The organism is Pedobacter sp. Hv1 (genome assembly GCF_001412215.1).
In the GTDB taxonomy this organism is placed as follows: Bacteria; Bacteroidota; Bacteroidia; order Sphingobacteriales; family Sphingobacteriaceae; genus Pedobacter.
Map to the genome: position 1 here is coordinate 57672 of NZ_LLWP01000012.1, position 191179 is coordinate 248850.

A 191179-nucleotide genomic window follows, 5' to 3' on the forward strand; every position below is an offset into this window, starting at 1 on the left:
AATGGTAAAATGGTTCCCTTTTTTGTGTCTTCTTACAAGCTCTATCCCAATCAAACAGGTCTTTTCTACTTTGATGACCTAGACCACATCGATAAAGCTCAAGCATTGGTTAAAAAGAAGGTTTATATGCCTTTAAATAAAATGCCAGAACGAGATGAAGATGACTTTACCTATGATGATCTAAAAGGTTATACGGCGGTAGACGAAACACATGGCGAATTGGGTGAAATTATTGCCATTAATGAATACCCTCAACAATTTGTAGCTACTGTGCTTTACAAAGAAAAAGAGATTCTCTTCCCCTTAAATGAAGATATGATTGTTGAAATTGATGAAGAAAATAAAACTTTATTGGTCGATTTGCCAGAAGGTTTATTGGATATTTATCTTAATTCATAAAAATTCAAACAATAACCTAGCTTGTAGCGTTCAGTTTAAATGAAACGCTTTATTTTATTCGCCTTGTTACTTGTTTTATTTTATGGTTGTACCAATCAACCCGAAAAAAAAGCAGGAACCGATGCTGTTGATAGCCTAAAAAAAGTGCCCCCGAGATCATCTAGGGCATTAACCCAACAAGATTCGATTAAAGCAACCGGAAGGCAAGTTTTGTCATTCCTTAAAGACCATAATTACAAAGAGTTAATCAAATATTTTTCGGCTGATGGGGTCCTTTTTTCTCCTTATGGATTTATTGATACTGCCAAATCAAAAAAATTAAGCCCAGAAGACTTTCTACAAGCTGTTGATAAAAAATGGATCCTTACCTGGGGCAGTTTTGATGGTACGGGCGAGCCCATCAAGCTAACTGTTCCTTCTTATTTAAAAAAGTTTGTTTACAATGCTGATTACCTCAGTGCCGAGGCGATTGGTTTTGATGAGGTGATGAAACAGGGAAATTCATTGAACAACCTCGAAGCCATTTATCCAAATCATCATTTTATAGATTATTACTTTAGTGGCTTTGACCAAAAATATAACGGCATGGATTGGACCAGTTTAAAACTCGTTTTTGAGAATGAAGATGGTCAATATTTTTTAGTTGCGATTATACACGATCAGTGGACTGTTTAAGTTCTAGCAAAATTCATTAGCCATTAATTTCTTATTTTTGATCAAATTTTTAGCAAAATGGAAATCACTGGTGTTATTTTATTGGTCGTTATTTTAATAGTGCTTATTGTTCTCTTATTGCGCAAGCCTTCCGTTCCTAAAAACGACGAAACTATTAATTATCTCAAAGAGGAAAAGCTAAAATTAGCCGACGAATTAAATGATCTACGTGAACGTTTTGGTGTAGAACGTAGCAATTTGATCAAAGCCGAAGCATTGGTTGTTTCCTATCGTGAAAAACTAGCAGAACAGCATAAAAATTTAGAAGACCTCCAACAAAAATTTACACTCGAATTTTCGCTCGTTGCCAATAAGATACTGGAAGAAAAAAGTGCAAAGTTTACCGCACAAAACCAGAGCAATATGGATTCTATCTTGAACCCATTAAAGGCGAATATCAAATCTTTTGAAGAAAAGGTGGATAAAGTTTACCAAACGGAAGCTGCAGAAAGAAACCATTTAAAAGGTGTGATTTTTCAGCTAATGGACCAAAGTAAGCAGATACAAACCGATGCCAATAATTTAACCAAAGCCTTAAAAGGCGACAGCAAAAAACAAGGCAATTGGGGTGAAGTAATTCTAGAAAGAGTATTGGAACGTTCGGGATTAATTAAGGATAGGGAATATCGCCTTCAGGCAAGCCTAAATAGCGCCGAAGGCGCCCGTTTACAGCCTGATGTAGTGATTGACCTGCCCGACGAAAAACATTTGATTGTAGACGCTAAAATCTCGTTGGTTGCCTACGAAAGAATGATGAATGCCGAAAGCGAAGAAGAAAAGGTATTGAACCTTAAACAACATCTCGTTTCGGTAAAAGCACACATTGACGGCTTGGCTGGTAAAAACTACCAAAATCTCTACCAGATCAATTCTCCAGATTTTGTATTGTTGTTTATGCCCATCGAATCTTCTTTTAGTGTTACCGTGCAGGCAGACAACGAATTGTTCAATTATGCTTGGGACAGAAAGGTGGTGATCGTTAGTCCTACTACCTTATTGGCTACCTTACGTACCATAGCAAGCATTTGGAAGGTAGACAGACAAAATAAAAACGTATTTGAAATTGCTGAAGAGGCGGGAGCCCTATATGATAAGTTTGTTGGTTTTTTAGAGGATATGGAGAAAATTGGGAAACATTTAGACCTTACCCAAAAAGCACATGATGATGCTTTTAAAAAACTACAATATGGCAATGGAAATCTGATTGGAAAGGTAGAAAAAATTAAAAAATTAGGCGCCAAAACAAAGGCCAATAAACAAATCGATTCTAAGTTTTTAGAAGAGGAAGAATAAGGAAATAGTATCAAGATGTGAGTATCAAGTATCAAGATGTAGGCTATTGGTGGCAGAAATTACCTCCTTTAACTAGTTAGCTGTTTAGCCTATTTTCTATTCCCAATTAACTATTTACACAATTAAACTACTTCCTTGTGGCCACAACAGCAAACACCATTGGTATTTTATTGCCTAAATGTTTAATTCTATACTTTTTTGGTTCAAATTCTATGGTTTCGTTGAAACAATCATAAGGAGAGTAATCAAATTCATCGAAAGAATTGATTTCCATTCCATTGCCGATCAAACTATTTAACACCTCAGAAGTGCTATGGTTCCAGGTAATGTTTTTTTGTGTAATTTCTGAATCTTTGGCTGCATAAGTTCCATCTTCGATTTCAACAATGGCCTCATCTTTAAAATAGTTATAGGCAATTTGTTTAAAATAATCATCGAACATCCAAACTATAGGATGGAACTCTACAAATACAAACTTCCCTGCGGGCTTTAAATAACTCGCTATTAAATTGGCCCATTGGTTAAGATCTGGTAGCCAACCGATGGTACCATAACTCGTAAATACCATATCGAATTTTTCATCCAAATATTTGGGCAATTCGTAAATATTACAACAGATAAAAGAAGCATCAGTATTGGTTTGTATGGCTAACTCTTTTGCTTTATCTATTGCCTGGTCTGATAAATCTACACCCACAACACTAGCACCCAATCGGGCTAAAGAAATGCTATCTTGTCCGAAATGGCATTGCAAATGTAATATCCGTTTGCCTTTGATATCGCCCAGTATGCCAAGCTCAATCTCATTCAGTGAAGTATTTCCTTTTAAAAAACCTGCAACATCGTAAAATTCTGAATCAAAATGTACAGCAGTCTTGTTGTTCCAAGATTGTCGGTTAATATTGATATAGTCTAGTTCTTCGTAACTCATTTCTTTTCAGCTTTTAAAGCTTTATTTTTAGATTGTAAACTGTGCTTTTATCTTCATAAAAGATATTAAACTCATTCGTTGTAAACGAAACAACCCTAAATTTCGAATACTTGGTTACTCCCTCTAACTGTCCGTTGATGATGATCAGTCCATTTTCATTCACAATACTATTTATACTAAACTGTTTACTGATGACTTGTTGTTCCAAATCTGATGAACTGCTATACAGTTTAGATTCTTGTATTGCAGGATAAGAAGTATTGGTTTTTACTAATTTCACAAAATTATCATAACTAGGCAGCCTATTGCTATACACAATGCCAGTTAGGTTAGTTTCGGTAGAAGAACCAGATTGATACTCGCTCCCAAATTTATTTCCTTCTGTTCGTTGGTTGGTAAGGTAGATGATATTACCTCCTTGAATAGCCGCTTGGATTTTAAGCTTACGGTAGGCTCTTTCTTTTACTCGTTCTTGATTGGAAAGTACCGTAGTACCTTTTGCTTTGGAGCTAGCATCGCCCAATTTGAAAAGACCTTTGATCTCATATTCAACCTGGGTTATGGTTACATTATCGTAATCGTTAACACTATTTACATTTTTAAACGATGTTGCTTCTGTAAAAGTCTGGATTCTTCCATTTTTAAAAACGATTTTATGTACCGCGTTTTTGTAGATAGAATTGTTCAGTTCTTCTCCAACAAAAGCATACTTTACAGCATCGGTTGTTATTTCTTTAACTACACAAGCAATCTTTTCGTTGTTTGTAAAGATGGTATCGGTTTGTCCATAAACAATACCTGTTAATGTAGCCATCACTAATGTTAACAGTGTCTTTTTCATATTGTATCGATTAATTTGTTACCTTTTAAAAGCATTCCAACCTTGTGCTTTTAGCTCATGCACTACGTTAGATTTGGATACCATTTTACAGCCAGAATTTTTATCTGTGATGTGTCCAATAATGCTAATGTCAATATCATTTTTCAATTTATTGTAATCTGCTTGTTTAATGGTAAACAACAGCTCATAATCTTCGCCTCCATTTAAAGCACATACCGTTGGATCTAAACCTAGTTCGCGAGCAGTTTCATAAGTCATCGGATCTATCGGTAGTTTTTCTTCATATAACGTACATCCTTTCTCAGATTGTGTACAGATGTGAATAATTTCAGAAGCCAATCCATCAGAAACATCAATCATCGAAGTAGGCTTAATTTTCATTTGTGCCAATAAATCAACAATATCTCTTCTTCCTTCTGGTTTCAACTGACGTTCGATAATGTAATCTTTACCCTCTAAATCTGGTTGTAATTGTGGATTTTCTAAAAAGATCTGTTTCTCTCTTTCTAAAATTTGTAGGCCTACATAAGCCCCACCTAAATCGCCAGAAACACACAATAAATCTCCTTCTTCTGCGCCATTTCTGTAACAAACATCGGCTTTTGCTGCATGTCCAATACTGGTTACACTAATCACCAATCCTTGTTTACTCGAAGAAGTATCGCCACCAATTAGATCAATGTTAAATTTATTACAGGCCAATTCAATTCCCTTATAAATTTCTTCAACTGCTTCTAATGGAAATTTGCTCGATAAACCAATTGAAACTGTGATTTGGGTAGCAATACCATTCATTGCATAAATATCACTTAGGTTTACTTGTACGGCTTTATAACCTAAATGCATCAAGGGCACATAAGCCAAATCAAAATGAATGCCTTCTAGCAATAAATCTGTAGAAATTAACACCTGTTGGTCTTCAAAACTTAATACAGCCGCATCATCACCAATACCTTTGATACTGCTTTCGTGTTGTATTTTAAAGTTGTTAGTTAAGTGTTTGATCAATCCAAATTCACCTAATTCTGATATTGCTGTACGCTCTTTATTTTCAAACATTATACTTTCTTTTTAATCTCTTTTAAAACCCAATCTAATTCATTGTCTTTTCCAGCAACTACATCTTCAATTGTGTTTGTAATTTCTATATCCGGAAAAATACCCCTTCCAACAGTCTCCGTATGTGCATTAGGTACAATTGGATACAATCCCATTCTCAGTTTTAGCTTTGAGTTGGGTAAATTAATCATAGGAATAATTCCCGCAACACATCCATTGTATCCTCCACCTGTTTCTTGTCCAACAAAAGTTGCCCTATTTATTTGTTTAAGGTTAGCTGAAATTAGGGCAGAAGCAGAAAAAGTATACCCATTAATCAATACATAAATTTTACCATCGTAATGGTTTTCTTTAGGGTGTAAACTCTTTGTTCCTTTAAAGTTTACCCTGTATTTATCTTTGTCTTTCTTTAAAAGCAGGCTATTTGCAATTTGAAAAGGAACCACCTTTAATATATTTAAAATTCCTTTCTCACGTACATAGGGATTAAATCTATGGTCAACGGCTGTTTGTTGAAGGTATACAAAATCTTTATTTACCAAATATGAAAACAGGTCTCTGCAGGCTTTTAAAGATCCCCCACCATTATCTCTTAAATCTAAGATTAGATCTTTGGTTTGCCCCTTTTTTAAAGCTATAAAACTTTCTTTAAAGAATCTTTCGAAATTGGCATATGGAAAAGAAAAACTTTTCACTTTTAAGTAGGCCACGCTGCTATCTTTTTCTAAAAATTTTAAATCCAATATTGGATTTTTAAATTCATCATAGCCTTTATAATTCAATTTTTGTTTCGCTCTGGCTATTTTCTTTTCGGTAGCTTTTTCTTCTTTTGTTTTTTTCTTTACTACAGTACTATCTTTTACAACAGGTTTTTTATACGTGTTTAATTTAAGATCAATAATCGAATCTTTTTCATTTTTAACTTTAAAATCTACAAAGTCTTTATTGTCGTAAAAATTGGTATACCAATTAGTAAAAGATCTATTTAAAACAGCTGTTTTAAAAGTTTGATTGTAACCATCTGAAGCAATATTTACTTTTAAGCCCTCAATAATTTCTATTGATGGAACATCATTTATGGCTATAATTTCATTTCCTTTTTTTACCTCTTTGATAGATTGGTTAAAGCTGGTAATGTATAACTTGTTATTTATAATTTTATAACCCAATTGATTGATTGGTTTAACACCTAATTTTTTAATAGAATCTTGCTCTTTTTTGGTTAGCTTTTTAGTGACCAAAAGCATCTTGGTATGTCCACATTTAATTTGGGCAACCACAGGTGATAACTTTTTAAAGAACTCTTTTGTAGTTAACGGACCTGTTATTGTTCTTTTTAAACTGTCAAATTTGTTATCCAATTCTGCTTTAGTCACATACCAATATAAACCTGCATGGCCATCTTTTAACAATTGATAGGTAAAATCAACATCCTTAATTAATTGTGCTGGTTCGTGTTTTTTTTCAGTAACTGTATAATTAAATTCTTTCACCGAAGTGCAAGAAACCAAACTACTTATCAAAAATAGGTACGGAACTATTTTTAAAAATCTTCTATTATCAATCATTTATCTTTTTATAAGCCTAAACTGGCAGATATCTCTAACATTCTTTCTATTGGTTTACGGGCCTGCACAATAATATCAGCCGGTACACTTACTTCTGGAAGTCCATTTTTTAAACACAAATACAATTTTTCTAATGTATTTCTCTTCATATAAGGGCAATCATTACAGGCACAACTGTTGTTTGGTGGTGCTGGAATAAATGTTTTAGTTGGATTGGCCTTCTCCATTTGATGGATAATACCACTCTCTGTGGCTACAATAAATTCTTGAGCATCGTTATTGATCGAATATTTCAACAATCCCGTTGTAGAACCAATATAATCGGCCATTGCCAATACTGCTTCTTCACATTCTGGATGTGCAATAAACTTGGCATTTGGATGGCGTTCTTTTAGTTTGGTAATTTTTTCTCTAGAAAAGATCTCATGTACCATACAAGCTCCATTCCACAATACCAGGTCTCTACCTGTTTTTTTGGCTACCCATGCACCCAAATTTTTATCCGGTCCAAAAATAATCTTCTGGTCTTTGGGTAAACTTTCCACAATTTGAACAGCATTTGTTGAAGTACAAACAATATCACTCAAAGCCTTTAGCTCTGCAGTACAGTTGACATAGGTAATCACCAAATGATCTGGATATTTCTCTTTGAACTTTTTAAACAAATGTGGTGGACAACTATCGGCCAAAGAACATCCAGCTTTTAAATCTGGCAATAATACCGTCTTTTCTGGTGATAAAATTTTAGCAGTTTCTGCCATAAAGTGCACTCCAGCAAAAACAATAATATCAGCATCTGTTTTAGCAGCTTCTTGAGAAAGACCTAAACTATCTCCTATGTAATCAGCAATATCCTGTATATCAGGTTCTTGATAATAATGCGCTAATACAACTGCATTTTTCTCTTTTTTTAATTTTTCTATTTCTTCAAATAGATCTAGGGTAGGATCAATTTTTTCCTCTACAAAACCTTTTCTATTTAATTCTTCTAAGACATCCATAGTCATCATCGCTTTCTTTTATTGGCCATCGAACTTTGGTAAAGATACGGAGGTTTCAACAGTACAATAAATTATAATTATTTTATATATAAAGAATCCTATTACTTATTAAGGTGTTGGTATTGTTAACAAAATTTGTTTTTAAATGGTGTAAAATGAGTTATCCTATAGTTACCAACATTTATATTTAATTTTTAAGATAAACTTATCCTGATTTACAACGTTATACTATTTTGACTATTATTTTATCAATACCAAAATGTGTATTGTTAGTTTGGTAGTAAAAAGTTAATAAACTATGCAAAGTTGCTTAAAAATAATGTAAAAGATTGTGTCAAATTACGTTTTTAACTTAGCTTTAAACATTCAAAAATAGTTGTTGATTTTATTTATACATTCTGTTAACACTATTTGTGATGTTGTTAACAATTGTTTGATTTACGTTAATATTTAATGAGAAAAGTTGATTTCCTAGTGATAGGATCAGGTATAGCAGGGTTGAGTTTTGCTTTAAAGGCTGCACAACACGGAAAAGTTTTAATTGTGACCAAGTCTAATGAAGACGAATCCAATACCAAATATGCGCAAGGTGGGGTAGCTGTAGTTGTGGATAAGTCTGATTCGTTTGAAAAACATATTGAAGATACACTGATTGCAGGCGATGGTTTATGCGATAAAAATATTGTAGAAATTGTAGTAAAAGAAGGCCCTGAAAGAATACAAGAGATTATAGATTACGGGATTAACTTTGATAAGAACCATGCGGGAGTTTTTGATTTAGCTAAAGAAGGTGGTCATTCTGAGCATCGCGTTTTGCACTATAAAGATATTACTGGCTACGAAATAGAGAGTGTTTTATTGAAACAGATTCATGAAAATGAAAACATAGAGATATTAACACATTACTTCTGTTTGGAGCTGATTACCCAGCACCACCTAGGTGAACATGTGGATAAGAGTAGTGAAGATGTTAACTGTTATGGTATATATGCCTTTAACACAGAGCTTAACGATGTGGAAAAGATATTAGCAAGTGTTACGGTAATGGCTTCTGGTGGCGCTGGCCACGTATATTCCACAACTACTAATCCGGTTATTGCTACGGGCGATGGAATGGCAATGGTTTATAGAGCAAAGGGAAAAATTAGAAATATGGAGTTTATCCAGTTTCATCCAACGGCTTTATATAACCCCGGAGAGTATCCTTCTTTTTTAATTTCTGAAGCAGTTAGAGGTTTTGGAGGTGTATTGAAAAGGAAAAATGGAGAAGAATTTATGTACGAATATGATGAACGTGGTTCTTTAGCTCCACGTGATATTGTTGCTCGTGCCATAGATGCAGAAATGAAAAAATCTGGTGATGATTTTGTTTACCTGGATATTACCATGCGAAAAAAGGCAGATATTTTAACTCATTTTCCTAATATCTATGCCAAATGTTTATCGATAGGGATAGACATGACCAAAGATTGGATCCCTGTTACACCTGCAGCGCATTACATGTGTGGAGGTATTTTGGTTGACGAATATGGAAAATCTTCTATCAACAACTTATATGCCTGCGGTGAAGTTTCATCAACCGGATTGCATGGCGCTAATCGTTTGGCATCCAATTCTTTATTAGAAGCTACTGTTTTTGCCCATCGCATCTTCTTATCTGCATTAGAAAATTATCAAAAGAATATTATTCCTGAAGAAATACCTGAATGGAATGAGCAGGGTGTAACCCAATCTAACGAAGATATTTTAGTAACCCATAATTTACGTGAAACACAAAAAATTATGAGCGATTATGTAGGTATTGTGCGTTCTGATTTTAGGTTAGATAGGGCAATGCGCCGTCTATTCCTTTTGTATGAAGAAACAGAAGAGTTTTACAAAAAAAATAAGGTTTCTGTAAAATTATGCGAATTAAGAAATGTAATCCAAGTGGCTTATATGGTCATTAAATCTGCTGTTGCCAGAAAGGAAAGTAGAGGATTACACTATACTACAGATTATCCAGAACATGCTAAGGAATTAGTAGATACAATTATTTAACTTTGTCATGCTGAGCCTGTCGAAGCATCTATTAAAGGTCTTCGACAAGCTCAGACTGACAGTTGCTCATATCTCAATACTCAAATTCATACCTTACCAAATGCCAGTTATATTACCAGTTAAAGAAGTTTTTCCGAAATGGGGAGAAAATAGTTTCATTGCACCTAATGCCACCATTGTTGGTGATGTAAGCATGGGCGATAATTGTTCAGTTTGGTTCAATGCCGTGATTAGGGGAGATGTAAATCGCATCACCATAGGTAATGATACCAATATTCAAGATGGTGCAGTTATTCATGCTACTTATTTAAAAGCAGCTACACATATTGGCAATAGAGTTTCTGTTGGTCATAATGCCATTGTACACGGTTGTGATGTAAAGGATAACGTTTTAATTGGGATGGGGGCTATTGTAATGGATCATGCAGTAATTGAAGAGTACTGTATCATTGCAGCAGGATCTGTTGTATTGGAGAACACCATCTGCGAAAGTGGGTACCTATATGCGGGTACACCTGCAAAAAAAATAAAGCCCATTACATTAGAGCAAAGGGCTTTATTAGATAAATTACCAGATAATTATATCATGTATTCTGATTGGTTCAGATAATTACTGTTTAGGAATAATTAAAGGATGTTCACGTTCCCAATTTGCTCTAATGGAACGTTCTTCTGGTTCGTACCAGATTTTTTCTGGCTGTGTTTGATTTTTTACACTTCCAGTATCCCATTTACCGTTCTTATTGTCGTCGTAAACAACCCTAACTAGGTATATACCAGTTCTATAATTGGCAAAAATTACTTTTCCATTTTTGGTAATCACTTGTTGGTTAACCACTTCTTTTTTGTCGTTTACCAATTCTACAATGTAACTTTTATTAGGTTCAGGAACTTCAGCATTTAAAATAATTGAACCATAATCATCTGCACTGGCCAGTTTAAATGTTTTGTTGATATCCTTGTTCTTTGTACCAAAAAGCTCGGTGAAAGTACCCTCTTTGAAAGAGATGATATAGGGACGTCCTTTTTTCCAGGGATAGTTTAGGGTGTAGGCCAATACATTTGAACTGTCTTTTTCTAAGGTAAAATTTGTTCTTGGAATTGAATCTTCTAAAAACTTAATTTTAGTAAGATCTATTTTGTCTATCGGGAAATTTAAAAATAAACGATATGGTTTATTTGGATTGAGAAGGCCAGCCTCTAAGTTATCTGTTAATAAAACTACCCTGTTGTAAGTATCTTTTTTACCTCTCGTAAAATTAACAGTATCTAATGGTTTTCCGTCGCTTTTAATCGCAATTCTAACAGAATCAAAGCTTAAATCTTTTAACCAGACTTTAGCAGAGTCGTTGTTTTTTGTAAAACGGACAATTTTGCTTTCGTCATTTGCCTTAGAATCAAGTACTACCAATTCTGGCTTAACCAGTTGTTGGTTAAAAATAAAGGAGATACTGCCATCTGCATTGAGTTTTCTATCTACAATCCTAAATGTGCTTGCTAGCTCTTTAAAAACACCAATATTCACGTTCGCTGTATCTTTGCTCAGTGCAATAGGTGCTTTGATAAAACCAATTTGATCTGTAGCTTGCTGATAGATTTTATCGCCATTGGTTTCTTTCATGGCGTAGATTTTAAGTGTTTCCTTTTTGAGATTGCTTAATCTATAGTTGCCACTACTATCTGTTAAAGTATAAATTGAAGGTTTCTTTTTTCCGAAAAGGGTATCTCGCTCTAAAGGGAAAATGAAAACTGTAGCTTCAATTTCTGGTTTGCCCGTTAAGGTGTTCGTAACTTTTCCTGAAATACTCAAGGAGTCTAATTTAGGTCCAGTAGAAAAAACATAGCTAAAATTTTTGAGTACGTTTCCTTCATTTACATCCACAATGGCTTTACCAAAATTTATCGTGTAAGTGGTATTTTTTTCTAAGCTGTCTGGAAATGTGATTTCCAATTTTTTCTGACGTTTTTTAAGCACCAATGGTTTTTCCAATTCTGGAGAAATTGAAACCTCTTTAAATTCACTTTGTAAATTAAAATATTCGTCGAACTCAATTGTAATTTGTTGTGCTTTAAAATTGGTCGTGAAATTTTTCGGTTCCATTTTTAAAACCTTGGGTGGTTTGTTATCTTTCGGACCACCTTCTGGAGAACGCATGCTGGCACAGCTATAAATTAATGCAATTGTGAGTATAGCCAGTGAAAAAAAACTATAATTTGAGAGCCTGCTGTTTTTACGCATTTATATGATGTATAATTAATTTAACCTCTTTTTTAATAGATATCATTAAAGTTTTTAGAAAATCGCTCATATCGCTTTAAATTGCGTCGGTTTAAATATTAGCTAAGCTATTGAAAACCAACATTATAATCTTATTTTGTAATATGAACCATTAAAACCGAGATATCTGAAGGAGAAACGCCAGAAATTCGAGAAGCTTGCCCTAGGGTACGCGGTTTAATTTTCAACAATTTTTCTCTTGCCTCTTTTGAGAGCGAAAGCAACTTGTTATAATCAAATTCTGGATTGATCGATTTGTCTTCCATCTTTTGCATTTTGTTTACAATCTCATTCTCTTTTTCGAAATAGCTTTCGTACTTGATTTTAATCTCTGCTTGTTCAACCGTTTCCTTATCGAAGGTATTTAAAAGTTGATCAAATGCCGGACTCACTTTTCTGATATCATTGATGCCCACCTGTGGTCTGCTCAACACATTGAATAGTTTTACGTTTTGGGTCAATGCCGCTGTTCCTAAACTTTCTAAGAGTGCATTGGCTTCTCCCATTTCAACACCTTGTTTTTTAGTAAAGGCAACAATATGATCTGAGTTCGCAACCTTTTGGTTAACGATACTTAAACGCTCATCATTAATCAAACCTAATTGATGTGCAATAGGGGAGAGCCGAATATCTGCATTGTCTTGTCTCAATAACAAGCGGTGTTCTGCTCTTGAGGTAAACATGCGATACGGTTCTTCGGTTCCTTTGGTTACTAAATCATCTATCAATACGCCAATATACGACTCAGAACGTTTCATAATCAACTCATGCTGGTCTGTAACCTTCTGATGGGCGTTAATTCCGGCTATAAAGCCCTGACTAGCAGCCTCTTCGTATCCAGTTGTTCCATTAATTTGACCTGCAAAGAACAAATTACTGATTAATTTGGTTTCGAGCGTTAATGAAAGCTGTGTAGGTGGAAAATAATCATATTCTATAGCATATCCTGGCCTAAACATCTTGGCATTTTCAAAGCCTGGTATTTGGGTCAACGCTTTATATTGAACATCTTCTGGGAGAGAGGTAGAGAAACCATTCACATAAATTTCGCAAGTGTTCCAGCCTTCCGGTTCAACAAAGATCTGGTGTCTTTCTCTTTCGGCAAAGCGGTTAATTTTATCTTCAATAGAAGGGCAGTATCTTGGACCTAAACCTTTAATTCTGCCAGTAAACATTGGCGATTTTTCGAAACCTTCTTTTAGGGTTTCGTGTACGGCACTATTGGTATAAGTAATCCAACAGCAACGTTGGTCGGTTGGTCTTTCTACATTGGTGTAAGAAAATCTTCCAGGGTCTTCATCTCCCCATTGCTCTTCCATTAAAGCATAGTTTAAAGATCTGCCATCAACTCGGGGAGGAGTTCCTGTTTTCATTCTGCCAGCTTCAAAACCTAAAGAGGTCAATTGTTCGGTAATTCCAGTTGCCGCTTTTTCACCAGTACGGCCACCACCAAATTTCTTCTCTCCAATATGGATCAAACCATTTAAAAAAGTACCATTGGTAAGCACTACTGCTTTGCCCATAATCTCTACACCTAAAGCGGTTTTAACGCCTACAACCGTATTGTTTTTAACAATTAAACTGCCAACCATTTCTTGCCAGAAGTCTACATTTGGTGTTCGCTCTAGCGCCAATCTCCATTCTTCTGCAAATCTTTTTCTGTCGTTTTGCGCTCTTGGGCTCCACATGGCAGGACCTTTAGATTTGTTAAGCATTCGGAACTGCAGAGTTGTTTTATCGGCAATGATGCCCGAGTAACCACCCATTGCATCAATCTCTCTCACAATTTGTCCCTTGGCAACACCGCCCATAGCGGGGTTGCAACTCATTTGTGCAATGGTCTCCATATTCATGGTTACCAATAGTACAGAAGAGCCTAGGTTTGCAGCAGCGGCAGCGGCTTCACAGCCCGCATGACCAGCGCCAACAACAATTACATCATATTCTTTAAACATCGATTTATGATTTTGTTTCACGTGAAACAAAGCAAAATTAATTAAAATTGGAACAACAATTAATCTTGTTTCACGTGAAACGTTTCTTTTTTTGTGTATAATTTAATCAGGCCATATACTGCAACCATGCACCAAACGGCTTCCAATATCACGAAAGGGATAAAGGAAATGAGCCATGATGAATAGCCTGCAATTGCGGCGCCGAAAAGATTCAATAGGCCATAAGTATAACTTTCAGCTTTAATTACCTTTAAACTTTGCAAGAAAAAAGCAATTAATAAGATGCTTACACCAATGGTTGCAATTAAATCTGACGGTTTCATTTTAACTTGTTTTATCAGAAAGTTCTACCCAACGCTCCATAATCTCTTCTAATTGTTTGTTTAGCTTTTCTATTTCAGCAGAAACTTCTTGAATTTTTAAATAATCAGCAGCGTCAATTTCATTCAAAGAACCAGTTAGTTTTTCTATTTCTGCTTCTTTGTTGGCCACAGTTTGCTCAATCTCATCCAATTCTTTTTGCTCTTTAAAGCTTAATTTTTTTGGAGCAGCCACTGCAATAGGCTCTTCAATTTTTGCTTTTTTTGGAGCTGGATTATCTTTTGCATTGTCTAAGCTAATTCGATATTCAGAATAATTGCCATTGTAAATGCTTACTCCACCATTGCCTTCCATGATAAATAGTTGCTCACTCATTTTATCTAACAAGTATCTATCGTGCGAAACTAAGATCAAAACACCAGGGAAATTTTCTAAAAACTCTTCCAGAACGTTTAAGGTATCTATATCCAAATCGTTGGTCGGCTCATCCAAAATTAAGAAGTTAGGGTTTTGCATTAACACTTTCATCAAGTGCAAACGCTTCTTTTCGCCACCGCTTAATTTCTCTACCATGCCATGTTGCTTTTTAGGGGGGAAGAGAAATAACGTTAATAATGCCGAGGCAGAGATGGTTTGCCCATCAGCCATTTTGATATATTCTGCATCAGATTTTACAATATCAATTACCCGTTCTTTACCATTGAAAGCTAAACCGCCTTGTTTGTAATAACCATAAACTGTGGTATCACCCACATCAACATTCCCTTTTTCTGGCTTTAAAAACCCAGTAATGATATTGAGTAAGGTCGACTTTCCGGTTCCATTTTTACCAGCTAAACCAATTCTATCGCCTTTTTTAAAGGTGTAAGTAAAATCATTAATGATTTTTTTATCATCAAAGGTTTGTCCAATATGGTTCAACTCGAGAATTTTATTTCCTTGGCGAGCCATCTTTACATTTAAGGTAACTTTTTGATTGTCAGAACGTTGCTTAGTTTTATCTTCTAAATCGTAAAAAGCATCTATTCTCGATTGAGATTTGGTAGTACGGGCAGCTGGCATGCGCCTCATCCACTCCAATTCTTTCTTCAATAGGTTCTTGTTCTTCTGAAAAGTGCTTTCGTCTGAGGCTTCCCTTTCAGCTTTCTTTTCTAAGAAATAGGCATAATTTCCGTTGTAATTGAAAATTTTTCCTCTATCCAGCTCCACAATGGTATTACAAACATTATCCAAAAAGTACCTATCGTGTGTTACCAGAAGGATGGTTTTATTGCCAGAGGTTAATAGCTTCTCTAACCATTCAATGGTGTCTATATCCAAATGGTTGGTAGGCTCGTCTAACACATAAATTTCAGGATCTTCGATTAACAGTTTAGCTAAAGCCAAACGTTTTTTCTGTCCACCAGAAAGCGTATCTATTTTTTGCTGCAAATGGTTAATTCCCATTCGACTCAAAATAGTCTTGATCTCGTGCTCATATTCCCATGCATTGTGTTCGCTTAATTCTTCATATAAACGATTCAATGTTTTTTCGTCCGGGTTTGGATCTTCAATCAATTCTTCATATTCCCTAATCAGTTGCTGCTGTTTATTCTCCAGCGAAAAAATGAAATCACTGATTGAATATCCATCAGGGAAGGAAGGTTCTTGATCTAAAAAGCCAATTTTTACGGCTTTATTTTTAACAATTTTCCCTTCAAGAGGGGCAAATCGTTCGGCAAGTAATTTTAATAGTGTGCTTTTACCAGCTCCATTAATACCAACCAACGCTACACGCTGACCAGGATTAATGCCTAGTGTTAAATTTTTGAAAAGCCATTCATCATGGTAAGCATGGCCTAAGCCTTCGGCTGCAATTAGTGTACTCAAAGTATTTTTTAACGATTTATCTAATAAGAAATTACTGCAAAAGTAATCAATAAAATCTTGGTATAGGTTTGAAAGGTATTTATATACAAAAGTGGGAATGAAAATAACCAAAAAATAACAGAAGGGATACAAAAGGAATTCAACGAATAGGTACTTATACCTATCATTTATAGTACCTGTACTTATTGTGCTAACAATATCCGATGTAGACCTTTGTACAGCAAGTCAATAGCTTAACATTTAAACAAGTTTTTCTATTGAAATGCTAGGGAAAGCAATACAAAAACCAAAGAAAAATGAAAAAGATAACAGTAGGCATGATGATGCTCATCGCGGTTTTGGGCGCATGCAAAAAAGACAAAACAGACCCAGAAAATGCGGCAGGGGGGAATGCAACAGTAACAGCAAGCAATTATGGCTTTGACAATGGTAGCTCTGGTAAATTTTCTTCAACAACAGCGGGGATAGTGCAAACAAACTTGCCGTCTGTTGCCGGAATCGATCCAAGTACGTTTTCTATTACAGCAATAAAAGACGGCACCAAAGAAAGCCTGAACGTGATCGTATTTAAGAAAGTTACAGCTACTGGTGTGATTAAATTTGGAGCAAAGCTAAGTGGAAATGGTGGTGCAACCCTTACTAAAGATTATACCAAACCAACCGATAAGGAGATCAATTACTCAACAGATAATGCTACCGGAGGAGGTGAGCTTAACATTACCAAGATAGATGGCAAAAACGTGGAAGGCACATTTTATTTTGTGGCATTTAATGGTACGGGTAAACAGGCATTTGTTGAACAAGGGACTTTTAAAGGGGTAATTAATTAAAGTAGGCTAAACAAGAGGTTTTTAATTATTAAATTTCAACAACGGAGTTGCAACATGATTGCAACTCCGTTGTTTTTTGTGCTCAAATTTTGCTGATTAATTTAAAATATATGTAATATTATGCGATGATTGATGCGATAAATAGAAGCCGTTTGCTGCCAATAATGATGTTATTGGTTTTTTTGTTTATTCCTTTCTATTGTTGTTTGGTACAAAATGTAAAAGCAACTGCAACGCAGGACTATAAAAAAGACAGCGGCCAAATTGTTCCACAAAAAAGTATGGTATTAGTCGAACAATCTTTAGAGAAACGACGAAATAATGTTTTAATGGTGAGCTTAATGCTGATCCTTTTGGTTAGTTTGCTGCTTTATTATCGACTCAAAGAAAAACAGAAATTAAATGCATTGATCAAACAAATGGCCGATCAAAAAAGGGCCGTTAAATCCTTATTGGAGCATGCGCAAGATGAACGGATACTGATGGCCAAAGATATCCATAACAACATTGGCCAGATGTTGGCGGTTGCCAAAATGAATCTGTCTAATTTAGCTTTCGATGCTCAAAACGATACACGGTTAAATAGCACCTTAAATTTAATAGATAAAACGGCAAGTGAACTGAGAAATATTTCTCAGCAACTGCTTCCTGAGGGGTTAAATTTTGGGCTTTTTAGTGCTATTGAAGAACTTTGCTACAAAATAAATCAACAAGAAGTTGCGAAAATAGAACTTCAGCTATCAGATCAAAAAGAACAGGTTCAATTGGAAAAGAATAGAACGCTTTCCATTTACAGTGTTGTGCAGGAAGTTTTAGCCGATCGGATTAAATATGCTCAAGCCACTGAAATTAAGATCAAAATACACCAAAATCAGCAGAATCTTCTCTTCGAAATAACGGATAATGGAGCAATAATGGAGGTGAAGAAAGTACAAGGAGATAGAAAGAAGAGTTGGGAAAATATTGCTGTATGGATCGACCTAATGGACGGAACATTACAAAACCAAGTAAAAAAAATAACAGAAAATCAGGTCCAAATTAGCCTTCCAAACCACCGCAGTAATGATTAATATTTTAATTGTAGATGATCATCAAATGGTTGTTGATGGCATTAAAAGTATGTTGAGCAATGAAAGTGAATATCAAATTATTGCTGAGGCAAATAATGGGCAAGAAGCTTTTGAGCTGATTGCCGCAAACCCCAATAACTATCAAATTTTATTGACAGATATCAGTATGCCTTTGTTAACAGGCCCACAGCTTTGTAAAATGGTTAAATCTGAATTTCCTCATATACAGGTGCTTATTCTTTCTATGTATACCAATTCGGCTGCGGTTAAGGAATCGATCATGGCCGAAGCAGATGGTTATATTCTTAAAAATGCAGGTCGTACAGAGCTATTGCAGGCTTTGCACCGCATTCATAACGGAGGTACTTATTTTTCGCAAGATATTGTGCCGATCATTTATGGTCAATACAACAAACAAAAGATACAGGATAAACTATTGGCACAACTTACCTTAAGAGAGAAAGAGGTTTTAAGCTTGATTGTAAAAGAATTTACAAGCGAAGAAATTGCCGAGCAACTCTTTATCAGTAAGAAAACAGTAGACAACCATCGGCAAAATATACTAGAAAAGACCAAAAGCAAAAGCACGGTGGGCTTGGTCAAGTTTGCCATTAAAAGCGGTTTAGAGCAATTAGATCAACCAGATCTTTAATCAAACATATTTAGATGAAATAAATGATGAGTAACCCCCTGAAATTTCAACCACAGCTAAAAAACCTAATTTTTAGTCTGCTTTGGCTCATTGCTGCAACTGTGTCTGCTCAAGAAACAACAGCCCGTCAAAACCTTTCATTTAATACCGATTGGGAATTTAAAAAAATGGATGGCAAGGACAATTGGCAAAAGGTAAGTTTGCCACATACCTGGAATGCTGTTGATATGCAATTGGGTAAAGATTTCTATGAGGGCGAGGGGCAATATCAAAAAATAGTATTTCTGGGAGAAGAATATAAAAATAAACGATTGTTTTTGCGGTTCGAAGGTGTTGGTCAGGTTGCCGAAGTTCTTGTAAATGGAAAATCTGTAGGTAAACATAAAGGCTCTTATAGTGCTTTTTGTGTGGAGCTTACCTATGATGTGAACTTAGGGAAAGAGAATACCATTTTGGTAAAGGCAAATAATACGGCCCGTAAAGATGTAATTCCAGTAAACCACTTCTTATTTGGCATTTATGGAGGTATTTATCGTCCTGTAAGTTTAATTGTAACCAACAAAGTAAATATTACAACAACGGATTATGCTTCTCCCGGCATTTACATTACGCAAAAAAACGTAAGTAAAGAATCTGCCAATATTGCTTTTGAAGTTAAGTTAGAAAATAAAGAAACAACAGCACAAGCCCTCGAAATTGTAAGTACAGTTTACAATAAAGAAGGGAAGGTAGTATCGAGCCATACCACAAAAGAATTGTGTTCGCCACAAGGGCGCCAAAGTTTTAGACAAGAATTTGTGCTTAAAAATCCACACCTATGGCAAGGTTTGGCCGACCCTTATTTGTACAAAATGAAAGTGAGTATTCTGCGGAACAATGAGGTTATAGACGAAGTAGAACAACCGCTAGGCATTAGAAAATTTGAAATTATAGCCGGAAAAGAGTTTTTATTGAATGATAAGCCTTATCCGATGTATGGCGTGTGTAGGCACCAAGATAGATGGGGTTATGGCAATGCTTTAACGAACGACCAACACAGAGAAGATTTAGAGATGATCAAAGAAATGGGTGCAACCACCATTAGGTTTGCACATTACCAACAGGCAGAATTTATGTATTCGCTTTGTGATACCATGGGCATGGTAATTTGGGCCGAAATACCATTTGTAAATGCACAAACTGGAGAAGAGGCAGAAAATGCCAAACAGCAAATGATGGAGTTGGTTAAACAAAATTTTAACCATCCTTCTATTTATACCTGGGGACTACACAATGAAGTTTATGCCAGAAATCCAGCTGATTATGTGGCTACAGTATCTCGCGACCTTAACGATGTTGCTAAAACACTTGATCCAGATAGGTATACGGTAAGTGTAACTGGATATGGAGAAATGACCAGACCAGCTAATTTGACCACCGATATACAAGGAATGAATAGGTACTGGGGCACATACAATGGAAAGATTCTTGACATGGAGCTTTGGGCCACAGGTCTTGAAAAAGCTTATCCAAACTATAAAATGATGTTAACAGAGTATGGAGCCGATGGGAATGTTTTTCAGCAAAAAGAAGCAGCTTTGGTAAGTGATACTGTTGGAAATTATAATGGACCTTATTTGCCAGAAACTTTCGAAACTAAGGTTCATGAACAGCAATGGCCAATTATTGCTAAACATCCCTACATTATTGCCTCTTACATTTGGAACATGTTCGATTTTGCTGTACCCATGTGGAGCAGAGGGGGAGTGCCTGCTCGAAATACCAAAGGCTTGGTCACTTTCGACCGTAAACTAAAGAAAGATGTTTTTTATTGGTATAAAGCAAATTGGAGTAAAGAGCCCGTTCTTTATTTATCGGAAAGAAGGGTTGTCGATCGTAAAAACGCCAAAACACAGGTCAGAATATATTCTAATGTGGGAAAACCAGAACTATTCTTAAATGGCAAAAAAGTAATAGTTGCACCTGTTATAGATACTACAGGCTTTCTGTATGCTTATGATGTAGTGCTTAAAAAAGGTAAAAATATAATCAAAACCAACGCGAGAAAAGACGGAAAGATCTTGAATGATGAGATGAGTTGGATGTTTAAGGGAGAGGTAAAAAAATAAGAACGGCAAAAGTTGAGGAAAGAAAAAAGCGGACATCCATCCGCTTTCTTAAAATATTAATTAACCAAAACTAGGTGTTCTGTTTAGTATTTACAATTGGTAGGCATAAAACAACTATGCCCAGGGTATAAAATTATCAATCGGCTTAAATCAAAAGCAAAAAAAATGCGGACATCCACCCGCATTTTTTTACTAAACTAAAAACTAAACTAAAATTTATGATGGATTATGAATTTTATAAGGTATATAAATCAGCAATTGTAGCTGGAGCAACAGTTTTAGCCATGCTTACATTTTGTGATTGAATGTTAGTGCTTTCTGCAGCAAATTGTGCCATGTTTACTTTTGCAACACTACCCATTACAGCAGAGTAATCAGAAGTATTACCAGTTAAAGTTAAGCTAGATTGACCAGTTAAGTTAGTATACAAGCTAATGGTGTTTGTATTTAAAGTAGCTGTTGCTTGGTCTTTAAGGTTAACCTCTAAGTTTAAAGCACTGAACTGTCCAAAAGTTTTTACTACTGCATTGTCAGAAGCTGTAATTGAGCTTAAGTTGCTTACGTAAACTACAACAGTTAAAGTTTCTTTGTTGAAAGAGCTGATACGCAACTCGCCATCTTTTTGTTGTACCAATGCATTTTTAGAGAAATAGTTGTCGTTAACTTTAACACTCTCGTCTGCACTTTGAACCAAGATCAGTTCAACGTTACCAGATACATTGATTTTGTTTACTTTTTTAACTTCAGATAATACAGTTACAGCTTTTTGATCTGCAGCTTTAGCAATTACTGAAGAGCTTGTTAATGTTACTGCTGTGATAGCTAATGCGATTAAGGTTTTGATAGAAGTTTTCATATTTTTATTTTTTTAAAATCTTTGTTTATAACTAATAATTCTTTTTTGTCGCCGCCCATTATCAGGCTGGTTTCGTATATAAGACATCACAAAATGCAAAAGGTTGCATCGTAAATGCCTGTATTATACCAGCAATGGGTAACTCTCGACGAACGCCCGTAATTTTTCGACCAACTGGCAAAGAAAAAATTAAACTTTTCTGATCGTTTGGGGTAAAGCCACAGGTTTAGCCTACTTGGTTGATGATGAAGGTGTAAATTGGAATATGCTTTAAACTTTTAAGTAAAAAAAACAGTCATAGAGCACATAAATCCAAATTTAGATTTTACATTTGTAGCTATTTAGAATTAAACTTAATAATGAAATGAAAGTATTTGCCTCCATGCTAGTCGCTTTCTTGTTGGTTGGTACACAGCCACGTATAGAAAATGCCAATCAACGTTTATATGTATCACACTACGAAAATGTATTAGGTACATCGCTTGAATTTAAATTTACAAGTAACACTGAGGCAGAAGCAGAAAAAGCAGAGACCGCAGCTTTGGCTGAAATTAATAGACTTTCGGCTGTTTTTAGTGCGTATGATACCAATAGCGAGTTTAGCAGATGGATGAAACAAGATTTGAATAAACCTGTTAAAGTTTCTAAAGAGCTATTTGATATGCTTAGCCTTTTTGAGCAATGGAAAAACCGTACTCATGGTGCTTTAGATGCTTCGGCAGCTGTAGCAGGAAAACTATGGGTTGATGCGGCAAAAAAACAGCAATTACCTACAAAAGCAGAAATGAATGCTGCTGTAGCAACCATGCAGCAAACACATTATCAATTGAACCAACAGAATTCAACGGCTACAAGATTAAGTAATGCACCACTGGTGATGAACACTTTCGCCAAAAGTTACATTATCAACTTGGCTTGCGATGCAGCTTTGGCTTCTTCTAAAGTTAGGGCTGTTGTGGTAAATATTGGAGGAGATTTGGTAATTAAAGGAGATGTTAAAGATCAGGTTAATGTAACCAATCCTTTAGCAAATGCAGAAAATGATGCGCCACTGGCTCATTTATTGGTAAGTAATAGTGCTGTTGCAACAAGCGGAAATTACCGTAGGGGCGAGCAGATTGGTAAAAACTGGTATTCTCACATTGTTGATCCACGTACCGCAAAACCTGTAGAAGGCGTAATCAGTGCCACGGTTATTGCCCCAAATGCTACAGATGCAGGTGCTTTAGCTACCGCATTTAATGTATTGTCTTTAGCAGAAAGTAAAGCATTGGCGGCTACAGTTAAAGACGCAGAATATTTGATCATTACCAAAGACGGGAAAAGAGTTGAGAGTGAAGGATGGAACGAATTGGTTGATCCAACCACTACTGCATCCAAAACTGAAAAAAACAATTCAGTGAACTATGGTGCTGAAAAACCATGGGATGCTAAATATGAATTGGCTGTAACTTTCGAAATGAATGCTATTGCAGGAAATACTCACCGTCCGTTTGCAGCTATTTGGGTTGAAAACGAGAATAAGGTAGCGGTAAGAAATTTGGCGCTATGGTATAACAAAACCAAATGGGTTCCAGACTTAAGAAACTGGTACCGCATTAATGGCGATAACTTTAAGGCAGATAAAGAAAATTATGCTTCTGTAACTGGGGCAACACGTTCTCCTGGAAAATATACCATCAAATGGGACGGAAAAGACGATAAAGGAAATTATGTTCCTCAGGGAAAATATACCATCATTATCGAAACCTCAAAAGAACATGGAACGGACGAGATCATCCGCCAGCCAATGGAGTTAAAAAAATCTGCTAAGAAAGCAACTGCAGCAGGGAATGTGGAAATTTCAAACGTAACTTTTGACTTCTATAAAAAATAATTCAGCACCATCAGCACTCACTTCAAAGAAGAAAGCTGCTCAGAAATCGGCAAGTCCAAAAAAAGATGTAGCTAAACTATCCCGTTGGTTACACATTTATCTTTCAATGGTTAGTTTTGCCATTGTGCTGTTCTTTTCGGTAACAGGTTTAACGCTCAATCATCCCACATGGTTTGGTGGCGATAAACAGGTTGTGGTTAAGTATAAGGGCGCAATGAATGTGAATTGGGTAAATAGCCCAGACACCAACAAAATTGCCAAGCTAGAAATTGTTGAGTTTTTACGCAAAACCTACCAGGTTAAAGGAGCAGTTAGCGAATTTAGGATCGATGATTCGGAGCTGAGCGTGTCTTTAAAAGGCCCAGCTTACTCTTGCGATGCCTTTATTGATAGAGAAACTGGTAAATACGAAGTCTCGGAAATCAAAATGGGAATTGTGGCCGTAATGAACGACCTACACAAGGGAAGAGATTCTGGAGCAGGTTGGTCGTGGATTATTGATATCTCGGCCGTATTTCTGGTCTTAATCTCTCTTAGTGGATTGATTCTTTTGTGCTTTATCAAAAAGAAACGTGTTGCAGGCTTGGTTACAGGAATTGTAGGTTTAATTATCTGTTACCTGATCTATGTCATCTTTGTCCCTTAGGGAGCTGGAAAGTCAGAGGTCGGAAGACCAATGACAAGAGGGTATGAATTATTGGTACTCATCACCGAATGAACCAATGACACGAATGAACAGTTAACCAGTTAAACAATTAACCAATGAACAATCAACCAGCTTAAGCTATCTTTTTGCCAAATAAAAATCTTCTTTGGCCGTCATTAATGTTTTGGCGGCCTTTGTTTTGTCTTTATATCCCAATAAGTGAAGCGTTCCGTGGATCATTACCCTGCACAATTCATCTATTATAGTCGATTTAAAATTGGTGGCATTTTCTTTAATCCGCTCAAGAGAAATAAAAATATCGCCAGCAATCGTTTTAAGCTCCTCTGAGTGATCAAATGTAATCACATCGGTATAATCGTCATGTTGAAGGAAATCTTGGTTTATACGCAGTAAATATTCGTCTGAGCACAAAATGAAATTGAGCTCGGTTAATTGATAGCCCTCTTCGGTAATGGTGGTGGCAATCCAATTTCTGATGATTGTTTTTTGCTTAAGCGTATATTGGATGTCTTCTGTAAAGAAATTAATTTTTGCCATTCGATTTTGATTAAAAAACGCCTTTATCAATCCATTTTAGAAATGACGTTTATTTAGTGGGCGAATTTAGCAATTTAAAATATTCGGCGATTTTGTTTTTGTAGTAATAATTTAGGTTTGGTGGAAGTTTCTGCAAAAGCTCGCTTTCACTTTGTTGTTGCTTTTTAAATTGATCAAGCATCTGTTTATATGAAGGAGGAAACTCTTTGGCTGCTTTACTTTCTCTTTTCGAATCCTCGTCTTGCTCACGTTGTGCCTTATCTGCATCTAATAACTTGGTCATTAAATTCTTTTGGCGGTTCATGGTCTCGTCTGCAATTCTTTTGTTAACCAAATCCATTTCGGTTTGTTTCATCTCCTGAACCATTTGGTTCAAATTGCCCAAAGATCCTTTGCCATCTTTATTCTCGTCCTTATTTATTTTTTGCAGGGCCTCTCTAATCATTTGCTGCTGCTGGGCCATTTTGGCAAACTCTTGACTCATGCTTCCCTTTGGTACCGTTCCTTTGTTGCCTTCTTTCTCCATCTGATCGCGGGCATTCTGCATGTTCTTGTTCAGTTGCTCTTGCATTTTTTGCAGATCTTGCATGCTTTGTTTGCCTTTGCCTTTACCACCTTTGGGCTTTTGCATCTGTTCTAGTGCTTCATTTAACATTAATGCCAAATTGTTGATAGAGGTCATGGCAAATTGTTGCGAACGATTGGCTTCAGCGGTTCTTCTGTCGCCTAAAAAGTCGATAGATTTTCCAATATTGAAATTGATCTTTTCTACTTCTGCATTAACTACGCTTTGAATTTGGGCAACCCTTTTGCTTAATGAGAATAAACTATCGGCAATCGTTTTCATATTGTCTTTAATGGTATTCTGCTGCTGAACGTTGCCCACATAAGAAGGATCGTTCATGCTCATTTTCTTTAAACTGAGCATTACTTTTTCTTGTTCGAAAGAAGTGCTTAAAAGATTCTCTAATAACCTGCGTAATTCTTTTGCATTGGTTTTTGATTCTTCTTCTTGCCCTGCTTGCTGACTTTCTTGCATCTGCTGAGCAAGTTGGTCCATCTGCTCTCCGGCTTTCTGTTGTTTTTCAGCCGCCTTTTGTTTGTCGTTTTTATTGAGCTGTTCTTTACTTTCCTGCTGATTTTTCTCAATCTGCTCGGTTTGTTTTTCTGGATTTTCAAAAGAATTAGGCTTCTCTAGTTCCTGATTCTTCTCGGCTAGTTTTTGAAGCTCTTTTTGTAAATCTTTAAAGTCTTTATTGAGTTGGTCTTGTTTATTTTTGATATCGGATAATGGTGCATTTTTGTCTTTGGTTTGTTGACTTAACTCCTTTTGTTGTTTAGCCATTTCGTTTAAACGGTCAATTTTATTTTGGAGGTTCTGCTCAAACTCTAATTGTTTATACAGTTCTAAAATGCGATCTAATTCATTCTTTAAAGATTTATTGTCCATCTGCATTTTAGACAATTCTTCTCTTGTGAGATCCTTATTGTTCATTTCCATTAACTGTTGCAGTTTCTGTAACAGCTCTTTGGTTTTTTCATCGAGCACATTGTTAAACAGTTCGTCTATCTGTTTCTGTTTTTCTTTTAATTCTTCGCTAATGGCACCATTCTCTTCTTTTTGAAGCGTATTCTTTTCGTTTTGCTTTTTAATGTCTTTAACGGCTTCCTCCAGTTGTTTTTGTTTGTCAAGCAATTGTTCAATCTGTTTCTTATCCTCGAAGCTGAGCTGTTTTTTATCTAATAAATCCTGACTTAATTTTTTGCTGTCTTTCTCAATCTTGTTGGCCAGCTTAATGGTCGATTCCATTTTTTGCTTTAACGATTCGCTTCCCTCTGCCAGTTTTGCGGCAATTTGTTGTTGGGTTGGCACCTGATAGGTTTTAATTTCAGAACGAGAAATTTTAGCGCCATTTACCCCATCGTTGTCTGCTACTTCAAAATAATATTCTAAAACTTGGCCAGGCTTAACGGCCAATGTATTGAGGTCCCATAAATAGAAAAAAGCATTTTCAATTTGTTGGTTTTTAATAGAAATGGGCTTGCCCTGCTCGCTTACTATTTTGCCATCTTCTTTAACTGTATACTTAAACTTTAAAGACGAAAAACCATAATCATCGGCAATATTGCCAGTAAAATAAAGGGCTTTTGTACTTAAAGAATCTGGGGTTTCCATTACTGAAATGCTCGGAAACTGATCTGCAATAACTGCAATCTGGTGATTTAAAGAATCTGTGTTGCTTACAAAAGAGTTTTTGGGTACAATGCGGTAATTACTGTTTTTGCGTACCGTTGTGCTAAAATTGGCCACATTATCGTTTACTTTGAGCTGATAGGTCTGGTTTTGTAGAATAAAGGCCAACTCATCGCTATTTTCGGTATGGAGTTTCCAATTTACCTTTGTTCCTTCCGGGATTAATAAATCGCCAACATTGTTTACTTCTTCACTTTTTCTATTCAAATAAGCTGGATAAACCAATTGCGCACTCATGTTTAACAAAGACGGACGTGGTTTAACGGAAATGACAAATGAAGCAGAATTAACACCACCACCAAAAAAGCGCAAAGATTTGTTCTTTTGAACATTTTTGAAGGTATAATTGAAATGGCTTATGTTTTCCTTTTCCAATTTATAGGTATTTGGTCCATCTTCGATATAAATGTCTTGCGGAAACTCATTCCCTGTCAATTGCATTTTTATGGTCAGGTCATCACCCTGTGTAACGGTTAAGTTTTTATTTAAAAGCTGAAAATTGAAAGGAGCCTTTGGGATCACCTCTTCATTGTAACGAATAAAGCTATTGGTGCCTTCTTTCAGTATGGCAGGAGCAATAATACCAATAAAAATGATAATTGCTAATGGCAATAAAATGTACTTAATGTGTTTTTTGTTATCGCCCAGATTGATGGCACTTGCAAAAGGGATAGGTCTTAAATCGCCAATTTTTTGATCTATACCAGCTAAAATCAGTTGGTTGTTTTGTGGCGAGTTATCGGCAAGGGTCTTGAGCTGTAAGGTGTTTAACAAGCGATCTTTAACATTAAAAAAATGATCGCCAATAATACTTGCTGCCTGCTCAACACTTAAAGTTTTGCTCAGTTTAAAATAGGCCAATGCAGGTTTGATGATCCAATAGGCAATGGCCATAATTGAACAGCACAAGAAAGAAAAAAACAGCACCGTTTTGGTTGTAGTGCCCGGATTTGAATAATAAACGAATACAAAAAGACAAAGATATAAACCAAGAATAGTTGCAGCAGCGTAAATGCTTCCCCGCAAAAGTTTATTTAAGTAAAACTTTCGGATGAACTCATTGATCTTTGCAATTAAAAGGTCGTAATTAGTGCCCATGTTTTGTAAACGCAAATAAAGGTAAAAATTGTGTGTGTAAATAGCCTAATATACAGTCTATTTAACGATTTTTAAATTATCAGGCATAAGTTAACAAAAAATCAATGTAAGTTTTGTGCCAAAATCATATTTTTAGCCTATAATATACACACATGAAACAATTATCAGTTGCCGTTTTGCTTTTAACTATGCTTACCAATAGTGTAATTGCACAGAAAAAAATTACTTCTTGGAATAAAAATCAGGTTATTGCACATAGAGGTGCATGGAAAAAAAATAATTTGCCCGAAAACTCTATAGCATCATTAAAAGAAGCATTTAGATTAAATTGTTTTGGGTCGGAATTCGATATCCACATGACTTTAGACAGTGTGATGGTAGTGAACCACGACGCCACTTTTTTGGGTATCCCTATCGCAAAATCTACCTACCAACAATTATTGGCCAAAAAACTGCCTAATGGAGAAAGTATCCCAACATTAGAAAGCTATTTAAAAACCGGAATGACTCAAAAAAAGACCAAACTTATTTTGGAGCTCAAACCACAAAATATGGGTAAAGAAAGAGATCTTTTTCTAGCCCAAAGAGCAATTGAGATGGTTAAAAAATTAAAAGCAGAAGTTTGGGTAGACTATATCAGCTTTAGCTACGATATCTGTACCTACATTATTGGACATATGCCAAATGCAAAAGTGGCCTATCTTACTGGTGATGTTGCTCCTGAAAAATTAAAAGCGGATGGTTTTTTTGGCTCAGATTACCATTATTCTGTTTTTCAAAAAAATGATTGGATAACCCCCTCAAAAAAATTAGGCTTAACGGTAAATGCTTGGACAGTTAATACCGTACCCGAAATGGAATGGTTATTGGCTAATGAAATAGAGTTTATTACCACCAACGAGCCCGAATTGTTATTTGAAACCATTAAAAAATCGCCTATTCAGAAGGGCTGGAAATTAAAATGGTCTGATGAGTTTAACGGAAAAGGTTTGCCTGATACAAAAAACTGGACCTACGATGTTGGCGGAACTGGTTGGGGGAACAACGAAAAACAGTTTTATACCAATGCAGATACCGCAAATGTAATGGTAGATAAAGGCAATTTAAATATCATCGCCCGTAAGGCGGATAAAGAAGGTATGAAGTTTACTTCTGCAAGAATTGCCAGTCGTAAGAAATTTGATTGGAAATACGGGCGTTTAGAGGTAAGAGCCATATTGCCAAAAGGAAAAGGCATTTGGGGTGCCATTTGGATGTTGCCAACAGATTGGAAATACGGAAATTGGCCAAAGAGTGGCGAAATTGATGTAATGGAGCATGTGGGTTATGAACCAGATTCGGTTTATGGAACGATACATACCCAATCTTTTAACCATAGCATCAACACGCAATTTGGAAAAGGGCTTAAAATGAACGACTTATATACTGCTTACCATGTTTATGGTGTAGAATGGTATAAAGACCGTATTGACTTCTTTATTGATGGAAATTTATACATGACATTCAAGAACAGTGGTAAAGGAAGTCCAGAATGGCCTTTTGACCAAACGTTTCATTTATTGATGAATGTTGCAGTTGGCGGAAACTGGGGTGGAAAAAAGGGGATAGATGAATCTGTATTTCCAGCTACGCTAAAGGTAGATTATGTAAGGGTTTTTCAAAAGTAAAAACCCTATAAAACAAAAAAGCATCCTGAGGTGATCAGGATGCTTGGTAAAATATGATAATAATTAGATTACTTTCACATTAACGGCGTTCAAGCCTTTTTTACCGCTTTCAACATCGTATTCAACTTTGTCGTTTTCACGAATTTCATCGATAAGGCCTGTTGAATGTACAAAAATTTCGCTATCGCCGTTAGCTGGTACGATAAATCCGAAACCTTTAGTTACATTAAAAAATTTTACTGTTCCTTCTTGCATTGTATTATGTATTAATAATTAAGTGCGCAAGGTAGGTATTTTTATTTTAATAAAATGCAAATCCCTCATTTTTTGATAAATATAGTTTAAAGAGAGGCAATTATGGCGCCAATTTTCCTGCTACATTTAAGGTAATTTCGCTAGAGTGTGGAATACCAAGGGTTGTTCCAGGGCTAATGGTTAACATATTTTTTAAATAGACGTCAACAATTCCTTGTAATAATTTTTTTCGATGGGGCATATCCTCTTTCATTACGCCTTCAACTCTGTTTACATACATTTGACCTTTGCTATCTACAACAACAGAAAAACGATAGGCAAATTGTTTGTAGGAGCGTTTGATTACGATCCTATATTCTGGATATAAATAATCGTATGCCCGTGTTCTATTGTTCAGGGCATCTACAGTGCTCTGTTTTTCAACGGTGATGTAGGCATTTTTAGGTGTAAACACTACAGGTTGTCTTGCGGCAAAAGCAGTATCTGCGTTGCTAGGGTTGCGGTAGGTTCTTTCAGATAGCTTTTTAATATAAGCCGTATCTGCAGGGCTCGAGCGCTGTAATTCGCCAACAGTGGTTTTTAATTTGTTCTCAATGTAATCTTTCGTGTAGTAGATACAATAAACATCAGAGCGAATATCGTTTGAGATTACTTTTCCATCTACCTGAAGCCGTTGTAAAACCAAACTGTCTTTATTGATCGCGATAGCCCTAAAAAACTCACGGGCAAAATTATAGACTTTGCCATGGTCGTATTGTAAATAAAATGCTTCCATGCCTTGTTTTTCTGGACTATAAGCAAGCATCGTATCTGGAGCCTTGAATTGTATAATCCAAGTAGGTTCCTGTTGAAATCCAACCTCGTTAAATGATAATCCATTTTTAAAACGACGTTTTACTTCATAGAAACGGATCCCATCAACATCTTTAAAACTGAGGTTGTTGACTGGGTTTTCTTCGGGATCATTCTTATTAACCTGTTTTTCACTTTTTTTAGAGTCAGAATTACAAGAAAAGAAAAACAGCGCGGATGCAATCAGCGCAAAGAAGAAAAAAGGATTAAGCTTCATCTTAAATCAAATGGTCAGGAATAAACAGCGGCAAATATATTATTGTTTTTCTGATATGTTAAACCTCCAAATTTATTCTTTATTGTTTTTTTTATCTTTCAGTAAAATCACATTGGCAACTTTCCTTGCACCTTCGTGGTCCCATTTTTTATTGTCTGATGGATAATTGACAATGCCATTTTCAGGAGCTGTGCTCACCCATAAGGCAGTAGAACCACCTCCATCTAAATTAATGGCACTTGTGCAACCTAACCAACGCATTACCTTTGTAAGCTCAAATAAGCTCATTCCGGCCGAGTTTTCATGTCTTCCATCAACTGTTAATAAGATTACCCTACCGTTAGGTTTGATACCGATTGCGCTTCTTGGGTGGCGCAAACGATTAAAAGCAGCAGTATCTAAAGCCTGATCTTGTTGATCAAAAACTAATAGTGGGCCGCTTAACATCACTTCTTCTTCTGGTAAATTTTCTTCCCATTTATCCGTGCCATCCCATTTTTTTAAAGCCAACTTTCCTTTTGTAATTACCACAGCCGCTTGTTGGTGGCGGGCCCTTTTATTGCCTTTCTCTAACTTGTTGGGGTTAATTATTGTTCCATTAGCTTTGATAAAATCAACCGAGCCACCATTTTTAGTGTCGAAAAAGGTGCCATTAATTGCTGCAATGGCCTGTTGTTCTTTGCCAAATACATCAGTCTTTTTCAATTCCTTTACTTCATAACCAATGGCAAATAAAGGTGCATTACCTTTGTTTTTTACTTCGATATAAGAAATATTCTGATTGGCAAGGAAGAGGTTTTTTCCATCGAAATGATGGGTAATCAATTTCGTTTTTTTAGCAATTTTTTGTTGATGCCATTTGGCTTTTACAAAGGTTAGCGAATCTACATTCTGGGCAAAAGCGAAATTACTTGTTACAACAAATAAAAAAAATAAGGTTCTTTTTAACATCACAAAGGGCATAAAAAAACCCGCTCAATTGGTTGAGCGGGTTTAAATGAATTATTTTTTAGGATCTAGAATGTCGTTTATTCTAACAGCTAAATCATCGTAGTGTGCTTTAGTGGCTGCATCGCCAGCTACTGCACGTGCTTTAGCGGTAGCTAATAAAGTTTTCAGCTCTACTCTAACTAGTGGTCTAATATCTGTAACACCAACATTTACTGGTGTAAATGAAAAGCCTGGAGGTAAACCCATTGGAAGAGGAGCATCAACCATTAGGCTACCCAATCTGTCAATATAACCTCTTTGTAAATTACGTTTAAACGCATCTGGTCTGCTAGCAGCAAAGATAGTTCCACGTAAATCGGTAAATAACTCTGGCATGGTATAAGCCGTTGCACCATTTTTGGTTTCGTTATCTAATAAGCGAAGCAATCTTGATGAACTTAAAATGTTGCTAATTGTAGCCGTTTGAACGCTTTTAATTCTGGTTAACATCGAACCATTGTCAAATTTATTTAACTGCTCACTGTTGATCATCCAAAGTGGTGTGGTAAATAATTGTTGGTTCAAGAAAGCTACGGCTTCTCTTTGTTTGGCTTTAGATACATAGTTGTAAACTGCACCAGCTTGATCGTAGGTTTTGTAGTTTTCACTTAAACCACCAATGTTAAAGGTAACATGGCCCATGTAACGGTTAAATTGACCAATTACTTCTCCATAAAGTTCACTTAAATCGCTATAGTCTTTACCTTTTTGGTAAGTCCATTTTTCGATATTTGGTAAAATACGTTTAAGGTTGGCAATACCATAAGTACTCGCTTTCATGGCATTGTCGCCCAAATCCTCACTTTGATCACGTGGATCGTAAGGGTTTCCTTGACGGCCATAGAAATAAAGTGGGTTGCCCGCTTTTTCTTTAGTCCAAACATCTAATTTTTCTTTTTCTTGCTCAACAGTTAAGTTGCCTGGGAACCAAGAATAACCCCATTTAATAGCCCATTTGTCGTATTCTCCAATACCTGGGAACATTCTTACTACGCCATCACCTGGTTGTGCTACGTAATTGAAACGAGCATAATCCATAATAGAAGGTGCTGTAGCATATTTATCGGTAAATGATTTAGAACGTAAAGAATCTACTGGATAAGCATAACTTGAACCAAAGTTGTGTGGCAAACCTAAAGTGTGGCCAATTTCGTGTGAAGATACAAAACGGATCAACTCACCCATTTGGTGGTCTGTAAACTTCGCTTTACGTGCCTCAGGATTAATGGCTGCGGTTTGTACAAAGAACCAGTTTCTTAATAAGTTCATTACATTATGGTACCAACCAATGTGTGTTTCTAAAATTTGTCCAGTACGTGGATCAGAAACGTGTGGTCCATAAGCATTGGCAATATCAGAAGCAAAATAACGTACCACAGAATAACGAGAATCGTCTACACTAAATTCTGGATCTTGTTGAGGAGTTGGAGCTTCTTTACCAATAATGGCATTTTTGAAACCAGCAGCCTCAAAAGCAACTTGCCAATCGTTAATCCCTTTAATTAGATATGGAACCCATTTTTTAGGGGTTGCAGGGTCGATATAAATGGTAATTGGTTTAATTGGTTCAACCAACTCGCCACGTTTATAAGCTGCGGTATCTTTTGGTACCAAGTTCCAACGGTGGATATAGGCCGTACGTTCTGCCTTTTGTGCATCTGTACCATAATCAGTTTGTCCTTGTCCGAAGTAACCTACACGAGCGTCCATTAAACGTGCTTTTACCGGTTTTTTTGGTAATAAAAGCATCGAAGTGTTGAATTCGTAAGTAATGGCGCCAATAGAGTTATCAATAGGCGACTCTGCAGAACGATAAGTTTTAGCAGTTACTACTTCAATGTTCAATGGATAGGTTTTGATCGTGTCAACATACGATCTGGTAGCATCATACATGGTGGTTTTGTAAGCTTTTCTCAACTCATCAGAAGCACCAATAGCCAAAATATCACCGTTATAAAAGTCGGTAACATCAATTACAACACCTGTGGTATCTTTGTTGTAAGCCTTAATTTCAAAAGAAGCAAGGATACTTGACAAGTTTGAATTTTTAACAGACTGGTACATGTCTGAATTTTCAGCAGCACGAATAGCGTAGCTCGGTACACGGATAAAGATCTGTTTACCACGACGCTCCCATTGCCAAACTTGTTCGTTTAGTTGCTCGCCACCATATTGTTGGTTGCCAACCTTAACACGAGAAGGTACTTTTGCCAAACGGGTTACTACCAACATTTCGCGGTTTAATACCGAGTCTGGAATTTCAAAATACCATTTATCGTCTACTTTATGAGTTTTAAATAGACCCGATTTACTTTTTGCCTTTGCGGTAATAACCTCAGCAAAAGCTTTAATGCCCTCTTTTTTAGGTGCAGCAGCAGGCGCAGCCGCTGGAGCAACCGTAGCTGGAGGAGTAGTTGGTTTTTTATTCTGTGCATAAGCAGTAGTACTGCCCACCGCACATAAAAAAACCAAACCAGCCGCAGCTAATAAGTTTTGATTTTTAATCATGATGTTTTTAATAAGTTAGTTTGGTATTAAAGGGCTAAAAATAGGATTGAACTAGCGCAAAAGCACGCCGTATCTAAAAAGTTACAATTGAATAGGCCCGCATTAAATTCTACTTTTTAAAGTCAAGAGTTTGATTAAGATACTTTTATCTCTAACAATTTCGATGAGTACGGTACGTCCGCGATCTGATTTTAACAGAGAGGTTAATTCATCTAAAGTATAAGCCTCTGTGCTTTTAAAATTAACGGAGATAATTTCATCACTCACTTTAAAACCCGCTTTCTCTGCCTGAGACCCAACTTCTATCCGACTGATAATGAACCTTGGATAAGCATCATTTTGGACATAAATTTCCATACCAGACATATCATGTTCAAATGGGGTACCAAAATAATTGTTCTTTTTGAGGTACATCGCATTGTTCGAGTAATCAAAAGTTACATGAAAGTTCTTTAAAATATCGGCCCCCAAATTTCCGTTTCTACCTTTCTGTTTGGTTTTTGCCGCCACCTCATTGTAGTTCGGGAAGTTAGTAAGTACGTTTTTTATGGTATAAGTGCCTAGTTTAATGGAATTAATCCTACTAATGTCTCCACTAATCTCTCCACTTAGCCCAACGCCCAAATTACCTGGGATACTTGGAGTAGGTATGGGAAATAGGTTGTCTTTATACATTTCTAGAGACAGGGCATGACTTGCTCCACAATCTATAATAAGCTTTGCCGGAATTTCTCCTAAATTGGGTGAGGTCAATAACGTGTTAATGTAGGGCTTGTTTTCTAGAATCTCTAAATCAAGCTTTACACCCCTAATTCTTCCTTTTGTTTCTGGCAGCCTAAAACTGACCCTGTTGGTATAATAATTGATTTTTACGACGAAGCTATTGAAAAAATAAAAGCCAATTAGGCCAGAGATTTTTACACCCAGATAGCCAGATAAGTTAAAAACATCTTCTTTTAGAATAACAGTGGGCATGTTAGACATACTTGCCTCGCCAACATTGATCGCTGGGTCTACAGAGTAAAGGGCATTGATTTCTTTGCCGGCGCCAACGCCATTAATTTTAACTGGTCTAACATCTCTTATATTCAAACTGTCAATTAAAGCAACGTCGGTAATAATAAGCGGATCTACTCCTGTATCTAATAAAAAATTAAATGGTCCCTTGCCATTGATAAAAATAGGGATGATAATTAGGTTTTTTACTTTTTTAAAAGCGATGGCATCTCTTTTAATCCCATTGGGAAAAGTGAATTTTTGAGCATAGCTATCCCCTGAAAAGCAGATTTGCAGCCCAATTAGTGTAAAAATGAAAATGATAAACGGAGGTTTTATTTGGTTAATCCGATATTTCATAAAACTAAATTAATAAATTAGGGCGCACATTTCTATTATTAATGAATTTATAAATGCAAAAACGCATCGAAAGTAACATAAAGAGACCGATTTATTTTATCCTAGTTTTAACTTCTTGTCTTTTTGCTTGCGCACCCAACCGAATTATAAGAAATAAAGTACAAAAAGAATTTAAAAACTCTTCGATTATAAAGCAATATCAAGTTGGATTTGCATTATATGATAAAGAAAAAAAAGAAATGATCTTTGAGAAGGATGCGGCTAAATATTTTACCCCAGCATCTAACACAAAACTATATACTTTTTACGCGGGCTTAAAAATTATCCCAGATTCAATCCCATCCTTAAGATATATTGAAAAGCAAGATTCACTGATTTTTTGGGGTACCGGAGATCCATCTTTTTTGCAAAGCCAACTCAAAGGAACAAAAGCCTTCAATTTTTTAAAACAGACAGATAAAAAACTGTTTTTTGCACCAGGCAGATACACTGGCGATTTTTATGGCAGTGGTTGGCAGTGGGATGATTACAACGATTACTATCAACCAGAAATCAATGAACTTCCTTTAATGGATAATGTGGTTTTGGTAAGTGCGACAAAAGAAGGGGTGATGCAGATTTCTCCTCAAACATTTAATGCCTGTTTTGTTAAAGATAGTACCGAAAAAACAAAACCCTTTAAAGTGGTAAGAGACTTTAATGTCAATACATTTCACTACCCACAAAGTACTATTCCAGCAAAATATGCACAACAAATTCCATATAAAACAAGTTTAGCCACCACAATGAGTTTGTTGGCAGATACACTTCACAAAAATGTGGGACTGGTTCAGATGAAAATGCCTGCAAATGCAAAAACAATCTACAACCTAAAAAGCGATTCTGTATTTAAGCAGATGCTCTTGCCAAGTGATAATTTTATTGCCGAACAATTGTTATTGGTTTATGCTGATAAATTGGGGGAGGAGATGAATACGGCAAAAATCATTAACCGAATCAATACCCAATACCTGTCTACACTTCCAGATAAACCAAAATGGGTAGATGGCTCGGGCTTATCAAGAGGGAATCTGTTTACGCCTAGAGATATGGTTGCCTTATTAGAGTTGATCTACAAAGAAGTAAATAATCAGGAAAGATTGTTTAGCCTGCTGCCTGCTGGTGGAAAAACAGGCACCTTAAAAAATGCCTACCCTAAAACAGACCATCCTTTTGTGTTTGGTAAAACAGGTAGTTTGACAGGTAACCATAACCAAAGCGGTTACGTAGTGACCAAAAAAGGAAGAACGTTGATATTTTCTTTTATGAACAACAATTTTGTGCTGCCAACAGCAGACATTAGAAAAGAAATGGTAAGAATAATGACCTATATCCATGATAATTTTTAAAATGAAAAAAGTATTACTGTCTTTAATTGCTGTACTTGTTTTACAGCAAATGGTATGTGCGCAAGAACAAATTGTTTATCAAAGCAAAAATTTGCCAAAGCCAGACACTACTTGGGTTTTTAAGCCCAAAAGCTATAAAAAAACAGAAAAATTACCCGTTATTTTTTTACTGCATGGTTATAGTGGCAATTACAAACAATGGCATAACATTATGGATGCTCAAAAATATGCTGATGAGTATAATTTAATTGTGGTTTGTCCGGATGGATTATTTAGCAGCTGGTACTTAAATAGCCCTGCAAAACCAGACTGGCAATATGAAAATTTCTTTTTTGATGAGCTGTATCCTGATATTAAAAATAAATACAGTGTAGACGACCGGAATATCTTTATTAGCGGTTTGAGCATGGGTGGCCATGGAGCGCTTTATCTATTTATTAAAAGGCCAGAACTATTTAGTGGGGCTGGGAGCACAAGCGGTGGAGTTAAACTATCTGATGGTTTTGGAAAATTTGGCTTAGGCGATTTATTAGGGAATCCCCCAGCAAATGATGAGCTATGGCAAAAATTTTCTGTGTACTTCAACATCGATAAGTTGAAAGGCAATACCAAACCAATTATATTTGATTGTGGTGCTGACGATTTCTTTTATCAATCTAACAATCAATTGAAACAGAAATGTGATTCATTAAAACTGAACGCTACTTATATTTCTCAACCAGGAGCACATAATAAGGCTTATTGGGCAAAATCAATTAAACAACAATTTGAATTCTTTAACAAGCAGCTCATAAAATGAAATTAAAAAACTTACTATTCGTATCAGCGCTAGCCTTAATCGGCTTCAATGCATGTAAAAAAAGTGATAGTACACCTGTACCAGGTCCTCCGGTAACACCTCCCGTAACCGTGTACGTGCCAGATAATAGCTTTAAGATTGTAGCTTATATGCCAAGTTATAGAGATCCAGCAACGGTAGATGTCTCAAAATATAAAATGATTACCCATTTGTTTTATGCCTTTTTAAATATCAACCCAATTGCCGATGGATCGTTAAATGCACTTTCTGAACCAACAAGGTTTGCTGTGGTTAAACAAAGAGCAAAAGAAAATAAGGTAAAGTTTGGGATATCTATCATGGGAAGCAGTGCAAATTTTGTAACCTTGGCCAGTACCGCTGAAGCCCGTACCAGATTTGTAACCAATGTGGTTGCTTTTGCAAAAAACAACGATTTGGATGGTGTTGATTTAGATTGGGAATACCCAAGTACAAGCAATGGTTCTGCAGATACTTACGTTTTATTGGTAAAAGAACTTTCAACAGAACTGCATAAAATTAACAAATTTTTAAGTGCTGCGGTTACGCCTGCTGTTTATGCCGGAGGGATAAGAGACGGCGTTAAAGCAGAAGCACATCAATATGTAGACTTTTTTAACATCATGCAATACGATGGCCCTGGCTATGATAGTACAGAACCTTTAAACCATGCCTCTTATAAAATGAGTGTAGCCAGTCTTGACGTGTGGCTTGGCACCAAAGCTTTGCCAAAAGTTAAGGCAATTGTAGGAATTCCGCTGTATGGAGAAAATGCATCAGGTTCTTCTAAAGGATACCGAGATATTGAAGCTACTGCCGGTGTAGATGTGAATTCAAATTTAGCAACGGTTGCAGGTGTTGATTATGGATTTAACGGAATTACACTGGTTAAACAAAAGGCGCAATTGGCCAAAGACAGAGCAAATGGCATTATGTTTTGGGAGTTTTCGCACGATTCTAACAACTCAAGATCGTTAATTAAAGCCGCAAATGATCAATTAGGTAGAGCCTACTAATGCAGGAAGAACCAAAGTTTGATCAACTTGAGCGCCCACTGTCTTCGAAAATTGAGGTGGGTGGCCACGATTATTTATATTTTGGAGGGACTGCTTATTTAGGAATTCCGCAGGATGAAGTGTTTTTTCAGCATTATTTAACAGGAATCAAACGCTTCGGATTAAATAATGGCACCAGCAGAACGAACAATGTACAATTGGGAATTTATAACCAAGCAGAAAGCTTTGCGGCAAGCAGTTTTGGATCAGAAGCAGCTTTAATTACCTCAAGTGGGTATTTGGCAGCTAAACTTGTGGTTAAAGAGCTGTCAAAATTTGGCGAAGTTCGTTATGCCCCCGCTACGCACCCAGCGTTATGGCAAAATGAAAATCCAAAAGTTGAAGGTGCTTTTACCAATTGGGCAGACAGTTTGGTAGCAGAAATAAATCAAAGCGAAAAAAGCACTTGGATAATCATTAGTAATTCGATGAACAACCTGTTTCCCGAAATCTATGATTTTTCTTTTGTTCAAAAAATCAACAAAGACAAACAATTGGTGCTGATTGTCGACGATTCTCATGGCATTGGCATCAATAACGAAGGGCTGGGAGCTTATGCCTTCATCCCACAAGGCGAAAACATACAGGTGCTTGTTGTGGCCTCTATGGCTAAGGCATTGGGTGTAGACGCTGGATTGGTATTGGCATCTGAGCAATTGATTAAACAACTGAAGCAAACAGAAGAATTTTTAGGAGCCTCTCCACCAGCTGCTGCGGGCCTATATGCTTTTATGCAGGCTAGTGAAATTTATGCTTTAGCGTTACAAAAATTGAAAGAAAACATGCGTTTGGTATCAAATGCTTTAGCCAAAAACAAAGCGTGGCATTTTGTTGAAGGTTTTCCGGTTTATTTCTGCAAAAATGCTGAACTTAGCCGAAGCTTATTGCAACAACATATTTTGGTCTCTTCCTTTTCCTATCCAGATAAAGATGGGCCAATCATTAACCGCATTGTATTAAGCAGCTGGCACGATCAAAGTACGTTGCAAACATTAATTGAAGTGCTATCAGATACCGCCTAAAATAAGAGCTAGACTTAAAAAAGACCTATAATCACAACTCAATCACACACATCAACAAATGAAAAACTTTATACTGATCTTTTTAATGGTGCTGTTTGGACAGCAGACCGTTAATGCACAAAAAACATTAAAAGTTTGGGTAGTTAGGCATGCCGAAAAATTAACTGACGACCCTAAAGACAAAGATCCAGATTTATCTTCAGAAGGAAAAGCAAGGGCAGAGGCACTTAAAGAATATTTGGGCGGCCAAAAACTCGATTCTATTTTTTCTACCGCTTATAAAAGAACAAAATTAACGGGATATCCATTGGCAGATAAGATCGGGATTTCTATTAAAACGTATAATCCTGCACAACAAAATGCATTGGCCAAACAGCTGATGGAAAATGCCAAAGGCAAAAAGATTTTGATCATCGGACATTCCAACACTGTTCAAGAAATTATAGAAGCCTTTGGTGCAAAAAAGCCGGTAAAAGAGCTTACAGATGACGATTACGATTATATTTTTATGGTAACGATTAAAGGTGATAAAGCAGAAGTAAAAGTTGACCGTTTTGGCGTATCGCATCATTCAAAAGAATAAACACATTAATGGAACAAAAATCAACGAGCATTTATACCCTTCAATTTGGCCTTGTTTGTTTAAGTTCCTTCCTTTTCTCGGCAAGTTTTAACATGCTGATCCCAGAGCTGCCAGCTTATTTAACTGGTTTAGGAGGGGCAGAATACAAAGGGCTAATTATTGCCCTTTTTACATTAACAGCGGGCTTGTCTAGGCCTTTTAGTGGTAAGCTAACAGATACGGTCGGTCGCGTGCCGGTAATGGCCGTAGGCTCACTGGTTTGCTTTTTATGCGGGTTCCTTTATCCCATACTTACTTCGGTGGCCGGCTTTTTATTTTTAAGGTTGATCCATGGTTTTTCAACAGGGTTTAAACCAACAGCTACTTCTGCTTATGTGGCCGATTTGGTGCCGTCAGACAGATGGGGCGAAGCAATGGGCATTCATGGAATTTGTTTTAGTACAGGATTGGCCATTGGGCCAGCAATTGGTAGCGAAATTACCACACATTTTTCTATCGATATTTTATTTTATTGTTCTTCTCTTTTCGCCCTGCTCTCTATTGTGATTTTGGCCAATATGAAAGAGACCTTGCCCAACAAGCAAAAATTTAAATTAACCCATTTAAAAATTAAGAAGGAAGACATTATCGAATGGCAGGTAATGCCAGCAGCGCTTATTGTTTTGTGGAGCTACATTAGCTATGGGGTTATTTTAACCGTAATTTCTGATTGGAGCCAACATTTAGGTACGGGCAATAAAGGATTATTTTTTATGGTCTTTACGCTTTCCTCTTTATTAATTCGTTTTGTGGCAGGTAAGGTCTCAGATCGCTACGGAAGAACTACGATCATTAAAATTTCCCTGTGGATTTTAATGATTTCTTTATTGGGAATTGCCTTTGCCAACTCGTCCTTTATTTTAATGACAGCCTCTGCAATTTATGGCATTGCCTCTGGCATGCTTTCTCCAAGTGTAACCGCATGGACCATAGATTTGAGCAAACCAGGGCATAGAGGTAAAGCTGTGGCTACCATGTATATCTTTTTAGAAGTAGGAATAGGGTTTGGCGCACTTTTGGCCGGAAGCTTATTTATTGAAGATGTAACTACAATTCCGAGTATTTTTTACATCTGTACAGGCATTACATTAATAGCTTGGTTGTATTTACAATTCATCTATAAGCCAAAAACGGAGATTAAGCAACTATAATTTTTCGAAGGGAATATCCATTAGCTCATAATCTTGCCAACCATTAAAATCGAAATGCCACCATTCATTATAAATTACCTTAAAGCCATTGGCTTGCATGGTGGCAATTAAAAAATCTCGATTTTTAATTACAGCTGGAGGAAGATTTTCGAAATGTGGGGCTGCTTCTGGTGCAAAACTATCGTAAGGTGTAGGCATAGGTACATCTTTGCCTGTTTTAAGGTCAATAATGGTTAAATCTACGGCACAGCCACGGTTATGTTTTGATCCTTTTGCGGGGTTGGCCACAAAATTTTTATCACTGGCTTTTTGGTAAAAGGCTACGGTAATGGCATAAGGTCTATAGGCATCAAAAATCTTTAGGCCATAACCTTTTTTGTTTAAAATTGCTTGGATTTTTTTGAGCTGTTCTACCACAGGTTTGCGAGCAAAAGCACGGGCCTGCTTGTACATTACCTGTTGCATGAAATTGTTTTTGGTAGCGTAACGGATGTCTAATACCACAGAAGGGATCGCTTTTTTAATCTCTACCAGCTCATGGTCAGGATTGATTTTATAATCGGTATGATAGGCTCTATAATCGTTAACAATGGTTAATCCGTATGGATTTTGATTGTTTTTTTGGGCACAGGCACTCAAACAAGAACCTAATAAGAAAAGTAGGATAATATTCTTCATCTGCAAATTATTGATTAGAAACCACAAGCAATTCTAAATCCTTAAAAGGAAGATTGTACATGTTGGCTAAATCTTTATTGGTTAAATGACCTTGATAACAGTATAACGCCTCTCTAATACCTGGCCTTTTCCACACCATGTTCATTAAGCCGCCCATGTCGCCAATATCTACCAGAATTGGGGCAAATATATTGGTGAGCGCATAAGAAGCTGTACGAGGCACCCTAGAGGCTATATTGGGCACGCAATAGTGGATCACATCATGTTTAATAAAAACAGGATCTTTATGGTTGGTTACCTCCGATGTTTCGAAACAACCTCCTTGGTCTATGCTTACATCAACCACTACCGAATGTGGTTTCATTTTGGCAACGGTTTCTTCCATTACCAAACAAGGGCTGCGGCCATGTTCAGAACGAATGGCACCAATCACAACATCACAAGTGGTAATGGCCTTTGCCAAAACAATAGGCTGCATTACCGAAGTAAACACACGGCTACCCAAGTTGTTTTGTAGGCGCCTTAACCTAAAGATAGAACTGTCAAAAACTTTAACCTCTGCTCCAAGAGAGAGAGCTGTACGGGCGGCATACTCGCCTACGGTTCCTGCACCTAAGATTACAATTTCTGTAGGCGGTACCCCCGTAAAACCACCAAGCATTAAGCCTTTGCCACCAAAAGCACTACTGAGGTATTCTGCCGCAATAAAAATAGAGGCAGCGCCAACAATTTCGCCCATGGCCCGTACCACACTCAATATATTTCCTTCATCGCGAAGATTCTCGAAGCATAAAGCATTGATCTTTTTGTGGAGAATTGCCTTTAAATAAGAATCTTTTAAAGTGCCAATTTGTAAGGCCGAAATGAGGGTTTGCCCTTTGTGCATCAAGCCAATCTCTTCTAAAGTTGGAGGGGCAATTTTTACAATAATATCTGCAGCATAAACATCTTTTTTGCTAAAAGAAATCTGGGCACCTTGTTCACTATAATCTTTGTCGGTAAAATTGGCACCTACACCAGCACCCGATTCGATAACCACTTTATGCCCATTGTTAATCAATAAAGCCACAGAAAGTGGGGTCAATGCAATTCTACATTCTTGAAAGGAGATTTCTTTAGGAATACCAATGTATAAACTATTGCTTTTTTTATTGGTTTCTAGCGTTTCCTCTTGGGTTTGCATTAAACCTCGATGAGCAATTGCTGCCATGCCTTCGCGAAATCCTGTAGCCATGATATTTGGAATGTATTTAGTTTTAGGTCTTTGAAGTTACGGATTTTCTGCGACAACCTGAACATTAAAATGTCAATAAACTACAGGCGATCAATTAGTGATGTGGCTAAATGTAAATGTTCTTTCCGTTTCTCCTGTAATAGCAATTGCTACCTTAATATATTCTTCTGGTAACAATTCTGCCACCTTTTGAGGCCATTCTACCAAGCAATACTCCCCACTGTAAAAGTACTCTTCATAGCCAATGTCAAAAGCTTCTTGCAGGTTTTTTAACCTGTAAAAATCGAAATGATAGATTAAACCTGTTGGACTTTGATACTCGTTTACAATAGAAAAGGTCGGACTGCTTACCACATCTTCAACAGCTAAAACGCTGCAAAAAGCTTTGATAAAAGTTGTTTTGCCAGCGGCCATTTCTCCTTCAAAAACAAAAAAACGGTTGCCGTTTGCAAAGTCGAGCAATTGCGTTGCTACTGAATTTAATGCTGTAATGTTGTTAATGGTGATCTTCATTGCTACAAAGATAGCTTCGTTTGCGCACGAAACCATGTATTTTATATTTTACCCTCTAAAAAACCGAATACAAGATGGATTTCTTAGAGGGTATAATCATTTATTTTGAGCTATAAATTGCAATTGGAATAATCATCTCTTCTAAAGAAATACCGCCATGCTGAAAAGTTTCATTATAGTAGTTTACAAACTGATTGTAATTGTTCTGGTAAACGAAATAACGGTCTTCTTTTGCAAAAATGTAATTAGAACTGATGTTTATTTTGGGCAATTGTGCTTCGTGAGGGTTTTTAATTAAGAAAACCTCTTTGGCATTATAATTTAGGTTTCGGCCTTGTTTGTAACGCAAATTGGTATTGGTATTTCTATCGCCAATAACTTTGCTGGCATGTTTTACCCTAATGGTACCATGATCTGTGGTGATGATTACTTTTACTCTTTTTTGAGAGATTTTCTTTAACAGATCCAATAGCGGAGAGTGCTCAAACCACGATAAAGTTAAAGAACGATAAGCGGCATCGTCATTTGCCAATTCGCGAATCATCTGCATATCTGTACGGGCATGCGAAAGCATATCCACAAAATTGTACACAATGGCATTGAACTCGTTGTCCATCAGATTGTTTACTTTATCAGTTAATTCTTTTCCCTGATCAAAAGTTAAGATTTTATGGTAGCTAAATTTGCAGTCTTTACGTAAGCTACGTTTAATCTGATCGGCCAAAAAGGCCTCTTCATGTAGGTTCTTACCCCCTTCATCGTCGTCATTTTGCCACAAAGAAGGGAAGCGTCTCTCCATTTCCAAAGGCATTAGGCCAGAAAAAATAGAGTTACGGGCATATTGTGTAGCCGTTGGTAAAATACTAGAATAGGTATCCTCCTCGTCTAACCTAAAATACTCACTAATCAATGGATTGATAACTTTCCATTGGTCATAGCGCAAATTGTCAATCAGAATAAAAAATACAGGCGTATTGTTATTATTGATTAAAGGAAAGGCTTTCTTTTTAAGTAGTTCGTTAGACAATAAAGGCGCAGTAGTTTTATTGCTCAACCAATCTAAATAGTGGTCTTCAATAAATTTAGAGAACTGCATATTGGCCTCAGACTTTTGCATGGTTAAAATTTCATGCATCTGTGGGTCGTCTAATTTTTCGAGCTCTAGTTCCCAAAAAACCAGTTTTTTATACACATCAACCCATTCTTCGTAGGTCAACTTATCGTTTAACGTCATGCCAAGGCGTCTAAAATCCTGTTGGTAGGCAGAAGAAGTTCTTTCACTTACTAAACGTTTATTGTCGATGATCTTTTTAATGGTCAATAAAACCTGTTTAGGGTTAACCGGTTTGATCAGGTAATCGTCTATTTTAGATCCGATGGCATCTTCCATCAGGTTTTCTTCTTCACTTTTGGTAATCAGCACTACTGGCACATCAGAACGAACGTTCTTAATGGCCGATAAGGTTTCAAGCCCGCTCATACCCGGCATATTCTCGTCTAAAAAAACAAGGTCAAAATGCTCTTTTTGAAAGGCTTCCAAGGCATCATTCCCATTGGTAAAAGTGGTTACATGGTAGCCTTTTTCGTTTAATAATAATATATGTGGTTTTAATAAGTCAATCTCATCGTCGGCCCATAAAATTTTGGTGTCCTGCATTATATATACTTTTTATGTAAATTAAAGGGTTAAAAAGCGCTAGTCTTTTTTACTATCGATAAAAATAGCAATTTTTGTACCGTATAATTTATTTTTAAGAATTGAATAAAAAGAAAATCATCAATGACCCTGTTTATGGGTTCATTACTATTCCTTCTGCATTGGTCTACGACCTGATTTCGCACCCTTATTTTCAAAGGTTGCGGTATATTAAGCAGTTGGGAATGACCCATTTGGTTTATCCAGGGGCCTTACATACCCGTTTTCATCATGCCATTGGTGCCATGCACTTAATGGGCCTGGCCCTAGAGGTACTTAGAAATAAAGGACATGAAATTAGTGTCCAAGAAGAAGAAGCCGCAACTATAGCCATTTTGCTACACGATATAGGTCATGGTCCTTTTTCGCATGCATTGGAGCATACACTAGTCAATGGCATCAAACACGAAGACATTTCTATGTTGATGATGGACAAATTGAATGATGAGTTTGATGGACGTTTAACTTCGGCAATCAATATATTTAAAGGCAATTACCACCGTAATTTCTTTTGTCAGTTAATTTCTGGCCAGTTAGATTTAGATCGAATGGATTACCTTAATCGAGATAGCTTTTTTACTGGGGTGAGCGAGGGTGTGATTAGTTTTGATCGAATTATCAAAATGTTTAATGTGGTTGATGACCAATTGGTAATTGAAGAAAAAGGGATTTATTCGATAGAAAAATTCTTAATTGCCAGACGATTGATGTATTGGCAGGTTTATTTGCACAAAACGGTAATTGCGGCCGAACAATTATTGGTTAAGATTTTAGAAAGAGCAAAAGAATTGGCCTCGAACGGAGCCATATTGTTTGCAACACCAGCTTTGCAACACTTTTTACAGAACGATATTACCGAGCGCAACTTCTTTGAAGATGAAAATCACCTGCTCCAGTTCTCTAAGTTAGACGATCAGGATATTTATGCCGCCATAAAAGTTTGGGAAAACGATGAAGATCCGATCCTAGCTAAACTTTGTAAGATGCTCAATGCAAGAAAACTCTATAAAGTAGAGATCAGTAATACCGAGCCATCGGCAGATCGGATAGAGCGTTTAGCGGTTCAAACAGCATTGGCGCTCAATTTGGAAGATGACGATGTGGCCTATTTTGTATTTACCGATACGATTAGAAACCGTGCGTATAATGCTGGAAATAGTAACATTAATATTTTAATGAAGAATAATGAGTTGGTAGATATTGCAAAAGCATCAGATTTGTCTAACTTAGAATCTTTAGATAAAACAGTAAAAAAACACATATTATGTTATACTAGAGATATTTAGCATTTTTTAACAAAATTTATAACATTTAACTGCGTTAAGTGTCTTAATCTTGTAGCTAATACTCTAAATTAACTAGAGTTGTTTATTTGTTCATATCAATTTAACATTTAACTTTGTAACATGCAATTTACTGCCAAGCAGATAAGCGAATTTTTAGATGGTGTCATTGAGGGGGATGCAACTGTAGAAGTTGGAGAGCTTTCTAAAATAGAAAATGGCAATGCTGGCTCGCTGTGTTTTTTATCTAATCCTAAATACGAAAGCTACTTATATACTACGCAGGCCTCTGTTGTAATTGTATCTAGCGATTTTGTGCCTGCACAGCCTATTCATAGCACCTTAATTAAAGTTAAAGATCCATATAGCGCATTTTCTGTGCTTTTAGAAAAATATAACGAAGCCCTTAACCAAGACAATAGACCGGCAGGAATAGAGCAACCGAGCTTTATCCACCCCACAGCTAAAATTGGTAATAATGTATATATCGGTGCTTTTTGCTGCATTGAAGAAAATGTTGAAATTGGCGATAATACAAAAATATATACTCAAACGTATGTAGGCGCAGAAACCAAAATAGGTAACGACTGTGTCATCTTTCCTGGTGTGAAAATCTACAACCGCTCAAAACTGGGCAATCGGATAACCATTCATTCTAATGCCGTAATTGGCAGCGATGGATTTGGTTTTGCACCACAGCCAGATGGCACCTATAATAAGATTGCGCAGATTGGAAACGTTGTAATAGAAGACGACGTAGAAATTGGAGCAAATACAACTATTGACAGAGCAACGATGGGCTCTACTTTTATCCGCAAGGGCGCAAAGTTAGATAACCTGATCCAAATTGCACATAATGTAGATGTAGGTGCACATGCAGTTGTTGCTGCTCAGTCTGGTATTTCTGGAAGTACCAAATTAGGCGAAAACTCTGTAATTGGCGGACAAGTAGGCATTGCGGGCCATTTAACTTTAGGTAAAGGCACCCAAGTTGGTGCACAAGCCGGAATTAATTTTAATACAGAAGAAAATAAACAATGGCATGGTAGTCCGGCTCAACCTTTAAAAGAATGGATGAGATCTACCGTTATATTTAAAAAATTACCTGAAGTTGATAAACGTATTAGGGAATTAGAAGCTAAAATTGCAGAACTTACTGCGATCATAGAACATATTGGTACCATACAAAAATAAGGAATGAACGTTAAACAAAAGACGATAAAGGGCGAAGTATCTGTAAAAGGAGTTGGCTTACATACAGGAGCTAATGTAACCTTAACTTTTTGCCCTGCGCCAGATAACCATGGGTTTAAATTTCAAAGAATAGACCTTCCGGGACAACCAATTATTGATGCAGATTGCGATAACGTTACCGACACTGCCCGAGGAACAACCATTTCTCAAAATGGAGCAAGCGTAAGTACAGTAGAGCACGTAATGGCGTCTTTAGTGGGCATGGATCTCGACAATGTATTGATGAAGTTGAATGGCCCTGAAACACCAATTATGGATGGAAGTGCAATTCAGTTTATTGAAGCGTTGGAAGAAATTGGTGTGATTGCACAAAGCACAGACCGCGAATATTTTACCATTCCACATAACATTACCTATACAGAAGTAGATAGAAAGGTAGAAATTGTAGCCATGCCGCTAGATGATTACCGTTTTACTTGTATGATTGACTATAACTCTCCAGTATTGGGAAGTCAACATGCAGGCATCTCTAGCATTGCTGAATTTAAAAAAGAAATTGCTTCTTGCCGTACCTTCTGTTTCTTACACGAATTAGAATATCAGTTACAAAACAACCTGATTAAAGGTGGCGATTTGAACAATGCGATTGTAATTGTAGATAAAGAAGTAACCAAAGAAGAATTAGACCATTTGGCTAAGATCTTTAAAAGAAATGCCATTGAAGTAGCTCCACAAGGGATCTTGAACAATATGGAGTTGCGTTACCAAAATGAGCCAGCACGTCATAAATTATTAGATATGATTGGCGATTTGGCTTTGGTTGGGGTTCATTTAAAAGGCCATATCATGGCAGCTAGACCTGGTCATGCTGCTAACGTTGCTTTTGCTAAAAAAATTAAGGCAGCCATTAAAAAGGAAAAAGGAAAAAAAATCCAAAAAGTATATGATCCAAATGTGAAGCCATTATATGATGTGGTTCAGATTATGGAGATTTTGCCACACAGACAACCATTCTTGTTTGTAGATAAGGTTTTGGAGCTTTCTAAAACGCACGTGGTAGGCGTTAAAAACGTAACCATGAACGAAGATTTCTTTAGAGGGCACTTTCCTGGAGCGCCGGTATTGCCTGGTGTAATCCAAATTGAGTCTATGGCTCAAGTTGGAGGTATTTTGGTTTTAAGTACCGTTCCAGACCCACAAAATTATTTAACTTATTTCTTGAAAATTGACAATGTACGTTTTAGGGCACAAGTTTTGCCAGGCGATACGCTAGTTTTCAGATGTGATTTAATGGAACCAATTAGACGCGGAATTGCTCAAATGAAAGGCATAGGCATGGTTGGCGAAAAGATAGTAGTAGAAGCCGAGATGATGGCACAAATTTCAAAAGTAAAAGAAAGCGAAATAGTATAATGATACAACCCTTAGCATATATACACCCACAAGCAAAAATAGCAGATAATGTTGTTGTTGAACCATTTGCTGTAATTCATAAAGATGTAGAAATTGGCGAAGGCACCTGGATCGGCTCAAATGTTGTGATCATGGATGGTGCTAGGATTGGAAAAAACTGTAGGGTTTTCCCTGGTTCAGTAATTTCAGGTATTCCGCAAGATTTAAAATTTGCTGGTGAGGTAACCACCGCAGAAATTGGCGACAATACCACTATTCGCGAATGCGTAACCATTAACCGTGGTACCAAAGATAAATGGAAAACGGTAATTGGAAAGAACTGCTTGATCCAAGCCTATTCGCACATTGCGCATGATTGTGAAGTTGGTGATTATTGTATCTTTTCTAACAGTACTACCTTAGCAGGCCACATTACCATTGGCGATTATGTAGTATTGGCAGGATTGGTGGCTATTCATCAATTTGTTAAAGTAGGTTCACACGCTTTTGTAACTGGCGGATCATTGGTGCGTAAAGACGTTCCTCCTTATGTTAAGGCAGCAAGAGAGCCTCTTTCTTATGTAGGTATCAACTCTGTTGGTTTGCGTAGAAGAGGGTTTTCTCCAGAAAAAATCAACGAAATCCAAGAGATTTACCGTGTGCTTTTTGTAAAAAACAATAACGTAACCAAGGCATTAGATATCATAGAAGCAGAATTTCAGCCTACCGAAATCCGTGATGAGATTGTCGATTTTATCCGCAACTCTAACCGCGGGGTAATGAGAGGTTTTGGTACTGGAGGCTAGTTTGTAAGGTTGAAGGTATAAGGCCTAGTGGCTTGATATTCATATCTAAATGAACAGTTAACCAGTTAAACAATTGAGCAATTAAACATTAAGGCGTAGCGCATAAGGTTTAGGGTCTTGTACCCCTGTCTAAATGAACAGTTTACCAATTAAACAATTGAGCAATTAAACGTTTGTAAGATTATAAGGTTGAAGACGTAAGGTTTAGGCTCTTGATCCTCAATCTAAATGAACAGTTAACCGGTTAAACAATTGAGCAATTGAACAATAAGGCGTAATGCATTGATCCTCCCGTCTCCCATCTCAATACTATAAATGGAAATCACCCTCAACAATATTGGTCGCAGGTTTAACAAAGAGTGGATATTTAAGGATATCAGCTACACGTTTAAGCAGGGCGAAAATTACGCGGTTTTAGGGCCAAATGGCTCTGGTAAATCGACGTTGTTGAGCATTGTGATGGGTAACCTTACGCCATCAGCAGGTACAATCAATTATCAGAATCCTGAAGAAGTAAAGGTGGAGGATATTTATCAATCCATCAGCGTTGCAGCACCTTATTTAGATTTGGTAGAAGAATTTACGCTGCAAGAGACCATTCAATTTCATTTTCAGTTCAAGACCTATGCCGCAGGTTTAGATGCCAATGCGGTGTTAGATCTGCTTGGTCTGGAGAAATCGCAGGACAAGGCTTTAAAATATTTCTCATCAGGCATGAAACAACGCACCAAGTTGGCCTTGGCCTGTTGTACCAACTCGCCAATTTTGTTGTTAGACGAACCCACCTCTAATTTAGATACGCAAGGAATAGCCTGGTATGCCTCGCTCATTGAGCAATTTGCGGGCGACAAAATGGTATTGGTAGGGTCAAATCAAGCGCACGAATATTCTTTTTGTGCCCATCAATTGAAAATTACAGATTACAAATAGTATTGACATTTAGTTGTCAAATAGATACCTTTGTGTAAGAAATACAGGGTGAAAAACCAGCCTATTTCTGTTTAAATCCACAAAGAAAAAATATTTTAAAATCACTATTGTATAATTAAAAAATAGTTTATACCTTTGCGCCACGAAATGAGGCTATAGGAATAGGCAAAATTTCAAATAAAATGGCAAAAGCATCTGACATTAAAAACGGAAACATTCTACGATTTAACGGAGAATTGGTACAAGTAGAAGAATTTCTTCACCGTACTCCCGGAAATTTAAGAGCTTTCTATCAAGCTAGAATGCGTAACGTTAAAACCGGAAAATTGGTTGAATATCGTTTTCGTGTTGATGAAGAAGTAGAGATTTGCCGAGTTGAAACCAGCGATTACCAGTATTTGTATGAAGATGGTGATTTTTTAGTAGTAATGGATAATACTACTTACGAACAGTTTAATATTCCGACAATTTTATTCGGTAAAAGTGTTAAATTTTTGAAAGAAGGAATGAATGTAATTATTGCATTTGAAAGTGAGGAGCCAATTATGGCACAAACGCCTTCGCATGTTGAATTAGAAATTACCTACTCTGAGCCCGCTGTTAAAGGCGATACTTCTACAAGTGCATTGAAATATGCAACCGTAGAAACAGGAGTAGAAATCAAAGTGCCAATGTTTATCAATCAAGGCGATAAAGTGAAGATTGATACACGTACAGGCGAATATGTTGAAAGAGTAAAATAAGAATTTTCATAGTTTAGTTTAGGTTTAGGTTGATTGTGGCTTCGGAGTGGTTCCCGAAGCCATTTTTTTTGCTTTTTATTTTAAAAATAGTTTTTACCTTGCGCCTTCAAAAAAAGACCAAATAAAATAGTGATTTGATAAACTAATATGGCAAAAGCATCAGAAATAAAAATTGGTAACATTCTTCGCGTAAATGGAGAATTGGTTACTGTTGAAGAGTGGAATCACCGCACTCCAGGTAAAGGCGGAGCATTTTACACCGGTAAGTTTCGTAACATTAAGTCTTCTAGACTGGTTGAAGCTCGTATGAATACAGACGAACAAGTAGAAATTTGTAGAGTAGAAACGAGCGATTATCAATACTTATATGAGGATGGCGATTATCTGGTAGTAATGGATAACGTTAGCTTCGAGCAGCATAATGTGCCTAAAACATTGTTTGGCGCATCTATTCGTTTCCTAAAAGAAGGAATGAGTATTTTGGTTTCTATGGAAAGTGAAGAACCAATTATGGCACAAATCCCGAACTTTACAGAGCTTGAAATTACTTATTCAGAGCCAGCTGTAAAAGGAGATACTTCTACCAACGCTTTAAAAAGCGCTACTTTAGAAAATGGCGTAGAAATTAAAGTACCTATGTTTGTAAACCAGGGCGATAAAATTAAAATTGACACCCGTACCGGCGAATACGTAGAGCGTGTAAAATAATATAATGTTCCTGAGCCTAGCAAAGGACAACAAAAATAACAGATGGCTTCGGAGTAATTTCTGAAGCCATTTTTTTGTAATTTCGTTTCACCATTAACTTTAATTCTTCCAATCAAGATGCTTAAAGCAGCCTTAAGAAAACAAGCCTTAGCGCAACGCAATGCATTAACGAGCGTAGATGTGGCTTTGGCTAATAAAAAGCTGTTGGAGGGCTTTAAAACGCTCGATTTTAGCAAGATCAAGAGCATACATCTCTTTTTGCCTATTGTTCATCAAAAAGAGCCTGATACCTTCTTAATGATCGATTGGTTAAAAGAAAATCATCCAGAAATAACAATCGTGGTGCCCAAGGCAGATTTTAGCACTAATCTAATGAGTAATTTCATTTACTTGGACAGCGCTGATCTCTTGAATAACCATTACCAAATCCCCGAGCCACAAAAAGCGAAACCGTTTGTAGGTACGCCAGATATGGTTGTAGTGCCTTTGTTGGCATTTGATCAAAATGGATATCGGGTGGGCTATGGAAAGGGTTTTTACGACCGTTTTTTACAAGGTATCACCACACAAAAGGTAGGATTGTCTTTTTTTGAGGCTACAGAAAAAATTATTGATGTACATTTGAATGATATCCGATTGGACAAGTGTATTACACCAAATGGAATTATTGATTTTAATCCTTAATTTTATAAAATTACACTAAGCCGAAAACTAAACTGAAATCTCAAAATTGAATCAATCATGGAAAAGGAATTTAAAATAACTTCAGCTCAACAGTATGAAGACACAATGATTACCATTTTTGAGATGCAGGAACAAGAAGATCCTTTAACAGCTGCACAAAAAGCAGAAATGGAGCTGATGATGAAGGCTGCCGCTAAATACGAGGACGAAGTGCTTTAATAAAATCGCTCACCAAATAGGCAATCGCTTTTCCTGTTCTTTGATCGTTTCTCCCATCCTCCATGGTAATCGCCCCTTCGCAAAGATGTAGATAGCTGTACTTTTTGGTGTTAGACAAAAGAATTTTTCTAATCTCGTTTAAAGCAAAGCCAGAGGGGCTGGTAGCACTCGACAACACATTTTCAATGCTGTCTAAATCTATTTCTAAACCACAAGGTTCTTCAAGGTCATCTGTAAAGTTGAGCCAATTGGTGGTAATGGTTTCCTTGCTTTGAAGCAGGTCCTCAAAATAAGTAACGGTTATCTTTTTATTTGTAGCAATTTGTGCTGGTAAAGCCTGGTTTACATAATTTTGGTGGAGGCCAAATATCCGATACGCATTTAAATAGCCATTTTGTAGGGCATAGCTAAAGCCATTGCCACTGTGCCTACCTTCTGCTGGGTTGCGCAAATCGGCATGGGCATCTATATTTACCACATTAAGAGCTTGTTTTAAGGCCAAAGCACTACCCCAGATAAGCGGAGCAGCATTGTTATGCCCACCCCCAATTACAATAGGTATTTTACCTGCAGCTACTATTTTTTCTATTACCGGAAATACCAACAGGTCAGTTTCTGCAACTTTTTTTCTTAAGCCCTCCACACTTTGGTCGGCAGGTTCTGCAATCTCAAAATGGCCCAAAACCAAAATTTCTTCACCTTGTAAAAAAGGATTGCTTTGGATATTGAGTAATGTTTTTAAAGCAACAGGCCATGCAGTTTTCGCCCCAGCAATACCATGGTTTGCCCTTACTCCAATATCTTCAGGGATGCCCAAAAGCACAAAAGATGCCGTACTATTTTTAAGTTCATCTAATGAAGAAATGACCGTTACCTTTTCGCCCAATTTTTGTTCGCCAGCCCTTTGGTTAACCAAGGTGAGGAGATCTTTTTGAGTATATATCTTTAAGCTATCCATTGTAAATCTCCCCATTTAAAATCACCGTTTCTATTTGCGATTGTCCAAAACTATAGGGTAGAAAGGCTAAAGATGGAATAGCCCTAGTGATGAAGATATTTGCTTTTTTGCCGATGGCAATGCTACCCACTTCATTACTTAGTTCCATAGCGGCCGCACCGTTTAAAGTAGTAGCGTTAATGGCTTCTTCGGGTAACATTTTTAATTTGATACAGCCCAAAGAAACCACAAAATTCATGTTTCCAGAAGGGGTTGAGCCAGGGTTATAATCGGTAGCTAATGCAACGGGTGCATTTGCATTTAATAAACCTCTGGCATTGGCAAAAGGAATGTTCAAATAAAATGAGCAAGAAGGCAGTAAGGTGGCAATGGTGTCGGCATTTGCCAAGGTGTTGAGCACCGCTTCATCCGTTTCTTCTAAATGGTCTACAGAAACCGCATGGTGTTTTACACCTATTTGTACGCCTCCAGAAACGGAAAGTTGATTGGCATGTATTTTTGGTTTCAAACCATGTTTTGCTGCTGCAGTTAACAATTGGTCTGTTTCTTCTACAGAGAAAAATCCTTTTTCGCAAAAGGCATCCATGTAGTCGGCCAAGTGCTCTTGGGCCACTATGGGCAATAATTCGTCAATAATGAGGTTGATATAGCCTTGATGATCGTTTTTATAAGCTGTAGGGTAAGCATGTGCCGCCAATAAAGTGGCTTTAATAGGGATGTTAAAGGCAGTTTTTAATCTTTTGATTACCCGCAACATTTTAAGTTCACTTTCAACCGTCAATCCGTAGCCGCTTTTAATTTCTACTGCCCCAGTTCCTTGTTTAAGCATGTCTTTCAGCCTTAACCTGGCGCTTTCAAAGAGTTCATCTTCAGTGGCGAGCTCTAATTTACGGGCAGAGTTTAAAATACCACCACCTGCTGCGGCAATATCTTCGTAAGTTTTGCCCGCAATTTTCATTACAAATTCTTCTTCACGTGGGGCTGCAAAAACAATGTGGGTGTGGCTATCGCACCATGATGGACAGACAAACCTTCCACTCGCGTCAATGGTTGATGAAAGATGTAAAAGGGAAGATGGAGCAGTATCCATTGTCCCAAAATCTTTGATTAGCCCATCTTCCAATAAAAGCCAGGCATTTTCCAGCACAGGTAAATTAGCCATTTCGCTACCACGTAGTACTAATTTTTCTTTTGGGTGAACGCCAACAAGACCTTTGATATTTGTAATTAACATAATTGGGTTAGGGGTTATAGGTTATGTGTTACGAGTTATGGGTTTGGGTGTTTAAACTAGTAATGGTGTGTAGGTTACAGGTTGTGGGTTTGGGCGCTTGGACCTTTAACTCGAAACTCATAACCCACAACTTTTTATTATGGTTTGGGCGCCAAGACTTTTAACATACAACCCATAACTCACAACCTCTATTCTATTTCTAATAAAACTGGACAATGATCAGAATGCAAGGCATCTGGAAGGATTTTTACATTTTTCAATCGACTTTCCATTGGTTGGGTTGCCAAATGATAGTCAATGCGCCAACCTAAATTCTTTCCTCGAGCACCAGCTCTGTAGCTCCACCAAGTATAATGGTGTGGATCTTTGTTAAAGTGCCTAAAAGTGTCAATAAAGCCATTGTTCATGAACAACTCCATCCATTCTCTTTCTTCTGGTAAAAACCCAGAAGAGTTGGCATTCGATTTAGGATTATGGATATCAATTGGCCTGTGGCAAATGTTATAATCGCCAGAAATGATCAAGTTTGGATGTGCTTTGCGCAACTCATCAATGTAGCCATCAAAAAAGCGCATAAACTCATATTTTTTAACCTGTCTTTCATCGCCACTAGAACCAGAAGGCATGTACAAGCTCATTAAAGAGAAATTATCAAAATCAGCCCTTAAAATTCTTCCTTCTGCATCAATCCAAGGCTCTCCGCAACCGTAGGTAATGTGGTTTGGTTTAATTTTCGTTAAAATAGCCACGCCGCTATAGCCTTTTTTCTCGGCAGGGAACCAATAATGGTGATAGCCCAATTGCTCAATCAATGCTACAATTTCGGGGATCTGCTCTTTCAAAGCTTTTACCTCTTGTAGGCAAACCATATCTGCATCAGTTGCTTGGAGCCAATTGAAAAAACCTTTTGTAGCTGCGGCACGAATGCCATTTACATTGTAAGAGATAATCTTCATTTTATGTGTTTTTCTTGGCCGCGTTTTTAGCCAGTTCTTTTTCTAGTTTTTTAGCTTCTCGTTTTTTTAAGATGGTCACCGTCATCGGGATATCTGTTTTGGGTCGATTTGCAGGATTGGTAGGTTCTGCAGCAATGGCATCGACCATTTCCAACCCTTTCACCACTTCGCCATAAACGGTATAATTGCGATCTAAATGTGGTGTGCCTCCAATGGTTTTATACACCTGACGTTGCCATTCAGGTATTTTAAACTTCATACGTTTGGTTTCGGTAACGTTTAACAGCGAATCTGTCCATACTTTGCCCTGCACAATATAAAATTGTGAGCTGCTCGAGGCTTTGGTAGGGTTGCTGGCATCGCCTTCTCTGGCTGCTGCCAATACACCTTTTTTATGGAATAGGCTATCCCTAAATTCTGGTGGAATGGTGTAGCCTAAATCGCCACTGCCCAAAGCAGAATCGGGTTTTGCTGTTTTTGAGTCAGGATCACCTCCCTGGATCATGAACTCCTTAATTACACGATGAAATAACGTACCATTGTAAAAGCCTTCTTTAGCCAATTTGATAAAATTATCTCGGTGTAAAGGGGTTTCATTATAGAGCCTAACAATACATTCGCCCTTCGAAGTCGCAATTTTTACATAGGTATACTTCGGTTTTGCTGCATAAGCTTGTATAAAACAGCAGCTTAAAATCAGGAGTAAGAATTTTTTCATCAGATTATTTCAAGTATTTTCTAAAAGTTGTTGAATACCTATCGCCAAATTTAATATGTATTATACGATTTAGCTTTATTTTTGTTGGTTTATCATCAAATTTGCCTGCGGGGTCATATTCTTTAATGCTAACATAATTTTTAGTAACCTCTATAATTGGACCAATAGAAAATCCAATATAATCTTTTTTAAGGCTTTCAATAATGATATGATAATCGTACTGTTTGAGGCAATTCAATACAGACGCGCACTTTTCTAATTCAATTTTTTTATCAATGCCGTAATCACGATCAGTTATCCCTTCAGCTTTTAAGATTTTTTGTTGTGTTTGATCATATTTATTATGTCTGATACTTTCAAAACCATTTTCACCAACGATAGCATAACCATCCAGCGTAAAGTCTGAATCCAATTGTAATAATAAAAACTGTTTTGATTTTGCTAAAATAAACCCAGAGATATTGTTTTCTCTACCGAGTAAAGTCCTATAAATAGTAACTAAATCTTTGTTTTCGATATGTTTCTGTAACAGCTTTTCATGTTTATTTGTATTTAGATGCTTAGCCATTTGGAGTAGATTTATGCTAAGTTATTTAAAAAAGTAGAACGGATAGACATCGCCACTTAATTTATTTACCAATTTTTAACACTTTATAAAATTTGTTTTCAAAAATTTATCTATAGCTTTGTTAATAATGAAGTTAAAGCAAAAATTAGCAATAGGCCTAAGCACCTTTTACCTGTTCAGTGTAATTGGGGTGGGTTTGAGCATGCATTTTTGTGGAGGAAAATTAGCTTCTGTTGCTTTTTACGAAAACAAAACGGCCTGTAAATATTGTAAACAGGAACCTGTGGCTAAAAAAGACGATGGCTGTTGTAAAAACACCAAGGTTGATGTTAAAGTTAAAGACAGCCACCAAACAGAAAGTTCTTTTAAATTGCCTAAGCTTTTTAGCTTAGATACCTACCTACACCCTCGGGTTAGTGAGGTGATTAAATATTTCTTGCCTAATCTTTTTAGTCGTCTAGAAAATAAGGCTCCCCCCAAATCTACAGGTGTAGCGATACATGTGTTCAATTGTGTTTTCAGGAATTAGCTAAATGAATAATCATGTTATGGCTTCGTAAGCTGTGATGTGCCTTTTTATGCCTTCAAAAGAAGGCAGATCATTTATTCATTTAAAGAAATTCAGTCATGAAAACCACTAAAATTATCATCAGCTTTTTAATGCTTTTTGCTATAAACAAAGTATCGGCCCAAGAAGTAACCACAGTAGAAATGCAGGTAACAGGTTTAACTTGTTCCATGTGTTCTCAAGCTACCGAGAAGTCTTTACGTACATTAGACTATGTAAGTAATGTAACTCCAGATCTCAATAAAAACCTTTTCATCATTACTTTTAAAAAGGACAAAGCGGTAAATTTTGATCAATTGAATACCAAGGTAAAGGATGCAGGTTTTTCTGTAGGGAAATTAGAAGCCACCATGAACTTTAACCAAGTAAAGATTGACGATAATGGACAAGCCATTGTAGGGGCGAATGTTTATCGTTTTGCCAATGCTAAAAGCAAAGTTTTAAACGGTCCGGTTAAAGTAAATGTAATTGACAAGAGCTTTATTTCAAATAGCAGCTTTAAGCAAAAAACGAGTACCGTTAAGTTTGACTCATATGCCAGCGGAACAGGACTAATCAACGGCAAAAAAACTAGGATCTATCATTTAAGCATCTAAAAATGAGCTATAGAATAATGCTGTTTGCACTGTTATTGTTCGGTGTAAATGGAGCTGTTTCTGCTCAGGAACTGTATGTTTTTACAGAGCCTGCAAGCAATATGCCGGCTAAATCGATAGGGGTAAGGTTAACCAACGAAGGAATGTTCAGCCCTGATTTTAGGAGCAGGACCATGGGCGAGGTAATGGTGGGTGTAAATAAGAGCATCATGTTTCATGTACAAGGATTTTTGTCTGATATGGATGGCAATTACCGATTGGAAGGAGGCAGTTTGTATGCCAAGTACCGGTTTCTATCGTTAGATGAGGCCCACAGCCATTTTCGCGGAGCAGCTTATGGAAGAATCAGTACCAGCAAAAGGCCAACTTATACCGAAGACATTAACCTAGAAGGAGACAATTCTGGCTGGCAAGGCGGATTGATCTTTACACAGTTGATTCATAAACTGGCCTTGTCTGCAACATTGGGGTATAGCCAAAGCTTTGCTTCAAAAAGCAAAGCCCTTACTGGATTTGCCCAGCCAGATCAAATGTTGAACTACAGTTTGTCTAGTGGATACTTGTTGTTGCCATTTGTGTATAAAAACTATAACCAGCCCAACTTTAATTTATATGTTGAGTTGCTAGGAAAGACAAACCCGGCCAATGGAAACTCTTATCTGGATATTGCTCCGGCGGTTCAGGTAATTTTGAACAGCAGAACCAGAATAGATTTAGGTTATCGTTTTCAGGCCACTGGAAATATGGAAAACAGGTACTTGAAAAACATGTATCTGGCCAGAGTAGAATTTAATTTTTTTAACGCATTAAAATAAAAAATCATGAAAAAAGTATTAGTAATCGTTGCGCTATTGAGCATTATCATTTCTTCGGCTGTAAAAGCGCAGAGTACCGTAGCAAAGAGCCAATTTAACAACACTTTAAAAGCTTATTTCGACACTAAAAATGCATTGGCCAAAGACAATGTAGACTTGGCTGGAACAAGTGCTAAAAGCCTAACAGCTACTATAGCAGCTTTCCCTGTTAAAACATTAACTGCGGCACAACAAGCAGAATGGAAAAAACAAACGATAGAACTAAAGAAGTATGCCACGCCAATTGTAGCAGAGAAAGATTTAAAAGCACAAAGAAAAAGTTTTGAATACGTGTCTTCGGCAATGATTAAGTTGACAAAGGCAATGAACATGAACAGTACAACGGTTTACATTCAATATTGCCCAATGGTTAAAAGAAGCTGGTTAAATGATGTAGAAGCCGTTCAGAATCCATTTTACGGAAGCAAAATGTACGATTGTGGAGAGGTAAGTGAAACAATTGCCAAAAAATAGGATGAAGTTGTATATCAAAAATATGGTATGCAGTCGCTGCGTTATGGTGGTTCAGACTGAGCTCGAAAAGCTTGGTCTGCAACCTCTTGATATACAGTTGGGAGAAGTTCAATTGGAAGAAGTAGAGGCGCAAAAAATCTCCTTGGAAGTAATTGAAGCGGCCTTGAACAAATTTGGTTTTGAACTGCTTACCGATAAGAAAAAGCAATTGACCGAGCAGATTAAAACAGCGATTATTGAGTTGGTTCATTATCCTACTGAAACGTTGAAAATCAATCTTTCAGATTATTTAAGGGCACATTTGCATATGGAATATGCCCACTTGAGTACCGTTTTTTCTGAAACAGAGCACAATACCATTGAGAAGTTTTTCATTCAGCAGAAGATAGAAAAGGTAAAAGAACTGCTTACTTATGGCGAGCAATCGCTCAGCGAGATCGCTTATCTACTTCATTACAGTAGTGTAGCCCATCTGTCAACCCAGTTTAAAAAAGTGTGTGGGGTTACTCCTTCTGATTATAAACTGAACCAACATACTGTTCGAAAACCTTTAGATGAAATTTAAAGAAGGTTACAAAAAAGGCTCGCAAAATCTAATTTGCGAGCCTTTTTTGAAATAGCCGATGTTTAGGCCAATTACCTATCGATTGAACCCATTACCCTTTGGGCAAATTCATTCAATGCATCTTTTTCTAAAGCGCCATCATTCACTCTTGAATGAACCTCAAGGGCACCACAGATATTGGTGATTAGTTCTCCTGCTACATCAATTTCTGCTTCATTTACGCCTCTAAATTCACAAAAAGCTTCTAGCACCTCTAAGGTTGCTTCGAGCTGCTCAGGGCTGCTATTTTGGAACAATTGTCTGATTACTGGAATCTTCATGATTTTATTTTTTGAAATAACTCCGTTAACACTTCTGTTTTATTGGTTTGCACTTGGTCTACCAAGGCTCCTCCTTCAAAAGCTGCAAAAGTTGGCAAGTTGTCAACATTGGCCAGTTTACGTGAGTTGGGCAATTTTTCAGCATCAACAATCAAGAAAACAACGTCTTCGTTTTCAGCAGCCAATTTTTTAAATTTTGGCTTCATGATTCTGCAATTGCCACACCATGATGCCGCATATTGAACCATTACTTTGTTGTTTTCAGCAACATATTGTTGAAGGCTATCTTCTGTTAATTCTAAAAACATATTTTCTAGTTGAATTAGTTTGCGCTTAAGTATTCAGCAACACCTGTTCTGTTGGCATTCATTGCTTCTTTACCTTCTTCCCAGTTTGCAGGACAAACTTCACCATGTTTTTGTACGTGGCTATAGGCATCAATTAAACGCAAATATTCTTTTACATTTCTACCCAATGGCATATCGTTTACACTTTCGTGGAAAACCTTACCAGTTTCGTCAATTAAATAAGTTGCTCTGTAAGTAACGTTTGAACCAGAAAACACTTCTTCGCCAGCCTCATTGTACTCCACATCTTGATCTAAAATGCCAAGGATATTTGCTAAATGTCTGTGTGTATCTGCTAAAAGTGGATAAGTTACACCTTCGATACCACCATTATCTTTTGCGGTGTTTAACCAAGCAAAATGAACTTCATTGGTATCACATGATGCACCAATTACCATTGTATTTCTTTTTTCGAAATCAGGCAAAGCTGATTGGAAAGCATGTAATTCTGTTGGACAAACAAAAGTGAAATCTTTTGGATACCAGAATAACAAAACTTTAGAATTTTTATTTACTGCTTCTTCAAATATATTGATCTTCAAGTTATCGCCCATTTCAGACATTGCATCAATACTAACACTCGGGAATTTTTTACCTACTATTGCCATAATTAATTTAAAATTTTTTGCAAAGATACGGCAATTGGCCTTCTTAAGCAACCAAGTTTAACTAATCTGACATACTTAATACCTATAGCATTATAGATAAAAACTATATAATGAAACTTATAATTAGTTTTTGTCTATTTTATTTCGATTAAAGAAAAAGCCCCCTGAATTGATCAGGAGGCTTTGATTTTAAGCTAATATGGAAAGCTAACTATTTCTTTAATGTAGTTTCAAACAATTTAAAAATACGTTTGTACTCGTCTGTCCAGCTGCTTGGTTCTACAAAACCATGATCTTCTACTGGATAAACAGCTAACTCCCAATTGTCTTTACCTAATTCGATGAAACGTTGTGTAAGTCTAACAATGTCTTGGAAATGTACGTTTACATCTACCATACCATGCAACATCACTAGGTCTCCTTTAAGTTTATCAGCGTAATAAATAGGAGAGCTGCGCTGATAAGCAATTGGATCGTTAAATGGTTCGTTTAAGATGTTAGCGGTATAACCATGGTTATAATGTGCCCAATCTGTAACCGAACGTAGCGCCGCTCCAGAAGCAAAAACTTCTGGCTCCTTGAATAAGCCCATTAAGGTAATGAAACCTCCGTACGAGCCTCCGTAAAGCCCCACATGCTTTGGATTAACCCCATATTTCTCTACCAACATTTTAACGCCATCAACTTGGTCTGTTAAATCTTTACCACCCATGTTTCTGTAGATGCCGGTACGGTGATCTCTACCATAGCCAGAACTTGCGGTATAATCGATATCAATTACAGTATAGCCATTGTCTGCTAACAAATTGTTGAACATGTATTCTCTAAAATACTGGCTCCACCAATAATGTACATTCTGAAGGTAACCTGCACCATGTACAAATACTACCGCTGGTTTATTTGGATGTGGTTTAGATGCAGGATAAACTCTTGCATACACATCTGCACCATAACGGTTTTTAAAGGAAACCAAATCAGGTTGACGCCATTTGTAACTATCGAATTCAGTACTAGTAGATTTGGTAATCTGCACTGCTTTTGCGCCTGGTTTATTTTCTTGAATATACAATTCCCACGGTTTGTCCATGTACGAATAATTGATCGCTAACCATTTTTCATCTGGCGACATTGTGATTTCATTACCACCTTTCATAGAGGTAAGCTGAATAAGATCGCCTCCGTTTACACTGATTTTATAAAAATGTGTAATACCTGGATGCTCTTTATTGCCACTGATATAAAATACCGTTTTATCTTTTGAAAGTTGCGCTCTTTGTACTTCCCATTTGCCAGAAGTCAACTGTTTTTTCTCGCCAGTGCTTACGTTATAAGTATAAAGATGTGAATAGCCAGTAGCTTCGCTTTGGTAATAGAAACGGTTGTTGTCTATCCATTCTATACCACGACCAACACCAGGGCCACCAATCCAAGCTTCATCACGTTGACGGTCTAACACACTTACGTTTCCAGTAGCGGCATCTAATTTTAAGATCCAAAAATCTTTATTATCCAACGCATCTGCAGTAATAATCGCGGTTGTTCCATCTGTATTCCAAATTGCGGTTCCGAAATTTACTTTACGGTCTTCGTTTTTCTTGGTGCGTTCTTCTAATTGTTTAGGGTAATCTTTTACATAATCTGGCAAATCTTTAATGCCGGGTATTTGTGCAGCTTTTACTACATATACGCTATCTTTTTCGCCATCATATAAGAAACTTTCAGATACTGTTTGGATCTCGCCAACTTTGGTGCGGCCTGGAATATCTTCGGTATAACCAGAAGCAGTTACATAATTTGGAACAATGGTGTTGTGGTTAGTGGTAACCGGAGTGGTTAAACGGTAACTCACATATTTTCCATCTGGACTAACCACCAATCCTGATAAAAACTTATCATCTAAGTAGATTGCTTTAATGGTACGTGTATTGGCATCATTACCACCACCTAATCCAAAACGACGAGGGCTACCAGCTGCTTGGCCTCTGTTGCCACCTTGTCTGTTTCTTTTTTTAATGATATCAAACAAAGCAGTTTGATCAGTTCTTAACCAAGTATCTTGTACACTTGGAGCAGTTCTTTCAGGTGCTCCGGCCATTGGTGTTGCTCCTGGTCTTTTACCTTTTACAAAGTTGGTAAGCTGTTTAAGCTCATTTGTAGTTAAATTTAATTGGAAAAGGTTATCACCACGTTGAAAAACAACATCGTTATTGTAAAGGAAACGAGCGCCACTTTCGCGGTCTACGGTATTGGTTAACCTCGACTCTTTTTTGCTTTTGAAATTGTAGAAATAAATATCCCCACCTTTTTCAGTTAGGCCAAAAGATTTATCCTTATTGTAGGTATAGTTGATGCCTGTGGCTTTTTCAGCGGCATTGTCTTCGGTGGTTTCTGGTTTATTAGAAAGTACACTTACTTTATAAGCCTGATCTTTGTCTTTGTTTTCAGGATTCCAACTAAAGAATACTGTTTTGCTGTCGTCAGACCAGCGGTAGTTTGTTGGTGCATTCCCCATCCATTTAGGATCACGCATTATTTTTTGCACCGTTAATGGCGCAACTTGCTGGGCCTGTGCAACCGATGCAGCTAATAAAAAGAGAAATAGATATTTTTTCATGTGATATAATATTAAAAAGTCCTGCTGAATTCAGCAGGACGAGCTTTGTTAATTTGATTTGCTTGCTAAGCCACCCTTTTTACTGCTTACATTTACAGTAAATTTAGTGCCTCCTTTAACTAACCAACGAACGGTTACGAACGAATTACCAGCAATGTTATTTACCCTGATATTGGTTGGATCTAACTTTTGTTCAGTTGTGATATCCATATCTCGGTTGTTTACAATCATTCCGGCAACAACAGTTCCACCAGTTAAGGAAATCATATCTGGAATTTCAATGTTGTTTTTTACATCCTGACTAGAGTGTGTAGGGATCATCCTGTCGTTGCTTACTACTGCAGTTACTTGTTTTAATCCACCACCAATATCTTTTACTTCGATTTCGCCAACCACTAATTTTGGCATATTGTAGGCATGGAACACGCTAAATGCCATGTTACGGTGTGCATCGCTTTCTAATAAAAACCCTGGGTGTAAACGGGTATAGGTTTTTTTGAACCCACCAATTTCAATATCGCCATAAGTTGGGTGTTTAAATGGATGCCAGTCTACAAATGCATCTTTCATTAAAAGGTCTCTATCGAAAGTATACAACTGGCCTTGGCTATCTTCTCCATCAGCTTTATTGTACATCGAATAACCAGTCCATAGCTCGTTAGAGAAGGTATAAATTCCTCTTCCACCATAAAACCAATCTAATTCGCCGCCAAATACAGAATAAAGGTCTTTATAAACAACCAGATACTTGTAGCCCGGAAGCATTTCTTCACCTTTTTTACCCAAGGCATCGTATACTCTAACATCTTGTGCATTGTAAGTATCTAAATCTTCTAAAGCACCAGGGCCTCTTAAAATCATACCACCATTATTGTGATACGATTGCGCTGCTGCGATGTTAGGGTGTTTCATTACAAAATCTACCACCGCTCTGTTCTCTGGAATAGAGAAGGGGTATTTGTAAGCTCCACTTTGGATATAATTTGGTTGCCAGTTCCATCCCCAATCGCGGTTAGGGTCATAAGCACCTTCTCCGTCTTCGTTTACAAAACCATCACCATCATTGTCAATTCCTTCAGAACCTAAAAGCTCGTATTCGCCTTTTTCGTCGTAACCTACCATGATCATTCTTCTTGGATCTGTAGGGTCAACTTTATAACGTCCGGTTGCACTTTTACGGCGCATCATTACAATATGGCCATCACCATCTAAATCATCAAAACCATCTTCGTTTGTTGCTCCATCACGGTCGTTGTCTATTGGAATTAATCCAGTACGTGGAGAGTGTGCAGTATTGGCCTGATGGATATAATTGTCTCTAGCATCTGGGTTGATGGTAGGGGCAATATAGAATGTTTTATCAGCCAATAAAGATTGGATCGATTTGTTGCCTGCGGCATACATCTCTACCAAATACCATGCGGTGTACAAAGCAAATTCACTTCCCTGTATTTCATTAGAGTGGATATTTCCATCAATATACATGGCAGGTTTTTTATCTGCAGTGCCAATTTTGCTATCTGTAATGGTCATTACCCAAAGGTCTTTTCCTTGAAAGGATTTTCCCATCGATTCCAATTTAACCAATGTTGGGTGAGCTGCGGCTAATTTTTTGCAGATATCTGTAATTGCGGTGTAATCGTTGTAGCGGTTCCAGCTAACGGTAACCTTGGGGTTTGGTGGGGTACCCACTGCTGCCAATACATTTGCAGATTGTTGGGCTTTTAAAACTCCGGCGCACAAAATCATTGCAGCCAGAAGAATAGTATGTTTAATTCTCATTGTCTTTTTTGATTATAGTGATACCTCGATTGATTTACTTCCTGTTGTTGGGCTACCCGCATCAATCGTTACCTTGCCACTACCTTTAATTAGCCAGGTCAGTTCTTTGAACTCTTTGCCCTGGATGCTTTCTAAAGTTTGGGTTTTGCGACCGCTAACTACCGTTTGGTTGGTGTTGGTATTTACTTTTACGGCAATCTTTTTTAAGAAATAGCTTCTGTCGCCTACTTTGGTATAAGTTGATAAGTCGCCGGTGTTGATGATGCTTAAGGTTACTCGCGTTAAGCCATCCGAAACTTTTTCTGTTTTTACATTTACAAAGTCTACCTGAGGAGCCATTCCTGCTAAGCTTACAATAAAGTCGGTATGTTTGCCTACAATTCCATCAACCATTTTATACGGAGGATTGATCAATACAAAAGGATCAATACCACCTACTTCTACGGTTTGTCCAGGGAAATCAGGATGGTTAACCGCTTTCCAAGGAGTAAAAGTATTGGTTATTCCTTGACTGGCGGCCCAACGCAAGTAAGCCGCTGTTGGATCTTCGTTAGTGAATTTTTTCTCTTTACGGGTAGAATCTGGGGCTACTTTTGGCACCCACCAACCCGGTGTACTGAAACTTAAGCGACCATAGTGGAAATAGGCCCATTGCGAAAAATCGCCACTTTCTGCCTGTGTTTTTGGTGCATCTTTGGTTTTGGTAATCTTATTGTATTTTTCAGAAACCAAGGCATTGGCTTTTACATCGGCATCAAACCAACCTGTAATAATTCTTTTAGTTAATGCAGAAGGATTAAAAGTTACAGGAGTAGATAGGTTATTAACCGGACCAAAAGTAACTACTGCGTACACGTTAAAAGCATCAAAAAGGAAATCGAACAAGGCTCTGTTTTCCTTTTCAGAAACTGCATATTCGCCTGCTCCTGGAACGAAATTTTTGTAGTTGTAACTCGAGTTTCTGTTGAAATTTACGCCACCATCACCATCTTCATTAAAATCGCCATCTTTATCGTTATCGATCCCTTCAGACAGCAAGATGTATTTTCCAGCTTCACCTTTGCTTGCATCTGCAATTAAGAGCGAACGAGGATCGTCTGGGTTTAATTTATATTTTCCGGTTGGGTTAAGAATACGCATCATGGTGATCTTTCCGTTTCCGTCAAGGTCGTCGATATCGTCTTCATTTAACTTTCCATCTCTATCGTCGTCTGTTTTGGTTGCATTTCCACTACGTTCTGATCTCACTTTAGCAAAATATTGCTCCGTAGCGTCAGGGCTCATGTTAGGAAAAACATAAAACGTTTGTTTGTTCAATAGATTTTTAATGCTGTCGGTAGCAGAAGCTGCCATTAATTTTTCGGCAAAGCCAATGGCCATTTCTACACCCAAAAGGTGTTTACCTTCTACACCGCCAACCACTGCAATAGCAGGTTTGTCTTCGGTTTTTCCGGTGCCTAAAGTTAACATCCAGATGTCTTTGCCACCTGCTGTTTGCGTTAAAGTTTTTGTTTTAACCCATTGTGGGTATTTTTCTGCTAGCGCTTTAACCCTTTGGGCTAAACGGGCATTGTTACTGTAATCCTGTTGGTTTTGTGCGAAAACATTGCATAGCAATAGCAGAAAAAACAGGTTGAAAAGGTAAAGTTTCTTCATGTTTGTTGAGGTTATATGTGCAATTTATAGAAAAAAGCATTTACATAAACTAAAGCTCAACAAGATTTTATAAATGTTACAGTAAAGGGATTCCGGCACTTGGTTCGTATCAACACGAACCAAGGCCCAAACTTAAGCCTTATTATCTCACCACTTTGCCCAATTGATCAATATTGACATTAAATGGAGGCATATAATCTTGGAGTAAAACGGCAAATTCTCTGCGATTGATCTCTCTATTTGGATCTAAATCGGTTTTGAATTGATAGGTTGTTTTCCATTTCTTTTCCAACTCTTTTTTGGTGCTTTCTATCGATTTGTTGCCTACATAACAAATCATATCAATGGTAGCGCCAATGGTCATTTGTGGATTTTTATAATCGTCGAACCAAATTTGCGCCTTGTAATAAAAGTCTTTAATGGGCTGTTTCACTTCTGCTGTACTTACCAATTGATTCGGTAAAAACTGAACAGCATTGTTTCCGATTTCTCCTTTAATTACGCCAGTTAATCCAACCATTTGGATCGCTTTCCAATTGGTATCTGCTTGCTTAATGTCGGTATATGGAACAATGGCCAATTTATAATTAACCAATTCTCCCTGAATAGTTTTTACGTTAGACAAGGATGTTTGAGTTTTAAAAAAGGCAGCATAAGCCGCAGTTGCACCGGCGGCTTGCCCCAGTAACATACTTTGGGTATCGTTAATCCAAACCAAGTTTTCTTGTGCTGGAATAAAGAACTGGTACATAGAAAAAATATTGCCTACTGTGCCATTCATTAACTTACCGGCAGCAACACTGGTTCTATAAATGGTGTTGTTATAGTCTAATTTTGTCCAATTGCTATTTGCATTTGCAGTAATTTTCAATGCATCATTCAGCTTTGAATCTGCGGGATTGATCAATACTTTAGGTCTAATGGATCTGCCATCATTTAACTTAAAGCTCCAGTTTTTTCCAGAACGGTCTGCCTTAACCCATAATACATTTTTAATAATGGTTAGGTTTTTAAGACTTTCGGCCCAGGTTGTTAACACCTCATTAGCGGTTTGTTTATTAAAAGTAAAGGACTGTGTACTGTCTTTGATCTGTTTGGCTTCTCTGATCTTTTTTAGAAAAGTAGCCTCAATACCAGAACTCAGATCGGCAGAGATCGGCGAAATGTCAAAGCCTCCGGCCTGTAGTAAAATGGTGGTTTTTACACCAGAAATTGCCGATTGTAAACCCGCAGCTACAGCAGCATTTCCGTTGCCAATTACCAAAACATCAGGTTTTAATGTTTGAGCTTTAACCTGAGTTAAAAAAGCCGTTAAGACTAAAATAAGAGATAACTTCTTCATCATTTTATAAGGATATAAAATATATACGCAATATGCTTTAATTAGATGTGTTTTTGATGAACTTTGATGCCATTTAACTATATTTAACAAATCACTAATGCCTTAGCCTCAAACCTATGGAGCAAAAAATTAATTTAGTTTTTAATTTACAGCAAGCATACAAATATACACTTAGAAAAAGTAATGCGGCGGAAAGGATTGCAAAACTAAAAGCTTTAAAGGCCGCTATTGCAAAAAATGAGGACAAAATTTACAAGGCTTTACAAAGCGATCTACGTAAAAGCACTTTTGAAAGTGCGGTAACAGAGCTGATTTTTATTTACGGCGAATTGGATTTTGCCATTAAAAATCTTAGCGCTTGGATGCGTGCCAAACGCGTAGGTAAAACCTTAAGCAATCCTTTTGCTAAAAACAGGTTATATTATGAGCCAAAAGGCGTTTGTTTGATTATCTCGCCATGGAATTATCCATTTCAATTAACCATGGGGCCATTAATTTCGGCCATTGCCGCAGGCAACTGCGTTATGCTCAAACCATCAGAACTTAGTCCCGCAACAAGTAGCATTGTAAGTGAAATTATAGCTGAGGCATTTAACGAGCAAGAAGTGGCCAGTTTTGAAGGAGCTGTAGAAGTATCAACAGCCTTGTTAAAATTGCCTTTCGATCACATCTTTTTTACCGGAAGTACTGCAGTTGGTAAAGTAGTGATGGAAGCTGCTTCTAAAAATTTAACTTCGGTTACTCTAGAATTGGGAGGGAAATCGCCAACGATTATTGATCAGGAAGTAAACCTTGAAAAAGCGGCAACAAAAATAGCCTGGGGCAAATTGGTTAACAGTGGGCAGACCTGTATTGCACCTGATTATGTTTTTGTACATGAGCAACAAGTTGATGAGTTTATTGAGCTGTATAAAGCTGCGGTCCATCAAATGTACTTTAAAACAAAAGATCAAATTGATCCCGCCGTGTATGGTAAAATTGTTAACCCTAAACAGTATAAAAGGTTAAAAGAATTGGTAGACGAAGCCGTTGAAAAAGGTGCGAGGATAAATTTTGGAGGAACTTTTGAGGAGCAAAACCAAACCATTTATCCTGTTATTTTAACCCAAATACCTACTGGAGCCAAAGTAATGGAAGAAGAAATATTTGGGCCTATTTTACCCATTGTTTCTTACCAAAATATAGAAGAAGTAATTGCCCAGATTAATGAAAAAAGTAAAGCACTTGCTTTATATATCTTTAGTACAAACAGCAAAAAGGTCAAGTATATCATCAAAAATACAAGTGCGGGTGGTACTTGCGTTAATGATGTATTGATCCATATTTCGAACCCTAAGCTGCCTTTTGGCGGAGTAAATGGAAGTGGCATTGGCAGTAGTCACGGTTTTTTTGGCTTTAAAAACTTTTCTCATGAAAGGGCTGTTGTTTTTCAAAGAGGTGTAGATTTCAATAAGATGATCTATCCACCGTACGAGGGAAAGGAGTGGGTGCTGAACCTTTTGAAGAAAATTATGTAATTTGCTTATGCAAGAGCTAGAGAAACTGAAATATCCAATTGGGAAGTACGATCCGCCAACGCCGATCTCCTTCACCCAAATTCAAGAATGGATTGAAGACCTTGCGTGCTTTCCGCAAGACCTCATTGAGCTTACCCAAACGTTAACTGCAGACCAGCTGGAAATTCCTTATCGCCCAGGTGGGTGGACGGTAAGACAGGTGGTTAATCACTTGGCAGATAGTCATATCAATGCTTACATGCGATTTCACCTCACTTTAACAGAAGAAAAACCACAGATTAGACCTTATCTTGAGCATAAATGGGCAGAGTTGGCAGATGGAAAAACAGGAGACATCCAACTTTCAATAGCGATTTTAAAGGCAATACATGCCCGATTGGTGGTTTTGCTGAAGACACTAACACCTCAAGATTTTGAACGCACTTATTTTCATCCCGAAGTACAGCTGGAATTTACAATGGCCTATCTTTTGGGTAACTATGCTTGGCATGGTAAACATCATTTGGCACATATTAAATCTACAATAAAATGAAAAATTATTTGATGCTGCTCATTTTAGGAGTTACATTGAGCTTACCCGTTAGGGCACAACGCCAATCGATTAAACAATTTTATTTCTTGATAGGGGCTTGGGAGATGAAAAATGCGAAAGGAAATATCTCTGAAATCTGGAAAAAAGATGGGAAGGGCTTAAGTGGAAAATGCTACAAACACCATTTGAATGGAGACAGTGTTTTAACCGAAAAAATCAAAGTGATTACCATTGATGATGAACTTTATTTTTCGGTAACTGGTTTTGAAAAGGATAACCAAGGCACAACTAATTTTAAGTTGATCTCTGTAAAAGACAATATTTTCATCTTTGAAAATAAAAAGCATGATTTTCCGCAGCGAATTGTTTACGAAAATAAAGGAAAAACAAGTTTAGTGGCTTGGATAGAGGGAGAATTGAACGGAAAGAAAATGAAGATGGAGTTTGCTTACCAACGTAAAAACCTTAGTAATTAAGGGTAATTCCGCCACCAAAACCCATATCACTATCGTAATGTGTACTTAAAGAAACATATTTAGTGGCGATAAATTTAAGTCCACCCATGTATTCTTTATCCGTATTCAGCATAAAACTGGCTCTTAATCTTTTAGAAACAGGAATATCCTCTCTCATTAATTGAAACCGTAAATTGCCATCATGGTAAACTTCTGCTTGTGCTTTAATGAGCATAGGTAAGGTGTATTCAATACCTGCCGATAGCAGTGCTCTCTTGTCTTTGGTGTTTTTTTGTCCGAAAATATTTTTTTCATGTTCATCCATTCCCATTTTTCGGTAGCGCCAATCGAAACCTATAAAAGGCATTACCCATTGCATTCGGTCAAGGTATCGGCCAATATGGGTCTCTACTTCATAGCCATGCATGGCCTTATAGCCTAAACGCCATTCTGTTGCAATATTCCAACGGGTGTTGGCCAACATGGCCATTCCATCATTCCCATTGCTAGCAAAATCATTTTCGGCCATAAAATGGAACATCCTGTCGTCTGCAAATAACATGCGTTGGGCCAATTTAGGATCGGGTATTTCGGGGTTTGGTGGCGAGTTCTCATAACTGAATATTCTTCCCATTCCGCTCATCATGTGGTACAAAATATGGCAATGGAAAAACCAGTCTCCGCTTTCTGAAGCAGCAAACTCTATGGTATCTTTTTCCATAGGCATAATGTCTAAGACGTTTTTTAGCGGAGCATAATCACCCTGGCTGTTTAATACCCTAAAATCATGCCCATGTAAATGCATCGGATGTCTCATCATGCTGTTATTGTAGAGCACAATTCTTACATTTTCTCCTTTTTTGATCAGAATCTTGTCAGACTCGGAGACAGTTTTGTCATCTAAGGTCCATACATATCTATTCATGTTGCCAGTTAGGGCAAACTTTAATTCTTTTGTTGGACCTTTTGGTAAAACTGTTTTTTGGGGAGCACGCAACATGTCGTAGTTTAAGGTAACAAGATCAGGCTGATCGGTAGACATGTCCATGTCCATTTCTTTCCCATTCTGATTGCTTTTTTTCTTTGTTGCCTTTTCATATCCAGTTATTTCAGGATACATGACCGTATTCATATCCATTAGCTGGTTCTGCATTTGCATGCCATCCATTTGTATCAGATCACCATTCATGGCCATCATGCCATTCATCATTTTCATGCCTTCAAAATACTTGAGTTTGGGCATGGGTGTTGCTTGTACTTTTGGGCCATTTCCAAGCCATAAGGAGGCCGATTTGGTGCGGTCTTCTGGGGTAACCAAAAACTCGTAGCTCTTATTTTCAGGAACGGTTACAATTACATCATAGGTTTCAGAAACTGCAATGATCAATCGGTCTACCTCAATTGGCTCCACATCGTTGCCATCATTAGCAACTACTGTAATTTTACCGCCAGCATAATTTAGCCAAAAGTAAGTAGAAGCGCCAGCATTGGCGATGCGCAATCTTACTTTATCGCCTGCTTTTAAAGTTGTTGCTGTAAATTGTTCTTTTCCATTAATCAAAAACCGATCGTAATAAACATCACTTACGTCCATCGCATTCATGCGCTTAAACTCGTTGGCCAGTTTTGTTTTGAAATTCCCTGATCTGATTGCTTCGACATAACTTTGGGTTGTTCCTTTTTTAATGGCAAACCAATCAGTTGCATTGTGTAAACTTCTTTGTACCTCTTTGGGGTTCATGTCTGTCCATTCGCTCAATACAATCGGGATAGTTGGGAGAGCGAGTTCGTTTCTTTTGTTCAAGATCATTGCGCCATACATGCCTATTTGTTCTTGTAAACCAGTATGGCTATGGTACCAATGGGTGCCGTTTTGAATGATAGGAAACTTATACACATGTGTGGTATGTGGTTTTATGGGCATTTGGGTTAAGTTGGGCACCCCATCGTATTGATTGGGAAGAAATAAACCATGCCAATGCAGGGAAGTTTCCTCATTCAAATTGTTATGTACATAAATTGCTGCCGTATCACCTTCGGTAAAGGTTAAGGTAGGCATTGGAATACTGCCATTCACGGCAATTGCTCTTTTGGGTTTTCCTGTAAAGTTGACCACTGTATCAGCAATGTAAAGATCGTATCGAACAGTTCTGGGAGGAGCTTGGTTTGTTCGTGTTTGTGTGGGAACCGTTTTTGATACTACTGGTATAGGTGCCTGTTTTGGGGTTTCGGGCACTAGTTTCATTCCACATTTGGGACATTTACCCGGCATGCTCTCCTTTATTTCGGGATGCATAGGGCAAGTGTATAGGGTTAACTTATCCTGCCCTTTTGTGTTTTCCATATTTTCATGCTGTGCGAAAACGACAGTATAAAATAGCATGAACAAACTTAAAAGGGCTACTTTTTTCATCAAAGAAGGATTAGTTTAGTAGAATTACATGGGTTTATTGCTTTAATAAACCCATGTATTAAAGTTACTTAATCGTTTCTGTAATTTTGCCACAGGTTAACATTGATTTTCCATAATATGGATTTTTAATCGCTTGTTCATCACTTAACCAATACATTTTTTTCATTGGGCAGTAATCATAATAAACAGGTTTATCGGTTAATTTTACAGCTTTTGCCAATGCATATACATTTGTGGATAAGGTAGAGAAATGATCTCTCTGATGGTCAACATCCTTACTCTCAGCAATGTGTTCGGCATCTAAAACCAGCTTGTCTTTTAATAGGGCAAAAGCCTTTTTGTCTTTTTCAGAAAGCTTTTTAGCATCTACAGCCTTTACTGCACTTAAAAGTACAGTTGCTTTTGATGCAGCTATATTGGCATCGCTGCTTACAAGTGCATTTTTAACGTCATAGTACGAGTTTAGCAATTGAGGAAAGGCATTGTCGCCTTGCTGTGCAAAAAGATGATTAGCACTAAAAAACATGGCTAACATTAGCAAGGATAAAAATAATTTTTTCATTTTATTATAGATTTAGGGTTTACAGCATCAATCTGACCATGACAGCGGGAATTGCTGTGGCTTGATGGAGCACCGAAAAGCAAAAACATGCCATGATTATAAATTTATGATACAAAATTATAATCACGACAGCAGGAAGTGTTACACTATAACCGATAAAAGTTATATAATTTCTGAGCTTAGGCAATCATTACAGAAGTCATGGTTAAAGAACCACCTATTGCTTTATCGTTAAATAATGTAGCCTCTTCATTTCCATTTTGCAGGCCTAAAGTGTACATTAATGGGAGGTAATGCTCTGGGGTTGGTATGGCCAACATGGCAGCGTTACCCATACTTTGATAGTTGATCAAGGGTTCATGGTCTTTGTTGGTGATCAGGGTTTTGAATTTGTCATTCATGTCCAATGCCCAATCGTAGCCTCCACCTTTAATCATGTCCCAGCTTACCATTCGTAGGTTGTGAACCATATTGCCACTCCCTAAAATCAGTACTCCCTTTTTGCGAAGTGCAGAAAGTTCTTTAGCCAGTTCATAATGATAACGGGCATTTTTGGTATAATCAATACTCAATTGTAAAACAGGAATATTAGCCTCGGGATACATGTGTTTAATGACCGACCAAGCGCCATGATCTAGACCCCAATCGTGGTCTAAAACAACATTTGTTGAGTGTAATAAGTCTGCCGTTTCTTTGGCCAATTCTGGGTTGCCCGGGGCAGGGTATTGTACATCAAAAAGCGCTTGAGGAAACCCGCCAAAATCATGAATGGTAGGAGGAAAATCCATCGCTGTAATTTTTGTACCCCTGGTAAACCAGTGAGCAGAGATAATGATTACAGCTTGTGGAACAGGAATAATCGAAGCCATTTCGGCCCATTTTGTGCTAAACTCGTTTATTTCAATACCATTCATGGGCGAACCATGACCCATAAAAAGCGTGGGCATGATAGCTGTATGGTCAAGATCAGAAGTGAAGTTATTGAATTGATGAAGGGTTGTCATGGTTAAAGTTTTAAGCAGATTGGCTATTCATTATTTGTGGTAACAAATAAAAAGCCAAATATTTTTTTGCCATAATGTATTACAAATATACGGCAACAAGTGAGCTAGATCCATTGACATATGATAATAAACAAAATGAATAAGATGTATCGCTATGGCTTGATCAAAAGCATATCAATATGAGGGATTCCATCTTCTAGGTAGGTATCACTACACTGTTCAAAGCCAAAATCTGAATAGAACTTTTTAAGGTAAAGCTGGGCGCCAATTTTAATGGTATTGGTATGATAGGTTTGTAAAGTATGTTCAATACTTTTCTCTATTAAAGTAATGCCTACCCCAAGCCCTCTGTAACGTGGGGAAGTAATTACCCTGCCAATGCTTGCTTCTTCAAAAGAAATACCAGGAGGCACTAAACGGGTATAAGCGACGAGCTCATTACCATTCCAAGCCATCAAGTGAAAAGATTTTTTATCCTTTCCATCGATATCTTGATAAACACAATTTTGTTCCACTATAAAAACCTCACAACGCAAGTGTAAAATGTCAAAAAGCTCTATGGTGGTTAACTCATTAAAATTTTTATAAACCCAAGTTAGTTGCATAAGCTATTTTCTTTGATAATGGGTTTTAAGCTAAGTTTCGACCTGCATTTACAATACCATAAACCGTGCGGATGGCCAATTTTTCATAAGCCTGTCGTTGCGCTTCATTTAATGGATGTTGTAGTTTTTCTAAAGCATAATGCTGAATAAGCACCAATGGTAAAATAATTTTCTCGCGAACGGCAATTGAACGTTTTTCTACAGGATAGTTTTCCATTAAACTTTGGTGACCTGCCAGTTTGAGCAACATGCTTTTCGAAAGCTCAAATTCTTGATGTAGAATTTCCCAAAATGCGCCAAATTTTTTGTCTTTTGCCAAGTAGGCAGTAATTTCAAAATCAGATTTACTCATAGACATCATACAGTTATCGATGATAGTTTTAAAATAACCCGATTGTTGGTAGGTTTTGCTTACCTGAGCCCAATTTCCGGCCTTTTCTTGATTTTTCAAGGCCGTTCCAATGCCATAGAAACCTGGGATATTCTGTTTCAATTGGCTCCATGATGTAACAAAGCTAATGGCCCTTAAATCTTCTAATTTTAAATCTTCGCCAGCATTTCTTTTTACTGGGCGGCTACTGATGGTTATTTTTGAAAGTAGGCTTAAAGGCGATAAAGTTTGCAGATAGGCTAAAAACAAAGGATGTTTGCGTAAGGCTAGAAAAGATTCATAACTATCATTGGCCATAATTTCGAGCGTGTCGTAATTTTCGGTATCCAATAACACATTGTGCTTTTCTTTAACGCCTGAAGAAATCCCCGCATTGATCAATTGTTCGATATTGAATTCGGCACTATCTATAGAACCATATTGTGAGCTGATGGTCTGCCCTTGAATGGTCAATTGGATATTTTTATTGGCGATTTCTTTACCCATTGAGGCATAAAAACGATGTGTTTTGCCTCCTCCACGAGATGGTGGTCCACCACGGCCATCAAAAAAGGCCAATTTAACCTTATGTTTTTCGGCTACTTTAGATAAGTTAACCTTAGCTTTAAAAATAGACCAGTTTGCCATGAGGTAACCTCCATCTTTGGTGCTATCAGAAAAACCTAACATGATGTCTTGTTTTCGGCCACGGCTAGCCAAATGTTTTTGATAAAATGGATGGGTATATAACGTTTCCATAATTTCATCCGCACCAGCTAAATCATTTACGGTTTCAAAAAGAGGCACAAAATCAATGCTTAATTCATCAGCCTCCCAGCCATTCCATAAAAACAATTCTATTAATTGTAAAATGTCGCTAGCCTGTTGGCAGTTGCTGATAATAAATCGATGACAGGCTTTCTCTCCATTGCTCTGTTGCATTTCTTTAATCTGCGCAATAGTTTGTAGGGTATCTTGCACCAAACTGTCTTGCTCGCCACTGTATATAATTTTGGCATTTCTAAAGGAGAGTGCCTTTAATTTATCAGCTTCTGGTAACTGATCATAATCCTCGTTAAATAAAGCGTTGATTGGTTTTTGTTGACGGCAATACGCATGTACATCTCTTAAAATCCGGCTGTCTTGTCTAATGTCTAATGAGGCAAAATGGCTGCGGTACAGCTCAACTTTACGCAATAAATCATCAACCAGGTCTACAAAAAGACTGTCGTGGTCTGCAGTTAAAATTCCTTTGATCTTGTTAAGGTTGGTGATCAAGAAATCAGAGATATCTTTTGGTTCTAGGTTGCTATCGAAAGCATTTTTATACAATACATCCTGCAAAATGGAAATGGTATCCTCAACGCCTCTAAAGGTAATTCTGCGTTTTAAATTTCTAAAATCGCGGTAATAACACCTAAATAAAATTTGACGAAGCATTTTAGAAACTTGTAAAGTCGTTTCTGGATGAACATTTGGGTTGCCATCTCTATCGCCACCTGGCCAAAAACCCAATTCGATAATTTTTTTAGGATCGATATGATATTCGTTCAGCAACTGGTTTAATCCAGATTGAATATTGGCTGCGGCGAAATAAAATACATTTTCTAAGTACCAGGCCAAGCTCAAAGCTTCATCAACAGGTGTTGGCGATTTTTTGTTAAAAAAGGGAGTTTTTCCTAACTGTTGCAGCAACTGGTTAATGGTGCTAATGTCATTTTCTCTAATGGCAATGGTTAAATCGTTGATAATGGCCAGCACGCTACCAGGATAGAACTGGGTAGGGTGAGCTGTTAACACTAAACGAAGAGAGAATTCTTCAATAAGTTGGTCTACCTTTTCATGTAGTTTTTGATCGTCATTAGCCTTTAAAAACAAGGCTCTTAAAGAACTTTGTTCATCGCTTACATTGAGTTTGTTAAACGAGGCATCTTCAACGGCATCAAACAATACCACTTGCCTTTCTATATACTGGATGAACCTAAAAAGAAGGTCGATAATTTCTTGCGAATCGGTATTGGGCGTATATTTTTCAAAAAACCGCTCAATTAGCTTTGCTGGGGTTTCGTGGTTCTTTACCCCTTCTTCGCAACTTTTTATAAATAAGGGAAGTAGAGTTCCTGTATCTTTTACTTTATAAAACGGTAAGGTTAAAAATAAGCTGTTATAAAGCTCAAAACGAGAAATAACCTCATTATTAAAAATAGATTCGCGTTGACTAGTAGGTTGGTGTGCTTGCATGCTGATAAGGTAAGAATAATGAACCTTAACAACAAAAATAATACAAAAAGGGACAAAAAAAATGACAATTATAATTTTTGAAATTTTGCAAAAAATCCCTACCTTGTATTTTATTAAAGGTTAAAAAATCTTTTAAAAGTATCCACGAGGTCTTCTTTAACGAAAATCTTGTGACTAATTGTTAATTTTTTGGGAAAAAACAGCCCTGGTATTTATATCAGGGCTGTTTTATTTTAGTGGGCATCAACCGGAACATTTACGTTCTTTTTGAATTTTTGCAGGTACAGCAAAGGAATAGAACACAGCAGCACCATACCAGCTACCCAGTAAGCATCGCTATAGGTGAGCAATAAGGTCTGTTTAACTACCGAGCCTTCAATCGCTTTCATGGCCATAACCTTGGCATCTAAATACGAAGCTCCTTTGGCCATGAAATTATGGATAAACCCATTTAATCTTTCTGTAAAAGCAGGGTTATATTCGTTTACGTTGGTTAACAAGTTATTTCTGTGGAAACCTTGACGGGTGTGGATTAAAGTAGTTAAGGCTGCAATACCGAAAGAACCACCCAATTGACGCATCATGTTATTTAAACCAGAACCTTGACCAATTTCTGTACCTTTTAAGTCTTGCATAGCTAAGGTGGTTAATGGAACAAATAACAATGCCATTCCAATACCTCTAATTACCAATGGCATAAAGAACTGATCAGTACCGGATGATAGTGTAGATTTGCTCAACATATCGCAAAACACAAAGAATAAGAACATTCCTATGGTAGCCATAAACTGTGCTGGAATTCCTTTTTTAAGGAACATGCCGATAAAAGGCATCATGGCAATGGTACATAGTCCACCTGGGAATAAGATTTCGCCAGTTTGTAACGGAGAGAAGCCTAACAAATTCTGACAGAAAACAGGGAAAACGAATACCGATCCATATAAACCAAAGCCTAAAATAAAGGATGTAAACATGCCAATAGAGAAGCTTCGGTGCCGCATAATTTTAAAGTTGACGATCGGGTGGTCGGTACTGAGCTCTCGCCAAATAAAGAGCAATAGCCCGAATACTGAAGTTACAGCCAATACGGTAATGTAAGGCGTAGCAAACCAATCTTCACTCTCTCCTTTTTCTAAAAGGGTTTGTAAACTACCAACAGCAATGGCCAATAACAAAATTCCCCACCAATCTACCGGCAGTCCTTTTCCATCTTTTGGCGTCTTTTTAATAAAGGTAATGGTACAATAGGCGGCGAGGATACCGACGGGAATATTTACATAAAATATCCAAGGCCAATCGCTAATTTCTAAGATGTAACCACCAATGGTTGGTCCAACAGTTGGTCCAACAACGGCACCTAAACCAAATAGCGCTGTTGCAATGCCTACGTCTTCTCTAGGCCATGTTTCTAAAAGGATAGATTGGGCCGTAGAAATCAATCCACCACCAGCTAAACCCTGTAAAATACGGAAAGCGATCAGTTCCTCTAACGAAACTGCATTACCACATAAAAAAGAGGCAATGGTAAAGACAATAATTGAGGTTAAGAAATAATTCTTACGGCCAAAGCGACTGCCCAACCAACCCGACATGGGCAAGATGATTACGTTCGCAACAGCGTACCCTGTAGATAACCAGGCGATGTCCTCGAGGGTTGCACCTAGGTTACCTTGTATCTGAGGGATCGCTACGTTTACAATGGTGGTATCTATCAGCTCCAAAAGGGAAGCTGTAATCACCGTAAACGTAATGATCCATTTTTTAAAACCTACTTCGGCCATTTTTATTGATTTAGATAGATACAGAAACTTTAACGCTCATTCCTGGGCGTAGTTTTTCTAAAAGCGCTTTGTCTTTAGCTAAAAGTTTAATTTTTACGGGTACACGTTGAACCACTTTTACAAAGTTACCTGTGGCATTATCAGGAGGTAATAAAGAACCTTTTGCGCCAGTAATTGGGGCAAAATTGTAAACTTCTCCTTCTAATGGTTCATCGGTATAAGCGTCTACTACAATTTTAACTTTTAGGCCAGTATGTAATTTCTCTAACTGCGTTTCTTTAAAATTGGCAGTTACAAACAAACTGTTTTCATTTACAATGGCAAACAAAGATTGACCTGCCTGTACCAATTGTCCTTTTTGAACATTCTTTTTAGACACGATACCAGTTGCAGGTGCTTTGATCTCTGTGTAGGATAACTGTAATTTGGCAAAGTCTACATCAGATTGACGCTGAGTTACACCAGAATTACTTACACCCAATTGCGATTGAGTGGTACCTACCTGTTTAACTGCAGCATTATATTGATCTTGTGCGGCTTGATATGCTGCCTGAGCGGCTGCTTTAGCTGCTTCTGCCGATTCTTTATTGGCGTTTGCCTGATCGAAAGCTTGTTGTGTAATTGCACCATCTTTAATCAAGTTTGCATAGCGATTGAAGTCTTTCTGTGCCAAGTTTAATTTAACATTTGCCGCTTCAACATTTGATCTGGCAGCTTCTATATTTGCTTTTGCCGTACTTGTATTTGCTGAAGTTGCAGTAATTTGTGCCTGCGATACACCCACACCTGCATTGGCGCCTGCCTGCCCAGCTTGTGCCTGTTCTAACTTAATTTTGTAATCGCGGTCATCTAAAGTAACCAGTACTTGTTCTTGGCTAACTTTGGTGTTTTCTTCAAAATTAATGTCCTTTACATAACCACCTACACGGGCTACTACCGGACTGATGTCTCCATCAATTTGTGCATCATCCGTATCAATGTGTTTGCTAGAGTATAAGTACTCGTTAATACCGAATACGGCTCCTAAAACAATTAATACACCTAATATAATGGGAAGAACTTTGTTCTTCTTTTTTGCTTCTGTTGTCATTATTGCTGTTGTTATGGTTATATTATTGTGAAATTTTTCCTGTTGATTTTAATAGGGTATAATAAGATAATTTGGCATCGGCCTTGGCCAGTTCTAAATTGATCTTAGCTTGGTATAAAAGTGTTTCTGCATCAATTCTATCGGTAACAGAAGCAATGTTGTTCTTATATTTCGATTCTAATAAGCGATCATTTTCAGTGGCTTGGGCAATTGATGTTTCGAGCACATTGATTTTTTGTAGCGCTAGCTTATAGTTCTGGTAATTTTTGTTCAGTTCTGTTTTTACATTGTCTGATAAAATATCCTTCTGTAGCCCGATTTCTTTTTGTTGGATTTTAGCTTCAGAAACCTTGTTTTTATTGGTCCATAGCGAAGCCACGTTCCACGAAACGGTAGCGCCAACCGTAATGGGCACAATAAATTGTTGCGATGGTGGAATAAAACTGCCACTTGGATTGATGTAATACAGATTGGCACCTACACCAACCGTAGGGCGTGTATTGGCCTTAATGGTTTTAATGTTGATACCGGCTACTTTATCTTGCAGATCGAGCTGTTGTAATTCTTGGCGATTGGCGAAAGCCTTGCTCATATACGTACTTAAAGACTCAACGTTGTTTAAAGGCAAATCGCTTTCAGCAATGGCAATATCTGTTTCTTCAGGTAGGCCTAAAAGAACATCCAAGTTGTAATTGACAATTTTGCGGTTGTTCTCAATCTCCAAATCTGTTAAAGAAATATTAGCTTGTTGCAATTGAAATCTTAATACATCGTTTTTGGTCACAATCCCTTGTTCAAAAAAGCGTTGTGCTTGTTTCAACTGACTAGCAATTGCCTCTAAATTTTGCGCCACAACTTTTTTGCTTTGCATTAATTTAAAGAGCGAAAAGTAAGTATTGATGATGGCGTAACTCACTTCTTCCTTATTTTTATCGGCATCTAAACGGGCAACATCTGTTAAAAGTTTGGTCGATTCTTGTGCATACCTGTACTTGCCACCACCATAAACTACTTCTTGCACAGCAGCGGTACCTACAAAAGCATCGGCCCTGTTGGGCAAATGAATTGGATTACCGCCACCAATGCTCAAGGTATTGGTAGGAATTTCGGCATGGTTATACAAAAAGCTTGCTGTTGCCGTAGGAAGCACATTGTCTTTTACAACGGCCAGTTTAGCTACAGATTCGTCTATTTTGTTTTGCGCCAGTTTGAGGTTTTTGCTATTGGCAATACCCAGATCTATAGCTTCCTGTAAGCTTAGTTTTTTAATGGATTGTGCATGTAAAACTGCTGGCAACAGTAGAACAGCTAAGAGCGATTTGATTTTATAATTGATCATTTTTGGGGAATTGTTAAATGTGTTAAGATGAGGTCTTGTAGGTAGCGAACCAATCGATCTCTAAGGGCCTCTTTGTCTTTTTTATTGTTCATATCGAAATTCTGATCTGGTACCACTTTGTTGGGCGATGTAGCCACCATGTTAATGGTACCCATAATGCTGATGATCGTCATTCGGATATCAACCTGTCTGAAAATCTTTTCCGTAATTCCTTTTTGAATAATAGATTCGATCACCGTAAGGTTTTGCGCCATAGCCTCCTTAATTTTTAAGAATATTTCAGGTCTTTGGGTTAAAGAAAGCTCTCTGTGCATTAGTTTATGAAAAGAGATGTTTAAAAAGATACGTGCACTATATTGTTCAACAACCTTTAACATCTTTTCTTTAGGAGAGATTTTTTCTTCATCAATTGCGTTTAACTGCGATTTGAAGCCAGAGATCCTCGACTCCATAATTTCTAATAAAACGCCTTCCTTGCTACCAAAATAGTAATTGATCATGGCCATATTGGCACCAGATTCTTTGGCAATTTGACGGGTAGAGGTTCCTTCGTAACCAAATTCACAGAACAGCTTTTCTGCTGCTGCGATGATGTCGGTTCTTTTATCAGTTTTTTCCATTTGTTTTTTTGACAGCACAAAATTAATCAATCGATTGATTAATTTCCAAATTATATTTGACTTCTTTTACAATTGGATGATAATTGGTTAATTTAGCTAGCTCAACGTTTAAACTAAACCCTATTGATAATGACGAAATTCATCTTAAAACTATGTGTGCTGTTGCTTTTTTTGCCCTTATTGTCTTTTAATGTATCGTACACAAAATACGATGGCAGCAATAGTTGGATTAGGATAAATTTGTTGGGTTATCAACCTTCGGCCAGTAAAGTGGCCATTTGGGCAAGCAAGACCAACCAATTGCCAGAAAAGTTCGAATTGATTGATCAGCAAACAGGTAAAATAGCCTATAGTTCAAAAGCAATTCAATCTTTTGGTGCTTATGGACCCTTTACCGCTACAGCTCGGCTTAATTTCTCTGATTTTAGAACAGCAGGTAAATATGTGATCCGGATAAATAACATTACCTCGCCTGAGGTGATTATTAATACTGATGTTTATCGCCATACGGCCGATTTCGCTCTGCGTTACATGCGCCAACAACGCAGCGGATTTAATCCTTTTTTAAGAGACAGTTGCCATACCCGCGATGGTTTTGTGCTTTATGGTGCAAAAGCAGGGATTAAAGACAGTACGCACATGGATGCTTCTGGAGGTTGGCACGATGCCAGCGATTACCTGCAATATTCAACCACATCAGCCAATGCAACCTATCATTTGTTAATGGCCTACAGAGATTTTCCGCAAGCTTTTGGCGATGAAAAACAAGCCAATGGTTTAGAGGGCAAAAATGGCATGGCCGATGTATTAGATGAGGCCAAATGGGGTTTAGATTGGTTGCTGAAAATGCATCCAAAAGACAATATCATGTTCAATCAACTGGCAGACGATAGAGACCACATTTCCATGCGCATACCTAAAGAAGATAGCCAATATGGAAAAGGCTTTGAACGACCTTTGTATTATATAGATGGAGCGCCTCAACAACGCGGCAAGTTTATGAATAATACCAAGGGAACGAGCTCTACTGCGGCAAAGTTTAGCAGTGCTTTTGTATTGGGTGCCCAGCTTTTCGAATCGAAAGATAAATTGTATGCACAAAATCTCTCCAAAAAGGCGAAAAGTGCTTTGGCCTTTGCCAACATCAAAAAAGGAGTAACACAAACCGTATCCGTTAAGTCGCCTTATATTTATGCAGAAGACAATTGGGTTGATGATATGGAGCTGGCTTATGCCTCAATTTTACAGTCTACCAATGCAAAAAATAGACAAAACAGTTTAGCCGAAGCATTTGCTTATGCCCAAAAAGAAACCATTACACCTTGGCTAGCTAGAGATACCGCTAACCATTATCAGTATTATCCTTTTGTAAATATTGGGCATTACGAATTAGCTAAACAAAGTAAAGGTGCGCAAAAAGCACAGCTGATTAACTATTACAAGCAGGGCATTGAGCAGGTGTGGGCAAGAGCAAAAAAGAATGCTTTTTACAGAGGCGTACCTTTTATCTGGTGTAGCAATAACCTAACGGTAGCCTTTGCCATGCAATGTTTTTGGTATAAACAATTGAGTGGCGACCAAACTTTTACAGAATTGGAACAGGCAAATTTCGATTGGATTTTTGGCTGTAACCCTTGGGGCACAAGTATGGTTTATGGCTTGCCAAATTGGGGCGATACGCCTACAGATCCACATTCGGCATTTACACATTTGAAAAACTATCCGATTGATGGTGGCTTGGTAGATGGGCCAGTATATACCAGTATTTATAAAAACCTAATCGGTATTCAACTGACAAAACCAGATGTTTATGCAGATTTTCAAAGTGATCTGGCAGTTTACCATGATGATTATGGAGATTACAGCACCAATGAGCCTACCATGGACGGAACAGCATCGCTCGTTTATTTACTGGCGGCGTTTGACAGTAGGGTGAAACCCATCGACAAAGATTTCCAAAGTTTGCAGGGTGCAATTATTAGAGGCAGAACGAATGAAAAGAAAATTGCATTGGTTTTTACCGGAGATGAATTTGCCGATGGTGGAAAAAGTATCCAGACTACTTTAACCAAAAATAAGGTAAAAGCATCGTTCTTTTTTACAGGTCGATTTTACCGTAACCCTGCTTTCAAAGGAATGATAACTGGATTAAAGGCCACTGGTAATTATTTGGGTGCTCATTCTAATGCGCATTTGTTGTATAACGATTGGACAAAAAGAGATAGTTTGTTGGTTACCAAAGCTCAATTTACCACAGACCTCAAATCCAACTATCAGGCCATGCAAGCTTTTGGGATAACCCAAAAAGATGCGCCTTATTTTTTGCCTCCTTACGAATGGTACAATCAACAGATTTCAGATTGGACCAATGATATGGGCTTACAATTGATCAATTTTACTTCTGGAACCCGTTCTAATGCAGATTATACTTATCCAGAAATGGGTAAAGCTTACCGAAGTAGTGCAGAGATCTACCAATCGATTATTGATCATGATCAAAATAAAGCAGATGGTTTAAACGGATTTATCCTTTTACTGCATATCGGAACAGACCCAAAAAGAACAGATAAGTTTTACAATAAGCTGCCAGAATTGATCAATTACTTAAAAAAATCTGGTTATGAAATGGTCAAAATCAACGAATTATTAAAATCAGCACGTTAAATGCCTCCATATTTTTAAAATAAATATTTACCTTTGGCGCAAATCTTATACAAAAATGAGTACAGAAGAAAATAAAAATAGCTTTGAGTGGGTTTGGTATGTAATTGGCCTTTTAGCAGGAATGTTAGCTGTTATTGCGGTAACTACTAGTTTTGGCTGGGTTCTTTTAGGCGGAATATTTGGCCTAATCTTCGCAGGTCTGTTTTTGAACAAAATTGTAAAAGGCCGTCAATACTAGGTCTTAAAAAATATAACTTAATCCTTTTTGTGATGAAGAAATTAAGCCTATGCCTTTTATTGGCATTATTTGGCCTTGCCGTAAATGCACAAACTGCTGCAGTTAAGTTTCCAAACGTAGATTCAAGTCCGATGGATGCGGTCTATTATCCTTTAAATGCTGTAAAAGTTAAAAAGGAAGACACTTCGATGCCAATTATCAAAGTTTTATACTCCCGTCCGATGAAAAAAGGAAGAGAAATTTTTGGGGTATTAGAGCAATTTGATAAGGTTTGGCGTTTAGGCGCAAATGAGAATACCGAAATCTATTTTGATAAGTCTGTTAACATTGGAGGAAAAAAGATAAAAGCAGGTAAATATGCTTTGTTTGCTATCCCTAATAAAGATAAATGGACCATTATTGTAAATAAACAAACCGATAGATGGGGCGCATTTAATTACGATGAAGCAAAAGATATCATTAGAGTAGATGTTCCGGTAACCAAGTTGGATAAAGTAATTGAGTCTTTTTCAATGACATTTACCGACCTAACAGACGGAGCTAATTTGGTAATTGCCTGGGACACTACCCAAGTTACTTTGCCGATTTACTTTAAAAAATAAAAATATTGATCTAATATAAAAAGGGAGGTTTTAACCTCCCTTTTTTTGTGTAGCTGTTTTTCCTTTTCTTAAATAACCATCTAAATAAACAAGGACTAAAACCACATCAACAATGATAAATAACTGAACAGAAAGTGGAGTGATCAGTTTATGGACATCAAAAGCAAAGTTTATTTTTGGCATATTGCTACTAAGGCTTAAATCACTTTTAGCAATCGCATAGATGAATATACTGAGCAATGGGATAATGAAAAGCGTAGCAAAAGCATAAACAATTCGACGATCTACTTTGGTTTTTAAAGCCACGGGTGGAAGTTCTAGCTTTACCTGTTCCATTACATTACGGGTAAAGGACATAGAGGGTTCTTCAAAGTCAAGTTTGTTAAGCTCGTGATGAACTGCAAGCAGCTCTTGATAAGTGCTGTAAAACTGATGGTCGATGGCTAGTTGAGTTTCGATTGCTAATTTTTCGGCTGGCTCACAATGGCCATCAATATAATTCCAAAGTTGTTCTTCTATTGTGTTCATATCAATTCCTTTACTTCGTCTTTTAACAAATATTGTAATTTTTCTTTCAAGCGCAACCTTGCCCTGTGCAGTTTTACTTTGATGGTATTTGGCTCCATATTTAGTGCTTGGCCAATTTCTTCTAAGCTTTGCTCTCCCTTATAAAACAGTGTAATAATGGCGGCATCATCTGGTAAAAGCAGGTCAATTGCTTGGTTTAAATAGGCATGACTAGATTTTTTTTCTATCTGGTCTGCATCAAAACCCGTTCCACTATTGGCAATTTGCAATACATGCTCATCGTCATTAATAGATTGGGTATCAAGCCTCTTTTTCCTTAAAAAAGTCATTGCCGTAGTGTAAACAATCGTATACAACCAGGTTGAAAACTTTGAGGTTTGCTTAAAAGTTCCCAATGCCCGATAAGCCTTCACAAAACAGTCTTGCGCAATCTCCTCTGCGTCTTCCCTGTTTTTGGCAAAACGCAGCGCCAATGTAAATACAAAGCGCTGATGACGTTTTACCAACACCGAATAAGATGCGGTATCGCCAGCCAGTACTGCTGTAATTATAGCTAAATCTGTTTCTTCTTGCTGCATATGATAGGAGTGAGACGCAGGTTCTTCCAATCAGGTTACAGCAATTTACGAAATTATTGAGCTTTACCCTCGGCAAAAAGTTTAAGCCCTAAAATAGAAATGATCAAAGTGGTGATAAAGAACATTCTCCAGAAGCTAAATGGTTCTTTAAAAAAGATGATACCTACCATTACTGTTCCAACTGCTCCTATGCCTGTCCATACTGCATAAGCGGTTCCTAAGGGTAATGTAACCGTTGCTTTGTTTAAAAATACAAAGCTCATAATGGCACAAACCAGAAATCCTGCACCCCATTTTAGGTTTGCAAAATTGTTCGATAATTTTAAACAGGTGGTAAACCCGATTTCTAAAACACCCGCAATAATTAAATAAATCCAACTCATAATTTTATTTTTTTTGCAAAGATGGGGTTTGCGGATAGCCCAGCCTTTAACATTTGTTAAAAAATAAATCTATTTCAGGTCGGCTCTAATTCTGCTCAAGGTTACTTGTGTTACGCCTAAATAAGAAGCAATATGCCCCAATTGCACCCTTTTAAGTAGAGAGGGGGTTTGAGTAATCAATTCATCATATCGTTCTGTAGCACTTCTGAACTGTCTGTTAATCAATCGCTCCTCGGTCTTGATCAGCTCTTGCTCGGAAAGTTTTCTGCCCCAATTGGCCAGGCCTATATAAGTAGCATAGAGCTTTTGGAGCGTATGGTCTGAAATCCGATATAAGATACTATCCTCTAAAAGCTCAATATTCTCGTAACCCGGTTGCTGATTGACATAACTATTGTAAGATAAGATGAGGTCGCCCTCTTGGCCAAACCAGAAAGTAGCTTCCTGTTTATCCGTATAACAATAGGCTCGAGCAATTCCTGTTTCAATAAAATAGAGGTAACGCTCTACCTTATCGGCGCTGATAATGATATGGTTTTTGGAAAACGCCACCTGTTCCATTGCATTTAACAATAGTTGGAGTTCTGTTGGTGCCAATGCACAGATGCTGTTAATTTTTTTAAGGATGTTTTGCAAAGGTTTATACTTTTAGCTAAGATAATAGAAAGCGCAGATATTTTTTAGTTTATTGCTGTGTCTGTGGTTTGTTAAACCCGGTTGTAGCGGACACGAAGACGAGGAACGAGGCGAAGTAAAGCGGAAGACGGGACTGACATTAAAAGAGAGATGGTTCTGCTTTCTTAATCGGTTTTAAAACATTGGACTCCAATTTTAATACGCATTAAATTTTTTTTGGGATTGGGTGTAACCTAATTTTTTTTGCTGTTGTCATAGTATTCAGAACACGGTTCAGAAACAAAAAGAATTTTTAACACATCAAAAAATAAAATCATGGAAGAAATATTAATACCCATCACATTTTTCATCTGTACTTTTGGTATGGTATTCGGTATCAGGTACCTTTCAAACAAAGAAAAAATGGCAATGATAGAACGCGGCATAGATCCAGGCGTTCGCAAATCAACACCACAACCCTTTTTAAGCCTAAAATTTGGTTTATTATTAGTTGGCCTAGGTATTGGCCTATTGGTAGCCTTGTTTACCGTAAGAGGGGTTTTTGGCAGTCAAATGAATGATATAGAAGAAGGACAGGGCGTTGCCATTTACTTTGGTTGCTTAGGTGTTTTCGGTGGCTTGGGCTTAATCGTTTCTTATATCATCGAGAAAAAATGGTTAGATAAACAAGGGTAATCAGAAAGTTATTGGTTAGAAAGTCCGTAAGCCTAAATGGTTTGCGGACTTTTTTATTGTGGTTTTGGCAAAATAGCCACCGTTAACCTACTAATGCAATTCATTTTACCTTTATCGTTGTACATTTTAATCTCCCAAACCTGGGTTTTTCCACCAATGTGTAAAGGTTTGCAAACTCCTTTAACCAAACCTGCGCTTACTGGGCGTAGGTGGTTGGCATTTACCTCTAAACCAACAGCAATTTGTTTAGCGGGGTCTATGCACATATAGGCAGCAATGCTACCCAAGGTTTCTGCAAGTACTACAGAGGCACCGCCGTGTAAAATACCAGCGGGTTGATGTGTGCGTTCATCAACAGGCATGGTTGCACAAATATAATCTTCGCCAATTTCTGTAAACTCGATACCTAACAATGCCCCAATATGGTTTTTAGGCCTGTCATTTAACATGGCGGGGGTAAATTCTTTAAACCAGATCATAAATAACGCTCTTTAATTACATTGGTATGGTGTATAACATGGCCTGCTAAAATAAAGGTGAGAGCCCTTACGCTCATCTCTTTGCCATTGGCATTTCCAATCCTATCCAATTCATCCTCATTTAAAGAATGGATCAAATAAAGATTTGATTTTCTAAGGATGGCAAATTCTTCAGAGAGACTAAATAAAGTACGATCTTTAAAATGGGCATTGGCCACATAATCATCTTCTTCAAAACCCGGCAATGCCGCTTTCTCTCCCCTTGCAAAACACAATAACCTAAATACCATAATGCGCTCGGTATCTATAATGTGGCCTACCATTTCTTTAATTGTCCACTTGCCTGGAGCATAAGCATAATCGCCCTTTTCAATCAAATTATTAATAAAATTGGGAAAATCGGTGGCTTGATGCGTTAAAACCTCCGTAATATTGCCTTCTACAAGGCTAATGTACCTGTTACCCCATTCTGGGTATTCCTGTGTTTGTGGTCGGTTCATAAGTAATGCTGCTTTTTAATATTATCCTAAATGTGGTGCCTTTGCCCAACTCAGAGTCTTTTACAAAAATTTGTCCGCTGTGGTAATTCTCAACCATCCTTTTGGTTAGCGATAAACCTAAGCCCCAGCCACGTTTTCGAGTGGTATAACCAGGTTGAAAAACAGTGTCGAACTTAGAGCGAGGAATGCCCCTTCCGGTATCGGTTACATCTATAAATACTTCTTCTTTAGCTAGGTGTTCAATAATATTGATGGTAATTGTACCTTCATTTTCAATGGCGTTGGCTGCATTTTTTAAGAGGTTCTCAATTACCCAGTCAAATAGAGGGATGCTTAACATCGCCCTTACTTGATTGTCGCCAGTAATGATAAATTTGACTTTATCTGAAGTACGAACTTTAAAATAAGCGACAAAATTTTTGATCACCAAGAACACAACATGATCTTCAAGTATTGGTTTGGAGCCAATTTTAGAAAAACGATCGGTTATAATTTCCAAACGGTGGATATCATTTTCCATTTCTGCAACCAAGGGGTCGTCTTCTGCATCAAACCTGGATTTAATGAGTTCTACCCAAGCCATGAGCGATGAAATTGGTGTGCCCAATTGATGGGCAGTTTCTTTTGCCATGCCCACCCAAACCTGATCTTGCTCTGCCCTGCGGGCAGAACTGAAGGCTACATAAGCCGCCAAGATAAATAAGGCAACTACACCCAATTGTATGAAAGGAAAGAACCTCAATTGGGTTAAAATGAAAGAATCTTTATAATAAGCCTTTAACTCTTCATAACCTTTGCCATCAATGTATTGCCCTCTCATTGCAACAGGTGAATGCTGTCTTTTCATGATATTGAGCTGGCGCACAAAATAAAGCGAATCGAATTCAAGGGTTTGGTTTTTACCCCCAATATTGTACAATGTTTTTGTAGAATCTAGTCCTGTCCAACTATAAATAGAATCGGGGTTTTTGGCCGTTTTTTTGGTCAAGATGACGTCCATTTTGAGGTTTTTCCTGATGGTTTCAAAAACATCAGTTAACTCATCTAGATCGTACATGTTCATTTGCTGCTCAAGTACCTTAACCCTCAACTTGAACTGCGTGGCCTCCTCCCGCTCCATTTTTTTAATAAAAGAATTAGAATAGAATACAGATGCCGCACCAATAACAGTAGCAAAAATCAATAAAAAGAATTTCCAACGACGTTTTTTTTGGTATGGGTTCATAACAGGTGCTGGCAAATTACAAAATAGCAATCAAAAATATACCAACAGAAACGTAAACGAGCTAAAAAATATATCTTTGCGGTGTAATGGAAAAGAATATCAGAGTAAGATTTGCACCAAGCCCAACTGGAGGCTTGCATTTAGGTGGCGTTCGTACCGCTTTATTTAACTATTTGTTTGCTAAAAAGCACAATGGCACATTCGTTTTGCGTGTTGAAGATACAGACCAAACCCGTTTTGTTGAGGGGGCCGAAGAATATATTGTAGATTGTTTGAACTGGTGTGGCATTACACCAGATGAGAGTCCGCAAAAGCCAGGTGCTTTTGGCCCATATCGTCAAAGCGAACGCAAATCGAGCTACAAACAATACGCAGAACAATTAATTGCTGATGGACATGCTTATTATGCATTTGATACCCCAGAAGAATTAAATGCGAAAAGAGCAATCTACCCTAATTTTTTATATGGGCAAGTGAGCCGAATGGAAATGCGCAACTCTTTAACATTACCAGAAAGTGAAGTAGCTCAATTATTAGCAGAAAATACACCATACGTAGTAAGGATTAAGATTCCAGAAAACGAAACAGTTTCCTTTGTAGACATGATTAGGGGGATTGTAAGTTTTGATACCAATTTGGTTGACGATAAGGTTTTGCTAAAAGCGGATGGAATGCCAACCTATCATTTGGCGGTAGTTGCAGATGACAAAGCCATGGAAATTAGCCATGCTTTTAGAGGTGAAGAATGGTTGCCATCTGCTCCAATCCACATTTTGTTATGGAAATATTTAGGCTGGGAAGATTCGATGCCACAATGGGCACATTTACCTTTAATCTTAAAACCAGATGGAAACGGTAAGTTGAGCAAAAGAGATGGCGATCGTTTGGGTTTCCCGGTATATGCCATGAACTGGACAGACCCTAAAACTGGAGATATAACCAAAGGTTTTAAAGAGCTTGGTTTTATGCCAGAAGCTTTTGTGAACCTTTTGGCCATGCTGGGCTGGAATGATGGAACAGATCAAGAAATATTTTCTTTAGCAGAACTGATCAATTTGTTCTCTATTGAACGCATTAGCAAAGCTGGCGCAAAATTCGATTTCGAAAAAGCAAAATGGTACAACCACGAGTGGATTAAAATAACAAGTGCTGAACATTTAGCACCAACAGTTAAAAACGAATTTAACAATGCAGGTGTCGAAATTAGCGATGAAGTATTTTTGCTTCAAGTGATCAACCTGATTAAAGACCGTTGCAATTTATTGGGCGATTTTGTTGCCCAAGGTGTTTACTTTTTTGCTGCTCCAGCAGATTATGATGTGGCTGCGGTAAAACCAAAATGGAGTCCAGAAAAAGCGGCGTTTTTTCAAGAATTTGCCCAAAATTTAGCTGCTGGCGCTACAGCATTAGCATTAGAAGAGCAGTTTAAAGCCTTAGCAGAAGCAAAAGGATTTAAACCCGGAGAACTGATGTTGCCCTTACGCATTATGTTGGTAGGTGGTAAATTTGGGCCAGGTGTATTTGATATTGCCGTATTACTGGGTGTTGGAGAAACACAAAATAGAATAGAAAAGGGCATTGCTGCATTTAACTAAAAATATTTTTTAAATTGGTATAAGAATTGTCTTTCCAAGTTTAAAAAATAAAACTAAAAATTATGCAGTGGTTCGGAAAAGGAAGTAATAACGTAGAAGATGGTAGAGGCGGAGGTGGTGGCGGTAGAGTTGCCTTTGGTGGTGGTATTGGGATTATCATTGTTATTGTTGGTTTATTTTTTGGCAAAGACTTAACCGGATTAGTAGACCAAATGCCTGCCGTTGAGCAAGGCCCTGTTAAAAATGGAGTACCAGCTAACGATCCACAAGCCCAATTTGTATCAGGTGTATTAGAATCTACAGAACAAGTTTGGGATGCGCAGTTTAGAGCATTAGGCCTGCAATATGAACAGCCAAAATTAAGATTGTTTACAGGTGCAGTTCAATCTGCCTGTGGCAATGCAAGTGCTGCGGTGGGCCCATTCTATTGTCCTGGCGACCATAAAGTTTACATCGACCTTTCTTTTTACGCAGAACTTAAAGACCGTTTTGGTGCTGCCGGCGATTTTGCGCAAGCTTATGTCATTGCGCACGAAGTGGGGCACCACGTACAAAATTTATTGGGTACATCAGAAAAAATGCAAGCAGCTCGCAGCCGATTAAGCGAAGTAGAATACAATCGTTTATCTGTAATGCTCGAGTTGCAAGCTGATTTTTATGCGGGCCTTTGGGCCAACCATGCCCAGAACTTAAAAGATTTTAGGCTTGATGCGGGTGATATAGATGAAGCCCTAAATGCGGCCAATGCCATTGGTGATGACAAATTGCAAAAACAGGCACAGGGAGAAGTTGTACCTGATGCATTTACGCATGGCACTTCAGCCCAAAGAATGTACTGGTTTAAGAAAGGTTTCGAGACAGGAGATATTAAACAAGGAGATACCTTTAATGCCAAAAAGCTATAGGTAAGGTTAAAAAATCATTTGTCGTAACATATATTTATAAAGCGCAATTTTTGTTTTGCTTTGTAAAACAATTCCCATCTCCATTTGTTCTCATTTCTTATAGCGATTTCCTTACCTAGAATTACCTATAAACTAAATGATAAATGTAGCCAAGCTTTAACTATTTTTGGGAATGATCCTTATTGTAGATGATACGCCAGAGAACCTGATTTCTTTAAAAAAGGTACTCGAAAAACACAATTTTGAGGTAGATACAGCAGCTTCAGGTGAAGAGGCTTTAAAAAAGGTATTAAAAAACTCTTATGTATTAATTATACTGGATGTACAAATGCCGGGCATGGATGGTTTTGAAGTAGCAGAAGCCATTTCAGGATACAGCAAAGCTAAAGAAACTGCGATCATCTTCTTATCCGCAGCCAATACCGAATTTAAGTTTATTGCAAAAGGGTATTCATCAGGAGGGTTGGATTATATTACCAAGCCTGTTGATATGAATATTTTATTGCTCAAGGTTAAAACATTCTACCGCATTTATGAGCAGAATAGAAAGCTCAATGAAATGCAAACCACATTGCTTGCAGAAATTGAATTTCGAAAAGAAGCAGAGCGTAAAAAGGATGAGTTTATCAGCATTGCAAGTCACGAATTAAAAACCCCTTTAACCAGTGTAAAGGGCTATGTACAACTCTTAGAAAGAAGTATCAATAAAGGAGATACCGAAACTGTAAAAAAACATTTAGGGAAGGCACAAATGCAGCTGGAAAAACTAAATAGCCTCATAGCAGATTTGTTGGATATCTCTAAAATAGAAAGTGGAAAGCTCAAGTTCAACGAGCAAAACTTCGCCATAGATTGTCTGTTAGATAACGTAATTGAGGTAATGCATCAATCTAATCCAGAATTTAAAATCCATAAAAATGGATTGGCAAATTGTGAGATATATGGCGATGAAATGCGTATAGAGCAGGTAATTGTTAATTTCCTAACCAATGCCATCAAATACTCTCCTGGTACTAGCGAAATTGAGCTTACCGTAAAAGTAGAGCATGACCAACTTCACATCGCTGTTAAAGATTATGGAATAGGCATGTTGCCAGAGCAATTGAACCATGTTTTTGATAAATTTTACCGTGTAGAAGAAACTTCCCAACGTTTCCAAGGCTTGGGAATTGGCCTCTATATTTCTGCCGAAATTATTAAAAGACATGGAGGAGAGATTGGTGTAAACAGTGTTTATGGAGAAGGCTCAGAATTTTATTTCCTGATGCCTATAGGTTTAAAAACTGAAGTTTAATGATTTAAAAAATTACCCCTTAATGAAATTATCCCTAAAAAGTAACCTGCGCTTAGGCTTAGGTTTATCATTAATCATTTTGATTATCAGTTCGCTCGCCTCCTATATCAGTATCAATAATTTAATTGATAGCGGAAAACTAGTTGCCCATAGCAATATCGTAATGAGCAATTTAGACAATACCATCTCTACCTTAAAAGATGCAGAAACTGGACAAAGAGGCTACCTTTTAACCGGGAATAAGGTGTTTTTAGAACCCTATATTGGCGCAAGAGAAAAAGTTAATGCTTTATATGTTGTGTTAAAAGAGCAAACGAAAGATAATCCTTATCAACAACGTAAACTAGAAGAACTCAAAGAGATACTAGATAATAGGTTGGTCATTATCGATAACACCATTGAGGTTAAAATGAAAAATGGTAAGGTAGCTGAATCTGTTCTTTTAGATGGTAAAGTGTACATGGATAAGATCAGGCTAACCATTAAAGATATGCAGAATGAAGAGAAACGCTTGTTAGGTGTTCGTACTGCAGAGCTGAATACCCTTTCTGAATATACACCAGTATTAATTATTATAGCTGCGGTGCTCTCTTTATTAATTACCATTTTCTTTTATAGAAAAGTAACCTTTGATTTTGATGAACGGGTTAAGTTGCAACAAAAACTAGAAGACATCAATACAGATACCGCTCGTAGAATTGAGCTGATCCAAGGAATTGCCCGTCAGATTTCTAGTGGAGATTATAAGGTTAGGCTTGATGAAGTACAAAAAGATGGCTTAGGAAGCTTATCGGGGTCGTTAAATGCAATGGCAGAATCGCTGCAGTATTCATTCAGTTTATTAGAAGATAAAGAATGGCTCCAATCGGGTATCGCTAAACTCAACGACCAAATGGTTGGAGAGAAGGAGATTAAAATATTAGCTAATGATATGTTAGAACATATTGTAGCCCATACCAAGAGCCATGTAGCTGCACTGTATATTTTAGAAGAAGACAGGAACCTTTACCTCACCGGCGGATACGCACTTACAGCAAATGAGAAAAGCCATAAAATAGCCAATGGAGAAGGGTTGATTGGGCAATGCCTACAATCGGATAAAATGATTGTATTGGATCAGATCCCAGAAGGTGAGGGTACTATCAGCTATGCTACAGGGCAAACCAAACCAAAAAATGTAGTTGCATTTCCAATACATAGAGATGGATTTATGATAGGAGTAATTGAACTGGCTTCTCTGAATGTTTATACACCTCGAAAGTTAGACTTTTTAAATAGCATTTCGAACAATATCGGTATTGCAATCCATGTAGCACAAAACCGTAAAAAACTTCAAGAATTTTTAGAAGAAACCCAAGCCCAAGCCGAAGAATTGCAGGCACAACACAGCGAACTCGAAGGGCTAAATGCAGAACTTGAAGCACAAACCCAAAAAATACAAGCCTCTGAAGAAGAGCTTAGGGTACAGCAAGAAGAACTGTTACAGAGCAACCAAGAGCTAGAAGAGCGTACCAGTTCATTAGAAGAAAAGAACCTGCTTATTCAAGAACGAAATATAGATATCCAGCAAAAAGCAGAGCAGCTGGCACAAAGCACCAAATACAAATCGGAGTTTTTGGCCAATATGAGCCATGAGCTGAGAACGCCATTAAATTCAATTTTGTTGTTGTCTAAATTAATGGCCGATAATGAAGAATTGGATAAAGAATATACAGAGTACGCCTCGGTTATTCAAAGTTCTGGTCAGGGTTTATTAAGTCTGATCGATGAGATTTTAGACCTTTCTAAAATTGAAGCAGGTAAAATGAGCTTAGAAATTGCCGATGTAATGGTTGATGAAGTAATTGCAGATATGCAATCTTTATTTAAACCTATTGCCAAAGACAAAGGACTGGAACTGGTAGTGGTTACCGCTAAAGATATCCCTGCCCACATTAGCACAGATAAAATGAGATTGGAGCAGGTATTGAAAAACCTATTGTCTAATGCGTTTAAGTTTACTGCTCAAGGCAAGGTAAGCCTATTGCTATCAACAGACCAAAAGTACAATACCTTAACATTTAAAGTGAAGGATACAGGTATTGGTATTGCTCAAGAAAAAGTAAATCTGGTATTCGAAGCTTTCCAACAGGCAGATGGCTCAACCAGACGTAGGTTTGGAGGTACAGGCTTAGGCTTATCCATCAGTAAAGAACTGGCCAAGCTGTTAGGTGGTAACATTAGCTTAGAAAGTGAGGAAAATGTAGGAAGTGAATTTTCATTAACCATCCCGATCAATTTTACCGAAAATGAAGCTTTTTTAGAAGAGCAGTTAACCAATATTGAAACAAGCAGCCATTATGTTGAATTATTTCCGCCTATAGCAGAACGTTTTACGGTTGAACATATTCCGGGCGATGTAGAAGACGATAGAGCAAGTATAAAAGCAGAAGATAAAGTGATCTTGATTATTGAAGATGATACCATTTTTGCCAAAATGCTGCTAGAGTTTACACGCAAGCGTAATTACAAAGGAATTGTTGCTGTACGTGGAGATGTAGGTATAGAACTGGCCAATCGCTATAATCCATTGGCCATTTTGTTAGACATTCAACTGCCAATTAAAGATGGGTGGCAGGTAATGGAAGAGCTCAAATCTAACCCACATACTAGGCCAATCCCGGTACACATCATGTCGTCGCTTTCGGTAAAAAGAGAAAGCTTGTTAAAAGGAGCAGTAGACTTTATTGACAAGCCTGTTGCCTTAGAACACATGAAACAGATCTTCGAAAAATTGGAAGATGCTTTAAGCAGGCATCCTAAAAAAGTACTGATTGTTGAAGAAAACCAACAACATGCCAAAGCATTGAGCTATTTTTTGAGTAACTCCAACATTCATACCTTAGTAGTGGGCAACGTAGAAGAAAGCATTGAAGCACTTAAGAAAAAAGAAATAGATTGCGTAATTTTAGACATGGGGGTACCTGATAAAGTGGCTTATGATACTTTAGAAACCATCAAGAAAAGTGATGGCTTAGAAAACTTGCCAATTATCATTTTTACGGGTAAAAGCTTGTCAAAAGGAGAAGAAACCCGCATTAAACAATATGCAGATTCGATTGTGCTAAAAACCGCCCATTCTTACCAACGTATTCTGGATGAAGCGGGGCTGTTTTTACATTTGGTAGAAGAAAAAGGGAAACAACCCAAAGCATTGGTAAGAGATAATTTAGGAGGGCTAAACGAAGTATTAAAAAACAAAGTGGTGCTCATTGCAGATGATGATGTGCGCAATATCTTTTCGTTAACCAAAGCATTAGAGCAACACCAGATGAAGGTGCTGCCGGCAACCGATGGTAAAGATGCTTTAAAGGTTTTAAGCGAAAACCCAAAAGTTGATGTGGTGTTAATGGATATGATGATGCCAGAACTAGATGGTTACGAAACCACCAGAGCCATAAGAGCAATGCAGCCCTACAAACAATTGCCAATTTTAGCTGTTACTGCAAAGGCAATGATGGGAGATAGAGAAAAATGTATCGCTGCTGGTGCATCAGACTATATTTCTAAACCAGTAGATGTTGACCAATTGGTTTCATTGTTAAGAGTTTGGTTATACGATAAAGTTTAAGAAAATTGTTTTAAAGATTTATGGAAGTTAAAACAAAGAAAATATTAATCATAGACGACGATAGCAGGAACATATTTGCTTTAAAAGCAGTATTGAAAGCCAAAAAATACAATTGTTTAGCCGCCAATAGTGCCAAACAAGGGTTTGATATTTTAGCGAACGATAAAGATGTAGCGGTAGTGCTGATGGATATGATGATGCCAGATATGGATGGCTACCAGGCTATGACACAAATGAAAGCCCACCCCGAACTGAAAACGGTACCCGTAATTGCAGTTACTGCACAGGCCATGGTTGGCGATAAAGAACGTTGTTTGGAAGCAGGAGCAGTAGGCTATGTTTCTAAACCCGTAAATGTAGATGAGTTGGTAGCACAATTAAACAATTACCTCTAGTGCCCAATTCAGCTACGATAAACGACGAACAAGTTGAAATCTTAATCAACGATGTTTTAGAGCAATATGGTTATGATTTTACAGGCTACTCTAGGGCTTCATTAAAAAGAAGACTGCTACGCTTGTTCGGATTAGATAAACAAGTAAGTTTTGCCGAGTTTAGGTACAAAATAAATAATGATAGCCTTTATTTTAAACGATTTGTAGAGCAAATTACGGTAAATGTAACCGAAATGTTCCGCGATCCTGGGTTTTATAAAGCCCTTAGAGATAAAGTGCTGCCAAATTTGGGTACTTATCCTTTTATTAGAATTTGGCTGGCAGGTTGTTCTACGGGTGAAGAAGCTTATTCGATGGCTATTGTTTTAAAAGAGCTGAACTTATTGAATAAATCGCTAATTTATGCTACCGATATCAACCCAACCGTATTAGAAAAAGCAGCGCAAGGCATGTTCCCTATCAGTCAAATGAAACAATATTCAGAAAACTATATCGCATCTGGCGGGATCAAAGATTTTTCTTCTTATTATGCTGCAAACTATTCTTTGGCAAAATTTGATAACGATTTAAAGGAAAAAATGATTTTTTCTACACATAATTTAGTTTCTGACTACTCTTTTAATGAGTTTCAGTTAATTTTATGTCGTAATGTGTTAATCTATTTTGATAGAGAGCTACAGTTTAAAGTGCTGCAGTTGTTTGACAATAGTCTGGACAACTTAGGATACCTCGCTTTGGGATCTAAAGAAACCACAGACTTCTCTCCGATAAGTAAACGTTACAAAAGATTAGAAACAGAAAAAATCTGGAGAAAAATACAATCATGAAAGGATGTAAAGCATTTATTATAGGAGGCTCGGCTGGAAGTTTAGACGTACTTTTAAAAGTATTGCCTGCTATTGATATCGAAATTGCTTTTCCAATTATTATTGTGGTACACCGTAAACAAGGAACAGATTCTTTATTATCCGATCTGCTCTCTTCAAAAACTCAATTACGGGTTAAAGAAATTGAAGAAAAAGAATTGATCTTACCTAGAACAGTGTATGTAGTACCTTCAGATTATCATTTGTTAATTGAAAAAGATTTTACCTTTTCCTTTGACTATTCTGAAAAGGTAAATTATTCAAGACCTTCTATTGATGTTACTTTTCAATCGGCAGCAGAAGTGTATACCAATAAACTGGTTTGTCTATTGCTTTCTGGCTCTAATGCCGATGGCGTAAATGGATTGATCACGGTAAAAAATTATGGAGGAGAAATTGCCGTACAAGACCCTTCTTCTGCACAAGTAGATTATATGCCTGCACAAGCTATAGAGAGAGCAAATGTAGATCGAGTTCTCCGAATAGAAGAAATGGCAGCCTATATCAATGCACTAAGTTAAATGCTCAAGAAATGAACAAAAAAGTATTTATTTTTGATGACAACACGGATATATTAGAATTATGTACCCTAATTCTAGAAGACGCTGGTTACGAGATCAAAACCTCTGCCACCTCCAACGCCATAGTTGATCAGGTTTCGGCCTATATGCCAGATATTATTTTTATGGACAATTGGCTACCAGATGTGGGGGGCATTGAAGCTACGCAAGAACTTAAAAGCCATCCGGAGCTTAAACATATTCCTGTAATCTATTTCTCGGCAAATAACGATGTGAGTAGCTTGGCAGAAAAGGCTGGGGCAGATAATTATTTGGCCAAACCATTTGATATTAAAGAATTGGAAGAAATGGTGAGTAACCATATCCACAAGTAAGCCTTAATTTTACCCTTCATTTCGAGCGAGAAATCTTCCAAATGTATGTTTGTTGTTTGATTTCCCGCTCCGCTATTGCGTTGTGAAATGAGGATTTACTAACCTAGTTCTTCATTCTTCCCTGTTCTGCTTCTGTTCCTGTTGAACGGCGACGAGCAGGTTTGATTTCATTTTTTCCGAAACGATAAGTGAAACTCACTCTTGCTATTCTGGTATCGTTTTTCTGATAAACATCGTATCTCAATCCAGGGTATGCACTGCTCAGATTGGTTTCGTTAATGTTAAATACATCACTTACCGCTACCTTTATGCTTGCTTTTTTATTGAGTAACGATTTACTTAAGCCCATATCAATATAAGAACGAGATTTCAAGCGCAATGAACCATAATCTAGTGGCGATTCATAACTTCCGCTTAACTCTCCCATAAAGCCTGGTGCAATGGTGAAGCTCTGCTGCGATTTAAACTGGAAGGATGTTTTTCCTGTTTTTAAGGCTTTTCCCCCTAAATCTGGGGCTTCAAAACTGAGGTAAAAAACATTCAGGTTGTTGTTCATTTCCCACCATTTGGCAATTTTAACCGGCACATTCAAATTGGCGCCATAACTTACATTTTTTGCAATATTGGCATTGGTTTGATATAGGGCTTTTTGTGCTTCATCAGGTAAAATCACTTCTGCAATTACATCGTTAACACGGCTGTAGTTTACAGACAATAGATATTTCTGCATGAAGGTGTATGAAAGCTCAAAATTATGGGTATACTGTGGGTTTAAGAAAGGATTTCCTTTGCTATAGGTATATTGATCCAAATAATAAATAAATGGATTTAAAGCGTCGTAACTCGGTCTGTCTATTCTTCGGCTATAAGAAAACCCAACTTGGTTGTTTTCTGAAAGTGTCTGTTGTACAAACAAGGTTGGAAAGAAATCCCAATAGCTTCTTTTAACCACATTGTTGGTGGTAATCAGGTTTCCGGTAGAGTTGGTTTGTTCAACCCTTAAACCCACTTGTACACTAGTGCTTTTAAACTGTTTATTGATGTTTCCATAAGCAGCATTCACATTTTCATCGTACACAAATTGGTTGCTTCTACGAGCATCATTTTGCCAGTTTCCATTGATCTGCTCTTCAGCTCTTAAATTGTTATCAGTTTTTACCCAACTGCTTTTTACACCCGCCTCTAATTTTACGGTTTTGCTCAAAGAAACATTGTAATCAACTTTAAAAGCTTTGATGTCTATTTTAGAAGGAGTTGCATTTCTGGTATAATTGATGGCACGAATTGGGCTACCATTGGCATATCTGTAATCGTTGATGTAATCTGCACCATCATTGCCACTATATTTCGAATAATCTACATCTACCGAAAGCTCCGAGCCTGCGGTATCCAATATCGATTTATAGTTCAGGTTATAGGCCATGTTATTGTATTTGTTGGTCTGTAGATTTTTGGCAATCAATAAAGAATCTATCTGTTGAAAAGATTTACCGATTTTTGTAAAGTTATCTGAGGTTTCAGATCCGTTATTAGAGTAACCATTTATCAATAAACCCAAGGTGTTGTTCTTGTTCAAGAAAAAATCTGCACCAACTTTAAAGTTGTTATTCTGCATTTTACGGTAATTGTTGCCGGTTTGCATAAAGTAGGTATCTGGTGTGCCGTTTGATATACGGTCAATATCCAAACGGTTATCCCTTCCAACTCGACCATAATTGTAGTTCCCAAATACATTTAGTTTTTCATTTCTATGGTTCAGGTTAATACCTGTACTGCCCCTAAAATGTTTGCCATAACCAGCCGTGGCATTAATGCTACCATTGGTGCCTCCACTTTTACTCTTTTTGGTTTTGATGTTTATGATGCCAGAGTTTCCAGAAGCATCGTACTTAGACGAAGGGTTGGTAATCAATTCGATGGTTTCAATTTGTGCACTTTGCATGTTTCTCAACAAATTGGCCACATCGGCACTGCTCATATAAGTTTGTTTTCCATCCAATAGAATTAAAACCCCTTGCTTACCTTGCATCGAAATTTTATCATTCTGGTCTACGGTTACACCCGGTGCCTTTTGTAAAAGCTCTAGTGCAGTTGTACCAATAGCTATACTGCTGTTTTCTACATTCATTACCAACTTATCTGTTCTGCGTTCTATTAGTGGTTTTGTAGCCGTAACACTAATGGTATTTAATGTTTTGCTATTGGCTTTCAGCTTAATGTCTGCAAGGTTATGGTTTAAATTGCTTGCAGTTAAGCTAAAAGGGTTGGTTCGGTGGGCCACATAACCCATCATATTGGTTTTGATGAAATAGGTACCTGTATTGATATTTTGGAATTGAAATTTCCCACTAGGGTCTGTCAATGCAGTTTTTACCAGCACTGAATCTGAGGCTTTGAAAAGACTAACTGTTGCGTAGTCTACAGGTTTGTTTTGTTCGTCTGTTACCAATCCATTAATAATGATTGAAGCGGTTTTTTCTTGTGCATTAATTGCACCCCCTGTTAACAGGCAAAGTAAAGTAAGTGATAATAGGTATAATGTTCTCATATGTTTGTTTTGTTTGTGTTAAAAAATAAGGCATAAAAATTCCATTACGTCTTCACGTAAATTTTTCTCCATTACCAAAAATTTTAAATTTAGTTTAAAGGCGAAAGGCCTTTTGTTTTAGTTTGTGTCTTATAGACGATAGGAGTATAAAAAAGGTTACAAGAAATTTGTGCTTTTTTCTTTTAAAGAAATATTTAGAATCAAAAAAGCCTATATAACTGATGTATACAGGCTTTTAAAAAAAGAAATATTTTTTTATTTCATTCCCAAAACATCTACACCTTGTTCAAAAATCACATCAACTGGGATGCCTTTTTTACTTAAACGATCTAAATCTGCTTGTAATTCTGCTTGGATAATTCCTTTTTCTTTTTGGGTTTTCTCTACGGCAGCTCTGTCGCCATTTCCTTGTAAGGTAAGGATGACATTGCTTAAACCATCCATCGCTTTTGCAAATTTTACGAAATCTACACGATAGGTACCGTTTGATGTGCGTTGAAAAGCACCGTTTTCTTTGAAATAATTAAAACATTGCATATTAGCTTTGCCATGTGCACTTGAGGCCCCAAAACGTACAGAACGTAAAATGCCAGCCATAAAGGTGGTGTAGTAATCTTTAATATCGCCAGTAAGCTCGCCTTTTTTAAGGAGGCCAGTTACCATATATAAGCCTAAGATATCTGCCTTGCCTTCTTCTAACCACGAATATTGCTCTTTTAGTGCAGAACGAACGGTTCCTTTTCCATTAATGGTGTTTTTGATCCCTAAACCATGGGCAACTTCATGAAACATTACGTTGGCAAAGAAAGCATCAAATTTAATGTACTGTTGTTGGTCTTTGTCGATCAATTCTTTGGCAATTGGCACTAAAATCTTATCAAATTTAGCTTTCATTGCATTTTTAAGCTGTGAACGACGTGTTCCTTTTTTCTGTTGAATCACCTCATCATTAGGTAGGTTTACGGCAATTGTTTTCGAGCCTGCATTACAGTCTCCTGCATAATAAACCACATCATAGGCATTTAACTCAGAATCGGTTCCCGGAACCTCTTTTTTATAGGCTGGGGCCACAGGTAGGCCTTTTTGTAGTTCTGGCAACATACTTACATATTTGGCCAATCGCTTGCTCCATTCTTTGTCTTTTACCAATACATAAGATTCAAAAGAGGCACGGGCATTGAACAATTTGTCTTCATAATTCTCTATTGGACCAATAATGATATCCAAGCCATTGGTTTTCATGTCTAACCAAGCATAATCGCTAGCGGTATAATTATCGCTAACCAAAGCGTCTGCCCTAAGGTTTAGGTATTTTTTAAATCCAGCATCGTCTGTTAACAAAGCCGCTTGTTTAAGCAATGCGCTTGCTTTTTGCAACTCTGTAGCATATACTACATGGTAAGGCACCGAAATTAATTTGTCTTTTTCTGTTCTGATAACCGAGTACAAACCAAATTTATCCTTCACATCAGATTTCTCTAAGGCTTCTTTGGTCATATTTGCCGGATAAAAATAGCCACCTTCAGGTTTAGCACCAATGCCAGCCACAAAAGGTTTATCGCCATTTAACCTATCCCAAGGGCCGTAATTGATATCTATAAACTGTTTGGTTTTTTCATCTTTAATGGTGTTTTTCAAACTGTCACGCTGCGGATAGGCTTGTTTCCAGAATAGTTCGTCCATAATGGCTGCCGCTTGGATCAGTAAAGGAAGTACTTTTCTTTCGCTTGGGGTCAGCTGGTTAAGGTTGGTGGTTAGCTTTACTTTCTCGTAAATGGCTAAACGTTGGTCAACGTATTCTTGTAACGTATCTTTTGCTTTGGTATTCTCTTTTTTATCGTTGCTTTGTTGAGGATTATTACAAGCAAATAAACATGCTGTAATAGAAAAGCCAAGGAATAAAACACCCGTTCTACTTAAATTTCTCATTTGATTAAAAATTGTTTTTCATCTAATTTCAATGCACTAAATTAGCAAAAAATATAAGCATGTGATAGATACACGGCTTCTATTTCATATTCATCTCTAAATATCAATCATGTCTGTAAACAAACTAATGCTAAAAGGCACACTATTGCTTGCCAGCGGTCTCTTTTTAACCAACTGTAGCACGAATAAATATGCGGCTACAGATAAGGTCTACAAAAAGATGGCAAAAGATTTTTCTAAAACAATCAAGGCCACCCCACCTCAAGGGCAAACCATCGATTCGTTGAACAACGAACAATATTTTGTAGGTACGGTAAATATGGGTATCCGTAAGCCAAATTATGTGATCATCCACCATACAGCACAAGAGTCTACCGAGCAAACCTTAAAAACTTTTACCTTAACCAGAACAGCGGTAAGTGCACATTATGTGGTAGGCAGAGATGGTAAAGTGTTTCAGATGGTAAATGATTATTTAAGGGCCCAACATGCAGGTGCAGGTAAATGGGGCAGCGTTACAGACATGAACTCATGTTCTATCGGTATTGAAATGGATAACAATGGTACAACCGATGTTTGGACAGATGCCCAGATCAATAGCTTATGTTCGTTATTGGCTACCTTAAAAAAGAAATACGGTATTCCTACGGCAAACTTTATTGGCCACGCAGATTTTGCACCAAGCCGTAAACCAGATCCTAATAATTTTCCTTGGAAAACATTGGCCAAAAAAGGATTTGGGTTGTGGTATGATGATGTTTTGGAAATGCCACCAGCAGAATTTGATACCACCTTGGCCTTAAGAATTATTGGCTATGATATCAAGAACTTAGGCTCGGCAATTACCGCATTTAAACGCCATTTTGTAGGCACAGACCTTAGCCCAAAACTAACAGATAGCGATAAGCTAATTTTGTTTAATTTATACAAGAAATACATGTAACAAGTTTTGTTCCATTACAATAAAAGCCCTTTCGTTCAAACAAAAGGGCTTTTTTATGACCTGAATCTTTGTATTCGTTAAGGTTTAAAATTTAAAAGTTAACCCAGCATTTAGGCTACCCACACCATAACCCGCTTCGGCAAAAATACCGATCGAGTTTGATAGGTAATAACGGGCACCTGCATGACCGCCATAGATAAAACCACCAGCACTAGATGCCGGAACCGCACCACTACCAGTCCATTTTGCAGAAGCAATATTATAACCTAAAATGACGCCCAAATAAGGATCTAGTTTTTCTACTCCAAAATCAAAGTGATAAGAAGCTCTTGCTGCGGTTAAGATATAAGTGTATTTAAAATCTCCGAAGCCAGTAGGTGTGGTTTTGCTAGCATATGCTGCATAAGCACCTCCGCTAATCTTGTCAGAAAAGCCGTGCTCAAAGCTTAAGCCTATTGGTGTGCCAAAGCCACCACCTAAGCCAATACCAACATTAAGCATGTTGTCGCCTTTTTGATAAGCTTGTGCAAATGACGAGGAAATGCTTGCCCCAGTTAGGAATAAAATGGCCACCAATTTTTTAATTGTTAATTTCATATTTGTTTAATTTGATTTATAGCACCAAAATTATAGCGACCAAATTAAATTTGTAATACACATTAATGGGTATATTGATGTACGTACTAACACTTATAGCTAGCGTTTACAGCGCTTTGCCAAACAAAAAATCCCCTTCAAAAAAGAAGAGGATCTGATAGGATTAAGTTGACCTTGAGACTGTTTAAGCCTTAGGCTTCCAAGCTTCTTTTAAAGAAACCGTTCTATTGAAAATCAATTGACCAGGTTTAGAATCTTGATCTACTACAAAATAACCTTTACGGATAAATTGATAACCAACACCTTGTTCTGCTTGTGCTAAATAAGGCTCTATATAGGCATTTTTAATCACCTCAACACTTGCTGGATTAAGGTATTCTTTAAAATCGCCTTCTTCGCCGTCTGGAGATTCTACACTGAACAAGCGATCGTATAAACGGATTTCTGCAGTTTGTGCATGTACTGCACTTACCCAGTGGATGGTTCCTTTTACATTAATGCCGCTGGTATCCTCACCACTTTTAGATTCTGGAATATAGGTACAATGAATTTCGGTAACATTACCGTTTTCATCTTTCTTAAAATCTTCGCATTTTACAATGTAGGCATGTTTTAACCTTACCAGGGCTCCAGGAGCTAGCCTAAACCATTTTTTGGCAGGTTCTTCCATAAAGTCTTCACGCTCAATCCACAATTCGTTGCTGAAAGGGATTTCACGGTTACCGCCCTTATCTTCTGCTTCTGGATTATTCTCGCCAATTAAAATCTCCTCTTTTCCTGCCGGATAATTGGTAATGATCAATTTGATTGGATCGAGAACGGCCATTACACGGGTTGCTCTTTTGTTCAAGTCTTCACGGATACAAAACTCCAATAAGCCAAGTTCAATCAAGTTTTCTCTTTTGGCGATGCCAATACGCTCGCAAAATTCTTTAATGCTTTCTGGAGTATAACCTCTTCTACGCAATCCACTAATAGTAGGCATGCGTGGATCGTCCCAGCCGCTTACAAAACCTTCATTTACCAATTGCAACAGCTTGCGCTTGCTCATTACGGTATAAGTCAAGTTTAAACGGGCAAATTCATATTGTTTAGAAGGAAAAATGCCCAACTTTTCAATAAACCAATCGTACAGTTCGCGGTGCGAAACATATTCTAAGGTACAGATAGAGTGGGTAATGTTTTCGATACTATCACTTTGTCCATGTGCAAAATCGTACATCGGGTAAATACACCAGGTGTTTCCTGTACGGTGATGATGGGCATGTTTAATGCGGTAAATAATCGGATCACGCATTAACATGTTAGAACTGCTTAGGTCAATTTTGGCTCTTAAGATACAAACACCATCGGCAAACTCACCATTTTTCATGCTGGCAAACAAAGCCAAATTCTCTGCAATGCTGCGGTCTCTGTAAGCACTAGGCTTGCCAGGTTCTGTTGGCGTTCCTTTTTGGGTGGCTATTTCTTCGGCTGTGCTATGGTCTACATAAGCAAGGCCGTCTTCAATTAACTTTACAGCAAATCCATGTAGCTGATCAAAATAATCAGAAGCATACAATTCGTTTTTCCATTCAAATCCTAACCAATGAATATCTTCCTGCTGGCTATTTACATATTCTGTTTTTTCAGTTACTGGGTTAGTATCATCAAAACGTAGGTTGGTATAACCGCCATATTTTTGGGTTAACCCAAAATTAAGGCAAATGGCTTTGGCATGGCCAATATGTAGGTATCCATTAGGCTCTGGTGGAAAACGTGTAACCAAGGTTTTCGTCTTTCCACTACTTAAATCATGCTCTATTAGCTCTTCAATAAAGTTCAATGATTTTTCTTCACTCATAAAAATTATAGATTATAGACCTCAAAGTTAAGAAGATTAAGGGTATTTTAAGGTTGTTTTTAATGGTTTGATTAATAAAAGCGCTAAATTATTTACATTTACACCCTACTTCAAGATCAAATATGAACAAAACATTGAACAGACCCATTCGGGTTTTAGTAGCAAAAGTGGGCTTGGACGGGCATGATCGGGGTGCAAAAGTAATTGCAACCTCGCTCAGAGATGCTGGAATGGAGGTGATTTATACGGGCCTACGCCAAACTCCAGAAATGGTAGTGAATACAGCCTTACAAGAAGATGTTGATGCCATTGGGATTTCGATCTTATCTGGAGCGCACATGACAGTTTTTCCAAAAATTATTGCCGTGATGAAAGAGAAAAAGCTAACCGATGTTTTATTAACAGGGGGTGGAATTATTCCAGATGCGGATATGAAAAAGCTACAAGAAATAGGTGTGGGAGGACTTTTTCCGCCAGGAACACCTATGGCAAGTATTGTAGAGTATATTGAGAATTGGGTAGTTGAACACAGAAATTTTTAAGATCATGACCTATCAACAAATTAAAGCAGAAGTAAAAGAAAACATCTTTTACATTACCATTAATAGAGAACAAAAACTAAACGCCTTAAATAAAGAAGTTTTAACAGAACTGGCTACAGCCATTGCCTTTGCTGCAGAAAATGATGAGGTGCGGGGTGTTTTGTTAACTGGAGCTGGAGAAAAGGCTTTTGTTGCAGGTGCTGATATTTCGGAGTTTCAAAACTACAACCTGGCAGAGGGGAAAGAATTGGCCAGAAGTGGACATATTAATGTATTTGATGCCATAGAAAATTGCCCAAAACCAGTTGTTGCTGCTATTAATGGCTTTGCACTTGGTGGTGGTTTAGAACTAGCCATGGCCTGCCATATCCGTATTGCGAGTGAGAATGCAAAATTAGGCTTGCCAGAAGTTACCTTAGGCTTAATTCCGGGTTATGGAGGTACGCAACGTTTAGCACAGTTGGTAGGTAAGGGCAGAGCCATAGAAATGATTACCACTGCCGATATGATTACGGCAGAAAAGGCCTATAGAATTGGTTTGGTAAATGAAGTGGTACCACAAGCAGAATTAATTGCAAAAGCCGAAGAGATTTTAGCCAAAATTAAACAAAGAGCACCGTTGGCAATTGCAAGCGCAATTAAAGCAGTTAACTCAGGCTTAAAAGTAGGTGTAAATGGTTTCGAAGTAGAAATTGAAGAATTTGCCAACTGTTTTCAGACCGAAGATTTTAAAGAAGGTGTCAATGCCTTTTTAGAAAAACGAAAAGCTACTTTCAAAGGAAAATAAAATATAGGCAGTGTCATTTCTTTTAGTGTAGAAAATGGCACGATTTTCTCATTTTTTTCATCTTAGGATAAATCCATCATTTTAAAACTGAAAGTTGTGACGATTAACTTCTCAGAAAATAATTTAATGCATAGTTTATTTTGTTAACAAAGAGCTATTTTGTTCAAAAAAAGGTGTAGAAAATATTTCCCAAAGTAAATATTTAATTATATTTAGCTATTATTTTACTTTCAAGTAAATTATCCTATGAAAAAAATATTAATAGTTGATGATGAGGTTAACATCGGGCTTCTATTATCGAAATTCTTAACTCGTAACTCTTTTAGTGTAGAGACCGCTACAAGTGGCAGCTCTGCAATGGAATATCTTTCTAAACAAAGTTTTGATTTAGTGTTATGTGATTATCGTTTAGAAGATACAGATGGCAAAGAAATGCTCATCAAAATCAAAGAAAGTTATCCAAGCACAGGTGTAATTATTATCACCGGATATTCGGACATTAAATTGGCTGTTGAGCTGATTAAACTGGGAGCGTATGATTATATTACCAAGCCCTTATATCCAGATGAAATTTTAAATACGATTAATAAAGCAATAGAAACACAGATTGCTTTAAATGCCAATGTTTCTGAAGATTCAAATACCGATAGCAAAAAGAACAAAACAACAAAACCCGTACAGGCAGAAACTGGCGAATTTGTTGTAGGACAAAGCAATGCCTCTAGAGATTTAATGAAACAGATTATGCTAGTGGCACCAACATCTTATAGTGTAATTTTAACAGGCGAGAGCGGCACAGGTAAAGAATCGGTTGCTAAAACGATCCATTTAAATAGCCCTAGAAAAGATAGGCCATTTGTGGCAATGGATTGTGGATCATTGACAAAAGAATTGGCGGGTAGCGAATTTTTTGGACATGAAAAAGGATCTTTTACCGGAGCTTTATATACTAAGATTGGTCATTTTGAAATGGCAAACGGCGGCACCTTGTTTTTAGATGAGGTTGGAAATTTATCGTACGATATTCAAGCTGCTTTATTGAGAACGGTACAAGAAAGAAAGATCAAACGAATTGGCAGTACAAAAGAAATTGACCTTGATGTAAGGATTATTGTGGCAACCAACGAAAATTTGGGCGACTCAATCCAAAAGGGAAGATTCAGAGAAGATTTGTACCACAGATTTAACGAGTTCTCGATCCATTTGCCACCAATTAGCCAAAGAGGAAGAGACATTATGGTGTTTGCCAAAACATTTCTATTGGTAGCTAATGAAGAACTGAGCAGAAATGTACAAGGTTTTTCTGCAGAGGTTGAAGAATGCTTTTTAACCTACAACTGGCCAGGAAATGTGCGTGAACTTAAAAATGTAGTAAGAAGAGCGGCTTTGATGACAGAAAATGAAGAAATTCAGTTAAAAGCCCTGCCCTTAGAAATCTCTACTTATGCCAAAGCTACGGCAATAGAAAATGCAGTAGAAAATTCTATCATTAGATCGGCAAACTCTAATAAACCAAGAGACCTTAAAAATGCAGCTTTAGAAGCAGAATATGAGGCAATTTTAAATGTGTTAAGAGAAGTAAATTTTAATAAGACCAAGGCAGCTAAAATTTTAAACATCGATAGGAAGACACTTTACAATAAAATGAAAGCTATTGATTTAGATAATTAAGAGTTCACCTTCGGGCAATCTTATTTAAAATAAAACAAAAGCTTCTCAAACATTTTTGAAGCTTTTGTTATTTAAAGATATATACATCTAAAGCGCCCTATGTCTATATTTACCTACAAACAACGCAACAATATCAATCTTGTTATCATTATAGCATTAGGCTGCCTTATTGCCTATTCTTTAATGGGTATTTTTGGATCATTGTTAAGTACCTTGGTTTTATATACCATTCTTCGCCCTGGTTATATCTATTTAACGGAGGTTAAAAATTGGAACCGTCGTTTAACAGCGATACTGTTGTTGTTTCTTTCGTTAATTGTATTGGTGCTTCCGTTTTATGCTTTGAGTAGCATGGTTATTGAAAAAATTACCGAACTCAAAAACGATCAAATCTACTTTGCCAACCTTTTAAACAAATTTAAACACCTCTATACATTTCCAGAGAATATCAATGTCATTATAGAAGATGGACTAAAAAAGGCTGGTGCTTGGGCGGCAAGCTTATTTCCTTCCCTAATTTCGGGTGTGTTTAATATTGTACTTGGTTTATTGCTGATGTACTTTTTGCTCTACTTTATGCTGGTAGAAAGAGAAACATTTGAAAACGCAATGATTAAATATGCCCCTTTTAGAGAACAGAATGCTTTCCGTTTTGCAGAAGAAATGCGCAATACTACTTATGCAAATGTGGTAGGCCAAGGCTTTATTGCGCTGGTTCAGGGTTCGTTGGTTAGTTTAGCATTTTATGTGCTGGGCTATAATGATCCTTTATTTTGGGGGGTAATTACTACATTTATCTCTTTAGTACCTCTTTTGGGCCCTCCAGTGGTGTTTGTGCCCGCTGCTTTGTTGCAGTTGGCAGATGGGAATAACTTTGCCGGATGGGCCATGTTAATCTTTGGTTTTGTGGTCATTATCAACATCGATAATGTGTTGAGATTTATGATTGCCAAAAAAGTAGGAAATATTCACCCTATAATTACCGTTATTGGCGTAGTTATTGGTATACCTTTATTTGGTATATTGGGGCTGGTGTTTGGACCATTGTTATTATCCTACTTTTTCCTGCTGATCAGAATTTACGAAACAAGTTCAAAAGCATCCGAAAGATTGGAAAGAATTAAAACAATTCATGAACATGGAGAGTTATAATTTAAGATTAACAGCGGGATAACATCAGCAATGCTATATTTGAAATAACAATATTGTTAAACATAAAAATTTAAGATCATGAGCGATAATTCAAAAGTATTAATAGGACTATTAGCTGGTTTAGCTGCAGGAGCAGCATTAGGGTTGTTGTTTGCGCCAGAAAAAGGAAGCGAGACCCGCGATAAATTAAGTCAATCTTTAAAAGATTTTGGCGATTCGATCCGTGACAAAGCGGCAGATGAAATTGACAACTTAAGCAGTTTAAAAGATAAGGTAGTGAACTCTATTAAAAGTAAACTTCGTGATGTAGAAGAAGAGTATTCTTCAGAAGTAGAAAACGTTTGAGCGATTTAAATACAATAATGAATGATGGAAGAAAATAAAGAAAAAGATCTCGAAGATATTTTTTTAGATGCCAAGGAGTATATCGATACTAGAATTGAGTATACGAAGCTTTCTTTTGTAGAAAAGGGAGCTAAACTATTTGCCGATCTGATTACAAATACTACTGTAATTATCTGTTTTGTCTTGTCATTTTTGTTTGCCTCATTTACCTTAGCCTTATATTTAGCCACTGTTTTTGGCAGCAATGTAAAAGGATTTGGATGTGTGGCGGCAATTTATTTATTGCTATCTATTATTGTGTTTTTAGCTAAAGATAAATACCTAGAAAAGGTTTTGGTAAACCTTTTTATCAGAAAGTATTTTGATAAAGTTGCAGATAAAGACGAAGACGATGAAAAGAAACTATAACAACATACGCACATTAGCAGATCTGCATACAGAGGTACAAAGGTTAAAAACTGATTATACCCATAGGGGCGAAATGCTTAAGGTTGATGCCAAAACTTATGTACAGCAATTTACCTTGGGCGGACTAATTAAAAAGTATGCTACACCAAGTGGTTTTTTAAAGTTTGATGAAAAGACCAATATTAGCAGCAAAATTATGTCTGTAGTATTGCCTTTACTATTGAACAAAACCATTTTTAGAGGCTCTGGTATCATTACCAAAGCTATTGGTGCGTTGGTTTCTGGTAAGGTAGGCCAATCTTTAGATGCAGAAAGTTTATCAGGGATCTTTAATATGGTCAAATCTTTCTTCAACAAAAAAGACAAAAAGAAAGAAGTCGCTTTTGTTGATTATGGCATACCGCCTGATAGCGAAACTTACTAAATACAAAGGGAAATCTAATCAGATTTCCCTTTTTTATGTGCCGAGTATTTCAAAAATACTGTACTTGGCAAATATTCCATAAGCCGTACACCAAACAGTCGTTAGAGGTACCCAGACTCTGTATAAAAAGACAATTTTTTTCCAAAACAAGAATCAACTAAGGGTTAATTATTTGACTTGGGTAGCCTTTGAATTTGCTGTGGAGTTTTTCATTTTGCTGCTACTTTTCTCTTTTTTTTAAAATTTTCCTGCAATTTTTTTTCAGCATTAATAAAAGTAAAAAACCCCGTTTTTATAAGTCTCTGATTAATAAAAGCTTAAAATAAAACGCCCATATACGAACAAAAATCTAAAAAATTGTCATGGGGTATTGTTTCTTGCGAAAAAAAGTTGTTACATTTAGTTAACTAAAAACTAATCTAAAATTAAAGAACATGAAAAAACTTGTACTAAGTTTCTTCATCTTGTTCGCCGTGTCTATTAATGCGTTTGCGCAAGAGCGCACCGTTACGGGCACCGTGAAGTCAAGTGAAGACGGATTACCAATTCCAGGAGTAACCGTAAAAGTAAAAGAGGTACCTGGTGTAGGTATCACATCTGGTCCAGATGGAAAATTCTCCCTAAAAGTTCCAGCAAATGGAAAAACACTACTCTTCTCTTACATCGGATTTGTGCCTTTAGAAGCCGCAATTACCAGTAGTAATGTAGTAAACGTTAATCTAGTAAGCGATTCGAAAACCTTAGGAGAGGTAATCGTTTCGGGTGTTGCAGGTGCAACAACAAGAGAAAAACTAACCGTTTCTGTTACCAAAATAGGTGAAGACAGATTGAATGCAGTAACTGCAAGTTCAATTGGTAATGCGCTTGTGGGTAAAGTAGAAGGTGTTAGAGCTAGTCAATCTAGTGGTGCACCAGGTAGTTCATCTACAATTCAATTAAGGGGTAATAACAATTTACCAGGTGTTGGATCTGGCCCGCTCATTTTAATAGATGGAGCAATTTACACTGGAGATCTAAGCTCAATTAACGCAGATGACGTAGAGTCGATGGAAATCGTTAAAGGTGCAGCAGCTGCATCACTTTATGGTTCAAGAGCAGGTAATGGAGTATTGGCCATTGTTACAAAAAGAGGAAAAAACCTAGCCATTAATGGTACATCAATTACGGTGCGTAATGAAGCTACTCTTTCTGAACTTGGTAAAAAATTAGATTTGGCAACCCACCATCCATATAAGCTTGCTGCCGATGCAGGAAGCTTTGTAGGACAGTACACCAGATATAATGGTGTAACTTATCCGGCAGGTTATAGAGGTGCTGGTTTTAATGCTGGCATTACTGGCTCACGTGGTTATGATACAGATCACTATGCAGACAATGACTTTGGTGTTGTAATAGATCAACAAGATAAGCTATTTAAAACAGGAACAAACTACACCAATTATGCAGCTATTGCCAATAGAGGTGAAAGGAGCAATATTTTTGCCTCATTTGAAAACAACAAGCAAAAAGGGGTAGTATTTGAAGCACCTGGCTACAGAAGACAAAACTTCCGTTTCAATGCAGATTATCAGTTGTCTAGATGGTTAAAGGTAAGTACCTCTAACTTATTTATCAATACGGCAAATTCATCGTCTGGAGGTTTTTGGACTGCAGTTATTGCAGAACCAGATGCAGATCTTTTCCAATCTTTTTCAGATGGACAGCCTTATTACCTACGTATCAACCAGTTTAGTGGTGAGCAGGTAAACCCATTGTATGGTAACTATAAAAACAAAAACAGAACCAAGAATACCTCTTGGTTGGGTACCTATGCTGCAAATATTAAATTCACTAATTGGTTAAATGCAGATGTGTCTCATACCATCGAGATCAACAATAGTGATTATAGATCAGTTAACCCAATTGATACTTGGGGAACAAACAATGCCTATACAGGTGGAAGTTTAAATCTTAATAATTCTAAAACAAATAACCAGAATACACAAGCTACTTTAAACTTTAGCACTAAATTAAAAGACTTAAACATCAATGGTAAGTTATCATATCTATATGAAAATAGACAATATGATTCAGGAAGTTCATCAGGTTCAGGTTTTGCCTATGCTGGTGTTGAGCAGTTGAACAACTTTACCACAACCAACTCTAGTTCTTACCAAGAAGTTGAAAAAGCAGAAAACTACTTTGCAATTTTAGGTTTGGATTATAAAGACAGGTATCTAATTGACGGTATGTTCCGTTATGATGGATCATCTTTATTTGGAGCTGATGCACGTTGGAACCCTTATTACCGTATTTCAGCAGCTTATCGTCTTAGCCAAGATTTTAAAATTCCAGGCATTGATGAATTTAAAATTAGAGGAGCTTATGGTATTGCAGGTATCCGCCCTGGATACAACTGGCAATACTTCTATTACACTTTAAATAACGGGGTTGCAAATGCCCAACAAAAAGGTAACCCACTGTTAAAGCCATCTAAAACAAAAGAAACAGAGATTGGCTTAAACATTAACTTCTTAAAGAAATTCAGATTTGATGGTGCATTCGCAAATTCGACCACTGTTGATCAGTTTGAAAACATTGACGTGTTCCCAATTACCAACCAAGGAAATAGCAATAGCTACATTAATGGTGGAACGGTGAATACTAAAACATTAGAGGCAAGTTTAGCCGCTGATGTGGTTAACAACGCTAACTTAAGTTGGACTGCAAATTTAGTGTTTACACGTGTTCGTCAAAAAATCGTATCAATCACTAGAGCGCCATATTTATACGGAGCTACAGATGGTGGAGGTCAGCAGATGTTCTACATCAAAGCAGGAGAAACTTATGGTGCCATGTATGGACACTCTTTTGTAAAATCGCTTGATGTGATGAGCAAACAACTTCCTTCTGGTAAAACCATTAATGACTATACCGTTAACTCTGATGGTTTTGTAATTGACAAAGGAACAGATGGTACAATTAATGAAAAAGCAATCTTGTTAAAAGATGCTACAGGTAACAACTGGTACGGAAAGATAGGTGATGGTAATGCCGATTTCAACATTGGTTTTTCTAATACTTTTAAATATAAAAACTTCAGCTTATACTTCTTGTTAGACTGGAAACAAGGTGGAGACATCTATAACTCTAAAGCACAATGGAGTACCAGAGATTTAAGAAACGGTATTGTTGACCAAAGTGGAAAGCCTGATGGACAGAAAAAAACAGCCGAGTATTATTTAAATTTCTATGAGGTGAATACAGTGAATGATTTCTGGGTAGAAGATGCCAGTTACTTGAAATTTAGAGAGGTAGCTATCAGTTATTCATTGCCTAAAAAACTATTGAGCAATACGTTTAATGGTGTATTTAAAGGAGTAACTGCTAAAGTAATAGGCCGTAACTTATTTACCATTACTGGTTATTCAGGTTATGATCCTGAAGTTGGTTCTGTATCTCAGCCTTATGATGGTATCAATAAATACCCTAACTATAGATCTTATGGCTTCTCACTTGCATTTGATTTTTAAGAACTAATTTAAAATTTAAGACAATGAAAAAAATAAAAATATTTACAATTCTTACGTTTGTATTGTTACTAAGCAATGCGTGTAAGAAAAGTAATTTGGTTGTTCCAAATCTAAACAATCCAGATTTCGACGATGTATATGCTAGTGGAACAAACGTTGCTGGTATAACAGGTGGGTTATTTACAACCATCTTTAACAATAGCCACTCAGAAGGAGGGGTTCAAATGATGTTGGGCACGGCCTCAGATCAAACAACTTGTTCGTATGGTAACTTTGGTATGCGAGACATGTCTTGGGAGCCTCGTGATTTTGCTTGGAACAATACCGCTGCTTACAGCTACAATACACAGACCAAAAACTTTTTTGATGGTCAGTATTCAGCAGTTGTTACTGCTTCCTTAATTGCAAAATCAGTTAATTCTGGTACATCTTTCCCTGCTTCAACCCCGGGTGCAAAAGCTACATTGGCCTTTGCAAGATTTATTATGGGAATGGGCCATGGTAATATTGCTTTGGTTTTTGACCGTGGTTTTGTGGTTGATGAGAATGTAGGTTCGGAAGGTAAATTAACAGATGCGGTACCTTTTACCGACTTGGCAGCTGCTGCATTAAAGAACCTAGACGAAGCAATTGCAATTTCTAACGCCAATACCTTTACAATTCCAGCCGCATGGTTAAGTACCGATGCAAGCATGTCTAACGTGCAATTTGCAAGGTTATGTAATACTTATGCTGCCAGAATTATGGCTTATTTGCCAAGAAATAAAACTCAACTAGCTGCGGTTAACTGGCCAAAAGTTAAAACCTATGCAGATGCTGGGATCACTACTGACTTTAACGTGGTGATGGATGATGTTAAAATTGGTGATAATTGTGCTTATTATGGAGGCCAAGGAAACGATACTTGGGGCCGTACAGATATGTATGTAATCCATTTAATGGATCCTGCACAACCAGCACACTGGGATGATACACCAACTTTCCCAGCTCCGCCGGCATCAGTTAATCCACCAGATAAAAGATTGCTAAGTGACTATGCTTACTTGCCATCGAATTCATTTATAGCTGCGAGGGGATATTATCACTTCTCTAACTATAGAAGTAAACGTTATGATCCAATATACATCCAAGATCTTTGGGCTGGAACTAAGCCAGAAGTGATGAAAGCGGAAAATGACATGTTAAGAGCCGAATCAAGAATTTATGGTACAGCTCAAGATCTAGGCGGTGCTGCAGCGATTGTGAATGCAAGTACTCGTGTAACTAGAGGCCAATTAGCTCCAGTAGGTGCTGTTGCTGCTGATTTGACGAAAGCGATCCACCAAGAGCGCATGGTTGAAATGGTAGCAACAGGTGCAAATCTTGCGTTTTATGAAATGAGAAAATTAGATTTCTTACAAAAAGGAACGCCTTTGAATATGCCATTGCCAGCCAAAACACTGGAAACAATTTCTGCTCCTTCACCATTCTACACCTTTGGTACAACCGCCAAGGCTGATGGAATAAATACTTCAAACTCGGGTTGGAGATAATATTTTAATTTAATTAGGCCCCAATAAATTCATGTAATTTGTTGGGGCCTTTTTATGTGGTATTGATGACAGAAGGTAATGTAATGGTCATCAATTGTACAAACAAGAAAAGAGCTCAAATGTATTGGGCTGTTAGTCTGTAGATGAATGTTTAAAGCATTTTATGCCAAAGATTATTTCTTATCAATACTGTATTTACCGGGCCCAATAAAGATCAGTCCAAAACAAACAATGCCCAGTTCAATGGCATGTGATGCTCCACTTAAACCATCGCCTTTGCCAAAATGTACCAACGCAGCAATGATCATTGTAAATACCAATAAGATATTTGCTGGACGGAAAAATAAACCCAAAACCAATAAAAAGCCGCCAAAGGTTTCTGTAGCTGCGGCCATAAAGCCCCAAAAAACAGGAAGAAAATCAATGCCGATTACTTTCATGCTGCCACCAAGACCGGTCCATCCTTCAACGCCTCCAGAAATTTTCGGGAAACCGTGTACCATAAACATTGCGCCTAAGCCAACTCTCAAAATTAATAAACCGGTATTACGGTATTTGCCTAAACTATCTAATATTGCCATTGTTATAAAAACTTAAATTGAACATTGTGTTTTGCTACTTGTAAAGATACATTTTTGCCTAATATCATAGCTCTATTGTCGTCTATATGCCCCGTTGGGAAATTAAAACAGACTGGATAACCATAGTCCTTAACCAGTTCGAGAATGATTTCTTCGGGTGTTTGCCCAAATGGAATGGTTTCTTCGCTAATCTCATTAAAAGCACCTACAATTAGGCCTTTAAGTTGAGCAAGTTTGCCATTTCTTTTCAATAATCGCATCATTCTATCTATCGAATATTCATGCTCGCCAACATCTTCTAAAAAGAGGATCTTGCCTTCGTAATCCATTTCAGAAACAGAACCCTCAACGGCAATTAACAAACTCAAATTACCACCAATTAATATGCCCTCGGCTGTACCTTCACAATTTGTGAACTCACTTTGATACGTATAGCTGATCTCCTCCCCAAACAATGCTTTTCTTAAGCTATCTAAAGCTTCGGGGGTACTGCTATCAAAAGTATAAGGCATTTGCCCATGTATGCTCTGGGTATTTAATGTTGCTAAAGCATGCGACAACAAGATGGTAATGTCGCTAAAACCAATCAACCATTTTGGGTTTTGTTCAAAAGCGCTAAAATCTAAGCGGTCAATAATGCGAATAGTGCCATAACCACCACGGGCAGCAATAATGGCCTTGATGCTAGGATCATCCAAATAGTGTTGCAGATCTGCAGCTCTCAGCTCATCTGTGCCCGCAAACTGATGATAGGTACTAGTAAGGGTTTGACCAAGAACAACCTCCAACCCCCAGGCTTTTAAAGTCTCAATTGCAGCATCAATAGGTTTAGGTAATTTCTTGGCAGGACAAACAATTGCAATTTTGTCGCCTTTTTTTAAATACGGTGGCTGTTTAATCATAGTTAAAACACTTATCTTTGGCAAAATAAATAAATAGTTTTGGATAACAGTAAAATTAAAAGATATACCGTAACGGCAGCTTTGCCTTACACCAATGGTCCGGTGCATATTGGTCACTTGGCAGGAGTTTATTTGCCTGCAGATACCTATGTGCGTTATTTGCGCTCGAATAAAAGAGATGTAAAGTTTATTTGTGGCTCTGATGAGAATGGTGTGCCCATTACTTTAAAGGCTAAAAAAGAAGGCATTACACCACAAGAAGTAGTAGATAAATACCATAAAATTATTGGCGATTCTTTTAAAGAGTTTGGGGTTTCTTTTGATATTTATCACCGTACGTCATCCTTAACACACCACCAAACAGCCGAAGACTTTTTTGAAAAGCTGTATAAAGATGGCGTATTTACTGAAGAGATTACAGAGCAGTATTACGATGAAAAGGCACAAACATTTTTAGCAGACCGTTACATTACGGGTACATGCCCTAAATGTGGTAACGAGAACGCTTATGGCGACCAATGCGAAAATTGTGGCAGTACTTTAAATGCAACTGACCTGATCAATCCAAAATCTACCTTATCTGGCGAACCTCCAGTACGTAGGGAAACCAAAAACTGGTTTTTACCATTAGATAAGTACGAAGACAAATTAAGAGCCTATATCGAAAGCCACAAAGAATGGCGACCAAATGTGTATGGTCAATGCCAAAGCTGGTTAAACGCAGGGCTACAGCCAAGAGCCATGACGCGTGACCTTGATTGGGGCGTAAAAGTACCCATTAAGGGAGCTGATGGAAAGGTATTGTATGTATGGTTTGATGCGCCAATTGGTTACATCTCGGCTACAAAAGAGCTTTGTAACTATGCAAAACTTGATGTTTGGAACCCAAAGGCCGAAGAATATTACATTAACCAATTAGATGCTGATAAATGCGACTGGGAAACCTATTGGAAAGACGAAGAGACCAAATTGGTACACTTTATTGGTAAAGACAATATCGTTTTCCACTGTATCATTTTCCCTGCAATGCTCATGGCGCATGGGGGCTATATCTTAGCCGATAACGTGCCAGCCAATGAATTCTTGAATTTGGAAGGGAATAAGATTTCAACATCTAAGAACTGGGCGGTTTGGTTAAATGAGTATTTGTTAGAGTTCCCGAACAAACAAGATGTGTTGCGCTATGTATTAACAGCAACAGCACCAGAAACTAAAGACAACGACTTTACTTGGAAAGATTTTCAGGCTCGTAACAATAACGAGCTAGTGGCTATCTTGGGTAATTTTATCAATAGGGTAACCGTATTAACCCATAAGTATTTTGAAGGCAAGGTGCCTACCTTAATGGAGCTTACTGAGCAAGATCAAGCGGTGATAGACGAACTGAAAGCCTATCCGGCAAAGATCAGTGCCTCGATAGAAAACTATCGTTTTAGAGAGGCTTTGGGCGAAGTAATGAACGTAGCTCGTTTGGGTAATAAATACCTGGCAGAAACCGAACCTTGGAAGGTAATTAAAACCGACGAAGACCGTGTGAGAACAATTTTGAATATCAGTTTACAAATTGCGGCAAACATAGAGATCTTAATTGAGCCATTTTTGCCATTTACAGCAGATAAGTTGATGAAAATGTTAAATTATGGTGGCCACATGTGGGAAGATGCTGGTTCTATCCATTTGTTAAAACGTGGACATCAGTTAAACGAACCTGAATTGTTGTTTAGCAAAATTGAAGACGAAGAAGTACAAGCACAAATCGATAAATTGAACAATAGCAAGGCCGCAAATGCGCAAGCCAGTGCTACGGTTACGCCAGCTAAAGAAAATATCCAGTTTGATCAATTTGGAGCGATGGATATTCGTGTAGCTACCATTATAGCGGCAGAAAAAGTAGAGAAAACCAAAAAACTATTGAAACTAACTTTACAAACAGGATTAGATGAGCGTACGGTAGTTTCGGGTATTGCAGAGCACTATCAACCAGAAAATATAATAGGGCAACAGGTAAGTCTTTTGGTGAACTTGGCGCCAAGAGAAATCAAAGGCATTGTTTCGCAAGGCATGATTTTAATGGCCGAAAACGCAGAGGGTAAGCTTATTTTTGTGGCACCTACAGGTCAATTCGACAACGGGAGTATCATTAAATAAGAACCTTAATTTGGCGAAATATGATTAATGGTCGAATTTTTTAGTCATAATCGCAGATATTTCTATATTTGTGCGCTTAGCTAAGGTTTGAAGCCAGCTCTTTGTAAAATATTGGTCCCGTAGTTCAACGGATAGAATAGAAGTTTCCTAAACTTTAGATATGAGTTCGATTCTCGTCGGGACCACAAAATTTAACCGAAATCCACGAAATTTTCCTTAAAATTCGTGGATTTCTTTGATTCTCTATTTACGCTTTCCCATATTTTTCTACTAAAAATGCAAGAATTATAGTACTATTCTTATATATGGAATCGAACCTTATGTGGCATCTATATATCATATAGCTTATATTGATTACTTTTAACTTAGAAACAATCCAAAACTAATGTCTAAAAAACGCACATTTAAAAAGATATCAACAGTACTACTTTTTGCGCTAATATTATGCACGCAATACGTTAACGGTCAGAATATAGAAACAAGCCTTAAAGAGCAATTAAAAAAATATTCTAGCCAGAAGACAGGATTAGATACTAATCTGAAAATTATAGATCTAGGTAGTGCTAGCGTATCAGTACCTTCACAATTCAAAAATAAAAGAACTGGAACAATAGATTCAGATATGGGTGAATTAAGTTCGGGAGATTTCAAAATATTTTATGACATTGGTTATATGGCAGGTACTCATATAACTGATCGGAATACCCGTAATTCTTCATATTTTACTGTTGGAACCTATAATGGGTATAAAACTTACATAGGCTTGCGCAAGGAAGGTGATAAAGATCAACTGATAATTACAATTTGGGAACCAAATCAAGAACGCTCTATGCCTGCTAATTTTTGGGCTTACATTAAAAGTGAGAAGGATATTAACGATATGATAACCATTGTAATGAACTTTAAACTCAATAAAAAAGTTTGAAATCTGTGTCGGCAAGATATTTAAAGTCATCTTTCATGACCCAGAATGTTTATGACCACCTGCAAATCTTCTAAAAAAGAGTTTGAAATCGGTGCCTTTAAGACCACACAAATTGGGAAATGCTTTTTAAGCGTTTCCCTTTTGTTCTTTATCATTAAATAAAATTCTTATCTAAATAAGGATGTGTTACAAAGAAATATTGTAGGCCAGACGTATGCCTAAAAAAGTGGGGTCATCTTGTGTACCTCTAGGGTCAGTGATCTGATACCGGGCTCCAATTTCAAAGTTTTTCATGATATAACCCAAACCTAGGCCAATACCTAAGTTAAGTTTGGTTTCGCTAACAGACAACATACTGTTTCTTCCTATTATTCTGTTGATCGAAGTGCCAGCCTGAGCCTCTAAGGAAACCTTATTGGCAAGATATCTATAGCCCAAATAGATTGGAATTGCGGCATAATGTGCTTCTACACCAGAAGTGAGGCCTTTAACGGGGAAACGATTGTAGCCCATCTCTAAGGTCGCTTGTTGGTTGCTATCCCCAAAACCATGCATCCATTTGAGTGCGCCACCATATCCAACGTTGGTTACTTCTAATAATGCCGAAGTGGGTCTGGATAACTGTGCTGAAACTTGTAGATAGTTTTTGCCACTTTGTGCAAATGACCCGAAACTTAAGCTTAATAATGCAACAATAAGTAGTAGTTTTCTTCTCATGATCTTAAGGCTTTAATTTTACGCAAGCTGTTGACAAAAAACTAATTACTAAGGTAGAAGTATTAGTTCATCTTATCAATAGTGTTTTAACCAGTCCAAAGTTATCAATCAGGTATCTCAATTCAAGTAAGGATGAAATGAGCTTCAATTACACCCTTACTTTTATCTTTTAACATACTTTGGGGTTACTTCCCCAAGAATTTTAATACCAATTCATTTAGCTTTTCGGGTTGTTCAAAAGGCACATAATGACTTGCATTTGGAATGATTTGCAGTGTTGCATTTCGAATAGCAGCTTGAATAGATTTGGTATGTGCTTCCTTAATTACATCATTGTTCCCTGCCATAACCAATACGGGATTGTTGATATGATTTAATTGTTCAGTCGTAATATTTGGCTGGTTTAACATGAGCCTGATCAACCTTTGATTGGTTCCAGTTGTATTGGCCGAGAGTTGTTGTTTAAATGTGTTGATCAAATCTTCTTCAACACCATTTGGATTAAGATTGGCGCCAATGGTAATCAGCTTATTTACTAACTCTGGGTGTTCGGCATTAAAGATCAACCCTGTATTGCCACCATCACTCCAACCCAAAATATTGATCTTGTCGAGTTTCAAATGTTGAGTGAGTTTAAATAGGTCGGCAGCAAATTGCTGATAACTATATTCATTTGTGCTTAAATCTGTACTTCTTCCTTGCCCACGTGTATCTATGGCAATTACTCGATAATATTTAGAGAAAAAGGGGATTTGTTGATAGAAGTCGGCAATACTACCATTGTTGCCATGTAGCAGAATTAAAGGCTCCCCTTTTCCGTAGGTTTCATAATATATTTTGGCATCTTGCAGCTCCATATATTTCCCTTCTTTGTTTTTGCCATACATTGTTTTTTGAGCTTTTTCCCTGTTTTTATAAACCTCAACAAATGTTTTGGTGTTTGGATCATTTTGGGCTTCCGCCTCTTTTGCTTCAACAATTTCTTTTTCTCCCGGATCTTTACTATAACTAATGTTGATATTCGAGATAAAACTGCCCTCGTAGGCTTCCCAATTTCCCTGGCTTTGGTATCTGAACAATAGGTTTTTAGAAAGTGTTTTTTTTGCCGAAACACCAAATACGAATTCAGTATCTGCTAGTGGTTTATACTCGACTAATTGTAAGGTGATGGCAATTTGATCTAAACCATTAAATAACAATTTATAATTGGACAGGTTGATATTTTGCCAGCCAATACTGCTGGTTTTATAAATGATATTTTCCTTTAACAACGATTTGTCTGGTCGGTCATTTTTTAGGCTGTAGATATTCAGCTTTAAGGTAATCTGTGCATATTTTGAACTCGGTATGATGTAGAAATTATAAGATTCCAATCTTGTTTTTTGGTAGATTTCAAAAATATTACCTTGTTCTATGGTCGGCACATTTTTATCGAACATTTTGGAAAAAGTGAGAAACGGACGTGATTTTTGCCCTATTATTTTTTCTTTCAATTTTTTAGCACTGATTACTACTTCTTGTAGTGCTGTTGCTTTATCATCTAAAATAATGTGGCTATTTCTTTTGAGCTCATTTGCTGAAACGATTTTGTCGAAATAACCTACGGAACTGAAAACAATTTCTTTGTCTTTTAAACTATCGGGAATTAAAAATTTGTAGGCGCCTTTCTCATTGGTGATGGTACCAATCTTGGTGTTTTTGATGCCTATGGAGCAATAGGGGATAAAATCATTGTCTTTGTTCTTTACACTTCCTTCAAATGTAGTTTGGGCCTTGATGCCTGATCCGGCGATCACGAATAGGATCGAATACAAAAATTTACGCATGTTGTTCAATTATTTATTGGAAAGACGATAGATTTCTTTAATGGTTGCAAAACGATTGTGCTTTGTGCAAATAATTCTCATTTGTTATTTTGAGCTTTAAACACTTGAAATAGGTGCAACGTTTAAATTTCATTAGTGTCTCTTGTTAAACGACAATGAGATGAGAAAACTCCTTTACGCCTTGTGCTTGTTACCCTTGAGTAGCTTTGGGCAAAATCCTATCCAAAAAGTAAACAAAATCTTTGGGGATGATCAAATGAAACCCACGGTTTTATTGTTAGGCGTATTCCATTTTGCAGGTGAGCAGGTAGATGTCAATACTACGCCCAATGAACTTCGGATAGACATGCTTTCAGCCGAGCGACAACAGCAGGTTAAACGCCTTGTTGATGATTTGGCTAAATTTAAACCTACAAAAATTGTGTTCGAGGCCCAACCTAAGTATCAGGCCAAGTACGATTCGCTATATCAGGCCTATCTCAATGGGAAACTGGTGGCAAACCCTACCTTTATGGCAAATGAAACCATTCAGATCGGCTTTCGTTTGGCAAAACAGCTCGGACTTAAAACATTATATCCAGTAGATGCGCAAGCTTTTCGCTTCCAGTTGAGCCCTAAAGATTCGGTGCTGACCTTTGAAAAATACAAGAACCAAACCGATACCTCTTATGCGTATTGGGAGAAACGTTACGATGAAGAGAGTGCCTACGATGATACCTTAGCCTATAAAAGTACCACACAGCAATACCTTAGGTTTCTAAATTCGCCAGAAATGCGAGCTAGGCCAATTGGCAGGTGGTTAATTACCACCAAACGCGGTACTAACCTAGAGCCAATAGGAGCTGATGGTTTTATTACCCGTTATTTTAACCGAAATTTACGCATCTATTCAAATATTCAACGTGTAGTTGACCGTAAAGATGAACGAATTTTGGTGATCTACGGGGCCACACACATGTACTTTCTTCAAACACTATTTGCTGCAAGCCCTGAATTTAAACTCGAAGATGTAGATAAATATTTAAAGGAATAGGTATAGAAATCTTCTATTTCTTCCCTCTGGTAGACAAGTAATAATGCCAAAGCAACATGGTGGCTACCGTTCTGTGCGGTTTCCAAGTTTCGGCAATAGCCAATAGTTCTTCCCTACTGGTGCTTGTGGGTAATCTTTTCAATTGTTTTAAGGCATTTACAGCAGCTAAATCCCCAATAGGGAAGAGGTCGGTGCGTTGTAGCACAAACATCAAATACACATCAATGGTCCAATTGCCAATGCCTTTGAGCTGACTTAATGTTTGCCTAATTTCATCATTAGATAAGGTCTCTAATGCTGCTAGATCGAGTTCTCCTTTAACAAGGGCCTGTGCCAAGTGTCTGGCGTAAATTGTTTTCTGTTTACTGAAATAACAAGCCCTCAACTCTTCGTCACTTAAAAGCAAAAGGCCTTCTGGTGTAATATCTTTTAGCTTGTCGCGAAGTTTGTTTAAAGTAGCCAATGCCGAAGCCAAAGAGACCTGTTGCTCTAAAATGATGTGTACCAAGCTTTCAAAAGTATTGGGTCTAGTCCACAGAGGTGGATAACCATATTTGGTAAATACACTTTTCAGATCCTCATCTTGTAAACCGAGAGAGTCGCAAATTTGATGGTAATTGCTTGGTGTAAATTGCTCGAACATGATAGTACTCAATAGTTAAGATTCATCGTAGCTATAAACTAATGAGACATGAATATAAGTTAATTCTATTATTCGCCATGCCTTGCTCTTGTATAGTTCTAAAAAAATCTAGTTATTTGTAATCATTCTAAATAAGAAACTTGTCGTTATGAAGTATATCCAATCTATTCAACATTATTTAAGGCCACAATCATGAAACTAAGCCATGTACTCTTTAGGGTAAACGATTTGCACAAAGCAGTAGCGCAATTGATTGCAGCAGGTTTTACGGTTGAATATGGAACTGCCCCAAAAAAGGCATACAATGCTTTTATTTGGTTTGAAGAAGGCATTTTTATAGAAATATACAAAGGTGTAGAATTACCTAATTCTGCAAAATTGTTAATGAAACTGTTTGGCTACAGTGCCATGTTGCAACGCATGGAAAAATGGAGAAACGTACAACATGGTTGGTGCGAGTGGTCTGTTGAAACAGAAACAGCTAGTTTAAACTATCAGCGAAGCATATTGAAACAACACCATATTCCTTTTTTAATGTATAAAAGGGCAAAGCGAATTGATGTAAATGGCAGAAAGTTAAAATGGAGCTTGATCTTCCCAAAAGATATCTATTTCCCTTTTATCATGTCGGCCTATGTGCCAAATCCAAGACCTCATCAAATTATCCATCCAAATCAAATTACCAAAATAGAAAGCATTGTAGTAGGCGAGGATCAATTAGACCAACCGTTGTTGGCACTTTTGGCTATTGATAGAAGTAAGGTGATTTTGGTAAAAGATGCCGTTGGCCTACAGTCGGTCATCTTTAAAAACGCTTCTTTAAAAATCGAAGATCTCCTTGTCTAAAACATAAAAACGAACTGGTCTGCCTAAATTGCGCTCTACTCGGTTAGTATTACTGCTAACCGAGTATTATTTGTTCAACTTGGTACAAACGAGAACTTACATCAAGCTATTTAGTCGTTAGTGTATAAGTGTTGGTGGTAATCATTGGTATTTCATTGCCCAACATTTTGATGACCACTGTAATGGTTTCGTTCGCCACAGTATAACTTTTGTTGGCCTGGTTATACGCATAACTTACATCACTGGTCAACTTGGTAATTTTCAAGATTTTGATCTTTAAGTTTTTGAGGTTGAGCTCAGCAGATTTTTCCAATAAGCCTGTTTTTGCATTGATAGACAAAGTGATCAAACAATCTTTTAAAAACTGGTGCTCTGAATCCAAAGACGAAGGATCATATTGATAAGTAACCTCTACCATCTTTCCATCGTCTTTTGCTATTTTATAAGTGCTTTCATCTACTTTAAAATGAACTTTGATCGCATGTTCATCATTAAATGCTTTGATGTCGTGTTTAGAAGGGTTTTTACCATTCACCGAATTTAAGGTCCAACGATTGGCTTCATCTTTTGTAGGATCATAACTAGATTGATAAACCTTGTCTTTACCAGAAAGTGTTACCGTTCTTTGTAGATTATACGCATACTTTTCTATGTTGTCTCTTAAATTAGGGTCGAGCACTTGCTCATTGATATTGTACTTTTTGAGCACACTCAAAACTTGGTCTTTTTGGGCAAAAGCGAAGTTGCTTAACACAACAAATAAGGCAACAGCAAAAAATTTCTTCATCATCAATTAAGTTATAGGGAGTAAAACAAGTAAAAAATTATTTTCTATATAATGGGCAACGTTTAAGTAGATACTCTAATGGAGCGGAGTAAGAAGCATCTGTACTGCTAAAGAAAGCCTTGTGGTTCTGACTGTAAATACTGGCATTGGTATCTGTGTAAATGTTCAAATTCACGGCAACATCATATCGTTGGGCAGAATTGGCGTAAGCATATTCAGAAGATTTTACACCCACTACATTTTTGTCGTCTTTCTTTTTGATAGTGGTGTTGGCATTGTCACTGGTAGAGCTGGTTTGTACTCCTTTATTTTGGGTAATGGTACCATCTATTACATACTCTACGCCTAAAATATTACAGATTTCATCCATGGTAAAACCCATCATTTTATCTTTGGTTACACCTGCTTTGATCAAAAGGGCATTGGTGGTCATCGGATTGAGAATGGTATAACCTGCAGAATGTTGCGATAAAAAAGCATAAGTATCTTGTTGTGCTTTATAACCAACTTCTTCGGCACCTGCCTGATGGTCTATTAAAAAATGGAAAGGCAAAATGGCAATCTTGTTATGATGGTCTGCTGGTGAGCCATTCATTACCACCCGGTCATTTTTTCTGGACTCAGAAGGTAAAGTAGGTTGATTGATCACCTCAACTCTTCCGCTAGCATGTACAATCTTTAAGATATCTGATTTTTTGATAGTATACTCTAATGTTTCGCCACTATAGATAAACGTCAGGTCTACATCGTTGATCTTAGTAATCTTGCCCTTCATTTCATCGCCATTTACTTTTAAAATGACATCAACTTTTTCAGGTGCTTGTGCCCATAAGGTTATGGAAAATAGAGAGATTAGGAGTGAGAGGATTAGTTTTTTCATAATGGTATTTTTTAACTTTTAGATAAAAATAATACTTATAAGCGTAATTATTTAGCCTATTTGGAAATATTTTTATATTTTTAGTTTATTCACGATGGGTTAATTTGGGGTTTACATTTTTGAAATGAACTTTTTTTCAGGGTACAAATATTTATTAAAAATTCCTTTAATCTGTATACTTGTTGGTATAGCTGTAAGTTCTTATGGACAACAAAATAGCAAGGTTAAACAAATAGATTCAAGCACTTTAAAAAAAAGTTTTGTAGAGCGGATGCAAGAATTTGCAAAAAGATCTGCCCAACAAAGTGCCGCCGATTTTAAAGCCGATAAAACCCAACTGGTGCAAGAACAGGTGTTTGTAGAGATCAAAAAAATACTGCAAAAAGCCAAGTTATACCTGAAAACAAGCATTGATACGGTTCAGGCCCAAAAGGAATTGTTATCAATTCAGGCAGATGCCGAAATTGCTGGTGATGGCGTATTTAACAATACAGGAACAGCACATACTTATAGAAACCTAACGGCAACTTCCAAAATATTATCGGCTTTGTTAAAAAGAGGACAGAGCCAAAAAAATAGTTTAGACAACCATAAACAGCAGTTGAGCAATCTGAAATATAAATTAGATTCGCTTTCTAGTATAAAGGAACTCTTTGAGTTTCCAACAGATTCTGTACAGCTCTCCAAATATATGCAGGGTCTTAGGGTATTGGCCTACGAGGTTACGCCAATAGATAGTGCTTTAACTAAGGCCATCTCTAGTACCCAACTTTTGCAAAACCAAACCAATTTAGAGCTTTTTAAGCTAGAAAATAGTCATGACGAGGCCAATCTATATTTAAAAGGCATATCAGGTCAGCTTTCTAAAAAAGAGTTTGCCAATATTTGGGAATCGACGGGTTATTTTAGGCCAATTGATCAGATCTTTAAACAAGCTATAGCCAAAGGAAAACTAAACCTGTTGTACTTTGTTCAAAGCAATGTAACCATTATAGGCTGTACACTTTTACTTTTTATCATCTGCTTTACCTATTTGCGGTCGTTGAAAAAGATGTATGAGGAAAGAGAACTATTAAAAGATGACTTGGAAGGGCAGTTGGTGTTGCGTTATCCATTTTTATCGGCTTTGGTAATCATTACCAATCTTTCTCAGTTTTTGTTTGGCTCATCGCCTTTTATATTTAGTCTTATCTTCTGGGTTGTTTCGGCCTTATCGCTCAGTATTTTATTTAGGGGCTTCATTACTAAATATTGGATGATGGTGTGGCTCTTACTTTTGTCGCTCTTTATGCTCGCTGCTTTAGACAATCTGATCCTTCAAGCTACAAGGCTAGAAAGATGGTTAATGATTGTACTGGCACTAATGGGGGTTATTACAGGGCTGATTGTATTTAAAACAGGGAAAAGAAACGAATTAAAAGAAAAACTGATCCTTTATTCTATCGGTTTAATGTTCTTTTTGGAGTTGATCTCGCTAATTGCAAACGTATTTGGCAGCTATAATTTTGCGAAGGCCTTATTGGTTGCGGGCTACCTGAATGTGGTAATTGCCATTATGTTTTTATGGACGGTAAGGTTGATCAATGAGGGGATAAAGCTGGCCTTTAGTATCTACACTAAACAAGATAAAAAGCTATTTTATGTAAACTTTGAGCGTGTAGGGCAAGATGCCCCGATTTTACTCTACTTGCTTTTGGTAATTGGTTGGTTCATTTTGTTTGGACGGAATTTTCCGGAATATTCATTCTTGATCGAACCATTGAGAGGGTTTTTCTCTGATGAAAGGACCTTGGGCAGTTATACCTTTACCATCAATAATTTGTTATTGTTTGTGTTGATCTTATCCATTTCTGTACTGGTCTCAAAAGTGGTTTCCTTTTTTGCAACGGATCAGCGGACTTCATCTAAACAAGATCATAATACCAGAAAGGGTTTGGGCAGTTGGATCTTGTTGATCCGCATTGCGATCATCGTATTGGGCCTATTTCTGGCATTTGCTTCGGCAGGTATTCCTATGGATAAGATTGCCATTGTTTTAGGTGCTTTAGGTGTGGGTATTGGTTTTGGTTTGCAATCTTTGGTTAATAATTTGGTAAGTGGATTGATCATTGCCTTCGAAAAACCTGTAAATCTGGGCGATATGGTAGAGATAGCAGGCAAAGATGGTACGGTAAAATCTATCGGATTTAGGAGCAGTATCATTTCAACTTATGATGGTGCAGAAATTGTAATGCCCAATGGCGATTTATTGAATTCGCACTTGGTTAACTGGTCTACCGGAGCCCATAAAAGAAGAACAGCTATTGTTTTACAGCTTACACATGATAGTGACCTAGAAAAAATTCGGGATATTTTATTGAAGTTGCTGGCTACAGATGAGCGGGTGCTTAGCCATCCAGAACCTTTAGTCCTGTTTCAAGATTTTAAGGATAACCGTATTGAAATGAAACTTTTTTACTGGACCAAACAGCTTAAAGATGTGGCCGAGGTAAAGAGCGATCTGATTGTGGGTATTAACAAGGTTTTTGCAAAGCATGCAATTGTTTTATCGCTGCCACAGCAAGATATTTATATCCATGGCGCTGATGGGAAGAAGAGTACATAATAGGACATTAAAACGCATAAATCATCTAAAAATTAATATAATCTCAAACTTATGATCAAGAAAACATTACTTCTCTGTACTTCATTACTTATTTTCTCTTTTGCAAAGGCCCAAAAGGGGAATAACGGCATCCAGATTGGGGCAAGAGCGGCGTTCCCGACCGAAAAATTGGCAGATGTTGCAAACACAGGCTATGGGGCAACCATAAAAGGGATGTATGGCTTTGGCGCCGATCCTCATCAGATTACTTTAGAGGTTGGTTATAACCAATTTGGCTTAAAAAACCTGCCTGCAAGTGTAAGTGGCCATTATGCAACTATCCCAATTTACACAGGTTATAGGTATACTTTTGGGCATGTTATTATCGACACCCAAGCAGGGGTATCTTTCAATAGCATTAAAGGTTCTGGACCTGGTGGTAGCGCAAGTGGTAGCCAAACGGCTTTTGGTTGGGCAATTGGTGCGGGCTATGTGTACAAAAAGGTAGAATTGGGGGTAAAATACCAAAGTTCAGATGTAAGAGACGACATCTACGATATCAAATTTGTAGCGCTTAGATTAGGGTATAACTTTACGCTTTAAGAAGCGTGTAAGCCTAAATTTAATGGCTAGGAAGGTGGATAGGGATTATATCCACCCTCTTCAATTTACTTGTCGTGCCAACTTGGGGTTAACCCCTTTATACTTTTTGTACATCTTGTTAAAATGGCTTGCGTCTGTAAAACCTAATTTCATTGCAATCTCGTTAATGTTCTGACGTCCATTTTTGAGCAGTTGTTCTGCAGACTTTAATTTGGTTTGGATAATGTGCTGTTGAATGGCAATTTGGCTATGTTTTTTAACATAGATGCTAATGTAATTGGCCGACATGGCAAAATGTGCTGCAATGTTTTCGATCCGCATTTTTTCAGCATCTAAGGCATGTAACCTAATGTAACCCAAAATTTGGGTCAGTTTATCGAGTTCGGTGTTACTTGGGCATTGATCGCCGTATTGTGTGGTAGAGTGGCTTCTGGCCACCATCATCATTACTGCTCCAAAGAGTTCTAATACTACTTCTCTACTGTAAGCGCAGGTTTTGGCAAACTCGGTCAATAAAATTTGTAAGAGCTGATGAAGATGTGTTTTGTCTGCAGCATCTGTAACCAAACTGCCATTAATTGATGAGGGATTTTGCAACAAGGTTTTGATCACTTCCATCCACTTGGCTGTTTTTCCACCTTCCAGTTTTTCAATAAAAAGTTGTTCGTTAAACTTAACAAAAATGAAATCGGTATGCTGTTCAATCTCAAAGTAATGGGCATCTTCTGGTCGCAACAAAAGTACGTCGCCTGCTTGGTAGTTAAACGACATCTCATTTAATATGTGCTTACCACAACCCTTTTCTATAAAAATGAACTCGTAAAAATTATGATTATGGGTCGGAAATTCCCATCGATCAAGTGTTAACCTAAATACATTTAAAGAATGGTAACTGTTGAAACGTTTCATGATAAGGTGCAATAAATTTTTACAAAAATACAATGAAAATCTACAATCATATTCATGTGTTTACAAATATCTTTGTATGGTTAAGAAGAACGATCTTACAAGAGTTAATTTACAATATTAAAATCGATAGAATGAAAGCAATAGGATTTAACACCTCGTTACCCATTACAGCCGAAAATAGTTTTATAGCGTTTGAAACTGCAGAACCAGTGGCAAATGGAAGAAACCTACTGGTGAAAATTACGGCAATAGCTGTAAACCCTGTCGATTTTAAAGTACGTCAGAACAGTGCAAAAGACATCACATTAGAAACGCCAAAGATTATTGGCTGGGATGCTGTAGGAACCGTAGCCGCTGTTGGCGATGAGGTAAGCTTGTTTAAGGTAGGCGATGAGGTATATTATGCAGGAGATATCAACAAGCAGGGATGTAATGCAGAATATCAATTGGTAGATGAACGTATTGTAGGCAAAAAGCCCAAAAACTTAAGTATTGAAGAAGCGGCCGCAATGCCCCTAACTGTGCTTACTGCTTGGGAGATTTTGTTTGATCGTTTACGGATCAATGAAAAGGATAAAGGTAAAACGATATTGATGATTGGTGGTGCAGGTGGTGTAGGTTCTATTGCCATACAAGTGGCTAAAAAAATAGCAGGCCTAACCGTAATTGCTACAGCTAGTCGCCCTGAAACCATTGCATGGTGCAAAGCACAAGGAGCAGACTATGTATTAAACCATAAAGACTTGGTAAACGAGGTACGTCAAGCAGGTTTTCAGTATGTAGATTTTATTTTAGATTTTGTAGATGCCAACTTCTATTGGGATGCCATGGCCGAACTGATTAAACCACAAGGACACATGGCTTCAATTACAGGTTCTGCTGCGCCAGTAGCCTTAAATAAGCTCAAAAACAAGAGTGCAACCTTCTCTTGGGAGTTCATGTACACCCGATCTAGCTTTGAAACCGATGACATGATTGAACAACACCATATTCTTAATCAAGTTGCTGATCTTTTAGACCAAGGTGTGCTAAAAACAACATTGAAAGAAGTATTGATCGGATTGTCTGTTGATAATTTAAAAAAAGCACACCAACAATTAGAAAATGGTACTACCATTGGCAAGATTGTAATTAAGTATTAACAAAATTGGTTGAGTGTTTTAGCTAGAATGCTTGCGATAAATTAATTATTCGATAGGTGTATCCTTCTTCATTTCGTTAATCACCTTGAGCTCTTTTTTGATTTGAACAGTAATAAGTACAATTAAAAAAAGAAAGACTAGGATAGAAGAAATAATGATATAATTGTAAAGGCCAGTAGATACATGGAGCTTAAAAATGGGAAGCATGATGATAAAGCCAATTACATAACTGGTAAATGAAAGAGGGGTTAACCAATAATGAATAACCAATCTTGATTTGTAATAGGCCATTATCTTTTCATTGAACGCTTTAACTTGAAGTGTGGGTGCCAAACTATTGAGTTTGGTTTGAGAAAAGAACTCTACAACAACCCTAAACAATAGGCTACCGACCATCAATGACATTCCTAAACTGAGCTGTGCATTTTTAAAGCCAGAAATGTAGATGAAGAAACAGATCAGAATAATCACCGTGACGATAAGCACGATCTGACCATAGCGCTGTTTCCTTTTAAGGTAAAGGCTGTTTTTAATGATGTTTTTATAACCATTTTTTGGTAATTCAGGAATGTTCCTTTGTACCCATTCAGATTTGATATCGTTAAAGTCGTTCATTTTTTACACATTTAGATAATTGGTTCTTGATCCGATGCAGTCTAATTCTTAACGCTTCATAAGAGATCCCGATGATATTCGAAATCTCTTTTTGAGGCATATCTTGCAGTTCCAATAGAATAATACTTTTATTAACTGCCGATAACTGATTGATGCAGGCATACATGTTTTGGTAACGTCTTTCATTAGAGAATTTTTCTTCCCCAATTTCGTCTACTACATCTACTTTTAATGGCAAAGGCTTTTTCTTCCTTAATTGTTGAAAACAGGTATTTACAGCAATCCGATAGATCCATGTAGATATGCTGGCCTCGTTTCTGAACATCTTGAGGTTCTGCCAAACCTTGATAAAAACTTCTTGGGTCAGGTCTCTTGCCATGTCTTCATCACCATTTACATAGCCCAAGCAAAGACCGATCACCTTATGGTAATTCTCCTCATATATGGTCTCAAATTCTTGTTCGGGGATCATTTAATTTGAAGTTCAGATTTGATCGTTTTTAAAAACCATTCAGGTTGATCATACATGATAAAATGACCAGCGTTTTCAGCGAAATTTAAGGTATAGTTCTTCAAATTTTTATACTGTCCTTTATAATTAGTTTCTACAACAGACTTTCCGTAAGGTTGGGTAGCTGCCAAAATACTTACTGGAATAACGATGTTTGAAAGTTTGTCTCTAAGGTCTAACTTCAACAGATCTACATATCCATAAACGAATGTTTTCCTATCGCTCATGATCATCCAATCGCGTAATTGTTGATGCACGGCTTTATTCAAGCTCATCGATTGGGCCATTTGTTCGGTCATTTTCTTAAAGTCTTGATCATTCATTGCAAGCATTTGTTTGTTATAAGGGCTGTCGTAAACCATGTTCTCGCTTTTGTAATTGGGTATCATCAATACCCCCATTGCTGGTAATGCATCAATAATAATCAACTTAGAGAATGTTTTCGGCTCATCTGCCGCCAACCATAAACCCAATACCCCACCCAAACTATGCCCAATAAGTATAGGATTTTTTAAATGATTGGTTTGAACATACCTACTTATAGCGTCCTTAATTTTTGGAAGCCAAGGAAATGATATGGGAGCCACTTTACCAAAACCAGCAAAGGTGAAAGTATGCACTTGATAATGCGCAGAAAGATCTTTAACTATTCCATTAAAAACTTCGCCAGTATTGGCAAATCCCGGGAATAATAACACAGGTTTGCCTTTTCCAGTAACGGTTACTTCAAATTCTTGCGCCCTCACTTTTGTAATTAAAAGGAGAAAAAATATACAGGTAAAAATTTTAATTGTTTTCATATTCTTTTTTTTTCGCCTTTAGATACATTCATAAAAAAATGTTACCTATTATTTTTTGATTTTTTTTGCAACAACGTTGCAACCAAAATAGAACATTGATCGTCTTGTTTAAAACAACATCAATTTCTTAAAAAAACAACACTATGAAAAATCTTTTGAAACATGTTTACTCGATCGGATTTATGCTGCTTTTTATTTCTTCCATTCAAAAAGCAAATGCACAAGACACTACACAAGTGGCTAAACCCATCCAAAGCTTAAATAAAATTAAACTGGCCCTGTTGGGGATTTTCTACGAGCGTGAGCAGCTTGTATCTACTTCTACAACAGTTTATGGAGGTATTGGTCTGGGTTCAGGGATTTCTTATTCCTATAACAATTGGGCTGGCAGTAAATGGGCCTTTAGCATGAGCCCTTCTGCTTATGTAGGCTTTAGGAATTACTATAAATTAGAGCAAAGGGCCAAAAAAGGCCGTGAAACAAGAAACAACTCAACTAACTTTTTTGGTGCTGAGATTGGAGGTTCAACCAAGGCGATCATCGAAAAAAATACCCGTCAAAAGGGTGGTATGGGCTTAGCGGCATTTTGGGGAATTCAGCGAAGCTTAGGCCGGAAAGTCAATTTTGAACTTCAACTGGGCCCTATGCTGACCACTGATTTTGATGAAGTGAAATTACAGCCAATTTCTGGAAGAATTGGGTTTAGTTATATCCTTTAACAATTTTGCCTAAACCCATGGTTTGTGTCTACGCAAACTATGGGTTTTACGCAAAACAAAATTTTTCTTATTTTTGCATTCGTAAACAAAACCACCAACCATGTAGGATCTGATTTCTTTCGGTAAAAATAAATAGGGCCAGCTTGCTGAGTTCCCTATCATTATTCACACTTAAAAAAGAAATCATGTTAATTCTTCAAGATATTACTTATCTGCATCCCAATAAAGATGCATTGTTTACTTCGTTAAACTTAGTGGTTAATCCACACGATAAAATTGCACTTATTGGTGCCAATGGTGTTGGAAAATCTACCCTTTTAAAAATATTATCAGGCCAACTGTGCCCTTTAACCGGAGTTGTAAAAGCAAAGTCGAAAGCATATGTAGTACCGCAACTTTTTGGACAGTTTAATGGCTTTACCATTGCACAAGCCTTACAGGTTGACGATAAGCTCCAGGCATTGACCGAAATTTTAGCTGGAAATGCGACTCTCGAAAATATGGAATTGCTTGATGACGATTGGACCATTGAAGAGCGTTGCAAAGAAGCCATGGCCCATTGGGGCTTAGCAGCATTGGATTTAAACCAACAGCTAAGCACCCTAAGTGGAGGGCAAAAAACCAGGGTTTTCTTAACAGGAATGGTCATTCATCAGCCCGAACTTGTTTTGTTAGACGAACCTACCAACCATTTGGATGATTGGAGTAGAAACAAGCTTTATGCCTATATTCAATCTACCAAACAAACATTGGTAGTGGTAAGTCACGATCGCACACTACTCAACCTGTTGGCTAGTGTATACGAGCTGAACAAAAATGGGATCACAGTGTATGGCGGTAATTACGATTTTTATCTACTCCAAAAAACGATCAAACAAGAGGCCTTGAACCAAGAGTTCAAAAGCAAAGAAAAAACACTTCGTAAGGCCAAAGAAACTGAAAGGGAAGCTTTAGAGCGGCAGCAAAAATTAGATTCGCGTGGTAAAAAGAAGCAAGAGAAAGCGGGAATGCCCACCATTGTAATGAATAGTTTGAGAAACAGTGCAGAACGGAGTACCTCGAAAATGAAAGGAGTACATGCAGAAAAAGTTGGCAATTTGACACAAGAACTGAGTAGGTTGCGCAGTGCCTTACCCGATAAAGATCAAATGAAATTGGATTTGGTCTATACTCGCTTGTTTAGGGGGAAGCCATTGGTTACAGCAAAGGGTATTAATTTTGGCTATGAGGATAAATTGCTTTGGAAACAACCACTTAATTTTCAGCTTACCAGTGGACAACGGATTGCGATCAAAGGCTTAAATGGATCGGGTAAAACCACATTGATCAAAATGATATTGGGTAAAATTGAGCCACGGTTTGGCACAATGGAGCGAACGGCAATCCATGCACTTTATATCGACCAAGATTATTCATTGATTGATGACCAACTAACGGTATATGAACTGGCACAAAAATACAATACAGGGACTTTACAAGAACATGAGATCAAGATCAGACTAAGCCGTTTTCTATTCAACAGCTCATGTTGGGATAAGCCTTGCGCAGCCCTAAGTGGGGGCGAGAAGATGCGTTTAATGTTGTGTACTTTGACTATGCAACAACAAGCTCCAGAGCTGATGGTATTGGACGAGCCTACTAATAACCTAGATCTGCAGAACATAGAAATTTTAACAGCGGCCATTAACGAATATCAGGGAACACTTGTTGTAGTGACACATGATGCTCATTTTCTCGAACAGATCAATGTAGCAGATGCAATTGTAACAATAAGAGATAATTAAGGCCTAAAATTGATTGGTTTTTACACCTGTTTTTTTCTGTTTTATACCGAACTTTGATGGTATGGTAACGTTAAAAGAAATACAGGAAGCAAGCACAATAGCAATACAACAACTGGCGAATAACCCGCTTATTGCCCAAAATCTTAAAGATGTATTTCCACACCCTTATGCTTTGGCTAATGCAGAAGAATTTATGGCCTTGGCCAAACAAGGGGTGTTGGGTCATGTTTTTGGCATTTTTGTAGATGAAACCTTTATTGGGGTGTGTAGGGTTGTACCACATGGAGATATTTACCGCAATAATGCAGAAATAGGTTATTGGATTGGCGAACCTTATTGGGGAAAAGGTTATGCAACCCAAACGGTACAGCTTTTAACTGACTTTGCTTTTAACGAGCTACAAGTTTTAAGGGTTTTTGCAGGGGTTTTTAGTCCCAATAAAGCCTCTATGCGAGTATTAGAAAAAGCAGGTTATACATTAGAGGCAGTCTTAAAATCGGCCATTGTTAAAAATGAAGTGATTTTAGACGAACATTTGTATCGGATATTCAATCCAAACCATCAAAAACTATAACCATGAGTACAAACATCGCCGAACATATTGCCAGCAAGATGGGTTATCCCCAATTAATGGAGCTGTTGGGAGAAGAGTTGAGCGGAACAGCACTTAATTCGTTGTTGTTGGCTGTGTTTAACCAGCGTATGGCCACACAGGCACCTACCAGCTTATTGAAACAATATGCTCAAAATAGATTAGTTAAGCCCGCTGCGGTTAATGTATTGCGTTTAAAGACACAAGAACTCGCTACACTACAGTTTTTCTGTAGCCAACGTTTCGAACCTATAGAACTTTCTCCTGTTGCACAGTTAGGCACCTGTTCGGTTTTTGGCATTACCAATCAACAAAAAGTCCTTACTGCTTTAAGAAATAGTGAAGTTCAGGCCGATGCAACCAACAGCCTTGCCTTACATTATGCCTTTTTAAAGAAAAACAATGTGAAGATGTTTGGTACCCATAGATTTGCTACCGTAAATAGGCTCTTGCGTACCCCTTTAACCGAAATAGAAGGGCATACTCCACATTTTTCTATTGGTTGTTTGGTAACTGCAGGGGTAGATACAGGGAGTTTTGAATTTGAAAAATTAGCCCTTTACGAGCATCTTTCTACACATGCGCAATTGCTAAAGAACATTTATCAGTGTAAAGAAGTGAGTTTCTCTATCATCCCATTAAACTTGGATGGCAATGGAGAGCGCATGTTGGAGTTTTGCTTAGCTCATTTGAAAGCACAAATGCCAGGATTTGAGATTAGCGTTAAAGCCAATAATCCAACCCAAAATTATTATCAGGGCCTTCAGGTCAAAACGCATATACAGATAAATGGTGCCCAAATTGATATTGGCGATGGTGGTTTTGTAGATTGGAGCCAACAATTATTAGGGAATAAAAAAGAAAGGATGTTTACCAGTGCCATTGGTATTCAATATCTGCATGTTTTACTTGGAGACCTATGGAAACAGGAAGGGTAGTTTTTGAACAGACCCAGCCCGATTATTTACAGATCTGTTACCCTGCAGTGGGTTTAGCTGATCTGGTGGAGTATTATTTTGAGCTAGATTTAAGCACCCGCTCTACACCTTTTTCAATAGTAGCCTTACCCAGTTTAAATACACTGATTGCGTTTCCATTAACATCAACCACAAAAAGCTATTGCTCACATTTTAACCAAACCGAAGAACTTTTAATCGGACCAAAAATATTGGGTAACCTGAGCCATGCGCTTACCTGCACTTATGCGGTAGGAGCCAAAGAGTTTTCAGTTAAATTTAAACCTGGGGTTTTACAGCAGTTTTTAAAAATAGGGGTAACTGAGCTGACCAACAGTCACAGCGAATTAGCAGATCACCTACCATTAAGCTTAATTGAAGCCATTGTAAAGGCCAAGGACTTTAATGAAAGGATCGCCTTAATGGAAGTGTATTTAAGTGGTAAAATAGAAGCGATCAATGCACATAAAAAACTCAAAATCGTACAAAAAACGATTGCTGTCATGGCCGATGAAAAAGAGCTCATGTCGATAGCTACAATCTGTAAACAGGTTGCAGTTTCTAGTGCAACATTAACCCGATATTTTAATGAGATCTTAGGTCTTTCGCCCAAACAATGTTTTAAGATATTGCGGTTTAAAAATGGATTGAAACATTACCAGAGCTTTGGGAGCAATTATGTGTATGATGAAATTGGTTATACAGACTTTTCACATTTTGTGAAGGATGCTAAAAACCTAACCAGCAAGGTTCCTTCTGGTTTATAGTTTAAAGAGGAATGAATGCTTTGAGTGGGTAAAGTTTAACCTAAAAGAGTATTTTATTGGTCTTTACAGCATATTTCTATTCTTTTTTTATTGAAAACTGAAAAAACAGTTAAAAAGATTTCTATAATTAAAAGTTTAGTTATACATTTATACCACACACAAAAACACACACACAAATGAAAAAACAATTATTAACGGCAATTGCCGTCTGTGTATCCCTATGCGGATACGCCCAAACAAAAGGTACCAATGCCTTAGGCTTCGGGATCAATTCATTTACACAGAAATCTTCTGGCACAAGTGGTAAAAATGAGATTAATTCTAACTTCTTTAGCTTTAGTTATGGGCATTTTATCAAAGAGAATGTGAAACTTGGAATAGACTTAAATTATGGTAAAAACGAGCAAAAATATGCAAGTTTTAGTAATCAAATGTCCAAAATTTACGGAGGAAATATCAATTATCAAAGATACTTTCCTATCGTAAAAACCCTATATGCCTATGCTGGTGGCAAAGGCGGTTATACTTATACCGAGAGTAGCGCCGAAATGGCGGGTGTTACAAGAGTAGTAAGTACGGGCAATGAATATGCAATAGGCGCTTATGGCGGCGTAACTTGGTTTGTATCTAAAAGATTAGCATTAGAAACCAGTCTATTATCTGCTAATATAGCTTATAATCAGACTAAAGACAAAAATACTGGTTATGACAATAATTCTAAAACTACCCAAACCACTTTTAATATGAGTACTCAAGGGTTTATCAATAACCTTAGCTTTAAAATCTACCTTTTGTTCTAATTTTCCTTCTAGTTTTAATTATACTCTATTACAATGGCTCCATACTTAATAACTATGGGGCTTTTTTGTGGACTAATGCATTAACTCAACTGGATGCTAAATTCAGTACATTGTGGTGCCACAGTTTTTAAAGAAAATTCATAACCATGGTTCAATAAAATTTCCCTTACCAAGGTTAGACCAATGCCTTGTCCGTCTTTTTTGGTGCTAAAGAAAGGACTGAACAACTGCTCGGTATCATTTTCGGCAATGCCCTTACCATTGTTGCTAATAATGAGCTTTCGACTGGCCAAGTCTAAAGTGAATTGAATAGTGCCTGTTGTTTCAATAGCATCGATGGCATTTTTTACAATGTTGATCAAGGCCTGCTCCATTTGTTGCACATCGGCAAAAATAAGATAGGGATCTGCAGGAAGCTGAAACTCAAATCGGATAGCCTTATCATTGGTAGAGAATTGCATGAGTTCTGCTACAGATCTAATCAAAAGCACAAGATCTACTTTTTTCTTATTCGCTTCTGGCAGCTTAACCAGCTCTGCAAAATTGCGCATAAAAATATTGAGATTTTGGTTGCGGTCAATGGCCACTTGTAAAGCTGTTTTTAACAATTGGCTCTGCTCTTGCTCCCAATTGTTCTTTTGCAACAAGGCCATGTTAATGATGGAGTTTACTGGTCCAACGGTATTATTTACCTCGTGCGCCATCATCCGAATAACCTTGCTATACACCTGTTTTTCTGCGGCAAAGATTTCTGCGGTTACTTCTTCCATCATTATGAAGACCCTTTCAAAACCCATATCTATAAACCTAGATTTTTGGATTTTGTAGGTACGCAATCCATCTATCTTCAACATTTTGGATGATCCTGTTTGGATTGCTGCTAACTGTTCAAAAACTTCGGGATGCGCATTTAATATCGATTGCGCTTTTGGATTGACCTGTTTGAGTGCTCCATCATAATCTAGAATAATGATGCCTGTAGGTGAGGTCTGGATCAATTTTTCTAAAAAGAAATGTTGCTCTTGTTGTGTGGTGCGTTCATTCCTTAAGGCGTCGATCATTTTGTTGTACACATCTACCAATTCATCAACTTCTCCTTTACCCGTTGGTAAAAACTTTACGTTAAAATCTTGATCTTTAATGGCATTAACACCCTGTTTTAAATAAATTAATGGCCTAATCAGTTGTCGGTATAAATTAATAGCAATTACAATAGAGATGATGATCACAATTTCTGCAATCATGAAAAAGCCAATTTCATGCTGCCTAAAAATGAAATAGCTCATCACTAAACACAAGAGGTGAATGGCTGCAATAAAGACAATATATTTAGTCTTCAGTTTCATTGAAAGGGATTTGGTACTTTTCCAATCTACGGTACAAAGCATTTCTGGTGATACCCAAAGATGCGGCGGCTTTGGTGATCCTGTTTTTGTGAAAGCTCATGGCTTGTTTCACCATTTCAGCTTCCATTTCATCGAGGGTCATGGTACCCACACCGGGTAATTTACTTGGTGTATTTTTTAGTGGGGCAATATTTAGTTGTGCCTGAAAATCGTCGATACCCAACTCGTTGGTATTACTGATCAAAACAGTTCGTTCTACCAGATTTTTAAGTTGTCTGATATTACCAGGTAGGGAAAGTTGTTGCAACCAACGCATGGCTGGAGTTGATATTGTTAAGTCTGGTCTATTATAGATTTCTTTGAGGTTGCCCATAAAGAAATTAACCAATAAGGGGATGTCGTTCGGTCGCTCTCGCAAGGCTGGCAAGTGTATGGTAATGAGGTTGATCCGATACAAAAGGTCTTCTCTAAACAAGCCAGCATTCACCATGTCGTTCAGGTTTTTATTGGTGGCACACACCACTCGGGTATCTACAGTTTTGGTACGGCTACTTCCTAAAACCTCATAAGTTCTGTCTTGTAAAACACGTAATAGCTTAACTTGGCTGCTGGCTTCCAGATCGCCAATCTCATCTAAAAAAATGGTTCCTTTATTGGCCATCTCAAAACGTCCAACCCGATCAAAACGGGCATCGGTAAATGCACCACGAACATGCCCAAACATTTCACTTTCAAACAAAGAAGAAGAAATGCCTCCTAAGTTTACTTTTACAAAAGGTTTGGCAGCACGGGTACTGTTTTCGTGGATGGCTTCGGCAATCAGTTCTTTGCCAGTTCCACTTTCGCCAGTAATTAAAATAGAAGCATTAGTAGGGGCTACCCTGCCAATGGTTTCTAAAATGGTTAATAGATTGAGGTCTTCGCCTATAATCTGTTTGAAATTATATTTTTTATCCAGCTCTTTGCGGTTGCGCGATAAAGGTCTTTTACCACCCAATTGGAGTAGGGTTTGTACAGATTGGAGTACGTAATCGTTATTCCAGGGTTTGTTGATGAAATCGTTGGCTCCCAATTTCATGCCCTGTACTGCCAGTTCAATGCTGGCCCAACCTGTAATGAGTATAATTGGAACTTGGGTATTAAAAACCCTGATCTTGGCCAAGAGGTCCATGCCTTCTTTGCCCGAAGTATCGATAGAAAAATTGAGGTCGAGAATAACCAGTTCAGGCCTTCCAGTTTTTAAGAGCTGGAGGGCCTGAATCGCATTATCGGCAGTATCAACTTCATATCCTGCATCTTTTAAAAGCAGCGACATGGAAGTTCTTACCGCAATATCATCATCAACAATTAATATCATTATGCGAAGTTAAGATAAAGTATTATTCTTCGTGCAATGCAATAGCGGGATGAATTGCCGCAGCCTGTTTACCCGGATACAATGCACAAGCAAAAACTAGCAAGTAAATGAAAACCACGGCCAGCAGTATGGCAATGAGGTAAACACTTGAAGGTACATTGAAAACGTTGAGCAGTGGGAACTGAACGGCAAAGAAACAGCCCACTGCTAACGATAAAGTTGCCAAAATTAAAGCTTCTTGTACCAATTGATAAGAAACACTATTCCCACTTGCGCCAATTGCACGTCGCAACCCAATTTCTCCCTTCCTTTGGTTAATGTTATACCACATTACACCAAATAGGCCCAAAGCCACATTGATGATTAAAAAGCTAGCTATGATGATAAAAATAATCATTGGGATAATTGTTACCTCATTTTTTGCATCACGCATTTCGGTAAGGTGCTCAATTCCAATGGTCGAATTCTTAAAAGTATTGGTCATGAACTTGTATAACTCGCTCTCGAAAGCAGCATTTGCATCTTCGTTTACTTTGAGCAAAATATTTTGAGTATATCGTAAATCTGAAGTATCTGATCTATTGAACATTGCATTACCAGCCGGCCAAAAGTCGCCATTGGCTTTAATGTCTCGTACTACACCAATTACTTTCATTCTGCTCTTATTTCCATAATCGCCCAATAACTGCCCAACCGCGCTACTCTTACCAAATATGGCAGTCTGTAAAGTTTCATTGATAATGATACTTTTATTTTTTGTCACTTTATCATCTTCGTTAAACCATCTGCCTGCAATGAGTTTTATATTCCAAACTTTTGCATAGTCTTCGGCATCAGTATAAGAATTAACCCAGTCAAATCTCTTCCCATCTTTATTTAGGGAAGTACTTATATTGCTGTTTGAGTATGGAAAGTTAGCACTAGAAAGGCTCACCTCTTCAATTTGTGGCATCGCTTTAAGCGAATTTTTCAAATTGTGATAAAATATTTGTAGTGAGTCGGTATTCTTCGTTAGGCCTTCATTGTCATAGTTAACAGCCCAAACACGCTTATACTCAAAGCCTAAAGGTTTCGTGTAATTTTGATAATAAAAGGTGAGGAAAGAAAATACAGCAAAGATGACTAAAAACGAAACAAGGATTTCGGACAAAAACAGGAAGTTTTGCTTCCGTTTATTCCATATTAATTTAAATAAATGTTTTAACATGATAATTTCTTTTTAGGTTATTGTGCTTTTAAAGCTTTAACTACATTTAACTTAGACATGCGCCAGGCCGGATACACACCGGATAGCAATCCGAAAAACAAACAGGCGATGAAGCTATACAACAGCACAGAAAAATTTATTTTCAAATAGACATTTTCGATGAGCTGTAAATCATTGATAAAATAAATGACAAATGCCGAAAGAAATAGTCCAATTAGCCCCCCCAAAAAGGTTAATATCATATTTTCTACAATGAACTGATAAACCAGTGTTTTAGAAGAAGCACCGAAAGCCTTTCGAACTCCGATTTCGGACGAACGCTCTAAAATACGAGTGATATTGATGTTTACTAAATTGATGGTTGGTAACAATAAAAATAGGAGCACGAAAAGACTAACTATCCCGATTACAGCCGAAGTTCCTGAGTCTTTCCCGTCACCTGCTATCCTTCTGGTGATACTGGTGAAATACGTATCAGCGTGACTATATAAGGTGTCAAACTCATTTGTAGGGATTGGAATTTTTTTCATCATCTGATCAAATTCTTCTTTCAGCTTAGGAATATCTGCCTTTGTTTTTGCTAGCAGCACTGCATTAAAGCCGCCCATTAATTCAGACTTGTTGTAGTTGTCTTTTGCCACGGTATAGGGCAAGTACATATCACCGGCAAGCCCATGAAGTGTTTTTGGAACATTATCAACCACACCTATTACGCGGTAGTTGATATTGTCGGCAGAAATGTATTTACCAACAACTTTTGGCTCATCTCCGAAATACGCTTGTTTTGTTTTAATAGATATGACTGCAACGTACTCGGCATTGTCTATTTGACTTTGCGTATAAGGTTTTCCTTCTAAAAAACGATATTCCAACACCTTCCAATAATCAGCATTTGTATGCTTATAGTCTATCACAATTTTCTTGTTATTTACATAAGCATTAGATGATCGAGCGTTAGAAGAAATGGCCATCATTTCTATATTTTTTAGTCGAGACACGTAGTGGTCTAAAAAATAAAAAGAAACATCAGACCTATTTAACCACCCTTGTTTGGAGTTCGACATTTCCATAGTGGTCACATACAACGACCGTTCTCTTTTATAGTCTGGATAATCTGGGCTAATCACTTTATCGAGAAAGGCAACACCTACCATGAGTATCGTTAGTGTAAAACTGATTCCGAATAAACTGATAAACGTGAAGAATTTTCTTCGTTTCAATACCGCAATAGCGATTTTAAAATAATTTTTTAACATAAGATGCTTATTGAACTTGTGAACCATCAAATAGGCGAACCAATCGATGTGTCTTGTTCGCCATGTTTTCGTCGTGAGTTACCATTACAATGGTGGTCCCTTCATTTTTATTTAAATTGATTAGGATTTCCATAATTTCATTACCCATTGCACTGTCCAAATTACCAGTAGGCTCATCAGCCAATATAATTTGCGGATTCCCTACAATTGCTCTTGCAATTGCCACACGTTGTCGTTGTCCGCCAGATAACTGGCTTGGAAAGTGCTTTAAACGGTTGCTTAGTCCAACTTTTTCCAAAGCAGCCGTAGCTAATTGCTTGCGTTCTTTGGCTGTCGAATTGCGGTATAACAGTGGTAACTCTACATTGTCTAATACCTGCAAATCGTTAATCAAATGATAGCTCTGAAAGATAAAACCTAACTTTTTATTCCTGAACTGAGCCAGTTCTTGATCAGAATAGCGGCTGATGTCTTGGTTGTCGATAGTGATGTCCCCTTTTGAAGGCTCATCCAATAAACCCATGATATTTAAAAGGGTGCTCTTGCCGCAACCAGAAGGTCCCATAATAGAAAGGAATTCACCTTTAGCAATATTCAGGTTAATGCTATTTATGGCGAGGGTTTCAACAGTGTCTGTGCGGTATACTTTTTCAATGTTTTGTAAACGTATCATATTGTATAATTAGTAATTAAGATTTATGAATAGGTTGTTTTTTTATTTTTTTGTGTTTTACCTTGAACCAATGTCAGTCTGTGTTGGAGATCGATCCTGAAACAGACCAACAAGGGCTCGCAGAGGCATTCTTATAAAGGTTGTTTGTATATAGGTAGTTGTTAATTAGGTTTAAATATTCTATTAATAAGTTATTTTTTTATTTTGTTCAAAATCATATAATGACAAATAGCGAAGTTGATAATAAGCCGCCCAAAAATCTCTAAGCGATGAGACATAATCCCGTTTTGCTCGGTCATTTTCCTGAAAGGCGATGCTCAGATCGGTAATGCTTAGGTTACCAAGCACATAACGCTCACTGGCAATTTTATACTTTTCTGCTGCTATTTTTTCGGCGGCATCGGTAAGTAAAATCTGCTCTTTCATCATATTAAACAAGGTTACCTGTGTTACGATTTGTTGTTTAAATGTTTGTTTATCTTGTTCAACTGTATACGTTGTAAACTGCTCGTTGGCCAATGCTGTTTTTGTCCTTGATTTTGACCTTCCCCAATCCATTAACGGAATAGAAAGTTGCAGTTCTACAGATTGTTGGTTTTTTGGAGAGCGATAGATGTCGAAAATTCTTGTGCCTGCATTAGAAAAGCCCAAGTTTGCCCTTAGGGTAGCTGTTAAGCCATTTTCGCCTTTTGCCTTGGCTACATCTCTTTTGGCCTCCGCCAATCGGCGTACAAATGCAATAGCATCAGACCTATTTTCAAAAGCCTCTGCCAATACCTTGTCGGCAGCAACTGTCATTTGCTGAACAACCCCAGGCATATTGAGCTTAATCTTATCATCTCCACCAATTCCAGCATAACTCCGAAGATTTAAAGTCGCAATTTCTACATCTCGATTTGCTGTACCTACTGCTTTTTTTGCATTTAACACTTCTAATTGTAATTGAAGGATTTCGTTTTTTGAAATCTTACCTAACTCAAATTTTGTATCAGCAATGGTTAATATACGCTGGGTATTACCAAAGTTTGTTTCGGCAATAGACAAATTTACCTGCGCCAGTAAAAGATCAAAAAAATACTCGGTAACTGTAATGGCAATTTTTTCTTGCGTTTCTATATAGGCTTGTTTACTCTCATTAAACTTTAATGGCTCAATTTTCTTGTCCCATTTTAAACTATTAAACTGTAATAAAGGTTGCGTATAACCAATTCCATAAGGTATTCCATTGTATAGCACATTATTTCGATCAAAATCGCTGAATCGTTGGAGTTGTGTAGTGCCATAAATGGTCCCACCGGTGGCCGCAATGCTTTGGCTAAAATTTAGGGTGAGTGATGAGTTATCATAGTGAATGGGCTGAAAAACAATGGTGCCATTAGGTTGCTGTACCTGGGTATAGGTTTTACTGTAACCCGGCAAAATGCCTTGTAAGGATAGCTGCGGTTGGTAATTGGATTTAAATGTTCTCCATTCCCAATATTTAGTTTCTTTAACAGTAGTTGCTTGTTTTGCGGCTATGGAGTTCGATTTTGCCATTGCAACAATTTCACTTAATGACAATGTTAAGGTATCTGCCAAAGCTGCACGAACGCTTATGCCTGTGATCATCACGATAATAAAAACTAAAATTCTCTTCGTCATATCCTTAGTTTCCAATGGTGATCTTTTTAACATTTTTATAAGAGGCCATATCAGAAGTAATTACTTCATCACCTTCTTTTAGCCCACTTACAATCTCTATATAATCAAAATTACTCAGGCCTGTTTTCACAGTTCTACGCTCGGCAATTCCATTTTTGATCACAAATACCTCTTGTAAGTTTGACCCATTGAATGCTGCGCCATTCGCGATACGTAAAACACCGTTTCGAGTGTCGGTAATTAAAAACACATCTACCTTTTGATTTGGCCTTAAGGCAGCATTGCTTTTATCATTCAATTGGATATCAAAAGAAATAATACCGTTTTTTACTGCTGGCGAAATGTTAACGATCGTTCCTCTAAGCTGTTTATCTCCAACACGAATAATAGCAGCCATGTGGTTGTTAACTTTTTCTAGCATATTATCAGACATGCTACCTGCAACCTTAAAACCGCTTAAATCTGCAATTCGAACTAATGCTTCGCCTTCGTTGATGCTTGCACCAATATTCTTGTTTACCCAGGTAATTACACCTTGTCGGGTGGCTACCACTTCGGCTAAATCAAGTTTTCGTTTTAAGGCATCTAAATCACTTCTTTGTATGGCTAGAGAAATTTCCGCTTCTCTAATTTCGATTTTCATCGTTTGTTGCTTGCTTTTGATTTCATTCTCCAATTGCAATTGCTCAAGCTCTGCAACTTTTAAATCGAGCTGGGCACGTTCTACATCTTCTTTGGTACCACCTCCTGCATTAAGCAACCTTTTTGCAGAAGAAACGGCATCTTTTAAATTGCTAATGCGCAACTGCTTGATGGAATTATTGGATTTAATATCAAAAAAGCTTTTCTCAAGGTCGAGTTTTAACTTACGAATTTCATTTTCCTTAGATTCCATTTGGAAACGAAGTTTCTCATAGGCTGTTTGTGTAATTGATTTATCCAAAGTAAGGATCGATTGACGTTTGTTTACTTTGTTGCCCGCATCCATTAATACGTTCTTAATAGATGCACTAATTGGGCTAGCAATAATTTCTTCAAACTCAGGCAATACCTCGCCTGTAGCATTAATCGTATTTTCGATGATGCCTGTTGTTACCTTCGCGGTGGTAAAATCGGCCTTAGTTAACGATGGTTTAAAATAATAACGAATTAACCACGCTGTTGCAATGAGCATTGCAATCACTACGCAGCTAATTAGTATCCGTTTCTTCTTTTTTCGGTTAATAACCTTTTCTTCAATCTGTGTATCCATTTACAATTTTTATTAATCTCGTAAGCGCTCCATGTGCTTTACAAGACCAGTGCCACAGTTAATGCTTTGATTTATAGTTAATTATAAAATATCACAACATGAAAAACGCCCGATATCGAACGTTTTGTTTGTAATCGGGCAAAAACAATAAATTATTTGAAACGAAATATTTAGTTATATTAGTCCAAAGCTAAAATGAAATGAAAAAGAACCCAATTGTCCTGTTAATGCTCAGATCTCTGATCATTTTATTGATGTGGAGTACCGTTCAGTCTACAAATGCCCAAACCCTAGGCAAGGGAGGCCTTAAACAGTTGGAGGGTTATTATCAGTTTAGGATAAATAAAGAAATGTATCTACAATTTAGCTTGCAAGGCAAACAATTAAAGCTAACCCAGTTGTGGGATTCGAAAACGATGCTTTTTGATCAGCAAGCAGGTCTAAATTTTACTACTAAAGAAAATCCTGGCTTTACCTTAAATTTTACCAAAGATTCGTTAAACAATATAAACAGTGTAGTGGTAATGGGTAAAGATGTTTGGGACAAAAGACCCGATTACAAACCCTTACCAGAAATTGTGTTGAGTGCTGCAGAACAAGCAAAAGTTAAACTTGCATTGCAAAGTAAAGTACAAGCCTACATTGCTGCGGTCAATGTAGAACAGCCCCAGCTGCTCGCAAAGTTTGTTCAAGAGCAGGTCACAGAAAAACTGCAAAAGACCAAACCTATCCCTCATATTTATAAAAATACGGGAGGGGTAGAATTGTATAAAGAAATTGTGTTTCAACCCGGAAAAAGAAGAGGGGTTTATTTATTGAAAGGGAAGGTGTTAACTAACTTTTTTGAATTGAGCCTTACCTTAAACGAACAAAATAAGGTGGTAGAGATGGATGTTTATGAAGTTCGGGTACCTGAATACCCAGTTCAGAAGTTTAAAAACGAAACCGAAATGCTACTTGCTTTGAAGGCAACTGCCGAAGCGCTGAACCGTACAAATATCTTTTCGGGCACCATACTCTTAGCAAAAAATGATCAGATTTTATTTCAGTATGCCTGTGGCGATGCCATTAAATCAACACGGATTAAAAATAATATCAATACCCTGTTTAACATTGGTTCGATGAACAAAATGTTTACGGCAACAGCCATTATGCAATTGGTAGAACAGGGCAAATTGAAGTTAGACGACCCTATTAGCAAATACATCGATACCGCTTGGCTCCCCACATCAATTACCAATAAAGTAACTATCCATCACCTATTGAGCCATAGCTCAGGTTTGGGCGATTTCTTTGGCCCGGCCTTCGATCAGTTGCGGTATGGAAAGATCAGTCAGCTGAAAGAATTTAAGCCTTATATTAAAGGAGATCACCTAGCTTTTAAGCCGGGTACCGATTGGTCTTATAGCAATTCTGGAATGGTTTTATTGGGTGTGGTTATAGAAGAAGTGGCGCATCAAAACTATTTTGATTATGTAAAGCAACACATTTACCAACCATCGGGCATGAAATACACTGATAGATACAATCTGGCTCAAGCACCTGCAAATATTGCCTTTGGTTATATTTTACAGGCTGATGGTACTTATAAAGACAACAATAACAGCAGTGGCATTAGGGGTTCTTCTGCAGGTGGTGGGTATAGTACAGTTGGCGATCTTTATCGCTTTGCACTTGCATTGCTCAACAATAAATTGGTTTCCGAATCATCGAAAAAACTGCTGTTTACAGATTATATGAACAAAGGTTATGGCTATGGCTTTCAACTCAGAAACACTGCTTTGGGTAAAGTTATAGGGCACTCTGGAGGTGCACCTGGTGTGAATGCAGTTTCTTACAGTACAGTAGATCAAGGCTATCATATTGTGGTATTGAGCAATTACGATAGGGCTGCTCAAAGGATTGGCGATTATATGCTTCAATTGATCCAATAAACAGTGAACTGCCCACTGTTTATTGGAAGAGCTATTTTATAGAAGTTGGGTAATTGCTTTGTGTACCAATGCTGGTTGCGAAGGCCTTGGTGCACGAGTAGTACTGATTTTACCATCTTTTTTAACCAAAATGTACGTTGGGTAACCATCTAATCTGTATATACCCATAAACAGCTTGGTGGCATCATTATCCAAGTAATAGTTTTCACCTTTAATGGCTTCTGTCTTGATCATTTTTTGCCAGGCAGCTACATCAGATTGTAAGCAGAGATTAACGAAAACAACATCTTTATCTGCAAAAGATTGGTGCAGGCTAGGAGTACTTTGAAACTCTAAACGGCAGGGTACGCACCAGGTTGCAAAAACATCAATGTAAATTACCTTATTGGGGTAGCGTTTGGCTAAATAACGGAATACATCTGTTTCTGGAATTGATTGGGGATTGTTATTGGCGTCTAAATATTGGATGCCTTTAATTGGGGTAATGGGGAAAGTGTTATCTCGTAAAAGGAGCGCTGAATTTTTAAGCTCTTGGTAAAATAACTCATCAGTAAAATAGCTTTTAAGGTTTGGAATAGAATCAACAAGTTTTGGGTTTTGACTTAGAAAGGAGGTTATATATTTATACACCATATAATCGCGACTTGGTCCTTTCGTTTCCTTTAACAATATCTTCGTTCCCTTTTGTATGGCGGTTAAGAACTGGTGTGCTTTAGTAGCTGCTGCAATAGTGGTATCAGCTCCGGTAAGGCGGCGTAAATAATCTGCTAAATAATAGGGAAACATCTGCGATTGAAAATTCTTTGGATCATCTTTACCAAAAAATGCATCTCCAAACAGCTTGATAGTTGCGGCTTTGTCATTGTTATCGTAATCTGAAATGTAGTTTGCTAATCCATATTTTCTTTCGCTGGCCGCAAGCTCTACTGCTTTTGGATCAAGCTGGTGTAAGGCAGCATAATCTTTTAGTGCAAGTAGGTAACGCTGATAATCTTCCTTAAAATCGAGCAACAACTGTGCTGGCGAATGGCTATAATCATATTTATGGTAAGGCAGTTGATCTAAATATCGGTTGGCTTTATTAAGCTGATCGCTAATGGTACCATGATCTCCTGTTATTTTAAGCCAAGAAAAATCCTTTTTGGTCAATAAAGTGGCATCAATGGTTAAGTGAACCGAATCGCCTGGTGCTACATAGAGATAGATGAAATAATCGGCATAATGTACCGTCATGGTCTGGGCGAAGATCATTTCTTCTGCTACCTTAAATTCGTAACGATCATTTAGTTTTACACTGAGGCCATTGTGCTTAAGTGGGTTAAAAAAATTAGCTTTAATGGCCTTTGGTGTAGTTGTACTGGTGTTAATGACCTTTCCGGTAATGACAACTTGTTGCACTTTGATAGATTGGGCAAAAGTAGATTGCATGGCGCATAAAATGGCCATTAGAAATAAAATTCTTTTCATTTTTTTAATGGAATAAGTAATAGGTTGACGATTGGTTAGCCAATCGTTTGAAGTGCTTTTTTAATGCTTTCTAGGTTTTGTCTGGAAATGGGGATTTTAGATTGATCATCGAGTAATAAAGTTCCCCCGTCTTCTTTCAATAAGCTTTTAACGAAATGGAAGTTGACCAAATGCGATTGGTGTGGACGATGGAATTGATAGGGTTTTAAGAGCTCCGTAAATTCTTTTAGGGTTTTACAGACCAATACTTCATCACCATTTTGGAGAATAAAATTGGTGTAATTATTAGACGCTTCGCAACGTACAATTTCATTGACTTTTACATACCTTGTTTCTTGTAAAGTTGGTAAGGCAATTTTTGGAGCCTCTTTTTGAGTTTTTTGAATAAAGTTCAATAAATTCTCCACATTTAGGTTCTGCTGTTTGTTGGCAATTTTATTAGCTGCTTTGGCAATGGCCTGTTGAAGCTCCGAAATGGCAATAGGTTTTAAAAGGTAATCTAATGCAGAAAACTTAACCGCTTGAATGCCATATTGATCGTATGCTGTTACAAAAATGACTTCAAAATCTATAGTTTGAAGCGCTTTTAAAAGATCAAAACCCGACTCGTCATGTAATTGGATATCTAAGAATAAAAGATTAGGCTGATGAAGTGCTATGGCGGTCTTTGCCTCGGCTACAGTACCTGCAGTAGCTACCACAGTAACTTGCGGGCACCATGTAGCCAATATGTTTTGCAGATTTTCAATATTATTGTTTTCGTCGTCGATGATAATGCAGTTCATAAGCTTAGATCCAATGGGTTAAGGTAATGCTAATGGTAGTGTTGCCAGGTATAGAATTAATTTGCAATAAGGTAGGTTGGTCTTTATAGATTTGATTGAGCAGCGCAATGCGTTCCTGACTAAGTTTTAATCCAAAAGATAATTCATGATGATTTTTTGGCGTGGGATTAAAACCCTTGCCATTGTCGTTTATTTTTAAAATCAGATTGCTGTCTTGTTGAGCAATACCAATTAAAATTCTTCCTTTTTCTTTTAATAAAGTGATGCCATGTTTGATGGCGTTTTCAATAAATGGTTGTAACAGTAAGGTCGGGATTTCGATATTGGCCACATCAATATTGGCATCTATTTCCAATTGATATTGAAAGCCGAAACGAAGCTGCTCCATTTGTAGATACTCCTCTGTAAGCTGTATCTCTTCTTGTAAACTGATCATTTCTTGCTCGCTATTGGTTAATATTTTTCTGGTTAAACCTGCAAATTTGGAGAGGTAATGATTGGCGGGTAACAACTCATTTTTATTCATCAGATTTTGGATAGAACTTAAAGCATTGAACATAAAATGAGGGTTCAATTGCGAACGGATTGTTTTAAGTTTCAATTGCGCCGTTTGTCGCTGTTGTTGCACCTTTAACAATTTTTGTTTGTTGTAATACTGGAAGCCTATCAATAATAAAATAAAGGCTACCAAAGCTGCGCCCAAATAAATAACTAACTGTTGAAACGAAAACCGATTGGCAAAAACAGGTGCTAGAAGTACATCGAAAGGGATTTTTACCATTTTGGTATCATCCCAGATGGGTACTTTTTCTTGTTGCTTAACCAAAAGTTCGTAATGTCCGGGTTTGGCAAAATGTTCAGCTTCTAAAGAGAAATAGCCATACTGGTCAACGAAATCTATCCGAGAAGTATCTCTTTTCCCATTTAAACTTTTCACGAGATAAACTGCTTGCACCAAAGTTTCCTGCTTTTTAAACTTAAGAACTAATCTTTCCACGCTATCTACAGGGAATTTAAGGTTTAGTGGCAACTCAGTTTTTGGATCGAATCGAGTGGCATAACCTCGGTTAATATTGGTATAGGCCAAATTAAAATATCCGTTAGGTACATCAACCGTAATCTGGGTAACAATGGGTCTAAAATTTACCCGCCAATCGAAAATAACGCCATCTCGAATATGATAATTCTTGCGATTAACAACCTCGATCATTATCCTTTTACCTGGCGCATTGTATTTTCCCAAAAAGCCATAAGCTGCTTTGGCCCCATATTCCTTTGCCAATTTCGGAATGGGCGACCAAGGTACAATTTCAATGCTATCATTTTCTACTACATGATAGCTGTAATCTTTTACGTTTGTACTATTGATACCCATTGCAATTAATACTGCATCGGTACTATCTGAAATGATAAAGCTCTGGTATTCTTTAGAAATAGATTGAATCATTGCAGAAAAATACTTTACCAATGAAGGATTTAATTTGACTCCTAACAACAGTGGTGTTTTTGGTGCCGATTGAACTAATCCATTTTTGGTATTTTGTTTAAATCGATCAAAAATGCGATAAATGGCTGTGTCGCTAACCCCAACAATAACGGGTTCACTAATCATGGTCCGCTTTTGTGTGGTCACCATTTCAAAAATAAATTGATGGCCAAATGGAGTGCCAGTTTTACTTTGCGCAACCGCCTGATTAATGATATCCTTCCCATTCCAAAAAAATAGGAAAAACAATAAAATCATAGCTTGTTGATAGCGGTTCATCGGTCTTTTTTGTATGAAGTTGGCGTTGCATTTAATTACAATACAAACTTGCCAGAAATTAAACAAGGTAACAATTACAATTGAGCATTTGGTAGAAATGATCTAGAATTTGGCAGTTAAAATTTTTTTTCAATATTCATTTTAGACTGCCATAGGGTTGTCAGTCCCCCTTGCTTTCTTTGAATATAAAATAATTCAAGAAACATATGGAAACTCTAAACTTCTCTACAACTGGCACAAATTCGATAGTGTATTTAATGAAAAATTATGCGACTTACAATTTATGGGCAAACAGAACACTGATCAATTGGCTCAGAGCAAAACCTGCTGAGTTGATGGAAGTAGAGAGCCCTTCCAGTTTTGCTACCATTAAAAAAACAATTATTCATATTTGGCAAACACAAGTATATTGGCTGTCTGTGATTAAGAATGAACCGATAAGTGTTCCTGAAGAATTTAATGGCGATTTAACAGCGGCATTTGCCAAGTTAATTGATCAATCAAATGAGCTCATGATTTACATTTCTGGGTTGGATGAGCAAGCTCTAGTAAAAAAAGGATTGGTCGTTAATCCTTGGTTTGAGTGTAATTTCGAAAACTTTGAATATGTAATACAGCTCATCAACCACAGCACTTACCATAGAGGGCAAATTATAACTATGGCGCATTGCTTGGGCATTAAAGGAGCTCCAATGACGGATTATAACTATTACAATATTTATGGTAGAGAATTGACAACCCTAGAATTTACACAACAGTTGTTGTCAACTTTAAATATGGTTACAGCAGCACCTTTGCCAATGATGTAATAACTGGGTTAAACCAATTACAATTATGCCGTCCGATAATTGGACTAGGCATAATTGTACAAAGGTTTTGGGACGATGATAATGGGATTATTTGATGGTAAACTCTTTGCTTTGTAGGGTATGTGCACTAAAATAACCAATTGCTCCGCCTTTGATATTGCTTGCTGGATTAATAGGTGTAGTATTTTCTCCTAAACTCTGGATACCTTTGTTGGTACTGTACCAATATTTATATATTGGATTGTCAATTGTTAAAAATTCTACTTTAATCTTATCGCCAGATGCGTATTTAGAAGCTTCGGTCAATTCTTTTGGTAATAAAGTTTGGTTAACTACATTACCATCAATCAGGTCATCATTAAGTACCGAAATTACCTTGTTGTATACTCCATTTCTGTATTCGATAAATCGATAAGCATTACCTTTACCTACAGGGTCTGTAAACTTAACTGTAGTAAACTTTCTTTTGCCATCTACGGCAGTTGCCTCTATTACATAAGCGGCATCTAATTTTACGATTGCTGGCATTTTAGAGTTAGAAGTAAATGTTTGTCCATTGATCTCTACTTTTAAGGTATAGGTGGTGCCAGGTGTTCCTTTTAAAAATGGGTCGGTATAAATGCCCTTTGTAGTACTTTCCGTTAATCTCGATTCTTTACCTTGATCATCAGTAATGCTTACAATTGCACCCGATTCTCCATTAAAACCACTGGTAGTATTGGCATTTTTTGTTTGTGCAATAGCCACCTTTGCACTGCCTAGCTGATTGCTGAGGTTGGCTTCGATCACATACTTTTCATCAGCAGATTTAAGTTCTACAGTAACCACATCTTTGCATGAAGAGAAAAGGAAAGTTATTAATGCTATTGCGAAAGGGTAAGTAAGATTTTTCATGTTTTAAGGGGATTGGGTGTTAGGGCAATTGAACTATATAAATTTGAAACAATAAGAAACCGAAGGTAAAAACTGGAATAAACTTGTTTTTACAGCTTCTGTTTTTGAAGAATCTTGTTCTGATTCACGGAATGTAATGGAATAGGCATTTTTTCTGCCATAAGCATTGTACAAGCTAAGGTTCAATTCTGAACTAAACGTTTTTTTCTTTTTTAACTGGAGTGTAGCGCTAATATCTAAACGATGATAATTTGGCATACGGTCTGCATTACGATTGCTATAATAATAGAAAGATTGTCCATCCAGTTTATATTTTCCAGTTGGGGCGGTAATGGCATCACCAGTATAATATACCCAAACAGCAGAAAGGCTCAGTTTTTTACTAATGTCGTATACCCCCACAATAGAAACATCATGCGTACGGTCTTGTCTAACATTATACCAATTGTCGTCATTGATACCATTAATCTGTCTTTCAGACTTAGCTAAAGTGTAACTGATCCAGCCCGTAAATGCGCCAGCTTTTTTCTTTAAAGAAATTTCTAAACCATAAGCCCTGCCTTTACCATATAACAATTGAGTTTCAATGGCGTCTGCATTAAATAGATCGGCACCGTCTCTGTAATCGATCTGGTTTTGCATTACTTTATAATAGCTTTCAACCGTAAGATCTAAACTGCTAGATAAATTTCTAAAGTAACCTAACGAAATTTGATCGGCAATTTCTGGTTTGATCATATTGCTGCTTGGCATCCATTTATCTGTAGGTCTGCTAGAAGTTGAGTTAGAGATCATATGCATGTTTTGCACATTTCGCTCATATGATCCTTTGATTGAACTTTGAGGGTTTAATAGATAACTGAAAGCTAACCTAGGTTCAAGATTGAGATATGTTTTTACCACCTGTCCTTTTTGAAAATTTTTGACATCCGTTATATTTCCTTCTTCATCTACTGTTAGCGAATTACCACTACCTAGAATGCTAAAACCAGATAAGCGTAAGCCTAGAGATATATTTAAATTATCGGTAGCTTGGATGTTGTTTGCAGCGTAGATGGCATTTTCTGAAGCATATTTTTGTTGATAATCAACAGGGTTATAATTAGATGTGCCAGTAATGTCAAGCTGACCCGGTGTAACCGTATGATAAACAGATTTAAAACCAAATTTGATGCTGTTCTTGGCATTCAGCAACCAAAGAAAATCTTGCTTGAGCGATAGGTCTCTGATTTGTGTATTGAACCCTAAATGGTTTGTTGTAGTGTTTAATTCGATATTGTTTTTATAATTGTTAAATGAGCCAGTAGTAGTTGAGGTAAAACGATCTGAGAAACGATGTTTAAGCTGCATGCTTGCCACTGTATTGCCCCAAGAAACATTAAAAACATCTGATAAACCCAACTTGTCACTTCCAGAATAGGCGGCTATGATCAACTTGTTATTGGGATTTAATTGAAAATCAAGTTTAGCATTCAGGTCGTAAAAGTATAAGGCATTTTTACTGATTGATTTATCTGGTGAAAACTTTAATAAAGCATCGATATAAGTTCTTCTGCCCGAGATTAAAAAAGAAGACTTTTCTTTTTGGATAGGTCCCTGTAGTGTAAGTTTAGAAGAAACCAGACCAATATCGCCAGCTGCTGTTAATTTTGATACATTACCCTGATTCATTTTCACGTCTAGTACAGAAGATAGATAGCCACCATATTGTGCAGGCATGCCCGATTTGTAAACCGTAATATCTTTTACAGCATCAGAGTTAAAGGTAGAGAAGAACCCCATCAAATGTGATGCATTATAGATGGGCACCTCGTCCATTAAGATCAGGTTTTGGTCTGAACCACCCCCACGAACATACAGGCCATTACCTGCTTCGCCAGCAGAGTTGATGCCAGGTAAAAGCTGAATTGCTTTAAAAATGTCGTGCTCGCCAAACATTGAAGGTAATTTCTTCACGGTTTGCATATTAAGGCGTTCAATCCCAATCTCGGTATTTGCAACATCTCTTTTTTGTTGATCTGTTGAAACAACAATCTCATTAAGATGATTTGGATTTTCTTCTAAGTTAAAATCAATGGTCTGATCTGCAGTTACTTTTACTACTTTGTCTAACGTTTTCATGCCTACGGCACTAATGCTAAAAGTATAAGATCCTGCTTTTAGCTTTAAGTTATAAAACCCTAAAGAGTCGGCTATAATGCTTTGCTTCAATTCAACAATGGTAATGTTGGCATCATTAACAGCTATCGCTGTTTTTGTGGTTCTAATGTTACCAGATACATGATATAATTGCTGAGCGCTAACATTTAAACAAAATAAGAGGAGTGCGAGCAGGGTGAGTTTAAAAGGTGCAAATATCATAATTAAGGGAATTAGGTTATGGTGACATAGACAACCTATATGCCATTGCCAACGCTGAGTGGCAGATCAGAAACCATAGCTTTGTCAATTAGTACTTAAACATACATTTTAAAGTAAAAATAATTACAATAAGGAGAATAAATTAATCTTTAGTTAATTTTTAAATGGGGAATATTGGGGAATTTTTACCAGAATGGTTTTTTCCTTTGTTTGTTTTAGGGTAAAATTGGGGAATCTCTATTTTACGAGCTAAGGTGTTGAACAAAAAATAGTTAGATGAGAGGAGGTTGCTGTCTTTTTAGACAATATTGTTAAGGTTTATCACCTTTTTATATTCATTCCAATTCAACAAGCTTGATAGCGTCTTTTCTTTTGAAAGACCATGAGATGCAGGTATGAAAAGCAAAAAAGATAAGGATCAATAGCAAGGGAAGTAAGCTACTAGATTTTAGCTCATCAAAATGCCATTTACCCTTATCTTAGTATCAACTTTTTTAGAGTAAAGCCTCGCAAGAGAACCCATATTGGCCTAATGCATTTTTAATAAAGATTTGATTGTTTTCTTCGCCCTCAATTCTTAAAATCTTATCACAATCGTCTAAATCGAAATTGATCAGGTGATTGGGAAAATATTCATTTAATAGACTGACGATCTTTGCCGCATCTTCTTTTCTTCTTACGGTTGTTTTAAAAACATCTACCTCAATTTGGGTAGTTTTTTTAGATAAAGTTGCAATCATGACAATAATTTTAAACGTGATTGGATGGGTTTATTTTTGTGATGATTCAAAAGTAAGGTTTAGGTAATCGGAGATTTTGGAATTTATACCAAAGTGCCTAAGTTTTATATTAAAATGCCAAATAGCTATAGCAATCTTATTTTGAAGATGTTCAGAAAAACTAATTCTGGGCCATCAATCCTTTAGAAGCCAGATAGAGAAGAGATGTAGGTTATCGGGCAGATTCGTTACTACTATAAAGTTAAATCGCTAGATTTTTGGATTTTCGTATAATTTAGAACCACTTTGATATAAAACAAAAGGGTGTTGAACTAACATTGTTTATTTTTACAAAAATTAATAGATTATAGTGAATCAAGCAACTGTTTTTAATGATGCCTCTTGTAGGGTAGAACTGCTGGTAAGTAAGCGATTTCGCATTCACAGGCATATTGGGCTATGGGTAATTATGATCCTGGTATTCTGTTCGGCTAACGATAGCCCGTTTGATACCCAGCCTTATAGTGTCCATTTTAAAATAGGTTATTCGCTGTTGTTGATCTTGTTTTCTTACATCAACATGTACTGGCTGGTACCCAGATACCTACTGAAGAACCATTTTCCGCAATACCTTTGTGGCATTTCGTGTTTTGTAATCATTTCTGTTATTGTCATCATCATCTTTGGTAATTTTCTAGAAGAATACAGCACCACCTTAAATGGAGGAAATATCAAGTTTATTCCCAAGCCCCTTCCCTCTACCATCATTGCCTTGGTGTTTATCGCAGCTTCAACAGCCATCAAACTTTTTCAACGTTGGATAGAAGATTCAAAGCGGATTAGTGAACTGACCAAAATGAGTATGCAATCTGAGTTAGAACAGCTGAAAACACAGATCAACCCACATTTCTTGTTTAACATGTTAAACAATGCCAATGTGCTTACCCAAAAAGATCCTGCAAAAGCATCGCAGGTTTTAATGACGCTGAGCGATCTGTTGCGCTACCAACTGTATGATAGTGCCCAACAAACAGTGCTACTTACCTCTGATATCCATTTTTTAAACGATTTTTTAAATTTAGAGAAGATCCGCAGAGATCAGTTTGATTTCATGGTCTCAAAAGAAGGCCCGATCAGTGGGATACAAATTCCACCATTTTTGTTTATTACCTTTGTAGAGAATGCCATTAAACATAGTTTGGATATGGAACATGCCTCATTTGTTAATCTTTTTTTCGAAGTAAGGAATAAACAGTTAAACTTTGTGTGCATCAATTCTAAACCGGCACAAACCTACCAAAAAAGTGAAGTTGGAGGCCTTGGGCTGATCAATGTTAAAAGAAGGTTAGATTTGCTTTTTGAAGATAAATACGATCTTAAAATAGACGAAAATAACGAATTGTATACGGTAAGTTTATCCATTGAATTATGAACTGTATAGTTGTAGATGATGAACCATTGGCCAGAGAAGCCGTTAAGCTATTGATTGCAAAAACAGAGGGCCTTGATTTTTTGGCAGAGTTTAACAATGCAGAGGCAGCAGCAAAATATTTACTGAACCATGCTGTAGCTATTGTGTTTTTAGATATCCAGATGCCCGGAACTGATGGTTTAACCTTTGCCCGCTCTATCCCCCTACAAACCCAGGTTATTTTTACAACGGCTTACAGCCAGTATGCCTTAGATAGTTATGAAATTGATGCTTTAGATTACCTGCTTAAGCCCATTAAACCAGAACGTTTTCAGAAAGCAGTAGACAAGGCATTGACCTATCAAAAACTTTTCGATGCTAAAAATGAGATTGCCGATGTGAACGCTATCGATAGTGAATATTGTTTTATAAAGGCAGAAAGAAGGGTTTTTAAAGTTGCTTTTAAGGATGTTCTTTTTATAGAAGGGCTGAAAGATTATGTGATCTTGCATACCATTGATCAAAAGATCATCACTGCCATGAATATCAAAACCATCCACCATCAACTGCCGGCTCCAACTTTTATCAGAACCAGTAAGTCCTATATCATTAATAAACAAAAAATTACTTCTTTCGATAACAATACTGTTTATATCGACCAACATGAAATTCCGATAGGCAATGCATACCGGGCATTATTCTTTGAAGACTTTGTGAACAAAAAAATGTTGAGCAGGTAATCTTATCGTCAAAGTATCCTATAATTGTTAACCTCAACTGCTCTTTATTGTTAAAGCTAACACCTGTTCAATTAAAATCTTACTTTTGTACTTTAAGTTTTTAATAAGTGGGTAAAGATAAATTAAGGAAGTTTGCAGAGATAGATACCTTTCCAAACGTATACCAATTACATTTAGGGAAAGTAATGAAGGGAAAATGGGCGAGTGACCATTTTAAAAATAACCATCCTGTAGTATTAGAGTTAGCCTGTGGAAAAGGCGAATATGCCGTAAATTTGGCCAAACTTTTCCCAGAAAAGAATTTTGTTGGGGTAGACCTCAAAGGAAATCGCATTTGGCGTGGCGCAAGAACAGGTGTTGATGAAGGTATCCAAAACCTGGCCTTTTTGCGTATCCAGATCGAAGATATTTTGGAATATTTTGCACCAGGAGAAATTGATGAGATCTGGATCACTTTTGCAGACCCACAACCTCAAGAAAGCAGAGAGAAGAAACGTTTAACCTTTCCGGGTTTTTTAGATAAATATAAAATCTTGTTAACACCTGGAGGTAAGGTAAATTTAAAAACGGACAACGACGGCTTATATGCTTATACCTGTGAAAAAGTGGCAGAACTGAAACTTGTTACGCATAAAAATACGGATCATTTATATCGATCTGAGTTTGCTGATGAAGTTTTGTCGATCAAAACACATTACGAAAGAATATACTTAAAACACGATAAAAACATCAATTATATCCAATTTTCATTTAGCTAATGGAAACATCATTTTATGATCAGGTTTTTGAAATTGCTAGGCTAATTCCCAAGGGGAGGGTAACCTCTTATGGAGCAATTGCCAAAGCATTAGGTGCTGGAGGCTCGGCCCGAATGGTTGGTTATGCCATGAGCAATGCTGGTATTGCCCAGCCCAAAGTACCTGCGCATAGAGTGGTAAACAGTAGCGGACTTTTAACCGGAAAATTTCATTTTTCGCCACCAGAATTAATGGAAGAGTTATTAGCGCAAGAAGGCATTAAAGTAGAAAAGGATAAAATTAAAGATTTTAAAAAGATATTTTGGGATCCACTATTGGAGCTCTAATTCAATTCTCAATTTAAACAATCACGCCATACCCCATGGGAAAATTAGTAGAAGAATTTAACAGCTATCGTACAAAAATGAACGATAGGATTATGGAAACCTCCAATACAAATATCAAAAGGTTTTTTGCTTTAGATACCACCACTTATGCAGACGGTGCTTTAGATGTAAAAACCAAAGAGATGTTGGGTTTGGTAGCTTCTATGGTGCTGCGTTGCGACGATTGTATCAAATATCATTTGGAAAAATGCCACAATGAGGGCGTAAACCAGGCAGAAATTAACGAAGTATTCATGATCGCCAATCTAGTTGGCGGTTCTATCGTTATCCCACATTATAGAAGAGCGGTAGAGTATTGGGATGAGTTGAGTAAATAAAATTATTTACCAACATGTTTCGTGTCGACACGAAATATGTTAAATTTATCAATATGGATTCGACAAAACGTTGCAGATGGTGTGGCACTGACCCACTTTACATGAAATATCATGATGAAGAATGGGGTAAACCCGTTTACGACGACCAGGTGTTGTTCGAGTTTCTGATTTTGGAAGGTGCACAGGCAGGTTTAAGCTGGATTACCATTTTACGTAGGAGAGAAGGCTATAGAAAGGCTTTTGCTGGTTTCGATGTCAAAAAGGTGGCTGCCTTTACCGCTGCAGATGTAGAGCGATTAATGCAGGATGAGGGTATTATTCGCAATCGTTTAAAAGTGCTGTCTGCGATTAACAATGCAAAACTATTCATCAATATACAAGAAGAGTTTGGTTCATTTGCCAACTTTATATGGGCCTACCTGCCAGATGGCCAACCAATTGTAAATGACTTTAAACATGGGGGCGTTCCGGCAAGAACCGAAATTTCTGATGCCATTGCCAAAGACATGAAAAAAAGAGGTTTTAAGTTTTTTGGCACCACTATTTGTTATGCCCATATGCAGGCCACAGGAATGGTAAACGACCACGAAATTGGATGTGTCGCAAGATAATAGGGTTAGTTTTTCTATTTTAAATTCTTGTTGATCAGTTCCCTAATTTCACTTCCTTCGGGGCCTGGTGCTTCTTGATGCAATAACTTCCCTTCTTGATCAAACAACAGATACCTTGGAATATCTTTTAATGCAATCTGATTTAAAAAGCTAGATTGGGCCATGTTTAATATTTGATAGGAATAAGGGTAATCGTTAATTTTTTCGGTAGCAGTAGCCTGTTTCCATTGATTGGTATCCTTATCAATAGATAAATAAACGAAGACAATTTTTTTGTCTTTAAATTCATTTAACAATTGCCTTGATGAAGGCATGGCTGCCCTGCAGGGTGCACACCAGCTTGCCCAAAAATCGACATAAATCAACTTTCCCTTTTCCTTTTTAAGCAATTCGTTAAACGAGACAATTGTTCGGTCAATATCAATCAATTTGAGATCGTCTTTGATCACTTTATATTTATCGATATCAAAAAGGTATTTTTTTTCTAAGACCATATTGAGTTGAGCATCTTTATATTCGGCCTTAAACGCATTATAGATTTGCGCTAGTACCAAAAAAGATTCTCCTTCTACCATGTTTTCAATACTGATGAAACGGGCATATTTAGCCAGTTCTTTGCTTAGGTACTTTGGAGCATTGGCATAAGCCTCCTTGTAATCAATATATAGCTTAGACTTAGAATAATCAGGTTTTTTTTGGATCAAGGCTAGGCTTAAGTAAGAGCTTAATATTGATTTGCCAAAAGGATTTTGAATTAAGGTATTGTTAATGAAAAATGTACTGTTTAACCGCGTTTTGATACTTTGGTTTTGAGATAAATTATAAATCATTAGTAATCTGAAATATAATTCTTTAGTTGCCTTGTTTCGTTCTAGTGCATAAAGTTCATTTGTGGAAGCTTGGCCAAGACTGTTCAAGAAATTGATTTTAGCCTGATATTGGCGCATAATGGAGTTTACCAATAATTGGAGTGCTGCCGGATTGGTTTTAAAAGCTTCTCTATTTACTTTTAAAGGGAAAGAAGAAAATTTTTGATAATCATTACTATAAAGCAAGGGTTTACGGAGCGGGTTTGCTGCATAGAAAAGTTTGGTTAAAGAATCCACCCTTTTGTTTAACCACAATACCGAATCTCTTTGAGCATACGCTGAACCCGCCTTCGCCAATTGTTTAATGTTTTGATCGTTTGAAATCAGCTTGGATTCGATCTGATCACTTTTAGCAACTAGCTTTAAGGTATCGCCTACAGCTACTAATAGGGTATCGCCAAAGGTGTTTTTATGACTAAAATAAACATAGTCGTACCTACTTATTTTTAGATGAAGTGTGTCTACTTTTTTATAGGCAATTTTTTGAAAATCGTTTAGTTTCGCAAAGCCTGGTGTACTAGAAACCGAAATGGGGTTGTCGGTCTCATTGTAAATGCAAACAGTCAGGTTTTGATGATCGTCAACTTTTAAAGACGAATTATTTAACCCAAGTAAAATAATGGTGCAAAAAGTAAATAGAATGACTTTCATAGAGTTAACTTAATTTTCAATAGGAAATATGAAAACTAAGTTAATGAATAAAATACAAAAACAACTAATAAATTAGTTTATTTGTGTCCAACATTATAAGATTTGATGTAGGCCGTTAGATTTTTAATGTCAAAACTATCAGTAGCATTGATACTTTCTGCTAAATCTTCATCATTATTCAGTTTTTGAAGCAACAGCTTTTTAACTTCGGCAGTTTTGCCTGCCTCTAAAGAAACCTCTTGCATAGGGCCGGTTCCGGGTTTTTCTAAAAAGTAGCTTACTTTCCCTCTAGGTGCATTGTTTACCGGTTCTTCATTTCTTCTGCCACCCCCGCCAATGCTAATGCCGCCACCCAAGCCTCCACCAAATCCGCCAGTACCTACACCAACGCCAAATGAAGGTCTAACTTTTACCCTGGGCTGTGCCACCTGTTCGGTAGCCGCTGTTTCTCCGTAAGCATACAAATTAACTGCTCCAGTTTCTATTACCTTAAAGAATCGATATTCCATTTTTTTCTTTACTACTATAGGCTTGCTAGCATAAGTTTCACCATTCCAAACAAAAGACTGGATATCTTTTGCCTGATATTGCACAATGGTCTGATCTTCTTGTACCAATGCTACTGAGCTGAAATTGGTGCCTTTAATTACTCCTCGAATAAAATTTCCTTCGCTAATTAAAATAGCATCTTGTGCGTTTGCCGAAGTAAAGCTGAAAAACAGCACCACTACGAATAAATTAATCCACTTCATATGGTAGTAAATAACGTAAAATGTGTTAAGATTGTTGTAAATCTAACCATAATGAAACAATCACTGCTAGAATTTTGGCATTTTTTACAATCGCCTAAATTATTAAAGATCAATAAGGACAAAAAAATGTTAAAAAGAGATTTTTTGACACTTTTTCTCTTAAACGTATTATTTGCCATTGTTTTAATGTTGGTTTATGAGCTTTTTTTGAAACTCAAGCTGATTAAAGAATATGATAGTTGGGATGTATTCAAAGAACTTGGAATTTTTTGGGGGCTATTAACCGGAGTGCTTTTTGCCCCATTACTGGAAGAATATTTGTTTCGCTGGCACTTGAGAAAACGATCCGTCAGCATTTATTTTTGGTTTTTGTCAATTGCAGTAATTGTAATGTCAAATATAGAAGATATACGTTTAAATGTATTGATCTTTACAATAGGATTGGGCGTAGCTGTTTTTAGTCAAGCCATGTTAAAAAAACAAGGTCAAACCAAACAAGCTATCTTTTGGCATACATTTTACCCCTTTCTTTTTTATTTTTCTGCTTTGGTGTTTGGTTTTGTGCACATGAGCAATATTAAAGGATTAACCCTAGAGGATCCATCATTCCTGTTTTATATTTCTTCTCAAATAGTTGGTGGTTTAACGATGGGCTATTTGCGCGTTAAATATGGATTGATATACAGTATTTTGTTCCATGCCTGTTTCAATGGATTTGCCTTGGGGCTCGCACTACTTTTCATATAAATATTGGTGTATAATTTCTTTAAACTATTAACTTTACAAGTTCACGTAGCAGATGTAGTCTTTATCGCTACATTGGCTTTTAAATCTATGTAGTTGTTGATGAAACCATCATGAACATACTGCTTAAAAACAAACGATATATAAATGAAAAAACTCTTTCTTTTAGATGGGATGGCGCTAATTTATAGAGCGCATTTTGCATTGAGTAAAAATCCTCGTTTTACCTCTAGTGGAGTAAATACTTCGGCAGTAATGGGCTTTGCAAATACATTGATGGAGGTGCTGAAGAAGGAGAAACCTAGTCACATCGCAGTAGTTTTTGATACGGCAGCTCCAACCGAGAGGCATACAGACTACGAGGCCTATAAAGCACACCGTGAAGCTATGCCGGAAGATTTGTCGAAAGCTTTACCTTACGTTTTTAAACTGATTGAAGGGTTCAATATTCCAGTAATTACATTAGATGGCTACGAAGCCGATGACATTATTGGTACCATGGCAAAAGAGGGAGAAAAAAAGGGGTTTACAGTTTTCTGCATGACACCCGATAAAGATTTTGCACAATTGGTGTCAGATAATATCTTCATTTATAAACCTGCCCGTATGGGTAACGAAATGGAAATTCTTGGTGTAAAAGAAGTATTGGCCAAATGGGAGATCGAGAATGTAGAGCAGGTGATTGATATTTTAGGCCTTTGGGGCGATGCAGTAGACAATATTCCGGGTATTCCAGGTATTGGAGAGAAAACAGCTAAACTGTTGATCAAACAATATGGCAGTATGGAGAACATCATTGCCAATAGCCACGAATTGAAAGGGAAACAAAGAGAAAACGTTGAAAATTTTGCACAACAAGGGCTGGTGTCAAAAAAATTGGCCACCATTATTTTAAATGTTCCAATAGAATTTAACGAAGAAAAACTATTGCTCGAAGAGCCAAGTAGAGAGTTGTTAGAGCCCTTATTTGCCGAATTAGAATTTAGAACAATCGGGCGTAGGGTTTTTGGAGAAGATTTTAGTGTAAACGAAGCCAAGAGTGCCGATCAACAAAAAGACTTATTTGGCAATGATGTTGCAGCAGCGAAGCCAAAAGATTTTTCGGCCCAGCCTTCTTTATTTGATACACCAATTGATGCAAAGAACATCAACAATACCCCTCACGAATATTTCTTGGTAGATACACCAGAAAAGCGAAAAGAGCTGATCGAAACCTTATTGAAACAACCAAGCATCTCGTTTGATAGTGAAACTACAGGTACTGACGCCAATCAGGCAGATTTGGTTGGTTTATCTTTTTCAATCAAGCCGGGCGAAGGTTATTATATCCCACTGCCAGAAGATAGAGCTGTTACTCAAGCTATTGTTGATGAGTTTAAAGTGGTACTTGAAAATGAAAATATTGTAAAAATTGGACAGAACATCAAGTATGATATGTTGGTGTTGAAATGGTACGATGTTCAGGTAAAGGGAAAACTGTTCGACACCATGTTGGCCCATTATTTAATAGACCCAGATACCCGCCATAACATGGATATCTTGTCTGAAAATTATTTAGGTTATACCCCAATTTCTATCACCACTTTAATTGGTGCAAAGGGAAAAGGTCAAGGTACCATGCGAGATGTACCTGTAGAAAATGTGGTAGATTATGCGGCAGAAGATGCAGATGTAACTTTACAGTTGTCCCATATTTTTGAGCCCTTGCTGAAAGAGAAAAATGCAGCTAAACTGGCAGAAGACATTGAAAATCCGTTGATCTATGTATTGGCAGACATTGAAAAAGAAGGTGTTAAAATAGATATCGACACACTGAATGCTTATTCATTAGAGTTGCAACAAGAAATTACAAAAGCAGAGCAAAGTGTATATGATAAAGCTGGATTAAAATTTAACCTAGCTTCACCAAAACAGTTGGGCGAAGTATTGTTTGACCATTTGAAGCTCGATCCAAAGGCTAAAAAAACAAAAACGGGGCAATACCAGACTGGGGAAGATGTGTTGACCTTATTGGCACACAAAAGTGATATCGTTCAGGACATATTAGACTTCCGCCAAATGCAAAAGTTAAAATCGACTTATGTAGATGCTTTGCCTTTATTGGTTAACCCAAAAACAGGGCGTGTCCATACCAGTTTTAATCAGGCGGTTGCCGCAACAGGTAGATTAAGCTCTAACAATCCCAATCTACAGAATATCCCAATTCGTACCGAAAGAGGTAGGGAAGTTAGAAAAGCATTTATTGCAAGAGATGAAGATCATATCCTATTGTCTGCCGATTATTCGCAGATCGAACTCCGCATTATTGCCGAAATAAGCAAGGAAGAAAATATGTTGGAAGCCTTTAACAAAGGGATCGATATCCACACGGCTACGGCTGCAAAAGTTTATGGGATCAGTATAGAAGAGGTTGACTCAACGCAACGTAGAAATGCAAAGGCTGTAAACTTTGGGATCATTTACGGGCAGTCGGCCTTTGGGCTTTCGCAGAACCTGAACATTCCACGTAAGGAAGCGGCAGAGATTATTGACCAGTATTTTATTCAATACCCAGGCATTAAGCGCTACATGAGTGATACCATGAATTTTGCACGTGAGAATGGATTTGTAGAAACGATTATGGGAAGAAGAAGGTATTTGCGAGATATCAACTCCGCTAATCAGACAGTAAGGGGCTATGCAGAACGAAATGCCATCAATGCGCCTATTCAGGGCTCTGCAGCCGACTTAATTAAGATTGCGATGATCAACATCCATAAAGACATGCAAGCTCAAAATTTGGGCTCTAAAATGACCATGCAGGTGCATGATGAGTTGGTGTTCGATGTGTTAAAAACAGAAGTGGAACAAATGAAGGCGATTATTACTCATCGAATGAAAACAGCCATCAAAACCCAAGTTCCAATAGAGATAGAAATTGGCGAGGGTGCAAATTGGTTAGCTGCACATTAAAATAAAAAGGTCGGTAATGCATACCGACCTTTTTATTTTAACCGAAATAGAGCTCAACTTAAATCGTTAAACCAGAAAAACTCCCCGAAAAAGGAATAAGATCACCCTGTGGTTTCAGGTTACCCGGTTTACCTTTAAACTTCTGTGCTTTCCCTGTAAAAGTTCCGGAGATTTTTCCTCCACTGTTGTTCAAGGTAATGGTGCCAGATTTCACCTCATAACTCACACCGTTTTCTAGGAAAAAAACAGTGTTTTCTTTTTTGTCTGTGGCAAATGGATAAGTGCCGCTTTCTTTTTTAGGCAATACAATGGCAAAGGTATTGCGGGCAGAGGCCAAGTCTGTAGAAATGATAAAAGCGCCTTTTGGATTTTGAATGAAAGATGATTTTTCGGTACAGGTTTTGCCCTCGATGGCCAACATGATTTTACCTTTTGGGTTTTGCATTTGTTTGATCATTTCCATGGCTTTAGCATTGTTGCTTTGTGCAAATGAGCCAACTGCTGTACAAATGATGGCTAATAATAAGAAGATTCTTTTCATTTGGTTTAATTTTAATTAGGTTCAATAATAATAGTGACAGTATATTTTTTGGTGTCTTTTGATTGCAAAATGCCCATGCATTTTCCACTGCCCATTCCGGTAATACACCCATCGGCAAAGCCAATATTTCCATTTACATCAGTCATTTTTCTAAAACAGGCATCCGCTGTTTTGGTTGTAGGTAGCGGTTTTTTAACGGGTTGTGTGGGTATGGAAAAGAACAATTCTTTATGGTAGAACAATACATTTGTTAAAGTAACTTCCTGATTGGCATGCGCCCGCATATCAAGATCAGGGAGTAGCATGGCGATACCTTTCGGAATTTTTTTAAGGCTGTATGTAAGGATGGTATCTCTCGTCGTTTTAGCAGGATCTACTTTTTCAGATAAAGAGAATCTTGTGATATAGAGATTATCTATATCTTTTGCGTTGCTCGATAGATATTGTTGAAAAGAGAGGGCGATATCTCTTCTCATGTCAAAAGTTTCTGGTAATTGCCATTGGTTAATTAGTGATTTGTTTTTTAATGAAATCTCTATTTTCGAAGCATCATCTACCAGTAAATATTGATCAGAATAGTTGAAGGCAAGTACCCAGGTATTGGCAGGAAGGAAAAAAGGCAGCTTTTGTCCGTATAATAAGTTGGTGCTTTTGGCCACATATACAAATTCATTTTTCCGGGTAATGCGTTCTCCATTTAGATACATTCGCTCCGAAAGGTTTTTAAACTTCTGATGGAAAACTTTAACGCTCAGATTTTGATTGTTGATGGGCTCCGAAAAACGGAATAGATACAGTTGCGTATTTTCCAAGCCATACTTTTTCCAGGTATTTGAAATTGTTTGCTGGGCTTGTGCCAAAGCAATATTTCCAAATAGAAATAAATAAAGTACCATGCTTTTCTTGCCAAAACTGAAAATCGTATCCATATCTACAAGGTTTATTTAGAAGATTTTAAACGCTGTTTTTTTAACCAAGAAATGCAGTCGGTAAAAAACTGTTGCGGCTGTTCTATCCAGCTAAAATGTCCAGCATCTTTAATCACTATTTCTGTAGCCGAAGAAATGTTTTTTGCAATCCTATCTGCCTGAGAAACTTGATCACAGATGAAATCATCATCACCTACCACCACCAATGTGGGTACGCTAATCTTTTTGAGTTGGGTAAAAAGGTATTCAGTGCCAAAACGAGCTTTGCTTGTATTTTCATAAGCCAGGTCACTTAATTCCGGATCGCCAAGTTTTACAAAATCAGCAACTTTATTTACATCATGGAAATAGAAAGGCATGATATAAGGCATTCCTGCAGACATGCTCTTGATAGTGGTATCTCTATCCATCAATACCTTAATTCCTTTTTGATAATAAGGTTGGTCTTTTCTTTTCATCAACATTTTTTGAAATTCTTGTTGGTAAAGTTTGTCGTTGCCTGCCATAGCAGCGATGGCGATGATCCCCTTTAACTTATCGTTATGATGAATGCCATAATTGAGTACCTGAAAGCCGCCCATAGAATGGCCCATGATCCAAACTTTGGGTTGCTTTAGGTAAATTCTCAACGCTTCCATGTCATCCATAAAATGTTTGCTGGTGTATTGCTTGAAATCGCTGGGTGCATCAGATTTCCCACTTCCACGGGTATCGTAATACACCATGGTGAAGTACTTTTCAAATGGGTTTAAAGAATTTTTGAGGTAATTGATCGATGGTCCCCAGCCAGGTGTTGGCATGAGGCAAACAGGACCACTTCCACTTACGTAATAATGGATTTTTATACCATTTACATTGGCAAAATGAGCTCCTTTGGCGAGTTTGTTTTGCGCATAAGCAATTTGATGGATAAAAAGAACCAAGACAATTAAAGTGGTTCTGGACAAGATTCGTTGCATGGCTAAGTTATTTTAAAAATTTGATCATGGGCCTGTTGCTGATCGTTAATCAACAACAGGGTAAATATTAACCAATAGTGTATAATTTCCATAGCCAGGTTTCAGCTCAAGTGCTCGTACACCTTTCATAGTGCCCACTTGTTCAGGGCTTGGCGCTTTCAGTTTAATGTCTCTTAGATAGAATTTTCTAGTGTCTGCGGTATTGTCGCCTGAGCTACTGTAATCATTTTTCTTGATATCTTCTTGGTCCCAAATTCTACTTTTGATTTGGATGTAAGCATTGTCATCACCCACATTAAAGTCGTAGATTTGTTCCAATTGACCCATGCTAAAACCTGTACCCGGACCTCTAAATCTTGTGCTTTTGAAAGGAAGATTACCTGATCTATTGCTCCTGTCGTTAAGTGGATTATTATTGCCATCGAATGCTTCAAAACGAGCCCAGCCATTAATATCATCATTGCTATTGTCGTCGGTTTTGTTGCAGTATAAACCAACCAACTCTACCCGCCATTTGTAGTTTTCTTGCGAGCAGGTAGTTTGTGGCAGGTTCTCCATTTGGCCACTACAAACGGCAACATCACCATTCAAAAATTTAAGAGAATAAGAGATCGGAGAGCCAAATTTATTGGCAGATTTATTTTGACCATCAAAAGAACGTAGAAGACGATTAACTTCGTTCATCATGGCATCATAACCCTTTACAGAATTGATGGCATTTACATTTGCAGGTAGGCCATAAGCAAAAATGGAAAAATTAGTGTTTTGTAAGGCTTGTTTGTACTTGGAATTAAATTTGGCACTGGCAGTACCATACTCGCCAGATACATCAGTTTCGATATCGCTTAAATCTGAAGCATCTTCAAAGTAAACCAATAGTTTGGCACCATAGGTGATCTTGTCTACATAAATAAGGTCATCTTTTTTATTCAAGGCATCGTCGGTAAAAAACTTACCTGTGATGGTTGGTCTAGCCGTCATGATGAAAGATTCTCTATTAACTTCCAATAGATATTTATGATTTTTAGAATTCTGGTTCATTTTTAATTCGGCAGCAACATCAATACCAGGGCCAAAATAGCCTACAGAAGCTCTTAGGTTAAGGTCTTGCATTGAATAGACCTCATTCGACTTTAAGGTTTGTTTCGGGTTGGCCAAGGCTACGGGCTTGTTCAACACCGCATCACGGGCAACCATTAAGTTATCTACCGAAGGAAAATCTACCAATTGATTAACCGTAGTTTGCGAGATGCTTAATCTAATTGGGGTTCTGTTCTGTTCATTTTCTCCAATGGGATTAAACTTACCGTTAGTAAAATCGCTCAGTTGATAAACAGCTCCAATGGCTACATTTTCTGTAGCAGCCAAGCTCAATACATCCTGATCTGGATTTCTTACATCTATTGTTTTGTATTCGGTAATGCATTTTACAGCCCCATTTTGGGTGGCCTTTATTGCTTTTGTGCCATTTTTAACCGTAAAATTTTCAGCGGTCATGCTGTTCATCCTCACCAGATCAAAGTTTTGTCCTAACATTTTTTTAATGCTCAGTACATTTTTATTGACAAATTTGGGGGTAACCATCGTGTTGTTGATTACTTTGATTTTATCCATAATCCCCTTTTTTTCTACTGTGGTTCTTCCATCTGCCCAATAAATGGTTCCCTTTTCAAAACTGTTCATCCTTTTCCAACCAGATTGGTCGCTGTCTTTTTCATCTGATGTAGGAAAGCCCAGTTCGCCAGTTTCATAACCAAGCTCACCCCATTTTTTCATGATATCGCCATATACGGCAAAAGCTTGTTTTAAAGTGGGGTTGTAATAAACCCAACCTTTTTCGAACCTTAAAAAATATCCGCCAGCACCTGCAGTAGGTCTCATTACGGCACTTTCTGCATGTACTGGTCCTAAATTGAGTTGATTGGCCTTTTGTTGAATTAGCGTAGCAATTTCATTTCCTTGATTGCTAACAGGTCTCAGCACAGGTCGTATTTGTGCGGCACTTGGATAAAATATTGTCATTGCCAAAAGGAATAACAATGGGGAGATTAGTTTTTTCATGTTAAGATTGATTTAAAAATTTGAATATGATTTACAATTGTTATAGGCATTTACAATGTTCATCCAAACCTGCTTTCTACGGAGCTCACCTTGGTTTACAAAGGCATAAAAGAAGTCTTTGTTCTTTTCCTTAATCAGGTTGGCAACATTTGGACAATCGGCAAGATAAGCGCTCACCTTATCGTCAAAATTGGGAATGAATTTATCGCTCTGCGCATTATATACATCTCTAGAATGGCCAGGCAATTGAACGAAGAGCTGTGTTTCTTTAATTGTTTTCCCTTCTCTGTCTTTAAAAACAGTTTCATGTTCGAACAATTGTAATTTGCTATTTGAGGGTGTTAATTCTTTGATAAAACGTAGGGCATTGCCACCCCACATTTCATTTCCCTTTAAATTTTTAACACTATAGTTACTACCATTAAAAAACAGGTAGTCAATTTCGCTGAGGTTATAGGTGGTATAGGCTTTGTTTACACCCACAGCAAAAGAGATGTTGCCAATGGTGCTATAGTTGTCAAAAGTATTTACTTGTATTTTGCCAGTTAATACCTGCCCATTACTTAGGGTTAAAGTAGCGGGTTGGCCACTCATGTTGTTTACTGTGGTATAATAGGGTGTATTGCAGGCGTAGCAAAACAATAACAAAATGAATAAGTAGGTTAAACGTAACATGGTAAAACTGATTTGAGAGTGAAAATGATTTAGAGATTGAGCACGTATTTCTTGGTGTTAAACTCACCTTTGTTATTCATATAGGTGAGATAAAGGGTATCGCCATCATCTTTGCCCAAACTACTGTTGCTGAAAATATTTACATTGATGCCGCTAAAAGTACCGAGGTCTACGGCAGGTGTTGTTCTCCATATTTTAGCTTCTAAATCATACAAGTAGATTTTGTTGTTTTTACTGTATACCATTAAGTACTTGTTCTTTAAAATCGTAGTGCTATGGTGATTAATAGATGAGTAATAATCGAAAGGCAAGTCTGTTGCTGCAGTCCATTTATCACTCTGGGTATCGTAAATGGTAAACTTTTTAGTAATGGCACTACCTGTTGTTTTTTCTCCGCCTATGGCATAGATGTACCTACTGTTATAAGCTTGTAATGCCGGACTTTCTGCCAAATAGGGTAGGTCTGCTGCATTGTTCCAAACAGAACCCGCACCAAAATCGAGGTATTTAAAACTTGCTGTTGCGTTTGCGCTATTACCGGCATAATACATTTTGTTTAGTAAATAACAGGCACCATTATTTGTGCCTGAGTTTGTAGAGGCCGTATAGCTTGTCCAGCTGTCTGTTAATGTTGCATACCTTGACATGATGGTCGGGTTGGCATTCCACAATTGCTCATTGTTGTCAATTGCCATTAGTGGTGAATTTAATCCTGAAGCTTGAATAAAACTTCCTGTCGACAGCTTTTTTAAGGAAGTGAATTTATTCTCATTTACATCGTAAGTAAAACCACTTACCAAAAACTCGCCACCTTCTGGCGTTTTTAAAAAGATATAAATCTTGGCGTTTGCTTTTGCCATTAACACAGCAGTGCTATTAGGGGCACTGGTAAACGGTAAAACAGGTAGGGTAGGCGTACTTTCAGTAAAAGTTACTTTATTAATGGTTACTTGAGGGTCTTCTGCTTGGGTAGGTATAGGGTCAGTGCTTTGCTTTTTGCAGGAGAATAAAAAGATGCCCACTATTAACATTTGAGCAATCCAGAAGTGCGATTTTAGTGATTTCATAATCTGATGATAAATTATTGTACACTAAAATTGCAAACAAAAATATAGGGTAAAATCGCCAATAAGCGAACTGGGCTAACGACTTATTGAAATGCGAAATAAGAGGATAACAATGTAATTAGGAAGTAGTTGATGGTACTTTTTTAAAGAGATAATCCTTGCCTACAAAAATAAGTAGCAGTCCAAAAATGATCATAAAGATTAAACCTGGAAATTCTCTCCAATTAACGATGACTACTTTTTGTGGTTCGTTTTTAGGGTAAGCAACTCTAATTTCCTGACCAATTTTATAGTTAAATAAAATGAAGATCTGTGGAGCGTCACTATAGGTTTTAATGGTATCTCCTTGTGTTGTTAAAAAGCTGAAAAACGGACTTCTTCCGGAAGCCAGTGTTTTGAATGAAGTTTGGCTTTGAACCATTCTGGCACCATAGCCAGCATTATTGGACTTATATCCGATAACTTTGGCTTGTGTTATTGTTCCGATAAAAGGCAATTGGACTATTTTCAGTACTAAACCGCCCCAGAATAAAATAACAGCTAGCCCCACAATTAAGGAGATGAGGCCAATTAACTTGCGGTTACGGATCACCATCTTTTACACTTTTTTAAATAAGCTTAAAAACTCTTGTTTTCTATTTCGGCTGAGCGCCACAATATTTCCATCCTGCATCACCAATTCGCCACCTTCGCCACGGATGTATTGTTTAATAAATTTGAGGTTAACGATGTGTGATTTATGCGCCCTAAAAAATAAAGAGTTGTCTAAAAGTACTTCTTCAAAAGTAGCCATGGTTTTACTGGCCAGGTGTCTAGTTTGATCATTCATGATGATGTGGGTATAACAACTATCGGCTTCGAGGTACATAATGTCGTCTATCTTTACAAAAAGGAGCCCTTGTTGTGTAGAAAGTGCAATGGTATCTTGCATTTTTCCATTTGTAAATAAATGGAGATTTTGAACCTGATCTTTTGAAATGATCAGTTCTTGGTTGCTGTATTTTTCGAGTGCAATTTCAATATCTTTTTTATCGATAGGTTTTAAAAGGTAATCAAGTGCATTTAAACGCAATGCTTTTAAGGCATATTGATCATAGGCCGTAGTAAAGATCACTTTAAAACCAGGATTCTCAAATTGATGGATCACATCAAAACCATTCATCTCTGGCATTTCTATATCTAAAAAAACCAAGTGGGGCTGATGCTCTTCTATCAACGCTTTTGCCATGGTACTATCTTGTGTGGTGGCTACCACTTCAATGGTATCAATAGCAGAGAGTAGGTGTTTAAGTGTAATGATACAATGTTTTTCGTCGTCTATAATGATGGCTTTGATCATGCTAATCTAGATTAATACTAATTTCTACACTTGTTCCACTCGCCTTGCCTTCTTCGTAAAGGTCGTTGATGATTACGCTATTGTTTTCATCTAAAAGTTGTAGGCGATTAATGGTAATCTCAATACCGTAAGACTTATGGTTTACCTGTTGTTTTTTTAAGGCTGCAGAAGCTACCCTGCCAATGCCATTGTCTTCAATAGTAATGTGTAATTGGCTTTCATTTTGCTCCGTAATTTTGATCAAAATGTGCCCATTTCCTTTTTTGTTATGCAAGCCATGCCAAATGGCATTCTCTACAAATGGTTGGATGACCAATGGCGGAACTTTGATCATTTCTGGTGCAATATTTTTATCAACCACAATGGAATAGTCAAATTGATGCTCTAACCTTAGGGCTTCTAATTCCATATACAGGTTAAGTGTGCTGATCTCTTTTGCCAATGTTACGGTTTCATGTTTAGAAAGATCGAGGATATTGCGCATCAACTTAGAAAACGTAGTAAGGTACTCGCTGGCTACCTCTGTTTTATGCTGAATAATGTAGCTATTGATAGAGTTTAAGGTATTGAAGATAAAATGTGGGTTCATCTGCGAGCGTAAAGTTTGCATTTCGGCCTCTTTAATGTTGTTTTTTAACTTTAATTCTTCTTCCATTTGAGTTACTTTCTGCTCATTCAGATCGTTATGTGCACGAAGTGATTTTATTCTGTAATGGTTAATGAAAAAAGATAAAATCCCGGCTAAACCGATAATGGTCAAAATGCCATATAACCAAAGTTGTTTGATCTGGAGCTCATTAAATTGTTTGGTCTGTAATAACGATTTCGACTTTTCTGCTTGAATATCCTTCTCTTTTTCTGTTAAAATGAGCTGTTTTTCTTGTGCCTTTTTTTGAAGTACTTCATTTTTTAGTTCAGATTGTGTTTTTAAATAATTCAACCTTACCAAGTCTCTTTCTTTATTGCTCTCATTAAGCTTAGATTGGTTGAGATCTAACATCAACTGTTGTTGATTTAAACGTTCATTAGATAACAATTGGTCATTTTTATATTTTTCCTCTTTGGTGTCAAACTCGTATTTCATTTCTAGACGAGTAATCTGCTTTTGTTTATCTTCATTTTCAATATTATCCCTCACTGCGATAAACTTTTTAAAGTTGAGATAGGCACTGTCTATTTTTCCAGTTTTTTCATAAATTTCACTTAGCGAATCGAAGGTTTCTTTCTGTACATCCAAAATGTTAATGGTAGCAGCTAAGGTATTGGCACGCTGCATAAAATCTAGAGCCTCTTTATATCGCCCTTGTTTTAAATAGTAATTACCAATTCCTTGCAGGTTTACAGCAATGCCCTTTTTGTTTTTGATTTCCTCGTTGAGTTGTAATGCCTTTTGATAGTTGATGAGCGATTGGTCATATAACTTTAGTTCACTTTGTACATTGGCTACATTGCCATATTCTCGGGCTATATTCAATTTATTGCCTATTTCAAGATTTTTGTCTAGCGCTTTTTGGTAATAAACTAAGGCCTTGTCAAAATTTTTCATCTTAAAATAAACGTTGCCAACATTACCTAAGCCTGTTGCAATGCCAATGGCATAATCTATTTTTGTATGCAATGTTAAACCACCTTGGAAATGCTTGAGGGCCATTTCATAGTTCTTCATTTCACTATAAATTACTCCCATGTTGCCATAGCTAATACCTGTATTCAGATCGTCTTTGGCCTGTTCGCTAATTCTAATAGATTTCTGGTAATAATTTAGTGCAATTGGATAATTGTTCTGCACCATATTTACACTACCTAAATTAGAAAGACAAGCAATGATCCCTGTTCGGTATTTGATTTCTTCGTTTAGATTTAAAGCGCTGCTAAAATTAGTTTCAGCCTCCTTAAAATTGCCCAAAGTATAATGCGCAATGCCCTGAAAGCGATAAGCCTCGGCCATGCCCCTTTTAAATTTGATTTTTTGCGAAAGTTCAATCGCCTGCTGTGTGGCTTCGAGCATTTTAGTCGGATTAACCCCGTAATATGCTTTAGAAAGTTGTACCAGAAGGTTAATCCTATTCGTATCCTGTTTTACATTTTGATTTAGTTTGAGCAATAAAGCTTCAGTCGGGTTTAAACTTTGCGCCCAAATAGATGTCGTAAAACAACAGGCTATCCCAATAATGGAAATAATATTTAATAAGGGTATAACTTTTCTTGCTGTCAAAATAAATGGCGTTAATCTGAGAATTAAAAATGCAAATAAAATGGTAGATTTATATTTTAATTATGTGAATGGAGAAGTTGGATTATTAAACGGCGAAAAACAAGTATGAAAAAGCACAGTTTAATTCTATTTTTTTTATTGATCACTACAACCTTTGCGGTTGCACAACAAGATACCACCACCATTTTTCAACGACCTAGAGGATATCATATCGATCCTTTACGTTCGGAATGGAATAGGAAAATAAGCCAACAAAATGGGCTTTGGGTACTTAGCTTGTATGGGAAAAGAAATGAACTTCGCGAAAAAATAAGTTTTGAAGATAAAAATCTCGAGATAAGAAAAGGGCCTTATGTTTTTTACGAAGACGGGAATGTTTTAGAAGAAGGGGAGTATGATAAGGGATATAAAGTAGGAGAGTGGAACTATTATTATAGCAATAAACAATTGGCTGAAAAAGTAGTTTACAGTTGGGATAAGCTTAATGGGCTCTTTAAATCTTATTGGGATAATGGGCAGTTAAAGAGTGATGGCGTGTACCTTAGTGAAAAAAAGATAGGGATTTGGAGAACTTTTTATAAAAATGGAAGTCTAGCCATTAAAGAAAATCACAATGAACAAGGAGAAGTAACTGCAGGGATCTATTTCGATAAGGATAAGAAGGCTTTGACCCACTTAAGCGCCATAGAATTGCCCAATTATCCAGGTGGTGTTGCGGCTTTTGAAGCCTATGTTAAAAAGGCAATGAGATATCCCACTTATGCTTTAAGAAATAAAATAAAGAGGACAGTGTTGGTCAGTTTTGTAGTAAACCAAGACGGTAAAATAGAAGATGTTGTAGCCTTATCAAACCGTAATTCTAGTATAGATTTAGACAATGAAGCCATCCGTTTGGTTAAGGCTTCAGGTAAATGGATTCCTGGTAAAGAGCTTGGCGAAATTGCAAATTTGAGGAGCGTAATTCCAATTAAATTTTCATTTGATAATTAATTAGAATTCAGTAACTTCATATAATCTTCATATTAAACGAGCAATTTTGCTTCAACAAAAGAAAAACAACATGAAAAAATTAATCGGTCTTATTGCAATTGCAATATTAGGTGTAAGCACCACTTATGCACAAACTGCAGCTCCTGCTGTAAAACAAGCGGCTAAAAAAGAAGCTAAAAAAGTAGAAGCTAAAGCAGCTACAACAACAGCTGCAGCAAAAACGGAAGCGAAAAAGGTTGAAGCTAAAGTAACAACAACTGCAGCAGCAGCTCCGGCAGCAGCTAAAAAAGAAGTTAAGAAAGTAGCAACAACAGCAGCAGCTCCAGTTAAGAAAGACGGTACTGCAGACATGCGTTATAAAGCAAACAAAGGAGCTAAAGTAGTAGCTGCTGGCCCAACTAAAAAAGATGGTACACCAGATATGCGTTATAAAGCAAATAAAGCTGCAAAGAAAAACTAAGTCATAACTAGTTTGTTAATTAAAAAGGCTCCTGAAATTTAGGAGCCTTTTTAGTTTTATAAGGTAATGGTTTCGCCAATGGCGGGTAATAAAAGTTGTTTTTGGGCCCGTTTAAAACTTTCTACAGCCACTACAGAATCAATTTCAATTACTGGGAAAGTATCATAATGTACCCCAATTATTTTATCGCAATTGATATAGTTTGATGCAATTACCGCATCATCTACATCCATGGTGTAATTTCCTCCAATAGGTAAAATGGCATAATCTAATCTGTAAAGTTCTGCCAATAACTTCATTTCGATGGTTAAGCCAGTGTCCCCAGCAAAATAAATTTGTTTGCCATCCAATTCCAATACAAAGCCTGCCGGATTGCCACCATAACTGCCATCTGGAAGGCCAGCAGAATGTGTTGCCCAAACCATACGAACAGTTCCAAAATCAAACTTGTACTTTCCAAAATTCATTGGATGTACATTTTCTACGCCCTGTTTCATTACCCATCCAATTACCTCTGGTATAGCAATTACCTGAGCATTGGTTTGTTTGGCTAAGGTAATCAAATCGCCTACGTGGTCGCCATGACCATGGCTTACTAGAATATAATCTGCTTCGATCTTCGTAATGTCTATTTCACTAGCCAGTGGGTTTTGGCTAATAAACGGATCGAACAAGAACTTTTTACTTGCTGTTTCCAATAGGAAACTAGATTGGCCGTAATAAGTATATTTCATTTTTTATAAGATTTGAGCTATTAGTGTTGAAAATCTTGTTGTCTGATAAATTTTTAAGAGCCGAACATTCCGCCTAAACCACCTAACATACTTTTAGTAGCAGCTTGCATTTCTGTAGCGCTAACTTGGTCTGCTTGTGTTAAAGCTTTATTAATTGCAGTAAGCAAAAGTTCTTCTAACTCTTCTCTATCTGCTTGTTTATAAAATTCTTCGTCAATTTCTATGGCAGTAATTGCCTTGTTTGCGGTAGAAGTAATGCGGATTGCTCCACCTTCAACTTCTCCAAATACAGATATGGTATCTAAACGTTTTTTAATTTCTTCGGCCTGTTGTTGGGCGGCCATTAATTTATCGAACATTGTTATTTAGTTTTTTGTGTAAAATCTTAATCCAAGGGTAAATGCGGTTACATTTATGCTAAACTTTGAAGTTAATGATGCTTCTCCGGTTATTAAATTAATGTAGTATAGCCTAGTTTCTGTACCTACTGTTAACAAAGCATAACCTGTATTTGTTGAGAGCGTACTAATAATATCAAATCCATTGGCACCTGTTGCATCAACTTTTAGTGCACCTACCTCTGTTAAAACACCCGAAATGGGTTCTTGAGTATATAATCTATCAGTTGCATAATCAATTACATATAGTGTAGTTGTATTTGCACCTTTAAAATTGTTACTAAATGCGGCCGCACCTATAGTAACACCACTAGGGCTTAGGCCCGGATCGTTAGTTACTACGGCATCACTAGGATTGATTCTTAAGTTTTGTCCAGTATTGCTAACTACACGAATTCGATCACTGATGGGGTCAAAATCAAAACCAAAGTTGGTTCCATTTAAAAGTGTGGTGAATGCACCAGAACCAATTTGTGTAAATTCGGCAGTGGCTAAATTAACACGATAAAGCCTGCTCGAGCTTCCTAAGGCATATACACGGCCATTTAAGGGGCGCATATCCATCCCAACTACCGTTTCCCCAGCTTGTAAACCCTTTATTGCAATGCTTACAGGTTCAATTGCGGTTGTTGCGTTTCCTTTGTCTGGATTAAAAATTAAAAAATTGTTGGCATTGTCTACTGCATAAGCTACTTTATCTGGGGGCATTGCAATACCTCTAAAAGATGCACTTAGAGGGAAATTACCTTTTAATTGTGCTTTTCCAGTGGTTAAATCGATAGTAAATAACTTGGTGCTGTCGCCAACTTTACCTATTGCCATTGCATTGCTATTGTCTGCAGAAATGTCAAAACTAACATTGGTTCCTAAGTTGAGGTCAAAATTACCAATAGCCACCAACTGACCACTATTTGCAGGCTCTTGTTTGTATAGTTTTTGATTTTTGGTATCAATATCATACAAGGTTGCAGTTTTAGAACCGGCCTTACTATTGTTATAAGCAGCCCCAAATATGGTTACGTCACCAATTAGGGTTGGATCAGAAGAGATCATTACCCCATCTTCTGGATTTATTCTTAAATTTTGACCTTTGTTGGTTACTATCCTCATTTGATCTGTTGTAGGGTCGAAATCTAAACTAACAACAGCATCTTGAGCTATTCCAGGGTTAAATGCATTAGTAGAAATTAATCTTACTGCTCCAGAAGCGTCAATGACATAAATTTTACTGGCAGTACTTACCCCATAAAGCTCGCCAGTGGCTGGCCTAAAATCAATACTCAATATCTTCTCATCTGGCGCCAATCCGGTAATTGCTATTTTTGTAGGGATTGATTTAACATCTTGTGCATTGAACCTATATATGCCATTATCTGTTGATAACGCATAAAAATCTTGATCAGGCCCATTGACAGGGAGTTTCTTATAGACATTTTCCTTTTTGCACGACATGACAATGGTAAGTAGTACAACTACACCCAAAAGCTTAAAAAGGAATTTATTTTGTAGACTGAAAAATTGCATCATTTTTATAGGTTTAACTATTTCTAAACGAAATTTAGTGATGAATAGTTTGGCCGCAAGATAAGCTTAAAATTTAATTTATACTTGTTTTCTGGGTTTGGTCCATTTATATTGTGATGGCTGTTTTACCTCATTGCCCAGATCAAATGTCACATTTAAAAGGAGATAAGGGTTTCTTAGTAGTTTTCCTACAAAAAAAATCAGCCAGCTTCCTTATCCTTCAAAATCGCTTTAGTCTATTTGGCACTGACAATTGAACCTGTTTTTACCATTACAATACTGGTTTTATTTTTTAACACCTGCAACATGATGTAAAGTAAACGCTAACATACACTTGCTTTACTTTTAGCACATCAATTAATCAACTCGTTGAACAAGGGCATTGATAGATTTAACTAATGAAGTTATTGGGGATACCAACTCCCTGTTTGTAATTCATTGAGTCAGTGCGCACTGCTTTTAAGAAAACTTTTCATGTGTCTTAATTACTTTTTATTGCCAAGAAGATTGGAATGTTTTATTGTTATGGCACGGTTATTGACTAAAGAAATCTGAGAGCGTTAATTTAGATCGAGGTCCTTGCCGTAAAGGTTAGGGCCTCTTTCATTTTTTGCAACAGATTAAATGCTGATGGGTGTCTTATCCAGCATTGACCATTTTGTCAGCCCCGCCATATTGGCTATTCCTAATAGCAATCAATTTCTTTATCTAGTAGATTGAAATAATGCTTTTGCTGCAATTAATGTAAACAGTTTGAATTTATATTTCTTTTTAGTTAAAATATTAATCTCGAGGAAATATTTTCAGTTTTTCAGCTTCAGAACAATAGCTAATAATAGCAACTTAGGCTTTTTTTTAGCAAATTGCTGTTGCCTAGCCGAAAGATTTATGATATCATCAACATAAAGTATAAGATCTGAGATTCCGCATGGTTGATGGCATTATTTCGAAGAAATAAAATAGTCAATTTTGAGCCAAATTGTTTATAGTGTATTGTAAGTGAGTCTTTTGAGAGTTAGTTATTAGAATTTTCGTTAAATTACTTGATGCATAATGGTATAGTCACCGCGTCTCAAATCTCCATAAAAGAGGAGGAATATAACTTGGTAGAATAAAGTAATTAGAAAAATTATAAGCGATATTATTTCTTTTTTAAAAAAAAACTATATTTTTGGTTAATATAATTAACTCTCTCTCTTATGCTGAACATCTCTCAACTCTCTAAGGTTGGAAACTGCTGTGGTTTTCAAAGGAGCAAAACTCTAGGTTTTCAAAATCTTTTCAAAACGGTTACTCCCATCAATTTTTCTTTAACTAAATCTGTCTTTCTTACGGTATAGTCTGATAGGCTATTCTTATGGGAATCGATGATATTATTCATTGAGTTTAGAAAGAAATCTATCCTTATTTAAGCGAATCTAATAACAAACTAAATTTATATTTATGAAAAAAAGTTACTTCAAAAGGTTTTTTTTAAAATACCTACTGGTTTTGATAGCTTTAGTGCTGCCCAGAATGCTGACTGCACAAACAACAGAAACGTTTGAAGCCTCAACCGTAGGGCAAGCTTCTTTTACAAACGGTACCAAAACGTTCAACTTGACGAGCAACTACCTTGGCTTTAAGGTTGTCAATATAGCTGGTCTGGGCTATAATTTTTCAAACAGATTTATTCAAGCTGATGATGCCGCAAATGGCGATTCTATGGGACAAATCTGTAAGATTACTGATGCTTCAGGTACCTTTAAGGTGAGTAGTTTATTCATTTATTTAACTGGTAGTGCCACTCAAAACCCCAATGTTACTTTGAATGGCCAACCTGGTTCGGTTACTTTTATTGGGAAATTGGGCGGTGTTACACAATTTACGATTGTTAAAAATACCGCTGGGACTAATATCGGCTTTACCGCACCTAATAATGGTTTTATACCAGTTAACTTTGCCACCGATGGAGTCTCAAATTTCACCGGGATTGCTATAGATCAACTTGAAATTCAATTGAGCAGTAACTATGATTATCTTGCCATTGATAATTTTACATTTCAGGATGCAGCATTAGCCGCAGTAATTACAGGCAACCCACCCAACCGTACCATCTGTGCTGCAGGGAGTACAACGTTTGCGATGACGGCTAACAATGCTACTGGCTATCAGTGGCAGGTGAATACGGGCAGCGGTTTCGTTGACATTAGCAATGGTGGTGTTTACAGCAATGCAACCACTTCGACCTTGACCATTACCGGTGCTACCGGAGGGATGAACGGTTACACTTACCGTTGCCGTGCGATCAGCGCCGGAGGCAATGCGAACACGAATATTGCGACCTTGACCGTTTCGGCCATTACCGTTACCAGTACCTCCAAGACGGATATT

The 191179-nt window shown here is 37.2% G+C and carries 174 protein-coding genes and 1 tRNA gene (1 of these 175 running past the window's edge); 84 read left to right on the forward strand and 91 right to left on the reverse strand.

From position 1 onward, the window contains the following. The 3 genes in view from rimM to AQF98_RS20425 are tightly spaced (at most 57 nt apart) and all read left to right on the forward strand, a layout consistent with a single transcriptional unit that may run on beyond the window. A protein-coding gene (gene rimM, locus AQF98_RS20415; protein ID WP_055133822.1) for a ribosome maturation factor RimM crosses the window boundary here: on the forward strand, positions 1 to 399 show its 3' portion. 129 nt of this gene lie to the left of the window's left edge; 399 of the gene's 528 nt are visible here — the last part of the coding sequence; its start codon lies beyond the left edge, outside the window; the stop codon is at positions 397 to 399. 39 nt (positions 400 to 438) lie between these two features. After that, complete coding sequence (locus AQF98_RS20420; protein WP_055133823.1) at positions 439 to 1074, forward strand: hypothetical protein; 636 nt, start codon at positions 439 to 441, stop codon at positions 1072 to 1074. Positions 1075 to 1131: 57 nt separating this feature from the next. Continuing rightward, positions 1132 to 2406, forward strand: a complete 1275-nt coding sequence (locus AQF98_RS20425) for a DNA recombination protein RmuC (protein ID WP_055133824.1) — start codon at positions 1132 to 1134, stop codon at positions 2404 to 2406. Between the two features lie 127 nt (positions 2407 to 2533). On the opposite strand, the gene AQF98_RS20430 is transcribed toward AQF98_RS20425, so the two are convergent. From AQF98_RS20430 to nadA, 5 genes are read right to left on the reverse strand one after another with little or no spacing between them, the layout of a single operon-like run. Continuing rightward, complete coding sequence (locus AQF98_RS20430) at positions 2534 to 3337, reverse strand: bifunctional 2-polyprenyl-6-hydroxyphenol methylase/3-demethylubiquinol 3-O-methyltransferase UbiG (RefSeq protein WP_055133825.1); 804 nt, start codon at positions 3335 to 3337, stop codon at positions 2534 to 2536. Between the two features lie 13 nt (positions 3338 to 3350). After that, positions 3351 to 4178 (reverse strand): hypothetical protein, encoded by an 828-nt coding sequence (locus AQF98_RS20435; protein ID WP_055133826.1) that lies wholly within the window; start codon positions 4176 to 4178, stop codon positions 3351 to 3353. A gap of 18 nt (positions 4179 to 4196) precedes the next feature. Continuing rightward, on the reverse strand, positions 4197 to 5237 hold the full coding sequence (gene thiL / locus AQF98_RS20440) for a thiamine-phosphate kinase (RefSeq protein ID WP_055133827.1): 1041 nt from the start codon (positions 5235 to 5237) through the stop codon (positions 4197 to 4199). Beyond that, positions 5237 to 6805 (reverse strand): S41 family peptidase, encoded by a 1569-nt coding sequence (locus tag AQF98_RS20445; protein ID WP_055133828.1) that lies wholly within the window; start codon positions 6803 to 6805, stop codon positions 5237 to 5239. The genes thiL and AQF98_RS20445 overlap by 1 nt, the downstream gene beginning before the upstream one ends. Before the next feature lie 8 nt (positions 6806 to 6813). Then, entirely contained in the window at positions 6814 to 7806 is a 993-nt protein-coding gene (nadA, locus tag AQF98_RS20450) for a quinolinate synthase NadA (RefSeq protein ID WP_200911937.1), read from the reverse strand. A 453-nt stretch (positions 7807 to 8259) separates the two neighbouring features. On the opposite strand from nadA, the gene nadB reads away from it, so the two are divergent. Further along, a complete protein-coding gene (gene nadB / locus AQF98_RS20455) occupies positions 8260 to 9846 on the forward strand; it encodes an L-aspartate oxidase (RefSeq protein WP_055133830.1) in 1587 nt (528 codons plus the stop codon). A 100-nt stretch (positions 9847 to 9946) separates the two neighbouring features. Next, the gene (locus tag AQF98_RS20460; RefSeq protein ID WP_055133831.1) at positions 9947 to 10456 is read left to right on the forward strand and encodes a gamma carbonic anhydrase family protein; all 510 of its coding nucleotides are present in this window, start codon (positions 9947 to 9949) and stop codon (positions 10454 to 10456) included. Here the strand turns inward: AQF98_RS20460 and AQF98_RS20465 are convergent, their stop codons facing one another. The 4 genes from AQF98_RS20465 to AQF98_RS20480 all read right to left on the reverse strand — a co-directional run bounded on the left by AQF98_RS20465 (position 10457) and on the right by AQF98_RS20480 (position 16269). Then, positions 10457 to 12001 carry an Ig-like domain-containing protein gene (locus AQF98_RS20465; RefSeq protein ID WP_235524277.1) on the reverse strand — a complete coding sequence of 515 codons (1545 nt, stop codon included), beginning with the start codon at positions 11999 to 12001 and terminating at the stop codon, positions 10457 to 10459. It lies immediately after the preceding gene. A 215-nt stretch (positions 12002 to 12216) separates the two neighbouring features. Beyond that, on the reverse strand, positions 12217 to 14079 hold the full coding sequence (gene mnmG, locus AQF98_RS20470) for a tRNA uridine-5-carboxymethylaminomethyl(34) synthesis enzyme MnmG (RefSeq protein WP_055133833.1): 1863 nt from the start codon (positions 14077 to 14079) through the stop codon (positions 12217 to 12219). Between the two features lie 59 nt (positions 14080 to 14138). Continuing rightward, positions 14139 to 14402 (reverse strand): hypothetical protein, encoded by a 264-nt coding sequence (locus AQF98_RS20475; protein ID WP_055133834.1) that lies wholly within the window; start codon positions 14400 to 14402, stop codon positions 14139 to 14141. 1 nt (position 14403) lies between these two features. Then, the gene (locus AQF98_RS20480) at positions 14404 to 16269 is read right to left on the reverse strand and encodes an ABC-F family ATP-binding cassette domain-containing protein (RefSeq protein WP_055133987.1); all 1866 of its coding nucleotides are present in this window, start codon (positions 16267 to 16269) and stop codon (positions 14404 to 14406) included. 296 nt (positions 16270 to 16565) lie between these two features. On the opposite strand from AQF98_RS20480, the gene AQF98_RS20485 reads away from it, so the two are divergent. The 4 genes from AQF98_RS20485 to AQF98_RS20500 all read left to right on the forward strand — a co-directional run bounded on the left by AQF98_RS20485 (position 16566) and on the right by AQF98_RS20500 (position 20929). After that, positions 16566 to 17099: a hypothetical protein gene (locus AQF98_RS20485; RefSeq protein ID WP_055133835.1), complete on the forward strand. Its 534-nt coding sequence runs from the start codon at positions 16566 to 16568 to the stop codon at positions 17097 to 17099. 125 nt (positions 17100 to 17224) lie between these two features. Next, positions 17225 to 18169 (forward strand): sensor histidine kinase, encoded by a 945-nt coding sequence (locus tag AQF98_RS20490; protein WP_055133836.1) that lies wholly within the window; start codon positions 17225 to 17227, stop codon positions 18167 to 18169. Further along, the gene (locus tag AQF98_RS20495; protein ID WP_055133837.1) at positions 18162 to 18821 is read left to right on the forward strand and encodes a response regulator transcription factor; all 660 of its coding nucleotides are present in this window, start codon (positions 18162 to 18164) and stop codon (positions 18819 to 18821) included. The genes AQF98_RS20490 and AQF98_RS20495 overlap by 8 nt, the downstream gene beginning before the upstream one ends. Before the next feature lie 23 nt (positions 18822 to 18844). Continuing rightward, the gene (locus tag AQF98_RS20500) at positions 18845 to 20929 is read left to right on the forward strand and encodes a glycoside hydrolase family 2 TIM barrel-domain containing protein (RefSeq protein ID WP_055133838.1); all 2085 of its coding nucleotides are present in this window, start codon (positions 18845 to 18847) and stop codon (positions 20927 to 20929) included. A gap of 235 nt (positions 20930 to 21164) precedes the next feature. On the opposite strand, the gene AQF98_RS20505 is transcribed toward AQF98_RS20500, so the two are convergent. Next, positions 21165 to 21785: a GIN domain-containing protein gene (locus AQF98_RS20505; RefSeq protein WP_055133839.1), complete on the reverse strand. Its 621-nt coding sequence runs from the start codon at positions 21783 to 21785 to the stop codon at positions 21165 to 21167. A gap of 364 nt (positions 21786 to 22149) precedes the next feature. Here AQF98_RS20505 and AQF98_RS20510 point away from each other — a divergent pair, with 364 nt between their 5' ends. After that, complete coding sequence (locus AQF98_RS20510) at positions 22150 to 23661, forward strand: DUF2271 domain-containing protein (RefSeq protein ID WP_082435208.1); 1512 nt, start codon at positions 22150 to 22152, stop codon at positions 23659 to 23661. Beyond that, positions 23642 to 24307, forward strand: a complete 666-nt coding sequence (locus tag AQF98_RS20515; protein WP_082435210.1) for a PepSY-associated TM helix domain-containing protein — start codon at positions 23642 to 23644, stop codon at positions 24305 to 24307. The genes AQF98_RS20510 and AQF98_RS20515 overlap by 20 nt, the downstream gene beginning before the upstream one ends. 138 nt (positions 24308 to 24445) lie before the next feature. Here AQF98_RS20515 and ybeY read toward each other — a convergent pair whose 3' ends face one another. Both ybeY and AQF98_RS20525 read right to left on the reverse strand, forming a co-directional pair. After that, the gene (ybeY, locus tag AQF98_RS20520) at positions 24446 to 24865 is read right to left on the reverse strand and encodes an rRNA maturation RNase YbeY (protein ID WP_055133840.1); all 420 of its coding nucleotides are present in this window, start codon (positions 24863 to 24865) and stop codon (positions 24446 to 24448) included. A 49-nt stretch (positions 24866 to 24914) separates the two neighbouring features. Beyond that, positions 24915 to 28217, reverse strand: a complete 3303-nt coding sequence (locus tag AQF98_RS20525) for a DUF4175 family protein (RefSeq protein WP_055133841.1) — start codon at positions 28215 to 28217, stop codon at positions 24915 to 24917. A gap of 152 nt (positions 28218 to 28369) precedes the next feature. Between AQF98_RS20525 and AQF98_RS20530 the strand changes: the two genes are divergently transcribed. Next, entirely contained in the window at positions 28370 to 29884 is a 1515-nt protein-coding gene (locus tag AQF98_RS20530; RefSeq protein WP_055133842.1) for a family 16 glycosylhydrolase, read from the forward strand. 63 nt (positions 29885 to 29947) lie between these two features. Here the strand turns inward: AQF98_RS20530 and AQF98_RS20535 are convergent, their stop codons facing one another. The 5 genes from AQF98_RS20535 to AQF98_RS20555 all read right to left on the reverse strand — a co-directional run bounded on the left by AQF98_RS20535 (position 29948) and on the right by AQF98_RS20555 (position 36062). Continuing rightward, entirely contained in the window at positions 29948 to 30139 is a 192-nt protein-coding gene (locus tag AQF98_RS20535; RefSeq protein WP_055133843.1) for a cold-shock protein, read from the reverse strand. A 100-nt stretch (positions 30140 to 30239) separates the two neighbouring features. Beyond that, a complete protein-coding gene (locus AQF98_RS20540; RefSeq protein WP_055133844.1) occupies positions 30240 to 31208 on the reverse strand; it encodes a hypothetical protein in 969 nt (322 codons plus the stop codon). A gap of 72 nt (positions 31209 to 31280) precedes the next feature. Continuing rightward, a complete protein-coding gene (locus AQF98_RS20545; protein WP_055133990.1) occupies positions 31281 to 32159 on the reverse strand; it encodes a phosphodiester glycosidase family protein in 879 nt (292 codons plus the stop codon). Positions 32160 to 32210: 51 nt separating this feature from the next. Then, positions 32211 to 34706, reverse strand: a complete 2496-nt coding sequence (locus AQF98_RS20550) for a zinc-dependent metalloprotease (protein ID WP_055133845.1) — start codon at positions 34704 to 34706, stop codon at positions 32211 to 32213. A gap of 102 nt (positions 34707 to 34808) precedes the next feature. Then, complete coding sequence (locus AQF98_RS20555; protein ID WP_055133846.1) at positions 34809 to 36062, reverse strand: pepsin/retropepsin-like aspartic protease family protein; 1254 nt, start codon at positions 36060 to 36062, stop codon at positions 34809 to 34811. A 53-nt stretch (positions 36063 to 36115) separates the two neighbouring features. Between AQF98_RS20555 and AQF98_RS20560 the strand changes: the two genes are divergently transcribed. Genes AQF98_RS20560 through AQF98_RS20585 form a run of 6 tightly spaced genes read left to right on the forward strand, consistent with a single transcriptional unit; the run spans position 36116 to position 42117 of the window. Continuing rightward, a complete protein-coding gene (locus tag AQF98_RS20560; RefSeq protein ID WP_055133847.1) occupies positions 36116 to 37450 on the forward strand; it encodes a D-alanyl-D-alanine carboxypeptidase/D-alanyl-D-alanine-endopeptidase in 1335 nt (444 codons plus the stop codon). 1 nt (position 37451) lies between these two features. After that, the gene (locus tag AQF98_RS20565; RefSeq protein WP_161805895.1) at positions 37452 to 38249 is read left to right on the forward strand and encodes an alpha/beta hydrolase family protein; all 798 of its coding nucleotides are present in this window, start codon (positions 37452 to 37454) and stop codon (positions 38247 to 38249) included. Then, a complete protein-coding gene (locus tag AQF98_RS20570; protein WP_055133849.1) occupies positions 38246 to 39283 on the forward strand; it encodes a glycosyl hydrolase family 18 protein in 1038 nt (345 codons plus the stop codon). Before AQF98_RS20565 ends, AQF98_RS20570 begins: the two co-directional genes overlap by 4 nt. Then, a complete protein-coding gene (locus tag AQF98_RS20575; protein WP_055133850.1) occupies positions 39283 to 40344 on the forward strand; it encodes an aminotransferase class I/II-fold pyridoxal phosphate-dependent enzyme in 1062 nt (353 codons plus the stop codon). The genes AQF98_RS20570 and AQF98_RS20575 overlap by 1 nt, the downstream gene beginning before the upstream one ends. 58 nt (positions 40345 to 40402) lie before the next feature. Continuing rightward, positions 40403 to 40927, forward strand: a complete 525-nt coding sequence (locus tag AQF98_RS20580) for a phosphoglycerate mutase family protein (protein ID WP_082435211.1) — start codon at positions 40403 to 40405, stop codon at positions 40925 to 40927. 8 nt (positions 40928 to 40935) lie between these two features. Next, positions 40936 to 42117, forward strand: a complete 1182-nt coding sequence (locus AQF98_RS20585) for an MFS transporter (protein WP_055133852.1) — start codon at positions 40936 to 40938, stop codon at positions 42115 to 42117. Here the strand turns inward: AQF98_RS20585 and AQF98_RS20590 are convergent. The 4 genes from AQF98_RS20590 to AQF98_RS20605 all read right to left on the reverse strand — a co-directional run bounded on the left by AQF98_RS20590 (position 42112) and on the right by AQF98_RS20605 (position 46199). After that, complete coding sequence (locus tag AQF98_RS20590; protein ID WP_055133853.1) at positions 42112 to 42795, reverse strand: M15 family metallopeptidase; 684 nt, start codon at positions 42793 to 42795, stop codon at positions 42112 to 42114. The genes AQF98_RS20585 and AQF98_RS20590 overlap by 6 nt on opposite strands. 7 nt (positions 42796 to 42802) lie before the next feature. Continuing rightward, positions 42803 to 44029 carry an alanine dehydrogenase gene (locus tag AQF98_RS20595; protein ID WP_055133854.1) on the reverse strand — a complete coding sequence of 409 codons (1227 nt, stop codon included), beginning with the start codon at positions 44027 to 44029 and terminating at the stop codon, positions 42803 to 42805. Between the two features lie 90 nt (positions 44030 to 44119). After that, complete coding sequence (tsaE, locus tag AQF98_RS20600) at positions 44120 to 44578, reverse strand: tRNA (adenosine(37)-N6)-threonylcarbamoyltransferase complex ATPase subunit type 1 TsaE (RefSeq protein WP_235524278.1); 459 nt, start codon at positions 44576 to 44578, stop codon at positions 44120 to 44122. Between the two features lie 64 nt (positions 44579 to 44642). Beyond that, the gene (locus tag AQF98_RS20605) at positions 44643 to 46199 is read right to left on the reverse strand and encodes a bifunctional response regulator/alkaline phosphatase family protein (RefSeq protein WP_055133856.1); all 1557 of its coding nucleotides are present in this window, start codon (positions 46197 to 46199) and stop codon (positions 44643 to 44645) included. Positions 46200 to 46300: 101 nt separating this feature from the next. Here AQF98_RS20605 and AQF98_RS20610 point away from each other — a divergent pair, with 101 nt between their 5' ends. The 9 genes from AQF98_RS20610 (at position 46301) to AQF98_RS22195 (ending at position 54197) form a co-directional block, all read left to right on the forward strand. Continuing rightward, on the forward strand, positions 46301 to 47524 hold the full coding sequence (locus tag AQF98_RS20610) for an HD domain-containing protein (protein ID WP_055133857.1): 1224 nt from the start codon (positions 46301 to 46303) through the stop codon (positions 47522 to 47524). 120 nt (positions 47525 to 47644) lie between these two features. Next, positions 47645 to 48715: a UDP-3-O-(3-hydroxymyristoyl)glucosamine N-acyltransferase gene (gene lpxD / locus AQF98_RS20615; RefSeq protein WP_055133858.1), complete on the forward strand. Its 1071-nt coding sequence runs from the start codon at positions 47645 to 47647 to the stop codon at positions 48713 to 48715. A gap of 3 nt (positions 48716 to 48718) precedes the next feature. Then, positions 48719 to 50128, forward strand: coding sequence for a bifunctional UDP-3-O-[3-hydroxymyristoyl] N-acetylglucosamine deacetylase/3-hydroxyacyl-ACP dehydratase (locus AQF98_RS20620; RefSeq protein ID WP_055133859.1), 1410 nt, complete (start codon positions 48719 to 48721; stop codon positions 50126 to 50128). After that, entirely contained in the window at positions 50128 to 50913 is a 786-nt protein-coding gene (gene lpxA, locus AQF98_RS20625; RefSeq protein ID WP_055133860.1) for an acyl-ACP--UDP-N-acetylglucosamine O-acyltransferase, read from the forward strand. The genes AQF98_RS20620 and lpxA overlap by 1 nt, the downstream gene beginning before the upstream one ends. Before the next feature lie 315 nt (positions 50914 to 51228). Then, complete coding sequence (locus AQF98_RS20630) at positions 51229 to 51843, forward strand: ABC transporter ATP-binding protein (protein WP_055133861.1); 615 nt, start codon at positions 51229 to 51231, stop codon at positions 51841 to 51843. A 182-nt stretch (positions 51844 to 52025) separates the two neighbouring features. Then, entirely contained in the window at positions 52026 to 52586 is a 561-nt protein-coding gene (gene efp / locus AQF98_RS20635; RefSeq protein WP_055133862.1) for an elongation factor P, read from the forward strand. Between the two features lie 147 nt (positions 52587 to 52733). Further along, on the forward strand, positions 52734 to 53294 hold the full coding sequence (gene efp / locus AQF98_RS20640) for an elongation factor P (protein ID WP_055133863.1): 561 nt from the start codon (positions 52734 to 52736) through the stop codon (positions 53292 to 53294). Positions 53295 to 53411: 117 nt separating this feature from the next. Beyond that, positions 53412 to 53978, forward strand: coding sequence for a 5-formyltetrahydrofolate cyclo-ligase (locus AQF98_RS20645; protein WP_055133864.1), 567 nt, complete (start codon positions 53412 to 53414; stop codon positions 53976 to 53978). A 57-nt stretch (positions 53979 to 54035) separates the two neighbouring features. Further along, entirely contained in the window at positions 54036 to 54197 is a 162-nt protein-coding gene (locus AQF98_RS22195; RefSeq protein WP_161805896.1) for a hypothetical protein, read from the forward strand. Here the strand turns inward: AQF98_RS22195 and AQF98_RS20650 are convergent. The 5 genes from AQF98_RS20650 to AQF98_RS20670 all read right to left on the reverse strand — a co-directional run bounded on the left by AQF98_RS20650 (position 54172) and on the right by AQF98_RS20670 (position 58631). Next, complete coding sequence (locus AQF98_RS20650) at positions 54172 to 55155, reverse strand: formimidoylglutamase (RefSeq protein ID WP_055133865.1); 984 nt, start codon at positions 55153 to 55155, stop codon at positions 54172 to 54174. The two genes, AQF98_RS22195 and AQF98_RS20650, sit on opposite strands and share 26 nt — an antisense overlap. Continuing rightward, the gene (gene hutI / locus AQF98_RS20655) at positions 55148 to 56389 is read right to left on the reverse strand and encodes an imidazolonepropionase (RefSeq protein ID WP_055133866.1); all 1242 of its coding nucleotides are present in this window, start codon (positions 56387 to 56389) and stop codon (positions 55148 to 55150) included. Before hutI ends, AQF98_RS20650 begins: the two co-directional genes overlap by 8 nt. 188 nt (positions 56390 to 56577) lie before the next feature. Then, positions 56578 to 57345, reverse strand: a complete 768-nt coding sequence (locus tag AQF98_RS20660; protein ID WP_055133867.1) for an exodeoxyribonuclease III — start codon at positions 57343 to 57345, stop codon at positions 56578 to 56580. A 1-nt stretch (position 57346) separates the two neighbouring features. Beyond that, the gene (locus AQF98_RS20665) at positions 57347 to 58063 is read right to left on the reverse strand and encodes a peptidylprolyl isomerase (RefSeq protein WP_055133868.1); all 717 of its coding nucleotides are present in this window, start codon (positions 58061 to 58063) and stop codon (positions 57347 to 57349) included. A 4-nt stretch (positions 58064 to 58067) separates the two neighbouring features. Next, positions 58068 to 58631: a hypothetical protein gene (locus tag AQF98_RS20670; protein ID WP_055133869.1), complete on the reverse strand. Its 564-nt coding sequence runs from the start codon at positions 58629 to 58631 to the stop codon at positions 58068 to 58070. A 127-nt stretch (positions 58632 to 58758) separates the two neighbouring features. On the opposite strand from AQF98_RS20670, the gene AQF98_RS20675 reads away from it, so the two are divergent. From AQF98_RS20675 to AQF98_RS20695, 5 genes are all read left to right on the forward strand, one after another. Continuing rightward, positions 58759 to 59160 (forward strand): hypothetical protein, encoded by a 402-nt coding sequence (locus AQF98_RS20675; protein WP_055133870.1) that lies wholly within the window; start codon positions 58759 to 58761, stop codon positions 59158 to 59160. Between the two features lie 98 nt (positions 59161 to 59258). Further along, positions 59259 to 59795, forward strand: coding sequence for a heavy-metal-associated domain-containing protein (locus AQF98_RS20680; RefSeq protein WP_055133871.1), 537 nt, complete (start codon positions 59259 to 59261; stop codon positions 59793 to 59795). 2 nt (positions 59796 to 59797) lie between these two features. After that, positions 59798 to 60610, forward strand: coding sequence for a hypothetical protein (locus AQF98_RS20685; protein ID WP_055133872.1), 813 nt, complete (start codon positions 59798 to 59800; stop codon positions 60608 to 60610). A gap of 6 nt (positions 60611 to 60616) precedes the next feature. Beyond that, the gene (locus tag AQF98_RS20690) at positions 60617 to 61123 is read left to right on the forward strand and encodes a DUF3347 domain-containing protein (protein ID WP_055133873.1); all 507 of its coding nucleotides are present in this window, start codon (positions 60617 to 60619) and stop codon (positions 61121 to 61123) included. 1 nt (position 61124) lies between these two features. Continuing rightward, positions 61125 to 61688 (forward strand): AraC family transcriptional regulator, encoded by a 564-nt coding sequence (locus tag AQF98_RS20695; RefSeq protein ID WP_055133874.1) that lies wholly within the window; start codon positions 61125 to 61127, stop codon positions 61686 to 61688. Positions 61689 to 61759: 71 nt separating this feature from the next. Here AQF98_RS20695 and AQF98_RS20700 read toward each other — a convergent pair whose 3' ends face one another. The 7 genes from AQF98_RS20700 to AQF98_RS20730 form a co-directional block, all read right to left on the reverse strand. Then, positions 61760 to 62008, reverse strand: coding sequence for a hypothetical protein (locus tag AQF98_RS20700; RefSeq protein WP_055133875.1), 249 nt, complete (start codon positions 62006 to 62008; stop codon positions 61760 to 61762). Then, complete coding sequence (locus AQF98_RS20705) at positions 62005 to 62316, reverse strand: co-chaperone YbbN (protein ID WP_055133876.1); 312 nt, start codon at positions 62314 to 62316, stop codon at positions 62005 to 62007. The genes AQF98_RS20700 and AQF98_RS20705 overlap by 4 nt, the downstream gene beginning before the upstream one ends. A gap of 14 nt (positions 62317 to 62330) precedes the next feature. Next, positions 62331 to 62963, reverse strand: a complete 633-nt coding sequence (locus tag AQF98_RS20710) for a peroxiredoxin (protein ID WP_055133877.1) — start codon at positions 62961 to 62963, stop codon at positions 62331 to 62333. A 211-nt stretch (positions 62964 to 63174) separates the two neighbouring features. Further along, positions 63175 to 65577 (reverse strand): prolyl oligopeptidase family serine peptidase, encoded by a 2403-nt coding sequence (locus tag AQF98_RS20715; RefSeq protein ID WP_055133878.1) that lies wholly within the window; start codon positions 65575 to 65577, stop codon positions 63175 to 63177. A 48-nt stretch (positions 65578 to 65625) separates the two neighbouring features. Next, positions 65626 to 67359 carry a M14 family metallopeptidase gene (locus AQF98_RS20720; protein WP_055133879.1) on the reverse strand — a complete coding sequence of 578 codons (1734 nt, stop codon included), beginning with the start codon at positions 67357 to 67359 and terminating at the stop codon, positions 65626 to 65628. 12 nt (positions 67360 to 67371) lie between these two features. Then, entirely contained in the window at positions 67372 to 69015 is a 1644-nt protein-coding gene (locus AQF98_RS20725; RefSeq protein WP_055133880.1) for a M14 family metallopeptidase, read from the reverse strand. Positions 69016 to 69157: 142 nt separating this feature from the next. Continuing rightward, positions 69158 to 70360: a hypothetical protein gene (locus AQF98_RS20730; protein WP_152969776.1), complete on the reverse strand. Its 1203-nt coding sequence runs from the start codon at positions 70358 to 70360 to the stop codon at positions 69158 to 69160. Positions 70361 to 70473: 113 nt separating this feature from the next. On the opposite strand from AQF98_RS20730, the gene AQF98_RS20735 reads away from it, so the two are divergent. Genes AQF98_RS20735 through AQF98_RS20745 form a run of 3 tightly spaced genes read left to right on the forward strand, consistent with a single transcriptional unit; the run spans position 70474 to position 72882 of the window. After that, complete coding sequence (locus AQF98_RS20735) at positions 70474 to 71874, forward strand: aldehyde dehydrogenase family protein (protein WP_055133882.1); 1401 nt, start codon at positions 70474 to 70476, stop codon at positions 71872 to 71874. Between the two features lie 7 nt (positions 71875 to 71881). Next, entirely contained in the window at positions 71882 to 72406 is a 525-nt protein-coding gene (locus AQF98_RS20740; RefSeq protein WP_055133883.1) for a YfiT family bacillithiol transferase, read from the forward strand. Then, complete coding sequence (locus AQF98_RS20745) at positions 72403 to 72882, forward strand: DUF6265 family protein (RefSeq protein ID WP_055133884.1); 480 nt, start codon at positions 72403 to 72405, stop codon at positions 72880 to 72882. Before AQF98_RS20740 ends, AQF98_RS20745 begins: the two co-directional genes overlap by 4 nt. On the opposite strand, the gene AQF98_RS20750 is transcribed toward AQF98_RS20745, so the two are convergent. From AQF98_RS20750 to AQF98_RS20790, 9 genes are all read right to left on the reverse strand, one after another. Further along, on the reverse strand, positions 72872 to 75274 hold the full coding sequence (locus AQF98_RS20750; RefSeq protein WP_055133885.1) for a multicopper oxidase domain-containing protein: 2403 nt from the start codon (positions 75272 to 75274) through the stop codon (positions 72872 to 72874). The genes AQF98_RS20745 and AQF98_RS20750 overlap by 11 nt on opposite strands. A gap of 64 nt (positions 75275 to 75338) precedes the next feature. Beyond that, positions 75339 to 75836, reverse strand: a complete 498-nt coding sequence (locus AQF98_RS20755; RefSeq protein WP_055133886.1) for a DUF3347 domain-containing protein — start codon at positions 75834 to 75836, stop codon at positions 75339 to 75341. Positions 75837 to 76015: 179 nt separating this feature from the next. After that, the gene (gene ygiD / locus AQF98_RS20760) at positions 76016 to 76840 is read right to left on the reverse strand and encodes a 4,5-DOPA dioxygenase extradiol (RefSeq protein WP_055133887.1); all 825 of its coding nucleotides are present in this window, start codon (positions 76838 to 76840) and stop codon (positions 76016 to 76018) included. 152 nt (positions 76841 to 76992) lie between these two features. Further along, complete coding sequence (locus tag AQF98_RS20765; RefSeq protein ID WP_055133888.1) at positions 76993 to 77445, reverse strand: GNAT family N-acetyltransferase; 453 nt, start codon at positions 77443 to 77445, stop codon at positions 76993 to 76995. Between the two features lie 25 nt (positions 77446 to 77470). Beyond that, positions 77471 to 80056, reverse strand: a complete 2586-nt coding sequence (locus AQF98_RS20770) for a phosphoenolpyruvate carboxylase (RefSeq protein WP_055133889.1) — start codon at positions 80054 to 80056, stop codon at positions 77471 to 77473. Between the two features lie 233 nt (positions 80057 to 80289). Next, positions 80290 to 81837, reverse strand: a complete 1548-nt coding sequence (locus AQF98_RS20775) for a DHA2 family efflux MFS transporter permease subunit (protein ID WP_055133890.1) — start codon at positions 81835 to 81837, stop codon at positions 80290 to 80292. 10 nt (positions 81838 to 81847) lie between these two features. Then, the gene (locus tag AQF98_RS20780; RefSeq protein ID WP_055133891.1) at positions 81848 to 82927 is read right to left on the reverse strand and encodes an HlyD family secretion protein; all 1080 of its coding nucleotides are present in this window, start codon (positions 82925 to 82927) and stop codon (positions 81848 to 81850) included. Between the two features lie 22 nt (positions 82928 to 82949). Beyond that, a complete protein-coding gene (locus AQF98_RS20785) occupies positions 82950 to 84266 on the reverse strand; it encodes a TolC family protein (RefSeq protein WP_055133892.1) in 1317 nt (438 codons plus the stop codon). Then, entirely contained in the window at positions 84263 to 84886 is a 624-nt protein-coding gene (locus AQF98_RS20790; protein ID WP_055133893.1) for a TetR/AcrR family transcriptional regulator, read from the reverse strand. The genes AQF98_RS20785 and AQF98_RS20790 overlap by 4 nt, the downstream gene beginning before the upstream one ends. 129 nt (positions 84887 to 85015) lie before the next feature. Between AQF98_RS20790 and AQF98_RS20795 the strand changes: the two genes are divergently transcribed. The 3 genes from AQF98_RS20795 to AQF98_RS20805 are packed head-to-tail and all read left to right on the forward strand — an operon-like array spanning position 85016 to position 88390. Then, positions 85016 to 87550 carry a glycoside hydrolase family 9 protein gene (locus tag AQF98_RS20795; protein ID WP_055133894.1) on the forward strand — a complete coding sequence of 845 codons (2535 nt, stop codon included), beginning with the start codon at positions 85016 to 85018 and terminating at the stop codon, positions 87548 to 87550. Between the two features lie 55 nt (positions 87551 to 87605). After that, positions 87606 to 87788, forward strand: a complete 183-nt coding sequence (locus AQF98_RS20800; RefSeq protein ID WP_055133895.1) for a hypothetical protein — start codon at positions 87606 to 87608, stop codon at positions 87786 to 87788. Positions 87789 to 87820: 32 nt separating this feature from the next. Next, on the forward strand, positions 87821 to 88390 hold the full coding sequence (locus AQF98_RS20805) for a DUF2911 domain-containing protein (protein ID WP_055133896.1): 570 nt from the start codon (positions 87821 to 87823) through the stop codon (positions 88388 to 88390). Between the two features lie 30 nt (positions 88391 to 88420). Here AQF98_RS20805 and AQF98_RS20810 read toward each other — a convergent pair whose 3' ends face one another. The 4 genes from AQF98_RS20810 to AQF98_RS20825 all read right to left on the reverse strand — a co-directional run bounded on the left by AQF98_RS20810 (position 88421) and on the right by AQF98_RS20825 (position 90515). Beyond that, on the reverse strand, positions 88421 to 88918 hold the full coding sequence (locus tag AQF98_RS20810) for a hypothetical protein (protein ID WP_055133897.1): 498 nt from the start codon (positions 88916 to 88918) through the stop codon (positions 88421 to 88423). Next, entirely contained in the window at positions 88915 to 89496 is a 582-nt protein-coding gene (locus AQF98_RS20815; protein WP_055133898.1) for an RNA polymerase sigma factor, read from the reverse strand. Before AQF98_RS20815 ends, AQF98_RS20810 begins: the two co-directional genes overlap by 4 nt. A 53-nt stretch (positions 89497 to 89549) precedes the next feature. Next, positions 89550 to 89879, reverse strand: a complete 330-nt coding sequence (locus AQF98_RS20820) for a multidrug efflux SMR transporter (protein WP_055133899.1) — start codon at positions 89877 to 89879, stop codon at positions 89550 to 89552. Positions 89880 to 89948: 69 nt separating this feature from the next. After that, entirely contained in the window at positions 89949 to 90515 is a 567-nt protein-coding gene (locus AQF98_RS20825; protein WP_055133900.1) for a Crp/Fnr family transcriptional regulator, read from the reverse strand. A 315-nt stretch (positions 90516 to 90830) separates the two neighbouring features. On the opposite strand from AQF98_RS20825, the gene AQF98_RS20830 reads away from it, so the two are divergent. Next, a complete protein-coding gene (locus tag AQF98_RS20830) occupies positions 90831 to 91190 on the forward strand; it encodes a DUF6249 domain-containing protein (RefSeq protein ID WP_055133901.1) in 360 nt (119 codons plus the stop codon). A 53-nt stretch (positions 91191 to 91243) separates the two neighbouring features. Here AQF98_RS20830 and AQF98_RS20835 read toward each other — a convergent pair whose 3' ends face one another. Genes AQF98_RS20835 through AQF98_RS20845 form a run of 3 tightly spaced genes read right to left on the reverse strand, consistent with a single transcriptional unit; the run spans position 91244 to position 93394 of the window. Beyond that, positions 91244 to 91669, reverse strand: a complete 426-nt coding sequence (locus tag AQF98_RS20835; RefSeq protein ID WP_055133902.1) for a hotdog fold thioesterase — start codon at positions 91667 to 91669, stop codon at positions 91244 to 91246. Then, positions 91666 to 92169: a DinB family protein gene (locus AQF98_RS20840; protein WP_055133903.1), complete on the reverse strand. Its 504-nt coding sequence runs from the start codon at positions 92167 to 92169 to the stop codon at positions 91666 to 91668. The genes AQF98_RS20835 and AQF98_RS20840 overlap by 4 nt, the downstream gene beginning before the upstream one ends. Continuing rightward, positions 92129 to 93394: a HAMP domain-containing sensor histidine kinase gene (locus AQF98_RS20845; RefSeq protein WP_055133904.1), complete on the reverse strand. Its 1266-nt coding sequence runs from the start codon at positions 93392 to 93394 to the stop codon at positions 92129 to 92131. The genes AQF98_RS20840 and AQF98_RS20845 overlap by 41 nt, the downstream gene beginning before the upstream one ends. 86 nt (positions 93395 to 93480) lie before the next feature. Between AQF98_RS20845 and gltX the strand changes: the two genes are divergently transcribed. From gltX to AQF98_RS20885, 8 genes are all read left to right on the forward strand, one after another. After that, positions 93481 to 94989 (forward strand): glutamate--tRNA ligase, encoded by a 1509-nt coding sequence (gltX, locus tag AQF98_RS20850; RefSeq protein WP_055133905.1) that lies wholly within the window; start codon positions 93481 to 93483, stop codon positions 94987 to 94989. A 62-nt stretch (positions 94990 to 95051) separates the two neighbouring features. After that, positions 95052 to 95894, forward strand: a complete 843-nt coding sequence (locus AQF98_RS20855; RefSeq protein ID WP_055133906.1) for a neutral zinc metallopeptidase — start codon at positions 95052 to 95054, stop codon at positions 95892 to 95894. A 172-nt stretch (positions 95895 to 96066) separates the two neighbouring features. Further along, positions 96067 to 97188 carry a hybrid sensor histidine kinase/response regulator gene (locus tag AQF98_RS20860; protein ID WP_055133907.1) on the forward strand — a complete coding sequence of 374 codons (1122 nt, stop codon included), beginning with the start codon at positions 96067 to 96069 and terminating at the stop codon, positions 97186 to 97188. A gap of 22 nt (positions 97189 to 97210) precedes the next feature. Next, complete coding sequence (locus tag AQF98_RS20865) at positions 97211 to 100798, forward strand: response regulator (protein ID WP_055133908.1); 3588 nt, start codon at positions 97211 to 97213, stop codon at positions 100796 to 100798. 20 nt (positions 100799 to 100818) lie between these two features. Then, positions 100819 to 101193 carry a two-component system response regulator gene (locus AQF98_RS20870; RefSeq protein WP_055133909.1) on the forward strand — a complete coding sequence of 125 codons (375 nt, stop codon included), beginning with the start codon at positions 100819 to 100821 and terminating at the stop codon, positions 101191 to 101193. Beyond that, positions 101193 to 102020: a protein-glutamate O-methyltransferase CheR gene (locus AQF98_RS20875; RefSeq protein ID WP_055133910.1), complete on the forward strand. Its 828-nt coding sequence runs from the start codon at positions 101193 to 101195 to the stop codon at positions 102018 to 102020. Before AQF98_RS20870 ends, AQF98_RS20875 begins: the two co-directional genes overlap by 1 nt. Further along, entirely contained in the window at positions 102017 to 102580 is a 564-nt protein-coding gene (locus AQF98_RS20880) for a chemotaxis protein CheB (RefSeq protein WP_152969777.1), read from the forward strand. The genes AQF98_RS20875 and AQF98_RS20880 overlap by 4 nt, the downstream gene beginning before the upstream one ends. A gap of 11 nt (positions 102581 to 102591) precedes the next feature. Then, positions 102592 to 102954 carry a response regulator gene (locus AQF98_RS20885; protein WP_055133912.1) on the forward strand — a complete coding sequence of 121 codons (363 nt, stop codon included), beginning with the start codon at positions 102592 to 102594 and terminating at the stop codon, positions 102952 to 102954. 103 nt (positions 102955 to 103057) lie between these two features. Here AQF98_RS20885 and AQF98_RS20890 read toward each other — a convergent pair whose 3' ends face one another. Both AQF98_RS20890 and AQF98_RS20895 read right to left on the reverse strand, forming a co-directional pair. Then, complete coding sequence (locus tag AQF98_RS20890; protein WP_055133913.1) at positions 103058 to 105502, reverse strand: outer membrane beta-barrel family protein; 2445 nt, start codon at positions 105500 to 105502, stop codon at positions 103058 to 103060. Between the two features lie 255 nt (positions 105503 to 105757). Beyond that, positions 105758 to 107431, reverse strand: coding sequence for a Zn-dependent hydrolase (locus AQF98_RS20895; protein ID WP_055133914.1), 1674 nt, complete (start codon positions 107429 to 107431; stop codon positions 105758 to 105760). Between the two features lie 109 nt (positions 107432 to 107540). On the opposite strand from AQF98_RS20895, the gene AQF98_RS20900 reads away from it, so the two are divergent. Then, complete coding sequence (locus tag AQF98_RS20900; protein WP_055133915.1) at positions 107541 to 108374, forward strand: N-acetylmuramoyl-L-alanine amidase; 834 nt, start codon at positions 107541 to 107543, stop codon at positions 108372 to 108374. A gap of 84 nt (positions 108375 to 108458) precedes the next feature. On the opposite strand, the gene AQF98_RS20905 is transcribed toward AQF98_RS20900, so the two are convergent. Together AQF98_RS20905 and AQF98_RS20910 are read right to left on the reverse strand one after the other, a co-directional pair. Then, positions 108459 to 108971 (reverse strand): hypothetical protein, encoded by a 513-nt coding sequence (locus AQF98_RS20905; protein ID WP_055133916.1) that lies wholly within the window; start codon positions 108969 to 108971, stop codon positions 108459 to 108461. Between the two features lie 184 nt (positions 108972 to 109155). After that, the gene (locus AQF98_RS20910) at positions 109156 to 110814 is read right to left on the reverse strand and encodes a glutamine--tRNA ligase/YqeY domain fusion protein (RefSeq protein ID WP_055133917.1); all 1659 of its coding nucleotides are present in this window, start codon (positions 110812 to 110814) and stop codon (positions 109156 to 109158) included. Positions 110815 to 110936: 122 nt separating this feature from the next. On the opposite strand from AQF98_RS20910, the gene AQF98_RS20915 reads away from it, so the two are divergent. The 9 genes from AQF98_RS20915 (at position 110937) to AQF98_RS20955 (ending at position 121187) form a co-directional block, all read left to right on the forward strand. Beyond that, positions 110937 to 111356 carry a cobalamin B12-binding domain-containing protein gene (locus AQF98_RS20915; RefSeq protein WP_055133918.1) on the forward strand — a complete coding sequence of 140 codons (420 nt, stop codon included), beginning with the start codon at positions 110937 to 110939 and terminating at the stop codon, positions 111354 to 111356. Between the two features lie 4 nt (positions 111357 to 111360). Next, entirely contained in the window at positions 111361 to 112143 is a 783-nt protein-coding gene (locus AQF98_RS20920; protein ID WP_055133991.1) for an enoyl-CoA hydratase/isomerase family protein, read from the forward strand. A 246-nt stretch (positions 112144 to 112389) separates the two neighbouring features. Beyond that, positions 112390 to 113814, forward strand: coding sequence for a sigma-54 dependent transcriptional regulator (locus AQF98_RS20925; protein ID WP_055133919.1), 1425 nt, complete (start codon positions 112390 to 112392; stop codon positions 113812 to 113814). A 99-nt stretch (positions 113815 to 113913) separates the two neighbouring features. After that, entirely contained in the window at positions 113914 to 114966 is a 1053-nt protein-coding gene (locus AQF98_RS20930) for an AI-2E family transporter (protein ID WP_055133920.1), read from the forward strand. 78 nt (positions 114967 to 115044) lie between these two features. Beyond that, a complete protein-coding gene (locus tag AQF98_RS20935; protein WP_055133921.1) occupies positions 115045 to 115311 on the forward strand; it encodes a YtxH domain-containing protein in 267 nt (88 codons plus the stop codon). Positions 115312 to 115332: 21 nt separating this feature from the next. Next, positions 115333 to 115719: a hypothetical protein gene (locus AQF98_RS20940; protein ID WP_055133922.1), complete on the forward strand. Its 387-nt coding sequence runs from the start codon at positions 115333 to 115335 to the stop codon at positions 115717 to 115719. Continuing rightward, positions 115703 to 116143: a hypothetical protein gene (locus tag AQF98_RS20945; RefSeq protein WP_055133923.1), complete on the forward strand. Its 441-nt coding sequence runs from the start codon at positions 115703 to 115705 to the stop codon at positions 116141 to 116143. The genes AQF98_RS20940 and AQF98_RS20945 overlap by 17 nt, the downstream gene beginning before the upstream one ends. Before the next feature lie 434 nt (positions 116144 to 116577). Then, positions 116578 to 119655: a SusC/RagA family TonB-linked outer membrane protein gene (locus AQF98_RS20950; RefSeq protein WP_055133924.1), complete on the forward strand. Its 3078-nt coding sequence runs from the start codon at positions 116578 to 116580 to the stop codon at positions 119653 to 119655. A gap of 23 nt (positions 119656 to 119678) precedes the next feature. Then, positions 119679 to 121187, forward strand: a complete 1509-nt coding sequence (locus AQF98_RS20955) for a hypothetical protein (protein WP_055133925.1) — start codon at positions 119679 to 119681, stop codon at positions 121185 to 121187. Positions 121188 to 121360: 173 nt separating this feature from the next. Here AQF98_RS20955 and AQF98_RS20960 read toward each other — a convergent pair whose 3' ends face one another. Both AQF98_RS20960 and AQF98_RS20965 read right to left on the reverse strand, forming a co-directional pair. Further along, positions 121361 to 121768: a DoxX family protein gene (locus tag AQF98_RS20960; RefSeq protein ID WP_055133926.1), complete on the reverse strand. Its 408-nt coding sequence runs from the start codon at positions 121766 to 121768 to the stop codon at positions 121361 to 121363. A 2-nt stretch (positions 121769 to 121770) separates the two neighbouring features. After that, positions 121771 to 122670 (reverse strand): LD-carboxypeptidase, encoded by a 900-nt coding sequence (locus AQF98_RS20965; RefSeq protein ID WP_055133927.1) that lies wholly within the window; start codon positions 122668 to 122670, stop codon positions 121771 to 121773. Between the two features lie 39 nt (positions 122671 to 122709). Between AQF98_RS20965 and metG the strand changes: the two genes are divergently transcribed. The 3 genes from metG to AQF98_RS20980 all read left to right on the forward strand — a co-directional run bounded on the left by metG (position 122710) and on the right by AQF98_RS20980 (position 125743). Continuing rightward, positions 122710 to 124818, forward strand: a complete 2109-nt coding sequence (metG, locus tag AQF98_RS20970) for a methionine--tRNA ligase (RefSeq protein WP_082435215.1) — start codon at positions 122710 to 122712, stop codon at positions 124816 to 124818. A 113-nt stretch (positions 124819 to 124931) separates the two neighbouring features. Next, positions 124932 to 125003: transfer RNA gene (locus AQF98_RS20975), tRNA-Arg, on the forward strand. A gap of 200 nt (positions 125004 to 125203) precedes the next feature. Further along, complete coding sequence (locus AQF98_RS20980; RefSeq protein ID WP_055133929.1) at positions 125204 to 125743, forward strand: hypothetical protein; 540 nt, start codon at positions 125204 to 125206, stop codon at positions 125741 to 125743. Between the two features lie 186 nt (positions 125744 to 125929). Here AQF98_RS20980 and AQF98_RS20985 read toward each other — a convergent pair whose 3' ends face one another. Then, entirely contained in the window at positions 125930 to 126460 is a 531-nt protein-coding gene (locus AQF98_RS20985; RefSeq protein WP_055133930.1) for an outer membrane beta-barrel protein, read from the reverse strand. 185 nt (positions 126461 to 126645) lie between these two features. Then, complete coding sequence (locus AQF98_RS20990; protein ID WP_055133931.1) at positions 126646 to 128286, reverse strand: alpha/beta fold hydrolase; 1641 nt, start codon at positions 128284 to 128286, stop codon at positions 126646 to 126648. A gap of 160 nt (positions 128287 to 128446) precedes the next feature. On the opposite strand from AQF98_RS20990, the gene AQF98_RS20995 reads away from it, so the two are divergent. Continuing rightward, positions 128447 to 129319: a DUF5694 domain-containing protein gene (locus tag AQF98_RS20995; RefSeq protein WP_055133932.1), complete on the forward strand. Its 873-nt coding sequence runs from the start codon at positions 128447 to 128449 to the stop codon at positions 129317 to 129319. Between the two features lie 13 nt (positions 129320 to 129332). Here the strand turns inward: AQF98_RS20995 and AQF98_RS21000 are convergent, their stop codons facing one another. Next, entirely contained in the window at positions 129333 to 129962 is a 630-nt protein-coding gene (locus AQF98_RS21000) for a DNA-3-methyladenine glycosylase (protein WP_055133933.1), read from the reverse strand. Between the two features lie 192 nt (positions 129963 to 130154). On the opposite strand from AQF98_RS21000, the gene AQF98_RS21005 reads away from it, so the two are divergent. Beyond that, the gene (locus tag AQF98_RS21005) at positions 130155 to 130808 is read left to right on the forward strand and encodes a VOC family protein (protein WP_055133934.1); all 654 of its coding nucleotides are present in this window, start codon (positions 130155 to 130157) and stop codon (positions 130806 to 130808) included. Between the two features lie 106 nt (positions 130809 to 130914). Here the strand turns inward: AQF98_RS21005 and AQF98_RS21010 are convergent, their stop codons facing one another. Continuing rightward, a complete protein-coding gene (locus AQF98_RS21010; protein WP_152969778.1) occupies positions 130915 to 131598 on the reverse strand; it encodes a hypothetical protein in 684 nt (227 codons plus the stop codon). Between the two features lie 34 nt (positions 131599 to 131632). Further along, positions 131633 to 132475: a hypothetical protein gene (locus AQF98_RS21015; protein WP_055133936.1), complete on the reverse strand. Its 843-nt coding sequence runs from the start codon at positions 132473 to 132475 to the stop codon at positions 131633 to 131635. Between the two features lie 124 nt (positions 132476 to 132599). On the opposite strand from AQF98_RS21015, the gene AQF98_RS21020 reads away from it, so the two are divergent. Further along, entirely contained in the window at positions 132600 to 135080 is a 2481-nt protein-coding gene (locus AQF98_RS21020) for a mechanosensitive ion channel family protein (protein ID WP_082435217.1), read from the forward strand. A gap of 51 nt (positions 135081 to 135131) precedes the next feature. After that, positions 135132 to 135662 carry an outer membrane beta-barrel protein gene (locus AQF98_RS21025; protein WP_055133937.1) on the forward strand — a complete coding sequence of 177 codons (531 nt, stop codon included), beginning with the start codon at positions 135132 to 135134 and terminating at the stop codon, positions 135660 to 135662. Positions 135663 to 135722: 60 nt separating this feature from the next. Here the strand turns inward: AQF98_RS21025 and AQF98_RS21030 are convergent, their stop codons facing one another. Continuing rightward, positions 135723 to 136571 carry a helix-turn-helix domain-containing protein gene (locus AQF98_RS21030; RefSeq protein ID WP_055133938.1) on the reverse strand — a complete coding sequence of 283 codons (849 nt, stop codon included), beginning with the start codon at positions 136569 to 136571 and terminating at the stop codon, positions 135723 to 135725. A 32-nt stretch (positions 136572 to 136603) separates the two neighbouring features. On the opposite strand from AQF98_RS21030, the gene AQF98_RS21035 reads away from it, so the two are divergent. Further along, positions 136604 to 137713 carry a zinc-binding alcohol dehydrogenase family protein gene (locus AQF98_RS21035; RefSeq protein ID WP_235524279.1) on the forward strand — a complete coding sequence of 370 codons (1110 nt, stop codon included), beginning with the start codon at positions 136604 to 136606 and terminating at the stop codon, positions 137711 to 137713. 45 nt (positions 137714 to 137758) lie between these two features. Here AQF98_RS21035 and AQF98_RS21040 read toward each other — a convergent pair whose 3' ends face one another. The 3 genes from AQF98_RS21040 to AQF98_RS21050 are packed head-to-tail and all read right to left on the reverse strand — an operon-like array spanning position 137759 to position 139639. After that, the gene (locus tag AQF98_RS21040) at positions 137759 to 138328 is read right to left on the reverse strand and encodes a hypothetical protein (RefSeq protein ID WP_055133939.1); all 570 of its coding nucleotides are present in this window, start codon (positions 138326 to 138328) and stop codon (positions 137759 to 137761) included. Further along, on the reverse strand, positions 138315 to 138800 hold the full coding sequence (locus tag AQF98_RS21045; RefSeq protein ID WP_055133940.1) for an RNA polymerase sigma factor: 486 nt from the start codon (positions 138798 to 138800) through the stop codon (positions 138315 to 138317). The genes AQF98_RS21040 and AQF98_RS21045 overlap by 14 nt, the downstream gene beginning before the upstream one ends. After that, positions 138797 to 139639 carry an alpha/beta fold hydrolase gene (locus tag AQF98_RS21050; RefSeq protein WP_055133941.1) on the reverse strand — a complete coding sequence of 281 codons (843 nt, stop codon included), beginning with the start codon at positions 139637 to 139639 and terminating at the stop codon, positions 138797 to 138799. The genes AQF98_RS21045 and AQF98_RS21050 overlap by 4 nt, the downstream gene beginning before the upstream one ends. A gap of 143 nt (positions 139640 to 139782) precedes the next feature. Here AQF98_RS21050 and AQF98_RS21055 point away from each other — a divergent pair, with 143 nt between their 5' ends. The 6 genes from AQF98_RS21055 to AQF98_RS21080 all read left to right on the forward strand — a co-directional run bounded on the left by AQF98_RS21055 (position 139783) and on the right by AQF98_RS21080 (position 145257). Further along, positions 139783 to 140358 carry a hypothetical protein gene (locus tag AQF98_RS21055; protein WP_152969779.1) on the forward strand — a complete coding sequence of 192 codons (576 nt, stop codon included), beginning with the start codon at positions 139783 to 139785 and terminating at the stop codon, positions 140356 to 140358. 185 nt (positions 140359 to 140543) lie between these two features. Further along, the gene (locus tag AQF98_RS21060) at positions 140544 to 142142 is read left to right on the forward strand and encodes an ABC-F family ATP-binding cassette domain-containing protein (protein WP_055133943.1); all 1599 of its coding nucleotides are present in this window, start codon (positions 140544 to 140546) and stop codon (positions 142140 to 142142) included. Positions 142143 to 142203: 61 nt separating this feature from the next. Next, positions 142204 to 142716 carry a GNAT family N-acetyltransferase gene (locus AQF98_RS21065; RefSeq protein WP_055133944.1) on the forward strand — a complete coding sequence of 171 codons (513 nt, stop codon included), beginning with the start codon at positions 142204 to 142206 and terminating at the stop codon, positions 142714 to 142716. A gap of 2 nt (positions 142717 to 142718) precedes the next feature. Continuing rightward, positions 142719 to 143672, forward strand: a complete 954-nt coding sequence (locus AQF98_RS21070; RefSeq protein ID WP_055133945.1) for a hypothetical protein — start codon at positions 142719 to 142721, stop codon at positions 143670 to 143672. Further along, entirely contained in the window at positions 143654 to 144457 is an 804-nt protein-coding gene (locus AQF98_RS21075; protein WP_055133946.1) for a DUF6597 domain-containing transcriptional factor, read from the forward strand. Before AQF98_RS21070 ends, AQF98_RS21075 begins: the two co-directional genes overlap by 19 nt. Before the next feature lie 176 nt (positions 144458 to 144633). Continuing rightward, positions 144634 to 145257 (forward strand): hypothetical protein, encoded by a 624-nt coding sequence (locus AQF98_RS21080; RefSeq protein ID WP_055133947.1) that lies wholly within the window; start codon positions 144634 to 144636, stop codon positions 145255 to 145257. 80 nt (positions 145258 to 145337) lie between these two features. Here AQF98_RS21080 and AQF98_RS21085 read toward each other — a convergent pair whose 3' ends face one another. The 7 genes from AQF98_RS21085 to AQF98_RS21115 all read right to left on the reverse strand — a co-directional run bounded on the left by AQF98_RS21085 (position 145338) and on the right by AQF98_RS21115 (position 153989). After that, positions 145338 to 146603, reverse strand: a complete 1266-nt coding sequence (locus AQF98_RS21085; RefSeq protein WP_055133948.1) for a PAS domain-containing sensor histidine kinase — start codon at positions 146601 to 146603, stop codon at positions 145338 to 145340. Continuing rightward, positions 146587 to 147960, reverse strand: a complete 1374-nt coding sequence (locus AQF98_RS21090; RefSeq protein WP_055133949.1) for a sigma-54 dependent transcriptional regulator — start codon at positions 147958 to 147960, stop codon at positions 146587 to 146589. The genes AQF98_RS21085 and AQF98_RS21090 overlap by 17 nt, the downstream gene beginning before the upstream one ends. Positions 147961 to 147982: 22 nt before the next feature. Continuing rightward, complete coding sequence (locus AQF98_RS21095) at positions 147983 to 149167, reverse strand: ABC transporter permease (RefSeq protein WP_055133950.1); 1185 nt, start codon at positions 149165 to 149167, stop codon at positions 147983 to 147985. A 17-nt stretch (positions 149168 to 149184) separates the two neighbouring features. Then, positions 149185 to 150423, reverse strand: coding sequence for an ABC transporter permease (locus AQF98_RS21100; protein WP_055133994.1), 1239 nt, complete (start codon positions 150421 to 150423; stop codon positions 149185 to 149187). Positions 150424 to 150430: 7 nt separating this feature from the next. Next, positions 150431 to 151096: an ABC transporter ATP-binding protein gene (locus AQF98_RS21105; protein WP_055133951.1), complete on the reverse strand. Its 666-nt coding sequence runs from the start codon at positions 151094 to 151096 to the stop codon at positions 150431 to 150433. Positions 151097 to 151279: 183 nt separating this feature from the next. Further along, positions 151280 to 152737 (reverse strand): TolC family protein, encoded by a 1458-nt coding sequence (locus tag AQF98_RS21110; RefSeq protein WP_055133995.1) that lies wholly within the window; start codon positions 152735 to 152737, stop codon positions 151280 to 151282. Positions 152738 to 152741: 4 nt separating this feature from the next. Beyond that, positions 152742 to 153989, reverse strand: coding sequence for an efflux RND transporter periplasmic adaptor subunit (locus tag AQF98_RS21115; protein WP_055133952.1), 1248 nt, complete (start codon positions 153987 to 153989; stop codon positions 152742 to 152744). Between the two features lie 200 nt (positions 153990 to 154189). Between AQF98_RS21115 and AQF98_RS21120 the strand changes: the two genes are divergently transcribed. Continuing rightward, positions 154190 to 155923 (forward strand): serine hydrolase, encoded by a 1734-nt coding sequence (locus AQF98_RS21120; protein ID WP_082435219.1) that lies wholly within the window; start codon positions 154190 to 154192, stop codon positions 155921 to 155923. Positions 155924 to 155959: 36 nt separating this feature from the next. Here the strand turns inward: AQF98_RS21120 and AQF98_RS21125 are convergent, their stop codons facing one another. The 3 genes from AQF98_RS21125 to AQF98_RS21135 are packed head-to-tail and all read right to left on the reverse strand — an operon-like array spanning position 155960 to position 159940. Then, positions 155960 to 157390, reverse strand: coding sequence for a TlpA disulfide reductase family protein (locus tag AQF98_RS21125; RefSeq protein ID WP_082435221.1), 1431 nt, complete (start codon positions 157388 to 157390; stop codon positions 155960 to 155962). 35 nt (positions 157391 to 157425) lie between these two features. Continuing rightward, the gene (locus AQF98_RS21130) at positions 157426 to 158175 is read right to left on the reverse strand and encodes a LytTR family DNA-binding domain-containing protein (protein WP_055133955.1); all 750 of its coding nucleotides are present in this window, start codon (positions 158173 to 158175) and stop codon (positions 157426 to 157428) included. A gap of 4 nt (positions 158176 to 158179) precedes the next feature. After that, positions 158180 to 159940, reverse strand: a complete 1761-nt coding sequence (locus AQF98_RS21135) for a sensor histidine kinase (RefSeq protein ID WP_055133956.1) — start codon at positions 159938 to 159940, stop codon at positions 158180 to 158182. Between the two features lie 206 nt (positions 159941 to 160146). Here AQF98_RS21135 and AQF98_RS21140 point away from each other — a divergent pair, with 206 nt between their 5' ends. Then, positions 160147 to 160749 (forward strand): DinB family protein, encoded by a 603-nt coding sequence (locus tag AQF98_RS21140; protein ID WP_082435222.1) that lies wholly within the window; start codon positions 160147 to 160149, stop codon positions 160747 to 160749. A gap of 87 nt (positions 160750 to 160836) precedes the next feature. On the opposite strand, the gene AQF98_RS21145 is transcribed toward AQF98_RS21140, so the two are convergent. The 3 genes from AQF98_RS21145 to AQF98_RS21155 form a co-directional block, all read right to left on the reverse strand. After that, the gene (locus AQF98_RS21145) at positions 160837 to 161643 is read right to left on the reverse strand and encodes a DUF4249 domain-containing protein (RefSeq protein WP_055133957.1); all 807 of its coding nucleotides are present in this window, start codon (positions 161641 to 161643) and stop codon (positions 160837 to 160839) included. A 33-nt stretch (positions 161644 to 161676) separates the two neighbouring features. Further along, entirely contained in the window at positions 161677 to 164004 is a 2328-nt protein-coding gene (locus AQF98_RS21150) for a TonB-dependent receptor domain-containing protein (RefSeq protein ID WP_055133958.1), read from the reverse strand. A gap of 494 nt (positions 164005 to 164498) precedes the next feature. Continuing rightward, on the reverse strand, positions 164499 to 164744 hold the full coding sequence (locus AQF98_RS21155) for a hypothetical protein (RefSeq protein ID WP_055133959.1): 246 nt from the start codon (positions 164742 to 164744) through the stop codon (positions 164499 to 164501). Between the two features lie 349 nt (positions 164745 to 165093). Between AQF98_RS21155 and AQF98_RS21160 the strand changes: the two genes are divergently transcribed. From AQF98_RS21160 to AQF98_RS21185, 6 genes are all read left to right on the forward strand, one after another. Continuing rightward, positions 165094 to 166155, forward strand: a complete 1062-nt coding sequence (locus AQF98_RS21160) for a sensor histidine kinase (RefSeq protein WP_055133960.1) — start codon at positions 165094 to 165096, stop codon at positions 166153 to 166155. Continuing rightward, entirely contained in the window at positions 166152 to 166874 is a 723-nt protein-coding gene (locus AQF98_RS21165) for a LytTR family DNA-binding domain-containing protein (RefSeq protein WP_055133961.1), read from the forward strand. Before AQF98_RS21160 ends, AQF98_RS21165 begins: the two co-directional genes overlap by 4 nt. Positions 166875 to 166981: 107 nt before the next feature. Continuing rightward, positions 166982 to 167632: a tRNA (guanosine(46)-N7)-methyltransferase TrmB gene (trmB, locus tag AQF98_RS21170; RefSeq protein ID WP_055133962.1), complete on the forward strand. Its 651-nt coding sequence runs from the start codon at positions 166982 to 166984 to the stop codon at positions 167630 to 167632. Then, the gene (locus AQF98_RS21175) at positions 167632 to 167958 is read left to right on the forward strand and encodes an MGMT family protein (protein WP_055133963.1); all 327 of its coding nucleotides are present in this window, start codon (positions 167632 to 167634) and stop codon (positions 167956 to 167958) included. Before trmB ends, AQF98_RS21175 begins: the two co-directional genes overlap by 1 nt. 35 nt (positions 167959 to 167993) lie before the next feature. After that, the gene (locus tag AQF98_RS21180) at positions 167994 to 168335 is read left to right on the forward strand and encodes a carboxymuconolactone decarboxylase family protein (RefSeq protein WP_055133964.1); all 342 of its coding nucleotides are present in this window, start codon (positions 167994 to 167996) and stop codon (positions 168333 to 168335) included. Positions 168336 to 168388: 53 nt separating this feature from the next. Further along, positions 168389 to 168946 carry a DNA-3-methyladenine glycosylase I gene (locus tag AQF98_RS21185; RefSeq protein ID WP_055133965.1) on the forward strand — a complete coding sequence of 186 codons (558 nt, stop codon included), beginning with the start codon at positions 168389 to 168391 and terminating at the stop codon, positions 168944 to 168946. 14 nt (positions 168947 to 168960) lie between these two features. Here AQF98_RS21185 and AQF98_RS21190 read toward each other — a convergent pair whose 3' ends face one another. Continuing rightward, a complete protein-coding gene (locus AQF98_RS21190) occupies positions 168961 to 170466 on the reverse strand; it encodes a TlpA disulfide reductase family protein (protein WP_055133966.1) in 1506 nt (501 codons plus the stop codon). A 77-nt stretch (positions 170467 to 170543) separates the two neighbouring features. Continuing rightward, positions 170544 to 171218 (reverse strand): hypothetical protein, encoded by a 675-nt coding sequence (locus tag AQF98_RS21195; RefSeq protein WP_055133967.1) that lies wholly within the window; start codon positions 171216 to 171218, stop codon positions 170544 to 170546. A gap of 51 nt (positions 171219 to 171269) precedes the next feature. Between AQF98_RS21195 and AQF98_RS21200 the strand changes: the two genes are divergently transcribed. Together AQF98_RS21200 and polA are read left to right on the forward strand one after the other, a co-directional pair. Then, positions 171270 to 171965 (forward strand): type II CAAX prenyl endopeptidase Rce1 family protein, encoded by a 696-nt coding sequence (locus AQF98_RS21200; protein ID WP_161805897.1) that lies wholly within the window; start codon positions 171270 to 171272, stop codon positions 171963 to 171965. Positions 171966 to 172109: 144 nt separating this feature from the next. Beyond that, the gene (polA, locus tag AQF98_RS21205; protein ID WP_055133969.1) at positions 172110 to 174914 is read left to right on the forward strand and encodes a DNA polymerase I; all 2805 of its coding nucleotides are present in this window, start codon (positions 172110 to 172112) and stop codon (positions 174912 to 174914) included. A 58-nt stretch (positions 174915 to 174972) separates the two neighbouring features. Here the strand turns inward: polA and AQF98_RS21210 are convergent, their stop codons facing one another. From AQF98_RS21210 to AQF98_RS21250, 9 genes are all read right to left on the reverse strand, one after another. Then, the gene (locus AQF98_RS21210; protein WP_055133970.1) at positions 174973 to 175455 is read right to left on the reverse strand and encodes a hypothetical protein; all 483 of its coding nucleotides are present in this window, start codon (positions 175453 to 175455) and stop codon (positions 174973 to 174975) included. Between the two features lie 11 nt (positions 175456 to 175466). Further along, positions 175467 to 176384 (reverse strand): hypothetical protein, encoded by a 918-nt coding sequence (locus AQF98_RS21215; protein WP_055133971.1) that lies wholly within the window; start codon positions 176382 to 176384, stop codon positions 175467 to 175469. Between the two features lie 11 nt (positions 176385 to 176395). Then, a complete protein-coding gene (locus tag AQF98_RS21220; RefSeq protein WP_055133972.1) occupies positions 176396 to 177343 on the reverse strand; it encodes an alpha/beta fold hydrolase in 948 nt (315 codons plus the stop codon). 45 nt (positions 177344 to 177388) lie between these two features. After that, positions 177389 to 179404, reverse strand: a complete 2016-nt coding sequence (locus AQF98_RS21225; protein WP_082435224.1) for a thiol-activated cytolysin family protein — start codon at positions 179402 to 179404, stop codon at positions 177389 to 177391. A gap of 12 nt (positions 179405 to 179416) precedes the next feature. After that, the gene (locus tag AQF98_RS21230) at positions 179417 to 180079 is read right to left on the reverse strand and encodes a hypothetical protein (protein ID WP_055133974.1); all 663 of its coding nucleotides are present in this window, start codon (positions 180077 to 180079) and stop codon (positions 179417 to 179419) included. Positions 180080 to 180108: 29 nt separating this feature from the next. Further along, complete coding sequence (locus tag AQF98_RS21235) at positions 180109 to 181146, reverse strand: hypothetical protein (RefSeq protein ID WP_055133975.1); 1038 nt, start codon at positions 181144 to 181146, stop codon at positions 180109 to 180111. A 118-nt stretch (positions 181147 to 181264) separates the two neighbouring features. Continuing rightward, on the reverse strand, positions 181265 to 181741 hold the full coding sequence (locus tag AQF98_RS21240; RefSeq protein WP_055133976.1) for a DUF3592 domain-containing protein: 477 nt from the start codon (positions 181739 to 181741) through the stop codon (positions 181265 to 181267). Positions 181742 to 181744: 3 nt separating this feature from the next. Further along, positions 181745 to 182485 carry a LytTR family DNA-binding domain-containing protein gene (locus AQF98_RS21245; RefSeq protein ID WP_055133977.1) on the reverse strand — a complete coding sequence of 247 codons (741 nt, stop codon included), beginning with the start codon at positions 182483 to 182485 and terminating at the stop codon, positions 181745 to 181747. A 1-nt stretch (position 182486) separates the two neighbouring features. Continuing rightward, the gene (locus AQF98_RS21250; protein ID WP_235524281.1) at positions 182487 to 184700 is read right to left on the reverse strand and encodes a tetratricopeptide repeat protein; all 2214 of its coding nucleotides are present in this window, start codon (positions 184698 to 184700) and stop codon (positions 182487 to 182489) included. Between the two features lie 105 nt (positions 184701 to 184805). On the opposite strand from AQF98_RS21250, the gene AQF98_RS21260 reads away from it, so the two are divergent. Next, the gene (locus AQF98_RS21260; protein ID WP_055133980.1) at positions 184806 to 185690 is read left to right on the forward strand and encodes a TonB family protein; all 885 of its coding nucleotides are present in this window, start codon (positions 184806 to 184808) and stop codon (positions 185688 to 185690) included. A gap of 70 nt (positions 185691 to 185760) precedes the next feature. Further along, positions 185761 to 186150 carry a hypothetical protein gene (locus tag AQF98_RS21265; RefSeq protein WP_055133981.1) on the forward strand — a complete coding sequence of 130 codons (390 nt, stop codon included), beginning with the start codon at positions 185761 to 185763 and terminating at the stop codon, positions 186148 to 186150. A gap of 56 nt (positions 186151 to 186206) precedes the next feature. On the opposite strand, the gene AQF98_RS21270 is transcribed toward AQF98_RS21265, so the two are convergent. The 3 genes from AQF98_RS21270 to AQF98_RS21280 are packed head-to-tail and all read right to left on the reverse strand — an operon-like array spanning position 186207 to position 188809. Further along, positions 186207 to 186884 carry a metal-dependent hydrolase gene (locus tag AQF98_RS21270; protein WP_055133982.1) on the reverse strand — a complete coding sequence of 226 codons (678 nt, stop codon included), beginning with the start codon at positions 186882 to 186884 and terminating at the stop codon, positions 186207 to 186209. A 53-nt stretch (positions 186885 to 186937) separates the two neighbouring features. Further along, positions 186938 to 187243, reverse strand: a complete 306-nt coding sequence (locus AQF98_RS21275) for a YbaB/EbfC family nucleoid-associated protein (protein ID WP_055133983.1) — start codon at positions 187241 to 187243, stop codon at positions 186938 to 186940. Positions 187244 to 187249: 6 nt separating this feature from the next. Next, positions 187250 to 188809: a DUF4394 domain-containing protein gene (locus AQF98_RS21280; RefSeq protein ID WP_055133984.1), complete on the reverse strand. Its 1560-nt coding sequence runs from the start codon at positions 188807 to 188809 to the stop codon at positions 187250 to 187252. Positions 188810 to 190249: 1440 nt separating this feature from the next. On the opposite strand from AQF98_RS21280, the gene AQF98_RS21285 reads away from it, so the two are divergent. Next, positions 190250 to 191179 (forward strand): hypothetical protein (locus AQF98_RS21285; protein ID WP_200911933.1); only part of this gene is annotated, 930 nt, incomplete at its 3' end.

Excerpts from the sequence above, each read along its gene's own strand:
- AQF98_RS20575 (WP_055133850.1), top strand. The coding sequence starts at position 39,283 with ATGCAGGAAGAACCAAAGTTTGATCAACTTGAGCGCCCACTGTCTTCG.
- AQF98_RS20990 (WP_055133931.1), bottom strand. The coding sequence starts at position 128,286 with ATGCGTAAATTTTTGTATTCGATCCTATTCGTGATCGCCGGATCAGGC.
- AQF98_RS21140 (WP_082435222.1), top strand. The coding sequence starts at position 160,147 with ATGGAAACTCTAAACTTCTCTACAACTGGCACAAATTCGATAGTGTAT.
- AQF98_RS21260 (WP_055133980.1), top strand. The coding sequence starts at position 184,806 with ATGAAAAAGCACAGTTTAATTCTATTTTTTTTATTGATCACTACAACC.
- AQF98_RS20620 (WP_055133859.1), top strand. The coding sequence starts at position 48,719 with ATGAACGTTAAACAAAAGACGATAAAGGGCGAAGTATCTGTAAAAGGA.
- AQF98_RS20680 (WP_055133871.1), top strand. The coding sequence starts at position 59,259 with ATGAAAACCACTAAAATTATCATCAGCTTTTTAATGCTTTTTGCTATA.
- AQF98_RS21220 (WP_055133972.1), bottom strand. The coding sequence starts at position 177,343 with ATGCAACGAATCTTGTCCAGAACCACTTTAATTGTCTTGGTTCTTTTT.
- AQF98_RS20535 (WP_055133843.1), bottom strand. The coding sequence starts at position 30,139 with ATGCAAGAAGGAACAGTAAAATTTTTTAATGTAACTAAAGGTTTCGGA.
- AQF98_RS21085 (WP_055133948.1), bottom strand. The coding sequence starts at position 146,603 with ATGAAACTGAAGACTAAATATATTGTCTTTATTGCAGCCATTCACCTC.
- AQF98_RS20435 (WP_055133826.1), bottom strand. The coding sequence starts at position 4,178 with ATGAAAAAGACACTGTTAACATTAGTGATGGCTACATTAACAGGTATT.
- AQF98_RS21125 (WP_082435221.1), bottom strand. The coding sequence starts at position 157,390 with ATGAAAAGAATTTTATTTCTAATGGCCATTTTATGCGCCATGCAATCT.
- AQF98_RS22195 (WP_161805896.1), top strand. The coding sequence starts at position 54,036 with ATGGAAAAGGAATTTAAAATAACTTCAGCTCAACAGTATGAAGACACA.
- AQF98_RS21065 (WP_055133944.1), top strand. The coding sequence starts at position 142,204 with ATGGTAACGTTAAAAGAAATACAGGAAGCAAGCACAATAGCAATACAA.
- AQF98_RS20900 (WP_055133915.1), top strand. The coding sequence starts at position 107,541 with ATGTCTGTAAACAAACTAATGCTAAAAGGCACACTATTGCTTGCCAGC.
- AQF98_RS21235 (WP_055133975.1), bottom strand. The coding sequence starts at position 181,146 with ATGAAATCACTAAAATCGCACTTCTGGATTGCTCAAATGTTAATAGTG.
- AQF98_RS20445 (WP_055133828.1), bottom strand. The coding sequence starts at position 6,805 with ATGATTGATAATAGAAGATTTTTAAAAATAGTTCCGTACCTATTTTTG.
- AQF98_RS20555 (WP_055133846.1), bottom strand. The coding sequence starts at position 36,062 with ATGAAATATCGGATTAACCAAATAAAACCTCCGTTTATCATTTTCATT.
- AQF98_RS20940 (WP_055133922.1), top strand. The coding sequence starts at position 115,333 with ATGATGGAAGAAAATAAAGAAAAAGATCTCGAAGATATTTTTTTAGAT.
- AQF98_RS20550 (WP_055133845.1), bottom strand. The coding sequence starts at position 34,706 with ATGATTAAAAATCAAAACTTATTAGCTGCGGCTGGTTTGGTTTTTTTA.
- ybeY (WP_055133840.1), bottom strand. The coding sequence starts at position 24,865 with ATGGCAAAAATTAATTTCTTTACAGAAGACATCCAATATACGCTTAAG.
- lpxA (WP_055133860.1), top strand. The coding sequence starts at position 50,128 with ATGATACAACCCTTAGCATATATACACCCACAAGCAAAAATAGCAGAT.
- AQF98_RS21175 (WP_055133963.1), top strand. The coding sequence starts at position 167,632 with ATGGAAACATCATTTTATGATCAGGTTTTTGAAATTGCTAGGCTAATT.
- AQF98_RS20580 (WP_082435211.1), top strand. The coding sequence starts at position 40,403 with ATGAAAAACTTTATACTGATCTTTTTAATGGTGCTGTTTGGACAGCAG.
- AQF98_RS20595 (WP_055133854.1), bottom strand. The coding sequence starts at position 44,029 with ATGGCTACAGGATTTCGCGAAGGCATGGCAGCAATTGCTCATCGAGGT.
- AQF98_RS20725 (WP_055133880.1), bottom strand. The coding sequence starts at position 69,015 with ATGAAGAAACTTTACCTTTTCAACCTGTTTTTTCTGCTATTGCTATGC.
- efp (WP_055133863.1), top strand. The coding sequence starts at position 52,734 with ATGGCAAAAGCATCAGAAATAAAAATTGGTAACATTCTTCGCGTAAAT.
- AQF98_RS21115 (WP_055133952.1), bottom strand. The coding sequence starts at position 153,989 with ATGGATACACAGATTGAAGAAAAGGTTATTAACCGAAAAAAGAAGAAA.
- AQF98_RS21000 (WP_055133933.1), bottom strand. The coding sequence starts at position 129,962 with ATGTTCGAGCAATTTACACCAAGCAATTACCATCAAATTTGCGACTCT.
- AQF98_RS20890 (WP_055133913.1), bottom strand. The coding sequence starts at position 105,502 with ATGAGAACATTATACCTATTATCACTTACTTTACTTTGCCTGTTAACA.
- AQF98_RS20785 (WP_055133892.1), bottom strand. The coding sequence starts at position 84,266 with ATGATCAATTATAAAATCAAATCGCTCTTAGCTGTTCTACTGTTGCCA.
- nadB (WP_055133830.1), top strand. The coding sequence starts at position 8,260 with ATGAGAAAAGTTGATTTCCTAGTGATAGGATCAGGTATAGCAGGGTTG.
- AQF98_RS21070 (WP_055133945.1), top strand. The coding sequence starts at position 142,719 with ATGAGTACAAACATCGCCGAACATATTGCCAGCAAGATGGGTTATCCC.
- AQF98_RS20690 (WP_055133873.1), top strand. The coding sequence starts at position 60,617 with ATGAAAAAAGTATTAGTAATCGTTGCGCTATTGAGCATTATCATTTCT.
- AQF98_RS21060 (WP_055133943.1), top strand. The coding sequence starts at position 140,544 with ATGTTAATTCTTCAAGATATTACTTATCTGCATCCCAATAAAGATGCA.
- AQF98_RS20630 (WP_055133861.1), top strand. The coding sequence starts at position 51,229 with ATGGAAATCACCCTCAACAATATTGGTCGCAGGTTTAACAAAGAGTGG.
- AQF98_RS20490 (WP_055133836.1), top strand. The coding sequence starts at position 17,225 with ATGATTGATGCGATAAATAGAAGCCGTTTGCTGCCAATAATGATGTTA.
- AQF98_RS21135 (WP_055133956.1), bottom strand. The coding sequence starts at position 159,940 with ATGAACCGCTATCAACAAGCTATGATTTTATTGTTTTTCCTATTTTTT.
- AQF98_RS20675 (WP_055133870.1), top strand. The coding sequence starts at position 58,759 with ATGAAGTTAAAGCAAAAATTAGCAATAGGCCTAAGCACCTTTTACCTG.
- AQF98_RS20965 (WP_055133927.1), bottom strand. The coding sequence starts at position 122,670 with ATGATTAAACAGCCACCGTATTTAAAAAAAGGCGACAAAATTGCAATT.
- AQF98_RS20935 (WP_055133921.1), top strand. The coding sequence starts at position 115,045 with ATGAGCGATAATTCAAAAGTATTAATAGGACTATTAGCTGGTTTAGCT.
- AQF98_RS21120 (WP_082435219.1), top strand. The coding sequence starts at position 154,190 with ATGAAAAAGAACCCAATTGTCCTGTTAATGCTCAGATCTCTGATCATT.
- AQF98_RS21055 (WP_152969779.1), top strand. The coding sequence starts at position 139,783 with ATGAAAAATCTTTTGAAACATGTTTACTCGATCGGATTTATGCTGCTT.
- AQF98_RS21110 (WP_055133995.1), bottom strand. The coding sequence starts at position 152,737 with ATGACGAAGAGAATTTTAGTTTTTATTATCGTGATGATCACAGGCATA.
- AQF98_RS20870 (WP_055133909.1), top strand. The coding sequence starts at position 100,819 with ATGGAAGTTAAAACAAAGAAAATATTAATCATAGACGACGATAGCAGG.
- AQF98_RS21035 (WP_235524279.1), top strand. The coding sequence starts at position 136,604 with ATGAAAATCTACAATCATATTCATGTGTTTACAAATATCTTTGTATGG.
- AQF98_RS20590 (WP_055133853.1), bottom strand. The coding sequence starts at position 42,795 with ATGAAGAATATTATCCTACTTTTCTTATTAGGTTCTTGTTTGAGTGCC.
- AQF98_RS21145 (WP_055133957.1), bottom strand. The coding sequence starts at position 161,643 with ATGAAAAATCTTACTTACCCTTTCGCAATAGCATTAATAACTTTCCTT.
- AQF98_RS20830 (WP_055133901.1), top strand. The coding sequence starts at position 90,831 with ATGGAAGAAATATTAATACCCATCACATTTTTCATCTGTACTTTTGGT.
- AQF98_RS21245 (WP_055133977.1), bottom strand. The coding sequence starts at position 182,485 with ATGATCAAAGCCATCATTATAGACGACGAAAAACATTGTATCATTACA.
- AQF98_RS20960 (WP_055133926.1), bottom strand. The coding sequence starts at position 121,768 with ATGGCAATATTAGATAGTTTAGGCAAATACCGTAATACCGGTTTATTA.
- AQF98_RS20495 (WP_055133837.1), top strand. The coding sequence starts at position 18,162 with ATGATTAATATTTTAATTGTAGATGATCATCAAATGGTTGTTGATGGC.
- AQF98_RS21080 (WP_055133947.1), top strand. The coding sequence starts at position 144,634 with ATGAAAAAACAATTATTAACGGCAATTGCCGTCTGTGTATCCCTATGC.
- AQF98_RS20780 (WP_055133891.1), bottom strand. The coding sequence starts at position 82,927 with ATGACAACAGAAGCAAAAAAGAAGAACAAAGTTCTTCCCATTATATTA.
- AQF98_RS20570 (WP_055133849.1), top strand. The coding sequence starts at position 38,246 with ATGAAATTAAAAAACTTACTATTCGTATCAGCGCTAGCCTTAATCGGC.
- AQF98_RS21015 (WP_055133936.1), bottom strand. The coding sequence starts at position 132,475 with ATGAAAAAACTAATCCTCTCACTCCTAATCTCTCTATTTTCCATAACC.
- AQF98_RS20485 (WP_055133835.1), top strand. The coding sequence starts at position 16,566 with ATGAAAAAGATAACAGTAGGCATGATGATGCTCATCGCGGTTTTGGGC.
- AQF98_RS21050 (WP_055133941.1), bottom strand. The coding sequence starts at position 139,639 with ATGAAAACAATTAAAATTTTTACCTGTATATTTTTTCTCCTTTTAATT.
- AQF98_RS20715 (WP_055133878.1), bottom strand. The coding sequence starts at position 65,577 with ATGAAAAAATATCTATTTCTCTTTTTATTAGCTGCATCGGTTGCACAG.
- AQF98_RS21130 (WP_055133955.1), bottom strand. The coding sequence starts at position 158,175 with ATGAACTGCATTATCATCGACGACGAAAACAATAATATTGAAAATCTG.
- AQF98_RS21190 (WP_055133966.1), bottom strand. The coding sequence starts at position 170,466 with ATGAAAGTCATTCTATTTACTTTTTGCACCATTATTTTACTTGGGTTA.
- AQF98_RS21165 (WP_055133961.1), top strand. The coding sequence starts at position 166,152 with ATGAACTGTATAGTTGTAGATGATGAACCATTGGCCAGAGAAGCCGTT.
- AQF98_RS21275 (WP_055133983.1), bottom strand. The coding sequence starts at position 187,243 with ATGTTCGATAAATTAATGGCCGCCCAACAACAGGCCGAAGAAATTAAA.
- AQF98_RS20425 (WP_055133824.1), top strand. The coding sequence starts at position 1,132 with ATGGAAATCACTGGTGTTATTTTATTGGTCGTTATTTTAATAGTGCTT.
- AQF98_RS20985 (WP_055133930.1), bottom strand. The coding sequence starts at position 126,460 with ATGAGAAGAAAACTACTACTTATTGTTGCATTATTAAGCTTAAGTTTC.
- AQF98_RS20995 (WP_055133932.1), top strand. The coding sequence starts at position 128,447 with ATGAGAAAACTCCTTTACGCCTTGTGCTTGTTACCCTTGAGTAGCTTT.
- AQF98_RS20805 (WP_055133896.1), top strand. The coding sequence starts at position 87,821 with ATGAAGAAATTAAGCCTATGCCTTTTATTGGCATTATTTGGCCTTGCC.
- AQF98_RS20910 (WP_055133917.1), bottom strand. The coding sequence starts at position 110,814 with ATGAGTGAAGAAAAATCATTGAACTTTATTGAAGAGCTAATAGAGCAT.
- AQF98_RS21280 (WP_055133984.1), bottom strand. The coding sequence starts at position 188,809 with ATGATGCAATTTTTCAGTCTACAAAATAAATTCCTTTTTAAGCTTTTG.
- AQF98_RS20810 (WP_055133897.1), bottom strand. The coding sequence starts at position 88,918 with ATGAACACAATAGAAGAACAACTTTGGAATTATATTGATGGCCATTGT.
- AQF98_RS20645 (WP_055133864.1), top strand. The coding sequence starts at position 53,412 with ATGCTTAAAGCAGCCTTAAGAAAACAAGCCTTAGCGCAACGCAATGCA.
- AQF98_RS20465 (WP_235524277.1), bottom strand. The coding sequence starts at position 12,001 with ATGCGTTCTCCAGAAGGTGGTCCGAAAGATAACAAACCACCCAAGGTT.
- AQF98_RS20605 (WP_055133856.1), bottom strand. The coding sequence starts at position 46,199 with ATGCAGGACACCAAAATTTTATGGGCCGACGATGAGATTGACTTATTA.
- AQF98_RS21265 (WP_055133981.1), top strand. The coding sequence starts at position 185,761 with ATGAAAAAATTAATCGGTCTTATTGCAATTGCAATATTAGGTGTAAGC.
- AQF98_RS20720 (WP_055133879.1), bottom strand. The coding sequence starts at position 67,359 with ATGAGAATTAAACATACTATTCTTCTGGCTGCAATGATTTTGTGCGCC.
- AQF98_RS20770 (WP_055133889.1), bottom strand. The coding sequence starts at position 80,056 with ATGCAAGCACACCAACCTACTAGTCAACGCGAATCTATTTTTAATAAT.
- AQF98_RS20660 (WP_055133867.1), bottom strand. The coding sequence starts at position 57,345 with ATGAAGATTATCTCTTACAATGTAAATGGCATTCGTGCCGCAGCTACA.
- AQF98_RS21040 (WP_055133939.1), bottom strand. The coding sequence starts at position 138,328 with ATGAACGACTTTAACGATATCAAATCTGAATGGGTACAAAGGAACATT.
- AQF98_RS20670 (WP_055133869.1), bottom strand. The coding sequence starts at position 58,631 with ATGGCTAAGCATCTAAATACAAATAAACATGAAAAGCTGTTACAGAAA.
- AQF98_RS20840 (WP_055133903.1), bottom strand. The coding sequence starts at position 92,169 with ATGAACCGACCACAAACACAGGAATACCCAGAATGGGGTAACAGGTAC.
- hutI (WP_055133866.1), bottom strand. The coding sequence starts at position 56,389 with ATGTTAATTACAAATATCAAAGGTCTTGTTGGCGTTCACCCAAAAGAA.
- AQF98_RS20775 (WP_055133890.1), bottom strand. The coding sequence starts at position 81,837 with ATGGCCGAAGTAGGTTTTAAAAAATGGATCATTACGTTTACGGTGATT.
- AQF98_RS20815 (WP_055133898.1), bottom strand. The coding sequence starts at position 89,496 with ATGCAGCAAGAAGAAACAGATTTAGCTATAATTACAGCAGTACTGGCT.
- AQF98_RS20845 (WP_055133904.1), bottom strand. The coding sequence starts at position 93,394 with ATGAACCCATACCAAAAAAAACGTCGTTGGAAATTCTTTTTATTGATT.
- AQF98_RS20530 (WP_055133842.1), top strand. The coding sequence starts at position 28,370 with ATGAAACAATTATCAGTTGCCGTTTTGCTTTTAACTATGCTTACCAAT.
- AQF98_RS21090 (WP_055133949.1), bottom strand. The coding sequence starts at position 147,960 with ATGATATTAATTGTTGATGATGATATTGCGGTAAGAACTTCCATGTCG.
- AQF98_RS20740 (WP_055133883.1), top strand. The coding sequence starts at position 71,882 with ATGCAAGAGCTAGAGAAACTGAAATATCCAATTGGGAAGTACGATCCG.
- AQF98_RS20880 (WP_152969777.1), top strand. The coding sequence starts at position 102,017 with ATGAAAGGATGTAAAGCATTTATTATAGGAGGCTCGGCTGGAAGTTTA.
- AQF98_RS21100 (WP_055133994.1), bottom strand. The coding sequence starts at position 150,423 with ATGTTAAAAAATTATTTTAAAATCGCTATTGCGGTATTGAAACGAAGA.
- AQF98_RS20795 (WP_055133894.1), top strand. The coding sequence starts at position 85,016 with ATGACGAAATTCATCTTAAAACTATGTGTGCTGTTGCTTTTTTTGCCC.
- AQF98_RS20920 (WP_055133991.1), top strand. The coding sequence starts at position 111,361 with ATGACCTATCAACAAATTAAAGCAGAAGTAAAAGAAAACATCTTTTAC.
- AQF98_RS20700 (WP_055133875.1), bottom strand. The coding sequence starts at position 62,008 with ATGAAGATTCCAGTAATCAGACAATTGTTCCAAAATAGCAGCCCTGAG.
- polA (WP_055133969.1), top strand. The coding sequence starts at position 172,110 with ATGAAAAAACTCTTTCTTTTAGATGGGATGGCGCTAATTTATAGAGCG.
- AQF98_RS20500 (WP_055133838.1), top strand. The coding sequence starts at position 18,845 with ATGATGAGTAACCCCCTGAAATTTCAACCACAGCTAAAAAACCTAATT.
- AQF98_RS20855 (WP_055133906.1), top strand. The coding sequence starts at position 95,052 with ATGCAGTGGTTCGGAAAAGGAAGTAATAACGTAGAAGATGGTAGAGGC.
- tsaE (WP_235524278.1), bottom strand. The coding sequence starts at position 44,578 with ATGGTTTCGTGCGCAAACGAAGCTATCTTTGTAGCAATGAAGATCACC.
- AQF98_RS20865 (WP_055133908.1), top strand. The coding sequence starts at position 97,211 with ATGAAATTATCCCTAAAAAGTAACCTGCGCTTAGGCTTAGGTTTATCA.
- AQF98_RS20735 (WP_055133882.1), top strand. The coding sequence starts at position 70,474 with ATGGAGCAAAAAATTAATTTAGTTTTTAATTTACAGCAAGCATACAAA.
- AQF98_RS20915 (WP_055133918.1), top strand. The coding sequence starts at position 110,937 with ATGAACAAAACATTGAACAGACCCATTCGGGTTTTAGTAGCAAAAGTG.
- AQF98_RS20820 (WP_055133899.1), bottom strand. The coding sequence starts at position 89,879 with ATGAGTTGGATTTATTTAATTATTGCGGGTGTTTTAGAAATCGGGTTT.
- AQF98_RS20835 (WP_055133902.1), bottom strand. The coding sequence starts at position 91,669 with ATGATCTGGTTTAAAGAATTTACCCCCGCCATGTTAAATGACAGGCCT.
- AQF98_RS21045 (WP_055133940.1), bottom strand. The coding sequence starts at position 138,800 with ATGATCCCCGAACAAGAATTTGAGACCATATATGAGGAGAATTACCAT.
- AQF98_RS20750 (WP_055133885.1), bottom strand. The coding sequence starts at position 75,274 with ATGAAAAAAGTAGCCCTTTTAAGTTTGTTCATGCTATTTTATACTGTC.
- AQF98_RS21020 (WP_082435217.1), top strand. The coding sequence starts at position 132,600 with ATGAACTTTTTTTCAGGGTACAAATATTTATTAAAAATTCCTTTAATC.
- efp (WP_055133862.1), top strand. The coding sequence starts at position 52,026 with ATGGCAAAAGCATCTGACATTAAAAACGGAAACATTCTACGATTTAAC.
- AQF98_RS21105 (WP_055133951.1), bottom strand. The coding sequence starts at position 151,096 with ATGATACGTTTACAAAACATTGAAAAAGTATACCGCACAGACACTGTT.
- AQF98_RS20510 (WP_082435208.1), top strand. The coding sequence starts at position 22,150 with ATGAAAGTATTTGCCTCCATGCTAGTCGCTTTCTTGTTGGTTGGTACA.
- AQF98_RS21200 (WP_161805897.1), top strand. The coding sequence starts at position 171,270 with ATGAAACAATCACTGCTAGAATTTTGGCATTTTTTACAATCGCCTAAA.
- AQF98_RS20540 (WP_055133844.1), bottom strand. The coding sequence starts at position 31,208 with ATGAAGCTTAATCCTTTTTTCTTCTTTGCGCTGATTGCATCCGCGCTG.
- AQF98_RS21095 (WP_055133950.1), bottom strand. The coding sequence starts at position 149,167 with ATGTTAAAACATTTATTTAAATTAATATGGAATAAACGGAAGCAAAAC.
- AQF98_RS20565 (WP_161805895.1), top strand. The coding sequence starts at position 37,452 with ATGAAAAAAGTATTACTGTCTTTAATTGCTGTACTTGTTTTACAGCAA.
- mnmG (WP_055133833.1), bottom strand. The coding sequence starts at position 14,079 with ATGTTTAAAGAATATGATGTAATTGTTGTTGGCGCTGGTCATGCGGGC.
- AQF98_RS21010 (WP_152969778.1), bottom strand. The coding sequence starts at position 131,598 with ATGATGAAGAAATTTTTTGCTGTTGCCTTATTTGTTGTGTTAAGCAAC.
- AQF98_RS20525 (WP_055133841.1), bottom strand. The coding sequence starts at position 28,217 with ATGGGCACTAATTACGACCTTTTAATTGCAAAGATCAATGAGTTCATC.
- AQF98_RS20475 (WP_055133834.1), bottom strand. The coding sequence starts at position 14,402 with ATGAAACCGTCAGATTTAATTGCAACCATTGGTGTAAGCATCTTATTA.
- AQF98_RS20745 (WP_055133884.1), top strand. The coding sequence starts at position 72,403 with ATGAAAAATTATTTGATGCTGCTCATTTTAGGAGTTACATTGAGCTTA.
- AQF98_RS21180 (WP_055133964.1), top strand. The coding sequence starts at position 167,994 with ATGGGAAAATTAGTAGAAGAATTTAACAGCTATCGTACAAAAATGAAC.
- AQF98_RS20730 (WP_152969776.1), bottom strand. The coding sequence starts at position 70,360 with ATGATGAAGAAGTTATCTCTTATTTTAGTCTTAACGGCTTTTTTAACT.
- AQF98_RS20460 (WP_055133831.1), top strand. The coding sequence starts at position 9,947 with ATGCCAGTTATATTACCAGTTAAAGAAGTTTTTCCGAAATGGGGAGAA.
- AQF98_RS21270 (WP_055133982.1), bottom strand. The coding sequence starts at position 186,884 with ATGAAATATACTTATTACGGCCAATCTAGTTTCCTATTGGAAACAGCA.
- AQF98_RS21230 (WP_055133974.1), bottom strand. The coding sequence starts at position 180,079 with ATGTTACGTTTAACCTACTTATTCATTTTGTTATTGTTTTGCTACGCC.
- AQF98_RS21240 (WP_055133976.1), bottom strand. The coding sequence starts at position 181,741 with ATGGTGATCCGTAACCGCAAGTTAATTGGCCTCATCTCCTTAATTGTG.
- AQF98_RS21225 (WP_082435224.1), bottom strand. The coding sequence starts at position 179,404 with ATGAAAAAACTAATCTCCCCATTGTTATTCCTTTTGGCAATGACAATA.
- AQF98_RS21150 (WP_055133958.1), bottom strand. The coding sequence starts at position 164,004 with ATGATATTTGCACCTTTTAAACTCACCCTGCTCGCACTCCTCTTATTT.
- AQF98_RS21075 (WP_055133946.1), top strand. The coding sequence starts at position 143,654 with ATGGAAACAGGAAGGGTAGTTTTTGAACAGACCCAGCCCGATTATTTA.
- AQF98_RS20950 (WP_055133924.1), top strand. The coding sequence starts at position 116,578 with ATGAAAAAACTTGTACTAAGTTTCTTCATCTTGTTCGCCGTGTCTATT.
- AQF98_RS21025 (WP_055133937.1), top strand. The coding sequence starts at position 135,132 with ATGATCAAGAAAACATTACTTCTCTGTACTTCATTACTTATTTTCTCT.
- gltX (WP_055133905.1), top strand. The coding sequence starts at position 93,481 with ATGGAAAAGAATATCAGAGTAAGATTTGCACCAAGCCCAACTGGAGGC.
- AQF98_RS20895 (WP_055133914.1), bottom strand. The coding sequence starts at position 107,431 with ATGAGAAATTTAAGTAGAACGGGTGTTTTATTCCTTGGCTTTTCTATT.
- AQF98_RS21210 (WP_055133970.1), bottom strand. The coding sequence starts at position 175,455 with ATGAAAAGAATCTTCTTATTATTAGCCATCATTTGTACAGCAGTTGGC.
- AQF98_RS20860 (WP_055133907.1), top strand. The coding sequence starts at position 96,067 with ATGATCCTTATTGTAGATGATACGCCAGAGAACCTGATTTCTTTAAAA.
- AQF98_RS20430 (WP_055133825.1), bottom strand. The coding sequence starts at position 3,337 with ATGAGTTACGAAGAACTAGACTATATCAATATTAACCGACAATCTTGG.
- AQF98_RS20710 (WP_055133877.1), bottom strand. The coding sequence starts at position 62,963 with ATGGCAATAGTAGGTAAAAAATTCCCGAGTGTTAGTATTGATGCAATG.
- AQF98_RS21030 (WP_055133938.1), bottom strand. The coding sequence starts at position 136,571 with ATGAAACGTTTCAACAGTTACCATTCTTTAAATGTATTTAGGTTAACA.
- AQF98_RS21215 (WP_055133971.1), bottom strand. The coding sequence starts at position 176,384 with ATGGATACGATTTTCAGTTTTGGCAAGAAAAGCATGGTACTTTATTTA.
- AQF98_RS20800 (WP_055133895.1), top strand. The coding sequence starts at position 87,606 with ATGAGTACAGAAGAAAATAAAAATAGCTTTGAGTGGGTTTGGTATGTA.
- AQF98_RS20695 (WP_055133874.1), top strand. The coding sequence starts at position 61,125 with ATGAAGTTGTATATCAAAAATATGGTATGCAGTCGCTGCGTTATGGTG.
- AQF98_RS20665 (WP_055133868.1), bottom strand. The coding sequence starts at position 58,063 with ATGAAAAAATTCTTACTCCTGATTTTAAGCTGCTGTTTTATACAAGCT.
- nadA (WP_200911937.1), bottom strand. The coding sequence starts at position 7,806 with ATGGATGTCTTAGAAGAATTAAATAGAAAAGGTTTTGTAGAGGAAAAA.
- AQF98_RS20905 (WP_055133916.1), bottom strand. The coding sequence starts at position 108,971 with ATGAAATTAACAATTAAAAAATTGGTGGCCATTTTATTCCTAACTGGG.
- AQF98_RS20885 (WP_055133912.1), top strand. The coding sequence starts at position 102,592 with ATGAACAAAAAAGTATTTATTTTTGATGACAACACGGATATATTAGAA.
- AQF98_RS20980 (WP_055133929.1), top strand. The coding sequence starts at position 125,204 with ATGTCTAAAAAACGCACATTTAAAAAGATATCAACAGTACTACTTTTT.
- AQF98_RS20560 (WP_055133847.1), top strand. The coding sequence starts at position 36,116 with ATGCAAAAACGCATCGAAAGTAACATAAAGAGACCGATTTATTTTATC.
- lpxD (WP_055133858.1), top strand. The coding sequence starts at position 47,645 with ATGCAATTTACTGCCAAGCAGATAAGCGAATTTTTAGATGGTGTCATT.
- AQF98_RS21185 (WP_055133965.1), top strand. The coding sequence starts at position 168,389 with ATGGATTCGACAAAACGTTGCAGATGGTGTGGCACTGACCCACTTTAC.
- AQF98_RS21005 (WP_055133934.1), top strand. The coding sequence starts at position 130,155 with ATGAAACTAAGCCATGTACTCTTTAGGGTAAACGATTTGCACAAAGCA.
- AQF98_RS20685 (WP_055133872.1), top strand. The coding sequence starts at position 59,798 with ATGAGCTATAGAATAATGCTGTTTGCACTGTTATTGTTCGGTGTAAAT.
- AQF98_RS20945 (WP_055133923.1), top strand. The coding sequence starts at position 115,703 with ATGAAAAGAAACTATAACAACATACGCACATTAGCAGATCTGCATACA.
- ygiD (WP_055133887.1), bottom strand. The coding sequence starts at position 76,840 with ATGACAACCCTTCATCAATTCAATAACTTCACTTCTGATCTTGACCAT.
- AQF98_RS21155 (WP_055133959.1), bottom strand. The coding sequence starts at position 164,744 with ATGATTGCAACTTTATCTAAAAAAACTACCCAAATTGAGGTAGATGTT.
- AQF98_RS20650 (WP_055133865.1), bottom strand. The coding sequence starts at position 55,155 with ATGGATAGCTTAAAGATATATACTCAAAAAGATCTCCTCACCTTGGTT.
- AQF98_RS20420 (WP_055133823.1), top strand. The coding sequence starts at position 439 with ATGAAACGCTTTATTTTATTCGCCTTGTTACTTGTTTTATTTTATGGT.
- thiL (WP_055133827.1), bottom strand. The coding sequence starts at position 5,237 with ATGTTTGAAAATAAAGAGCGTACAGCAATATCAGAATTAGGTGAATTT.
- AQF98_RS20955 (WP_055133925.1), top strand. The coding sequence starts at position 119,679 with ATGAAAAAAATAAAAATATTTACAATTCTTACGTTTGTATTGTTACTA.
- AQF98_RS20585 (WP_055133852.1), top strand. The coding sequence starts at position 40,936 with ATGGAACAAAAATCAACGAGCATTTATACCCTTCAATTTGGCCTTGTT.
- AQF98_RS20545 (WP_055133990.1), bottom strand. The coding sequence starts at position 32,159 with ATGTTAAAAAGAACCTTATTTTTTTTATTTGTTGTAACAAGTAATTTC.
- AQF98_RS20930 (WP_055133920.1), top strand. The coding sequence starts at position 113,914 with ATGTCTATATTTACCTACAAACAACGCAACAATATCAATCTTGTTATC.
- AQF98_RS20790 (WP_055133893.1), bottom strand. The coding sequence starts at position 84,886 with ATGGAAAAAACTGATAAAAGAACCGACATCATCGCAGCAGCAGAAAAG.
- AQF98_RS20755 (WP_055133886.1), bottom strand. The coding sequence starts at position 75,836 with ATGAAAAAATTATTTTTATCCTTGCTAATGTTAGCCATGTTTTTTAGT.
- AQF98_RS21195 (WP_055133967.1), bottom strand. The coding sequence starts at position 171,218 with ATGAAGTGGATTAATTTATTCGTAGTGGTGCTGTTTTTCAGCTTTACT.
- AQF98_RS20505 (WP_055133839.1), bottom strand. The coding sequence starts at position 21,785 with ATGAAAACTTCTATCAAAACCTTAATCGCATTAGCTATCACAGCAGTA.
- AQF98_RS20765 (WP_055133888.1), bottom strand. The coding sequence starts at position 77,445 with ATGCAACTAACTTGGGTTTATAAAAATTTTAATGAGTTAACCACCATA.
- AQF98_RS20705 (WP_055133876.1), bottom strand. The coding sequence starts at position 62,316 with ATGTTTTTAGAATTAACAGAAGATAGCCTTCAACAATATGTTGCTGAA.
- AQF98_RS20925 (WP_055133919.1), top strand. The coding sequence starts at position 112,390 with ATGAAAAAAATATTAATAGTTGATGATGAGGTTAACATCGGGCTTCTA.